Source organism: Azospirillum oryzae (genome assembly GCF_008364795.1).
GTDB lineage: Bacteria > Pseudomonadota > Alphaproteobacteria > Azospirillales > Azospirillaceae > Azospirillum > Azospirillum oryzae.
Genome location: NZ_VTTM01000002.1, coordinates 700,451 through 924,805 on the forward strand (window position 1 = coordinate 700,451; position 224,355 = coordinate 924,805).

At 66.4% G+C, this 224,355-nt stretch carries 212 protein-coding genes, 3 tRNA genes and 1 other RNA gene (2 of these 216 only partly in view); 117 read left to right on the plus strand and 99 right to left on the minus strand.

Features of this window, described 5'->3' with window-relative positions; all coding sequences use genetic code 11:
- Window positions 1–237, minus strand: partial view of an Rrf2 family transcriptional regulator gene (locus tag FZ938_RS09375; protein ID WP_085089868.1) — the beginning only. It extends 249 nt beyond the left edge of the window; the window shows 237 of its 486 coding nt (coding positions 1–237); it begins with the start codon at window positions 235–237; its stop codon lies off the left edge, out of view.
- Complete coding sequence (gene epsC, locus FZ938_RS09380) at window positions 234–1,019, minus strand: serine O-acetyltransferase EpsC (protein ID WP_149198249.1); 786 nt, start codon at window positions 1,017–1,019, stop codon at window positions 234–236. The genes FZ938_RS09375 and epsC overlap by 4 nt, the downstream gene beginning before the upstream one ends.
- Window positions 1,020–1,366: 347 nt before the next feature.
- On the opposite strand from epsC, the gene FZ938_RS09385 reads away from it, so the two are divergent.
- Window positions 1,367–2,029, plus strand: a complete 663-nt coding sequence (locus FZ938_RS09385; protein WP_109073919.1) for an alpha/beta hydrolase — start codon at window positions 1,367–1,369, stop codon at window positions 2,027–2,029.
- 69 nt (window positions 2,030–2,098) lie between these two features.
- On the opposite strand, the gene FZ938_RS09390 is transcribed toward FZ938_RS09385, so the two are convergent.
- From FZ938_RS09390 to FZ938_RS09405, 4 genes are all read right to left on the minus strand, one after another.
- A complete protein-coding gene (locus FZ938_RS09390; protein WP_149198250.1) occupies window positions 2,099–2,485 on the minus strand; it encodes a DUF2155 domain-containing protein in 387 nt (128 codons plus the stop codon).
- Between the two features lie 165 nt (window positions 2,486–2,650).
- Entirely contained in the window at window positions 2,651–2,917 is a 267-nt protein-coding gene (locus FZ938_RS09395; protein WP_246457789.1) for a hypothetical protein, read from the minus strand.
- Between the two features lie 103 nt (window positions 2,918–3,020).
- The gene (gene mlaD, locus FZ938_RS09400) at window positions 3,021–3,557 is read right to left on the minus strand and encodes an outer membrane lipid asymmetry maintenance protein MlaD (protein ID WP_149198251.1); all 537 of its coding nucleotides are present in this window, start codon (window positions 3,555–3,557) and stop codon (window positions 3,021–3,023) included.
- A gap of 91 nt (window positions 3,558–3,648) precedes the next feature.
- Window positions 3,649–4,041 carry an NADH:ubiquinone oxidoreductase subunit NDUFA12 gene (locus FZ938_RS09405; RefSeq protein WP_085089864.1) on the minus strand — a complete coding sequence of 131 codons (393 nt, stop codon included), beginning with the start codon at window positions 4,039–4,041 and terminating at the stop codon, window positions 3,649–3,651.
- A gap of 268 nt (window positions 4,042–4,309) precedes the next feature.
- On the opposite strand from FZ938_RS09405, the gene FZ938_RS09410 reads away from it, so the two are divergent.
- The 5 genes from FZ938_RS09410 to FZ938_RS09430 all read left to right on the plus strand — a co-directional run bounded on the left by FZ938_RS09410 (window position 4,310) and on the right by FZ938_RS09430 (window position 9,662).
- Complete coding sequence (locus FZ938_RS09410; RefSeq protein WP_149198252.1) at window positions 4,310–4,906, plus strand: 50S ribosomal protein L25/general stress protein Ctc; 597 nt, start codon at window positions 4,310–4,312, stop codon at window positions 4,904–4,906.
- Window positions 4,907–4,997: 91 nt separating this feature from the next.
- A complete protein-coding gene (gene pth, locus FZ938_RS09415; protein WP_149198253.1) occupies window positions 4,998–5,570 on the plus strand; it encodes an aminoacyl-tRNA hydrolase in 573 nt (190 codons plus the stop codon).
- Window positions 5,571–5,673: 103 nt separating this feature from the next.
- Window positions 5,674–6,774: a redox-regulated ATPase YchF gene (gene ychF, locus FZ938_RS09420; protein WP_149198254.1), complete on the plus strand. Its 1,101-nt coding sequence runs from the start codon at window positions 5,674–5,676 to the stop codon at window positions 6,772–6,774.
- A gap of 150 nt (window positions 6,775–6,924) precedes the next feature.
- Window positions 6,925–8,595, plus strand: a complete 1,671-nt coding sequence (locus tag FZ938_RS09425; RefSeq protein WP_149198255.1) for a Na/Pi cotransporter family protein — start codon at window positions 6,925–6,927, stop codon at window positions 8,593–8,595.
- Window positions 8,596–8,783: 188 nt separating this feature from the next.
- Window positions 8,784–9,662 carry an EAL domain-containing protein gene (locus FZ938_RS09430; RefSeq protein ID WP_149198256.1) on the plus strand — a complete coding sequence of 293 codons (879 nt, stop codon included), beginning with the start codon at window positions 8,784–8,786 and terminating at the stop codon, window positions 9,660–9,662.
- Here the strand turns inward: FZ938_RS09430 and FZ938_RS09435 are convergent.
- A complete protein-coding gene (locus FZ938_RS09435) occupies window positions 9,619–10,083 on the minus strand; it encodes an NUDIX hydrolase (protein WP_149198257.1) in 465 nt (154 codons plus the stop codon). The two genes, FZ938_RS09430 and FZ938_RS09435, sit on opposite strands and share 44 nt — an antisense overlap.
- Window positions 10,084–10,202: 119 nt before the next feature.
- Here FZ938_RS09435 and FZ938_RS09440 point away from each other — a divergent pair, with 119 nt between their 5' ends.
- The 3 genes from FZ938_RS09440 to FZ938_RS09450 all read left to right on the plus strand — a co-directional run bounded on the left by FZ938_RS09440 (window position 10,203) and on the right by FZ938_RS09450 (window position 12,919).
- The gene (locus tag FZ938_RS09440; RefSeq protein ID WP_246457792.1) at window positions 10,203–11,141 is read left to right on the plus strand and encodes a LysR family transcriptional regulator; all 939 of its coding nucleotides are present in this window, start codon (window positions 10,203–10,205) and stop codon (window positions 11,139–11,141) included.
- A gap of 108 nt (window positions 11,142–11,249) precedes the next feature.
- Entirely contained in the window at window positions 11,250–12,500 is a 1,251-nt protein-coding gene (locus FZ938_RS09445; protein ID WP_149198258.1) for an MFS transporter, read from the plus strand.
- Window positions 12,501–12,511: 11 nt separating this feature from the next.
- Window positions 12,512–12,919: a hypothetical protein gene (locus FZ938_RS09450; RefSeq protein WP_149198259.1), complete on the plus strand. Its 408-nt coding sequence runs from the start codon at window positions 12,512–12,514 to the stop codon at window positions 12,917–12,919.
- Window positions 12,920–12,949: 30 nt separating this feature from the next.
- On the opposite strand, the gene FZ938_RS09455 is transcribed toward FZ938_RS09450, so the two are convergent.
- A complete protein-coding gene (locus tag FZ938_RS09455) occupies window positions 12,950–15,979 on the minus strand; it encodes a transglycosylase domain-containing protein (protein ID WP_246457795.1) in 3,030 nt (1,009 codons plus the stop codon).
- A gap of 111 nt (window positions 15,980–16,090) precedes the next feature.
- Window positions 16,091–17,440: a histidine--tRNA ligase gene (gene hisS, locus FZ938_RS09460; protein WP_149198261.1), complete on the minus strand. Its 1,350-nt coding sequence runs from the start codon at window positions 17,438–17,440 to the stop codon at window positions 16,091–16,093.
- A 205-nt stretch (window positions 17,441–17,645) separates the two neighbouring features.
- On the opposite strand from hisS, the gene FZ938_RS09465 reads away from it, so the two are divergent.
- Complete coding sequence (locus FZ938_RS09465) at window positions 17,646–18,221, plus strand: hypothetical protein (protein ID WP_149198262.1); 576 nt, start codon at window positions 17,646–17,648, stop codon at window positions 18,219–18,221.
- Between the two features lie 180 nt (window positions 18,222–18,401).
- Window positions 18,402–19,457, plus strand: a complete 1,056-nt coding sequence (gene pyrC / locus FZ938_RS09470) for a dihydroorotase (protein ID WP_149198263.1) — start codon at window positions 18,402–18,404, stop codon at window positions 19,455–19,457.
- A gap of 46 nt (window positions 19,458–19,503) precedes the next feature.
- On the opposite strand, the gene xseA is transcribed toward pyrC, so the two are convergent.
- The gene (gene xseA / locus FZ938_RS09475) at window positions 19,504–21,123 is read right to left on the minus strand and encodes an exodeoxyribonuclease VII large subunit (protein WP_149198264.1); all 1,620 of its coding nucleotides are present in this window, start codon (window positions 21,121–21,123) and stop codon (window positions 19,504–19,506) included.
- 73 nt (window positions 21,124–21,196) lie between these two features.
- On the opposite strand from xseA, the gene purD reads away from it, so the two are divergent.
- Complete coding sequence (purD, locus tag FZ938_RS09480) at window positions 21,197–22,483, plus strand: phosphoribosylamine--glycine ligase (protein ID WP_149198265.1); 1,287 nt, start codon at window positions 21,197–21,199, stop codon at window positions 22,481–22,483.
- A gap of 24 nt (window positions 22,484–22,507) precedes the next feature.
- Here the strand turns inward: purD and FZ938_RS09485 are convergent, their stop codons facing one another.
- The 3 genes from FZ938_RS09485 to FZ938_RS09495 all read right to left on the minus strand — a co-directional run bounded on the left by FZ938_RS09485 (window position 22,508) and on the right by FZ938_RS09495 (window position 25,486).
- On the minus strand, window positions 22,508–23,119 hold the full coding sequence (locus FZ938_RS09485; protein WP_149198266.1) for a Holotricin-3 precursor: 612 nt from the start codon (window positions 23,117–23,119) through the stop codon (window positions 22,508–22,510).
- A gap of 170 nt (window positions 23,120–23,289) precedes the next feature.
- Window positions 23,290–24,795 (minus strand): methyl-accepting chemotaxis protein, encoded by a 1,506-nt coding sequence (locus FZ938_RS09490; protein WP_149198267.1) that lies wholly within the window; start codon window positions 24,793–24,795, stop codon window positions 23,290–23,292.
- Window positions 24,796–25,033: 238 nt separating this feature from the next.
- A complete protein-coding gene (locus FZ938_RS09495) occupies window positions 25,034–25,486 on the minus strand; it encodes a nucleoside deaminase (protein WP_149198268.1) in 453 nt (150 codons plus the stop codon).
- A 105-nt stretch (window positions 25,487–25,591) separates the two neighbouring features.
- Between FZ938_RS09495 and FZ938_RS31515 the strand changes: the two genes are divergently transcribed.
- The 3 genes from FZ938_RS31515 (at window position 25,592) to oxlT (ending at window position 29,551) form a co-directional block, all read left to right on the plus strand.
- A complete protein-coding gene (locus FZ938_RS31515) occupies window positions 25,592–27,004 on the plus strand; it encodes a pseudouridine synthase (RefSeq protein ID WP_149198269.1) in 1,413 nt (470 codons plus the stop codon).
- The gene (rsmD, locus tag FZ938_RS09505) at window positions 26,985–27,545 is read left to right on the plus strand and encodes a 16S rRNA (guanine(966)-N(2))-methyltransferase RsmD (RefSeq protein ID WP_149198270.1); all 561 of its coding nucleotides are present in this window, start codon (window positions 26,985–26,987) and stop codon (window positions 27,543–27,545) included. Before FZ938_RS31515 ends, rsmD begins: the two co-directional genes overlap by 20 nt.
- Before the next feature lie 662 nt (window positions 27,546–28,207).
- Window positions 28,208–29,551 carry an oxalate/formate MFS antiporter gene (gene oxlT, locus FZ938_RS09510; protein WP_149198271.1) on the plus strand — a complete coding sequence of 448 codons (1,344 nt, stop codon included), beginning with the start codon at window positions 28,208–28,210 and terminating at the stop codon, window positions 29,549–29,551.
- 82 nt (window positions 29,552–29,633) lie between these two features.
- On the opposite strand, the gene FZ938_RS09515 is transcribed toward oxlT, so the two are convergent.
- Window positions 29,634–29,855: a hypothetical protein gene (locus FZ938_RS09515; protein ID WP_149198272.1), complete on the minus strand. Its 222-nt coding sequence runs from the start codon at window positions 29,853–29,855 to the stop codon at window positions 29,634–29,636.
- Window positions 29,856–30,167: 312 nt separating this feature from the next.
- Between FZ938_RS09515 and FZ938_RS09520 the strand changes: the two genes are divergently transcribed.
- Window positions 30,168–31,853: an alpha-amylase family protein gene (locus FZ938_RS09520; protein WP_149198273.1), complete on the plus strand. Its 1,686-nt coding sequence runs from the start codon at window positions 30,168–30,170 to the stop codon at window positions 31,851–31,853.
- A gap of 28 nt (window positions 31,854–31,881) precedes the next feature.
- Here FZ938_RS09520 and FZ938_RS09525 read toward each other — a convergent pair whose 3' ends face one another.
- Window positions 31,882–32,319: a winged helix-turn-helix transcriptional regulator gene (locus FZ938_RS09525; RefSeq protein ID WP_149198274.1), complete on the minus strand. Its 438-nt coding sequence runs from the start codon at window positions 32,317–32,319 to the stop codon at window positions 31,882–31,884.
- 133 nt (window positions 32,320–32,452) lie between these two features.
- On the opposite strand from FZ938_RS09525, the gene FZ938_RS09530 reads away from it, so the two are divergent.
- Window positions 32,453–33,064, plus strand: a complete 612-nt coding sequence (locus FZ938_RS09530) for an NAD(P)-dependent oxidoreductase (RefSeq protein ID WP_149198275.1) — start codon at window positions 32,453–32,455, stop codon at window positions 33,062–33,064.
- Between the two features lie 10 nt (window positions 33,065–33,074).
- On the opposite strand, the gene FZ938_RS09535 is transcribed toward FZ938_RS09530, so the two are convergent.
- The 4 genes from FZ938_RS09535 to FZ938_RS09550 form a co-directional block, all read right to left on the minus strand.
- Complete coding sequence (locus FZ938_RS09535; protein WP_149198276.1) at window positions 33,075–33,410, minus strand: type II toxin-antitoxin system PemK/MazF family toxin; 336 nt, start codon at window positions 33,408–33,410, stop codon at window positions 33,075–33,077.
- Window positions 33,410–33,649, minus strand: coding sequence for an AbrB/MazE/SpoVT family DNA-binding domain-containing protein (locus FZ938_RS09540; RefSeq protein WP_149198277.1), 240 nt, complete (start codon window positions 33,647–33,649; stop codon window positions 33,410–33,412). The genes FZ938_RS09535 and FZ938_RS09540 overlap by 1 nt, the downstream gene beginning before the upstream one ends.
- An 87-nt stretch (window positions 33,650–33,736) precedes the next feature.
- The gene (gene mutL, locus FZ938_RS09545) at window positions 33,737–35,650 is read right to left on the minus strand and encodes a DNA mismatch repair endonuclease MutL (RefSeq protein ID WP_149198278.1); all 1,914 of its coding nucleotides are present in this window, start codon (window positions 35,648–35,650) and stop codon (window positions 33,737–33,739) included.
- Window positions 35,651–35,710: 60 nt separating this feature from the next.
- Window positions 35,711–36,076 carry a hypothetical protein gene (locus tag FZ938_RS09550; RefSeq protein WP_149198279.1) on the minus strand — a complete coding sequence of 122 codons (366 nt, stop codon included), beginning with the start codon at window positions 36,074–36,076 and terminating at the stop codon, window positions 35,711–35,713.
- A 247-nt stretch (window positions 36,077–36,323) separates the two neighbouring features.
- Between FZ938_RS09550 and FZ938_RS09555 the strand changes: the two genes are divergently transcribed.
- Window positions 36,324–37,559, plus strand: coding sequence for a DUF3095 family protein (locus FZ938_RS09555; protein WP_149198280.1), 1,236 nt, complete (start codon window positions 36,324–36,326; stop codon window positions 37,557–37,559).
- Between the two features lie 27 nt (window positions 37,560–37,586).
- Here the strand turns inward: FZ938_RS09555 and FZ938_RS30490 are convergent, their stop codons facing one another.
- Both FZ938_RS30490 and FZ938_RS09565 read right to left on the minus strand, forming a co-directional pair.
- Entirely contained in the window at window positions 37,587–38,294 is a 708-nt protein-coding gene (locus FZ938_RS30490) for a hypothetical protein (RefSeq protein ID WP_174757242.1), read from the minus strand.
- Between the two features lie 112 nt (window positions 38,295–38,406).
- The gene (locus tag FZ938_RS09565; protein WP_149198282.1) at window positions 38,407–38,844 is read right to left on the minus strand and encodes a YccF domain-containing protein; all 438 of its coding nucleotides are present in this window, start codon (window positions 38,842–38,844) and stop codon (window positions 38,407–38,409) included.
- 300 nt (window positions 38,845–39,144) lie between these two features.
- On the opposite strand from FZ938_RS09565, the gene FZ938_RS09570 reads away from it, so the two are divergent.
- Window positions 39,145–39,693, plus strand: a complete 549-nt coding sequence (locus tag FZ938_RS09570; protein ID WP_149198283.1) for a hypothetical protein — start codon at window positions 39,145–39,147, stop codon at window positions 39,691–39,693.
- 240 nt (window positions 39,694–39,933) lie between these two features.
- The gene (locus FZ938_RS09575; protein ID WP_149198284.1) at window positions 39,934–40,635 is read left to right on the plus strand and encodes an alpha/beta fold hydrolase; all 702 of its coding nucleotides are present in this window, start codon (window positions 39,934–39,936) and stop codon (window positions 40,633–40,635) included.
- 90 nt (window positions 40,636–40,725) lie between these two features.
- Here FZ938_RS09575 and FZ938_RS09580 read toward each other — a convergent pair whose 3' ends face one another.
- A complete protein-coding gene (locus FZ938_RS09580) occupies window positions 40,726–41,397 on the minus strand; it encodes a LuxR C-terminal-related transcriptional regulator (protein WP_149198615.1) in 672 nt (223 codons plus the stop codon).
- A 309-nt stretch (window positions 41,398–41,706) separates the two neighbouring features.
- Entirely contained in the window at window positions 41,707–42,387 is a 681-nt protein-coding gene (locus FZ938_RS09585; RefSeq protein ID WP_149198285.1) for a LuxR C-terminal-related transcriptional regulator, read from the minus strand.
- Window positions 42,388–42,967: 580 nt separating this feature from the next.
- Here FZ938_RS09585 and FZ938_RS09590 point away from each other — a divergent pair.
- The 10 genes from FZ938_RS09590 to recN all read left to right on the plus strand — a co-directional run bounded on the left by FZ938_RS09590 (window position 42,968) and on the right by recN (window position 55,818).
- On the plus strand, window positions 42,968–45,301 hold the full coding sequence (locus tag FZ938_RS09590; protein ID WP_149198286.1) for an ATP-dependent helicase: 2,334 nt from the start codon (window positions 42,968–42,970) through the stop codon (window positions 45,299–45,301).
- A 153-nt stretch (window positions 45,302–45,454) separates the two neighbouring features.
- Window positions 45,455–46,651, plus strand: a complete 1,197-nt coding sequence (locus FZ938_RS09595) for a hypothetical protein (protein ID WP_149198287.1) — start codon at window positions 45,455–45,457, stop codon at window positions 46,649–46,651.
- A 123-nt stretch (window positions 46,652–46,774) separates the two neighbouring features.
- Complete coding sequence (locus tag FZ938_RS09600) at window positions 46,775–47,665, plus strand: 50S ribosomal protein L11 methyltransferase (protein ID WP_149198288.1); 891 nt, start codon at window positions 46,775–46,777, stop codon at window positions 47,663–47,665.
- A gap of 65 nt (window positions 47,666–47,730) precedes the next feature.
- A complete protein-coding gene (locus FZ938_RS09605; protein WP_149198289.1) occupies window positions 47,731–48,201 on the plus strand; it encodes a tellurite resistance TerB family protein in 471 nt (156 codons plus the stop codon).
- A gap of 158 nt (window positions 48,202–48,359) precedes the next feature.
- Window positions 48,360–50,411, plus strand: a complete 2,052-nt coding sequence (locus FZ938_RS09610) for an aminopeptidase P family protein (protein ID WP_149198290.1) — start codon at window positions 48,360–48,362, stop codon at window positions 50,409–50,411.
- 245 nt (window positions 50,412–50,656) lie between these two features.
- On the plus strand, window positions 50,657–51,022 hold the full coding sequence (locus tag FZ938_RS09615; RefSeq protein WP_012974572.1) for a chemotaxis response regulator CheY: 366 nt from the start codon (window positions 50,657–50,659) through the stop codon (window positions 51,020–51,022).
- A gap of 114 nt (window positions 51,023–51,136) precedes the next feature.
- The gene (locus FZ938_RS09620) at window positions 51,137–52,252 is read left to right on the plus strand and encodes a protein phosphatase CheZ (RefSeq protein ID WP_149198291.1); all 1,116 of its coding nucleotides are present in this window, start codon (window positions 51,137–51,139) and stop codon (window positions 52,250–52,252) included.
- A gap of 196 nt (window positions 52,253–52,448) precedes the next feature.
- A complete protein-coding gene (locus tag FZ938_RS09625; RefSeq protein ID WP_246457797.1) occupies window positions 52,449–53,174 on the plus strand; it encodes a protein phosphatase CheZ in 726 nt (241 codons plus the stop codon).
- Between the two features lie 128 nt (window positions 53,175–53,302).
- On the plus strand, window positions 53,303–54,118 hold the full coding sequence (locus FZ938_RS09630) for an outer membrane protein assembly factor BamD (RefSeq protein WP_109073874.1): 816 nt from the start codon (window positions 53,303–53,305) through the stop codon (window positions 54,116–54,118).
- Between the two features lie 8 nt (window positions 54,119–54,126).
- Window positions 54,127–55,818 (plus strand): DNA repair protein RecN, encoded by a 1,692-nt coding sequence (recN, locus tag FZ938_RS09635; RefSeq protein WP_149198293.1) that lies wholly within the window; start codon window positions 54,127–54,129, stop codon window positions 55,816–55,818.
- A gap of 30 nt (window positions 55,819–55,848) precedes the next feature.
- Here recN and FZ938_RS09640 read toward each other — a convergent pair whose 3' ends face one another.
- Both FZ938_RS09640 and FZ938_RS09645 read right to left on the minus strand, forming a co-directional pair.
- A complete protein-coding gene (locus tag FZ938_RS09640; protein WP_174757244.1) occupies window positions 55,849–56,742 on the minus strand; it encodes a LysR family transcriptional regulator in 894 nt (297 codons plus the stop codon).
- Between the two features lie 61 nt (window positions 56,743–56,803).
- A complete protein-coding gene (locus tag FZ938_RS09645) occupies window positions 56,804–57,403 on the minus strand; it encodes an NUDIX domain-containing protein (RefSeq protein ID WP_149198295.1) in 600 nt (199 codons plus the stop codon).
- A 394-nt stretch (window positions 57,404–57,797) separates the two neighbouring features.
- Between FZ938_RS09645 and FZ938_RS09650 the strand changes: the two genes are divergently transcribed.
- Complete coding sequence (locus FZ938_RS09650; RefSeq protein WP_149198296.1) at window positions 57,798–60,347, plus strand: HWE histidine kinase domain-containing protein; 2,550 nt, start codon at window positions 57,798–57,800, stop codon at window positions 60,345–60,347.
- A gap of 25 nt (window positions 60,348–60,372) precedes the next feature.
- Here FZ938_RS09650 and FZ938_RS09655 read toward each other — a convergent pair whose 3' ends face one another.
- From FZ938_RS09655 to mltA, 3 genes are read right to left on the minus strand one after another with little or no spacing between them, the layout of a single operon-like run.
- Window positions 60,373–61,137, minus strand: coding sequence for a TrmH family RNA methyltransferase (locus FZ938_RS09655; protein WP_149198297.1), 765 nt, complete (start codon window positions 61,135–61,137; stop codon window positions 60,373–60,375).
- A 58-nt stretch (window positions 61,138–61,195) separates the two neighbouring features.
- On the minus strand, window positions 61,196–61,753 hold the full coding sequence (locus FZ938_RS09660; protein WP_246457799.1) for a GNAT family N-acetyltransferase: 558 nt from the start codon (window positions 61,751–61,753) through the stop codon (window positions 61,196–61,198).
- Window positions 61,753–62,898: a murein transglycosylase A gene (mltA, locus tag FZ938_RS09665; protein WP_246457801.1), complete on the minus strand. Its 1,146-nt coding sequence runs from the start codon at window positions 62,896–62,898 to the stop codon at window positions 61,753–61,755. The genes FZ938_RS09660 and mltA overlap by 1 nt, the downstream gene beginning before the upstream one ends.
- Window positions 62,899–63,322: 424 nt before the next feature.
- Here mltA and FZ938_RS09670 point away from each other — a divergent pair, with 424 nt between their 5' ends.
- The 4 genes from FZ938_RS09670 to FZ938_RS09685 all read left to right on the plus strand — a co-directional run bounded on the left by FZ938_RS09670 (window position 63,323) and on the right by FZ938_RS09685 (window position 68,173).
- Window positions 63,323–64,723 (plus strand): RsmB/NOP family class I SAM-dependent RNA methyltransferase, encoded by a 1,401-nt coding sequence (locus FZ938_RS09670; RefSeq protein ID WP_149198299.1) that lies wholly within the window; start codon window positions 63,323–63,325, stop codon window positions 64,721–64,723.
- Window positions 64,724–64,852: 129 nt separating this feature from the next.
- Entirely contained in the window at window positions 64,853–66,361 is a 1,509-nt protein-coding gene (locus FZ938_RS09675) for a leucyl aminopeptidase (RefSeq protein WP_149198300.1), read from the plus strand.
- A 24-nt stretch (window positions 66,362–66,385) separates the two neighbouring features.
- Complete coding sequence (locus FZ938_RS09680; protein ID WP_149198301.1) at window positions 66,386–66,835, plus strand: DNA polymerase III subunit chi; 450 nt, start codon at window positions 66,386–66,388, stop codon at window positions 66,833–66,835.
- 120 nt (window positions 66,836–66,955) lie between these two features.
- On the plus strand, window positions 66,956–68,173 hold the full coding sequence (locus tag FZ938_RS09685) for an ATP-binding response regulator (protein ID WP_149198302.1): 1,218 nt from the start codon (window positions 66,956–66,958) through the stop codon (window positions 68,171–68,173).
- Window positions 68,174–68,323: 150 nt separating this feature from the next.
- Here FZ938_RS09685 and FZ938_RS09690 read toward each other — a convergent pair whose 3' ends face one another.
- Both FZ938_RS09690 and FZ938_RS09695 read right to left on the minus strand, forming a co-directional pair.
- Window positions 68,324–69,091, minus strand: coding sequence for a class II glutamine amidotransferase (locus FZ938_RS09690; RefSeq protein ID WP_149198303.1), 768 nt, complete (start codon window positions 69,089–69,091; stop codon window positions 68,324–68,326).
- 149 nt (window positions 69,092–69,240) lie between these two features.
- Window positions 69,241–70,308 carry a DUF2125 domain-containing protein gene (locus FZ938_RS09695; protein ID WP_246457803.1) on the minus strand — a complete coding sequence of 356 codons (1,068 nt, stop codon included), beginning with the start codon at window positions 70,306–70,308 and terminating at the stop codon, window positions 69,241–69,243.
- Window positions 70,309–70,429: 121 nt separating this feature from the next.
- Between FZ938_RS09695 and FZ938_RS09700 the strand changes: the two genes are divergently transcribed.
- The 3 genes from FZ938_RS09700 (at window position 70,430) to FZ938_RS09710 (ending at window position 74,918) form a co-directional block, all read left to right on the plus strand.
- Entirely contained in the window at window positions 70,430–71,035 is a 606-nt protein-coding gene (locus FZ938_RS09700) for a gamma-glutamylcyclotransferase (protein WP_149198304.1), read from the plus strand.
- A gap of 230 nt (window positions 71,036–71,265) precedes the next feature.
- Window positions 71,266–72,897: a methyl-accepting chemotaxis protein gene (locus FZ938_RS09705; RefSeq protein ID WP_174757245.1), complete on the plus strand. Its 1,632-nt coding sequence runs from the start codon at window positions 71,266–71,268 to the stop codon at window positions 72,895–72,897.
- 44 nt (window positions 72,898–72,941) lie between these two features.
- Window positions 72,942–74,918 carry a M1 family metallopeptidase gene (locus tag FZ938_RS09710; RefSeq protein ID WP_149198306.1) on the plus strand — a complete coding sequence of 659 codons (1,977 nt, stop codon included), beginning with the start codon at window positions 72,942–72,944 and terminating at the stop codon, window positions 74,916–74,918.
- A 42-nt stretch (window positions 74,919–74,960) separates the two neighbouring features.
- Here FZ938_RS09710 and FZ938_RS09715 read toward each other — a convergent pair whose 3' ends face one another.
- From FZ938_RS09715 to pdeM, 4 genes are all read right to left on the minus strand, one after another.
- Window positions 74,961–76,145, minus strand: coding sequence for a CobW family GTP-binding protein (locus FZ938_RS09715; protein WP_149198307.1), 1,185 nt, complete (start codon window positions 76,143–76,145; stop codon window positions 74,961–74,963).
- Window positions 76,115–76,585: a Fur family transcriptional regulator gene (locus FZ938_RS09720; protein ID WP_085089810.1), complete on the minus strand. Its 471-nt coding sequence runs from the start codon at window positions 76,583–76,585 to the stop codon at window positions 76,115–76,117. The genes FZ938_RS09715 and FZ938_RS09720 overlap by 31 nt, the downstream gene beginning before the upstream one ends.
- A gap of 200 nt (window positions 76,586–76,785) precedes the next feature.
- Window positions 76,786–78,267 (minus strand): cryptochrome/photolyase family protein, encoded by a 1,482-nt coding sequence (locus FZ938_RS09725; RefSeq protein WP_149198308.1) that lies wholly within the window; start codon window positions 78,265–78,267, stop codon window positions 76,786–76,788.
- Window positions 78,268–78,334: 67 nt separating this feature from the next.
- Window positions 78,335–79,072, minus strand: coding sequence for a ligase-associated DNA damage response endonuclease PdeM (gene pdeM, locus FZ938_RS09730; RefSeq protein ID WP_149198309.1), 738 nt, complete (start codon window positions 79,070–79,072; stop codon window positions 78,335–78,337).
- A 124-nt stretch (window positions 79,073–79,196) separates the two neighbouring features.
- Here pdeM and FZ938_RS09735 point away from each other — a divergent pair, with 124 nt between their 5' ends.
- Window positions 79,197–79,580, plus strand: coding sequence for a 2Fe-2S iron-sulfur cluster-binding protein (locus tag FZ938_RS09735; RefSeq protein WP_085089807.1), 384 nt, complete (start codon window positions 79,197–79,199; stop codon window positions 79,578–79,580).
- A gap of 23 nt (window positions 79,581–79,603) precedes the next feature.
- Here the strand turns inward: FZ938_RS09735 and FZ938_RS09740 are convergent, their stop codons facing one another.
- From FZ938_RS09740 to rpsU, 4 genes are all read right to left on the minus strand, one after another.
- On the minus strand, window positions 79,604–82,117 hold the full coding sequence (locus FZ938_RS09740; protein ID WP_149198310.1) for a ligase-associated DNA damage response DEXH box helicase: 2,514 nt from the start codon (window positions 82,115–82,117) through the stop codon (window positions 79,604–79,606).
- Between the two features lie 106 nt (window positions 82,118–82,223).
- Window positions 82,224–82,658 carry a hypothetical protein gene (locus FZ938_RS09745; RefSeq protein ID WP_149198311.1) on the minus strand — a complete coding sequence of 145 codons (435 nt, stop codon included), beginning with the start codon at window positions 82,656–82,658 and terminating at the stop codon, window positions 82,224–82,226.
- Window positions 82,659–82,799: 141 nt separating this feature from the next.
- Entirely contained in the window at window positions 82,800–83,630 is an 831-nt protein-coding gene (gene panB, locus FZ938_RS09750) for a 3-methyl-2-oxobutanoate hydroxymethyltransferase (protein WP_149198312.1), read from the minus strand.
- Window positions 83,631–83,848: 218 nt separating this feature from the next.
- On the minus strand, window positions 83,849–84,052 hold the full coding sequence (gene rpsU / locus FZ938_RS09755) for a 30S ribosomal protein S21 (RefSeq protein WP_012974546.1): 204 nt from the start codon (window positions 84,050–84,052) through the stop codon (window positions 83,849–83,851).
- Window positions 84,053–84,269: 217 nt separating this feature from the next.
- On the opposite strand from rpsU, the gene def reads away from it, so the two are divergent.
- Window positions 84,270–84,851: a peptide deformylase gene (gene def, locus FZ938_RS09760; RefSeq protein WP_149198313.1), complete on the plus strand. Its 582-nt coding sequence runs from the start codon at window positions 84,270–84,272 to the stop codon at window positions 84,849–84,851.
- A 24-nt stretch (window positions 84,852–84,875) separates the two neighbouring features.
- Window positions 84,876–85,571 (plus strand): COQ9 family protein, encoded by a 696-nt coding sequence (locus tag FZ938_RS09765; protein WP_149198314.1) that lies wholly within the window; start codon window positions 84,876–84,878, stop codon window positions 85,569–85,571.
- A gap of 36 nt (window positions 85,572–85,607) precedes the next feature.
- On the opposite strand, the gene FZ938_RS09770 is transcribed toward FZ938_RS09765, so the two are convergent.
- The 3 genes from FZ938_RS09770 to ssrA form a co-directional block, all read right to left on the minus strand.
- The gene (locus FZ938_RS09770; RefSeq protein WP_149198315.1) at window positions 85,608–85,988 is read right to left on the minus strand and encodes a TfoX/Sxy family protein; all 381 of its coding nucleotides are present in this window, start codon (window positions 85,986–85,988) and stop codon (window positions 85,608–85,610) included.
- A gap of 13 nt (window positions 85,989–86,001) precedes the next feature.
- Complete coding sequence (locus FZ938_RS09775; RefSeq protein WP_149198316.1) at window positions 86,002–86,499, minus strand: SspB family protein; 498 nt, start codon at window positions 86,497–86,499, stop codon at window positions 86,002–86,004.
- An 81-nt stretch (window positions 86,500–86,580) separates the two neighbouring features.
- Window positions 86,581–86,941: a transfer-messenger RNA gene (gene ssrA, locus FZ938_RS09780) on the minus strand.
- Between the two features lie 114 nt (window positions 86,942–87,055).
- Here ssrA and thyX point away from each other — a divergent pair.
- Both thyX and FZ938_RS09790 read left to right on the plus strand, forming a co-directional pair.
- The gene (thyX, locus tag FZ938_RS09785; RefSeq protein ID WP_136704260.1) at window positions 87,056–87,997 is read left to right on the plus strand and encodes an FAD-dependent thymidylate synthase; all 942 of its coding nucleotides are present in this window, start codon (window positions 87,056–87,058) and stop codon (window positions 87,995–87,997) included.
- 16 nt (window positions 87,998–88,013) lie between these two features.
- Window positions 88,014–89,909 (plus strand): O-linked N-acetylglucosamine transferase, SPINDLY family protein, encoded by a 1,896-nt coding sequence (locus FZ938_RS09790; protein WP_149198317.1) that lies wholly within the window; start codon window positions 88,014–88,016, stop codon window positions 89,907–89,909.
- A 23-nt stretch (window positions 89,910–89,932) separates the two neighbouring features.
- On the opposite strand, the gene ruvX is transcribed toward FZ938_RS09790, so the two are convergent.
- Complete coding sequence (gene ruvX, locus FZ938_RS09795; protein WP_149198318.1) at window positions 89,933–90,472, minus strand: Holliday junction resolvase RuvX; 540 nt, start codon at window positions 90,470–90,472, stop codon at window positions 89,933–89,935.
- A 76-nt stretch (window positions 90,473–90,548) separates the two neighbouring features.
- On the opposite strand from ruvX, the gene FZ938_RS09800 reads away from it, so the two are divergent.
- The 3 genes from FZ938_RS09800 (at window position 90,549) to gatA (ending at window position 92,963) form a co-directional block, all read left to right on the plus strand.
- The gene (locus FZ938_RS09800) at window positions 90,549–91,091 is read left to right on the plus strand and encodes a GNAT family N-acetyltransferase (protein ID WP_149198319.1); all 543 of its coding nucleotides are present in this window, start codon (window positions 90,549–90,551) and stop codon (window positions 91,089–91,091) included.
- Window positions 91,092–91,194: 103 nt separating this feature from the next.
- The gene (gene gatC / locus FZ938_RS09805) at window positions 91,195–91,482 is read left to right on the plus strand and encodes an Asp-tRNA(Asn)/Glu-tRNA(Gln) amidotransferase subunit GatC (RefSeq protein ID WP_014248134.1); all 288 of its coding nucleotides are present in this window, start codon (window positions 91,195–91,197) and stop codon (window positions 91,480–91,482) included.
- A complete protein-coding gene (gatA, locus tag FZ938_RS09810) occupies window positions 91,482–92,963 on the plus strand; it encodes an Asp-tRNA(Asn)/Glu-tRNA(Gln) amidotransferase subunit GatA (protein WP_149198320.1) in 1,482 nt (493 codons plus the stop codon). The genes gatC and gatA overlap by 1 nt, the downstream gene beginning before the upstream one ends.
- A gap of 82 nt (window positions 92,964–93,045) precedes the next feature.
- On the opposite strand, the gene FZ938_RS09815 is transcribed toward gatA, so the two are convergent.
- Together FZ938_RS09815 and FZ938_RS09820 are read right to left on the minus strand one after the other, a co-directional pair.
- Window positions 93,046–93,261, minus strand: a complete 216-nt coding sequence (locus FZ938_RS09815; protein ID WP_149198321.1) for a hypothetical protein — start codon at window positions 93,259–93,261, stop codon at window positions 93,046–93,048.
- Between the two features lie 76 nt (window positions 93,262–93,337).
- On the minus strand, window positions 93,338–93,529 hold the full coding sequence (locus FZ938_RS09820) for a hypothetical protein (protein WP_149198322.1): 192 nt from the start codon (window positions 93,527–93,529) through the stop codon (window positions 93,338–93,340).
- 178 nt (window positions 93,530–93,707) lie between these two features.
- On the opposite strand from FZ938_RS09820, the gene FZ938_RS09825 reads away from it, so the two are divergent.
- A complete protein-coding gene (locus tag FZ938_RS09825; RefSeq protein WP_174757246.1) occupies window positions 93,708–94,001 on the plus strand; it encodes a hypothetical protein in 294 nt (97 codons plus the stop codon).
- A 198-nt stretch (window positions 94,002–94,199) separates the two neighbouring features.
- Window positions 94,200–95,807: a DUF6538 domain-containing protein gene (locus FZ938_RS09830; RefSeq protein ID WP_343075092.1), complete on the plus strand. Its 1,608-nt coding sequence runs from the start codon at window positions 94,200–94,202 to the stop codon at window positions 95,805–95,807.
- A 169-nt stretch (window positions 95,808–95,976) separates the two neighbouring features.
- Here the strand turns inward: FZ938_RS09830 and FZ938_RS09835 are convergent, their stop codons facing one another.
- The gene (locus FZ938_RS09835) at window positions 95,977–96,534 is read right to left on the minus strand and encodes a recombinase family protein (protein WP_149198324.1); all 558 of its coding nucleotides are present in this window, start codon (window positions 96,532–96,534) and stop codon (window positions 95,977–95,979) included.
- Window positions 96,535–96,754: 220 nt separating this feature from the next.
- Between FZ938_RS09835 and FZ938_RS09840 the strand changes: the two genes are divergently transcribed.
- From FZ938_RS09840 to FZ938_RS09850, 3 genes are all read left to right on the plus strand, one after another.
- Complete coding sequence (locus FZ938_RS09840) at window positions 96,755–98,365, plus strand: AAA family ATPase (protein ID WP_174757248.1); 1,611 nt, start codon at window positions 96,755–96,757, stop codon at window positions 98,363–98,365.
- Window positions 98,337–99,224, plus strand: a complete 888-nt coding sequence (locus tag FZ938_RS09845; RefSeq protein WP_149198326.1) for a hypothetical protein — start codon at window positions 98,337–98,339, stop codon at window positions 99,222–99,224. Before FZ938_RS09840 ends, FZ938_RS09845 begins: the two co-directional genes overlap by 29 nt.
- Window positions 99,225–99,634: 410 nt before the next feature.
- Window positions 99,635–100,144, plus strand: coding sequence for a hypothetical protein (locus FZ938_RS09850; RefSeq protein ID WP_149198327.1), 510 nt, complete (start codon window positions 99,635–99,637; stop codon window positions 100,142–100,144).
- A gap of 37 nt (window positions 100,145–100,181) precedes the next feature.
- Here the strand turns inward: FZ938_RS09850 and FZ938_RS09855 are convergent, their stop codons facing one another.
- From FZ938_RS09855 to FZ938_RS09870, 5 genes are all read right to left on the minus strand, one after another.
- Window positions 100,182–100,436, minus strand: coding sequence for a Rha family transcriptional regulator (locus FZ938_RS09855; protein ID WP_149198328.1), 255 nt, complete (start codon window positions 100,434–100,436; stop codon window positions 100,182–100,184).
- 655 nt (window positions 100,437–101,091) lie between these two features.
- Window positions 101,092–101,427, minus strand: a complete 336-nt coding sequence (locus tag FZ938_RS31520) for a BRO-N domain-containing protein (protein WP_425492018.1) — start codon at window positions 101,425–101,427, stop codon at window positions 101,092–101,094.
- On the minus strand, window positions 101,406–101,612 hold the full coding sequence (locus tag FZ938_RS30795) for a BRO-N domain-containing protein (RefSeq protein ID WP_211101044.1): 207 nt from the start codon (window positions 101,610–101,612) through the stop codon (window positions 101,406–101,408). The genes FZ938_RS31520 and FZ938_RS30795 overlap by 22 nt, the downstream gene beginning before the upstream one ends.
- Before the next feature lie 363 nt (window positions 101,613–101,975).
- Entirely contained in the window at window positions 101,976–103,385 is a 1,410-nt protein-coding gene (glnA, locus tag FZ938_RS09865; RefSeq protein ID WP_109086114.1) for a type I glutamate--ammonia ligase, read from the minus strand.
- 304 nt (window positions 103,386–103,689) lie between these two features.
- Window positions 103,690–104,028, minus strand: a complete 339-nt coding sequence (locus FZ938_RS09870; protein ID WP_012974531.1) for a P-II family nitrogen regulator — start codon at window positions 104,026–104,028, stop codon at window positions 103,690–103,692.
- 367 nt (window positions 104,029–104,395) lie between these two features.
- Here FZ938_RS09870 and FZ938_RS09875 point away from each other — a divergent pair.
- The 10 genes from FZ938_RS09875 (at window position 104,396) to FZ938_RS09920 (ending at window position 115,233) form a co-directional block, all read left to right on the plus strand.
- Window positions 104,396–104,471 (plus strand) — tRNA-His (locus tag FZ938_RS09875).
- A gap of 192 nt (window positions 104,472–104,663) precedes the next feature.
- Entirely contained in the window at window positions 104,664–106,127 is a 1,464-nt protein-coding gene (locus tag FZ938_RS09880; protein WP_149198330.1) for an NAD(P)H-hydrate dehydratase, read from the plus strand.
- Window positions 106,128–106,230: 103 nt separating this feature from the next.
- Entirely contained in the window at window positions 106,231–107,784 is a 1,554-nt protein-coding gene (locus tag FZ938_RS09885; protein ID WP_149198331.1) for a malonyl-CoA decarboxylase, read from the plus strand.
- Window positions 107,785–107,921: 137 nt separating this feature from the next.
- Window positions 107,922–108,006: transfer RNA gene (locus FZ938_RS09890), tRNA-Leu, on the plus strand.
- Window positions 108,007–108,097: 91 nt separating this feature from the next.
- On the plus strand, window positions 108,098–109,441 hold the full coding sequence (gene tig, locus FZ938_RS09895) for a trigger factor (RefSeq protein WP_149198332.1): 1,344 nt from the start codon (window positions 108,098–108,100) through the stop codon (window positions 109,439–109,441).
- Between the two features lie 112 nt (window positions 109,442–109,553).
- Entirely contained in the window at window positions 109,554–110,180 is a 627-nt protein-coding gene (gene clpP / locus FZ938_RS09900; RefSeq protein WP_042688570.1) for an ATP-dependent Clp endopeptidase proteolytic subunit ClpP, read from the plus strand.
- 269 nt (window positions 110,181–110,449) lie between these two features.
- On the plus strand, window positions 110,450–111,712 hold the full coding sequence (gene clpX, locus FZ938_RS09905) for an ATP-dependent Clp protease ATP-binding subunit ClpX (protein ID WP_149198333.1): 1,263 nt from the start codon (window positions 110,450–110,452) through the stop codon (window positions 111,710–111,712).
- 455 nt (window positions 111,713–112,167) lie between these two features.
- Window positions 112,168–114,579, plus strand: a complete 2,412-nt coding sequence (lon, locus tag FZ938_RS09910) for an endopeptidase La (protein ID WP_149198334.1) — start codon at window positions 112,168–112,170, stop codon at window positions 114,577–114,579.
- Between the two features lie 199 nt (window positions 114,580–114,778).
- A complete protein-coding gene (locus tag FZ938_RS09915; protein ID WP_012974523.1) occupies window positions 114,779–115,051 on the plus strand; it encodes an HU family DNA-binding protein in 273 nt (90 codons plus the stop codon).
- A 107-nt stretch (window positions 115,052–115,158) separates the two neighbouring features.
- Window positions 115,159–115,233: transfer RNA gene (locus tag FZ938_RS09920), tRNA-Val, on the plus strand.
- A gap of 101 nt (window positions 115,234–115,334) precedes the next feature.
- On the opposite strand, the gene FZ938_RS09925 is transcribed toward FZ938_RS09920, so the two are convergent.
- A complete protein-coding gene (locus tag FZ938_RS09925) occupies window positions 115,335–116,522 on the minus strand; it encodes a hypothetical protein (RefSeq protein ID WP_149198335.1) in 1,188 nt (395 codons plus the stop codon).
- A gap of 132 nt (window positions 116,523–116,654) precedes the next feature.
- Entirely contained in the window at window positions 116,655–118,931 is a 2,277-nt protein-coding gene (locus FZ938_RS09930; protein WP_149198336.1) for a DNA topoisomerase, read from the minus strand.
- Window positions 118,932–119,006: 75 nt separating this feature from the next.
- Between FZ938_RS09930 and FZ938_RS09935 the strand changes: the two genes are divergently transcribed.
- From FZ938_RS09935 to FZ938_RS09980, 10 genes are all read left to right on the plus strand, one after another.
- Window positions 119,007–119,759 (plus strand): trypsin-like serine peptidase, encoded by a 753-nt coding sequence (locus FZ938_RS09935; protein ID WP_246457805.1) that lies wholly within the window; start codon window positions 119,007–119,009, stop codon window positions 119,757–119,759.
- A 97-nt stretch (window positions 119,760–119,856) separates the two neighbouring features.
- Window positions 119,857–120,204, plus strand: coding sequence for a RidA family protein (locus FZ938_RS09940; RefSeq protein WP_014248117.1), 348 nt, complete (start codon window positions 119,857–119,859; stop codon window positions 120,202–120,204).
- Window positions 120,205–120,432: 228 nt separating this feature from the next.
- Window positions 120,433–122,574, plus strand: coding sequence for an elongation factor G (gene fusA / locus FZ938_RS09945; RefSeq protein WP_149198338.1), 2,142 nt, complete (start codon window positions 120,433–120,435; stop codon window positions 122,572–122,574).
- A gap of 302 nt (window positions 122,575–122,876) precedes the next feature.
- The gene (locus FZ938_RS09950; protein ID WP_246457807.1) at window positions 122,877–123,353 is read left to right on the plus strand and encodes a tetratricopeptide repeat protein; all 477 of its coding nucleotides are present in this window, start codon (window positions 122,877–122,879) and stop codon (window positions 123,351–123,353) included.
- A 165-nt stretch (window positions 123,354–123,518) separates the two neighbouring features.
- Window positions 123,519–124,910 carry a hypothetical protein gene (locus FZ938_RS09955; RefSeq protein WP_149198340.1) on the plus strand — a complete coding sequence of 464 codons (1,392 nt, stop codon included), beginning with the start codon at window positions 123,519–123,521 and terminating at the stop codon, window positions 124,908–124,910.
- A gap of 182 nt (window positions 124,911–125,092) precedes the next feature.
- Window positions 125,093–125,461 (plus strand): 30S ribosomal protein S13, encoded by a 369-nt coding sequence (rpsM, locus tag FZ938_RS09960; protein WP_012974491.1) that lies wholly within the window; start codon window positions 125,093–125,095, stop codon window positions 125,459–125,461.
- Between the two features lie 15 nt (window positions 125,462–125,476).
- On the plus strand, window positions 125,477–125,875 hold the full coding sequence (gene rpsK / locus FZ938_RS09965) for a 30S ribosomal protein S11 (RefSeq protein ID WP_012974490.1): 399 nt from the start codon (window positions 125,477–125,479) through the stop codon (window positions 125,873–125,875).
- Between the two features lie 135 nt (window positions 125,876–126,010).
- Window positions 126,011–127,027, plus strand: coding sequence for a DNA-directed RNA polymerase subunit alpha (locus FZ938_RS09970; RefSeq protein ID WP_085089782.1), 1,017 nt, complete (start codon window positions 126,011–126,013; stop codon window positions 127,025–127,027).
- Window positions 127,028–127,187: 160 nt separating this feature from the next.
- Entirely contained in the window at window positions 127,188–127,616 is a 429-nt protein-coding gene (gene rplQ, locus FZ938_RS09975; protein WP_109073821.1) for a 50S ribosomal protein L17, read from the plus strand.
- Between the two features lie 153 nt (window positions 127,617–127,769).
- Window positions 127,770–128,348: a YqaA family protein gene (locus FZ938_RS09980; protein ID WP_149198341.1), complete on the plus strand. Its 579-nt coding sequence runs from the start codon at window positions 127,770–127,772 to the stop codon at window positions 128,346–128,348.
- Between the two features lie 5 nt (window positions 128,349–128,353).
- Here the strand turns inward: FZ938_RS09980 and FZ938_RS09985 are convergent, their stop codons facing one another.
- Entirely contained in the window at window positions 128,354–128,614 is a 261-nt protein-coding gene (locus FZ938_RS09985; protein ID WP_149198342.1) for a hypothetical protein, read from the minus strand.
- Between the two features lie 124 nt (window positions 128,615–128,738).
- On the opposite strand from FZ938_RS09985, the gene FZ938_RS30500 reads away from it, so the two are divergent.
- Both FZ938_RS30500 and FZ938_RS09995 read left to right on the plus strand, forming a co-directional pair.
- The gene (locus FZ938_RS30500; protein WP_174757253.1) at window positions 128,739–129,110 is read left to right on the plus strand and encodes a hypothetical protein; all 372 of its coding nucleotides are present in this window, start codon (window positions 128,739–128,741) and stop codon (window positions 129,108–129,110) included.
- A gap of 10 nt (window positions 129,111–129,120) precedes the next feature.
- On the plus strand, window positions 129,121–130,440 hold the full coding sequence (locus tag FZ938_RS09995; protein WP_149198343.1) for a replication-associated recombination protein A: 1,320 nt from the start codon (window positions 129,121–129,123) through the stop codon (window positions 130,438–130,440).
- 63 nt (window positions 130,441–130,503) lie between these two features.
- Here the strand turns inward: FZ938_RS09995 and FZ938_RS10000 are convergent, their stop codons facing one another.
- Both FZ938_RS10000 and FZ938_RS10005 read right to left on the minus strand, forming a co-directional pair.
- Window positions 130,504–130,731, minus strand: a complete 228-nt coding sequence (locus tag FZ938_RS10000) for a hypothetical protein (RefSeq protein ID WP_098739542.1) — start codon at window positions 130,729–130,731, stop codon at window positions 130,504–130,506.
- 170 nt (window positions 130,732–130,901) lie between these two features.
- Complete coding sequence (locus FZ938_RS10005; protein WP_246457809.1) at window positions 130,902–131,759, minus strand: cell envelope integrity EipB family protein; 858 nt, start codon at window positions 131,757–131,759, stop codon at window positions 130,902–130,904.
- 109 nt (window positions 131,760–131,868) lie between these two features.
- Between FZ938_RS10005 and FZ938_RS10010 the strand changes: the two genes are divergently transcribed.
- The 6 genes from FZ938_RS10010 (at window position 131,869) to FZ938_RS10035 (ending at window position 140,427) form a co-directional block, all read left to right on the plus strand.
- Entirely contained in the window at window positions 131,869–132,909 is a 1,041-nt protein-coding gene (locus FZ938_RS10010; RefSeq protein WP_246457812.1) for a 2-hydroxyacid dehydrogenase, read from the plus strand.
- A 255-nt stretch (window positions 132,910–133,164) separates the two neighbouring features.
- A complete protein-coding gene (locus FZ938_RS10015; protein WP_149198345.1) occupies window positions 133,165–133,881 on the plus strand; it encodes a GGDEF domain-containing protein in 717 nt (238 codons plus the stop codon).
- Window positions 133,882–134,137: 256 nt separating this feature from the next.
- Entirely contained in the window at window positions 134,138–134,545 is a 408-nt protein-coding gene (locus FZ938_RS10020) for a response regulator (RefSeq protein ID WP_149198346.1), read from the plus strand.
- 41 nt (window positions 134,546–134,586) lie between these two features.
- Window positions 134,587–135,981, plus strand: a complete 1,395-nt coding sequence (locus FZ938_RS10025) for a PleD family two-component system response regulator (RefSeq protein ID WP_149198347.1) — start codon at window positions 134,587–134,589, stop codon at window positions 135,979–135,981.
- Window positions 135,982–136,073: 92 nt separating this feature from the next.
- The gene (locus FZ938_RS10030; protein ID WP_149198348.1) at window positions 136,074–136,739 is read left to right on the plus strand and encodes a phosphatase PAP2 family protein; all 666 of its coding nucleotides are present in this window, start codon (window positions 136,074–136,076) and stop codon (window positions 136,737–136,739) included.
- 196 nt (window positions 136,740–136,935) lie between these two features.
- Window positions 136,936–140,427: a DEAD/DEAH box helicase gene (locus tag FZ938_RS10035; protein ID WP_149198349.1), complete on the plus strand. Its 3,492-nt coding sequence runs from the start codon at window positions 136,936–136,938 to the stop codon at window positions 140,425–140,427.
- Window positions 140,428–140,436: 9 nt separating this feature from the next.
- Here FZ938_RS10035 and FZ938_RS10040 read toward each other — a convergent pair whose 3' ends face one another.
- Entirely contained in the window at window positions 140,437–140,946 is a 510-nt protein-coding gene (locus tag FZ938_RS10040; protein ID WP_149198350.1) for a DUF4405 domain-containing protein, read from the minus strand.
- Between the two features lie 169 nt (window positions 140,947–141,115).
- Between FZ938_RS10040 and FZ938_RS10045 the strand changes: the two genes are divergently transcribed.
- From FZ938_RS10045 to arfB (FZ938_RS10075), 7 genes are all read left to right on the plus strand, one after another.
- Entirely contained in the window at window positions 141,116–142,666 is a 1,551-nt protein-coding gene (locus tag FZ938_RS10045) for a tetratricopeptide repeat protein (protein ID WP_174757255.1), read from the plus strand.
- A gap of 82 nt (window positions 142,667–142,748) precedes the next feature.
- The gene (locus FZ938_RS10050) at window positions 142,749–143,633 is read left to right on the plus strand and encodes an AraC family transcriptional regulator (RefSeq protein ID WP_149198352.1); all 885 of its coding nucleotides are present in this window, start codon (window positions 142,749–142,751) and stop codon (window positions 143,631–143,633) included.
- A 10-nt stretch (window positions 143,634–143,643) separates the two neighbouring features.
- On the plus strand, window positions 143,644–144,378 hold the full coding sequence (locus FZ938_RS10055; RefSeq protein ID WP_174757257.1) for an AzlC family ABC transporter permease: 735 nt from the start codon (window positions 143,644–143,646) through the stop codon (window positions 144,376–144,378).
- Window positions 144,371–144,679: an AzlD family protein gene (locus FZ938_RS10060; RefSeq protein WP_149198353.1), complete on the plus strand. Its 309-nt coding sequence runs from the start codon at window positions 144,371–144,373 to the stop codon at window positions 144,677–144,679. The genes FZ938_RS10055 and FZ938_RS10060 overlap by 8 nt, the downstream gene beginning before the upstream one ends.
- Window positions 144,680–144,747: 68 nt before the next feature.
- Window positions 144,748–145,656, plus strand: coding sequence for a 16S rRNA (adenine(1518)-N(6)/adenine(1519)-N(6))-dimethyltransferase RsmA (gene rsmA, locus FZ938_RS10065; RefSeq protein ID WP_149198354.1), 909 nt, complete (start codon window positions 144,748–144,750; stop codon window positions 145,654–145,656).
- Window positions 145,653–145,790 (plus strand): hypothetical protein, encoded by a 138-nt coding sequence (locus FZ938_RS10070; protein WP_246457814.1) that lies wholly within the window; start codon window positions 145,653–145,655, stop codon window positions 145,788–145,790. The genes rsmA and FZ938_RS10070 overlap by 4 nt, the downstream gene beginning before the upstream one ends.
- Window positions 145,787–146,209: an alternative ribosome rescue aminoacyl-tRNA hydrolase ArfB gene (gene arfB / locus FZ938_RS10075; RefSeq protein WP_149198355.1), complete on the plus strand. Its 423-nt coding sequence runs from the start codon at window positions 145,787–145,789 to the stop codon at window positions 146,207–146,209. The genes FZ938_RS10070 and arfB (FZ938_RS10075) overlap by 4 nt, the downstream gene beginning before the upstream one ends.
- A 31-nt stretch (window positions 146,210–146,240) precedes the next feature.
- Here arfB (FZ938_RS10075) and FZ938_RS10080 read toward each other — a convergent pair whose 3' ends face one another.
- Window positions 146,241–147,353, minus strand: a complete 1,113-nt coding sequence (locus FZ938_RS10080; RefSeq protein ID WP_149198356.1) for a type I restriction endonuclease — start codon at window positions 147,351–147,353, stop codon at window positions 146,241–146,243.
- Between the two features lie 160 nt (window positions 147,354–147,513).
- On the opposite strand from FZ938_RS10080, the gene FZ938_RS30505 reads away from it, so the two are divergent.
- The 4 genes from FZ938_RS30505 to FZ938_RS10095 all read left to right on the plus strand — a co-directional run bounded on the left by FZ938_RS30505 (window position 147,514) and on the right by FZ938_RS10095 (window position 152,045).
- Complete coding sequence (locus FZ938_RS30505) at window positions 147,514–147,663, plus strand: hypothetical protein (protein WP_174757259.1); 150 nt, start codon at window positions 147,514–147,516, stop codon at window positions 147,661–147,663.
- 475 nt (window positions 147,664–148,138) lie between these two features.
- Window positions 148,139–148,792 carry a hypothetical protein gene (locus FZ938_RS10085; protein WP_149198357.1) on the plus strand — a complete coding sequence of 218 codons (654 nt, stop codon included), beginning with the start codon at window positions 148,139–148,141 and terminating at the stop codon, window positions 148,790–148,792.
- A gap of 655 nt (window positions 148,793–149,447) precedes the next feature.
- The gene (locus tag FZ938_RS10090; RefSeq protein ID WP_174757260.1) at window positions 149,448–151,070 is read left to right on the plus strand and encodes a VapE domain-containing protein; all 1,623 of its coding nucleotides are present in this window, start codon (window positions 149,448–149,450) and stop codon (window positions 151,068–151,070) included.
- Window positions 151,071–151,748: 678 nt separating this feature from the next.
- The gene (locus FZ938_RS10095) at window positions 151,749–152,045 is read left to right on the plus strand and encodes a hypothetical protein (protein ID WP_149198359.1); all 297 of its coding nucleotides are present in this window, start codon (window positions 151,749–151,751) and stop codon (window positions 152,043–152,045) included.
- A 43-nt stretch (window positions 152,046–152,088) separates the two neighbouring features.
- Here FZ938_RS10095 and FZ938_RS10100 read toward each other — a convergent pair whose 3' ends face one another.
- Window positions 152,089–152,424, minus strand: coding sequence for a hypothetical protein (locus FZ938_RS10100; RefSeq protein ID WP_149198360.1), 336 nt, complete (start codon window positions 152,422–152,424; stop codon window positions 152,089–152,091).
- 186 nt (window positions 152,425–152,610) lie between these two features.
- Between FZ938_RS10100 and FZ938_RS31355 the strand changes: the two genes are divergently transcribed.
- Window positions 152,611–152,742 carry a hypothetical protein gene (locus FZ938_RS31355; protein ID WP_281399697.1) on the plus strand — a complete coding sequence of 44 codons (132 nt, stop codon included), beginning with the start codon at window positions 152,611–152,613 and terminating at the stop codon, window positions 152,740–152,742.
- 79 nt (window positions 152,743–152,821) lie between these two features.
- Window positions 152,822–153,520 carry a helix-turn-helix domain-containing protein gene (locus FZ938_RS10105; RefSeq protein ID WP_149198361.1) on the plus strand — a complete coding sequence of 233 codons (699 nt, stop codon included), beginning with the start codon at window positions 152,822–152,824 and terminating at the stop codon, window positions 153,518–153,520.
- 84 nt (window positions 153,521–153,604) lie between these two features.
- Here the strand turns inward: FZ938_RS10105 and FZ938_RS31525 are convergent, their stop codons facing one another.
- The 4 genes from FZ938_RS31525 to FZ938_RS10125 form a co-directional block, all read right to left on the minus strand.
- Window positions 153,605–153,784, minus strand: coding sequence for a DUF1232 domain-containing protein (locus tag FZ938_RS31525; RefSeq protein WP_348520501.1), 180 nt, complete (start codon window positions 153,782–153,784; stop codon window positions 153,605–153,607).
- Window positions 153,785–153,998: 214 nt separating this feature from the next.
- Window positions 153,999–154,286: a hypothetical protein gene (locus FZ938_RS10115; RefSeq protein ID WP_149198362.1), complete on the minus strand. Its 288-nt coding sequence runs from the start codon at window positions 154,284–154,286 to the stop codon at window positions 153,999–154,001.
- Between the two features lie 24 nt (window positions 154,287–154,310).
- Window positions 154,311–154,694 (minus strand): GIY-YIG nuclease family protein, encoded by a 384-nt coding sequence (locus tag FZ938_RS10120; protein WP_149198363.1) that lies wholly within the window; start codon window positions 154,692–154,694, stop codon window positions 154,311–154,313.
- A 615-nt stretch (window positions 154,695–155,309) separates the two neighbouring features.
- Window positions 155,310–157,637: a DEAD/DEAH box helicase gene (locus tag FZ938_RS10125; RefSeq protein ID WP_149198364.1), complete on the minus strand. Its 2,328-nt coding sequence runs from the start codon at window positions 157,635–157,637 to the stop codon at window positions 155,310–155,312.
- A gap of 64 nt (window positions 157,638–157,701) precedes the next feature.
- Here FZ938_RS10125 and cas5c point away from each other — a divergent pair, with 64 nt between their 5' ends.
- Genes cas5c through FZ938_RS10140 form a run of 3 tightly spaced genes read left to right on the plus strand, consistent with a single transcriptional unit; the run spans window position 157,702 to window position 161,520 of the window.
- Entirely contained in the window at window positions 157,702–158,415 is a 714-nt protein-coding gene (gene cas5c / locus FZ938_RS10130) for a type I-C CRISPR-associated protein Cas5c (RefSeq protein ID WP_174757262.1), read from the plus strand.
- Entirely contained in the window at window positions 158,405–160,318 is a 1,914-nt protein-coding gene (locus FZ938_RS10135) for a type I-C CRISPR-associated protein Cas8c/Csd1 (RefSeq protein ID WP_149198366.1), read from the plus strand. The genes cas5c and FZ938_RS10135 overlap by 11 nt, the downstream gene beginning before the upstream one ends.
- 35 nt (window positions 160,319–160,353) lie before the next feature.
- Window positions 160,354–161,520: a type I CRISPR-associated protein Cas7 gene (locus tag FZ938_RS10140; protein ID WP_174757264.1), complete on the plus strand. Its 1,167-nt coding sequence runs from the start codon at window positions 160,354–160,356 to the stop codon at window positions 161,518–161,520.
- Between the two features lie 4,205 nt (window positions 161,521–165,725).
- Here the strand turns inward: FZ938_RS10140 and FZ938_RS10145 are convergent.
- The 5 genes from FZ938_RS10145 to FZ938_RS10165 form a co-directional block, all read right to left on the minus strand.
- Window positions 165,726–165,983 carry a hypothetical protein gene (locus tag FZ938_RS10145; protein WP_149198368.1) on the minus strand — a complete coding sequence of 86 codons (258 nt, stop codon included), beginning with the start codon at window positions 165,981–165,983 and terminating at the stop codon, window positions 165,726–165,728.
- Between the two features lie 67 nt (window positions 165,984–166,050).
- Complete coding sequence (locus FZ938_RS10150) at window positions 166,051–166,755, minus strand: recombinase family protein (RefSeq protein WP_149198369.1); 705 nt, start codon at window positions 166,753–166,755, stop codon at window positions 166,051–166,053.
- Between the two features lie 313 nt (window positions 166,756–167,068).
- A complete protein-coding gene (locus FZ938_RS10155; RefSeq protein WP_149198370.1) occupies window positions 167,069–167,257 on the minus strand; it encodes a hypothetical protein in 189 nt (62 codons plus the stop codon).
- Between the two features lie 30 nt (window positions 167,258–167,287).
- Window positions 167,288–167,683 (minus strand): hypothetical protein, encoded by a 396-nt coding sequence (locus tag FZ938_RS10160; protein WP_149198371.1) that lies wholly within the window; start codon window positions 167,681–167,683, stop codon window positions 167,288–167,290.
- Between the two features lie 47 nt (window positions 167,684–167,730).
- The gene (locus FZ938_RS10165) at window positions 167,731–168,660 is read right to left on the minus strand and encodes a hypothetical protein (RefSeq protein WP_149198372.1); all 930 of its coding nucleotides are present in this window, start codon (window positions 168,658–168,660) and stop codon (window positions 167,731–167,733) included.
- Window positions 168,661–169,382: 722 nt separating this feature from the next.
- Between FZ938_RS10165 and FZ938_RS10170 the strand changes: the two genes are divergently transcribed.
- Window positions 169,383–169,832 (plus strand): hypothetical protein, encoded by a 450-nt coding sequence (locus FZ938_RS10170; protein WP_149198373.1) that lies wholly within the window; start codon window positions 169,383–169,385, stop codon window positions 169,830–169,832.
- A gap of 177 nt (window positions 169,833–170,009) precedes the next feature.
- On the opposite strand, the gene FZ938_RS10175 is transcribed toward FZ938_RS10170, so the two are convergent.
- Both FZ938_RS10175 and FZ938_RS10180 read right to left on the minus strand, forming a co-directional pair.
- Window positions 170,010–170,432: a hypothetical protein gene (locus FZ938_RS10175; RefSeq protein ID WP_149198374.1), complete on the minus strand. Its 423-nt coding sequence runs from the start codon at window positions 170,430–170,432 to the stop codon at window positions 170,010–170,012.
- Between the two features lie 87 nt (window positions 170,433–170,519).
- Complete coding sequence (locus FZ938_RS10180) at window positions 170,520–172,358, minus strand: recombinase family protein (RefSeq protein ID WP_149198375.1); 1,839 nt, start codon at window positions 172,356–172,358, stop codon at window positions 170,520–170,522.
- Here FZ938_RS10180 and arfB (FZ938_RS10185) point away from each other — a divergent pair.
- Window positions 172,357–172,746 carry an alternative ribosome rescue aminoacyl-tRNA hydrolase ArfB gene (arfB, locus tag FZ938_RS10185; protein WP_174757266.1) on the plus strand — a complete coding sequence of 130 codons (390 nt, stop codon included), beginning with the start codon at window positions 172,357–172,359 and terminating at the stop codon, window positions 172,744–172,746. The two genes, FZ938_RS10180 and arfB (FZ938_RS10185), sit on opposite strands and share 2 nt — an antisense overlap.
- Window positions 172,747–172,879: 133 nt before the next feature.
- Window positions 172,880–174,115 (plus strand): MFS transporter, encoded by a 1,236-nt coding sequence (locus FZ938_RS10190; RefSeq protein ID WP_149198376.1) that lies wholly within the window; start codon window positions 172,880–172,882, stop codon window positions 174,113–174,115.
- 22 nt (window positions 174,116–174,137) lie between these two features.
- Here FZ938_RS10190 and FZ938_RS10195 read toward each other — a convergent pair whose 3' ends face one another.
- The 5 genes from FZ938_RS10195 to dprA all read right to left on the minus strand — a co-directional run bounded on the left by FZ938_RS10195 (window position 174,138) and on the right by dprA (window position 181,009).
- Window positions 174,138–175,433, minus strand: coding sequence for an O-acetylhomoserine aminocarboxypropyltransferase (locus tag FZ938_RS10195; RefSeq protein ID WP_149198377.1), 1,296 nt, complete (start codon window positions 175,431–175,433; stop codon window positions 174,138–174,140).
- A gap of 20 nt (window positions 175,434–175,453) precedes the next feature.
- Window positions 175,454–175,990 (minus strand): CoA-binding protein, encoded by a 537-nt coding sequence (locus FZ938_RS10200; protein ID WP_246457818.1) that lies wholly within the window; start codon window positions 175,988–175,990, stop codon window positions 175,454–175,456.
- Complete coding sequence (locus tag FZ938_RS10205; protein ID WP_149198378.1) at window positions 175,987–176,793, minus strand: enoyl-CoA hydratase; 807 nt, start codon at window positions 176,791–176,793, stop codon at window positions 175,987–175,989. Before FZ938_RS10205 ends, FZ938_RS10200 begins: the two co-directional genes overlap by 4 nt.
- Before the next feature lie 219 nt (window positions 176,794–177,012).
- Complete coding sequence (topA, locus tag FZ938_RS10210) at window positions 177,013–179,814, minus strand: type I DNA topoisomerase (protein ID WP_149198379.1); 2,802 nt, start codon at window positions 179,812–179,814, stop codon at window positions 177,013–177,015.
- A gap of 46 nt (window positions 179,815–179,860) precedes the next feature.
- Window positions 179,861–181,009: a DNA-processing protein DprA gene (gene dprA / locus FZ938_RS10215; RefSeq protein ID WP_149198380.1), complete on the minus strand. Its 1,149-nt coding sequence runs from the start codon at window positions 181,007–181,009 to the stop codon at window positions 179,861–179,863.
- 416 nt (window positions 181,010–181,425) lie between these two features.
- Between dprA and FZ938_RS10220 the strand changes: the two genes are divergently transcribed.
- Entirely contained in the window at window positions 181,426–182,904 is a 1,479-nt protein-coding gene (locus tag FZ938_RS10220; RefSeq protein ID WP_149198381.1) for a methyl-accepting chemotaxis protein, read from the plus strand.
- A 51-nt stretch (window positions 182,905–182,955) separates the two neighbouring features.
- On the opposite strand, the gene FZ938_RS10225 is transcribed toward FZ938_RS10220, so the two are convergent.
- Window positions 182,956–183,753, minus strand: coding sequence for an oxepin-CoA hydrolase, alternative type (locus FZ938_RS10225; RefSeq protein WP_149198382.1), 798 nt, complete (start codon window positions 183,751–183,753; stop codon window positions 182,956–182,958).
- A 219-nt stretch (window positions 183,754–183,972) separates the two neighbouring features.
- Between FZ938_RS10225 and FZ938_RS10230 the strand changes: the two genes are divergently transcribed.
- Together FZ938_RS10230 and FZ938_RS10235 are read left to right on the plus strand one after the other, a co-directional pair.
- Window positions 183,973–184,662: a rhomboid family intramembrane serine protease gene (locus FZ938_RS10230; RefSeq protein ID WP_149198383.1), complete on the plus strand. Its 690-nt coding sequence runs from the start codon at window positions 183,973–183,975 to the stop codon at window positions 184,660–184,662.
- Between the two features lie 780 nt (window positions 184,663–185,442).
- Window positions 185,443–186,531, plus strand: a complete 1,089-nt coding sequence (locus tag FZ938_RS10235; protein ID WP_149198384.1) for a TRAP transporter substrate-binding protein — start codon at window positions 185,443–185,445, stop codon at window positions 186,529–186,531.
- A 74-nt stretch (window positions 186,532–186,605) separates the two neighbouring features.
- Here the strand turns inward: FZ938_RS10235 and FZ938_RS10240 are convergent, their stop codons facing one another.
- Complete coding sequence (locus FZ938_RS10240; RefSeq protein ID WP_149198385.1) at window positions 186,606–187,049, minus strand: MaoC family dehydratase; 444 nt, start codon at window positions 187,047–187,049, stop codon at window positions 186,606–186,608.
- Between the two features lie 147 nt (window positions 187,050–187,196).
- Between FZ938_RS10240 and FZ938_RS10245 the strand changes: the two genes are divergently transcribed.
- A complete protein-coding gene (locus FZ938_RS10245) occupies window positions 187,197–187,790 on the plus strand; it encodes a TetR/AcrR family transcriptional regulator (protein WP_149198386.1) in 594 nt (197 codons plus the stop codon).
- A gap of 91 nt (window positions 187,791–187,881) precedes the next feature.
- On the opposite strand, the gene sciP is transcribed toward FZ938_RS10245, so the two are convergent.
- The 6 genes from sciP to FZ938_RS10275 form a co-directional block, all read right to left on the minus strand.
- Window positions 187,882–188,208, minus strand: a complete 327-nt coding sequence (gene sciP, locus FZ938_RS10250; RefSeq protein ID WP_109073795.1) for a CtrA inhibitor SciP — start codon at window positions 188,206–188,208, stop codon at window positions 187,882–187,884.
- 189 nt (window positions 188,209–188,397) lie between these two features.
- On the minus strand, window positions 188,398–189,147 hold the full coding sequence (locus FZ938_RS10255; RefSeq protein ID WP_149198387.1) for a flagellar hook assembly protein FlgD: 750 nt from the start codon (window positions 189,145–189,147) through the stop codon (window positions 188,398–188,400).
- Window positions 189,148–189,228: 81 nt separating this feature from the next.
- On the minus strand, window positions 189,229–191,088 hold the full coding sequence (locus FZ938_RS10260; protein WP_149198388.1) for a flagellar hook-length control protein FliK: 1,860 nt from the start codon (window positions 191,086–191,088) through the stop codon (window positions 189,229–189,231).
- 283 nt (window positions 191,089–191,371) lie between these two features.
- Window positions 191,372–191,881 carry a flagellar basal-body protein gene (locus tag FZ938_RS10265; protein ID WP_149198389.1) on the minus strand — a complete coding sequence of 170 codons (510 nt, stop codon included), beginning with the start codon at window positions 191,879–191,881 and terminating at the stop codon, window positions 191,372–191,374.
- Window positions 191,874–192,245 (minus strand): rod-binding protein, encoded by a 372-nt coding sequence (locus tag FZ938_RS10270; protein ID WP_246457820.1) that lies wholly within the window; start codon window positions 192,243–192,245, stop codon window positions 191,874–191,876. The genes FZ938_RS10265 and FZ938_RS10270 overlap by 8 nt, the downstream gene beginning before the upstream one ends.
- Before the next feature lie 5 nt (window positions 192,246–192,250).
- A complete protein-coding gene (locus tag FZ938_RS10275) occupies window positions 192,251–193,393 on the minus strand; it encodes a flagellar basal body P-ring protein FlgI (RefSeq protein ID WP_149198391.1) in 1,143 nt (380 codons plus the stop codon).
- Window positions 193,394–193,623: 230 nt separating this feature from the next.
- Here FZ938_RS10275 and FZ938_RS10280 point away from each other — a divergent pair, with 230 nt between their 5' ends.
- Both FZ938_RS10280 and dksA read left to right on the plus strand, forming a co-directional pair.
- Entirely contained in the window at window positions 193,624–194,049 is a 426-nt protein-coding gene (locus tag FZ938_RS10280) for a flagellar assembly protein FliX (protein WP_149198392.1), read from the plus strand.
- A gap of 256 nt (window positions 194,050–194,305) precedes the next feature.
- Window positions 194,306–194,725: an RNA polymerase-binding protein DksA gene (gene dksA, locus FZ938_RS10285; protein WP_012974451.1), complete on the plus strand. Its 420-nt coding sequence runs from the start codon at window positions 194,306–194,308 to the stop codon at window positions 194,723–194,725.
- Window positions 194,726–194,853: 128 nt separating this feature from the next.
- Here the strand turns inward: dksA and ybaL are convergent, their stop codons facing one another.
- The gene (gene ybaL / locus FZ938_RS10290) at window positions 194,854–196,551 is read right to left on the minus strand and encodes a YbaL family putative K(+) efflux transporter (RefSeq protein ID WP_149198393.1); all 1,698 of its coding nucleotides are present in this window, start codon (window positions 196,549–196,551) and stop codon (window positions 194,854–194,856) included.
- 35 nt (window positions 196,552–196,586) lie between these two features.
- Between ybaL and FZ938_RS10295 the strand changes: the two genes are divergently transcribed.
- Window positions 196,587–196,934, plus strand: a complete 348-nt coding sequence (locus tag FZ938_RS10295) for a helix-turn-helix transcriptional regulator (RefSeq protein WP_246457822.1) — start codon at window positions 196,587–196,589, stop codon at window positions 196,932–196,934.
- A gap of 100 nt (window positions 196,935–197,034) precedes the next feature.
- Window positions 197,035–197,253, plus strand: a complete 219-nt coding sequence (locus FZ938_RS10300) for a DUF6494 family protein (RefSeq protein WP_149198394.1) — start codon at window positions 197,035–197,037, stop codon at window positions 197,251–197,253.
- Window positions 197,254–197,257: 4 nt separating this feature from the next.
- Here the strand turns inward: FZ938_RS10300 and FZ938_RS10305 are convergent, their stop codons facing one another.
- Complete coding sequence (locus FZ938_RS10305) at window positions 197,258–198,223, minus strand: ATP-grasp domain-containing protein (protein ID WP_174757269.1); 966 nt, start codon at window positions 198,221–198,223, stop codon at window positions 197,258–197,260.
- Between the two features lie 324 nt (window positions 198,224–198,547).
- On the opposite strand from FZ938_RS10305, the gene FZ938_RS10310 reads away from it, so the two are divergent.
- The 4 genes from FZ938_RS10310 (at window position 198,548) to FZ938_RS10320 (ending at window position 200,778) form a co-directional block, all read left to right on the plus strand.
- Window positions 198,548–198,694 (plus strand): DUF1289 domain-containing protein, encoded by a 147-nt coding sequence (locus FZ938_RS10310; protein WP_149198396.1) that lies wholly within the window; start codon window positions 198,548–198,550, stop codon window positions 198,692–198,694.
- An 86-nt stretch (window positions 198,695–198,780) separates the two neighbouring features.
- Entirely contained in the window at window positions 198,781–198,939 is a 159-nt protein-coding gene (locus tag FZ938_RS30510) for a hypothetical protein (RefSeq protein ID WP_174757271.1), read from the plus strand.
- A 171-nt stretch (window positions 198,940–199,110) separates the two neighbouring features.
- On the plus strand, window positions 199,111–200,109 hold the full coding sequence (locus FZ938_RS10315; protein WP_149198397.1) for a linear amide C-N hydrolase: 999 nt from the start codon (window positions 199,111–199,113) through the stop codon (window positions 200,107–200,109).
- Between the two features lie 477 nt (window positions 200,110–200,586).
- The gene (locus tag FZ938_RS10320) at window positions 200,587–200,778 is read left to right on the plus strand and encodes a hypothetical protein (protein ID WP_149198398.1); all 192 of its coding nucleotides are present in this window, start codon (window positions 200,587–200,589) and stop codon (window positions 200,776–200,778) included.
- A gap of 220 nt (window positions 200,779–200,998) precedes the next feature.
- Here the strand turns inward: FZ938_RS10320 and flgH are convergent, their stop codons facing one another.
- The 4 genes from flgH to flgF are packed head-to-tail and all read right to left on the minus strand — an operon-like array spanning window position 200,999 to window position 204,167.
- Window positions 200,999–201,763, minus strand: a complete 765-nt coding sequence (gene flgH / locus FZ938_RS10325; RefSeq protein WP_149198399.1) for a flagellar basal body L-ring protein FlgH — start codon at window positions 201,761–201,763, stop codon at window positions 200,999–201,001.
- Between the two features lie 13 nt (window positions 201,764–201,776).
- Entirely contained in the window at window positions 201,777–202,568 is a 792-nt protein-coding gene (gene flgA, locus FZ938_RS10330; protein WP_149198400.1) for a flagellar basal body P-ring formation chaperone FlgA, read from the minus strand.
- Window positions 202,569–202,628: 60 nt separating this feature from the next.
- Window positions 202,629–203,414 carry a flagellar basal-body rod protein FlgG gene (flgG, locus tag FZ938_RS10335; protein ID WP_149198401.1) on the minus strand — a complete coding sequence of 262 codons (786 nt, stop codon included), beginning with the start codon at window positions 203,412–203,414 and terminating at the stop codon, window positions 202,629–202,631.
- Window positions 203,415–203,444: 30 nt separating this feature from the next.
- Window positions 203,445–204,167 (minus strand): flagellar basal-body rod protein FlgF, encoded by a 723-nt coding sequence (gene flgF, locus FZ938_RS10340; protein ID WP_149198402.1) that lies wholly within the window; start codon window positions 204,165–204,167, stop codon window positions 203,445–203,447.
- Between the two features lie 488 nt (window positions 204,168–204,655).
- On the opposite strand from flgF, the gene FZ938_RS10345 reads away from it, so the two are divergent.
- The 4 genes from FZ938_RS10345 to FZ938_RS10360 are packed head-to-tail and all read left to right on the plus strand — an operon-like array spanning window position 204,656 to window position 207,936.
- Complete coding sequence (locus FZ938_RS10345) at window positions 204,656–205,204, plus strand: flagellar basal body-associated FliL family protein (RefSeq protein WP_149198403.1); 549 nt, start codon at window positions 204,656–204,658, stop codon at window positions 205,202–205,204.
- Between the two features lie 28 nt (window positions 205,205–205,232).
- Complete coding sequence (fliM, locus tag FZ938_RS10350) at window positions 205,233–206,306, plus strand: flagellar motor switch protein FliM (protein WP_085089732.1); 1,074 nt, start codon at window positions 205,233–205,235, stop codon at window positions 206,304–206,306.
- Window positions 206,303–206,956, plus strand: a complete 654-nt coding sequence (locus FZ938_RS10355) for a DUF6468 domain-containing protein (RefSeq protein ID WP_149198404.1) — start codon at window positions 206,303–206,305, stop codon at window positions 206,954–206,956. The genes fliM and FZ938_RS10355 overlap by 4 nt, the downstream gene beginning before the upstream one ends.
- Complete coding sequence (locus FZ938_RS10360; protein ID WP_149198405.1) at window positions 206,953–207,936, plus strand: MotE family protein; 984 nt, start codon at window positions 206,953–206,955, stop codon at window positions 207,934–207,936. Before FZ938_RS10355 ends, FZ938_RS10360 begins: the two co-directional genes overlap by 4 nt.
- A gap of 153 nt (window positions 207,937–208,089) precedes the next feature.
- Here FZ938_RS10360 and parC read toward each other — a convergent pair whose 3' ends face one another.
- Both parC and recO read right to left on the minus strand, forming a co-directional pair.
- Window positions 208,090–210,315 (minus strand): DNA topoisomerase IV subunit A, encoded by a 2,226-nt coding sequence (parC, locus tag FZ938_RS10365; RefSeq protein ID WP_149198406.1) that lies wholly within the window; start codon window positions 210,313–210,315, stop codon window positions 208,090–208,092.
- A 20-nt stretch (window positions 210,316–210,335) separates the two neighbouring features.
- Window positions 210,336–211,058, minus strand: a complete 723-nt coding sequence (recO, locus tag FZ938_RS10370; protein ID WP_149198407.1) for a DNA repair protein RecO — start codon at window positions 211,056–211,058, stop codon at window positions 210,336–210,338.
- 194 nt (window positions 211,059–211,252) lie between these two features.
- Here recO and FZ938_RS10375 point away from each other — a divergent pair, with 194 nt between their 5' ends.
- A complete protein-coding gene (locus FZ938_RS10375) occupies window positions 211,253–213,781 on the plus strand; it encodes a sensor domain-containing protein (protein ID WP_149198408.1) in 2,529 nt (842 codons plus the stop codon).
- A 36-nt stretch (window positions 213,782–213,817) separates the two neighbouring features.
- Window positions 213,818–214,201, plus strand: coding sequence for a hypothetical protein (locus tag FZ938_RS10380; protein ID WP_149198409.1), 384 nt, complete (start codon window positions 213,818–213,820; stop codon window positions 214,199–214,201).
- A gap of 31 nt (window positions 214,202–214,232) precedes the next feature.
- Here the strand turns inward: FZ938_RS10380 and FZ938_RS10385 are convergent, their stop codons facing one another.
- Genes FZ938_RS10385 through FZ938_RS10395 form a run of 3 tightly spaced genes read right to left on the minus strand, consistent with a single transcriptional unit; the run spans window position 214,233 to window position 217,009 of the window.
- Window positions 214,233–215,015, minus strand: a complete 783-nt coding sequence (locus FZ938_RS10385; RefSeq protein WP_246457824.1) for an SGNH/GDSL hydrolase family protein — start codon at window positions 215,013–215,015, stop codon at window positions 214,233–214,235.
- Window positions 215,012–215,794, minus strand: coding sequence for an SGNH/GDSL hydrolase family protein (locus tag FZ938_RS10390; RefSeq protein WP_149198410.1), 783 nt, complete (start codon window positions 215,792–215,794; stop codon window positions 215,012–215,014). Before FZ938_RS10390 ends, FZ938_RS10385 begins: the two co-directional genes overlap by 4 nt.
- A gap of 42 nt (window positions 215,795–215,836) precedes the next feature.
- A complete protein-coding gene (locus FZ938_RS10395) occupies window positions 215,837–217,009 on the minus strand; it encodes an OpgC family protein (protein WP_149198411.1) in 1,173 nt (390 codons plus the stop codon).
- Between the two features lie 621 nt (window positions 217,010–217,630).
- Here FZ938_RS10395 and FZ938_RS10400 point away from each other — a divergent pair.
- Entirely contained in the window at window positions 217,631–218,728 is a 1,098-nt protein-coding gene (locus tag FZ938_RS10400) for a TRAP transporter substrate-binding protein (RefSeq protein ID WP_149198412.1), read from the plus strand.
- A 201-nt stretch (window positions 218,729–218,929) separates the two neighbouring features.
- Here the strand turns inward: FZ938_RS10400 and FZ938_RS10405 are convergent, their stop codons facing one another.
- The 6 genes in view from FZ938_RS10405 to FZ938_RS10430 are tightly spaced (at most 51 nt apart) and all read right to left on the minus strand, a layout consistent with a single transcriptional unit that may run on beyond the window.
- Window positions 218,930–219,739: an MBL fold metallo-hydrolase gene (locus FZ938_RS10405; protein ID WP_149198413.1), complete on the minus strand. Its 810-nt coding sequence runs from the start codon at window positions 219,737–219,739 to the stop codon at window positions 218,930–218,932.
- Window positions 219,736–220,530 (minus strand): TatD family hydrolase, encoded by a 795-nt coding sequence (locus FZ938_RS10410; RefSeq protein ID WP_149198414.1) that lies wholly within the window; start codon window positions 220,528–220,530, stop codon window positions 219,736–219,738. Before FZ938_RS10410 ends, FZ938_RS10405 begins: the two co-directional genes overlap by 4 nt.
- 8 nt (window positions 220,531–220,538) lie before the next feature.
- Window positions 220,539–222,089, minus strand: coding sequence for a methionine--tRNA ligase (metG, locus tag FZ938_RS10415; protein ID WP_149198415.1), 1,551 nt, complete (start codon window positions 222,087–222,089; stop codon window positions 220,539–220,541).
- A gap of 51 nt (window positions 222,090–222,140) precedes the next feature.
- Window positions 222,141–223,277, minus strand: coding sequence for a DNA polymerase III subunit delta' (locus tag FZ938_RS10420; RefSeq protein WP_149198416.1), 1,137 nt, complete (start codon window positions 223,275–223,277; stop codon window positions 222,141–222,143).
- Window positions 223,274–223,930: a dTMP kinase gene (gene tmk / locus FZ938_RS10425; protein ID WP_149198623.1), complete on the minus strand. Its 657-nt coding sequence runs from the start codon at window positions 223,928–223,930 to the stop codon at window positions 223,274–223,276. Before tmk ends, FZ938_RS10420 begins: the two co-directional genes overlap by 4 nt.
- An 11-nt stretch (window positions 223,931–223,941) precedes the next feature.
- A protein-coding gene (locus FZ938_RS10430) for a D-alanyl-D-alanine carboxypeptidase family protein (RefSeq protein ID WP_149198417.1) crosses the window boundary here: on the minus strand, window positions 223,942–224,355 show its 3' portion. The gene runs 777 nt beyond the window's last position; 414 of the gene's 1,191 nt are visible here — the last part of the coding sequence; its start codon lies off the right edge, out of view — the gene reads right to left on this strand; the stop codon is at window positions 223,942–223,944.

Below are 224,355 nucleotides of genomic sequence, written 5' to 3' on the forward strand. Positions count from 1 at the left end.
GATGTCGGACACGCGGGTGGCGTCGGCCGGATGGGCCAGCAGATAGCCGCCGCCGGGGCCGCGCACGCTCTTGACCAGCCCGCCCTTGCGCAGCTTGGCGAACAGCTGTTCCAGATAGGACAGCGAGATTTCCTGGCGCTCCGCGATGTCCGCCAGCGCGACCGGGCTGCCTTGGCTGGTGGCGGCCAGATCGACCATCGCCATCACGGCATAGCGTCCCTTGGTGCTGAGTCTCATCGCGATTCTCCTTGTGCTTCGTGCATCCCGCTATTGTGGGACGCCACCGTCTCTAGCGGTGTGGGTGTTGAACGGGGGAGGGCGGCGGACGGGCGGTCCGCTTCCAGCTCGCCGACACGGGCCTGCAGCGCCGTCACCTGATCGAGCAGGCCGGTCAGCGCGCGGGCGACCGGGTCGGGGATCTCGCCGCAGGGGGTGCCGTAGGGCATGAATTTCCCGGTTTCCGCGCGGTCGCGCGGCATGACCGGCTTGGCCGGGATGCCGACCACCGCGGTGTCGGCGGGCACGTCGGCCACCACCACCGCATTGGCGCCGATGCGCGCGCCGCGGCCGATGGTGATGGCGCCCAGGATCTTGGCGCCGGCGCCGACGATCACGCCGTCGCCCAGCGTCGGATGGCGCTTGCCGGGATTGAGGGAGGTGCCGCCCAGCGTCACCCCATGATAGAGCATGACGTCGTCGCCGATTTCCGCCGTTTCGCCGATCACCACGCCCATGCCATGGTCGATGAAGAAGCGCCGGCCGATGGTGGCGCCCGGATGGATTTCGATGCCGGTCAGGGAGCGGGCGATCTGGGAGATCAGCCGGGCGGTCGTGTGCCAGCCGGCGTCGCGGGCGCGCCGGGCGATGCGGTGGAGCACGATGGCATGCAAGCCGGGGTAGCAGAGCGCCACCTCCAGCCGGGACCGGGCGGCGGGGTCCCGCGCCATGATCCCATCGATCTCTTCGCGAAGATGCTTGAACACGCCATCACCCGCCGTGGTATAGTCCGCCGCTCTCATCGGCCGCCCGCGCCTGGCTTCGGCCTGTCGGACCCTCGCGGTTCAGGACCTTTCCGGTTCGGACCCATTCGGGTTCCGGCCGGCAGGGACCCGGACTTATCGATCGGTCCAGCAGGCGCTGGGGCCGATCGGGCGGGTCAGGCGGGTTGTCCCGGAGGACGTTACGACGCATATATGATGACCAAGCAAAACGGTCAAGAATTGTGTGCGGAAAACCCCACTCCAAGACGGGAAAATCCGTGACGGGCCCGACGGCCTGTGTGCCGGGGCGGTTTGCCGGATGAAAATCCGGTCGGTCGTCGCGGTGGTCCCAACAACCCTTTGTCCGCGTCAGGAACGTCGTTCCCATGCCTGAAGTGCTCTTCAACGGTCCCGCCGGTCGCCTGGAAGGCCGTTACACCCACGGCAAGCAGCCGAACGCCCCGGTTGCGCTGCTGTTGCACCCGCACCCGCAGCACAATGGGACGATGAACAACAAGGTGGTCTTCACCCTGTTCCAGTCCTTCACCAAGCGCGGCTATTCGGCGCTCCGCTTCAACTTCCGCGGCGTCGGGCGCAGCCAGGGCACCTACGACAAGGGGGAGGGCGAACTGGCCGACGCGGCGGCGGCGCTCGACTGGCTGCAGACCTACAACCCCAATGCGCCGCTCTGCTGGATCGGCGGCGTGTCCTTCGGCGCCTGGATCGGCATGCAGCTTCTGATGCGCCGTCCGGAGATCGACGGCTTCGTCTCGGTCTCGCCGCCGGCCAACCTGTTCGACTTCTCCTTCCTGGCGCCGTGCCCGTCCTCGGGCCTGATCATCCATGGCGACAAGGACGAGGTGGTGCCCCAGGCCGCGGTGACCAAGCTGGTGACCAAGCTGTCGCACCAGAAGGACATCCGCATCGACCACCGCGTCGTCCCCGGCGCCAGCCACTTCTTCGTCAACCGCACCGACGATCTGGCGATCCAGGTGGACGACTATCTGGACAAGGCGCTGGGCAATCCCATCGCGGCAGTGGCGGAGTAAGTAATCCCAGTCCCATCTAACCGTCCCCCCGAGAGCGTGGGCGGTTGGATGGGACTGGCGCCGTGTCTATTATTGCTCGCAGCCCAGAACCCACACGTCGTAGATCGGGTTCTCCATCGCCGACAGGGCGGGGCTGGAGGCGAACATCCAGCCGCTGAAGACCGGTTCCGCCTGCTCGCCGGGCTTGATTTCCGTCACTTCCAGGAAAGCGGCGGATTCCGGCGTTTCGATCGGCGGGTTCTCGCGGCAGGCGCGCAGCGTGATGCGCAGGCTGCTCATCGCCTTGGTCTCTCCGACCTTGATGGTGAAGGTGGAGGTGCGGGCGGTCACCTTGTCGAGCCATTGCAGTTTGGCCGCCGGCCGCTCGATCATCTGGCTCGGGACCGGTGCGGCCTGGACGGACGCGGTTGCCAGCAGGGCGGCCGCCAGCGGGAGAAGTCGAAGAAGTCTCGTCACGTCGGATCGCTTCCGTAATTGCGGACGGCATCCCACGGCAGCATCCGATCAATCAGGAGACCTCTGCCGGGGCGCTCCGCCTTCTATCCCGGAAGCGGGGTCAGCGTCCAGTGGCGGGGGGCTCTGGGGTGTGTTGTGCAGGGTATGTTGTGCGGATCGGGTGCTTCAGCGCGTGACGGTGCTGCGCGAGGCGGGGGCGCTGTAGGTGGCGCCGGACCCGCTCTGGGCCTCTTCGCGGTCTTCGATCTTCTGGGTCGCCGCACCGGCGCCAGCACCCGCGGCGGCCCCGACCACGGCACCCACCGGTCCGCCGACCACCGCGCCGGCCGCGGCGCCGCCAAGCCCGCCGGTGGCCGATTTCTCTTCCATGTCGGCGCCGCAGGCGGCGATCGCCAGGGCAAGGCCGAGCACGGCCAAATGGGACAGACGCATCGCATTTCCTCCTGCCTCGCATTCCGGGAGCATCGCCATCCGGATTGCAGGAGGAACGCTTGAGCGTGGCCGTCGGTTCCGGCCACGCCCAGGGTTCGAGTGATTACAGCTTCGGCGGCTGGGCCGGCGCCTGGCCGGGAGCCTGACCCTGCTGGCCGCCGGTGGACTGGCCGTTGGCCTGGTCACCCGACTTGCTCATGCTCTGCAGCGAGAAGATGACCTGCCCCAGCAACTGCTCCAGGCCCGGAGTGCTCTGCGTGAACTCGATCTTGCCGTTCGCCTTGATCATGTCGGGATCACCGCCGGGCTCCAGCGACAGGAACTTGCCACCCAGCAGGCTCTCCGACGCGATGACCGCCGCGGTGTCCTTGGGCAGCTTCACCGAGTTGTCGACCGACAGATGGACGACCGCCTGATAAGTGGTGGGGTCGAGCGTCAGCCCGGTGACCGTGCCGACCTTCACGCCGCTGATGCGCACGTCGGCGCCGCTCTGCAGGCCGGTGATGCTGTTGAAGTTGGCGGTGACGTCATAGCCCTGCACCTTGCGCAGGTCGGCGCTTTTGTAGGCGAAGGCAAGGAACACGGCGGCCACGGCGAGCACGACGCCGCCCAGCACGGTTTCGATCACATTCCGGCGCATAGAGCTATCCTGCTGCGAGTTCCCGAATCGAAACCCGGCCCGAAAGGGGCCGGGCATTCCGTTCCGACGTGATGGTCAGTCCCGGCAGGGATCAGCTCGGCGTCCAGGGCTCGTAATCGCCGGTGGCCGGCACGCGCTGTCCGCCAGCCAGCACATGGCCGGGCGGACGGTAGGCCTGGACCGAGCCCGACATGTTGGGCAGATGTTCCTTCTGCCACGGCTTGTGGAAGGCGCTCGACCCCTCGGGCAGCGGCTCCTTGGTGGTGTGGTGCAGCCACCCGTGCCATTCCGGCGGGATCTTGGAGGCGTCGGGCTCACCGGCATAAAGGACCCAGCGGCGCTCGCGCGTGCCGGGCTGGGTGTCCTTGGTGCGGTAATAGACGTTGCCGAAGCGGTCGCTGCCGACCTTGGCGCCCCGACGCCACGTGACGTAACGGATGTGGATGTTCGCCAGTTTGGTGAACAGGGAGATCGGCTCGCTCATCGTCGCTCACGAATTCCGGAGTCTGGCCCCGCGGACACGGGGCTGGTCGAATGCGGGCCGCACTATGACACCGCAAGTGCCGCGCGTCCACCGTTGGTGAGGCCCAATTTGCCGGCTTTCGGCTCGTTGGAGAGCGGAAGCTCCCCGGCGGCGGTCGCTCTGCGGGAACGCCCCGTTTCCCTTGACGCGCCCAGCCGATTGCCGTATGCACCCCGCGCATGCGCCGGCACCCCTGGAGGCCGGCGCCCTTTCGTTTTGGAGCATCGTCATGACCAAGATCATTCCGCTCGGCGCTGAGACGCGCGAACGGGCCGGCAAGGGGACCGCCCGCCAGACCCGCCGTGACGGCCGTATCCCGGCCGTCATCTACGGTGGTAAGCAGGCTCCTGTCACCATTTCGCTCGAGAAGTTCGAGTTCACCCGCGTCCTGCATCAGCCGGGCTTCTTCACCCACCTGTTCGACGTGACCGTCGACGGCACGGCCCATCGCGTCCTGCCGCGCGACGTGCAGTTCCACCCGGTGACCGACGTCCCGCTGCATGTCGACTTCCTGCGCGTCTCCTCCGACACCCGCATCAACGTGCAGGTTCCGGTCGAGTTCGCCGATCAGGACAAGTCGGCCGGCCTGAAGCGCGGCGGCGTCCTGAACATCGTCCGTCACGAGCTGGAGCTGAGCTGCCCGGCCGACAACATCCCCGAGCACATCACCATCTCGTGCGAAGGCTTCGATGTTGGTGACTCGATCCACATCTCCTCGGTCAAGCTGCCGGAGGGTGTTTCCTCGACGATCACCGACCGCGATTTCACCATCGCGACCATCGTTGCGCCGTCGGGCCTGAAGTCGGAAGAGGGCGCCGCTGCCTGATCGGGAGCGTTCGACCTTCGAAGATGGTTACGGTGGGGGGCTTCGGCCCCCCGCTTCGTTTGTGGAGAGTGTTTTCCAAAGGGTGAGGGACATGCTGCTTCTGGTCGGACTGGGCAACCCCGGCAACGAGTATGCCCGCAACCGCCACAACATCGGCTTCATGGCGGCGGAGACCATCGCCCGACGCCATCGCTTCACCCCGTGGAAGAAGCGTTTCCAGGGCCAGACCGCCGAGGGCACCGTTGCCGGCGACAAGGTGCTGGCGCTGGAGCCCGCCACCTTCATGAACCTGTCCGGCCAGTCGGTGGTGGCGGCCCTGCAATTCTACAAACTGAAGCCCGAGAACGTCGTCGTCATCCATGACGAGCTTGACCTGCCCCCCGGCAAGATCCGGGTGAAGAAGGGCGGCGGCCATGGCGGGCACAACGGCCTGCGCTCCATCGACGCGCATATCGGCAAGGAATACTGGCGAATCCGCCTCGGCATCGGCCATCCCGGCAACAAGGATCTGGTCAGCGGCTATGTCCTGCACGACTTCGCCAAGGCCGACCAGACCTGGATCGACCCGCTGCTGGATGCCGTTTCCGACAACCTCCCCCTGATGGTGGAAGGCCAACCGGAGATGTTTATGAACAAGGTGACGGTGGCGACGCAGGCGCGATAAGCCGCGGCCTGCCAGTTCTTCCCCCACTTCGCGTTTGCGCTTTGCCCCCCTTCGTAGGATAAAGCGCCTCAATTCCAGAATTTCCGACGGCGAGCACCCACCCATGGGCTTCAATTGCGGCATCGTCGGCCTGCCGAACGTCGGCAAGTCGACCCTTTTCAACGCGCTGACCGCCACCCAGGCGGCCGAGGCGGCGAATTTTCCCTTCTGCACCAAGGAGCCGAACGTCGGCCGCGTCAGCGTGCCCGACCCGCGGCAGGACAAGCTGGCGGAGATCGCCAAGTCGCAGAAGGTCGTCCCGACCCAGTTGGAGTTCGTGGACATCGCCGGCCTGATCCGTGGCGCGTCGAAGGGTGAAGGGCTGGGCAACCAGTTCCTCGCCAACATCCGCGAGGTGGACGCCATCGTCCATGTGCTGCGCTGCTTCGAAGACGACGACATCACCCATGTCGAGGGCAGCGTCGATCCGTTGCGCGACGCCGAGGTGGTCGAGACCGAGCTGATGCTCGCCGACATGGAAAGCCTGGAACGCCAGCTGACCAGCCTGCAGAAGAAGGCCAAGGGCGGCGACAAGGACAGCAAGATCAAGGCCGACCTGATGGAGCGCGCCCTGAAGGTGCTTCAGGACGGCAAGCCCGCCCGCGTGGTCGATGTGTCGGACGATGAGCGGCCGGTGTTCAAGCAGTTCATGCTGCTGACCGACAAGCCGGTGCTCTACGTCTGCAATGTCGAAGAGGCGTCGGCCGCCACCGGCAATGCCTTCTCCGCCAAGGTCGCCGAAAAGGCCAAGGCCGAGAATGCCGAGGTCGTCGTCATCTCCGCGGCCATCGAATCCGAGGTCGCGCAGCTCACCGACCCGGCCGAGAAGGCCGAATTCCTTGAGTCGATGGGGCTGGAGGAAACCGGCCTGAACAAGCTGATCCGCGCCGGCTTCAAGCTGCTGGACCTGATCACCTTCTTCACCGTCGGCCCGAAGGAGACGCGCGCCTGGACCGTGCGCCGCAACGCCAAGGCTCCGGAGGCCGCCGGCGTCATCCACACCGACTTCGAGCGCGGCTTCATCCGCGCCGAGACCATCGACTACAACAGCTTCGTCACGCTGGGTGGCGAGCAGGGGGCGAAGGACGCCGGCAAGATGCGCCAGGAAGGCAAGGAATACGTCGTCCAGGACGGCGACATCTTCCACTTCCGCTTCAACGTCTGAGTAAGCGGGGATTGAGGGAGCGGTGGCATCATCGCCCCCTTTCCACCTCCGCCGTCACCCAACCGTCATATTGTCGTAACAATCGGCGCGCCCCACACTTCAGTTAGGGGTGCCGCTTGATCGCATCCCCGATCTGACAGAGGGGGTGCGATGCAGGCGACGCGGGTGCTGCTGGAACTGGCCGGGAATGTCGTGCTGCTCCTGTGGGGGCTGCACATGGTGCAAAGCGGGCTGACCCGCGCGCTTGGCGGCGACCTGCGCCGCATCCTGGGGGCAGGGCTGCGCAACCGCTGGACCGCCTTCCTGTCCGGCATGGGCATCACCATGCTGCTGCAGAGCAGCACCGCCACCGGCCTGATGGCGACCGGCTTCACCGCCACCGGGCTGGTGTCGCTGATGCCGGCGCTGGCGGTGATGCTGGGGGCCAATGTCGGCTCCACCCTGATTGTCCAGATTCTCGCCTTCGATGTCGCCCATGTGGCGCCGGTCCTGCTGCTGGGTGGCTTCATCGCCTTCCGCCGCGGTGCGCGGACGCGCAGCCGCGACCTGGGCCGGGTCGCCATCGGGCTGGGCCTGATGCTGCTGTCGCTGCATCTGCTGCTGGCGACCATCGCCCCGGCCGAGAACGCACCGATGCTGCGGCGGATGCTGGCGATGCTGACCGCCGATCCGGTGGTGGCGGTAATGCTGGCGGCACTGCTGTCCTGGGCCGCCCATTCCAGTGTCGCCGCCATCCTCCTGATCGCTTCACTGGCCGGCGGCGGGGTGATCGGGCCGGAGGCCGCGGTCGCCATGGTCGCCGGCGCCAATCTTGGCAGCGCCGTCAATCCGGTGATTGAAGGGCCCGGCGGCGACGGCCGCAATCCGGCGGCAAGGCGGCTGCCGGTGGGCAATCTCATCAACCGGCTCGTCGGCTGCGTCATCGTCGTGCCGCTGCTGGGGCCGATCACCGCCGGCTTGCAGGCGGTGTCACCGGATGCCACGCGGCTGGCCGCCAATTTCCACCTCGCCTTCAATCTGGCGATGGCTGGACTGTTCATCGGGCCGCTTCCCTGGTTCGCGCGGCTGCTGACCCGGATGTTTCCGGAACGGGTTGCGGTCGCCGATCCGGCGATGCCGCTCTATCTCGACCGCAGCGCGCTCCGCGTCCCCCATCTCGCCGTCGCCAACGCGTCGCGCGAGGCGTTGCGCATGGCCGACACGGTGGACAGCATGCTGCGCGGCGCGCTGGACGTGATCCAGACCGACGACCGCAAGCGGGTGCAGGAGATCCGGCGGATGGACGACGTGCTGGACCGGCTGCACGACGCCATCAAGCGCTACCTCACCCAGATCAATGTCGAGGATCTGGACGAACGCGATGCCCGCCGGGTGTCGGATGTGCTGACCTTCACCATCAACCTGGAGCATGTCGGCGACATCGTCGACCGCAACCTGATGGAAGCGGCCTCCAAGAAAATCCGGCGCAGGCTGCGTTTCTCCACCGAGGGGGCGGCCGAGATCGCCGGCATGCTGGAACGGCTGAGCGAGACCCAGCGTCTGGCCGCCGCCGTCTTCGTGTCGGGCGACGTCCGGTCCGCCCGCGCGCTGATCCATGAAAAGGAGGTGATCCGCGATCTGGAAACCAGCGCCACCGAGGCGCATTTCGCCCGTCTGCGCGCCGGCCGCAAGGAAAGTGTCGAGACCAGCGCCCTTCATCTGGACATCCTGCGCGACCTGCGCCGGATCAATGCCCATCTGGTTGCCGCCGCCTATCCGGTGCTCGATCAATCGGGGGAGCTTCTGCCCAGCCGTCTCAAACGAGGGGCAGCACGGGCGTGACCGTCTGCTCCCGATGGGGGTATGGCGCGGCTTCCGCTTCGACCTTTTCTTGTCACCGATCCAGCAACGTTAACACTTTCGTAACCATATAAAATTCGTCAAGCTCTTTCGCGACATGGTTAACAAATCGTTCCTGTGGTTGTTATGGCAGTGAGTGCCAAGGAACGGTTGTCGAGAGGGAGCGGACGGTGGCGAACACGCACGCGACGTCGAACGGACCCAATGCACAGGGGGCATCCGGCGCGGGATTCGCCGAGCGGGTGCGCGACGCCATCGACCGGCAGGAGCTTTCCCTGGTCTTTCAGCCGCAGGCGGACGTCGTCACCAACCGCCTGACCGGCTTCGAGGCGCTGTCGCGCTGGCGCCTGTCCGACGGCACCATGCTGCCGCCCGACGTCTTCGTGCCGATGGCGGAGCAGGGGGAGGCGATCCACTTGCTGGGCGAATGGACCCTGCGGACCGCCTGCAGGGTGGCCGCCGGCTGGCTGCGTGCCGGCTATCCCGACATTCCGGTGTCGGTGAACCTGTCGGCGCGGCAGCTCGACGATCCGGGGCTGGTGCTGAAGGTGCTGGCGATCCTGGCGGAGACCGGCCTACCGGCCGCCAACCTGAAGCTGGAACTGACCGAAACCAGCATGTTCAGCCAAGGCGCGGACGCCCGCGAGGCCTTGCTGCAACTGCGCGGCGCCGGAATCCGACTGGTTCTGGACGATTTCGGCACCGGCTGGTCGTCGCTGGCCACCCTGCGCCGGGTACCGGTGGAAGCGCTGAAGATCGACAAGCAGTTCGTCCAGGCGATGGTGGAGGACCGCGATGCCGCCGCCATCGTCCAGGCTGTGGTGGCGCTGGCCCACGCGCTGGATTTGGGCGTGGTGGCGGAAGGGGTGGAAACGCCGGAACAGCGGCTCTATCTGCAGGCCTACCGCTGCGACGTTCTGCAGGGCTATTGGCTGTCGCGCCCGCTGAGCGCCGACGGGGTGAGCGAGTTCCTGGCCGAACGGAGCGTCATCGGTACCCTGCGGCCTATGGGGTCGGGTTCCGCCGCTGGGCCGCAGACATCAGGATGACCCGCCGGGTCTCGTCCCATTCCGTCAGTTCGCCCGCCTCCTCGGCGGTGGCCCAGCAGGCCTCCAGGGCATCGTCGGCGCAGAGCGGGTCGCCCTCGGCACTCTCCGCCGCCACCTCCACCAGCGTATAGTGGTAATGGACGCGCCCCTCGGCATCGGGGGTGATCGCGTCGACCACGGTGACGATCCCGGTCGGCACCACCTCCAACCCGGTCTCCTCGCGCACCTCGCGCACCGCGGTCTCGAACACTGTTTCGCCGACCGACTGCGCCCCTCCCGGCAGGCTCCACTGCCCCATCCGCGGCGCCTTGCCCCGCCGGATCAGCAGCACCTTGTCCCCGCGCCAGACGACGGCCCCGACACCGACCCAGGGGCGGTTGGGATATTCGCGGCTGGAACGGTCGGGCGGGGTGGCGGACATGAAGGGCTCCCTATCGATGGCTTGACCGGAGGGTAGCGCGGTCCGACACTGGGATGCCAGACGTGAAGACGCATCGCCGCGTCCTGTCGGCGCACCCCACCCGACCTTGTGGCTGCCCCATGAAGCTCAACGAGATCCGTACCTTCATCGCCGTGGCCGATGCGCAGTCTGTGCAGGAGGCCGGCAACCGGCTGGGGCTGACGCAGTCGGCCGTGTCGCGGCTGATCCAGCGGTTGGAGGCGGAACTGGGTGTCGTGCTGTTCGACCGGCAGACCAAGCCGCTGGCCCTGACCCGCGACGGCGAACTGGCGTTGGCCCATGCAAGGCGCATCCTGGCGGCGACCAGCGACTTCGCCGATGCGTTCGCCGGGTCGGCTGAACCGCGCGGGCTGCTGCGGCTGGGCACGGCGCATGTGCTGACCGCGCTGGCCGCCGGCCGGCCTCTGGACGAGCTGCGGGCCGGTTTCCCCGGTCTGACCCTGCGGTTGCATGCGGACTGGAGCAACCCGCTGATCGAGCAGGTCCGCGCCGGCAGCCTGGACGGCGCGCTGGTCCTGATGTGCGACGATCAGGCGCCGCCCGACGATTTGCCGGTCCGCCGGATCGGGACCGAACCGGTCAGCATCATCGCCTCTCCCGGCGACGGTTCCGCCGATCTGGCGGCCATGAACCGGCGCGGCTGGGTGTTGCAGCCGAACGGCTGCCGGTACCGCGAGGCCCTCCATCAGGCGCTTGCGCCGCTCGGCCTGCAGCCGAACGTGACGGTGGAGGCCTATGACCAGAGCCTGCTGGTGTCGCTGGTGGCGCGCGGCGTCGGTTTCGGGCTGGCGCCGATGGGGCTGATCGCGCCGATACCCGGTGCGGTCGCCGTTCGGCCGCTCGACCTGCCCGATTTCCGGATGGCGGTGACGATCTGGCTGATTCAGGCGCGGACGACCGGCCGCATCGCCCCGGTGTTCGACCGGCTGGAGCAATCGCTGCGGCATGAATTGTCGGCGTGGCATCGGCCCGACCGCCGGACCGGGCAACCTCCCATCCTGCATTCCGCCGCGGAATGACCCGGTTGCCGATTATGAATTTGCCGAACTGTTGGCACCCGCCTATCGTCGGGCCATAGCAGTTCCACAACACCGGCGCGCAATGCCGGCCCCTTCCGGGAGGACGCCTTGACCACCGCCACCCCCGCACCGGCGCCCTCCTGGAGGACGCCCGCACTCGTCGTCGTTTGCGGCTGCCTGATCTCGATGCTGGCCTTCGGACCACGGTCCAGCATGGGCCTGTTCATCGGCCCGCTTTCGGAAACCCGCGGCTGGGGCCGCGACGTCTTCGCGCTGGCAATGGCGATCCAGAACATCCTGTGGGGCGCCGGCGGCCCCTTCGCCGGGGCGCTGACCGACCGCTACGGCCCGGCCCCGGTCCTGGCCGGCGGTGGCATCCTCTATGCGGCCGGTCTGGCGCTGATGCCCTACGCCACCACCAGCGTGGAGCTGTACCTGACCGCGGGCGTGCTGATCGGGCTCGGCCTGTCCGGCGCGTCCTTCGGCATCATCATCGCCGGCTTCACCCGGCTGCTGCCGCCGGAACAGCGCAGCTGGTCGGTCGGCATCGCCACCGCGGCCGGGTCGATGGGCCAGTTCCTGTTTGCGCCGATGGGCCAGGCCTTCATCGCCGGCTTTGGCTGGCAGACCGCCCTGCTGCTGCTGGCGGCGTCGATGATCGCGGTGCCGCTGCTGGCCGGCGTCTTCCCCGGCCCGAAGGGCATGACGGCGAGCGGCGCCCCGGCGGTGACCGGCGCCAATATCGGCTATATCGCCGCCGTGCGGCAGGCGTTCCAGCACCGCAGCTATGTGCTGCTGGTCTCGGGCTTCTTCGTCTGCGGCTTTCAACTGGCTTTCATCACCACCCATCTGCCGCCTTATCTGACCGAGGCCGGCATCAGCCCGTCGCTGGCCGCCTGGGCGCTGGCGCTGATCGGCCTGTTCAACGTCATCGGTTCCTATGCCTCCGGCGTGCTGGCAGGCAAGGTCAGCAAGCGCTATCTGCTGTGCGGCAACTATTTCTCGCGCGGCATCGCCACGGCGATCTTCATCCTGCTGCCGATCTCGCCGGTCACCGTCATCGCCTATGCCGCGGTGATGGGCCTGCTGTGGCTGTCCACCGTGCCGCCGACCTCCGGACTCGTCGCGCTGATGTTCGGCACCCGCTACATGGGCACGCTCTACGGCTTCGCCTTCTTCAGCCATCAGGTCGGCGGTTTCCTGGGCGTCTGGCTCGGCGGCGTGCTGTACGAGCGCACGGGATCCTACGACGTCGTCTGGTGGCTGGGCGTGGCGCTGGCCATGTTCGCGACCATCATCCACTGGCCGATCGCCGAGAAGCCGGCCCCGTCGCTGGCGGCGGCCGAGGCGAAGGCGTAAGGTAGACCACCATGAGCGACAGCCCCGCCCAATCCTCATCCGGACTTCCCATCGGCCACGGACTTGCCGCGGCGCTGCTGGGCGGCATCCTGCTGGTCTGGGCCGGGCTGATGGGGCTGTCGCTGCAGCGCGCCGCGCTGCCGGATGCGACCGACGGCATGATGCTGGCGGTCTTCTCCCCCGGCACCAGCGATGCCGAGGCGATGACGGCGATGGTGCGGGCGGGCGGCGAACCGGTTCGGTCCACTTGGCTCGGGTTCGCCTGGGTCGCCCGCGGGGTGGAGCCCGGTTTTGTCGGCCGGCTGAAGGCGGAAGGTGCACTGGCCGCCTTCGGCGAGCTTCCGGTCGGCCCGACGCTGGGCGGCTGCACCGCCACCCCGGTCGACGCCGCCAAGATCGCCGCCACCAGGCTGCAATAGGCCCGGCTGCAATAGGCCGGTCTGTCCGCCTTACAGGCCGGTCGGCATCGCGCGCGTATCGGCGGTGCGGGTGGCGCCCTGGTCGATCAGCGGCTGCAGCGCCGGGGCGAGGCTTTTCAGAAGCTGGGCGGGCAGGGCGCTGGTGAAGCGGTAGTTGTCGGCCTCCGGCCCATGGACGAAGGCGGTCATCGTCCCGAAGAAGCGATCGCCGATGTAGAAGACGAAGGTCGCCGTGCGGTTGACCGCCTTCGATTCGATCAGCACGCCGCCCGGCCCCCAGCGGTCCAGCCGATGGTCGCCGGTGCCGGTCTTGCCACCCATCGGGATCGGCATGCCGGCCGGGTCCTTGAAGGAGCCCCAGACCCGCTTGGCGGTGCCGTTCTGCGCCACGTCCATCAGGGCGCGGCGCAGGGTGGCGCACACCTCCGGCCGCAGCACGCGCTCGCCCTTCAGCGGCCCCAGCCCCAGCTTCGCCTCGTAGGGCGTGCCGGCGGCGAAATGCAGCGAGCGGATCTTCACCGTCGGCTGGCGCACCCCGTCGTTCAGGATCAGCCCCATCAGCTCCGCCAGCGCCGCCGGGCGGTCGGCCGAGCTGCCGATGGCGGTCGCCAGCGACGGCACCAGCGTTTCGAACGGGTAGCCGACGCTGCGCCACTGGGCGGTGATGCGCTGGAACGCCTCCTCCTCCAGCCCGATGCGGATGCGGGTGTTCTGGGCGGCCATGCCCTTCTTGAACAGCCAGCGATAGCTTTCCTGGCGTTCGTCGGCGCTGGCCGCCAGCACCTCGGCCCGCGTGGCGCCGGGATGCTGCTGGAGGTAGGCGACGAGCCACAGCTCCAGCGGATGGACACGGGCGAGATAGCCGAGGTCGTTCAGCGGGAAGCGATCCGGCCCGTATTTGGTGTAGAGCGCCGAAAGCTGCCCGTCGGACAACGCCATCTTCGGCAGCCGGGCGCGCAGGAAGGCCGAGAATTCAGCCAGACCGGCCTTGGGCCTCACGCTGCGGAAGATCACCGCCAGCCGGTGCGGCACCGGGCGCGAACGGGTCGCCAGCCGGGCCAGCGCCTCGTCCGGCGTGCGCTTGCGGTAATCGTTGTAGAAACGGTTGAGGAAGTCCGATCCCTCGCGGTCGGCGAAGCGGGCAAGATAGGCCTGCCGGGCCGGGTGGTCGGGCGAGCGCAGGATGTCGGCGCCGTCGTCGGCCCCCTCGTCCATATAGAACTGGACGACGTCGCGCATCAGCCGGATGAAGGGCAGGTTGACGCTGTTCCGCAACGCCTCCTGCACGGTCAGGATGCGGCCGTTGTCGTCCTTGTTGAAGTTCACGAAGCTGTGCTGGCCGCCGCCGGTGAAGAACACCTCGCCGGGGCCGGCGGAATAGCGCCGCTCCATCGCCGCGTCCAGCATGGCCGGCAGCCGGCGGTCTGGGGCCGAGGCCAGCCAGGAGGTGGCCCAACGGGTCAGATTGTCCGACGCCTCGTCCTCGACATCCGCCAGCAGGTCCTTCGGCAGGTGGGCGTAGCGGCTGTGCAGTTCGGCGATGATCTCCAGATAGGTCGTCAGCGTGCGCAGCTTGGCGGTGGAGCCGAGATCGAGCTTCGCCCCGTCGTTGATGTCCAGCGGCTGGTCGAGGTTGTCGGCCTGGACGCGCAGGTAATTGGCCTCCGGACCCCGCTCGTACAGCGTGATCGAGTAGACCAGCTTGGACAGGTCGTTGTTGCGGGCGTCGAGCAGCCGTTCGCCGGTCAACCCAAGCGAGCGGGCAAAGTCGGGCTCGTTCAGCTTGCCCAGCACCTCCACCACGCGCGCCTGCGTCTCGGCATCCAGGGTGGATTGCGCGGTGAGGTCGAGCCGGTCGAGCGCATAGAGGTTGGAAACGCCGAGCATGCCCAGCAGCCGGGCGCGGATGGCGTTGGTCGCCTTCTGCTCGACGAAGGAGGTGGCGGGGGCGGTCGGCGCCTCCTCGCGGAAGGCCAGCGGCGTGGCGATGGCGGCGTCGCGCAACGCCGGATCGATCACCCCGGCCTGCGCCAGCGCCCGCAGATGGGCGTCGGCCAGCCGGTCGAGCGCGGCACGGTCCTGGATCAGGTAATAGGAGGGCCGCCGCTGGGCCAGCAGCAGGGCCAGCACCTGCTTGTAGGCCAGCGCCTTCAGCTTCAGGGTGCGAAGGTCCGGTGCCGGTTCGGCCAGCACGCGCTTGGCGATCGACAGGTCGGTGCCGAACCAGGCCCACAGCCCGTCGCCCAACCCGTTCACCTCGCCGAAGCCGACCCTTGCCGTCAGCGGGGTGGAGTTCAGGTAGTCGACCAGGATGCGGCGGCGGGCCAGCGTGGTGTCCTCGCCGTCGCTATAGGCGCGGACGCTGGCCGACGCCATCTGGCGCAGCTTTTCCACGCTGCCGGTGGTCTGGCCGTCGGGAGAGTGGCGGTATTTCTCGATCTGGGTGGCGAGCGTCGAGCCGCCGGGGGAACGCTGGCCCGGCCGGACCATCTGCAAGGGCAGCATCGCCACCGCGGCGCCGAAGCGGTCCCATTCCACCGCCGGATTGCGGCGCGGCTGGTCGGCGTCCAGCAGCTCGCGATTCTCGATGAACAGCAGCGTGTCGGCGACCAGCTTCGGCACATCGTCGAAGCCGTCGAACACCCGTTCGGGATAGCGCGCCGAATACATGACGGCGCCGTTGCGGTCGAGCAGGGTCAGCCCGGCCTGCGTCTTCTCGCGATAGATCGGAAAGCCGCCGCCGGCCATGAAGCGGTCGAGCGCCGGCGACAGCACCGCCTGCTGCTCGACCGCATAGACGTCATGGGTCAGCGCGTCGAGTTGGTCGGGCAGGGCGGTGTAGCCGAGCCGCTCGTTGTACGGCCCATGCTTGGGATAGCGTGCCTGCGGGTTGGGGCCTTCGCGCAAGGATACGGTCATCGACTGGGCGACGCCGGACAGCAGCCGGGCCTGGAGGCGCGAGGTCTCCATCTCCCGCCAGCCGGCATAGCCGGCGGCGGCCATGGTGGTCGCCAGCGTCACGCCGATCGCCGCCCGCCGGGCCCAACGCCCAACCTGCATCCACCCCTTGGCCATATCGGAAGCGAACCCCCTGCCGCCCGACCCACACGGTCGGTGTAGGTCGGAACGATAGGCGAATTATGGTTAACGGGGGGTTTAAGGTGGTGCCTCTCACCCCTCCAGCAGCGCCTTCGCCCGCGCCGCCAGTTCCGCCAGCGGGACCTCGACCTGCTCGCCCTTGACCAGATGCTTCAGGGTTGCGGTGCCGCGCGCCTTCTCGTCGGAGCCCATCAGCAGGACGATGGGGATGCCGGCGCGGTCGGCGTATTTCATCTGCTTGGCGATCTTGCCGCCGTCCAGCTGGATTTCCGTGTTGATGCCGGCGGCGCGCAGCTCGCTGGCCATGCGGAAATAGTCGGTTGACAGGGCGGGGTCCATCTGGGTCACCAGCACCTGGGCGGTGGGGGCGGCGTCCTTGATGAGGCCGGCTTCCATCAGCTGGTAGAACAGGCGGGTGGCGCCGATGGAGATGCCGACGCCCGGCAGTTTCGACTTGGTGTAGTGGCTGGCGAGATTCTCGTAACGCCCGCCGGAGCAGACCGAGCCGATGCCGGGATGGTCGTTCAGGAAGGTCTCGTAGACGGTGCCGGTGTAGTAATCGAGGCCCCGCGCGATGGCGAGGTTGATGCGCACCGTCCCCTCCGGCACCTGAAAGGCCTTCAGCCCCTCGATGACGGTGGTCAGCTCGCCGACGCCTTCGCGGAAGATGGCGTTCTCGATGTCCAGCGCGCCCAGCGCTGCCAGCGTCTCGGCGTTGGTGCCCTTCATGTCGATCAGCGACAGGATGGTGTCGGCGGCATGCTCGGTGACGCCCAGGCCCAGCAGGCTGTCGCGCACCTTGTCGCGGCCGATCTTGTCCAGCTTGTCGATCTCGCGCAGCACCAGCACGCGGGTGTCGGCGTCGGCGACGCCAAGGCCGTCGAGCAGGCCCAGCAGGACCTTGCGGTTGTTCACGTTGATGGTGAAGCCGCCGAAGTTCAGCTCGGTGAAGACATGGTGGATCACCGCCGGGATCTCGGCGTCGTAATGGGCGGACAGGCTGTCCTTGCCGATCACGTCGATGTCGCACTGGTAGAATTCGCGGAAGCGCCCGCGCTGCGCCCGCTCGCCGCGATAGACCCGCTGGATCTGATAGCGGCGGAAGGGGAAGGCGAGGTCGCGCTCATGCTCCGCCACATAGCGGGCGAGCGGCACGGTCAGGTCGAAGCGCAGGGCCAGCTCCGGCTTGTTGCCCTGCTGGATGGCGCCGGTCGACTGGACGAAATAGACCTGCTTCTCCGTCTCGCCGCCCGACTTGGTCAGCAGCGTGTCCACCGTCTCGAACACCGGGGTTTCGACGGGGACGAAGCCGAACCGCTCGTAACCGCGGCGGATGGTGTCCAGCATGCGCTGGAAGGCCACCTGCTGGCGCGGCAGCAGCTCCATCGTTCCGGGCGGGGTGCGGGGCGTGATCAGGCTCATCGGAGAGGGTCCGCGCTTGGATAGGAAAAGCGTGCGTTTTCTAGCCCCTTTCGCCGGTCCCGTCACCTGCGCCCAAAAAGGCCGGGATAAATTTTTCGGTCGGGGCGAAAATTTTTTGGAAGGGCGTGGAATGAATGGCAGCGGGGCGGCGTTCATCTAAGCACGATCCCGCAACGAGGATCGCTCACCGAAATGGAGAAACCAAATGTCCGGCACCGTCTTCTGGTCGCGTATCCGCTCGTCCGTTTCGACCTTTGCGTTTGCTGCCATGATGGCGGCAGCCCCCGTGCTGAGCGCGGGTGCCGCAACGGTCGTTCCGGCCACGCCGGCCGCGTCTGCCCCCGCCGCGACGACCGACTCCACTACGGCTCCGAAGGTCGAGCAGAAGACCGACCAGAAGGCCGTCACCAAGACCGAGGCCACCAAGACCGAAGCCACCAAGCACGAGGCTCCGAAGGTCGATGCCACCAAGGCCGATGCCGGCAAGACCAAGCATGAACAGGTCGCGGCCACCCCGAAGGCCGAGGTGACCAAGACCCAGGCCGATGCCGTCGCCAAGGAACTGGGCGCCAAGCCGACCGACCAGCTGACCGTCCAGCTCGGCAAGTATCACGAGCAGATGCTGGCCGCCCATGCGCTGAAGGACAGCGCTGCCCGCGACAAGGCGGTGGCTGAGGCGCGGCAGCAGCTCGCCACCATCGGCGGCAAGCCGGTGACCGCCGAGCAGGCCGCGAAGATCGACAACATCCTGGGGGTGAAGACCTCGACCACCATCCAGTAAAGTCCCGGACAGACGGCCAGCCCCCCGCCAACGCCGGCCGGCGGGGGGCTGCCGGTTTTGTCTTGTGTTTCCGGTCCATGTTTCCGGTCCGGGGCCCGCCTCTGTTGAGATGCCGCGGCGATGGCGATAGAACGTCGTCCAAGCTCACCGCCCCTCGACATCAGCGCCGGGACCCGATCCATGCCCAACGACCGCCTTGTCATCCGCCGCCCCGACGACTGGCATGTCCATCTGCGCGACGGCGCCATGCTGAAGGCGGTTCTGCCCTTCACCGCCCGCCAGTTCGGCCGCGCCATCGTCATGCCGAACCTGAAGCCGCCGGTGGCGACGGCCGCCGATGCCGTGGCCTATCGCGAGCGCATCCTGGCGGCCCTGCCGGACGGCGTGGATTTCACCCCGCTGATGACCGCCTATCTGACCGACGGCGCCGACGCCGACGATCTGGCCCAGGGCTTCAAGGACGGTGTGTTCGCCGCCGCCAAGCTCTATCCCGCCAACGCCACCACCAACAGCGCCCATGGCGTCACCGACATCGCCCGCATCGCCCCGGTGCTGGAGCGCATGGCGGAGATCGGCATGCCGCTGCTGATCCATGGCGAGGTGACCGACCAGTCCGTCGACATCTTCGACCGCGAGGCGGTGTTCATCGACACCATCCTGGCCCCGCTGATGGAGCGTCATAAGACCCTGCGCGTGGTGCTGGAGCATGTGACCACGGCCGACGCCGTGCAGTTCGTCCGCGCCCATGCCGCCAGCGGCCGGATCGGCGCCACCATCACCGCGCACCATCTGCTGATCAACCGCAGCCACATCTTCCAGGGCGGCATCCGTCCGCATCTCTACTGCCTGCCGATCGCCAAGCGCGAGACGCACCGGGTGGCGCTGGTCGAGGCGGCGATCTCCGGCGAGGGGCCTTTCTTCCTGGGCACCGACACGGCCCCGCACACGGTGACCGCCAAGGAAGCCGCCTGCGGTTGCGCCGGCTGCTTCACCGCAGCCAACGCTCTGGAACTCTATGCCGAGGCGTTCGACGAGGCCGGTGCGCTCGACAGGCTGGAGGCCTTCGCCAGCCTGAACGGCCCGCGTTTCTACAACCTGCCGGTCAGCGAGGAGCGCGTGGCGCTGGAACGCCGCCCATCGGTCGCCCCCGACCTGATCCTGGTCAGCGAGGGCGACGCCGTCCTGCCCTTCCGCAGCGGCGAAACCCTGCGCTGGAGCTACGCGGGCGCGGTGTGACCGCTTCGGAAGCCGCGCCCGTCCGACGCGGGCGCGACTTCCGACCTCAGAAAAGTGTTCCCTGCACCGGCACCACCCGCGGCTTGCGCGGTGCCGCCTTCTTCTCCGGCTTGGCCTCCGCCGGCGTCTCGGGCTTTGCCTCCGCTTTCGGGGCGCCGCCGTCGATGGTTGCTGCAACTTTGGTGTCGTCGGCGAAGACGATGTTGACGGCCAGCCCCGGCGTCGCCTGATCGGCGCGGGTCACCGGGCGGCCGTCGCGGTCTTCCACCAGGGCGAATCCGCGCGCCAGCACTCCCTTGTAGCTGTAACTTTCCAGCAGTTGGCCGAGCGACGCCAGCTTCGCCGCCTTGTCGGCGACCCCCTTGGCATAGCTGCGGTCGAGGCGCGGCGTCAGGTCGGCGATCCGGCGTTCGCCGTCCGCCAACTTCACCCGCGCCGGGGTCAGCGACAGCCGGCCGGCGATGCGGTCGAAGCGTCCGCCGGCTGTGGTCACCGCATGGCGCAGGGCCGAGTCGAGCGCGCGGCTTTCCGACGCCAATTTCTGTTCCGCCTGGGCCAGTTTCTCCCGCGGGTGGCGCAGCTTGGCCGCCAGCTCGCCGACGCGGGTGCGGCGGCGTTCCAACAGCGTCGAGGCGGCAAGGTTCAGGCGTTCCGCCCGGTCGTCCAGGCGCTGGGCATGGCCTTCCAGCAGGGCGCGGGGATCACCCAGGCCACGGGCCAGCCCCTCCACCCGGTTGCGGCGATCTTCCACCGCGCGCGAGGCGCTCGCGAGCAGGCGGCGCTCGTCGTCCAGGATCTGGGCCAGCAGTTCGCCACGCACCGGCACCGCCATCTCGGCGGCGGCGGTCGGGGTGGGCGCGCGCAGGTCGGACGCGAAGTCGATCAGCGTGGTATCGGTCTCGTGCCCGACGGCGGAGATCAGCGGGATCGCGCTGGCCGCCGCGGCGCGGACGACATTCTCCTCGTTGAAGGCCATCAGGTCTTCCAGCGAGCCGCCGCCGCGCGCCACGATGATCAGGTCCGGGCGCGGGATACGCCCCCCCGGCTGGATGCGGTTGAAGCCCTCGATGGCCGCCGTCACCTCGACCGCCGCGCGTTCGCCCTGGACGGCGACCGGCCACAGCAGGACATGGCGGGGGAAACGGTCGTTCAGCCGGTGCAGGATGTCGCGGATCACCGCGCCGGTGGGGGAGGTGATCACACCGATCACGTCCGGCAGGAAGGGGATGCGCTTCTTGCGGGCGGGGTCGAACAGCCCCTCCGCCGCAAGCCGGCGCTTGCGTTCCTCCAGCATTTTCAGAAGCGCGCCTTCGCCGGCCAGTTCCATCGACTCGACGATCAGCTGGTACTGCGAACGGCCGGGGTAGGTCGTCATCCGCCCGGTGACGATGACCTCCAGCCCTTCCTCCGGCCTGACCGCCAGCTTCGCCATGGTGCCGCGCCAGCACACCGCCTCGATCACGGCGGTGTCGTCCTTGAGGCGCATGTAGCAGTGGCCGGAGCTGTGCTTCTTCGGCTGGCTGATCTCGCCGCGGACGCGGACGAAGCCGAATTCCTCCTCGATGCTGCGCTTCAGCCGGCGGGCGAGGTCGCCGACGGTGAATTCCGGAAGGTTGGAGCCGGGGCGCGGTTCGGGGGCGATGAGGGGTGCGTTTTCGGACGTCATGGCGCTCTTGAGTTGGGGCGCCGCCATGATACAAGGCGCGCAGATCGCAACAAGGCGGAAGGAGCGCCACTCCATGAAAGTCCTCGTCGTCGGATCGGGCGGTCGTGAGCACGCGCTCTGCTGGGCCATTTCCAATTCGCCGCTGTGCGACGCGCTCTATTGCGCGCCGGGCAATGCCGGCATCGCCGATGTCGCTACGCTGGTTCCCATCGGGTCGGAGGATGTCGACGCGCTGGTGCGCTTCGTCCAGGACAACGCCATCGACTTCGTCGTCGTCGGCCCGGAAGGCCCGCTGGTGCTGGGTCTGGTCGACAGGCTGACCGCCCTGGGCGTCAAGGCCTTCGGGCCGAGCGCCGCGGCGGCGGAGCTTGAGGGTTCCAAGGGCTTCATGAAGGACATCCTGGCGAAATACGGGGTGCCCACCGCCTTCTACGAGCGCTTCAAGGACCCGGAAGCGGCCAAAGCCTATGTCCGCAAGCATGGCGCGCCCATCGTGGTGAAGGCCGACGGGCTTGCCGCCGGCAAGGGCGTCACCGTCGCCCGCACCGAGCAGGAAGCCTTCGAGGCCATCGACGACGCGCTGGTCGGCGGCCGCTTCGGCGCCGCCGGTGCCGAAGTGGTGGTGGAGGAATTCCTGGACGGCGAGGAGGTCAGCTTCTTCGCGCTGTGCGACGGCGAGAACGCGCTGCCGCTGGCCTCGGCCCAGGACCACAAGGCGGTCGGCGACGGCGACACCGGTCCCAACACCGGCGGCATGGGCGCCTATTCCCCGGCGCCGGTGCTGACCGCCGACCTGCAGGACCGCGTGATGCGCGAGATCATCCTGCCGACGGTCAAGGGCATGGCGGCGGAAGGCAAGCCCTTCAAGGGCGTGCTGTTCGCCGGCCTGATGATCATGCGGACGCCGGACGGCCCGGTGCCGAAGACGCTGGAGTTCAACGTCCGCTTCGGCGATCCGGAATGCCAGACGCTGATGATGCGGCTGAAGTCCGACGCGCTGGCGGCCTTGGTGGCGGCGGCCGACGGGGTGCTGGACAGCATCGACCTGCGCTGGCACGACCAGACCGCGCTGTGCGTGGTGATGGCGGCCAACGGCTACCCCGGCGACTATGCCAAGAACACCGAGATCCGGGGGCTGGACAAGGCCGGCGCGGTGGAGAATGTGACCGTCTTCCACGCCGGCACCAAGCGCGCCGAGGACGGCCGTGTGCTGTCGGTCGGCGGCCGGGTGCTGGGCGTGACCGCGCTGGCGCCGACGGTGGCGGAGGCGCAGGCGGCGGCCTACAAGGCGGTGGACGCGCTGGACTGGCCGGACGGCTTCTGCCGCCGCGACATCGGCTGGCGGGCGGTGGGGCGGTAACGCGCCCCGTGCCTTTCCGATTGGTTAGAACCCGCCGGTGGGCAGGCCTAGAAGGCGGTCCACCCGCGCCACCACGGATGCGGTCAGCGGCTTGTTCGCCACGGTGGCGAGATCGCCCCGGGCCGCATTGATGGTATAGGCGCGGGTGATCGGATCGCTGATCGTCAGAGCCTGCCGCATCGCAGCGTCATAGGTCGCAATCTTGCCGACCATCGATGTCGGAGCGGCATTCGCCCGTGCCGTGGCCGAGGCGTGGGCCGCATTCAAGTTGCCAAGTTCATTCGCCACGGCCTCAGCCTTTGCCGCAGAGATGTGGGACGGGTGTGCGGTGGCCGTCGCGTGGATTTCGGCGGCACGCGTCTTGGCGTCCCGGGTCGCGTCGTCGCTTCGGCTGGCTCCGATGGAACCGCCGTTTTGCGCATGGCTGGAGCTTTGCGAATGACCGGCACTATTGCCATGGCTGCCGCTGTTGCCGCCGGCGTTGCCACCTCCATGGCCTCCGCCGTTCCCACCGCCGTTCCCGCCCCCAGCGCGGGCGAAGGCAACCGACGGTTCGAACCCGCTGAGGGGATCGACGGATGCAGCGGTGAAAACAAGACCCAAGCCCAGAACCAGGAATGCGGAACGGTATTTCATGATCGGTCTCTCCTTAGCACCCGGTCTGTTACCTCTATCGATCGGGGAAACGGGCGTGGACTTGAGATAGGCCTTCCAGAACGGCTTCGGAATGATCCCGGCGGTGACAAAATGTGGGCTGACCTCACCGCAGAATTATGAAATCTGAAGCTCCGAGAAGAAGGGGCGCATCACGCCCGCAGACGCTCCGACGCGGTGGCGATATTCTGCGACACCACCTCGATGTCGCGGACCACGCGGGTGACGCTGTGGGCAATCTCCTTGGTCGCCGATTCCTGCTGCGACACGGCGGCGGCGATGGTGGTGGAGATCTGCTGGACGTCGGTGACGATGGCGCCGATCCGGCGGATGGCGTCCACCGCGTGCAGCGCCTCCTGCTGGACCGAGGCGATCTGCGCGGCGATGTCGTCCGCGGCGCTGCCGCTCTGCTGGGCCAGCGACTTCACCTCGTTCGCCACGACGGCGAAGCCGCGGCCGGCTTCTCCGGCCCGGGCCGCTTCGATGGTGGCGTTCAGGGCCAGCAGGTTGGTCTGCGAGGCGATGCTGTTGATCAGCTTGGTGATGGCGCCGATGCGCTCGGCCGAAGTGACCAGGGCTTCCACCGCGGCGTTGGTGCGCGACGCCTCCTCGGACGCCTTCAGCGAGGCGCCCGACGCCTCGTTGGCGCGGTTGCTGATGTCGGAGATGGAGGCCGACAACTCCTCCGTCGCCGCGGCGACTGTCTGGGCGTTGGCGGTGGCACGGTCCGCGGCGGTGCCGACCTCGCGGTCCAGCGATTCGGCAAGGCTGGACACGGTGCGGCGGCGCTCGCCGTCCATCTCCACCTGCCGCAGCTCGGCCAGCTTCTCCGCATCGATGTCGATCAGCGATCCGCAGGCGCGCAACGCCACGCCGTTGTTGTCGCGGGCGACGCCGCCGATGGCGCGGAACCAGCGATAGCTGCCGTCCTTCACCTTCAGCCGGTAATCGACATCGTATCCGGTGCGCCCGCTGCGGTCGTTCAGGCAGGCCATGAAGGCGTCGAAGGTCCGCTTCGCATCGTCCGGATGCAGCCGGTCAGACCAGGAATTGACGACGTTGGGGAAACCGCCCGTGTCGTCGCGGTCGAATCCGGCGAGACGGCGGAACTCCGGAGACCAGTGCCAGCGGCTCTGCGCATGCATCGGATCGCCATTGTGGAAGACCGCATCCCACAGCCCGACGCCGGCATGACGGTCGAGCAGCTTGGCCCGCTCCAGCTCATTGCGCTCGGCATCGATGTCGATCAGGGAGCCGCAGGCACGCAGGGCCAGACCGCTGCTGTCGCGGGCGACGCCGCCGATGGCGCGGAACCAGCGATAGCTGCCGTCCTTCACCTTCAGTCGGTAATTCACGTCATAGCCGGTACGGCCGCTGCGGTCGTTCAGGCAGGCCATAAAGGCGTCGAAAGTCCGCTTCGCGTCGTCCGGATGCAGCCGGTCGGCCCAGGAATTGACGACGTTGGGGAAACCGGCCGTGTCGTCGCGGTCGAATCCGACGAGGCGGCGGAACTCCGGCGACCAGTGCCAACGGCTTTGCGCATGCATCGGATCGCCATTGTGGATCACTGCGTCCCACAGCCCGACACCCGCATGGCGCCCCAGCAGAGCCAGCTCTTCGGCGGCCTGATTGTCCTGTGGCTTGCGGAACGACAACATTTGCGACTCCTGATGGCTTAAAGCGGTCAGCGCATCATCGGCATATATTCGCTGAACAAACACTTAACAGACTAATTTGTTCTTATACGTTACATTTCCGCGGTTGTTGAGGATCGTGGATTTTCATCCGTGCTCACCACGAATGAAGGCGTGCCATTTGCTGCCGCATTGAAGAAATTCTATTGCCTGACACGTGCAGTAATATTGCGCGCACGGTTCATGTTACCGGGAGGCAGGCTCACCGCCGTTCCCTGAAGAACCCCCGCAGCAGCGCGCCCGCCCGCGTCTCGCCGATGCCGCTGTAGACCTCCGGCGTGTGGTGGCAGGTCGGCTGCGTGAAGAAGCGCGGGCCGTGATCGACGGCGCCCCCCTTGGGATCATAGGCGCCGTAATAGACCCGCCGGATGCGGGCGAAGCTGATCGCCGCGGCGCACAGCGCGCAGGGTTCCAGCGTCACATAGAGGTCGCAGCCGGGCAGGCGGGGCTGGCCGCGGGCGGCGCAGGCCTCGCGGATCGCCAGCAGCTCGGCATGGGCGGAGGGGTCGCACAGCTCCTCTGTGCGGTTGCCGGCGGTGGCGAGGACGGTGCCCGTCGCGGGGTCGACGACGACGGCGCCGACCGGCACCTCGCCACGCGCGGCGGCGGCCTCGGCGGCGGCGAAGGCGAGGTCCATATAGCGGGGAGACGGCATGGCCGGTCAGGGTGCCAACCCCGCCGGGAGCGCGTCAACCGGATTCCGGTGTCCGGGCGCTGGACTCGTGTTGCGGGCGGCGCGTCCAGGCCCTATGGTCCGGCCATGGACCGCTCCGATACCGCCAAGAAATCCAAATCCGCCACCTCTGCCGCCAGCTCCGCTGCCGACGGCGGCGAACGCATCGCCAAGCGACTGGCGCGCGCCGGGCTCTGCTCGCGCCGCGACGCCGAACGCTGGATCGCCGAGGGCCGCGTCGCGGTCAACAGCCGCGTGCTCGACAGCCCCGCCTGCGTGGTCCGCTCCGGCGACATCGTGCAGGTCGACGGCAAGGTCATTCCGGAACCGGAGCCGGCCCGTCTGTGGCGCTATCACAAGCCGTCGGGGCTGGTCACCACCGCCCGCGACGAGAAGGGGCGCGAAACCGTCTTCGACCGACTGCCGCCCGAACTGCCGCGCGTGGTCTCCATCGGTCGTCTCGACCTGACGACCGAGGGGCTGCTGCTGCTGACCAACGACGGCGAGCTGGCCCGCTTCCTGGAACTGCCGGCCACCGGCTGGACCCGCCGCTACCGCGTGCGCGTCTTCGGCGAGGTGGACGAGAGGCAACTGGCGGCGCTGGAGAAGGGGCCGACCATCGAAGGCGTGAAGTACGGCCCGATCGAGGCCGCGCTTGACCGCATCCAGGGCCGCAACGCCTGGCTGACCGTCAGCCTCAAGGAAGGCAAGAACCGCGAGATCCGCAAGGTCATGGAGTCGCTGGGGCTCCAGGTGAATCGGCTGATCCGCGTCGCCTATGGTCCCTTTCAGCTCGGCAAGCTGGAGGAGGGCGCCGTCGAGGAGGTGCCGAAGCGCGTCGTCCGCGAACAGATCGCCCCCTTCTTCGGCACGCCGGAAGGGGCTGAGCCGGCAGAATCCGGGACCAAGCAGCGCGCCAAGGCGAGAGCCGATGCGGCGGTGAAGGCCGCTCCGGCGAAGGCGGCTTCCGGCGGCCGTGCGACCGGCAAGACGGACGCCAAGACGGACGCCAAGACCGCTCCGAAGCGCGCGCCGCGCTCCGCCACCAAGCGGCATGAGGCCGAAGCCGCCCGCACCGAAGAGGCCAAGCCGGCCCGGCGCGGCGCATCGACCCGCAGCACCCTGTCTCTCGGCGGTGGTGCGGCGGCCAAACCGGGCCGTCCCGGCAAGCCGGACGGCGCCCGGTCCGACGCCCGGCGGCCCGATGCTGCCCGGTCCGAGTCCCCGCGCTCCGAAGGTGCCCGTTCGCGGGATGCCAAGCCGAGGGATGCCAAGCCCAGGGACGGCAAGGCTCCGGGTTTCAAGGCGGCCGAGTCCAAGGCGGCAGGCCCCAAACCTGCCGGCCTCAAATCTGCCGGACCCAAGTCCGCCGGCCCGAAGGGAAGCGGCCCGAAGGGGGCCGGCCCGGCGCCGCGGGGCGGGCCGAAGGGCGGCGGCGACAGGTCCGGTGGCGGTGCCGGCGGACGGACGGAGCGCCCGCGTGCGGATCGTCGGCGGTAAGCACCGCGGCCGCAGTCTGGTGGCGCCGGGCGGGCGCGACACCCGTCCCACCACCGACCGCACCCGGCAAGCCATCTTCAACATCCTGGCCCATGCCGACTGGGCGCCCGAGTTCGAGGGCGTTGCGGTCGTCGACGCTTTCTGCGGCACCGGCGCGCTGGGGCTGGAAGCCCTGTCGCGCGGGGCGTCTTGGTGCGGCTTCCTCGACATGGGCCGGCCGGCGCTGGACGCCGTGCGCGCCAATGTCGAGGCGCTACGCGAAGCGGCGAACGCCCAAATCCTGCGCGCCGACGCCACCAAGCCACCCCCGGCGTCCCGTGCCTGCATGCTGGCCTTCCTCGACCCGCCCTATGGCCAGGGGCTGGCGCCGCGTGCGCTGGAGGGGTTGCTGCGCGCCGGCTGGCTGGCCGACGGCGCGCTCGCGGTGGTTGAGGTTGCCGATCGCGACCCCTTGCCTCTTCCCAATGGTTTTACGGCGGTCGATGAACGCCGCTATGGCGACACCCGCGTCGCCTTTCTGACGGTCCGCCACCCGGCCTGACCGCAGGGCCGGACGCCGCCGCCCCATCCCCGGGGTTGCCGGCCCTCCGTTACAATACCCCCGAGTTTCATTTTTTGCCGACCATGCCCATAGGCCGGTGGTGACGCATCCCTTGGGTTCCAAGGCTGCTGCCTGTGTTTTTCCATCATGCGGAAAGACGAAACGGACTGTTGAGTTCCAAAACAATCCGAGCAAAAGATCATGTGTCGCCGATGCGGTTCCTTATGGAAACGGCGGCATCTATCTATCTCCTAAGACTGCACACCCTCGTTCGAGGGGGCCGTGCAGGTACCGGCACGGCTTCTTTTTGCAGAACCTACGTCAAAGCAGGTGATCCGACACAAGAACCGGTGTGGACCGGGCATCCTGCGCGACGCGAGTTGTAGCTTTTACTTTGTCCGTATGTATGCCTACGGCGTCGATCCGTCCGTCGGTGTCTTTTTGTCCCCGGTTTTGGCATACCAGATTACATATCTGGCATTCCTAAATCGGGACAATCGAACTCCGAGCGATTGTCGGCATCCGCGCCGAGTTCCGGAAAGGAACCGTCAACAAGAGCGGTCCGTCCGGGTCATTCCGCAATCGTGATTGGCGCGCCGGTCCCCGGGAGAGGGGCCGCGCCGCCGGCTCAGGCAAGTTAATCGGGAGGCACGATGGCTCATATGAATTCACAACCGGCGGCATCGGCGCCGCCGGTGTCCGATGCGGTCCGCTGGACGCAGATCGTCGTCGGCATCGTCTGCATGGTGGCGGCCGCCAACATCCAGTACGCCTGGACGCTGTTCGTCCCGGAAATCCAGGCGACCCATGGCTGGACTCGCGCATCGATCCAGACCGCCTTCACCATCTTCGTCGTCGTGCAGACGTGGCTGACGCCGATCGAGGGTTATTTCATCGACAAATACGGCCCCCGCGTGATCGTCGCCGCCGGCGGCTTCTTCACCGGCCTGTCCTGGGTCGTCGACAGCTATGCCGGTTCGCTCGGCATGCTGTATGTCGGCTCGGCCATCGGCGGCATCGGCGTCGGTTGCGTCTACGCCACCTGCGTCAACAACGCACTGAAGTGGTTCCCGGAAAAGCGCGGTCTGGCGGTCGGCCTGACGGCAGGCGGCTATGGCGCCGGCTCGGCGCTGACCATCCTGCCGATCTCGGCGATGATCCACAGCAGCGGTTATCAGACCACCTTCTTCTGGTTCGGCCTGCTGCAGGGCGCCCTCATCATCGCCGCCTCGCTGTTCCTGCGCATGCCGCAGAAGGAGCAGGTCAAGGCCTCCACCAAGGTCGCGCAGACCCGCCGCGACTACACGCTGGGCGAGGCGATCCGCACCCCGGTGTTCTGGGTGATGTGGGCGATGTTCATCGGCACCGTCACCGGCGGCCTGATGGCGGTGGCCCAGCTGGGCGTCATCGCCCACGATCTGGGCGTGAAGGAAACCCCGGTCAGCGTCCTCGGCCTGACCATGGCCGCTCTGCCCTTCGCCCTGATGCTGGACCGCGTGATGAACGGCATCTCGCGCCCGCTGTTCGGCTTCATTTCGGATCACATCGGCCGTGAGGCGACCATGTTCGTCGCCTTCACGCTGGAAGGCGTCGGCATCATCATGCTGAGCCGCTTCGGCCACGACCCGATGATGTTCCTGATCCTCAGCGGCATGGTCTTCCTGGCCTGGGGCGAAGTGTACAGCCTGTTCAGCGCCACCTCGGCCGACACCTTCGGCACCAAGCATGCCGGCAAGATCTACGGCGTCCTGTACTGCGCCAAGGGTGTCGCGGCTCTGCTGGTGCCGATGGGCAACCTGCTGATGGAGGCCACCGGCACCTGGGCGACCGTGCTGTACGTCACCGCCACCATGGACCTGACCGCGGCGGCCTGCGCGCTGCTGGTCCTGAAGCCGATGCTGGCCCGCCACCATGCCCGCAACGCCGAACTGGCGCGTCGGGCGGAGCAGGGTGAAACCGGACATGCCGTCCCGGTCGGGGCCGCAGCCGGCACCGCCAACGGGTAAGGCGACAGCCGGGGGGCTTCGTTCAGAAGACTGACTGAGGGGTGCGGGCTGGAGATCGCAAGAGCGCTCCGGCCCGCTTCCTTCATTCGATCCAGAAGGGACGGTCCTTGGCCTTGTCGGACTTGGTCTCATTCCGGGCCGCCTGCTGGAACCGCTCGGACGAGAACAGGATGCCCGGCTCTTCCTCCGTCTCGTCCTTCTCGGGCTCGATCACGGTGAAGCCGCCGCGGCCGCTGGCCATATAGACGGCGTGGCCGATCATGCCGGTCAGCGCGAGGAACAGAAGGGCCTGGGTCTCGATCATGGCGAAAACGTCCTTATCGGGGAGGGGAGGGCGTCGACAGGAACAACAGCGCATGACCGCAAACGGCCTCCCCCGCGGACGGCGATCGCCCACGGTGACGGCCAAGTCATGCTGTGCCGCAACATAAGCAAACTGGCATGCCATCGCAAAAAGTTTTGCATGCCAGATGCCGGATGCCTGACCTGCAACTTTGCCGCAGGGGGGCTTGCCGCCACAGACCGATCCTTTCCCGCAACCAAACCGGCCCTGCCGCTGTTGCCCGCCTGTCGGCCCCGTTTCGGGCCGGGGATCGGCAAAAGGGATGGAGCGGCCATGATCCGGGACCTTTGGTACAAGAATGCGGTCATCTACAATCTGTCGCTATCGACCTTCATGGACGCCAACGCTGACGGCATCGGCGATTTCCAGGGGCTGCTGCGCCGGTTGGACTATCTGCACGGGCTGGGGGTGACCTGCCTGTGGCTGGGGCCGTTCCAGACCTCGCCGATGAAGGACGGCGGGTATGACGTCGCCGATTACTACACTGTCGATCCGCGCTACGGCACGCTGGGCGACTTCGTGGAATTCACCCACGCCTGCGAACAGCGCGGCATTCGCGTCATCATCGATCTGGTCATCAACCACACTTCCGACCAGCATCCGTGGTTTCAGCAGGCGCGCAGTGATCCCGACAGCAAATATCGCGACTGGTACGTCTGGTCGGACAAGAAGCCGGAGAATGCCGACAAGGGCATGGTCTTTCCCGGCGTGCAGAAATCGACCTGGAGCTATGACCGCGAGGCCAAGGCCTGGTATTTCCACCGCTTCTACAAATTCCAGCCCGACCTGAACACCTCGCACCCGGAGTTGCATGCCGAACTGCTGAAGATCATGGGATTCTGGATCCAGCTGGGCGTCGCAGGGTTCCGGATGGATGCCGTGCCCTTCATCATCGCGGAAAAGGGGCCGGACATCGCCAAGCCGAAGGAGCAGTTCGGCATGCTGCGCAGTTTCCGCGAATTCGTGCAGTGGCGGCGCGGCGACGCCGTGCTGCTGGCGGAGGCCAACATCCTGCCGGAAGACGACCTGGAGTATTTCGGCGAGGACGGCGACCGCTGCCACATGGTGTTCAATTTCCAGGTCAACCAGCACCTGTTCTATGCGCTGGCCACCGCCGACACCGGGCCGCTGGCCAAGGCGCTGGAAGTCACCAAGCCGCGCCCGGCCACCGCGCAATGGGGATGCTTCCTGCGCAACCACGACGAACTCGACCTCGGCCGGTTGACCGAGGAGCAGCGCCAAGCGGTGTTCGCCGCCTTCGGGCCTGAGAAATCCATGCAGCTCTATGACCGCGGCATCCGGCGGCGGCTGGCGCCGATGCTGCACGACGACCGGCGGCGGATCGAGCTGGCCTACAGCCTGATGTTCACCCTGCCGGGAACGCCGGTCATCCGCTATGGCGACGAGATCGGCATGGGCGACGACCTGTCTCTGCCCGAACGCGAGTGCGCCCGCACGCCGATGCAATGGTCTGACGAGCCGCATGGCGGATTCACCAAGTCCGACACTCCGGAAGCGCGGGCGATCAGCGGCGGCGTCTTCGGGTACGAGCGGATCAACGCCGCGATCCAGCGCCGCGATCCGGGATCGCTGCTGAACTGGACCGAGCGCATCATCCGCATGCGCAAGGAGTGCCCGGAGATCGGCTGGGGTGACTTCCGCATCCTCAAGACCGGCCGGCCGGAAGTTCTGGCGTTGCGCTATGACTGGCGCAACAACGGCATCGTCGTGGTGCACAACCTGTCGGACAAGCCCTGCGAGGTTGTCCTGGACGTGGACGGCCATGGAGAATCCTGCCGGCTGGTCAACCTGCTGTCGGAGGACCACAGCGAACCCGACGCCGAGGGCCGCCACCGTCTGGTGATGGAAGCCTATGGCTATCGCTGGTTCCGGGTCGGCGGGCTGGATTACCTGCTGCGCCGGACGGAGTCGGACAAGAAACCTGGGGAAGACGTTTAGGCGCGGGCCTGTCTAGGGGCGGTCCTGTCTAGGCGACGTCCAGCCGGGCCGGTCCATCCTCCTCGCTGCGGTCATAGGCGGCGCGGGCGTTAAGCATCTGTGCGATGTGGGTCTCGGCCCACACGCGCAGGGGCACCAGGGTTTCGGCCAGCGTCGCGCCCAGTGGTGTGATGGAATATTCGACGGTGACCGGCACGGTGGCGAAGGCCTTGCGGCTGACCAGCCCGTCGCGCTCCAGGCTTTTCAGGGTCTGCGACAGCATCTTCTGCGAGATGCCCTCGATCTCGCGGCGGAGTTGGTTGAATCGCATCGGTCCGCCTTCCAGCAGTCCCAGGATCAGCACCGTCCATTTGTCGGCGATCCGGTCCAGCGCCTGCCGCGTCGGACAGGCGGAGGCATAGGCGTCCGGCAGGTCATCCACCTCCGACGGCCGCTTGCCGCCCAGGCCCAGCAGGCTGTTGTCCATGCGCATCGACTCCCAACCAACGGCCCCGGCGGTTACGTGCGGGTGACCATGTCACGAAAAGGTGCCTTCTTTACACCAGATTTCCAAACAGCCATCAAGTCACCATTGGAAACCTAGTGAGAGGACGCCCGTCATGAACATCGCCATCATCGGCGCCGCCGGCCGCGCCGGCAGCCGCATCCAGGCCGAACTGCTGCGCCGCGGCCACAGCGTCACCGCCATCGTCCGCGACCCCGCCAAGGTCGCCGCCGCCCCTGGCCTGACCGTGAAGGCGGGCGACGCCAACGACGCCGGGACGCTCGCCCCGCTGCTGGTCGGGCATGATGCGGTGGTCAGCGCCGTGATGTTCCTGATGGGCGACGCCGACAGCCTGATCGGCGCGGTGAAGCGGTCCGGCGTGCCGCGCTATCTGGTGGTCGGCGGCGCCGGCAGTCTGGAAGTGGCGCCGGGCGTGCGGGTTCTCGACCTGCCGGAATTCCCCGAAGCCTACAAGGCCGAAGCCACCAAGGGCGCCGAATTCCTCGACCGCCTGAAGGCCGAGCCCGCGTTGAACTGGACCTTCCTGTCTCCGTCCGCCGAGTTTGTGCTGGGTGAGCGGACGGGCAAGTTCCGCCTGGGCGACGACGCGCTGCTGGCGGACGAGGCCGGCCGCAGTTGGATCAGCTACGAGGACTTTGCCGTGGCGCTGGTCGACGAAATCGAGACGCCGAAGCACGAGCGCAAGCGGTTCACGGTGGGATACTGAGGGAAAGGCGTCAGAGGCGGAGCGACAGCAGGGGCGCCAGTTTGGCGAGAACCTGCTGGAGCACCGCCTCGGGCACCGAGCCGGCCGGGTCGAGTTGGCGGACGCGGCGGTCGAGGCTCTTCACCTGATCCGCCAGCACGACACCGCCGACCGGGAGCCCCGGCGGCAGCGCGACTTCGAAGGGGTAGCCTTTCACCTTGCTGGTGATCGGGCAGACCACGACGAAGGGCGTGCGATTGTGATAAGCGCGGGGCGACAGCACCAATCCAGGGTGTCGGCCTGCTTGCTCATGCCCCGCCTGCGGCGTGAAGTCGATCCACACCAGATCGCCGCGATCCGGCAGCATTACAGCAATTCCTGCCCACGCGGCTCATCGTCGAAGGACTCGTCCGGCAGATTGTCCGCCGTGATGCCGGCGAGCAGATCGTCCAGCGCGTAGCGCGGCGTTGCGGGACGAATGACGATGCGTCCGTCCTCGACCTCGATTTCCACCGGCGTGCCTTCGGCAAAGCCGGTCTGATCGGCAATCGGTCGCGGCAGGCGAAGGGCAAGGCTGTTGCCCCAACGGGCGACTTCAGTGCGCATGGCTGGCTCCCGTCTTAGATACGGGGCCTATACAAAAAACAGGGCGGAGTTTCTAGGAAAGTAGCGTTTGAGAGACACTCGTTCAACCTACCTCCGCCCAAACAGCCTCTCAATATCCGCCAGCTTCAGCTCCACGTAAGTCGGCCGGCCGTGGTTGCATTGCCCGCTGTGCGGAGTCGCCTCCATCTGCCGCAGCAGGGCGTTCATCTCGTCGACGCTCAGCGTGCGGCCGGCGCGGACGGACCCGTGGCAGGCCATGGTCGCGCAGACCTCCTCAAGCCGCTCCTTCAGCGACAGGGCGTCGCCCAGTTCGGACAGTTCCTCGGCAAGGTCGCGGATCAGGTTCTTCACGTCGGACTGGCCGAGAAGAGCCGGGACCTCGCGGACCATGACGCAGCCGTGGCCGAAACCCTCGATCACCAGACCCAGTTCGGCCAGTTCGGCGCTGCGGGCCAGCAGGCGGTTGGCGGAGGGTTCGTCCAGCTCGATCAGTTCGGGGATCAGCAGGGCTTGGCGCTTCACGCCGCCTTCCAGCAGGGCGGTCTTCATCCGTTCATAGACCAGCCGTTCATGGGCGGCGTGCTGGTCAACGATGACGATGCCCTCGCGGGTCTGGGCCACGATGTAGGTGGTGTGGACCTGTGCCCGTGCCGCGCCCAGCGGGTGGCTGTCGAGCGGCGGCTCGGGCTTCTGCGCGGACGGGTCGGGGGTGCGGTATTCCGGAGGGCGGGCGCCGGGGGCGAAGCCGTTGCCGAAGCCGCTGAGGCGGCCCTGCAGGGGCGGCAACCCCGTTTGGGTCGGTGCCTGGAAGGCGGCGGAGCGCTCCGCCAGACCGCGCGGCACGGCGGTCGGCGTATAGGAGCCGGCCCAACTCCCACCCGACCCGCCGCCGGAACGTCCGTAGGGGAGCGGCGAGGGGGTGAAGCCGCTGTCGGTCTCGCCGGACTGCTCCGGCCGCAGGGCGCCCAGCGTGGCGAGGCCAACGGTGGTGGAAGCGCGGTGGCCGGCCTCGGCGAGCGCGTGTTTCAGCGATCCGACGATCAGGCCGCGCACCAGCCCCTGGTCGCGGAAGCGCACCTCCGCCTTGGCCGGGTGGACGTTCACGTCGACCTCCTGCGGGTCGATGTCGAGGAACAGCGCCAGCATCGGGTGGCGGTCGCGCGGCAGGAAATCGGCATAGGCGGCGCGCACGGCGCCGACCATCAGCTTGTCGCGCACCGGGCGGCCGTTGACGAACAGGTGCTGGTGCTTGGCGGTCGGGCGGTGCAGGGTGGGCAGGCCGATCCAGCCGGCCAGCGACACACCCTCGCGTTGGGCCGTCACCGGGACGGCGTTCTCCTGGAAATCGCGGCCCATCAGTGCGCCCAGCCGGGTCAGCCGGGCGTCCAGCAGGTCGCCCTGCGCCGCGCTCAGCCGCAGGCCGCCGCGCCCGCCGTCGCTGAGCGTGAAGGCGACGCCGGGATGGGCCATCGCCAGCCGTTCCAGGCAGTCGGCGATGTGGTCGTATTCGGTGCGCGACGCCTTCAGGAACTTCAGCCGGGCCGGCACGGCGGCGAACAGGTCGCGCACCTCGATCCGCGTGCCCTGGGCCAGCGCCGCCGGCTGCGGCGACCCCTTGGCGCCGGCATCCACCGTCAGGCTCCAGGCGCTGTCGGCGCCGTGGGCGCGGCTGGTGATGGTCAGGCAGCTGACGGCGCCGATGGAGGGCAGAGCCTCCCCCCGGAACCCAAGCGAGCGGATGTCGAGCAGATCGTCGCCCGGCAGCTTGGAGGTGGCATGGCGTTCGACCGCCAGGACCAGCTCGTCGGCGGTCATGCCGCAGCCGTCGTCGGTAACGGCGATCAGCGATTTGCCGCCGTCGCGCGCCACCACGTCGATGCGGGTGGCGCCGGCATCGATGGCGTTCTCCACCAGCTCCTTGACGGCGGCGGCGGGACGTTCGACCACCTCGCCGGCGGCGATGCGGTTGACCAGTGTTTCGGGGAGCAGACGGATCGGCATGCCCATAGATATAGTGGCAGCCGGCGCGCGGCACCACCATCTTCGGGCAGGTTTGCGCGCTTACAGGCCCTTCAGGGCCTTCATGTAGTCGACCAGCTTGCGTTCGTAGAAGGGCTGCGGCGACTGGTAGCGGGCGACGAGGCCGGCCTCTGCGGTCAGCTTCACCACCATTCCGATGCAGGACACGTCCACCGGATCGCCGCCGAGGTCGAACTGCAGGCGGAAGTCGAACTTCTGCTTGGCGATCAGGTCGCCGTCATAGGGACGGATGCGGAAGGAGCCGAGAACGAATTCCTCCGGCACATATTCGTGGTGGTCGATCACGATCTTGGGCAGGGTGGACGGGCGCTCTTTACGCGGTTCCGCGGCGGCTTTCGTGCCAGCCGGTTCCTTGTTGCCTCCGGAAAATCTCGACAGCCAAGACATGAAGAGCGACATCCCCTCGTTTCGAAGGCTTGAAACCGTACCGACATATTCCGACAGTTTCGGCGCCATATCCTTTAACAACGGTTAATGACGTAAGCATCGGTTACGACACGGTAATTTCCGTATTCTGGATCCGCTCCGACTTCGATGTCCTGCGGCTTTCAGGGTTCCACCACCCTGCCGCCGAGATCGCGGCCGTGCTACCGTCGATCTTCGCCTTGTCGCTGCCCCGTGGGGAGGGTCCGCCATGCCGCTGTTGCCGGTGATCCGCGATTTCGCCGCCGAGGCGTCGGACCCACGACGCTATGCGGCGCTGGACGGCGGATGGTCGCTGGCGGTCGCCGATGTCACCGGCAGTACGCAATTGGCCGGGCAAGGCCGTCACCGAGACGTGAATTTCGTCGCGGCCGGGGTGGTCGCCGTTCTGTCCGACGCGTTGCGGGTCGGGCAGGAGCCGGTGGCCTGCCAGTTCGGCGGCGACGGCGCCATCGCCGCGGTGCCGCCGGGGCGGGAGGATGCGGCGCGGGCTGCGCTCTCGGCGCTCGCCCACTGGTCGGCGGAGGTGATGGACGTGCCGCTGCGCGTCGGGCTGGTGCCGGTGCGGGCCCTGCTCGACCAGGGGCTGGAAGTGATGGCCGCCCTGCAGGATGTCGGCAACGGCAACAGCTTCGGCCTGTTCCTGGGCGCCGGGGTGGTGGCCGCCGACGCCTGGGTGAAGGAGGAGGCGCGCTGGCGCCTGCCGCAGAAGGAAGGGCCGTTGCCGGGGCTGGAGTCGGTGTCCTGCCGCTGGAACCCGGTGCCGCCGCGGCGCGGAACAGTGCTGTGCGTGATCGTCGATGCGGTCGATCCGGGCGCGGCCGGACTGCTGGAATTGGCCCGCGTCCAGCGCGCCATCGAAGCCATCGTGCCCACCGCCGGCGCAGCCCCGCTGGGAGCGGGGGAGCGGCTGGAGGCGCGCTGGCCGCCGGATTGGCGCTCCTTGCTGATGGAGGCGCGCGGCGGCCGCGACGGCGCCGGTTTGGGCACGCGCATCCGGCGGGTGGGCAAGGCTCTGGCCGGGTCGGGGCTGCTGGTCCTGCTGCTGAGGCTGGGGCTGACGCTTGGCGGCTTCGATCCGCAGCGCTACCGGCGCCACATGGCGGAGCGTACCGATTTCCGCAAATCGGCCGGCGGGCCGCGGCTGGTGCTGGACGTGACGGAGGGGGAGGCTGACGCGATCGAAAGGCTGCTGAACCAGGCGGCCCAGGCCGGCTCGATCCGCTACGGCACCGCGCGGGCCGATGCCACCACGGTCACCTGCCTGGTCGGCGACGTGACGGCCGACCGTCATGTGCATTTCGTCGATGGCGCCGGGCTGGGCTTCTGGCGCGCCTCGGTCATGCTGAAGGCGATGAAGGCGCGCGAAAAGGCCGGGCAGGAAGGCGGGGCGGCGAAGGGGATGGAAACCGCCGCCGCCTTCCTGACCGCACCGATCCCGTCATGAAGGCGGGACCCGTGCGCCCCCTGCCAGTCAGGCGGTGATGTCGACGCCCTGAGACCCGCGCGGCGTCAGGCTGGCGAACAGCGACTGCGCGCCGGAGATGTCGCCGGAGCTGAGCGAGCTGCTCAGGCTGCTGAGGTTCTTCTTCAGGGTCCCCAGGAAGTCGGTGGAGCTGCTGTCGTCCTCGCTGTCGCTGTTGCTGTCGGCGGCGTTCTTCAGCATATCGGACAGTGCCGACAACGACTCCTGCGCTCCCGACACGTCACCGGACTGCAAGGACTGGGCGAGGCTGCCGACCGTGCTGCGCAGTTCGTCCGAGCCGCCGCCCTCGCCCGGCGGAGGGCCATCCGGCGGCGGACCACCCGCTCCGCCCGGGCCACCACCGGGGCCGCCGGCACCGCCTGGACCGCCGCTGGGCGGGCCGTTCTTGGCCATCGCCTGCTGAACCTGGCTGATGTCGCCGCTTTTCAGCGCCTCTCCCACGCTGGACAGCAGCTTCGACAACGGATCCTTGCCACTGCCGGCGCTGGTGGTCGAACTGGTGGAGGTGGTGCTGCCGCCCTGCTTGTCGGACTGCAGCTTCGAAAGCGACTCGTAGGCGGACTGGACGGCGGTCATGTCGCCGGACTCCACCGCCTTCTTCAGGCTGTCGATCCCCTCCCGGATCTCCTTCCCCGGCCCTTGCGGCCGCTGATAGGTCTGGCCGACGGCCGACGAACTCACCATGGATACCGACATGGCACTCTCCAACGGATAGCCTCACAAGAGGCAGTACGCTGGAGGGGGCCGGAGTCCTGCGCGCCGTCGCGATGGTTTTCTCAATTTGTCGGAAATGCCGCGAGGGACGGGATCATAACCGTCCGGCCACCCGCCGTCCGGCATCGTCCGACGGCACGATCTCGGTTCCGATCGGCCAGAGTGCCAGCAGCGCGAGCTTCAGATGCGCCCAGGCAAAGGGCAGGCCGATGATGGTGATGGCGAGGCCGACCGCCGAGATCAGATGGCCGAGCGCCAGCCACCAGCCGGCCAGCACGAACCAGACGATATTGCCGATGAAGCCCAAGGCGCCGGTGCCCATGTCTTCGCGCCCGCGGAACTCATCACGGCGCACGGCGGTTTGCCCAAAGGGGAGCAGGGTGTAATGGGCGATGGTCAGGGCGGACCGGGCCCAGGGCAGGCCGACGATGGACAACGCCATCAGAACCGCGGCCAGCAACCAGCCCAGCGCCATCCAGATGCCGCCCGTGAACAACCACAGCACATTGAGGAGAAGACTGAGCAGAGACATGACACGAAACCCTCCCTTTCGCCGCAGATGTGGGGACGGTCGCACCGCGCGCCTAGAGGCGGGCCTTTCGGACCGTAGCCTTCTGGACCCTGTCGTTTTTGGACTTTGGCTACCCCAAAGATGGGGCACCCCGTCCGGCGGCGCGAAAGAGGGGATGGTGTATGCCATCCATGCCTTGAACCGTATCCGTTCGGTCCACAGATCCGGTACAGGCATCATGACGACGCATCCGGACGGGTCCTTCGTCGGCAGCATCGCCGGCGGGCCGCCCGTTTCCGGTTTACACGGATCGGAGGCCGCATGAACGAGGCTTTGAACACCGACTCCGGCGCCGACGCGCCGAACGTCCCGGGCGACGGCGAATCGCTCTCGCCGGTGGTCGCTGCCATCCTCGGCACCGCCGTCGCGGCGGCGGCCAAGCGCGGCGGCAACGGGGACGTGGTCCGCGGGCTGATCGCCGGTCTGCGCATCCTGCGCGCCACCGTCGAGGAGGAGGCCGGCTACACCATGGCCGCCGCGGTCGACAACGCCATCCGCACGCGCCTGCTGGCCGACAACCTGTCACGCCTGCGCGTGAGCGGGAAGAAGCCGCAGGCCATCCCTTTGCCGGACCCCGGACCGGGCGCCAGCGCCGCGGCCGCCATCTTCGAAAGCGCCGCGGAGTCCTGCCTGACCGTGAATGCCCATGCCGAGGACAACGGGCCTCTGGAACATGCGGTCTTCGCCTTCACCGCACAGTTGCTGCAACAGCTGGGTGGAGCGCCGGAATGGCGCAGCCTGGCCGGCGAGCTGCGCCGCCCGCTGGCGGTGGCACCGGACGGCGAGGGCGAGGAGGTGACCCTGCATTGACCGATTGCCTTGCCGGCCGGCGGCCTCTGGTCGGGACAAGCCGGCAAGTCTTGGAATTTGCTTTGCTTTTGTCGTGTTTCGGCGGCGGCTGAAACCTTTTGCGGGCAGGTCGGCTTTTGGGGCCGTTTTAAGGTTTCTGCCCGATTTATCGTACGGGACGACTTGGGTTCCGCTTCGTTAGGGTTGGCTTCGGCGATGGGACAGTCCCATCGCGGAACGCCAGCACCGGGGACCGCGACCGTGTTCTTTCACACCCAGCCTTCCACCGTCCGCGCCGGACGGGCAAATGCCGCCCGCTTTCCGGTGACCGGCTTGGCCGTGGACGGGGCCGTGGACGGGGTGGGCGACCGCACGGCCGACCGTGCCGGCGATCCTTCCGGACGACGGGTGATCTTCCTTCACCCCGGCAAGGGAGCGTGGTGGCGGCTGCTGGACCATGTGCCGACGGGCCAGGAATGGCTTACCGTGCCGGCGTCGGCCGGGGCGGCGATCCTCTCTCCCCTGCTGGTGGAGCGCGGCGGACGCCGGCCGGTGCTGGTGGCGGGAGCGGTAACGGCGCCGCTCGCCATCGCCGCGGCGCTCGATTACCCCGAGCGGGTCGGCGGCGTGATGATCGTCGACGATGTCGGCGCCGAATCGCCGATGCGCCGCCGTTGGAATGCGCTGGCCGCCCGTTTCGGATGGGCGCTGCCGGCGGTGCTGTCCGGCGATCTGGGAGATCTGGTTTCCGAATTGCCGGCGGTGCGGGTGCCGGTGACCCTGATGCAGGGAAGCGACCCGGCCGGCCTCTTCGCGCGGCTGGAGGACGGGCTGACCGGCTGCCGGACCCTGACGGTCGTCGCGGTGCCCGACGCCGCCGCTGTCCGCCCGCGGACCCATGCGGCTGAACTGCGCGGCGCGCTACTGGCGCTGGTCTCCGCGGTGGAGCGCGCCCAGCGGTAGGAGTGCGGCGGTAGGAGAAAAAGAGGCGGCAGCGGACCTGCGCGGTGCAGGTTCTCCCCATCACAAACTCTGGCGTCACAAACTCCGGCGTCACAAACTCTGGGCGGTGAGAGCGGCCTGGGTGCGGTTGCGGACGCCGAGATGCCGCAGGATCGCGGTGACGTGGACCTTCACCGTGCCTTCCGTCAGCCCCAGCTCATGGGCGATCTGCTTGTTGGATTTGCCGTCGCGCAGGCGGGCCAAAACGTCGCGCTGGCGTGGCGTCAGCTGGTCGCCGTTGCCGCTCCCCAGCGCCGTGGACTCGTCCATCGTGTCGCCCGAGCCGTTCCCGCCATGGCCGCCATGCATTTGATCGACACGGTCGCCGCCGCGGATCGCCTGTTCGGGAAGATAGATGCCGCCGGCAAGCACCAGCTGCAGCGCCCCCAGCAGAACCTTGGCGCTGGAGGATTTCGGGATATAGCCGGCGGCGCCGTTCTCAAGGGCCGCCAGAAGGTCGGAGCGCTTCTCCGACCCCGACACCACCACCAGAAGCGCCTTCGGCAAGCTGGCATGGATGTCGCCCAGAGCCGAGAAACCGGTCCAGCCGGGCATTCCGAGATCGAGCAGGATCAGGTCGAAGGGTCTGGTGCCATCGCACAGCGCCCGCACCTCGTCATAGGTGCTGGCTTCGAAAAAGGTCATGTCGGCGTCGAATTGCGCCAGCAGCCGGCGCAGACCGTCTCGGAACAGCAGGTGATCGTCGGCGATCAGCACGTTCATCGCGGGCATTTCCAGAAGGTTGCGGCGATCCGACACCGGGATGGCGTCATCGGCCCGGACGTTCACATAGGAACGCCTGTTCTGACGCTGTAGTTCGCTTTTGGTCTTAGACCGCTTCCTCTATGCCCGTCCCCCTTTCCTGGCCGAGGGGTAGGGTCGCACCCCAAATACAGGGTTCCAGAAACGGAAAAGCGCTGCAAAAGGCAACGCTCCGCTCCGCCGACCGCCTGCCCCGGATGGATGGGGCGGGCGGCCTGGACGGAAGGCGGGCGAGACCTTTTGGCAGAGCGGTCGGATGGATCGGAAGGATCAGACGGTGGCGGCGACGCCGGCCTCGGCAGTCTGGTCGCCGATGCCGTTGTTCAGCGCCCAGATGGCGGCCTGGGTACGGTTGGAGGCGTTGATCTTGCGCAGCAGACTCTTCAGGTGAACCTTCACGGTGGCTTCCGTGATGTTCAGGTGGTTGGCGATCATCTTGTTGCTGTTGCCGTTCAGCAGGCAGCGCAGGATCTGCACCTCGCGCTGCGACAGCCCCTTGCGGCGGGTCGGCAGCTCGGCGCCCATGTCCTCGGTGCGGCCGTTGACCAGCAGTTCGGCCAGATGGGTCGGGAACACCTTCTCGCCCATCATCACCAGCTTCAGCGACTGCATCAGCGCCTCGCAGGCGATGTCCTTCAGCAGATAGCCGCCGGCACCGGCACCCAGGGCAGCCGACAGGCGGCGGGTCTCCAGGTCGTTGGTCAGGATGACGATCCTGATCGACGGGTGATTCTCACGCAGCGTGCGCATCGCATCGACTTCCTCATCGGCGCCGCTCGGCAGGTCGATCAGGATCAGGTCCGGATTGGTGCCGGTGTTGAGCGCCGACAGGCCCTCGCGCAGGCTGCCGGCCTCGCCGACGACGTTGAAGGGCGTGCCTTCGAACAGGCGCTTCATGCCTTCACGGAAAAGCTTGTTGGCGTCGATGAGGAAAACGTTGATGGCATCCATGGTCTCAGCCCGCCTTTTGTTCCGTTCGGATCGATGTGGCGCCGATTGGCGCTTCGGAGGCATCCCCGACCTTCCGCTCCTGCGTCCGGTCCGCTCCCCCTCAGGGTTCGGGGGTGCCTCGTTGTGATCCATAGATACCCCCGATTTGCGCCGCGCAAAATTTCGCTTAGGTAAATTTCGCGTCGAGCAATGGGCATATGCCGTAAGCCTGCATAAGACAAGATGCGGACATAAATCAGCTCGCATTGGTCAGGTGGAATAACTGTCTGTGACAGAAAAGGGGAAATCGTTAACCTGATGCCTGTGACTTCGTCGGGACACTGAACTACAGCGGCGATGGACTATCCTGGCCGATAGAACCGGTGGATCAGGACTATGTCATCGCCCGTTGGTTGGAGTCCTACATCTCGATAGCTTGCCGTTCGGCATAAGCGTGGGCGCCGAGGCGCGCGGTTCCCGAAGGGGTGGGACGCCTCTCACGGGGGGTCGTGCGGGCCGGCTCTGTGCTGTATACGTTCTGACCGCAAGACAGCATTCGCATGCTTGAGCGGAAATTCGTTCATCCCCGGACCGGGACGCCATGTCAGACGCTTTTGATGATGATCCGCTGAGCCACGCCGCTCCTGCCGCAGCCGTTCCCGCTGCCGCGCAGCGCTTCGCCTATCTGGACGGGCTGAACCCGACCCAGCGGGCGGCGGTGGAGGCTCTGGACGGACCGGTCCTGGTGCTGGCCGGCGCCGGTACCGGCAAGACGCGGGTGCTGACCACCCGGCTGGCCCATCTGCTGATGACGCGCCGCGCCGCCGCCTTCCAGATCCTGGCGGTGACCTTCACCAACAAGGCCGCCCGCGAGATGCGCGAGCGTGTGGCCCATCTGGTGGGGATCGAGCCGGAGGGCTGGTGGCTCGGCACCTTCCACGCGCTGGCCGCCCGCATTCTTCGCCGTCATGCCGAACTGGTCGGGCTGAAGTCGAACTTCACCATCCTCGACACCGACGATCAGGTCCGCCTGATCAAGCAGTTGCTGGAAGCCGCGAACATCGATTCCAAGAAATGGCCTCCCCGTCAGGTGCTGGGCGCCATCGAACGCTGGAAGGACCGCGGCCTGACCCCCGACCGGCTCGGCGACGCCGACGGCGGCGAGGTGGCCGGCGGCCGGGTGGTGGCGATCTACCGCGCCTATCAGGAGCGCCTGCGCACCCTGAACGCCTGCGACTTCGGCGACCTGCTGCTGCACAACATCACGATCTTCCAGAACAATCCGGACGTGCTGGCGGAATATCACCGCAAGTTCAAATATGTTCTGGTGGACGAGTATCAGGACACCAACGTCGCGCAGTATCTGTGGCTGCGCATCCTGTCCCAGGCGCACAAGAACATCTGTTGCGTCGGTGACGAGGATCAGTCGATCTACGCCTGGCGCGGTGCCGAGATCGGCAACATCCTGCGCTTTGAGACCGACTTTCCCGGCGCCACCATCATCAAGCTGGAGCAGAACTACCGCTCCACCGGCCATATCCTGGCTGCCGCCAGCGGGCTGATCGCCAACAACCAGGGGCGGCTGGGCAAGACGCTGTGGACCGAGGCGGACGGCGGCGAGCCGGTGAAGGTCAAGGCGGTGTGGGACGGCGAGGAAGAGGCGCGCTGGGTCGGCGAGGAGATCGAGACGCTCCAGCGCAAGGGCACGCCGCTGTCGCAGATCGCCGTGCTGGTCCGCGCCGGCTTCCAGACCCGCGAGTTCGAAGAACGCTTCATCACTCTGGGCATGCCCTACAAGGTGCTGGGCGGCCCGCGCTTCTACGAGCGGCAGGAAATTCGCGACGCGCTGGCCTATTTCCGCGTGGTCAATTCCGGCGACGACGACCTGGCCTTCGAACGCATCGTCAACCTGCCCAAGCGCGGCGTCGGCCCGGCGGCGATGCAGTGCCTCTACACCGCGGCGCGGGCGCAGGGCATCCCGCTGACTGAGGCCGGCTGGGCGCTGACCGAGACGGACGAGCTGAAGCCGAAGCTGCGCGCCACCCTGCGCGGGCTGCTGCAGGACTTCTTCCGCTGGCGGACACTGATGGCCACGGTTCCGCACACCGAGCTTGCCCGAACCATCCTGGACGAATCCGGCTACACCCGCATGTGGCAGGAGGACAAGACGCCCGAGGCGCCCGGCCGGCTGGAGAACCTGAAGGAACTCATCACCGCCATGGCGGAGTTCGAGAACCTGCCGGGCTTCCTGGAGCATGTGGCGCTGGTGATGGAGAATGCCGAGGCCGCCGGGATCGAGCAGGTCACGGTGATGACCCTGCACGGCGCCAAGGGGCTGGAGTTCGACCATGTCTTCCTGCCGGGCTGGGAGGAGGGCGTGTTCCCCAACCAGCGCGCGCTGGACGAGACCGGCATCGCCGGGCTGGAGGAGGAACGGCGGTTGGCCTATGTCGGCCTGACCCGCGCCCGTCGCCGCGCCTATGTCAGCCATGCCGCCAACCGCCGGCTCTACGGCAACTGGGTCAGCGCCGTGCCGTCCCGCTTCGTCGAGGAAATCCCGCAGGACAATGTGGAGGCCGAGGCCGCCAACGGCCTGTTCGCCGGCAGCGGCGGGCGCGGCAGTTTCGGCGGCGGTTTTGGCGGCGGAGCAGGGGGGTACGGCGGAGGCGGCGGGGCCGGCGGATTCCAGTTCCGCGGCTCCACCCGGCAGGCGCCGGCGCCGAAGACGATCACGCTGGATCAGGGCGCCTACGCGGTGGCGCCGCGCGCACGGCCCGATGCGCCCTTCGCCAAGGGCGCGCGGGTCTTCCATCAGAAATTCGGCTACGGCACCGTCGTCGCCGTGTCGGAGGACAAGCTGGAGATCGACTTCGATCATTCCGGCAGCAAGAAGGTGATGGACAGCTTCGTCGTGCCCGCCGAGAAGGCGGGCTGAAAATAGGGGGGTGCCCGCCGAGAAGGCGGGCTGATCCGACGGGCGGTCCGCTCCGTACAGGACGGGTTGCCGCACTGTGACGGCCGTCACAGCCGCAGCGGTCGGTGCGGCTCAAGATTGCAGCGGTGCAACAGAAGCCGGAGGCCATCCGCCGTGTTCGGAACGGGCAGCGTCAGTTACGAGGTGCAGAGCCGCCGCGAGGGCCGCTGGCGCATCGAGGGGGCCTACACCGACCAGGAGTCGGCGCTGTCGGCCGCCCGCTCGCAGCTGGCCGCCTCCGGGGTGGAGGAGGCGAAGGTGGTGAAGTTCCGCACCGTCGCCGGCCTGTCGCTGGAAACAGTGATCCTGCACAAGACCGCCCCGCAGGCCCCGCGCAAGGGTCTGACCCTGGGCGGCACGGCGGACGGGGCGCCGCTTTGCCGGACGCCCGACGATCTGCGCGGATTCGAGAGCCGGGTGGTGATCGGCCGGCTGTTGCGCCCTTATCTGGACGCCCAGCGCATCACCCCGACCGAACTGCTGCATTCCTGGCCGCTGTTCCGCCGGCTCGAGGAGCAAGGGGCACTGCTGGGCGCCGCCATCCATGCCGTCGCCCGCCATCATGCCGATACCAACGGCGTTTCCCATGCCGCCCGCGCCCGCGAACTGCGCCAGCTGGTGGAGGCGGTCATCGGCGCCGCCCGCGACGCGCTGGCCGAACGGCGCCGGCTGCCGCGCTTTGATGCCGCCGACCTGCCCGGCACCAGCGACCGTATTGAGGAGGCGGTGGGGCCGGCCGGCCATGACGCGTTGTTCCTGATCCTGCTGTGCCAGCATCTGGAGGCCGGCGGACCGCTGGCGGGGAAGCTGGACCTGCTGCTGGCGATGATGGGCGAGGATGCCGAACCGCGCCATCTCGCCCTGCTGGATGGTGTGGTCGCCGACATCATGGGGGCCGCCGACACGGTGAAGGAGCTGCTGGGCGCGCAGCCCAGCCTGCATGCCGGGCTTTGCGTGCTGACCGACGGGCTGTTCGACCGCGAGCCCGATCCGGCGCTGGCGCCGATGGCCGGCTCGTTGCGCCGGGTCTGCCGCCTTGCCCTGCAAGGCCGCGCGCCGCAGAGCCGGACCGTCCTGCTGGAGCGCCTGCGTCAGAGCATCGCCGGCGACCAGCCGCTCGACCGTCGCGACGCCAAGGCGGACGGGATGCTGGCCCATGACCTTGCCGCCCGGTTGAAGGGGGCGGACGGCGCGCTGCTCGGCGGGGCGGCGATGGAGAAGGCGCTGGAGCGCCGATTGCTGCGCCACCGCCAGTCGGTCCTGCGTGCCCAGGGCATGCACGACATCGCCGACAGGCTGTCGGGGCGGTAGCGGGCGGAGGGATAAGGGCAGGCGAATAAGGATTCTCCCGATAACCTGAAACCTTGGTCTCTTTCCGGCTTGATGCTAAAAACGCCGCTTCTGTTCTCGCGTCGTCGTCGGAAAGCCCCTGTCATGTCGCAAACTCCGCTCTGGCGCATCGCGCTGGTCGTTCCCGAAGCCCATGCGCCCGCCTTCGCCGAGGCGGTGGGGGACCATGCCGATGCGGTGTCGACCTTCGAACTGGAGGAGGGCGGCAACTGGCTGGTGGAGGCGACCCTGTACGGCGCCCCGGACGAGGCGCGGCTACAGTCCCGCGTCGCCGTGCTGGCCAAGGCCCTGGGCATCGAGGAGCCGCGGCTGGCGATCGAGAACCTGCCGCCCATCGACTGGGTGTCGCACAGCTACCAGGGCTTTCCGCCGATTCGCGCCGGGCGCTTCTTCGTCCACGGTTCCCACCATGAGGGCATCGTGCCGGCCGGCAGCATCCCGCTGCTGGTCGATGCCGCCACCGCCTTCGGCACGGGGGAGCATGGCTCGACCAACGGCTGCCTCCAGGCGCTCGACCGGCTGTCGCGCCACCTGAAGCTGCCGCGCGGCGGCAAACGCGGTGCTCTCGACATGGGCTGCGGCTCCGGCATCCTGGCGCTGGCGGTGGCCAAGCGCTGGCGCGTGCCGGTGACCGCCGTCGACATCGACCCGGAGGCGGTGCGCGTCACCGTCATCAACGCGGCGCTGAACGGGCAGAAGCGCATGATCCGGGCCCAGGGCGGCGACGGATACCACACCCCGATCGTCGGGCGGCACAAGCCCTATACGCTGATCACCGCCAACATCCTGGCCCGCCCGCTGTCGCGCATGGCGCCGCAGCTGCGCCGCCACCTGAAGAAGGGCGGCTATGCCGTGCTGGCCGGCCTGCTGAACCGGCAGGAACGCCACGTCATCCAGGCCCACCGGAACCAGGGCCTGCGGCTGGTGGCGCGCATTCCGGTCGGGGAATGGACCACTCTTGTGGTGAAGCGTTGAAACCAAAGGGCGGCGACGCGACTTCCCCTAGGGACGATGTTCCGACACGTTTCTGGGGAGCCACCATGCTGAACCGCATCCGGTCCTTGTTCGCAGGCGACGACGGCGCCGAGCCGGGCGAGGACGCCCTGCAGGCCGCCGCCGCCGCCCTGATGGTCGAGGCCGCGCGCACCGACAACACCATCTCCGAGGCGGAGCGCGACCGCATCATGGCCGTCGCCCGCCGTCACTTCAAACTGAGCGAGGAAGAGGCGCAGGACCTGCTGTCCGCCGCCGTCTTCGACACCGAGGACGTGTCGCCCTACCATCGCTACGTCAGTGTCATCATGGACCGCTGCCCGCCCGGCCAGCGCATCTGGATCATCGAGATGCTGTGGGAGGTCGCCTACGCCGACGGCGTGCTGAACGACCTCGAATCGAGCCTGCTGCGGCGGATCGGTGGGCTGCTGCACATCTCCGACGTGGAACGCGGCGAGGCCCGCAAGCGCGTTCTGGCGCGGCTGGGGTTGCCGGACGATGCGGGGTTGCCGGCCTGAGGGGACGGGGAGCTTGCGAGGTTGGACCTCCACCCGACCTCGCACCCTGGCTCTATCCCCCACCCCAACCGGCATAGCCGCCGCCCCGCCGCTTGCGCGGCGCCTGCGGGGTGCCTAGCCTGTGGCCACAGGATTCACTCTTCCGAGGAACAGGTTCCGTGCCCAGCGCGATTCCCACCGCTGCCTATCGTGGCGACGACGCCCTTGCGACCCTGTTGATCGAGGCCGGGACCGGCCGGTCTCCCGCCGATGTGCGCGCGCTGCTCGCCGGCGTGCTGGCGGCACCGGAGGGGGAGGAGCCCGCCGCCTGGACGGTGCTGGTTGGGGAAAATCTCCCGCCGGCCCTGACCGAACAGCTCCAGGCGTTGAAAGCGCTGCTGGCCGCCGAAGCGCCAACCGCCCAGCCCGGCCCCGCCCAGCGTCTGGCCGACCTGCGCGCCGCGCTGAAGCGCCGCGACCTCGACGGCTTCATCATCCCGCGCGGTGACGAGCATCAAGGCGAATATGTGCCGCCGCGCGCGCAGCGGCTGGGCTGGCTGACCGGCTTCACCGGATCGGCTGGCAACGCGGTGGTCGCCGCCGACCGCGCGGCGATCTTCGTCGATGGCCGCTACACCCTCCAGGTCCGCAGCGAGGTGCCGGCCGACCTGTATGAGTACAAGCATCTGGTCGAAGACCCGCTGACCGACTGGATCGTCGCCGCGCTGCCGGACGGCGGACGCTTCGGCTTCGATCCCTGGCTGCACACCATCGGCTGGGTGGAAAAGACCCGCGCCGCGCTGGAACGCGCCGGCATCCTGCTGGTGGCCTGCGAGGACAACCCGCTCGATTCGGTGTGGCAGGGCCAGCCGCCGGCGCCGCTGACCCCGGTGGTTCCGCAGGACGACGCCTTCGCCGGCGAAAGCTCCGCCGACAAGCGGGCGCGGCTGGCCGACGAATTGGGGCAGAAGGGCATCGCCGCCGCCGTGCTGACCCAGCCGGACAGCATTGCGTGGTTGCTGAACATCCGCGGCGCCGACGTGCCCTGCACGCCGCTGCCGCTGTCCTTCGCCATCCTGTCCGCCGATGCGTCCGTAGAACTGTTCCTCGACCCGCGCAAGCTGGCGCCGCAAACCCGAGCCCATCTCGGCAATCAGGTGCGGGTGCGGCCGGTGGAGGAATTCGGTCCGGCGCTCGACGCCGTCGCCCGCGGCTCCGCCCGTGTGCTGGCCGACCCGTCCTGCACCTCGGCCTGGATCGTCGACCGCCTGCATCTGGCCGGTGCGAGGGTGGAGCGCGACGGCGATCCCTGCGCCCTGCCCAAGGCCTGCAAGAATGCGGCGGAACTGGCCGGCACCCGCGCCGCCCATGTCCGTGACGGCGCCGCGCTCGTCCGCTTCCTGCACTGGTTCTCCGAAGAGGCGCCGAAGGGCAATCTCACCGAGCTGGCGGTGGTGGAGCGGCTTCTGGCCTGCCGCCGGGAGAATGAGCGGTTCCGCGGCGTCAGCTTCGACACCATCGCCGGGGCCGGCCCGAACGGCGCAATCGTCCATTACCGCGTCACGCCGGAGACCGACCGGCGGCTGGAGCCGGGAAGCCTGTTCCTGCTGGACAGCGGCGCGCAATATCTGGACGGCACCACCGACGTGACCCGCACACTCGCGGTCGGCGAGTTGGACCCGGCGTTGGCGGCGGAGATGCGCGACCGTTTCACCCGCGTGCTGAAGGGGCACATCGCCCTGTCCACCGTCCGCTTCCCGCAGGGCACGACGGGCTCGCAGCTGGATGTGCTGGCGCGTCTGCCGCTGTGGCAGGCCGGGCTGGACTATGACCATGGCACCGGCCACGGCGTCGGCAGCTTCCTGTCGGTGCATGAGGGGCCGCAGCGGGTGTCGAAGGTCGGCAACACCGTGGCATTGCAGCCGGGCATGATCCTGTCCAACGAGCCCGGCTATTACAAGACCGGCGCCTATGGCATCCGCATCGAGAACCTGATCGTCGTCCGGCCGGCGGAGCCGGAAGGCGAACCGGCCGGTGCGGAACGCCCGATGTTGGAGTTCGAGCCGCTGACCCTGGTGCCGATCGACCGGTCGGCGATCGAGCGGTCGCTGCTGAGCGACGCGGAGGCCGCCTGGGTCGACGCCTATCATGCACGGGTGCGCGAGTCGCTGTCGCCGTTGCTGGACGAGGCGGCCCGCAGCTGGCTGTATGGGGCGACCGCCCCCCTGTGACGCGGGCGGACGGCTGTATCAAATCATGGCCGGGTGCTGGGGGCGCCCCTGATTCCGCAAGATGTTGCCGTCCGTGGTAACACGTTCTTTACCAGCCTGCTGCAGTGTGACCCAAGGGGATGACTTTTGGCGGCAGTTAGGGCACTACAGTCGGCATCACTTCCCGGATTACGGCGCAGCCCCCGCGCCGGGTGGGCGTAACGGCCGGTCAGATACCGGCAACGGATTATTGCGGAGACGTCTAGATGAAGATCCTCGTCGTCGATGATTACGCCACCATGCGGCGCATCGTGCGGAACCTGTTGACCCAGATCGGCTACACCGACATCGACGAGGCCGGCGACGGCGTGTCGGCGCTGGCGAAGCTGCGCGAGAGCAAGTTCGGCCTCATCATCTCCGACTGGAACATGGAGCCGATGACCGGTCTGCAGCTGCTGAAGGAAATCCGCGCGGACGCGAAGCTGGCGGCGACGCCCTTCATCATGGTCACCGCCGAGAGCAAGACCGAGAACGTGATCGCCGCCAAGCAGGCCGGCGTGAACAACTACATCGTCAAGCCCTTCAACGCCGACACGCTGAAGCAGAAGATCCAGGCCGTCATCGGCGGCTGATCCTCGGTTTTCGTGATCGCGACTGACTGTTCGGTCCGGGCGGACGGCGGCACCTGCCGTTCGGTGCCCGGTCCATAGGGCGGCTGGCGAATCCAGTTTGGGGAGTGGACCGGTTTGGAGCAGCTTCCGCAGCTGTCCGATGAGGAGTTCGAGCAGATCGAGGACGCCATCGCCCGATCGGCGAAGGGCAGGGCGTTCCTGCGGCGGCTCCACCGGCGGTCCCTCGGGGCCGCGACGGAGGAAGTGCGCGCCATGCTCCAGGAGTTCCGCGACTCCTGGAATCGCCAGAACGAAGCGGTGGAGGCCGGCAAGCATGTCGGCGTCCTGCGCCGCGAACTGATGGAAATGGCCGCCTCGATCGAGCAGGCGAGGCGGGAAGTGGCGGCGCTGCGGCCCCCCGACGGGTCGGGCGACAAGATCCTGTCCGCCACCAACGAACTGGACGCCATCGTCATCTCGACCGAGCGTGCGTCCTTCGAGATCCTGAACGCCGCGGAACGGCTGATGGATCTGTCGGGCAAGCTGCGGGCCAGCGGTGCCGATCCCGCGATGTGCGGCGAGATCGACACCCAGGTGAACGACATCTTCACCGCCTGCTCCTTCCAGGATCTGACCGGCCAGCGCACCAGCAAGGTCGTCAACGCGCTCCGCTACATCGAGCAGCGCGTCATGGCCATGATCAGCATCTGGGGCGAGGATGGGCTGGCCGGCATCATCGTCAAGGAAGAGCAGACGGACAGCCGTCCCGACGCCCATCTGCTGAACGGTCCACAGCTGGACGGCCATGGCGTCAGCCAGGCCGACGTGGACAGCATGTTCGACAGCCCGGCACCGGCGCCGGCACCGGCACCGACGCCGGTTGGGGCCCCACCGCCTCCGCCGCCCGCTCCGGTCCAGTCGAGCCAGGCCGACATCGACAGCATGTTCGACAGCCCGGCACCCGCAACTGCGCCCGCTGCGGCTCCGGTCCAGTCGAGTCAGGCGGATATCGACAGCATGTTCGATTCGCCCGCTCCCGCCGCTGCGCCGGCGGTGGCGAGCCAGTCGGACATCGACAGCATGTTCGACACGCCCGCACCCGCTCCGGCGAAGAAGCCGGTGCCGAAGCCGCCGGGTGCCGCACCGAAGGCCAAAGCCGCTCCCAAGCCCGCCGCCCCGCCTCCGCCGCCCGCTGCGGCGGAGCCGCCGGCGCCGCTGGATCAGGCGGCCATCGACGCCCTGTTCGGATAGGGGGCGGTCGGACTCCAGCACGGACATTCCGTCCCGGGTATTCAGGCTCTCTCCCGATTGACCGCCTCTGCCCGCCGATGGCCGGATGGCGTGCGGTCAGCCGATCCAACCGCAGAACCGACGCACGCGACCCGACATCCACCACACACAGGCCACTGGCGGCCGTTTCCGAGAGGCGGGACCGAGGATGAAGCAGATGACCAAGCCCTTCATGGCCGAGCTTCAGAAAGCCCGCAAATCCGGGCATCCCTTCCAGTCCCTGATCGAGGACGGCGCGGCGGCCCCGTCCCTTCCGGTCCCGGCCCAGGTCGTCCAGGCCGACAATACCGAGGTGCTGCGCGCCATCGGCGATCTGGGCGCCAAGCTGGACCGCTTCCTGACCATGGACGCGGCGCAGATCGACCAGATCCAGGTCGAGATCGCCGACATCTCCGGCAAGATCAAGGCGACCAAGGTGGAAATGGCGGCCATCCGCCACCCGCTGGCCGGCGACGACAAGTTCCAGCAGGCCAGCCAGGAACTGAGCGCCGTCGTCGCCGCGACGGAGGCCGCGACCAACACCATCATGGCCTGCGCCGAAGAGCTGGAAGAGGTGGTGTCGGAACTGAAGTCGTCCCTGCCGGAGGGCTATCACAACGACCGCGTCAACGACATGGTCGACGTCATCGTCCGCATCTACGAGGCCTGCAACTTCCAGGACCTGACCGGCCAGCGCATCACCAAGGTCGTCCGCGCCATGTCCTTCATCGAAGAGCGCGTCGACGCGATGATGGGCCTGTGGAACAAGCGCGAGTTCGAGGCAATGCCGCTGCCGCCGTCCGTCACCAAGAAGGACGAGAACCTGGATTTGCACGGCCCGGCCGAAGCCACACCCGACAGCGGCAACATCAGCCAGGCCGACATCGACGCGCTGTTCGGGTAAAACGCCTCCGCCCATCCATTTTCAGCCAGGGGCGGGAAGGGCATATCGCCCGCCCCTGCGTTACCGCTTGCGGCGCCCTCACCCCGGCGTGCTATACAGGGGCAACTTCGAAAGCGCCCAAGACGACGATGCTTCCTCGCCCGTACCGCCTGCCGCTGACGGCCATCCTCCTGTCCGCCGCCCTGTCCGCCTGCTCCTCCACCAAGGAGGACGCGTATGTCGAACGCCCGGCCGACCAGCTTCTATCGGAAGCGGACGCGGCGATGCGCGAGGACGCCTTCAAGAAGGCCGCGAAGCTCTACGACGAGGTGGAGCGCCAGCATCCCTATTCGGATTCGGCCAGCAAGGCGCAGCTTCTCGCCGCCTATGCCCACTATCAGGATCTGAAGTACGACGACGCCATCCTGGCGCTCGACCGCTTCATCCAGCTTCATCCGGGCAGCCCGGATGTCGACTACGCCTATTACATGCGGGCGCTGTGCTATTACGAGCAGATCACCGACGTGCGCCGCGATCAGAAGATGACGCGTCAGGCGCTCGACGCCCTGCAGGAAGTGGTTCGCCGCTTCCCCGAAAGCAAATACGCCCGCGACGCGAAGCTGAAGATCGATCTGACCAACGACCATCTTGCCGGCAAGGAGATGGAGGTCGGGCGCTTCTACCTGCGTCAGCATCAGTATACCGCCGCGATCAACCGGTTCCGCGCCGTCGTTGAAAATTACCAGACCACGTCCCATGTGCCTGAGGCGCTGCACCGCCTGGTGGAGTGCTATCTGGCGCTGGGCGTGACCGACGAGGCGAAGGCCGCCGCGGCCGTGCTCGGCCACAACTTCCCCGGCAGCGAATGGTACACGGACAGCTACGCACTGCTGGTGGACGCCAATCTGCGTCCCGAGCGAAACGAGAAGTCGTGGCTCAATCGAGCCTGGAACTCCCTGTTCTAGGACGCTCCATGCTCGTGTCGCTGACGATCCGGGACGTCGTCCTGATCGAGCGGCTGAGCCTGTCCTTCCGCAAGGGCCTGTGCGCCCTGACCGGCGAGACCGGCGCCGGCAAGTCCATCCTGCTCGACGCGCTGGGGCTGGCCCTTGGCGCGCGCGCGGATTCCGGTCTTGTGCGTCATGGCGCCGATCAGGCCTCCGTCACCGCGGAATTCGAGCTTTCGGGCGACCACCCGGCCTTCGACATCCTGAAGGAACAGGGGTTGGATGCCGACTCCGGCGACTCTGTCTCCGGTTATGGCACGCTGGTGATCCGCCGCACCGTCAACACCGACGGTCGCAGCCGCGCCTGGGTGAACGACCAGCCGGTCGGCGTCGGGCTGCTGAAGACGCTGGGCGCCGAACTGGTCGAGGTGCATGGGCAGTTCGACACCCACGGCCTGCTGAACCCGCAGACCCACCGCGGCGTGCTCGACGCCTATGCCGGGCTGTCGGCCCAGGCGGCGCAGGTCGCCGCGGCGCACCGTGCCTGGAGGCAGGTCGAGGATGCGCGCCATTCCGCCGCCGCCGACATCGCCCGCGCCCGCTCCGAGGAGGAATATCTCCGCCATGCCGTGGCCGAGCTGGATGCGCTCGCCCCCAAGGCCGGCGAGGAGGAGGAACTGTCGGAGACCCGCGCGGTGCTGATGCACCGGGAAAAGCTGGTCGACGGCATGAACGCCGCCTATGCCGAACTTTCAGGCGATCGTGGTGTCGAGCGCGCCCTGTCCTCCGCCATCCGCACCCTGAGCCGCATCGCCGACAAGGCCGGCGGCACGCTGGACCCGGTCATCGCCGCGCTCGACCGCGCCGCGACCGAGGCGGGGGAGGCCATCGCCGCGTTGCAGGCCGCTTCCAGCGGAGTCGACATGGACCCGCGGGCGCTGGAGAAGCTGGAGGAGCGGCTGTTCGCGCTCCGCGCCGCCGCCCGCAAGCATGGAGTCGATGTCGATGCGCTTGCGGCCCTTCGCGAGGAGATGGCCGGCCGGCTGCTGCTGATCGAGGATCAGGGCGATCTGCTGGCCAAGCTGGCGAAGGAGGCCGAACAGGCCCGGACATCCTTCCACAAGGCCGCGGATGTGCTGAGCGCCGCCCGCCGCGAGGCCGCCGGCCGACTGGATGTGGCGGTCGCCGGCGAACTGGCGCCGCTGAAGATGGAGAAGGCCAAGTTCCGCACGCTGGTCGAGCCGCTCGACGAGTCGGAATGGAACGCGTCGGGCATCGACCGCGTCGCCTTCCAGGTCGCCACCAACCCCGGCTCCCCGCCGGGTGCCTTGAACAAGATCGCGTCCGGCGGCGAGCTGGCGCGCTTCATGCTGGCGCTGAAGGTGGTGCTGGCCCAGACCTCCACCGTCGGCACGCTGGTGTTCGACGAGGTGGACACCGGCATCGGCGGCGCCGTCGCCGCGGCGGTGGGCGAGCGGCTGGAAACGCTGGGCCATGGCCTGCAGGTGCTGGTCGTCACCCACAGCCCGCAGGTCGCGGCGCGCGGCGCCGTTCACCTGAAGGTGCAGAAATCGCAGAAGGGCGAGCAGGTCACCACCGGCGTTGCCGAACTGGACGGCGACGAGCGGCGCGAGGAGATCGCCCGCATGCTGTCCGGCGCCACCGTCACGGCAGAGGCCCGCGCGGCCGCCGACAGCCTGATCGCCGGCCGCGGCTGACGCCCAGAGCGAATGCTCTGAAAAGGATTGTCACTCCCCCGCCAGCGCCTCGGCGTGGCGGCGGAACAGCTGGACCAGGGCATCGACCACCGCGGCGATGGCCGGCGCGTCGCGCCGGTCGCGGTGGACCAGCAAATGGACGTCCTCGCGCAAGGCGGACGGCGGGTCGATGACGCGGACCAGGGCTGATTCTGCATCGCCCAGCACGCAAGGCAGCAGCGTCACCCCCATCCCGCGCCGGGCGGCGTCGAGCCGCATCGGCAACTCGCTGAGCCGCGCCACGACGCGGGCGCCGCGCTCCTGAACCGTATCGTCCACCCATCCCGATTGCGACGGCCGCCGCCGGGTTTCCGGCAGCCCGACCACTGGTGCGCCGTCCCAGCGGCCGGACCAGTCGCCACGCAGGTCTTGCTTTGCATAGAGCGTGAAACCGAAGCGTCCCAGCCGGCGGGTGACCAGATCACCTTCGGCCGGCACCCGGTCCATGCGCAGCGCGATGTCGGCCTCGCGCTGGGCCAAATTCAGGGTATTGCGGGTGCTGATGATGGTCAGGTCGGCGCCGGTTTCCGCCAGCAGATCGGACAGATGCAGGGTGAGGAAGGCGGAGACGGACGTGGTCGCCGTCACCCGCACCGGCCGGGCTGTTGCGGCCAGCCGGTCGGCATTGCGGGCGAAGGCCGCGGCGGCATCGCCCATGGCCGCGGCGCTTTCCAGCACCGAGCGGCCCAGCGCCGTCAGTTCCAGCCGGTTGGGCAGCCGGTCGAACAGCGGACCGTCCAGCGCCTCCTCCAGCCGCTTCAGCCGGCGCCCCAGGGTCGGCGTGCTCAGCCGCAGCCGCTGGGCCGCGCCGGTAAGGCTGCCGCACCGTGCCGTGGCCAGGAAGGCGCGGATGTCCTCCCAATCCAGATCCGCGTCGTCGATCATCCAGTCCCCGTCCGAATCGCCCCATCCGAATTGCCTGGGCCGGCGGGGCGGGCGGAGGCCGTCACCGCGGCAGCAGGCCGTGCAGGGCGGCGTGCTGCAACAGCATGATGGTCTTGCCGTCCAGGATCGCCCCGCTGCCGACCATGGCAAGGGCATCGGCGAAGGTCAACTCGACCACCTCGATATCCTCGCCTTCCTCGGCAACCCCGCCGCCTTCACTGCGGTCGGCTGCGCGGTATTCGGCGACGAAGAAGGCCAAACGCTCCGTCACCGAACCGGGGCTCATGAAGGCATCGAACACCCGGCGCGGTGCCTGGACGGTCACGCCCAGCTCCTCCTCCGCCTCGGCCCGGATCGCCTCTTCCGGACTGCGGTCTTCGAGCAGGCCGGCGCACACCTCCAGCAGCGGTTCCGCGTGGCCGTTGACATAGGCGGGAAAGCGGAACTGCCGGGTCAGCAGGACGGTCCCACGGGTCGTATCGTACAGCAACAGGGCAGCCCCGTTGCCGCGGTCATAGGTCTCCCGGCTTAGGGTCTGCCAGTTGCCGTCACGGCGGCGATAGTCGAAAGTCGTCCTTTTCAGAACATACCAGTCGTCGGACAGCAGGGTGACGTCGCGAATACGGATGCGCTCGTCCTGATTATCGGACAGTGTCGTCATGGCGGAACCCGATGGCGGTTGGAATGGGCGGCATCCTGCGCCGCCGCCGGCTTCCGGTCAGCCCATCAGGGGTGAAAAGCCCAGCTGCGGAATTGTGGGGGTCGCGCTCTCCGGCCCTCGTTCCACATGTTTTCGATTGCAGAAAAACCGCGCTAAGTTTTGACGATCTCGCGCACTGCGCAAGCTCAATGGCTCAAATTTCGCGCAGAAAGCGGGTAATCTTATCCTATGTTAAGTTAACAAGCCTTAATTAGAACATAGGTATAGCCATTTTGGAGCGTTGCGGCATTGCATTCTCCTGCCTAAATTGTTGATGAAATCCCTTGGCAGTGCGTGACAAACGCCGCCGGTCCAGCTTCCGCTTGAGGTCGCGTTTGTCCGAAGTCTTTGTTCGATGAGCGGCCCGGTTCCTTCGGGGTCTGTAGACCTCACCGATTGTGACCGGGAGCCCATCCACCAGCTGGGTCTTATCCAGCCCACCGGATTTCTGATCGCCGTCACCGCCGATTGGATCGTCCTGCATGCATCCGCCAACATTGGACGCTGGCTGGGTGTGGAGCCCGACGACCTGCTGGGGCATCCGCTGTCCCGCGTGATCACCGGCGAGGCGCTGCACACCATCCGCGGCAGGCTGCAGGTCGCCCACATCAACGGCAGCGTCGAGCGCGCCTTCGGCGTCCATCTGTCCGACCTCGCTCCGGTCTGCGACGTGGCCGTCCACCTGTCCGGCTCCACCATCGTGATCGAGGCGGAACCGAGCGAGGGGGAGGGGCCGCAGGATTCGGGCTCCCTCCTGCGCTCGATGATCGCGCGGATCCAGAACGCCCGCGGCTTCGACGGCTTCTGCCGCGAGGCGGCGCGCCAGATGCGGGCGCTGACCGGCTTCGACCGGGTGATGGTCTACCGCTTCGGCCCCGACGGGGCGGGGGAGGTGATCGCGGAATCGGCGGTGCACGGCATCGGCAGCTTCGTCGGCCAGCGCTATCCGGCCTCCGACATCCCGCAGCAGGCCCGGCGCCTGTACGAACGCAACTGGCTGCGCTGCATCGCCGACGTGAATGCGCCGCCGGTGCCGGTGGTGCCGACGCTCGATCCCACGGGCCAGCCGCTGGACCTGTCGCTCAGCCTGCTGCGCAGCGTTTCGCTGATCCATGTCGAATATCTGCGCAACATGGGGGTCAACGCCTCGCTGTCGGTGTCGATCCTGCGGCACGGCAAGCTGTGGGGACTGTTCGCCTGCCATCACCGTCATGCCCGTTCACTCTCCTTCGAAAGGCGCACCACCGCCGAACTGTTCGGCCAGATGGTGTCGCTTCTGCTCGAGGGACGCGAGCGCGAGCAGGAAAGCCAGCAGGAGGCGCAGGCCCGCCGCGCCCATGTCCGCATCATGTCGATGCTGGCCGACAGCGCATCCCCGCTGGACAGCCTCGTCACCTTCGCGACGGAGTTGCGGACACTGATCGAATGCGACGGCTTCGCCTGCTGCATCGACGGCCAACTGCACATGGAAGGCGAAACGCCAACGCGGGAGGAGACGCAGGGCGTCATGCGCTTCCTGCACCGGACGCCGCCCAGCAAGGTCTATGTGACCGACGAGCTGGGGGCGGTGCATCCGCCGGCCCGCGACTTTACCGAACGGGCCTGCGGGCTGCTTGCGATCCCGGTGTCGCGCTTGCCGCGCGACTATCTGGTCTTCTTCCGCAAGGAGATAATCCGCACCGTCACCTGGGGCGGCGATCCGACCAAGCCGGCGCAATATGGTCCCAACGGTCCGCGTCTGACCCCGCGCAAGAGCTTCGAGGCCTGGAAGGAAACCGTGCGCGGCCGGTCCAAGCCCTGGACCGAATTGGACGAGCGCAACGCCGAATCCCTGCGGGTGACCCTGCTGGAGGTGGTGTTGCGGCTGGCCGACGTCGCCGGCCGCACCCGCAAGGAGGCGACCGAGCGGCAGGAGTTGCTGATCGCCGAACTGAACCACCGCGTCCGCAACATCCTCAGCCTCGTCCGTGCCCTGGTACGGCAGAGCGAGACCGGGGCGGAGACGGTGCAGCAGTTCGCCGCCATCGTCGCCGGCCGCATCGAGGCACTGGCCCGCGCCCATGACCAGATCACCGCCGACAATTGGGGGCCGGCATCCCTGCGTGCCCTGATCGCGGCGGAGATCGGCGCCTATCTGTCGGCCAAGAGCGAGCGGGTGCGGCTGACCGGGCCGGAGGTGCTGCTGGCGCCGCAGGCCTTCTCCGTCTTCGCGCTGGTGGTGCATGAGCTGACCACCAACTCGGCCAAATACGGCGCGCTCAGCGACAGCGGCGGCTGGGTCGAGGCCGACTGGTCGATCGACGCGGGCGGACGGCTGCAGATCGACTGGCAGGAGAATGGCGGCCCGCCGGTGCGGGCGCCGTCGCGCACCGGCTTCGGCACCACGGTGATCGAGCGCTCCGTCCCCCACGATCTGCAGGGCGAGGCCGAAGTGACCTACGCCCTGTCCGGCTTGCGGGCGCGTTTCATGATCCCGGCACAGTATGTCACCGTCGCCGCCAGCCTGCCGGGCGGCGGCCGGCGCAACCTGCCGGTGCCTGCGGCCGATTTCTCCATCGGTGGTCCGGTGCTGCTGCTGGAAGACAACATGATCATCGCCATGGCGACGGAAGACGTGCTGCTGAGCTTCAACGCCAGCCGGGTCAACACCGCCGCCGGCGTCCGCCACGCCCTTCGGCTGATCGACGAGGACCCGCCGGTGGTCGGCGTGCTGGACATCAACCTGGGCAACGAGACCTCGGTCGCGGTCGCCGAACGGCTGCGGGAGCTGGGGATCCCCTTCGTCTTCGCGACCGGCTATGGCGAGAGCGCCGCGGTGCCGGAGCGGTTCGCGGACGTGCCGGTGCTGAAGAAGCCTTACGGGTCGGATCAGGTGGTGCAGGTGCTGGCGTCGGTGATGGGGTAGGCGTTCGCCGCCTATCCCCCGTTCCTTACTCCTTGACCGCCGCATATCGCGCGAACAGGGCCACGCTGACCGCCACGGTGGCATTCAGCGACTCCACCGCGCCGGTCGTCGGCACCGACAGCCGCGTCGCCGGACAGTCGGCCGGCACGCCCTGGCCTTCCTCGCCCAGGATCAGCCGCATGTCGGCCGGCCAGTCGAAGCGGGTCAGATCCTCGCCGCCGCCGTCCAGCGCATAGAGCGGCCCGGCCGCGTCATTCACCTCTGCCCAGCGCGGCCCGCGCAGCAGGGTCAGCGCGAACTGCGCATTCGACGCCGCGCGCAGGCATTTCGGGTGGAAGGGATGCGCCGCCCCCTCCAGCAGCACGATCCGCGACACGCCGAAGGCGGCGGCGCTGCGCAGCAGGGCGCCGAGATTGCTGGGATCGCCCAGCGCACACAGCAGCTCCAATCCCTGCGGCGGCTGCGACAGGTCGATGGCCGGTATCTTCGGCACCGCGCCGACCAGCAGCGGAAAGCCGGTGCCCGACACGTCCAGTGTCCGGAACAGGGCGGGGGCCAGCTGCACCGGCTCCACCCCCGGCGGCAGGCGCCAGGCGGATATCTGGGCGGGGTCGGTGAACAGCAGGCGCTCGAACCGGTCGGGATGCTGGCGCAGCGCCTCCGGCACCGTCTTCAGGCCGGCCAGCAGGAACTTGCCGTTCTTCTTCAGCCCACGGCTTTCCAGCGCCGATTCCCATAGCTTGAACTGCGGGTTTTGCGGGCTTTCGATCAGCAGGGGCGGGCGGGTCATGGCAACTGGCTTTCCGGCAAGGGGATGCCCCCTGCCTAGCACAGCAGCGTCCCCAAAGTCAGGGGTTCAGGCGGCGGCCGAGGAACAGCAGGGGACCGCGCTGGCAGGCGTCCGTGAAGCCGGCGCGCTGGTAGAACTCGACGTTGCGGGCGAAGACGGCGGTGACCAGATGCACGCCGGACAGGCCGTCGGCCCGGCAATCCTCGGCGAAGCGGTCGACCAGCTGGCGTCCCAGCCCATGCTGCCGCCATCCCGGCCGGACATTCACATGGAAATGGGCGGGGTATGCCGCGAAATGGTCGGCGAAGACCTCGTATTTCGGAATGCGTTGGGCCAGTTCGACCGACCCGGCGCTGTCCTTGCAGCCGGTGAGATAACCCACCACCAGCCCGTCGGCCGCCACCGCCATCCAGATGTCCCGCGGCGCCTCCGCCACGAACCAGCCGGTCCAGGTGGAGAGGAATGCGGCGCGGTCGGCATCCGACGCGAACTCCGTCCGGGAGGTGGAGGCGAAGAAGATCTCCTCCAGCGCCGACAGTGCCGCCGCGCGGTCGGCCAGGGCGGTCAGGCGCTCCAGCCGGATATCCCCCCCAGCCGCCATCACGTCCGCCGTCATCACTTCCGCTGTGCGGTCTGGACCGACAGGGAGCGCGGGGCCAGCATGGTGTAATGGCCGCGCGCCTTCATCACGCCCGCACCTTCCTCCGCCTGCGGACCGTGGCCCCAGAACAGGTCGCCGCGCACCGGACCCTTGATGGCGCCGCCGGTGTCCTGCGCCACCACCAGCCGGTTGATCGCGCCGCCGGGCACCGGGGCTTCGCGCACTTCCAGCCAGAGCGGCACGCCCAGCGGGATATGCTCGACATCCACCGCGAGGCTGCGGCCGGGGGTCAGCTCCATGTTGCGGGCGCCGCGGGCGCCGACCTCGGGCTTTACCTTGAAGAAGACATAGGAGGGGTTGAGGTTCATCACCCGCTGGGCCTCGGCCGGATGGTCCTTCAGCCAGCGGCGGATCAGTTGCAGCGACATCTGTTCCGGCGTGGCCTCGCCGCGGTCGATGATATGGCGGCCGATCGGGTAATAGCTGTGACCGTTCTGGCCGGCATAGTGGATGCCGACCACCGAGCCGTCGGCCATGATCGCCCGGCCGGAGCCCTGGATTTCCAGGAAGAAGGCGTCGACCGGGTCGTCCACCCACATCAGCTCCAGCCCCTTGCCCTTCAGCGCGCCGGCTTCGATCCGGGCGCGGGTCGGCATGCCGCGCTTGCCGCGCGCCGGCATGCGGTAGAGCGGGACGTTGTAGCGTTCCGTCCGCGTCCAGCTGCCGTGCAGCTCGATCTCATAGTAACCGGTGAAAAGACCGTTCTCGCCGTTGCTGACGTCGCGCGGGGTGAAGAAGGTCTCGAAGAAGCGGCGGGCTGCCTCGCTGTCGCCGGGGGGCAGGTCGCGGGCGGCGGCGCAGATGGCGCGCCAGTCGTCGGTGGTGCCGGCGGCACGCAACTGCCCCAGCGCCTTGCCCGGCGGTTGGTTCTTCACCCAGCCGCAGGTTCGCTGCACCGCCGGGACCGCCTGGGCATGGTCGTCGTCGATCCAACCCGCGAGATGGCGGAAGTCGGGCGACACCTGATCCCAGGTCGGGCGCTGTGCCGTGCTCCGCTGCCCGTCCACCGTCTGGACGGTTCCGGCGCAGGCCGCCAGCGTCGCCAGCAGGCCACCGAGCAGGGAAAGCCGCAGGAGCTGCCGCTCTTTGGGCCGCTTCATCTCACGCGCACACGCCACCCCAGCCGCAGCCGCCATCGCGCACTCCGCCACCAGCATCAGATCTGTCCGTCGAAGACCCGGATCGTCCGGCCGCCCTGGCGGTCCGGTCACGATAAGGTCACATCACCCGAACGTTTGTGCAGGCGGATACCCCGAGTCGTCAATCCCCAACCTGCACTTTCGGATAGGTCGCGGCTGCTTGTCACGGGTGGATGCCGGGCGGGCCGTTCTGAAGGCGAGCGGAGCAGCCGCGCGGCGGCAGGGCGTGACAGAGCGCGCCAAACGCGGTATCGACAGCCCATACGTGAAGGACCGTCCGCAACGATGCATCCCGCTCCCCACCATACGCTTGGGACCAAGCGGGGGAACATGCGGGCGGCCGGTCCTGTTCGCCGCCATGAGATACCCCAAGGGACCAGACGCCATGACACCCGCCGCCCGCCTCCAGGCGGTCATCGATCTGCTGACCGAGATCGACGAGACCCCTCGCCCCGCCGACGCGGTGATGAGCGCCTATTTCCGCAATCGCCGCTACATCGGGTCGAAGGACCGCACCGCCGTCGCCCAGATGGCCTATGCGATCCTGCGCCGCCAGGCCCGCCTCGGCTGGTGGATCGAGCGCGGCGGCTACGAGCGCGCCACCCCGCGCGCCCGCGTGCTGGCCTATCTGCTGCTGGAAGAGAACCGCAACGCCGGCGTGGTGCTGGAGATGTTCAGCGGCGGCAAGTTCGCCCCCGCCCGCCTGACCGACGACGAGCTGGCGATGGTTCGTGAGCTGGAAAGCCACACGATGGACCATCCCGACATGCCGGAGACGGTGCGGGTGGAGTGTCCGGAATGGGCGGAAGGGCCGATGCGGGCCTCGCTCGGCGACCGCTTCGGGGTGGAGATGGAGAAGCTGCTGGAGGCGGCGCCGCTCGACCTGCGCATCAACCCGCTGAAGGCCAACCAGCAGAGCGCGATCAAGGCGCTGGCCAAGGCGCAGATCACGGCGGAGACAACGCGCTGGTCGCCGCTGGGCCTGCGGGTGAAAGGCCGGCCGCCCCTGGGCAGCGTCGACGCCTTCAAGGACGGTCTGGTCGAGATCCAGGACGAGGGGTCGCAGTTGGTCGCGCTGGCGGTGGCGCCGAAGCCGGGCCATCAGGTGGTCGATTTCTGCGCCGGGGCCGGCGGCAAGACGCTGGCCGTTGCCGCGCTGATGAAGAACAAGGGCCGCGTCGTCGCCTGCGACGTGCTGGACAAGCGTCTGAAGCGCGCCGCCGAGCGGTTCCGCCGCGCCGGCCTGCACAACATCGAGGCGCATCCGCTGACCAGCGAGCGCGATCCCTGGGTGAAGCGCCACAAGCGCAAGTTCGACCGTGTGCTGGTCGACGCGCCCTGTTCCGGCACCGGCACCTGGCGCCGCAACCCCGACGCCCGCTGGCGCCAGCTCGGCCCGGGGCTGGAGCAGCTGCTGCCGCTGCAGGCCAACATCCTGGACAGCGCGGCGCGTCTGGTGAAGCCGGGCGGGCGGCTGATCTATGCCACCTGCTCCATGCTGCATGACGAGAACGAGGCGCAGGTCGAGGCCTTCCTGCAGACCCACCACGACTTCATCGTGAAGCCGGTCGCCGAGGTGTGGGCGGAGGAGGAGGCCGGCACGCCGCCGCCGGTCGAAGGTCCGTACCTGCGCCTGACGCCCGCCAAGCACGACACCGACGGCTTCTTCGCCGCCGTTCTGGAACGCCGTGTGGAGGAGACGGTGTCGGAGGAAAGCGTTTCCGACGTCGGGGTGGAGCAGGGCGAGGTCGATCCTGTCGAGCTGGGCAAGGCGATCGATGCGTGAGTGAGGGGGAGGGGGCGTCTCCCCTTCCCCACCCTTGACAGCCGGGGTGGCGCGCTCCTTATCGGTGGGGTAGGCTTTCCGCCGTTGAGATCATCCGGGCGCGTTCGCCCCACCCCTCAAGAGGACCAGATGAAGTTCTCCTTCGCCAAGCCGTCCCTGCCGGCCTCCGGCGTGCTCGCCGTGACCGTCGCCGCCGACCGCAGCCTCGGCCTGATCGGGCGCGAGCTGGATCAGAAGACCGGCGGGGCGCTGGCCCGCGCCATGGCCGCCGCCCGCTTCAACGGCAAGAAGGACGAGACGCTGACGCTGCTCGCCCCCGCCGGGACCGAGCTTGACCGCATCCTGCTGGTCGGCATCGGCAAGGATGCCGACCTGACCGATCTGGTCCTCCAGGCCGCCGGCGGCGCCATCGCCGTGGCCCTGGACAAGGCCGCCGACGAGGCGGCGCTGCTGGTCGAACTGCCGGAGGAGGCCAAGCTTTCCCCGGCCGCCGCCGCGGCCGAGATCGCCTTCGGCGCGCAGCTGCGCAGCTACAAGTTCGACAAGTACCGTACGAACGACAAAAAGTCCGACAAGAAGGAGCCGAAGCCCAGCCTGCGCAAGCTGACGCTGCTGGTCGAGGACGACGGCGCCGCCAAGTCGGCCTTCAAGAAGCTGGACACGCTGGCCGACGCCATCCGCTTCACCCGCGATCTGGTGTCGGAGCCGGCGAACGTCATCTATCCGGAAAGCCTCGCCGAGAAGACGAAGGAACTGGAGCAGTTCGGCGTCGAGGTCGAGATCCTCGACCAGAAGAAGCTGCGGAAGCTCGGCATGGGCGCCCTGCTGGGCGTCGCCCAGGGCAGCGCTTGCGAGCCGCGCGTGGTCGTCATGCGCTGGAACGGCAACCCGGATGCCGACGACAAGCGTCCGGTCGCCTTCATCGGCAAGGGCGTGACCTTCGACAGCGGCGGCATCTCGATCAAGGGTGCGGCCGGCATGGAAGACATGAAGTGGGACATGGGCGGCTCCGCCACCGTGATCGGCACCATGTACGCGCTGGCCGCCCGCAAGGCGAAGGTCAACGCCGTCGGCATCGTCGGTCTGGTGGAGAACATGCCGTCCGGCACCGCGCAACGTCCGGGCGACATCGTCACCTCGGCCTCGGGCCAGACCATCGAGGTCATCAACACCGACGCCGAAGGCCGTCTGGTGCTGGCCGACTGCCTGTGGTACGCGCAGGACGTCTACAAGCCCAAGCTGATGGTCGACCTCGCCACCCTGACCGGCGCCATCATCGTGGCGCTGGGCCACGAGCATGCCGGCCTGTTCTGCAACGACGACGACCTTGCCATGAACCTGACGGCCGCCGGCCTGAAGGTGGGCCAGCCGGTGTGGCGCATGCCGATGGGCGACGCCTATGACAAGGAGATCGAATCGCCGGCCGCCGACATGAAGAACACCGGGTCGGGCGGCGGCGCCGGCAGCATCGTCGGCGCGCAATTCCTGAAGCGCTTCGTCAACGACGTGCCGTGGGCGCACATCGACATCGCCGGCGTGGCGTGGGCGAAGAAGGACGGCGCCACGGTTCCGAAGGGCGCCTCGGCCTTCGGCGTGCGCCTGCTCGACCGCTTCGTGGCCGAATACCACGAAGGCTGATGACCTGAGTTGAGTGAAGGAGCCATGACCGAAGTCCGCTTCTACCACCTGCAACGGCGCACGATGGAACAGGCGCTGCCCAAGATCCTGGAGAAGGTTCTTGAGCGGAACTGGCGTGCCGTCGTCCTGGCCGGTTCGCCGGAGCGGGTGGACATGCTGAACCAGCATCTGTGGACCTACGATCCCGGCTCCTTCCTGCCGCACGGGGCGGCGCGCGACGGTTTCGCCGACAAGCAACCGGTATGGTTGACCGACGCCGACGAGAACCCGAACGGCGCCACCGTGCTGGTCACGGTGGACGGCTGCGTCAGCGACCGGATGGACGGCTTCGAGCTTGTCTGCGACCTGTTCGACGGCAATGACGACGAGGCGGTGCTGGCCGCGCGCCAGCGCTGGAAAGCCTGCAAGGCGGCCGGCCACAGCCTGACCTACTGGCAGCAGACCGACCGCGGCGGCTGGGAAAAGCGGGCCTGAGCGGTGCCGGGCCGGGTGCCCGGCCACTCATTTCGCCGGGCTGCTCATTTCGATTGCATTCGATCCGTTCAGAGGCAAATCTAATTGCCCACGCGGACGGTTCAAAGGTGCATGCTCCCGATGAACAGGAGCCAGTTCGACCCGGCGCTCGCCCAGCAGGTCAAGGACGCGAGCATCCTGATCGTGGACGACAACCCGTCCAACGTCGACCTGTTGCGGGAAATCCTGAGCCATGACGGCTATCGCCATGTGCGCGGCGAGACCGATCCGCGCAAGGTGCCGGACCTCTGCGCCGCAGAGCCGTTCGACCTGCTGCTGATCGACATCCGCATGCCGCACATGAGCGGCTTCGACCTGATGGAGCGGCTGAAGCCGATCTTCGGCGACGATTACGTGCCGATCCTGGTGCTGACCGCCCAGACCGACCAGGAGACCCGGCGCAAGTCGCTGGAGCTGGGCGCCAACGACTTCCTGACCAAGCCCTTCATCGCCTGGGAACTGCTGCACCGCGTCCGCAACATGGTGGAGATCCGCAAGCTCTACCGCCGAGCCGCCGAACAGAACCGCGAGCTTGAACACCGGGTTTCGGAGCGCACCGCCGAGCTGTCGGACGCGCTGGAGGCGGCGCGCAAGGCCGACCGCGCCAAGCTGGACTTCCTGGCGGTGATGAGCCACGAGCTGCGTACGCCGCTGAACTCCATCATCGGCTTCGCCGACGTTCTGGCAGGGGAGGGGATGGGCAAGCTGGGCCATCCCGATTACCTGGAATATGTGAAGCTGATCGAGGAAAGCGGCCGGTCGCTGCTGACCATGGTCAACAACATCCTGGACTATACGCGCGGCTCCACCGGCTCCATCGAGATCCAGGAAAGCGACGTCAACATCCCGCAGCTGCTGACCGGCTGCGCCGACATGCTGGCGCCGAAGGCGGCGGGCAAGCGGCTGACGGTGGCCGTCCATCCCTGTCCCGCCTTCCGCATGCGCATCGACCGCCGCCGGCTGCGCGAGATGGTGCTGAACCTGCTGGACAACGCGGTCAAGTTCACGCCCACCGGCGGCCATGTCGCCGTCGCGGTGGAGGACCGCGGCAACTTCGTCGGGCTGACCGTGCGCGACGACGGGCCGGGGATTCCGGCCGAGCTGATGGGGCGCATCTTCAACCCCTTCACCCAGGCCGAACGCTCGCTGATCCGCCAGCATGAAGGGGTCGGGCTGGGGCTGCCCATCGTGCGCCGCTTCGCCGAGCTGCATGGCGGCGGCGTGGAGATCGACAGCGCACCGGGGCGGGGGACGGCGGTGACCATCCTGCTGCCGAAGGAGCGGCTGCTGGAGGGGTGAGGTGCGGGCGTCGGGCCCCCTCCCTAACCCTCCCCCGCTCACGCGGGAGAGGGGACTGCCGCCGTTCTTTGCAAGACTTCAGCAAGTGTCCTGCCCCCTCTCCCACCGAAGGTGGGGGAGGGATGGGGAGGGGGCATCCACCTTTGTCCCTCAATGAAACGTGAACATCTCCGGCGCAGCCCCGATGCGTGCCACCAGCCCGCCGTTGGGGGGAACCTGCCGCCACTGGTCGCGTTGGGCATCGACCGGCTCCGACACCACGATCAGGCCATTCTCGCCCCGGCGCCAGTACAGGCTCGGCGGCTTGTCGTCGGACGCCCAGCGCACAGCCCACATCCGTTCGCCGTCGGTCCAGGTCGCGGTGAAGCGAAGCGGCGCGGTGATGTCCAGCGCCCGCATCTCGTCGCGGATGGCGTGCAGCACGCGCTGGAAGGCACCGACCGAATCCCGCTCCAATCCCTGGCCGAGTGCGGCGAGGAAGATCGCCTCGCTGTCGGTGGTGCCGGTGCGGGTGCTGTACAGCTCGTCCGGGATCATCGCCTCGACCCGGCGGCGCAGGCGGGGCCAGTCGCCGACCTGCCCGTTGTGCATGAACAGGAAACGCCCGGCCTTGAAAGGATGGCAGTTGGCCCGGCTGACCGCGGTGCCGGTGGCCGCCCGCACATGGGCGAAGAACAGGTGGGAGCGGACATGGCTGCAGATCGACTGCAGGTTCTCGTCCGACCAGGCCGGGCGGATCTCGCAATAGCGGCCGGGCTCGGTCCGCTCGCTGTACCAGCCGACGCCGAAACCGTCACCGTTGGTTTCGGTCTTCGCCTCTGCGGCGTGCATCGACTGTTCGATCAGGGAATGGCAGGGCGTACAGACCAGCGTTTCCAGGAACACGGGTTCGCCGCAATAGGCAAGAAACCGACACATCGACCGACGCACCATGGCAGCCGCGACAGGGACTGCGTCAATTTGACCTGATGCGCCGTGTGAAACAAGGGGGCGGAGTCATGGAAGCGTCATGCCTGCCGGCACCTGTTGCATTTCCGCCGGTTATCGACGGCACCGCCCGATACTTGTCACCAGACCAGCTTGGGCAACGCTGCGACGCGCAGCGGCCCGACATACAGGGCGCGGTCCTGCACCGTCACCGGGGCGGTGACCACCGGTTCACCGTTCGGGCCGGTCGGACGCGCCAGCATGGCCAGCACGGTTTTGGCGATGGCGGCCTCGTTCGGGCGCATCATCGGCTTCACCGCGTCCAGGATGGCCGGAGCGCCGCGGATCTCGGCGGTCAGCGCCGCCTGCGGCTGCAGCTGGGCGTCCAGCGCCAGCGTGCCGGACAGCACGGCCCCCAGCGGTCCCCAATCCAGCGCCAGCCGGTCCAGTTCGACCGTGCCGCCGTCGCGGCTCCAGGCCGACAGGCTCGCCGGTTCCGGTCGTGGCGGTATGCCCATGACACGCAGGGTCAGTTCCGTCCGCTTCACCTCGCGGCCCAGCGTCGGCGGCAGCATGCCGTCGGGCAGGGTCAGCCCGTCGGCGGACAGCGTCACGGTCAGGCCGGCGGTGCCGCGTTCGGCCGGCGGCCGGTCCGGCTGGGCGGCGCTGACGTCGAGCGCGGCGACCGGCACCGGCTGTCCGGCGACCCGTGCGGTCAGGCCGGTGAAGTGCAGGGCGAGCCGCTCCAGCGTGCCCGACATCCGCATGGTCACGTCGCCGCTGCCACCCTGCGGGGCCAGGATGTCGACGGGCGGCTGACCGGGCTGGACGACGGACAGGCGCTGCTCGCCCGGAAAGGCGAGCGCGATGCGGGTCGGGTTCCAGGGGGCTGCTTCCGCCACCAGGCCCGCGCCAAGCCAGTCGGCGCCGCGGGTCGCCAGATGGAGCTTTTCAAGCTCGGCCCGCAGGGTGAAAGGGAAGCCGCCGACGGTCAGCCCGCCATGTTCGACGACCGCCCCGTTGGCGCGCTGGTCGGCGACCCAGGTCTCCAGCCCCTCCCGCACGGAACGGGCCGCCTGCCACCACCACAGCGAATAGAGAAGGGCAGGCAGCAGCAGGACCATCAGCACCAGGATGGCAGCGATCCGGCGCCCGGTCAGCAGGCGGCGCGGGGCGGAAGAGGTGGCGTTGGGTCGCATCCGTGGCATGTCCGTTCCATCTCCGTACCGTTATAGCGACCCCGGAACCCGCATGCTAGGCTCGGTGGCTGCCGATTCGGTTCCGCTGTTCCAGCGATCTCCCTCCTGCGGTTTTCCCCAACGATCTGCCATGGCTCCCGATTCACCGATTCCGACACCCGCCTGGACCGGCGACATCGCCGTCGAACCCGGCGTCGACCTGTGGGTGTTCGGCTATGGCTCGCTGATGTGGAACCCCGGCTTCATGTTCGCGGAGCGGCATGCGGCGACCCTGGCGGGATACCACCGCAGCTTCTGCGTCGCCTCCTACCGCTATCGCGGAACGCCGGATCGGCCGGGGCTGGTGCTGGGACTGGACCGCGGCGGCTCCTGCCGGGGCATCGTCTTCCGGGTGGCCGCGGCGGACGTGCCCTCCACCCTCGACTATCTGTGGGAGCGTGAGATGGACAGCCGGGTCTACCGGCCGAGACTTCTGCGCGTGCGCCTGCGCGAAGGCCGTTCGGCGGAGGGACTGGAGTCGGTCAGCGCCTGCTGTTTCGTCGTCGACCGCAACCATCCGCAATATTGCCGTGGCCTCGACGAGACTGCGGTCGTTTGTCGCATCGCGGGCTGCTGCGGCCAGCGCGGCCCCAACATCGACTATCTGGCCAACACGGTGGAGCACCTGCAGGAGCTTGGCATATGCGATCCGAGGTTGTCAAAGTTGTATGACAAAGTACGTAGACATCCGGGTTGACCCGGGCTTGCGGTCTGTTTCATGGAGTCTTTTCGCTTAAATGTGATCATTTGCGATGGTTGCATTATTGCTTTGTAATTGCCCGCTGCGCTTTTCCTCAGAATGATGTCTGAATTGTATGGTTTTGACTCCGATCAACCGGTTCCCTAGACTTTGTATTGTCTATCCGGGAGGTCGTTTGTATGCAAAACGTCAGCATAAGAAAAAAGTTTCTCACCATAGCCGCGGTCATGCTCTGTGCGATCATTGGTATCGCTGTCATCCTTCTCTCGTCCCTGCGAGAGACCCAAGAGGAAAACGGCCGGGCGAAGGTGCGATCCATTGTCGAAGTGGCGATCGGTACCATCAAAGATTTCGAGACTCGCGCGGCCAAGGGGGAAATGCCGCAGGATGCGGCGCGAACCGCGGCCAGGAATGCGGTCCGTGCGATGCGGTATGCCGGAAGCGAATATTTGTTCGTCACGGACGCGGACGGGAAAATTGAAGTCCATGGCGGGCAGCCGCAAATCGAAGGACGGAATCTCGGTGAATCCAAGGATCCGAACGGTGTTCCCTTTGCACAGCTTCTGGTGGAGGAAGCGCGCAGGGGTGGCGGTTACGTCTCCTACTCCTGGCCGAAGGTGGCAGGGGCGGAACCCAGCCCCAAGATCGCATACGCGCAGATGACGCCGGGTTGGAAGTGGGTCGTCGGCACCGGGGTCTATGTCGACGACATCGACGCCGAATTCCGCCGTCACGCGCTGCAGGCCGGGCTGCTCGGCGGCGGGCTGGGCATCGCGGCCCTGCTGCTGGCGCTGTGGATCGCCCGCTCCATCACGCAACCGCTGTCGCGGCTGACCGCGGCGATGCGGCGGCTGGCCGATGACGATCTCGATGTCGAGGTCACCGACACCGGCCGCCGGGACGAGATCGGCCTGATCGCCGCGACGGTCGGCGTGTTCAAGGAACGCGGGCTGGAAAACCGCCGGCTGCGTGCCGAGCAGGAGGAGATGCACGTCAAGGCGGAGGCCGAGCGGATGGCCCTGCTGTCCAGGCTGGCCGACGGCTTCGAACGGTCGATCGGCGAGGTGGTGCGGCAGGTGACGGCCTCGGCCGGCACCATGCGCCAGACCGCCCAGTCGCTGACCGCCAGCACCGGCACCGCGACCAGCCGCAGCAGCGCCGCCGCCCAGGCCGCGGAAGAGGCGGCGGTCAGCGTCAACACCGTCGCCGGCGCCACGGAGGAACTGTCCAGTTCCATCGGCGAGATCGGCCGGCAGGTCAGCGCTTCCAACGACGTGGCGAACCAGGCGGTGACCGAAGCGGCCAAGACGAACGAGGTGATGAATGGCCTCGTCCGCGCCGCCAACGAAGTGGGCGAGGTGGTAAGCCTCATCAACTCCATCGCCGGGCAGACCAACCTGCTGGCGCTGAATGCCACCATCGAGGCCGCGCGTGCCGGCGAGCACGGCAAGGGCTTCGCCGTCGTGGCGAGCGAGGTGAAGGGGCTGGCCAACCAGACTGCCCGTGCCACCGAGGATATCCAGAAGAAGATTGCGGAAATCCAGCAGGCGACCAACGTGGCGGTGGTGGCGATCCGCGACATCGGCCATGTCATCGGCGAGATGACCAGCATCTCCAGCGCCATCGCCGCGGCGGTGGAACAGCAGGGGGCGGCGACGCGCGACATCTCCGCCAACGTCCATCAGGCGGCCCAGGGTGCGCAGGCGGTCTCGATCAACGTCGCCGGCGCCAGCGACGCGACAACCGATGCCGGCGCCAAGGCCAACGAGATGCTGGATGAATCCGGCCGCCTGACCGGCGTCGCCGACCGGTTGCGCAGCGAGGTGGACGGCTTCCTGGAAAGCATCCGCGCGGCATGACGCCGCGCTCGCCCTTCGGCGGTCCGGCGCCCATCTTGAGGACCATGACGAAGCTGCGCATCCCGGTCCCAACCCTTGGGGTCCTGGCGGGAGCGGCGCTGACCCTGGGCGCGATTGCCCCGGCCGGTGCCGCACCGCTTCACCATGATATCGACCTGACGCTCGATCCCGGCGCCGGACGGATAGAGGCGGTGGATCGGCTGACCCTGTCGGCCGGGATTCAGTCCCTGAGGCTGGATCCGGCCCTGACGCTGGAGGAGGCGCGGGCCGGCGACAAGCCCGTAGCGGTGGACCGGCGCGGCGACCGGTTGGTGCTGACGGTGCCGGAGGGAAGCGGGCCCGTGACACTGCGCTACGGCGGCCGGTTGCCGGGCTTCACCGCCGGTACCGGCCTTGCCCTGGATGGCGAGGGCGCCTTTCTGCCTGGGCTCGGCGGCTGGCTGCCCGATCCGGCCCGGGCGTCGGAAGAACCGCCGACCTGGCGACTGTCGGTGCGGGTGCCGGCGCCCTATGTCGCGGTCGCCACCGGCCGGCTGGTGGAGGAGGGGCGCGACGCCGCCGGCTACCACGCGGTGTTCGAGGAAAGCCGCAGCGTGGAGGAGCCCTCCGTCTTCGCCGGTCCCTGGACGGTGGAGGAAAGGATGGCGGGGGACCTGCGTCTGCGGCTCTACCGCCATCCGGAGCAGACGGGGCTGGCCGACGGCTATCTCGGACTGTCGGAGCAGGCGATCGCCGCCGGGTCCGCCCGCATCGGCGCCTACCCCTTCGACGGATTCAGCATCGTATCGGTTCCGCCGCCGGTGGGGCTGGGCTTTCCCGGCCTGACCGCGATCGGCCGCGCCGTCCTGCCGCTGCCCTTCATCCGCAGCCAGTCGCTGACCCACGAGATCATGCATAACTGGTGGGGCAACGGCGTGCGGGTGGGCGAGGGCGGCAATTGGGCGGAGGGACTGACCACCTACATGGCCGATTATGCCGCCGCCCGGACCCGCGGCGCCGATGCCGCGCGGGCGATGCGGCTGGACTGGCTGCGCGACTTTGCCGCCCTGCCGGCCGAACGCGACAGACCACTGACGGCATTCCTGTCCAAGACGCACGATGCCTCGCAGATCGTCGGCTACGGCAAGGCGGCGATGCTGTTCCACATGCTGGAGGCGGAAATCGGGCATGACGCCTTCGATGCCGGCATCCGCCGGTTCTGGAGTGCACATGCCTTCCAGACGGCCGGCTGGTCCGACCTGCGCCATGCCTTCGAGACGGCATCCGGCCGTGACCTGGGCGGGATGTTCAGCCAGTGGGTGGAGCGGCGGGGCGCGCCGATGCTGACCCTGGTCGATGCCCGTGGCGATGGCGACGGTGTGCGGCTGACCTTGCGGCAGGAAGCCGATGCGCCCTATGTGCTGACCGTGCCGGTGCGGCTGGAGACGGCGGCCGGGGTGGAGGAGCATGGCGTCCAATTCGACAGCCGGCAGGCGACGCTGCGCATTCCATCGAAAGCGGAGGTTCGGGCGGTGGCGGTCGACCCCGACTTCGACCTGTTCCGCCGTCTGGCCCCGGGGGAGGCGCCGCCGATCCTGCGCGACGTGACCCTGCGCCCGGGTGCGGATCGGGTGATCGCCGCAGACGGCGAGGCGGCGGAGGCGGCAAGGATGTTGACCGGCCGGTTGATCGACGGCTCCGGTCGCGAGAGTGGCGGCCGGGAGAGTGGCGGTGGAGTGGCGCCGCTGCTGCTGGTCGGCACCGACGCGGCGGTGGCGCGGGAGCTGGAGGCGCGCGGGCTGCCTCCGGTGCCGGCGGAACTGGCCGGCCAGGGCAGCGCGCGGGTGTGGGTGTCGCGCGCGGCGGACGGGCAGACAGCACTGGTGGTGTCGGGTGCCGACGCCGAGGCGCTGCGGGCGCTCGTCCGGCCGCTGCCGCATTATGGGCGGCAGAGTTGGCTGGTCTTCGAGGGCGCGAAGGCGGTGGACCGCGGGGTGTGGGCGGTCGGCGACAGCCCGCTGCGGCGGATGGTGGGGCGGTGAGGAAGGGGACTCGGCTGACGATGCCCCCTTCCCCTGCCGATCCTATTTCCCCTCGCCCCAGACCAGCCCGTTGAACAGCGGTTCGATCACCGGCTGGCCGAGGTCGCGGGTGATGAAGACCAGCTTGGTACGATGGTCGTCGCTGGGCCACTCCTCCAGGCGGACGGGCGGGTGGAACATGTGCTGGACGCCGTGGACGACCACGGGCAGCTCGCTTTCCTGGACATTCAGCAAGCCCTTCACCCGCAGCAGATTCTCGCCGGCCTGGGCGATCAGTGCCTCCATGAAGTCGACGAAGCCGTTCCAGGGAATCGGCCGGTCGATCACCATGCAGAACGCTCGGATGTGGTCGTCATGGCGGTTGGCGTCGTGATGATGGTCATGGCCGCAGTCGGGACCGCAATGGTCGCCGTGTTCATGATCATGATCGTGGCTGTGGTCATGACCGTGATCGTGATCGTGTTCATGGTGACCATGGTCATGATGCCCGTGCGCCTTTGCCTGCTCGTCGCGATAGGCCTCCTCGCGCAGCCAGCGGGCGACGTCGGGGCTCTTGGTCTCGGGGTTGTAGAGCCCGGCGTCGAACAGCCTGTTCGGATCAACCTCGCCATGGGCGGCGGGGATGATCGGGGCGGCCGGGTTGATGGCGGCGAGCCGCTGCATCAGGGCGGCGGTCGCCGCCGGGGTGGCGACGTCGGTCTTGGTCAGGACGATGCGGTCGGCGACGGCGGCCTGCTTCACGCTTTCCGGCTGGCGGTCGAGCTGGAGCGAGCCGTGTGCCGCGTCCACCGTGGCGATGACGCCGTCCAGGCGGAAGCGCGCGGCCAGCAGCGGGTCGGACATCAGGGTGTGGATGATCGGGGCGGGGTCGGCCAGCCCGGTCGTCTCCACCACCACCCTGTCGAATTCGGGGATCTCGCCCTTCACCCGCTTCAGGAACAGGTCGCGCAGCGTATCGACCAGATCGCCGCGGATGGTGCAGCACAGGCAGCCGCTGTCCATCAGCACCATGTTCTCAGACGCCTTGGCGACCAGCAGGTGGTCGAGCCCGACCTCGCCGAACTCGTTGATGACGATGGCGGTGCGGGCCATCGCCGGGTTGCGCAGCAGCGCCTGCAGCAGCGTGGTCTTGCCGCTGCCGAGAAAGCCGGTCAGCACCGAGACGGGAAGACGGGCGGGAGGGGCGGCGGGAGCGCTCAACGGGGATTCTCCTGACAGGATTTGCACAGGCCGCGCACCTCGACGGTGGGGCGCTGGACACGGAAGCCGCGCTCGGCCGCCGCAGCGTCGATGGCGGCGCCGACGCCCGGATCGTCGATCTCGGCGGCGTCGCCGCAGGCCTCGCACACCAGAAACTGCCCGGAATGGACATCCCCCGGCGCGGCGCAGCCGACATAGGCGTTCAGCGATTCGATGCGGTGGACCAGCCCCTGTTCGACCAGGAATTCCAGCGCGCGGTAGACGGTCAGCGGCGCCGCCGCCTTGCCGTCCTGCTGGCTGAGATCCTCCAGGATCGCATAGGCGCCGCGCGGCCGGTGGCTGGACCAAACCAGCTCCAGCACGCGGCGGCGCAACGCGGTCAGCCGCGCCCCCCGTTCGGCGCACAGCGCGTCGGCACGGGTCAGGGCATCGGCGATGCAGTGGGTATGGTCGTGAAGCGCGGACATGGGTGTTACTTTATAACACTCCGCCGGCTGTTGCAACGCGCCAAGGGAAAAGGCGGCCCCGGGGGAGGGGCCGCCTTGTCAGGTGGCGGTCGTTCTTTCTTTTTGGGACGGCGCGACCGCACCGGGCCGCTGCCGGCAGAATAGCGAAGGCGCGTGACCGTTTGCGGGCGACGCCATGACTCTTCGATGAAGATCGCCGCTCAGGTCGCGGCCTCCGCCTTGCCCTTGCGCTCGTTGTAGAGGGACAGCGTGCGGTCGCGGGCGACGGCATGGTCGATGATCGGGCGTGGATAATCGTCGCCAAGCCGGACGCCGGCCTGCCGCAGCACCTCGGTCGGCGCGGCCCAGGGCTGATGGATCCAGCGCGGCGGCAGCCGGTCCAGTTCGGGGACGTACCGGCGGACGTAATCGCCCTGGGGGTCGAACTTCTCGCCCTGCAGGACGGGATTGAAGACGCGGAAGAAGGGGGCGGCATCGGCTCCGCAGCCGGCCACCCACTGCCAGTTGCCGGCATTCTGGGCCAAATCGGCATCGACCAGCGTGTCCCAGAACCAGCGCTCTCCCTCCTGCCAGGGCAGCAGCAGGTCCTTGATCAGAAAGGAGGCGACGATCATCCGCACCCGGTTGTGCATCCAGCCGGTCTCCCACAGCTGGCGCATGCCGGCATCGACGATGGGATAGCCGGTGCGCCCGCGCTGCCAAGCCTTCAGGCCGGCGGCATCCTCGCGCCACGGAAAATCGGCGAAGCGGCGGTCGAGCGGGCTGTCGGGCAACTCCGGCGCATGGTGCAGCAGGTGGTATTGGAACTCGCGCCAGCCGATCTCGCGCAGGAAGGCGTCGATGCCGGGCGCCAGTTCCGGCCGGGCCTCGGCGGCATGGCGGGCGGCATGCCAGACCTGCCGCGGCCCGATCTCCCCGAAGGCCAAATAGGGTGACAGGGCGGAGGTGCTGGCGCGGTCCGGCCGATCGCGCTCCGTCGCATAGACCCCGACCGGCCCGTCGAGGAAATCGGCGAGATGGGACAGCGCCGCGGTCTCTCCCGGCACCCAGCGCTTGCGCAGGCCCGCTGCCCAATCGGGCCTTGTCGGCAGCAGGCCCCAGCTTTCGAGCGGGTCGCTGGCCGGTGCGGTGCGCGGCGCTAAGAGATCGGACGGTACGCGGGTCGGCAGCGGCGGGTTCAGCGTGGCCGACAGATGGCGCCAGAACGGGGTGAAGACCTTGAACGGGCCGCCGCTCTTGTTGCGGACGGTCCAGGGTTCGGCCAGCAGGCCGGCGTTGAAGCTGCGCGTGTCGATGCCGCGCGCCTTCAGCCGCTCCTTGATCGCCGAATCGCGGGCGGTCTGGGCGGGGGTGTAGCGGCGGTTCCACAGCACGCACTCCGCCCCCGTCTCCGCGATCAGCGCGTCGAGCACGGCCCCCGGCTCGCCCCGGCGCAGCACCAGCGGCGAGCCGTGGCGGGCGCAACAGGTGGCGAGCCGTTCCAGACTGCCGTGCAGCCACCAGCGCTGCGCTCCGCCGAGCGTCCATGGATCCAAGGGGGGATCGCCGGTTTCCTCCTCCAGGATGTAGAGCGGGATGACCGGCGCGCTGCGTTCGGCGGAGGCCTGGGCGGCGGCGGTCAGCGCCGGATTGTCGGCAAGGCGCAGATCGTTGCGGAACCAGACGATGATGGGGGCGGGCATGCGCGGTGCTCGGTTGGTCTCATCCGGATCCAGCGATATAGGCCGCGCTCACGCTTCGGCCAGAGCATCAGCGCGCGCGGTCCGGCGACAAACGGGCGCAGGGGAAGCGATAGACCCGGTCGCGCGCCGTCATCAGCACTTCGAAGCCCGGCGCCAGCAGCCCGTCGAAGGCGGCATCCAGCACGTTCAGCCCGCCGGTGAAGCTGCCGAAGGCCGGCAGGATCAGCTTGGCGCCGTCATGGACGAAGCAGCGTTCGCGCACCCGCCGCCCGGCCAGTGCCACGGCGGCGGCCGGATGCAGGTGTCCCGACAATTCGCCCACCGCGCCCGCCTGCGCCTCGTGCCGGAAGGTCAGGGGGCCGACCGACAGTTCCGCCGCCACCCGGCCGCCGAAGCCCTGCGGCGGTTCGGGGTCGTGGTTGCCGGTGATCCACACCCAGTCGGCGACGGCGGCGGTCAGTCCGCACAGCCGCTCCACGTCGGCGGCATCCATCCGCTCCGCCGCGCGGCGGTCGTGGAAGCTGTCGCCCAGGCACAGCACGCGCGCCGGCCGGATTTGCGCGATCAACTCCGCCAGCCGGTCCAACGTCGCCCGCGTGTCGTAGGGCGGCAGCATCCGGCCGCGCGCGGCGAAGGCCGATCCCTTCTCCAGATGCAGGTCGGCGACGGCGAGGATGCCTTCCTCCGGCCAAAGCAGCGCGCCCGACGGATCGGCCAGCAGGTCGGCACCGCGGAAGGTCAGGGCGGCGCGGCTGTCGTCGCCCTGACAGGCAGAGCCGTGAGCTTGGGAGGAAGCTGACAACATTCGTTTACCGGCGATCATCGGAAATGGCCAATATCCATGAAATTTTTGTGGGCATGATGTTTGCAGCCGGACGGGCCACCGCCGTGGAGGCATGGCGGATCACAACCATACCCGGAGGATACCCATGGCCACAGTGACGTTCACCGGCCTGAACATGCCCAAGGACATGACCGTCTACGCGGTCGCCGGCGACACCGGCACTCTGCTGGCGCTGGCGAAGAAGCACGACATCCCGATTCCGTTCCAGTGCCAGGACGGCGAGTGCGGGTCCTGCCTCGTCAAGGTGACCTATCTGGACGGGAAGACTCCGATGGCGATCGACCTGACCGAAAAGGAGAAAGTTACCCTGTCCGTCAACGGCAAGCTGAACAGGGACCTGTTGGAGGCGGCCGAGAACGCCCACCGCCCGCCGCCCTACCGTCTGGCCTGCCAGTTCATCGTCCGTGACGAGACCATTCTTGTCGAGTTCAGCGGCGAGCCGGGGGTGGAGCCGGAGCTGCGCAAGTAACCTGCGGTCGGCATGGGGCGGTGTCACAACGACAACCGTCCCTGCTGCGGGCACCCCGTTTCCGATTTTCCAGCCCGTGGCGGAGCCAATTCCGGCATCGCCTCCGCCAGCAGCTCGGCCTCGGCGGCGGCGAGCAGTTCGTCGGTGGCGCTGCCGTCCACCCGCTCGCGCCCGATCTCCAGGATCACCGGCACCGCCAGCGGGGAGATGCGGTCGAGGTCCTTGTGGGTGATGCGCCCGCGCACCCGCGCCAGGAAATCGGACAGGCGGCGGATGTCGGTCAGCCCGCCCGCCGCATCGGCCCGCGTCGCCCGCAGCATCACATGGCCGGGGTCGTGCTTGCGCAGCACGTCATAGATCAGGTCGGAGGAGAAGGTGACCTGCCGCCCGGTCTTCTCCTGCCCCGGATGGCGGCGGTCGATCACCCCGGCGATCAGTGCCACATTGCGGAAGGTCCGTCGCAGCATCGACGATTCGTCCATCCAGGCTTCCAGGTCGTCGCCCAGCATGTCCTGGTCGAACAGCGCGTCCATGTCGGTGCCCATATCCTGGGGAGAGCGCAACGACCACACCGCCAGCACATAGTCGGTGGCGACGAAGCCCAGCGGTCCCAGACCGAAGCGCTCCATCCGCCGGGTCAGCAGCATGCCCAGAGTCTGGTGCGCATTCCGCCCCTCGAACGCATAGGCGACGAGGAAGCGCTTGCCGGCCTTGGGGAAGGTCTCCACCAGCAGCCCATCGCGATTCGGCAGGACCGAGCGGTAACGCTGCAGCCGCAGCCATTCCCGCACATCCTCCGGCAGCCCGTCCCACTGGCGCGGATCGGCCAGCATGGCGCGCACACGCTCGGCCAGATGGGTGGTCAGCGGCAGCCGCCCGCCGGCATAGGCGGGAACCTTCGGATCGCCGGTGCCGCCCTTGGCGACCTGCGCCTCCATCTCGCGCACGCCGAGGAACTTCAACAACTGTCCGGCGAACAGGAAGGTGTCGCCGGAGGTCAGGCCCTGGATGAAATATTCCTCCACCTCGCCCAGCACCGGACCGCGGTTCAGGCGGACGCGCAACAGCGCCTCCTGCGTGATGGTGCCGACATTCATGCGGTACTGCCGCGCCACCGCCGGGCCGGCCACCGCCATCCGTCCGTCCTCGCGCAGCTTCAGACGCTGGAACCGCTCATAGGCGCCGAGCGCGTAGCCGCCGGTGGCGACGAAATCCAGCACGTCGTCGAACTCGTCGCGGGTCATCGCGGCGTAGGGGGCGGCGGAGACCACCTCGTCATACAGCTCGTCGGCCAGGAAGGGCGCGGCGCAGGCCATGCCGAGCAGATGCTGGGCCAGCACGTCCAGCCCGCCCGGCCGCGGCGCCTCGCCATCCAGCGTGTGGTCGTGCACCGCCTCCAACGCGGCGCGGCATTCCAGCACCTCGAAGCGGTTGGCGGGGACCAGCAGGGCGCGGCTGGGCTCGTCCAGCCGGTGGTTGGCGCGCCCGATGCGCTGGACCAGCCGGCTCGACCCCTTCGGTGCGCCGATCTGCACCACGAGGTCGACCGCCGCCCAGTCGATGCCGAGATCGAGCGAGGAGGTGGCGACCACCGCCCGCAGTTCACCGCGCGCCATGGCGCCTTCGACCTTGCGGCGCTGCTCCACCGCCAGAGAGCCGTGGTGGAGCGCGATGGGAAGGTTGTCGTCGTTGACCCGCCACAGCGCCTGGAACACCAGCTCGGCCTGGGCGCGGGTGTTGACGAACAGCAGGGTGGTGCGCTGGCGGCGGATGCGCTCGTAGATCTCTTTCATGGCGTGCATCGCCATGTGGCCGGCCCAGGGCACCCGCTCCTGCGAGGTCAGGATCTCCACCTCCGCCTGGGCGCCGCTGCGACCCATCACAAGCCGAACGTCGTCGGAGTCGGTTCCGTCATGCCGGCCGCGGCGGGACAGCCAGGCCAGCAGCCGCTCCGGCTCCGCCACCGTTGCCGACAACCCGACCCGTCGGGCGGCGGGGGCGAGCCGCGACAGCCGGGCCAGACCCAGCGCCAGCAGGTCGCCGCGCTTGGTGCCGGCCAGCGCATGCAGCTCGTCGATGATGACACAGCGGAGGTTGCGGAACAGCCGGTCGGCGTCGGTGTAGGACAGCAGCAGCGCCAGGCTTTCCGGCGTCGTCATCAGCATGTGCGGCGGGTGGGTGCGCTGGCGCCTGCGCTTGGCCTCCGGAGTATCGCCGGTGCGGGTTTCCGCGCGGATCGGCAGCCGCATCTCGGCGATGGGCTGTTCGAGGTTGCGCTGGATATCGACCGCCAGAGCCTTCAGCGGCGAGATGTAGAGGGTGTGCAGCCCCTCGCGCGGCCGTTCGGCCAGCTCGATCAGCGAGGGCAGGAAGCCGGCCAGCGTCTTGCCGCCGCCGGTGGGGGCGATCAGCAGGGCGCTTTCACCCCGTTCCGCCGCCTCCACCATGGCGACCTGATGCGGGTGCGGCGCCCAGCCGCGCGACCGGAACCACGCGGCGACGTTGGGCGGGATCGGGGCAGGGGAGGGTACATCCATGGCGGTCGGACTGTAAATGATCGCCTGGAACGGAGAAAGAACGAATTGGAACTGGCAACCGGCGTGATCGTGGGAGTGTGATGGTCTCCGCCGGCAGCTTGGCTGGTCACCAGCGCTGACCTGCCGGCACCTCGATTTCCTTCAACCCCAGAGCGGCGGCCATTTCCTTCCGGGTGGCCAGCCGGATGTCCCTGACCATCAGGAAACCCCGGATCATCGCGCCGATTCCGTACGCACCGGCCTCGTTGGATTTGATGATTACCTGCGTCGGATGGCGGGTTTCGCCCTTGAAATCTTCCGATTCGAAATTGATGAAATTGTCAGGGTTGGCCACGACCGTTGTGTAATGTTCTCCGAAATCGAAAGCGAGCAAAATCCTGTCCTTCATGATCCCCTTGCCGGGGCGATAAGCGCTGTTCTTGTCAAAGACCCAGAACGCCTTATCCGATGAACGACCGCCATAAGAGTAGGTCAGCTTTTTATTTTTGTAATTCGGGATATCGGGCGAATTGGCGTCCGTCCAGCGATAGACATAGGTCATGGCATCCCCCATTGCTTAATGACGCATGCCACGATTAGGCAGGGGATAACCTTTGGTGTGCAACCGTTATGAATTGTGGCGAACCGCCTTGGTCAGCATTGAGGTTATTTCTCCGATGCGGCCCGTCTAATAAAGTGCGCGCTAATTGGTCGCCTTCTTCATTCCGAAGCAATGTTCCGGACCCGGGAAGGCGCGGCTGCGTACCTCGGCGGCATAGGTCGCGGCGGCCTCGCCGACCGCTTCGCCCAGGTTGGCGTAGCGCTTGACGAATTTCGGCTGGAAGGCGCCGAACAGGCCGAGCATGTCGTCGGTGACCAGCACCTGCCCATCGCAGGCCGGCGAGCCGCCGATGCCGATGGTGGGGATCGCCACCTCTTCGGTGATGCGGCAGGCCAGCGCCTCCATCGTGCCCTCGATCACCAGGGTGAAGGCGCCGGCCTCCGCGATGGCGCGGGCGTCGGCTGCGATCCGCTCGGCGGCCTCGGCATCGCGGCCGACCGCCTTGTAGCCGCCCAGCGTGTTGACCGATTGCGGCGTCAGCCCGACATGGCCCATCACCGGAATGCCGCGGGCGGTCAGGAAGGCAACCGTCTCCGCCATCTCCAGCCCGCCTTCCAGCTTGACCGCCTGGGCGCCGGTTTCCGCCATCACGCGGGCCGAGGCGCGGAAGGCGGCCTCCTTGCTCTCCTGATAGCTGCCGAAGGGCAGATCGACGACGACGCAGGCGCGTTCCGATGCGCGCACCACGGCAGCGCCATGGGCGATCATCATGTCCAGCGTCACCGGCAGCGTGCTGTCCAGCCCATAGACCACCATGCCCAGCGAATCGCCGACCAGCAGGATATCGACATGCGGGTCGAGCAGTCGGGCAACCGGGGCGGTGTAGGCGGTCAGGCAGACGATCGGCTCGCCCCCCTTGCGGGCGCGCAACGCCGGGACCGAGTTGCGGGCGGTGAGGTTGGAAGCGCTCATGATCTGGTCTTTCCGGGGCTGGCTGCCTGTTCGCTCGCCGATCGTTCGGTACGCTTATCCGGCAATACGCTTGACCGGCGGACAATCGGGCCGAACGAAATGGCGCAGATACACCAAAACCGCCCACGCGAGGATCGCGGGACGGTCGGGTGCAAGACACAAGGGGTCTTGGGCGCGCATCACACGCGCCCTTCGCAGTCGCTACGTGCGACCGACGATTAATAGCCCTCGCGTTCCATCCGCTTACGGAGCAGCTTGCGGGTGCGACGCACCGCTTCAGCCTTCTCACGCGCACGCTTCTCCGAGGGCTTCTCGTAGTTGCGGCGCAGCTTCATTTCACGGAAAATGCCCTCGCGCTGCATCTTCTTCTTCAGCGCGCGGAGGGCCTGATCGACGTTGTTATCTCGGACCAGAACTTGCACGTTTACCGTCACCCTTCCAAGTGAGCCGTGTTGCACCAAGGCAACAAATAGGCATGCGCGGCGGGCGCACCCCTTGTGTGGGCGCAGTGTGTAGCATGCCCCACCGTCTTTGTGAAGGGGAGTCTTCGGCCCGCAAGCATAAGCCCGGCCGGACCCTCGGGCATAGAACCGCAGGAATCGGTTGCTCCGGCCGCATCCACACTCCAGATATAGCGGCATGCCAGTGCTTCCAATCGCCCGGATGGGCAATCCCGTACTCCGCAAGATCGCGGAGCCCATCGCCGACCCGACCGATCCCGCCGTCGCCCGGCTGGCGGCCGACATGATCGCCACCATGCTCGACGCCCCTGGAGTCGGGCTGGCCGCGCCGCAGATCGCGGAGTCGCGCCGGCTCATCGTCTTCCGCGTTCCCGCCGACCGTGGCGAGGGGGAGGAGGTGGCGAACACCGTCCTGGTCAATCCGGTGATCGAGCCGCTGACCGACGACATGGTCCTGGGCTGGGAGGGGTGTCTGTCGATTCCCGGCCTGCGCGGGCTGGTGCCGCGCTATGCCCGCATCCGCTATCGTGGCTATGGGCTGGACGGCGCCCGTATCGAACGGGAGGCGTCGGGATTCCATGCCCGTGTGGTCCAGCACGAGGTCGACCACCTGGATGGCGTGCTCTATCTTGATCGCATGAACGATCTGCGGCTCCTCGTCTGCACCGAGGAGATGCATCACCTCAACGCCGCGCTTGCCGCGGCGACTCATATCACGGCCGCGCCGGGCGCGGCCACGGACGCGCCGACCCCGGCCTGAGGGCGAGCGCAGGGAGATTTGGCGATGAGCATCGACACGCTGCGCGACGAGATCCTGGTGTCCAGCCTGCCCAACGTCGTTTTCGACGGCTGGAGCCTTCAGGCACTGCGCGACGGCACCGAGATGGCAGGGCACGAGCCGTCGGCGCTGCTGCGCGCCTTCCCCGGCGGCGTCACCGACGCGGTCGAGCATTTCGCAGATTGGACCGACCGCCAGATGCTGGACCGGCTGGAAGCCCAGCCGATGGCCGAGATGAAGGTGCGCGAGCGCATCTCCCTCGCCGTCCACACCTATTTCGCGGTTCTGGAGCCCTATCGCGAAGCCAAGCGCCGGCAATTGTCCTATCTGGCGATGCCGCAGAACGTGACGCTCGGTCTGCGGCTGCTTTACCGCACCGTGGACGCCATGTGGTTCGCCGCCGGCGACACCTCCACCGACTACAACCACTACACCAAGCGGGCGCTGCTGGCGGCGGTGGTCAGTTCCTCCACCTTCTATTGGCTGGACGACAAGTCGGACGACCATGCGGAGACCCGTGCGTTCATCGACCGCCGGCTGGCCGACGTGATGGCGGTGGGCAAGGCGACCTCGTCGGTCGGCAAGCTCGGCTCGATGCTGAACTTCCTTCCCAACCCCCTGCGCTTTGCCCGACAGATGCGCCAACGCACCACCGGCGCCCAGGCGAGCAACGCGACGATCCACATGGCTGAGAATATCTGAGGGGGTAACTGTTCCTCTCCCGGCTCGGGAGAGGGACTATCCCGCCGTAACGGGCTTCTTCCGCATTGCCTTAGCCGCCTTCTTCGCGGCGGCTCGCAACGCCGCCTCGAACCCCGACCGGGCCCAGGGCAGCAGTTCGTCGCGGTCGTCCAGCGCCGAATCGGGCGGCGGGTAGTAGGACAGGGTGGTCGGCTTGTCCGGCATCGGCCGGAAGGGCTCCAGGCCCAGCTCCGCGAATGCCGCGCGGTTCACGTCATCCGCCTTGAAATACAGAATCTCGTCGGCGATCAGCGCGAAGGTCAGCCCGTCGATGGACAGGCCGTAGCCGCCGAACATGCGGCGCGCCCGCACATCACCCAACGGCGCCATCATCTCGCAGAGCGTGGCGACATATTCGCTGGGCGGTTGGGTGGGCATGTGTGGGAGACGGTTACTTCTTGCGGAAGGCGTCCAGGGCCACGACCTCGCCGCGCTTCGGCTCCTCGGCCGGGGCGCTTTCCTCCGCCTTTTCCTCGGCACGCTCGGCGGCGGCGCGGGGCGGCATGGTCGAGACCTCCGCCGATTCGGCGGCGGCCAGCGGCTGGAACTGCAGGGCGAAGTTCACCGACGGGTCGGCGAAGGTGGTGATGGCGGCGAACGGAATCACAAGCCGCTCATGCACGTTGTTGAAGCTCAGCGTGACCTCGAAATGGTCGTCCGTCACGTCCAGCCCGTAATACTGGAACTGCAGGACGATGGTCATCTCGTTCGGATACTGGGAAGCCAGATAATCCGGGATTTCGACGCCGGGGAAGCCGGTGCGGAAGGTCAGGTAGAAATGGTGATTGCCCGGCAAGCCGCGCTCGGCAACCTCCGTCAGCGCGTCGCGGACAACGCCGCGCAACGCGGTCTCGACCATACGGTCATAGCGGAGCTGCTCTTTCGGCATGCTTGGGCGGGTCCCTGATAACGCGATCGGTCTGGCGTCCCGCCTTGGCCCTATGGCCGGCACGAAACGCTGGAAAAGAGAGGTGTGGGCCTTCTGTTGCTAGGCGGCCCACGGCCCCACCCTTAGGCGCTAACCCTCGGGGATTAGGTTTAGGCTACCAGCCGCCGTTAGGCAGCGAGGCGAGCCTGAGCAACGTTGTCGTTGGCAACTATTGCAACGGCCCGATAACGGCGGAACCATGCCGAGCGAAAACCATGCCTTTACCACGCGTGTCGATCCTATTTCGCCCCCAACGACCCCGGTCAACGAGTCCGGTGTATGGTTGGTGGAGGCGCCGGGTACCGCCCCCGGGTCCACAACGCTTATTCCACAAGGCGTTTATCGCCATAGTCGGCGAACCGACGACGGGAATATAGGCACTCCGGCCCGGCAAGGGAAGGGGGTGTGTGCATGATCGCCGAATGCGCCGCGTTGACGCGGACAGGATCGTTCGTTCACCGTTCCCGACAGCCACGCGGTCTGGTAAGACAGCCGGCACCGTAACCCCGGAGTCACCATGCCGATCACGCCCGAGCAGCGCGACGAAATCGATCGCCTGCGCGCCGTCACCGCCACCACCCGCCGCGCCACCGTCCCGGCGCTGGAAGAGATCCTCTATCAGCCGCTGGAGGTTCTGGACCACGGCTTCGTCCGCGTCATCGACTATATGGGCGACGATTCGGCGGTCGTGCAGGCGGCGCGCGTGTCCTATGGCAAGGGCACCAAGAAGGTCAGCGAGGATTCCGGCCTCATCAAGTATCTGATGCGCCACCGCCACTCGACCCCGTTCGAGATGTGCGAGATCAAGTTCCATGTGAAGCTGCCGATCTTCGTCGCCCGCCAGTGGATTCGCCACCGCACCGCGAACGTGAACGAGTATTCGGCGCGCTACTCCATCCTCGACCGCGAATTCTACGTGCCGGCGCCGGAACAGCTTGGCGCCCAGGCCGTGGTGAACCGCCAGGGCCGCGGCGACGTACTGGAGGGCGAGGAGGCGGCCAACGTCATGCGGCTGCTGCGCGAGGATTCCGAACGCGCCTACAGCCACTATGAAGAGATGCTGAACCACCGTGAGGACGGCAGCGTCATCGACCCGACCCGCCAGGGTCTGGCGCGCGAACTGGCGCGGATGAACCTGTCGCTGAACTACTATACGCAGTGGTACTGGAAGGTCGATCTTCACAACCTTCTGCATTTCCTGTCGCTGCGCGCCGATGCCCACGCCCAGTACGAGATCCGCGTCTATGCCGACGCGATGCTGGACGTGGTGAAGCGCTGGGTCCCGGCGGTCTACGAGTCCTTTACCGAATACCGCATGGGCGGCGCCCACCTGTCGCGCACCGGGTTGGACGTGGTGAAGCGGCTGCTGGCGGGGGAGCCGGTGACGCAGGAGGCCAGCGGCCTGTCCAAGCGTGAATGGCGTGAGCTGATGGACCAGCTCGGCCGCACCGAAGCATAAGACGGAACAGAAGACAATGACGCCGGATCAGGCCGAAAGCATCTACCGCCAGGGCCTGATCGCCGCGCAGGCCGGCCGCTGGGCCGAGGCGCAGAACCTTCTCGCCCAGGCCATCACCGCCCGCCCCGGCGTCGCCGTCTGGTGGGCAAATTACGGGCTGGTGCTGGAAAGTCAGGGCGACGCTCTGGGGGCGGCGCAGGCCTATGCCGGGGCGCTGAACCTTGATGACGGCCTCGCCATGGCGATGGACGGCATGCTGGTGATGGCGGAGACGCTGGCCAATGCCGGGCGCGCCGATCTGGCGGAGGGTTCCTACCGCCGCGCCATCGCGCTCAGCCCCGCCACGCTGGCCGCGCTGGTGAATGCCGGCAATTTGCTGCGGGCGCAGGCCCGCAGGGCCGAGTCGACGGCGCTGCACCGGCGCGCGGCGATCCTGGAACCCGACAACTGGATCCCGCCCTACAACATCGGCAACGCACTGGCCGAGATGAACCGGCCCGGCGAGGCCGACCGCGCCTATCGCGCCGGGCTGTGCCTGGAGCCGTCGCGGGTGGAACTGTGGGCCAACCGCGCCAGCCGGTCTCTCGCACCTCAGGCCCGCATCGGCGAGGCCTTGGCCGCGCTCGACCGCGCCCTGCGGTTGGCGCCCGGCGCCGATTCGCTGCACAGCGCCCGGCTGTTCCTGATGCAGTACGACCCGGCGCGGACCATGCCGCAGATCGCGCAGGCCCATGCCGACTGGGGCGCCCGCTATCCCGACCGGCCGCCCGCGTCGGTGGCGGCTCCCTCGCCGAGGCTGCGCGTCGGTTACGTCTCCGCCGATTTCCGTAACCACCCCGTCGGCACGTTCCTGGAGCCGGTGCTGGCCGCCCATGACCGCGGCGCCGTCGAGGCGATCTGCTATTCCAACACCGCCAATCCGGACGCCGTGACGGCGCGGTTGCGCGGACTGGCGGATGGCTGGGTCGACAGCGCGGCGATGGACGATGCGGCCCTGCTGGAGCGCATCCGCGCCGACGGCATCCACATCCTGGTCGATCTGGCCGGCCACACGCTGGGCAACAGGCTGGGCGTATTCGCCCGGCGGGCGGCGCCGGTGCAGGTCACCTGGGCCGGCTATGTCGGCACCACCGGCCTGCCGGCGATGGATTACCTGATCTCCGACCCGCGGCAGAGCCCGGAGGGGGCGGACGGCTGGGCCATCGAGGGCATCGTCCGCATGCCCGACGCCTATGTCCCCTGGTCGCCGCCGGCCGCCGCGCCCGCCGTGGCGCCGTTGCCGATGATCGCGCGCGGCGCCCCGACCTTCGGCTCCCTGAATGCCCTGCCGAAGCTGAACGCGCAGGTCGCGGCCTTGTGGACCCGTCTGCTGGCGGCGGTGCCTGGATCGCGGCTGCTTCTGCGCACGCCCGGCCTGGACGACGCGGAGTTGCGGGCGCGGACGCTGGCGCTGTTCACAGCCGCCGGCGCCGACGCGGACCGCATCGATTTGCGCGGCGCGGCCCTGCATGCCGAATTCCTGGCGACCTATGGCGAGATCGACGTCGCGCTCGATCCCTTCCCCTATTCGGGCGGGCTGACGACGCTGGAGGCGCTGTGGATGGGCGTACCGGTGGTGACGCTGGGCGGCGACCGGTTCTGCGCCCGCCATACGGTGACGCACCTGACCTCCGCCGGGCTTCCGGCGCTGGCGGTCGAGGGGGCGGAGGCCTACATCGCCATGGCGGCGGCGCTGGTGTCCGATCCGGACGGGCTGGCGAGCATCCGCAGCCGCCTGCGCGACCGGCTCGCCGCCTCACCGGCGCTGGACGGCGTGCGCTTTACCCGCGCGCTGGAGGCCGCCTTCGGCGCCATGTGGCAGCGCGCCGCGGCGGGGCAGGGGCGGGCGTCCTTCGCCCTGAACTTCGACTGAGGTCAGCCCCGTCGGCGACCGCTTCAGTCGCGGTCGTAGTCGTCCCGGTCGTCGTCTTCCTCTGCCGCTTCGGCGGCGAGGCGGCGCTGGTTGGCCAGCATGTCGAGCGCGCCCTGCAGGATGTAGGCGGCGGCCATCTTGTCCACCACCTCGTCGCGGCGCTTGCGGGTCATGTCGGCCTCGCCGATCATGAAGCGCTCGACGGCCGAGGTGGACAGCCGCTCGTCCCAGAAGGCGATCTCGGCCTCCCAGCCCAGCAGGTCGGGGCGTTCCAGCAGGTTCTTGGCGAAGGCGCGCACCGACTCGGCACGCGGCCCCTCCGTCCCGTCCATGTTCAGCGGCAGCCCGACCACCAGACCGCCGATGCCGTAATCGCGGATGGTCTTGCCCAACTCGCGCGCATCCTGGGTGAACTTGGTGCGCTTCAGCGTGCCGATGGGAGATGCGACGATCAGTCCCGGATCGGCGACCGCCAGCCCGACGGTCTTGGTGCCGACGTCAAGGCCAAGCAAACGTTGGTTTTTGCCCAGCCGGGCCGCGAGTTCGGAGAGGGTATGGATCATGGTCCGACCATAAGGCCGCAGCCTTGTCACTGCAAGATCGCTTGAGTTGTTGTAAAAGATACTTATTCTTCTAAGTATGAGCAGCGCACTCTCCCTTACCGCCCTGTCGAACCGGCCGCTCGCCGACGCCGACATCCCCACCATCTGCGGGTTCCCACGCACCGCGGAGGAGCTGTATTTCTTGTTCCCGCGCGCCGTCTGGCCGCTGACTCCCGATCAGGTCCGGGCGACGCTGGGGCTTCGCCGCGATCCGACCGTGGTTACCCTGACCGAGGATGGGCGGGAGCGCGTGGTCGGCTATGCCAACTACGCCACCTTCGAGGATGGCCGCACCGCCAGCATCGGCAATGTCAGCGTCGATCCGACCCTGCGCCGCCGCGGCATCGCCGAATATCTGGTGCGGACGATGATCGACCGCGCTTTCGATCACCACCACCTGCCCGAACTGACGCTTTATTGCTTCAGCACCAACACGCCGGGCCTGCTGCTTTATGCCAAGCTCGGCATGATGCCGATCGCGCTGGAGACGCGGGTGACGCCCTGGGGCGAACCGATCGCACTGTTCAAACTGCGCATGGACCGTGCCAGCTGGCGCTCGGCCGCCCCCATCGCCGCCTGACGTGGCGCCTTCTGAGCGGTGGAGTGGCCGCAATCGTTGCGGTGCGCGTGCGCGGGTGATAGCTTCGCGGCCGATTTCCAATGTTTTGGAAGAGAGTAGAGGCATGTCGCTCGACAAGGCCACGGTGGCCAAGATCGCGCATCTGGCCCGCATCAAGGTGCCGGACGAGGAACTGGAATCCCTGGCTGGGGAACTGAGCCAGATTCTGACCTTCGTGGAACAGCTCAACGAGGTCGACACGAAGGACGTGCCGCCGATGACCAGCGTCGCCGCGCAAAAGCTGCGCCGCCGCAAGGACGAGGTCACCGACGGCGGTTACGCCGCGCAGGTCCTGTCGAACGGTCCGGAAACGGCCGAAGGCTTCTACGTCGTGCCCAAGGTGGTCGAGTGATGACGGCGCTCACGCATCTGACGATGGCGGAGGCCCTGGATGGCCTGGCCAAGAAGGAGTTCACCGCGGTCGAGCTGACCGAGGCGCATGTGCGCGCGGTCGAGGCCGTACGCCCCTTCAACATCTTCATCACCGAGACGCCGGACGCCGCCCTGTCGATGGCCAAGGCCAGCGACGAGCGCCGCGTGAAGGGCGAGGCCGGTCCGATGGACGGCCTGCCCATCGCGGTGAAGGACCTGTTCTGCACCAAAGGCGTGCCGACCACCGCCGGCAGCCATATCCTGGACGGCTTCAAGCCGGAGTATGAATCCACGGTGACCTCCCAGCTGTGGCGCGACGGCGCCGTCATGCTGGGCAAGGTGAACCTGGACGAATTCGCCATGGGCTCGGCCACCATCACCGCCCACCAGGGCGAGACGGTCAGCCCGTGGAGCCCCGGCGCGCCGGGCGCCTGGGAGAAGAAGATCGTCGCCGGCGGCTCTTCGGGCGGTTCGGCCGCGGTCATCGCCGCGCGTGCGGCGCTGGGCGCCACCGGCACCGACACCGGCGGCTCGATCCGCCAGCCGGCCGGCTACACCGGCACCGTCGGCATCAAGCCGACCTACGGCCGCTGCTCGCGCTGGGGCATCGTCGCCTACGCCTCCTCGCTGGACCAGGCCGGGCCGATGACCCGCACGGTCGAGGATGCGGCGATCATGCTGCGTTCCATGTGCGGCTTCGACCCGAAGGACTCCACCTCCGTCGACATGCCGGTGCCGGACTTCCGCGCCGCGCTGACCGGCGACATCCGCTGCCTGCGCGTCGGCATCCCGAAGGAATACCGGGTGGAGGGCCTGTCGCCGGAGATCGCCGCGCTGTGGGACCAGGGCATCGCCTGGCTGAAGGAGGCCGGCGCCGAGCCGGTCGAGGTCAGCCTGCCGCACACCAAATACGCGCTGGCCGCCTACTACATCATCGCCCCGGCCGAGGCGTCGTCCAACCTCGCGCGCTATGACGGCGTGCGCTACGGCCTGCGGGTCGAGGGCGGCAACCTCAAGGAAATGTACGAGAACACCCGCGGCGCCGGATTCGGCAAGGAAGTGCAGCGCCGTATCCTGATCGGCACATATGTGCTGTCGGCCGGCTATTACGACGCCTACTACAACAAGGCCCGTCAGGTGCGCACGCGCATCAAGTGGGACTTCGACGAGGCGTTCAAGAGCTGCGACGTCATCCTGACGCCGACCGCGCCCAGCACGCCCTTCGCCATCGGCGAGAAGATGGACGATCCGGTGCAGATGTACCTGAACGACGTCTTCACCGTTCCGATCAACCTCGCCGGCCTGCCGGCGATGTCGGTCCCGGCCGGCCTGGGCGCCGACGGCCTGCCGCTCGGCCTGCAGCTGATCGGGCGCCCCTTCGACGAGGAGACGCTGCTGCGCGTCGGCCATGTCGTCGAAAAGGCCGCCAACTTCACCGCGCTTCCGCCCTTCATGGCGTGACGCGGACGACGTGACAGCGAAAGGGCCGGCTCGCAGGAGCCGGCCCTTTTCGTTTGGAGTATCGTCAGCCGACACTTGCCCATCACGCCCCGCCGATCCCCTGCACATAGGTCTCGCCGGTCTTCGGATCGATATTCTCGCCCGTGCCCGGCGTGCCCGGCGGTGCTTCGTCCTTGTCGCTCATCGGCTCGACCGCCGGCTTCACCGGGATCGGCTTGGTCGCCGGGCGATCACTGCCGGACCGGTCGTTGCCAGACCGGTCGTTCTGCGGCAGATCGGACCTGTTGTCTTCGGCCATGGCGGCATTCTCCCTCCGTTGACTGGCTTCACCTCCACCAACAGGCCGCCCGCCGCTTCGTCACCCTGCGCCGCCACTATTCGGCGGCCTCCAGCGCCACCCGCGCCAGTTCCAGCAGCTTCCTGTCCACCTCGGCGGCGTCATAGCCGGGGCTGTCGGCCAGGGAGTCGCGCAGGCGCATGGTGATGAACTCCCCGGTGTGGTGCTTCTCGTAAAGGCGGACGTCGCCCAGCGCCTTGGCGACGCGGTGCAGCCTGTCGCGATCCATCTTGCCCTCCCGTCTTGGTCACCCATCTTGATCACTGCTGTGGCAACAGCCGGGCCGCCGTATCATTCCTGTGCGTTGAGTTCCCCTTGCGCCGTACTGCGCATGGATGCCGGAACAGAACGCGGCTCTCCGGCGTCCCTGTTCATGGCGGCAATCACTGGCGATTGGGGGCGAAGGCATGGACCCGGGACACGATCATCGGCGCGAACTGCTCACCCGCGTCCGCCATGTCGTGGAGCATTACGAGCGCCACAGCACCGCCGGCCCCGCTATCATGCGTGGCGTGCGCTACGACCTCGCGGTGCGGGCGACCGACCTGAACGGCGACGGCTGCCTGTTCCCGGCCTGCAATTGCGCAAAGGCGGATTGCGCGGAGCGGGCGGGCTGTACGCCGCCTGATGTCGGCGTTTGGATCGAACAGGCCAAAAAAGAAAACCGCCCCCGGCGCGAACCGGGAACGGCTTTCGAATGATGCAGAACCGACTGCGGCGCCCGTCGCCGGACGCCGCGAGGCAACATCAAACCGAGTAGTACATCTTGTACTCGATCGGGTGCGGCATGGTCATGAAATCATTGAGTTTTTCTCACTTCACGGCTTAAGCCGCGCCCACAGGTACACCGGGGAGGTACACCGGAACGGCCTGTCGGCGCCCGTGAGTGAGGGCATCCGGTGCTTCACGTCCAACGTCGGGGCGATGGGTTCAGGTGGCGGCGCAAGGTGCCTGAGGGCCTGCGTTCGCGGTTTGTTAAGCGGGAACTGGTGGTGTCCCTGCGGACCAAGGATCGCGCTACGGCCATCGTCAGGGGACGGAGGCTGACCGCGGTTGCCGACAGGTTGTTCGCCAGCGCCATGACCGATACCGCTCTCACCACCGACAGGATCAACGCCATTGCCCGCGATTGGCTGGCGAAGGAACTCGACGCGGCGGAACGCGATTTGGAGAAGGTCAGGGCAGGGGAAACCCTCTATGCCGCCCCCGATCCCGAGATTGAGCCGATCCAGGCCGACTTGACGCTCTTGTCCGACCTGATCGGTGACAGCCGGGAGGCGCTGGCCGTCAATGACTACAGGCAGATTGAGGTTGTGGCCGATGAACTCTTAGCCGCAGGCGGGCTGTCGGTGGATCGGGCAAGCGATGCCTATGGGCGGTTTTGCCGCACCCTCCTTCGGGCGCAGGTGGAGTTGCTGAACCAAACCAAGGCCCGGCGGGTGGGCGACTATGGACACCCCGCCCGTGATCCGCTGTTCGCCTTGCCGCCCGTAGCGACCACCCCAGCCCTACCGGTTGATCGCACACCCCAATCCATGGCACTGGCGGAGTTGGTGGAAGTCTACGCCGAAGCGAAGGTCAGGGATGGGGAATGGAAGGGCCGCACTCTTACCAACACCAAGCCGAAGCTAACCCGCTTTGCCGAAATCCTGAACAACAAGACGGTTGATGACCTCACTCGGGATGATGTCCGTGACTGGCGCGATGCGCTGGCCGATATGGAGTTGTCGAACAACACCATCATCCAGAACTTCAAGTACGTGAACGCTATGCTCAATTGGGCGAAGATCGAGGGGAAATGCACCATCGACAGCCCGTTGAAGGGACTGGCGCCCAAGGCGGATGACGCGGACCGTGACGCCTATACCCCCGCCGACCTGAAGGTGCTGTTTCACTGCCCGCTCTACACCGGCCATTGGCGGGCGGATCGGCGGGAGAGGCCCGGCGGTGTTCTGGTGAAGGATCATAAGTTCTGGCTGCCGCTGATTGCCCTTCATTCGGGCTTGCGGGCTGAAGAGGCGGCGAAGCTGAAGGTGACGGACCTGCGGCAGATCGAGGGCGTCTGGTGCTTCTCAGTGGAAGACACGAAGACCGCGGCAGGAACGCGCATCGTCCCGGTGCATCCGCGGCTGATCCGGCTCGGCCTGTTGTCCCACCACGAACAGGTGTTCAAGAAGGGCGCCGGTCCCCTGTGGCCCGAGATAAAGCCGAGTGCCGATGGGCGCTATAGCGAGAAGTTCTGTGCGTGGTGGTCGCACTTCAGGCACTTGGTCGGGCTTGGCCGCTCCGGTCTGAAGTTCCACAGCTTCCGCCACACCTTCATATCCAGTTTGCAGGTTGCCGGGGTGCCGGAAACACTCAGCGGGCAGCTTGCCGGTCATGTGGTCAACGTCGGCATCACCTACGGAGTCTATGGCGGAAAGCTACTCTCGGCACCCGAACGCTTGGCCCTGATCGAGAGGCTGGATTTCGGCGTTGACCTCTCGCATCTGGAACCCGCCGGGTGACAAGGGCAGGGAGAAATCTACAGCGGTGCTACGTGAAGGAAGGGCGGAACAACAACCGAACAACAGCACTTTAACCCCATTGTGCGAAGTGTGATTTCCTGAGGGGGCGGGGGAGGGCGAGAGTGTCTTCCGGTCCCTTGGGACTCCTAACCCCCCTGCCGTCCCTAGATCACGCATCGGCCCCAAGGATGCGGTAGACGCTGGCACGGCCGATCCCGAGTCGCTTGGCTATCTCACTGGCGCCCACGCCCTGCGTCTTCAGAGCCATTACGTCTTCGGCCTTGGCCTGTGCCGTGGGCTTGCGTCCCTTGTATTTCCCTTCCGCCTTGGCCTTGGCGATGCCCTCACGTTGACGTTCAAGCATAATGTCCCGCTCAAACTCCGCCACGCCGCTAAGGACGGTCAGCATCAGCTTGCCTGTGGGGGTGCTGGTGTCGATGCCCATGTTCAGGATGCGCAGGGATGCGCCCTTGGCCTTCAGGGCGTCGAGGATCGTCATCAGGTGGGCGACAGAGCGGGCCAAGCGGTCGAGCTTCGTCACTACCAGGGCATCCCCTTCCCGGATGAAGTCGAGGGCAATGGCAAGCTGTTCCCGGTTCGCCACGTCCACAGAGGACACCTGTTCCTGAAACAGCCTCTCGCACCCTGCGGCCTGAAGGTCGCGGACCTGTGCCTCAATGCCGGCCTTCTGGTCGAGGGTGCTGGTGCGAGCGTAGCCGATCAACATGGCCTGTTCCGTCCCAAGTGTCTCAATGAACCCTTAGATGTTATCGCCTCGCCGTCTCAAAATAGCAAGGGGGTACTTTATTGAGGCAGCTTTGGCGTGGGTGCGAGACGACTCACAGGGGCACGGTCTATTGGGACGCGTGAGGTATTTAGCCCTCAGGGCGCTTGCTGAGTGCGGTCCAAGCTTCGGGCGGTCAAATTTCTACGTAGAGGCAGATTGGATGTTCGACCGACTCGCTTTGATCAGGTCGTATACCGGCAAGCCGCAGGGTTGCATATCCCGTTACACTGCACCGCTCCAAGATCGACTATTTGTCGCTTTGATCTTGTACAACGGGAAACTCCAAAATATCATACCTTCTTCTGCATATCGAAGAGACGGCTGTGAGCGTCATCAGGTATGCTTATTCCAAAATTTCGAACTGCTCGGTGTGCAAATGAGTGTAATGGCACCTATAGGTATTCGCTCCATAGAAGCTAACAAGCTTTTTGGATATTATACGTACCAGCTTCCGGGAGAAGACGAAGATAAAGACTTATCTAACTTCTTTATACTTTATGGAGATAATGGTTCTGGCAAAACAACAATTCTCAGGTTAGTACATAATCTATTAGTTCCAGAGTCTATGCCTGGCGCTCGATCTTATATTGGACGGACGGCATTTCAGAGTATTTGTGTTAAGCTCAGCGATGGATCAAAAGTTTCAGCGATCAGGGCAGAGGGAAATATTACAGGTAATTACGATATAGTGATAGAAAGACCGGAGAGTGATTCTCGTGTTTTTCCTATGGTTTTAGATCCAAACACTCAAACAGTTACAGTTGGTGTTGAGCCAGTCATAGAGGCGCTAAAAGAGTTTAATGTCTACATGTATTTCCTTTCTGATGATAGGAGAACGGTAGATCCATATATTAAGAAAGGTGCTGATGCCAACTACATCTGGATACGCGATGAACACGGAAAGATCGTGGATCGTGTGCCGCGCCCTAACGGAGAAAGTTCGCATCATTTAGATATTGAGCCGATGCTTGCCAGAGTGTCTTCGACTGCTCGCCGGAATGCTCTAAAGGGCTCAAATCGGGGAGAGGAGGATGCTGCTACAATCTACAAGCAAGTTGTTGCTCGTATCTCTACGCCTGAGACCTACACAGATGGAGAAAAGACTGAAACTTCTCAAAAACTCATTGAAAGAATAAAAGAGATTGGAAACATAACTCAGAAGTTTGCGGAATACGGACTTACGTCCTCTTTTCCTGCCGATGATTTCCTTGAGATGATTAACAGCGCTAAGGTAAACGATAGAAACCTAATAGGTCGAATTCTTCAGCCTTATGTTGAGGGTGTTGAGGCGCGAGTTCGTGCTCTGCAATTAGTCTACGATATGATGAACAGATTTGTGTCTAATGCTAACTTCCTTCTTCATCCGAAAAAGGCAACGTTTACGCTTGCCGATGGTATCAGAATACTTGATGTAAGAGGAAAGCCGATCAAATCTAATAACCTCTCGTCGGGAGAAAAGCAGCTTCTGTTAGTATTCTGTCATTCCGTTCTAGTCAGAAAAGCTGGAAGTATCTTTATAATAGATGAGCCGGAGCTTTCTTTGAATATAAAATGGCAAAGAGAGCTATTGACGCGAATGTCTGCGGTCGCAGGAGATGCTGCGGTACAATTTGTTCTAGCGACACACTCTCTTGACGTTCTAGCACTGCATAGAAGCAGCACGGTATACCTCGAGAATTTGAACAATGAGCAAGAAGACAATGGTTTGCGAGATGAAGAGAGTGAAGACGACGGTGGAGAAGATGACGAAGAGCCGCTCCAGGCTTCCTAGCCAATACCTATTTACCGTCGAAAGGCTTGTAGCGACTTATCTCTACGAACCAAAGCTGAGGGATATATTTGTCGAGGGGGTCAGCGATGCCGCAATAATCGCCGAATATCGTTCGGCCAATTCTTTGGATAAGCTGAAGATATATAATATCAATGACGTGTATATTCCTTCTGAGCTAGTTAAATTCTCATTCGGTTCAGGAAACCGTGGGCGACTTGTCGCTCTTGCCCATGCCATTTCTGAAGAGGTTCCTGTGCCTCCCGAGAACGTGGTGTGTTTAGCTGATACTGATCTTGATGAGGAAGTGACTGAAGCACCTGCTTGTGATAGGCTCTGGTTTACAGAACATACTTGCCTTGAGGCAGGGGTGTTTTCTATGGAAACACTAAGGTGGTTATTCTCCACCTATTTTTGTAAGCCAGCCAGCACTGAATGTCTCGAGGATGTGATCTCTATCTGTTTGAGATTGTACTACATCAGATCATTCAAGCAGAGCAATTGCCGAGAAATAAAATGGATTTCTCCCGATGATAACCTTTCAATTGAAGCGGGTCGAATCAAATTCGATCAGAAAGGCTATTTGGTAAAGCTCTTGCAATATCAGGGTCAAAAGGCCCTCTTGTCATCTGCAGATGATTATATTTCTGAGAAAGTAGAAAACTTCGTCGGAGACATTAGATCTCGAATACATAAAGACGACTTTTTTGTTGTGACATGCTGGTTCGGAAAGAAATTAGGTTGCAGTCACGAACTGTGTAAAAGCGAAGTATTTAGTAGGGTTGTATTGTCTCATTTGCGACCTGATGCTATGGAGCACATATCGCATTTCCGGAAAATTCGAGAGTGGGCTTGCGGATAATATAGCATTTAGAAACAAATCACATAAAATGAAAATATATATTCGTTATCTATTGGACCGCATTGGTAATGGAGTGCGCGAAGATCCATATCGCCACTCCATTACTGCGTAAAACTACTCTTTTCTAAATAGATAATGTCGAGAATTTCAGCGAACGTTCTGTGAAGTATGGATGCTTTATTTGATAAGAACTGAATAGTAACAGCCGACACCACCTGAGGTAGCTGGAGAGTTACTTAGTTTCTCTTTACGGCTCTTGAGATCTGATTTTCGAGCTATTAATTCAACCACCCTTTGAGAACCCGCAATTCACCCACCCTTAGGAAGACGGCGTAGTGCCGCCTCCCAGGACCAGGGCATCGGAGAAACCGGTGAGCGGGCCAACCCACTCTCAAAGGACGAACAACGACATGTACATTCCGAAGATTTCCACCCTCCGCCGGGAACCCCTCTGGCGGGACAAGCAAGGCGTTACCGTGGCCGCTATGGCGGAACGCTGGCGTATAGCCGATTCCACCCTGAGGGCGCTCTTGGATCACCACGGGTTCCTAGAGACGGTGCCCTATGGCGGACAACAGCGAAGGGCACTGGTGCCGGACAATGTGTTCCATGCTGAGTACGGACATAATGTCATCCCCGGTAAGGGGTCAGGGGTATTCCAGGGGGATAAATCAACAATCATCTTCCCTGTCTTCTATGAAGAGGTGTTGGATAATATCTGGTGGTGTCTGGACTACCCAGGGATCACTGAAGCGGTTTCCAACATTGATAATAAGAAGTGGCGATTGAACTATCTCATTAGCGACCATGGATACCTACCGAATACCGAAATAGCCTTGCTGTCCGGTTATACGGTTAATGGTGTGTCCGTAGCGAGGCTTCGGAGGCAGGGGGAGCAAAGGGAGATGTTGGTAGCCTGAGGGCTATAATAACTTACGAACCAACTTTTCCCCTCAGTCACTCCAACGCCACCAAGGCCGCATTGTCCGCAGCAGGCCGCAGGGCTTCAGTGAAGGTCTGGAGCACCTGAAACGCTGTTGCAGCCGACACCAGATCACTGCGGCGATACGCAGCGAACACCTGGGCCAAGGTAGCCCGAACCTCCTTCGCCTTTTCCGTCCGGGAGAACATGGCGACCAGAAGGGTCTGTTCTTTGTTCAGGTAGAAGGCTGTTATGGGGCGGCCACCGCGAGGACCGCGGTTTGCAGTCATCGCCTGCAAACTCCCGAAACCCTCTAGCTCGGCCCGGTTCGGCCAAATCACGTCACTGCGAATGTTCGTCGGTCGGGCCATACCACGGGCTGCCGCAGGCGCTATGGGTTGCGGGGCAACTCCCCAAAACCCCGAAGCTGTCAAACTCTGATACGCTTGCTGGGGTTTATCGGCTGTGCCGAGATAATCCCAATGCCTTCAATCACTGCCGTGTTCGGTGAAACCGTGGTCGGGATACCCGCTTGCTTGGTCAGTAACACGGCTTACGGCTTGTTCAGATAGTAGGCCGTAGCCGAGCGCCCTCCTTGGGCACCGGAGGTTTGCGGCACTGTGGCGCAAACTCCAGGCTCGGCCACGCAGCCCGGATTTGTTCGTACCGTGCGAATAACCCTGAGATGGGCCAATGGGACTTCGTGCGGCTTGATAAGCTTACGAATGTCGCGGGGCCTCCGCGTACCGTGGCAGTACGCAAGGGACCGAACGCCTGCACAGCCTCTTCGTGGTTGCTGATCAGTCGCCGGATTTGGATGGACAGCATCCGAATGACAGCCAAGGTTTGCGTTCTAAGGACGCAAAATGCCAATATTGATCCGACCTGGGAGCATCGGCGCCAATCACCACCTTTTCACGGACCGCGTGAAAAACCTGAATGCCCCTACAGGATTGTTGTCGTGGTCAAGCTCTCGTCAGGAAGCCCATGGGCGAGTCGCAGAAGGCCCTTAGCGTGTGCGTGGCTACATTGGTGGCGGCGATGGTTGGGCCGCTGTAGCAAGTCCCTGAGGGCGCCTAGGAGCCTCCCCTTCACCCCCATCACATAGCCGCCCTCCTTGCGGATCGCAGGCAACACGTCCCGCGTTACCCGATCCTGAAACTTTCGGGCCTCGGGCTTGTCCGAACACATCACCATTCGGTAAAGGCCCGCCTCTGAAACCACGGTAAGCCCACGGGTCGGCCAAACATGTATCGGATCTATGTTTGACCGGGGGACCACACACTTTTCATCGGCGGAAATGCCGCGGGTGTAGGTTCCCGCGTCTGCATGAACTTCAGGCCAAGGTAATAGGCCACATCCTGCCCTACGAACCAAGGCGCCACGTCGATTTCAACGGTGCGGATGCTGATCGGGCCGGCGGAAGCTGGGAACACGAAGCTGTGAACGTTGGTCATGGTCGGCATGGGGCCAACATCAACCGCATTGACCTTTAGCCCCTACTTGCGAAGTGCCTTTTCCAAGAGGGCCAGGGGCTGTGGGTTCCATCTGGAGTCCCCAGCCTTCTCGTTGCTGATCCAGGCCCACCGGGAGCCGCAGCAACGCCCGCTGAGTCGTTCGGGCTGGTGTCGGCTGCATCGGTAGCGGTCAGGGCAACTCGCACCAGGGCGCCCATCCGAGAGGCATTCCATGGGCATGGAGAGAGGCGCCAATAGCCGCAAAGAAAAAAGGCCCCCCGGTTTCCCAGGGAGCCTCTTGACTGGGTACACCGGGCCGGTACACCCTCCGTTTCCGAAGTGATGAAAGGCCCAGCGTTTCCAACGACCAAATCAAACCGAGTAGTACATCTTGTACTCGATCGGGTGCGGCATGGTCTCGAAGGCCATCATCTCTTCCGTGCGGAGGTCGATGTAGCCGTCGATCATGTCTTGCGAGAAGACATCGCCCTTGCGCAGGAACTCGTTGTCCTCGCGCAGAGAGTTCAGGGCTTCGCGGAGCGAGCCGCAGACGGTCGGGACCTTGGCCAGCTCTTCCGGCGGCAGGTCGTACAGGTTCTTGTCCATCGCGTCGCCAGGATGGATCTTGTTCTGGATGCCGTCCAGGCCGGCCATCAGCATGGCGGCGAAGGCCAGGTACGGGTTGGCCGACGGATCCGGGAAGCGGACCTCGACGCGCTTGCCCTTCGGCGAGGCGACGTACGGGATGCGGCAGGAGGCCGAACGGTTGCGGGCCGAGTAGGCCAGCAGCACCGGAGCCTCATAGCCCGGGACCAGACGCTTGTAGCTGTTGGTCGACGGGTTGGTGAAGGCGTTCAGCGCCTTGGCGTGCTTGATGATGCCGCCGATGTAGTACAGCGCCAGCTCCGACAGGTCGGCGTACTGGTTGCCGGCGAACAGCGGCTGGCCGTCCTTCCAGATCGACTGGTGGCAGTGCATGCCCGAACCGTTGTCGCCGAAGACCGGCTTCGGCATGAAGGTCGCGGTCTTGCCGTAGGCGTGGGCGACGTTGTGCACCACGTACTTGTAGTACTGCATGTTGTCGCCGGTGCGGACCAGCGTGTCGAACTTGATGCCCAGCTCGTGCTGGGCGGCGGCCACCTCGTGGTGGTGCTTCTCGACCGGAACGCCCATCTCGGCCAGGACGCTCAGCATCTCGGCGCGCAGGTCGTTGCAGCTGTCGACCGGAGCGACCGGGAAGTAGCCGCCCTTGGTGCCCGGGCGGTGGCCCAGGTTGCCGTCCTCATAGTCCTTGCCCGACGAGTAGGAACCCTCGTCCGAAGCGAACTCGTACGACACCTTGTTCATGTCGACGGAGTACTTCACGTCGTCGAACACGAAGAACTCGGCTTCCGGACCGAAGAAGACGGTGTCGCCGATGCCGGCCGACGCCGTGTACTTCTCGGCGGCCTTGGCGATGCCGCGCGGGCAGCGGGCGTAGGCGCCGCCAGTGCCCGGATCATAGACGTCGCAGAGGATGTTCAGCGTCGGCTGGGCGGCGAACGGATCCATCACGGCCGTCGTCGGGTCCAGCTTCAGGATCATGTCCGACTCTTCGATGCCCTTCCAGCCGGCGATCGAGGAACCGTCGAACATGATGCCGTCTTCGAACACGTCTTCGTCGATGGTCGAGACGTGCTGGGCCGTGTGGTGCAGCTTGCCGCGCGGGTCGGTGAAGCGCAGGTCCACGTACTTGACGTCGTGTTCCTTGATCAGGTCGAAGACCTTGCTGATGTCGGACATGTCTCTTTTTCCACGCTTTAAGAGGGTTGGATCCCGCTGCGTCAAGCCGCTGCCCAGGCCCCTTCGGGGCCCTGGCGGCGGAGGGCGGCGCTCGCGGCGGACGTTATCTCACGCCTTTCTTCCCCGCACAACGCGCCAACCCAAAAAGTCGCACGTTCGCCATAGGCGGCCATCGGCCGTTCGGCGAGGTGTGCGGCCGGGGCCGGCATGAGGTGATGGGGAAAGCGGCGCATGTTGGCGGATTCTGGTCGGGAGGGTGCCGGTCGGAAGGAAGGAGCCGGTGGACGATGCTATCCGGGCGCGATCAAATCGCGTCGGCGCCCTTCTCCCCGGTGCGGATGCGGACCACCTCCTCCACAGGCGTGACGAAGATCTTGCCGTCGCCGATGCGGCCGGTATGGGCGGCCTGCTGGATCGCCTCGATCGCCCGCTCCACCAGGGAATCCTCCATCACCACCTCGATCTTCACCTTCGGCAGGAAGTCCACGACGTATTCCGCGCCGCGGTAAAGCTCCGTGTGGCCCTTCTGGCGGCCGAAGCCTTTGGCTTCGGTGACGGTGATCCCCTTGATCCCGACTTCGTGAAGGGCTTCCTTCACCTCGTCGAGCTTGAACGGCTTGATGATGGCTTCGATCTTCTTCATGGGTCTCTCGTGTACGAGGTGCCAACGCCGGCAGGCACCGTCCACGGCACTGCCGACAGCGACGACGATAAGCATGGAGCGTGCCACATTCGGCCGATCCGATCCGGCGGCATCGACGCTGGTCATAAGACGGTCGGGTGCCGTCCAATGGGGCAGGGTGCTGCCGAAGGATTCGGCGGAGTGAACAATATTTGTGCAATTGGCGCAAGTGCTCCGCGCTGGCGAGGCTGGATGGCGGCTCCGGACGGGCGAAAGTGGGGCCTTGCCGCCCCGAAATACGTTTTTTCATTTTTCGTGAAAAAGGTGCTTGACCGGAAAGCCGAGCTGGAGGATAACGCGGCTCCCGACGGCGGAAACGCTGACGGCGGCGGTGGTAGCTCAGTTGGTAGAGCCCTCGGTTGTGGTCCGAGTGGTCGTGGGTTCGAGTCCCATCCATCGCCCCATCTTCCCTTTTCTTTCTTCCGAAAATCCGTTCTTCTTATCGTCCGCACGGCTGATTGGCCGTTTCGCGGGCGTTCATGCTTGTCTGCATCGTGCTTTCCAGGCAAAGACGCTGCCCACGGGTAGAGTGGGGGCGCGAATGTTCGCCCTAGAGAGTTGGCCCGCAAGGGAAGGCAGCGCCGGGGGAATGGGGGATGGATGAGCTTCTGTCCGTCGCGGAGATGTATCGGGCCGACCAGATGGCCATTGCCGCCGGGGTGCCCGGCCCGGCCCTGATGGAGGCCGCCGGCGCCGCCGTGGTCCGCGCCGTGTGCGAGCGCTGGGCGCCGCACCCGACGGCCGTGCTCTGCGGTCCCGGCAACAATGGCGGCGACGGCTTCGTCATCGCCCGGCTTCTTCTGGAGGCGGGCTGGCCGGTGAGGCTGGCCCTGCTCGGCACGCGTTCGGCGCTGACCGGCGATGCGGCGGTCGCGGCGGAGCGCTGGCCTGGCCCGATCGAGGCGGCCGATCCCTACATCCTCAAGGGCAACCCCCTGGTCATCGATGCGCTGTTCGGCGCCGGCCTGTCCCGGCCGCTCGACGGCCTCGCCCGCGCGATCGTCGAGGCGATGGAAGGTCGCACCGTCGTCGCCGTCGATGTGCCGAGCGGCCTTCACGGCGACAGTGGCCGGGTGCTTGGTGCCGCTCCGCAAGCGGCGCTGACCGTCACCTTCTTCCGCCGCAAGCCCGGACATGTGCTGCTGCCCGGCCGCACGCTGTGCGGCGAAGTAGTGGTCGCCGACATCGGCATCCCGGAGCGGGTGCTGGACGGCATCGCCCCGCAGACCGCGGTGAACGAGCCCTCGCTGTGGCACCACCGCTTCCCCTGGCCTACGCTGGACGGCCACAAATATGCGCGCGGCCATGCCGTGGTGCTGGGCGGCGCGCGGATGACCGGCGCGGCACGTCTGGCCTCGGTCGCGGCATTGCGCGCCGGCGCCGGGCTGGTCACCATCGCCTGCCCGCCGGAAGCGTTCCCCATCTATGCCGCCGGATGCGCCAGCGTGATCGTCGATCCGCTGGAGGATGACGGCGCGTTCGCCCGGCTGTTGAAGGACCCGCGCAAGAACGCGGTGCTGATCGGTCCGGGGGCGGGCAGGGGGGCGCAGACCCGCGCCGCGGTGATGTCCGCGCTGGACGCGCGCCGGGCCTGCGTCCTGGATGCCGACGCGCTGACCAGCTTCGCCGAGTCGGCCGACGAGCTTCTCGACCGGCTCGACAAGCGCTGCGTCCTCACCCCGCATGAGGGGGAATTCGCCCGGCTGTTCGGCGATTCGGTCGGCATGGACGGCGACAAGCTGTCGCGGGTGCGGGCCGCCGCCGCGCGGTCTGGCGCGGTCGTCGTCCTCAAGGGAGCGGATACGGTGGTCGCCGCCCCCGATGGCCGCGCCGTGGTGAATGTCAACGCACCGCCCGATCTGGCGACCGCCGGCACCGGCGACGTGCTGGCCGGCATCGTCCTGGGCTTGCTGGCGCAGGGAATGGATGGGTTCGAAGCCGCCTGCACCGCCGTCTGGCTGCATGGGGAGGCAGCGCGTGCGCTCGGCCCCGGCCTGATCTCCGACGATCTGGCGGGGGCGCTGCCCGGCGTTCTGAAGGCGCTGAAGGCGCAGGGTTGAGGTCTGCCAAGACCGGACCATGGGTCGACGTCCGCGGTACCCCTGACGACGGCGTTCGCGCGCCCTCTTGCGGCGGCGCTCCGGTCGGGCCAGACTCCGGGGCATGAGCGACGCACCCGACACCACCACTCTGGAGCCTGTGCCGCCATCCCAGGCCGCGCAGCCCAATTTCTTCGACCGCGCGCTGGACAACCTGCGCACCCGCTGGCGCGAGATCGCGGCGTCGGCCCGCGGCGCCGTCGGCGCGCCGCCGCGCACCCATCTGCCGAAGGAAGACGCCGAGCGCCTCAAGGAGCAGATCGAGGCCTGCCTGGAATCGCGCGGCGGCGAGGTTTCGGCCCGCGCCCGCGCCGCCCAGCTCGGCCGCACCTATCTGGCGCTGGATCCCCAGGGTCGGCGCAACTTCCTAGTAATGCTCGCGCGCGACTTCGACGTCGACCGCGATGCGGTGATGGACGCCATGGCGACCTTCCAGGCCGCCGCCGACCCGGTGGCGCGCGGCCATGCCGAACGGGCGCTGCGCCGTGCGCTGGAACCGCCGCGCCTGCGGCTGCTCACCCAGTTCAACGCCCTGCCGGAAGGGGTGAAGTTCCTGGTCGACCTGCGCGCAGAACTGATGGAGATGGCGCGCGGCGAGCCGCTGCTGCAGGCGCTGGAAGACGATCTGAAGAACCTGCTGCGGGCGTGGTTCGACGTCGGTTTTCTGGAGATGCACCGCATCACCTGGGACAGTCCTGCCTCACTGCTGGAAAAGCTCATCAAATACGAGGCTGTGCACGAGATCAGCGGCTGGCAGGACCTGAAGGACCGGCTCGATTCGGACCGGCGCTGCTTCGCCTTCTTCCACCCGCGCATGCCGCACGAGCCGTTGATCTTCGTCGAGGTGGCTCTGGTCCAGGGCATGTCGGACAATGTGCAGGCTCTGCTCGACCCCACCGCGCCGGTCTGCGATCCCAAGAGCGCGGACAGCGCCATCTTCTATTCGATCTCCAACGCGCAGGTCGGGCTGGCCGGCATCAGCTTCGGCAATTTCCTGATCAAGCGGGTGGTCGACGGGCTGGCGACCGAGTTCCCCAACATCAAGTGCTACGCCACCTTGTCGCCGATCCCCGGTTTCCGTCGCTGGTTCGACCGGTCGCTGGACCGCGACGGCGACGCCCTGCTGACCAACACGGAGGCCGAGCGCATCGCCGAACGGCTGGCCGAGCTGGAACAGGCCGACGATGTTGAGGCGACCACCGAAGGCGGCGTCGGTACCGACGAATCGCCGCTGCTCGTCCGCGCTGTCTCCCGTCCCGGCTGGGCGGAGGATGAAGAGCTGCAGAAGCAGCTGCGCGGCCCGCTGATGCGGATGTGCGTCCATTACCTGACAAGTGTGCAGGAGGCGAGGGGGCATGGTCGTGCCCGCGCGCTCGACCCGGTGGCGCATTTCCACCTGACCAACGGCGCGCGGATGGAGCGGTTGAACTGGCTGGCCGACCGCTCGGCCAAGGGGCTGAAGCAGTCGCTGGGAATGATGATCAACTACCGCTACCGGCTGGGCGAGATCGACGCCAATCACGAGGCCTACACCGGCGAGGGACGCATCATCACCTCGTCCGCGGTGCGGTCCCTGGACAAGGCGGGGAGCAAGGCGGCGGGAAAGGCCGGCGGCTGACGCGAACAGAGCGGGCCTCACTCTCTTGAGTGGGGCCATTTTGCCTGTTTGCTTCCGGCGCGCTGTGCTATAGACCGGACTTCGCCGGCGGTCCGGCGGGTGTTTGCGCACCCGTCGCGGCTGCCTTTGCCATGAACGCGGGCGTGGCGGAATTGGTAGACGCGCTGGATTTAGGTTCCAGTGACTTCGGTCGTATGGGTTCAAGTCCCTTCGCCCGCACCATGGCAACACCTTGGACCGCATGGACAACACGGATTCGGGCCGCCCGGACGGGCGCCGCCGGGCCGGAACAACGAGATAGGCTTTCGTTCCGATGAACATCACCGAGACCAGCACCGACGGCCTCAAGCGCGAATTTCAGGTCGTCATTTCCGCCAAGGACATCGAAGAGAAGGTGAACGGCAAGCTGGAAGAGCTGCGCCGCACGGTCCAGCTGCCGGGCTTCCGTCCGGGCAAGGTGCCGGTCACCGTGATCAAGCAGCGCTATTTCGGCGGCGTGCTGTCCGAGGTGCTGGAGGACGCCATCTCCGACAGCTCGCGCCAGGCGCTGAGCGAGCGCGGGCTGCGCGTCGCCCTGCAGCCGAAGATCGAGGTCGAGAAGTACGAGGACGGCGGCGACCTCACCTACAAGATGGCGGTCGAGCTGCTGCCGGACGTCGAGCCGGGCGACTTCTCGGGCATCGAGCTGGAGAAGCCGGTCGCCGAGGTCACCGACGAGTCGGTGGAAGAGGCGCTGACCCGTCTGGCCTCGGCCCACTCGACCCAGGCCCCGGTCACCGAGGACCGCGCCGCCGAGACCGGCGACATCGCCGTGATCGACTTCGCGGGCAGCGTCGACGGCGAGGCCCTGCCGGGCATGGACGGCAAGGACTATCCGCTGGAGTTGGGCGCCGGCCGCTTCGTGCCGGGCTTCGAGGAGCAGCTGGTCGGCGCCAAGGTCGGCGAGCACCGCACCGTCAACGTCACCTTCCCGGAGGACTACCCGCATGAGCGCCTGAAGGGCGCCGCGACGGTCTTCGAGGTCGACGTGAAGGAGCTGCGCAAGAACGTCCCGGCCGAGGTCAATGACGAACTCGCCAAGGAGTTCGGCATGGAGAGCCTGGAGAAGATGCGCGAAGCCATCCGCGACCGCATCAAGGGCGAGTATGACGGCCTGTCGCGCCTGCGCGTGAAGCGTCAGCTGCTCGACAAGCTGGCCGAGGCCCATTCGTTCGAGGTGCCGGCCGGCATGGTCGACATCGAGTTCGAGGGCATCTGGGCCCGCCTGCAGGAAGAGCTGAAGAACGGCACCGCCGGCGAGGACGCCAACAAGTCCGAGGACGAGCTGAAGGCCGAGTACCGCTCGATCGCCGAGCGCCGCGTCCGCCTGGGCCTGCTGCTGTCGGAAGTCGGCCGCCGCAACAACATCCAGGTCACCCAGGACGAGGTGAACCGCGCCCTGATCAACGAGGCCCGCCGCTTCCCCGGTCAGGAACGTCAGGTGTTCGAGTTCTTCAAGCAGAACCAGCAGGCGCTCGAGAACCTCCGCGCCCCGATCTTCGAGGACAAGGTCGTCGACCACATCCTGGATCAGGCCAAGGTGACCGAGAAGACCGTCAGCGTCGAAGAGCTGAGCAAGGACGAGGACGAGGCGGGCAGCGAGTCTGCGGCAGCCTAACTCCCCGAAAGGAGTGGGGGCGGACTACCATCCGCCCCCAAAGGTTCCTATATGTGGTTCCGTGCCGGCAACGATCACCGGTTCAGCCAACTGCGGGGGCAGGGAAGAACACATGTACGACTTCGAGCCGAAGATGAATGCTCTGGTCCCGATGGTCATCGAACAGACCAACCGGGGCGAGCGCGCGTACGACATCTATTCGCGCCTGCTGAAGGAGCGGATCATCTTCCTGATCGGCGGAGTGAACGACGCCGTCGCCAGCCTGATCTGCTCGCAGCTGCTGTTCCTTGAGTCGGAGAACCCGAACAAGGACATCGCGCTCTACATCAATTCGCCGGGCGGCTACGTCTCGGCCGGCCTCGCCATCTACGACACCATGCAGTACATCCGTCCGCAGGTGTCGACGGTGTGCATGGGGCAGGCGGCCTCGATGGGCTCGCTGCTGCTGGCCGCCGGCGCGCCGGGCAAGCGTTTCTCGCTGCCCAACAGCCGCATCATGATCCATCAGCCGTCGGGCGGCGCCCAGGGCCAGGCCTCGGACATCGAAATCCAGGCCCAGGAAATCCTGAAGCTGCGCTCGCGCCTGAACGACATCTACGTCAAGCACACCGGGCAGGACCTCGACACCATCGAGACCGCCATGGAGCGCGACAAGTTCATGTCGCCGGAGGAGGCGAAGGCCTTCGGTCTGATCGACGAGGTGGTGGAGAAGCGCCCCGGCGTCGACCACCATTCGTAAGCCGCGGTTTCCAAGCCCTCCCAACAAAGGGTTGATCGGGTCGTGACGCTGTTGTTGAATGGCGGTGACACGATCCGGTCATAGGGGCCGGTCATAGGGGAATCCCCTTGTGGCATGTCCGGTATGCGGATTGTAATGCGTCGCTAAACCGGCGCGTGACCTTGTCGCGGGCGTCGTCCGCGATAACCTGAGTAGGACCGGCGTCGGGGGGCGCCGCGAACGGGCATGGTCCCAGGGGACCACGCCTCCCGCGAGATGACGGAGTACCGATGAGCAAGTCCAGCAGCGGCGATTCGAAGAATACGCTCTACTGCTCCTTCTGCGGCAAGAGCCAGCACGAGGTCCGCAAGCTGATTGCCGGTCCGACGGTGTTCATCTGCGATGAATGCGTCGAACTGTGCATGGACATCATTCGCGAGGAGAACAAGACGACCCTCGTGAAGTCCCGCGACGGAGTCCCGACTCCGCGCGACATTCATGCGGTGCTCGACGATTACGTCATCGGACAGTCTTACGCAAAGCGCGTGCTGTCGGTGGCGGTCCACAACCATTACAAGCGCCTCGCGCACGGGACGAAGCACAACGACGTCGAACTGGCGAAGTCGAACATCCTGCTGATCGGCCCGACCGGCTGCGGCAAAACGCTGCTGGCCCAGACGCTGGCCCGAATCATCGACGTTCCCTTCACCATGGCCGACGCCACGACGCTGACCGAAGCCGGTTATGTCGGCGAGGATGTCGAGAACATCATCCTCAAGCTGCTCCAGGCCGCCGACTACAATGTCGAGCGGGCGCAGCGCGGCATCGTCTACATCGACGAGGTCGACAAGATCAGCCGCAAGTCCGACAACCCGTCGATCACCCGCGACGTGTCGGGCGAGGGCGTGCAGCAGGCCCTGCTGAAGATCATGGAGGGCACCGTCGCCTCCGTGCCGCCGCAGGGCGGGCGCAAGCATCCGCAGCAGGAATTCCTGCAGGTCGACACCAGCAACATCCTGTTCATCTGCGGCGGTGCCTTCGCCGGCCTGGACAAGATCATCGCCCAGCGCGGCAAGGGCACCAGCATCGGCTTCGGCGCCGATGTCCGCTCCGCCGACGAGCGCGCCACCGGCGAAATCCTGCATGAGGTCGAACCCGAGGATCTGCTGAAGTTCGGCCTGATCCCCGAGTTCATCGGCCGTCTGCCGGTGCTCGCCACCCTGTCCGATCTGGACGAAGGGGCGCTGGTCGAGATCCTGAGCAAGCCGAAGAACGCCCTGGTCAAGCAGTACCAGCGTCTGTTCGAGATGGAGGACGTCCATCTGGAGTTCTCCGAGGACGCCATGCGGGCCATCGCCCACAAGGCGATCGCCCGCAAGACGGGTGCCCGCGGTCTGCGGTCGATCATGGAAGCCATCCTGCTCGACCCGATGTTCGACCTGCCGGGTCTGACCGGCATCGAGAGCATCCTGGTCAACAAGGAAGTGGTCGAAGGGCGCGCCAAGCCGCTCTACGTCCACGCCGAACGGCGTAGCGAAGCGCCGGGCGCGTGATCGGACGCAACGGGCCGTCGCAGTATTTGCGACGGGACGACGAGAGGGGCGCTTCGGCGCCCCTTTTCTTTGTGGCCCGTTTCCGATGCATCCGGCGCATGGCGCCCGGACAGTTCATTCCGAATCGTCGCCCCTGGGGGCCTGTGCGGCGGATCGTCCGCGGCTGGCAGGGTGAATGGCGCCGCAAAGCTTCCGTTTGGGTGGTCGAAGGGGCGCAAAACCGGCTCGAACCGCCTGCTAAGTCGTCCGAAAGGGGAGCAAAGGCGGTCTTGGCCGGTCAAACGGCCTTTTCACCTTGCGGAAACGGCGGGAAGACGGTCGCAGCCCCTTGAAGGGCGCATGGCCGTGTGCCACGTTAGTCCGGTGCCGTAGGCGATCCCCGCGCTCAACCCGAGGCGAGGGCCGTGTCAGGCCCATTCCGGGCTGGCGGCGATCCATTCATTGAGGCCCTGCCCATGATCGAACTCTCCCGTGGTGCCCTCTACCCGGTCCTGCCGCTGCGCGACATCGTGGTCTTCCCCCACATGATCGTGCCGCTGTTCGTCGGGCGCGAGAAGTCCGTGCGCGCGCTGGAAGACGTGATGAAGGATGACAAGCAGATCCTGCTCGTCACCCAGAAGAACGCCGCGCAGGACGATCCGACTCCGGCCGACATCTACAGCGTCGGCACCGTCGGCACCGTGTTGCAGTTGCTCAAGCTGCCGGACGGGACCGTCAAGGTGCTGGTGGAAGGTGGCCAGCGCGCCGCCATCACCAAGTTCGCCGACAATGAGGAGTTCTTCCAGGCCCAGGCCGAGCTGGTCGAGGAGAAGACCGGCGAGAACCAGGAGCTGGAGGCGCTGAGCCGCGCCGTCGTCTCCCAGTTCGAGCAGTACATCAAGCTGAACAAGAAGATCCCGCCGGAGGTGCTGGTCTCGATCAACCAGATCGAGGAAGCCGGCAAGCTGGCCGACACCGTCGCCTCGCATCTGGCGCTGAAGATTCCGGAAAAGCAGCAGCTGCTGGAATGCGCCACCGTGTCGGAGCGTCTTGAGCGGGTCTATGCCTTCATGGAAGGCGAGATCGGCGTGCTGCAGGTGGAAAAGCGCATCCGCAACCGCGTCAAGCGGCAGATGGAGAAGACCCAGCGCGAGTACTATCTGAACGAGCAGCTGAAGGCGATCCAGAAGGAACTCGGCGAGACCGAGGACGGCCGCGACGAATCGGCGGAACTGGAAGAGAAAATCAACAAGACCCGCTTCTCCAAGGAAGCCCGCGAAAAGGCTCTGGCCGAGCTGAAGAAGCTGCGGTCCATGAGCCCGATGTCCGCGGAAGCCACCGTGGTCCGCAATTACCTGGATTGGATGCTGTCCATTCCGTGGAAGAAGCGCACCAAGGTGAAGCGCGACCTGAAGCTGGCCCAGAAGGTGCTGGACGACGATCATTACGGTCTGGAGAAGGTCAAGGAGCGCATCCTCGAATACCTCGCCGTCCAGAATCGCATGAACAAGGTCAAGGGGCCGATCCTCTGCCTCGTCGGCCCGCCCGGCGTCGGCAAGACCTCGCTCGGCAAGTCGATCGGCAAGGCGACCGGCCGCAACTTCGTCCGCATGTCGCTCGGCGGCGTCCGTGACGAGGCCGAGGTGCGCGGTCACCGCCGCACCTACATCGGCTCGATGCCCGGCAAGGTCATCCAGGGCATGAAGAAGGCCAAGTCCTCCAACCCGCTCTTCCTGCTGGATGAGATCGACAAGCTCGGCGCCGACTGGCGCGGCGACCCGTCGTCCGCCCTGCTGGAGGTTCTGGATCCGGAGCAGAACGGCACCTTCAACGACCATTACCTGGAGGTCGACTACGACCTGTCCGACGTGATGTTCGTGTGCACGGCCAACACGATGCGCATGCCGCAGCCGCTGCTGGACCGTATGGAGATCATCCGCGTCGCCGGCTACACCGAGGACGAGAAGGTCGAGATCTCCAAGCGCCACCTGATCGAAAAGCAGGTGGAGGCGAACGGCCTGAAGAAGGGCGAGTTCACCATCTCCGACGATGCGTTGCGTGATTTGATTCGCTACTACACGCGGGAAGCCGGCGTCCGTTCGTTGGAGCGCGAGATCGCCAACCTCTGCCGCAAGGCGGTGAAGGAGATCCTGCTGAAGGGCGGCAACGCCAAGGTTTCGGTCACCCGCCGCAACCTCGACAAGTATGCCGGCGTCCGCCGCTTCCACTATGGCGAGGCGGAGCTGGAGGATCTGGTGGGTGTCACCACCGGTCTGGCCTGGACCGAGGTCGGCGGCGAACTGCTGTCGATCGAGGCCGTCGGCCTGCCCGGCAAGGGACGCGTCACCACCACCGGCAAGCTGGGCGATGTGATGAAGGAGTCGGTCCAGGCGGCCGAGAGCTACGTCAAGTCGCGCGCCGTCGCCTTCGGCATCAAGCCGACGCTGTTCGAGAAGAAGGACATCCACGTCCACGTTCCCGAAGGCGCCACGCCGAAGGATGGCCCGTCGGCCGGTGTCGCCATGGCCACCTCCATCGTCTCGGTGCTGACCGGCATTCCGGTCCGCAAGGACGTGGCGATGACGGGCGAGATCACGCTGCGCGGCCGGGTCCTGCCCATCGGTGGACTGAAGGAGAAGCTGCTGGCCGCTCTGCGTGGCGGGATCAAGCATGTGCTGATCCCGAAGGACAACGAGAAGGACCTGGCGGACATCCCGGACAACGTGAAGCGTGGGCTGGAGATCATGCCCGTCGGCACGGTGGACGAGGTGCTGCGCAACGCCCTGGTGCGTCCGCTGGAGCCTATCGAGTGGACCGAGCCGGAGGTTGATCCGGCCGCGGCGAAGGCCCAGGAGAAGGGTGCCGACGGCGAGGTCCTGCGTCACTGATCCGGGGCCAGAACGGCCATGATCTGATCGTAGCCGTCGCCGGACAGTCGACTTTTGGGACAAGAGGAGCTTAGCCGCCCGTCGGGAATTGACGGGCGGCAAACGCTGTGCTTATCCTTTGCTTCCAAAAAGTCGTGGACGAAAAGTCCTGGGGCGGCTTTTGTCTTTCAGTATTTGCTGAATTTCGAAGGGGGATTGCGTGAACAAGAACGATCTCGTGGCGCATGTTGCCGAAGCGTCCGGTCTGTCCAAGACCGACGCCACGAAGGCCGTCGACGCCGTGTTCGACAGCATCGCCGAATCCTTGAAGAACGGCGATGAAGTCCGTCTGGTCGGCTTCGGCACCTTCGCGGTGGCTGAGCGCCCCGCGACCGAGGGCCGCAACCCGCGCACCGGCGAGAAGATCGACATCCCGGCATCCAAGCAGCCGAAGTTCAAGGCGGGCAAGACCCTCAAGGACGCTCTGAACTGAGCGTGAGGTTTGGCAGGCTTGAAGTTTCCAGCCCACTCAGGGCATAGTGCGGCCGGCCGGGCAACCACCCGGCCGGCTTGCATTTCAGTGCATGATTTTTCAGGTTCGGGCGATTAGCTCAGCGGTAGAGCGTCTCGTTTACACCGAGAATGTCGGGGGTTCGATCCCCTCATCGCCCACCATTCCCCACCACTCCCAACGCTGTCCATGATGTCAGCCCCCTTCCGGGGCTTTTTTCACGCCCGGATAATGGGTGGGCGCCGGGTGGGCGCCCCTTATCCGCCTACTGCTCGCCGCAGGGATTCGGCTGGTCCTTCATCCCGACATAGCCTTGCTTCGCGTCGTACAGGAACTGGTACTGCCGCAGGAAATGGCGGCCGGTATTGATGAACGGCGCCTTCTTGGGAGCAGGCGGAGGCGGTTCGGTGCTGGAGGGGATCACCTGTGCCGGTTCGTTCGGTGCGCCGGCCCCGACGATGAAGGCATCGGTCGCAATCGGGTTGCCGGCATTCGGAATCTGGACGGCGACCGACGTGTTGGGCGCCAGCACCCATACCATCTTTGTCGGCTCGCTCAGATCGGCCTGCTGCACCTTGCCGAATTGGATCGAGGGCGGCAGCGTCATGTAGCTCTGCGGGATCCCGGTATCCACCAGGATGTTGGCCATCGTGCAGACAGGGCCGTCGGCATTGCGGTTCACCTCCGGATTCACCGTGATGCAGCCCTGCGGCATCATCCAGTCGCTGGGATATTGCGGGTAGGGGGCCAACTGGGCGAAGCGGAAGCCGGACGTGTTCGCAGCGGTCAGGCCGACCTGGATGCCCTGACGGCCGATGATGTAACCTTTGTTGAACGTGCCGTCGACGATGGGCTGGCCGTTCACGCTGCGCAGGTTCAGCAGGACATTCTTGTCGGGTGTGCCTTGCGGCTGGAAATCGGCCTCCTGGCCGAATCCGACCCCCATATACAGCACCGGCTTCTCGGGCGCAGGCAGATTGGAGCAAATCTGCTGGTCGCTCTGGTAGCTGTCGCAGGTACCGGACTTCTCCACGCCCAGGATCAAGACCTCGGAGGTCGCGACCGGATTGTTGGCGCGGTCATAGAGCGTGACCGTCATGGGCACCCAGGTGCCGACCCAAAGCACCTTGCTGCTCGACAGGAACTGGGTCCCCGGCTTGGCGCCCGGCGCCGACTTCAAAGTCTCGTAATTGGGGATATTCGTGGCGGACATGGCCACCCCGACGGACCCGGTGTCCATGGTCACCGTGTGGATGGTGTTGTCGCCGGCGATGCTGAAATTCAGCTTTGGCGGATCGGTGAAGGACACCGGCTGAAAATTGGCGAATGGGATGCACTGCGTCACGCTGGCGCCGGCGTAATCCGGCTGGCCCTGGGCCAGCGCAGGGGCGCTCGCAACCAGGGTCAATGCGGCGGCGGTGACGGAGCGCGAAGTCCAACCGGAGACTCTCATGGAAATGCTCAGCAATGGTTGCGATTTCCAAGAGAATTACCGGCATATTGCCCGGAGTCCAGCGATCAATATCGCCAAAATTGCGCAATTCTCCGCAATCACGCAACCCTTGGCCCGGCCGTTGGGCGGTGGTCAGCGCGCGTGCTGATCCAGAAAACTGCGGCATTGATCGAAATCGCGCAGGCACGGGTCGGGCAGGGCGATGCCCTTGCGCTCTGCCAGGCTGCGGGCGAAGGCGACCATGCGCTCCGTCGGTTCGCGACGGCGGCGCGACTCCGGAATGGGCGAAACCTCTGCCGGCCCGCTTTCAGCCACTGCGGCGGCCACTGCGGCGATTGGCGGGGAGCTGCCGGTACCCTTGGCTTTGCGGGTGCGCCGCGGCTTCGGCGCCGTCGCGTCCCCCTCGGCGGGGGCCGCTACCTTGCGGGTCCGCCGTCGCGCAGGCTTCGCCATATCGCCCGACACAGCGCCGCCGCCCCGCGTCGTCGTGCGTCGTCCAGCTGCGCCACGGCCGGCGAATCGAACCTTGGCGGCGGGCAGGCCGAGATCCAGCGTGGTACCGCGTTGCCTTACCAACGCACCGATCAGCCGTTCCGCCTCCGTCGCTATGGCGTCGATGACGCGGCGGAAATCGGCGCGGCCGGTGACGACCTCATCCAGCTTCATTTCCCACAGCGCGGTGGTCCCGGGATCCACCAGCGTCGGGGCGGCGGCGCGCAACGTCTCGAACAGGTGCAGGCCCGCCGGTGTCGGGACCAGCCACTTGCCGTCCGCCCCCAACAAATTCTGCTTGCGCAAACCCTTGATGACTTCGGCGCGGGTGGCCGGGGTGCCGATACCCTTGGCCTCCTTCAACCGGTCGCGCAGGGCCGGGTCCTCGACGAAGCGCCAGGCGTTCTGCATGGCGTCGACCAGCGTGCCTTCATTGTAGCGTGGCGGAGCCTGGGTGCGCTTGGCTTCCACCTTGGGATCGGTCAGGATCGCCGACTCGCCGTCGGTCAGCGGCGGCAGGGTCTGCTCGGCATCCTCCTCCGCCTTGCCGCCGGAGCGGTCGTCGCTCTCGGCGGACCCGAAGGCGGCCTTCCAGCCCAGCTTCAGCGGGATGCGGCCGACGGCCCGGAAGGCGACGGGCTTGCCACCCTCAGCCGATGGCACCGGAACCGGCATGGTCACGCTGGTCTGGCGATACTCGTAATCCGGCATCACCGCGGCGAGGTAGGAGCGGCAGATCAGCGCGAACAGCCGCTTCTCGTCATCGGTCAGCCGGACCAGCCGCGACTCCAGATCGTCCAGCACATTGACGTTGGGGATCACCGCATGGTGCGACACGCCTTCCAGTGCCTTGTCGCAGAAATGGCCGGACTTGCCCTTGCGGATCACCGGCCGGGCAATGTCGAGATGGGCAAAGCCGCGCAGCCGGGTCAGCGCGCCGACGATGGCCGGCGCGTCGGCGATCTGGTTCTCCGACAGGTAGCGCGCTTCGGCACGCGGATAGGTGATGAGCTTCTTGCCCTCGCCGTCATACAGTTCCTGCGCCACCGCCAGCGTGCGGTCGGCGGTCCAGCCCCAGCGCTGACCGCAGGTCTTCTGCAGCGAGGGCAGGTCATACAGCTTGGGCGGTGCCTGCCGCTTCTCCTCGACGGTGACGGTCAGCGGGCCGCGGTGGTTGTCGGCGGCGCGGGCGATGGCCTCGGCGGCGGCGCGGTCCTTGATGCGGTCCTTCGGCGCCGGGGCGTAGCGCATCTGGAAGCTGCCCTCCGCCACGGCGGCGGTCGCCACGACCTCGAAATAATCCTCCGGCTTGAAGTTGCGGATCTCAAGCTCGCGCAGGCAGACGATCGCCAGTGTCGGCGTCTTGACCCGGCCGATGCCGATGACGCCACGGGTGCCGGGGGCCAGCAGGGTCTTGGTCGCCGTACGGGTCAGCGACAGGTTGTAGATCTGGTCGGCCTGTTGACGCGCCACCGCCGCCTCGTAGAGCGGCTGCATGGAGTCGTTGGGCTTCAGCGCGGCGAAGGCGTCGCGAAGTGTCTTCGGGTCCTGGGCTGTGAAAAGCGCGCGCCGCACCTTGCCGCGATAGCCGACATGCTCCAGGATCTCCTGGCCGATCAACTGGCCCTCGCGGTCGCAGTCGGTGGCGAGGATCACCTCGTCGCAGGCGCGCAGCGCGGCGGTGATCGCCTGCAGCTTCGCCGCCTTGTTGCCGCCCTGATCGGGCCGGGTGGGAAAGAGCCCGTCCGGTTTCAGCAGCGTCGGCGACCAGCGCTTCCAGGCGGGATCGACCTCGTCCGGCTCGGCAAGCCGCAGCAAATGGCCCTCGGCCGGCAGGATGCGGCCGTAGCGGTCGCCCAGGGCCGCGCGCAGGTCCTTCGCCTGGCTGGATTTTTCGGTGATGATCAGCGTCGCCATGCGTCGGAGGATACGGGATTGAGGGAAACGGAGCAAGAACATGCGCGCGGTCGGCCGGACCTTCGCCTTGGCCCTGTGGTCGCAACCGGGCTTGCCCTCACGATCCTGGCCGGTGCGCCGGTCGTCCATGCCGAACGGCCACTGCTTCCCGGCGTCGGGCTTGGTGACCGGCGGGCGCCGGTGGATGCGACCTCGGCGCCTTGGCGCAGCATCGTCCGGGTGCAGACCAATCTGGCCGGCCGCTGCACCGGGGCGCTGGTCGGTCGGCACACGGTGGTGACCGCCGGCCATTGCCTGTTCAATCCGCGTACGCGGCGCTTCCTGCAGGCGTCCTCCCTGCATGTCCTGTTCGGCTATGACCGGGGGGAGTTCACGCGCCATGTCACGGTGGCGCGGGTGGCGACCGACCCGGCCTACGACCCCGCTTCCGCAACTCCCAAGGTCGCCGACGACTGGGCGGTGCTGACCCTTTCACAGCCCGCCCCGGAGTCGGTGCCTTCGCTGCCTCTCAGCGCCGTACAGTTGTCGCCGGGAACGCCGGTGATGCTCGGCGGCTACAGCCAGGACCGGGCGCAGATCCTGATGGCCGACCGCGACTGTCATCTTCTGGGGGAAAGCGCCGGCCTGCTGGTGCATGATTGCGACGCGACGCGCGGGACCAGCGGCGGGCCGCTGCTGGTGCGGACACCGACGGCGAATGGAGAGGGCTGGTCGGTCGCCGGAGTCGGCGTCGCCGCCGGACCCGGCCCGGCCGTGCGCAATTTTGCGGTCCCGTCCGCGCGTTTCGCCGCACTTTTGGCGAAGGATGGCGCTGCGGGTCAGCCCTGAACGCACGAAGCGCATTTTTCGCTTCGCGCGCGGCCCCGAATGGCATAGACGTACCCCCGTCTTTTTTGAGCCCCCCGGAACCCGGAGTCTTTCCGCAATGTCGATCCAGCGCTTCCACACCGGACCGCGCATGAGCCAGATGGTCGTCCACAAGGACACGGTCTATCTCGCCGGTCAGGTCGCCGACGAGCCGACGCCCGACGTCGAGCGTCAGACCGCCCAGATCCTGGCCCAGATCGACGCCTTGCTGGCGGAAGCGGGCAGCGACAAGAGCAAGCTGCTGTCGGCCACGATCTATCTGGTGGACATCGCCAGCTTCGGTGCGATGAACAAGGCGTGGGAGGCCTGGGTCGATCCGGCCAATCCGCCGGCGCGCGCCACGGTGGAAGCCAAGTTGGCCGCTCCTGAGTATCTCGTTGAAATTCAGGTCACCGCTGCTAAATAAGGCGGCGGAAACGGGGCGACCCGGCAGCCTCGGTTGGGGTGTGCCGGCGTGGCCCGAACGCTGTGAGGGCCGCGCGCTTCAATATTCCGACAAATTGCTTGTCGGTTTACGGAATGTTAATGACGCCTTAACAGATCGCCCGTAAAACCCCGACCAACCTCTGCCGCCGAAGCGGACGACCCTGACGGTCGCGCTTCGGTTGTCGCGTTACTGCAATGGAACCGCAACATGCCGCGCCAAACGCCACTGTCTGACATTCGGAACATCGGCATCATCGCCCACGTCGACGCGGGCAAGACGACGACCACCGAACGCATTCTGTACTACACCGGTCGCAAGCACACGATCATCGACGTCCACGAGACGAAGGATCTGAAGACGTCGACCACGACCGACTATATGGAGCAGGAGCAGAAGCGCGGCATCACCATTCAGTCCGCCGCGGTCTCGGCCTTCTGGCGCGACAAGAAGATCAACGTCATCGACACCCCCGGCCACGTCGACTTCACCATCGAGGTGAACCGTTCGCTGCGCGTGCTCGACGGCGCGGTCGTGGTGTTCGACGGCGTCGCCGGCGTGGAGCCGCAGTCGGAAACCAACTGGCGTCTGGCGGACAACTACAACGTTCCGCGCATCTGCTACGTCAACAAGATGGATCGCTCGGGCGCCAACTTCCAGCGCTGCGTCAGCATGATCCGTCAGCGTCTGAACGCCCGTCCGGTCTGCATCCAGGTTCCGCTCGGGTCGGAAGACAACTTCCGCGGCATGGTCGACCTCGTCGAGATGAAGGCCTATGTCTGGTTCTCGGACGACAAGGACGCCAAGTGGGAGACCTGGGAGATCACCGACGATCTCGCGGCCAAGCTCAACCTGACCGTCAAGGAAGACCTGGACAACGTCGCCAGCATTCCGGCCCTGCGCGCCGAACTCGTCGACACTGCCCTGGAGCAGGACGACGCGGCGATGGAAGCCTACCTGGACTCCGGTGAGGAGCCGTCGGCCGACGTGCTGCGCGCCTGCCTGCGCAAGGGCACCATCACCGGCGCCTTCACCCCGGTCCTGTGCGGCTCGTCCTACAAGAACAAGGGCGTCTGCCAGGTTCTGGACGCGGTCGTCGATCTGCTGCCGGCCCCGACCGACGTCGAGGCCATCAAGACGGTGGACGAGGACGGCAACGCGAACGGCGAGCGTCTCAGCTCCGACGACGCGCCCTTCTCGGCGCTGGCCTTCAAGGTGCTGAACGACACCTACGGTTCGATGACCTTCATCCGCGTCTATTCGGGCGTGCTGACGAAGGGCATGTCGATCCTGAACTCGACCCGCGGCAAGCGCGAGAAGATCGGCCGCATGGTCGAAATGTTCGCGAAGGAAGCCAACCCGATCGAGGAAGCCCGCGCCGGCGACATCATCGCGCTCGTCTCCCTGCAGGAGACCGAGACCGGTGACACGCTGTGCGACGCCGCCCACCCGGTCATCCTGGAGCGCATGCGCTTCCCCGACCCCGTCATCAGCGTCTCGGTCGAGCCGAAGACCAAGGGCGAGCAGGAGAAGTTCTCGATCGCTCTCGGCAAGATGGTCCGCGCCGATCCGTCGCTCCGCCTGGAGACCGACCGTGAAACCGGCCAGACCATCCTGCGCGGCATGGGCGAGCTGCACCTGGAAGTGACGCTGGACCGCATGCGTACGGAGTTCGGCGTGGAAGGCAACATGGGCAAGCCCCAGGTCGCCTACCGCGAGACGATCACCAAGCCGGTCGAATACACCTACACCCACAAGAAGCAGACCGGTGGTTCGGGCCAGTTCGCCGAAGTGAAGATCATCTTCGAGCCGCTGGAGCGTGGCGCCGGCTTCACCTTCAAGGACGAGACGGTCGGCGGTTCGGTTCCGCGCGAATATGTTCCGTCGGTCGGTAAGGGTCTGGAAATGCAGAAGGAAGACGGCGTCCTCGCCGGCTACCCGACTGTGGACTTCAGCGCCCGCCTGGTGGACGGCAAGTACCACGACGTCGACTCGAACGCCCTGACGTTCGAAATCGCCGCCAAGGCCTGCTTCCGCGAGGCTCTGCCGAAGGCCGGTCCGATCCTGCTCGAGCCGGTGATGAAGGTCGAGATCGTCACGCCGGAGGATTACCTGGGCGACGTCATCGGCGACGTGAACCGTCGTCGCGGCACCGTCCTGGGCCAGCTGGAGCGTGGTTCGAACATCGCCGTCGAGGCCAATGTCCCGCTGAACGAAATGTTCGGCTACATCGGCCAGCTGCGCGGCATGACCTCGGGCCGTGCGTCCTACACGATGGAGTTCAGCCACTACGAGCCGGTGCCGCGCAACGTCACCGACGAAATCGTGGCCGGCCGCAACAAGGCCGCCTGATCGCCTTTGGGACGATCTTGACACATCCGGTAAAGCAGACGGCCGGCGGAGCGATCCGCCGGCCGTTCGCCGTTTCCGACCATTTTTCGGCCTGCACCAATGGTATAGGGGCATAGGTCGGCGGCTCTAAAGCCCAAGGGCAGCGCCTCTGACCAATTCTTTAGCGTTTTGCAACCAAAAAATAGTTGGCAGCCCGTCGAATCCGTGCCCAAATTTGGAGCATGATGATTCGACGCTTCTTTTCCTTGACAGTGCTTTTGCTGCTGACCCTCGGGGTGCCGGCCGGCGCGGGGCAGGGGAACATGCGTCTCGACAGTCTTTTCCAGGCCTTGCACAGCACCGCGGACGCCGCCTATGCCGAATCGGTGGAGGAGCATATCTGGGACTTCTGGCTGGAGCATCCCGACCCGGTGATGGTGCGTGACATGCGCGCCGGGGTGCTCAGCCTGAATGGCGACGACTACGAGTCGGCGCTGCACGCCTTCGACGCGGTGGTCGCCCGCGACCCGTCCTATGCCGAAGGATGGAACAAGCGCGCCGCCGCCCATTACATGCTGGGCGACTATCGCGCCGCCATGCTGGACCTGCGCCACACCCTGTCGCTTGAGCCCCGTCATTTCGGGGCGCTGGTCGAGCTGGGCCTCGTCTATCTGGCGCTGGGCGACGAAAGGCCGGCACTGCGGGCGTTCGATGCGGCACTGAAGATCAACCCGCATCTCAACCGCGTCCGTGTCCAGGCCGAAGCGATCCGTCATCGGATTGCGGGGACCGACCTGTAGGCGGACGGGATTGCGCTGCGGATTGTCGCGCGCAAAATTGTACTACGAATCCCTCAATGAGAGTATAACCTTCGGCGGCGCGACCGCCGGGCGGTCGTGCTGTCTTGGCTGCACGTCCGGAAAGCGACGTGTCGGCACTGCGGGCTGAGGCCGGCCGGGGGCGTGATGTTCGACGAAGTGATCCATGTGGTCGGCGAGTTGCGGGTGCTGAGCGCACTCGGTCTGCTCGGTCTGTCCTTCATCCTTCCGCTGACGATCTTCATCGGCCGCAGCAACATCAAGAATGTCCGTCAGAAGATCATCGCGGACCTGGAGTCGGTCTTCCGCATCGAAGGGCAGGATCACGACCAGCTGATCCCCTCCTTCGAGTTCGCGGCCTATAAGTACCGCGCGCTGCCGCAGGGACCGGACAACACGCAGCCGTCGGAATGGCGCGCCTATTTCTTTCCGGTCCTGGTCTTCATCATGGTGTCCTTCAGCGGCTTTCTGACCTCCAGCGGCATGCTGCTGGGCAAGGACCGGCTGGATCATTTCCAACCGCTGTTCAGCGGCATGACGCTGTACGGAGTCGACGGGGTCACGCCGATGGATCTGGTGCATTACCAGCTCCAGACCGTGGCGGTGCTGTCCTTCGCCTTCTTCGGTGCCTATGTCTGGTCGATCGACTACCTGATCCGCCGCATCTCCAACTATGATCTGTCGCCGATTTCCTTCCTGCGGGTGACCGGCCACATCATCCTGGCCTGCATCACCGCGGTCACCCTGCATCACGCCTATATGGACATGGCGCGCATCGTGCCGGAGGGAGCGGTCGGTGACGGCGTGCCGGAATTGCTGGTGGCCTTCCTGACCGGATTCTTCCCCAAACTCGGCCTGCAGACGCTGCTGAGCCGGGTGCCGCAATTGCAGATCCGACGCATCGACCCGCGGGCCCAGGGCTTCATCCGCGAATATCCGATCGACATGATTCTCGGAATCGATTCGGCCATCAAGTTCCGACTTGCCGAGTTCGAAATCGAGGACGTGCAGAACCTGGCCACGGCAAACCCGATTCTGCTGTTCGTCGAAACGCCCTACGGCATCTACGAGACGATGGACTGGGTGGCGCAGGCGCAGTTGATCCTGGCGCTCGACCTCGACCAGATCGAGGCGCTGCGGGTCATCAATGTCCGCACCATCTTCGACATCGAACGCTTCATGAGCCGGCCGGAGTCGCGGCCACGGCTGATGCAGGCGCTGAATTGCCCGAAGACCGACGGCAAGGGTGCGGTGCTGCTGGCCGACCGCGGCATCACGTTGGAGAACCTCGAATCGGTGGTGCAGGCGATCGGCGAGGACCTGCATGTCCAGCGCCTGCGCCAGATCTGGCGCAACATCGAATTGAAGCTTAGCCTCGACCTGCCGCAGGTTCTCCGCGACCGTGCCCTGCTGAAGGCCGGCCGGATGCCGCTGCGGCCGGTTCCGGTCGAGGACATGCCGGACGAGAGTTCCGGATCCGGCCTCGCACAGGCCGCCACTGGCCCGGCGCCGATCCGGCAGCCGGTTCCAGCCGAATAACCGCCGGCAATTCACCTTGACAAGTTCCGCGGTTTTCCTATAGTCGCACCCTCTCGCCATCCCGCAGGGGTGGCGGGTAACATTGTGCGTTCCTGGTCCCGGCGTTGTGCCGGGCGGGATTTGCTCGGTGTGTAGGCGGCCCGACGGGCTGCCGTTGAGATATCGAGATCGAGGAGAGCAGCGTGGCGCGTATCGCTGGCGTCAACATCCCCGCGCAGAAGCGCGTGGAGATCGGGTTGACCTACATCCATGGCATCGGCCCCTTCAAGGCCAAGGAAATCTGCGCGAAGCTGGAAATCCCGGCCGAGCGTCGCGTGAACGAGCTGACGGACGACGAAGTCCTGAAGATCCGCGAGACCATCGACGCCGACTACCGCGTCGAGGGCGATCTTCGTCGTGAAGTCGCCATGAACATCAAGCGTCTGATGGACCTGGGCTGCTACCGTGGCCTGCGTCACCGCAAGGGCCTGCCGGTCCGCGGCCAGCGCACGCACACGAACGCCCGCACCCGCAAGGGTCCGGCCAAGCCGATCGCCGGCAAGAAGAAGTAAGAGGACGAACGCAAAATGGCCAAGCCCTCCGCCGCTTCTCAGCGCCTGCGTCGTCGCGAGCGCAAGAACATCACCGCCGGCGTCGCTCACGTGAACGCCTCGTTCAACAACACGATGATCACCATCACCGACGCGCAGGGCAACACCATTGCCTGGTCGTCGTCGGGCACCATGGGCTTCAAGGGTTCGCGCAAGTCGACCCCGTACGCCGCCCAGGTCGCTGCCGAGGACGCCGGCCGCAAGGCGCAGGAACACGGCATGAAGACCCTGGAAGTCGAAGTGAAGGGTCCGGGTTCGGGGCGTGAGTCCGCCCTGCGCGCCCTGCAGTCGATCGGCTTCCAGATCACGTCGATCCGCGACGTCACGCCGATCCCGCACAACGGCGTTCGCCCGCCGAAGAAGCGTCGCGTCTGATTCAGCATTGTTTCCGCACCCGCGGGGACCAGCCATTCCGGGACAGGGGGCCGCAGCCATCGCGGTCCCCTCAGCATGGGAATGGTTCGGGCCCCGCGGGTTCGTGTTCACCCGATGGCATCTTGAGGTCGATCCGTGCTTCAGAAGAACTGGCAGGAACTGATTAAGCCGAGCAAGCTGGACATCCAGCCCGGCGACGACGCCGACCGCTTCGCGACCGTGGTCGCCGAACCGCTGGAACGCGGCTTCGGTCTGACCCTGGGCAATGCCCTGCGCCGCATCCTGCTCTCCTCGCTGCAGGGCGCCGCGGTCACGTCGATCCACATCGACGGCGTGCTGCATGAGTTCTCGTCCATCCCCGGCGTCCGCGAGGACGTGACCGACATCGTCCTGAACATCAAGACGATGGGTCTGCGCATGGGCGGCGACGGCCCGAAGCGCATGCGCCTGCGCGCCGAAGGCCCGGGCGAGGTCAAGGCCGGCATGATCGAGACCGGTCCCGACATCCAGGTCATGGATCCGGAACTGGTCATCTGCACGCTGGACAACGGCGCGCGGCTGAACATGGAACTGACGGTCGAGACCGGCAAGGGCTATGTCCCGGCCAGCCAGAACCGTCCGGAAGACGCGCCCATCGGCCTGATCCCGATCGACGCCCTGTTCTCCCCGGTCCGCAAGGTGTCCTACAAGGTCGACAATGCCCGCGTCGGGCAGGTCACCGACTATGATCGCCTGTCGATGACGGTGGAGACCAACGGTTCGGTCAAGCCGGACGACGCGGTGGCTCTGGCCGCCCGCATCCTGCAGGACCAGCTGCAGCTGTTCATCAACTTCGAGGAGCCGACGCATGCCGTCTCCGAGGAGAAGCACGAGGAGGTTCCGTTCAACAAGAACCTGCTCCGCAAGGTGGACGAGTTGGAACTGTCGGTCCGTTCGGCCAACTGCCTGAAGAACGACAACATCGTCTACATCGGCGATCTGGTGCAGAAGACGGAAGCGGAAATGCTCCGCACCCCGAACTTCGGCCGCAAGTCGCTGAACGAGATCAAGGAAGTGCTGTCCCAGATGGGCCTGCACCTCGGTATGGAAATCCCGAACTGGCCGCCGGAGAACATCGAAGAGCTGGCCAAGCGTCTGGAAGAGCCGTACTAAGCATCTCGCTTGTTTCCGCGTCCTTTCCGTCCATGGGCGGGGAAGGCGCGTTTCCCAGGGCCGAAACGGCCCGACCCCACGGCCGTACCAGCGTTATGACTGGGCGGCGGGGTTCACGATCGGCTCCCCGAGGGGGGCCATGCCATGAAGGAGGACCGCCATGCGTCACGGCGTTTCGGGACGTAAGTTCAGCAAGACCAGCAGCCACCGCAAGGCCATGTTCTCGAACATGGCGAACGCGGTGATCAAGCACGAGCAGATCACCACCACCCTGCCGAAGGCGAAGGACCTGCGTCCGATCGTCGACAAGCTGATCACGCTCGGCAAGAAGGGTGGCCTGGCCAACCGTCGTCTGGCTTTCGCGCAGCTGCGCGACAACGACACGGTCACCAAGCTGTTCACGGTCCTGGCCGACCGCTACAAGGATCGCCAGGGTGGCTACAGCCGCGTCCTGAAGGCCGGCTTCCGCTACGGCGACGCCGCCGACATGGCCGTGTTCGAGCTGGTCGACCGCGACGTCTCCGCCAAGGGCCAGGATTCGGGCCCGACGCAGGATGCCGTCGAGGCCGAGGCCGAGACCGCCGAGTGATATGACCGGGGATCGCGCCGGTTATCCTGACTGTGCGGCATCGGGCCTCAGGGCCCCATGTCGTGCAGGACGGAACCGCCGATATCGGTGATATGTTAGACCCTTCCTTCGGGCACCCCCGAAGGAAGGGTTTTCTCTTATGTGGCCGGTCGAATGTTGCGTTCCCTTTACACGCGCCTCCAGCGCCTGTCCGCCCGCGACGATGCCGTCTGGTGGATGTCGGCGATCTCCTTCGCCGAAAGCTCCTTCTTCCCATTGCCGCCGGACGTGATGCTGGTGCCGATGTGCCTGGAGAAGCCGAAGCGACTCTGGTTCTACACCAACATCTGCGCCTTCGCGTCGCTACTGGGCGGCCTGCTGGGCTATGCGCTGGGCTTTTATCTGTTCGAGAGCATCGGGCGGATGATCATCGACTTCTACAATGCCCAGGAGTCGTTCCATCACTTCCAGGAGATGTTCACCGAGTTCGGTCCCTGGTTCCTGATCCTGAAGGGTGTGACGCCGATCCCCTACAAGCTGCTGACGATTACCGCCGGATTCGCCCATCTGGATCTGACGGTTTTCATCCTCTGTTCGATCGTCGCGCGCTTTTCCCGATTCTACATGATCGCCATCCTGCTGCATTTCTACGGACCGCAGGTTCAGCACATCATCGAGAAGCGGCTGATGCTGGTGGCCACCGTCCTTTTGGTCGTGGTGGTCGGCGGCCTGCTCAGCTTCAAGTTCGTCTGAACGACTCAGTCCGGCATGCCCTGGTCCTGGCGGTTGCGGCGGGATGGGGGCAGGGCGTCGCGGTCCGCACGGTCGCGGCGCACGATCAGGACGATGGCGACCGCCACGAACAGTCCGCCCAGCATCGGGATGATCATCTCGGCCATGCCGATGTTGGGCAGCGCCAGCACGCGCGAAGCCAGCATGACGAGTCCAAGGACAAGCAGCGCCAGCAGCAGTCGCAGGGACCGGTTGCGCGACGGTCTGCCGTCCGATTTCGGAGTCATTTCAGTCATTCCCTTCTTACAGCTGATATCGGCATAGTGGGGGCCGAACGGGGGATGGTCCAGAGGGGTGTGGCATTCCGTCATGCCCATGGCCGTCCTCACAACAAGAAGAATAGGAGCCGTCGTGGCTAAGTTCCGTCCGGTCCGTCTCATCGCCCCGCTCGTGGCTGTGGCCCTTCTCGGCCTGTCGGCCTGCGCCGACCATCCGGCGTCGCGCCCTGCCGCCTCCGGCCCGGCGCCCACCGTCACCGTTGTCCCCGGACCGTCCACCCCGCGCGGCGGAGCCGACGACCAGTCGCTGCGCATCGACGGCGGCACCGGCGCCGGCGCCTCCTGTCAGGCCCAATGCGAGCGCAGCCACAATGTGTGCATGGATTCGGTCGCCGCGCGCAACCAGGGCGGCATCGACCGCACCGATTCGACCCCCTTCAGCCCGACTGACAACTGCAGCTATCAGCTGAAGCAGTGCTACCAGCGCTGCGGCGCGCCGCGCTGAGGCATCCATCATGGCGAAGCGCGGCGAGTCGGGCGGGGATGCCGGGCTTTTCGAGTCGGCGGCTCCCCGCCCGCTCGCCGACCGGCTGCGTCCGCGCACGCTGGGCGAGGTGGTCGGGCAGGACCATCTGCTGAAGCCCGACGGGCCGCTGGGCCGCATGGTCGCGGCGCGGCGGCTGGCCTCCATGATCCTGTGGGGGCCGCCCGGCTGCGGCAAGACCACCATCGCTCGCCTGCTGGCCCACAGCACCGACCTGCATTTCGAACCGCTGTCGGCGGTCTTCTCCGGCGTCGCCGACCTCCGCAAGGTCTTCGACGCCGCCCGCGCCCGGCGGGTGGCGGGGCAGGGCACTCTGCTGTTCATCGACGAGATCCACCGCTTCAACCGGTCGCAGCAGGACGGCTTCCTGCCCTTCGTCGAGGACGGCACCGTCACGCTGGTGGGGGCCACCACCGAGAATCCGTCCTTCGAACTGAACGCCGCCTTGCTGTCGCGGGCTCAGGTGTTCGTGCTGAACCGCTTGGACGACGCGGCGCTGGAAAAGCTGTTGTCGCGGGCGGAGGCGGAGATGGGCCGGCCGCTGCCGCTGGACGCCGATGCGCGCGCCGCGGTGAAGGCGATGGCGGACGGCGACGGCCGCTTCTGCCTGAACCTGTGCGAGGAGCTGTTTGCGCTGCCGGGCGAGACGGTGCTGGACACCAACGCGCTCGCCGCCACCATCCAGCGCCGCGCCCCGCTCTACGACAAGGCGCAGGAGGGGCATTACAACCTCATCAGCGCCCTGCACAAGTCGCTGCGCGGGTCGGACACCGACGCGGCGCTCTACTGGTACAGCCGCATGCTGGATGGCGGGGAGGACCTGCGTTACATCGCGCGGCGCCTGACCCGCTTCGCGGTGGAGGATATCGGGCTGGCCGATCCCAATGCCCTGACCCAGGCCATCGCCGCCTGGGAAGCCTATGAGCGGCTGGGCAGCCCGGAGGGCGAACTGGCCCTGGCGCAGCTGGTGATCTATCTGGGGACGGCGCCGAAGTCGAATGCCGGCTATACGGCCTACAAATCGGCGGTGCGCGCGGCGAAGGAAACCGGTTCGCTGATGCCGCCCAAGCATATCCTGAACGCGCCGACCAAGCTGATGAAGACCATCGGCTACGGCAAGGGATACGAGTACGACCACGACACGGCGGAGGGCTTCTCCGGCCAGAATTACTTCCCCGAAGGGATGGCGCGGCGCGAGTTCTACCAGCCGGTGGAACGGGGATTCGAACGCGACCTGCGCAAGCGGCTGGACTATTGGGCGAGGCTGCGCGAGCGGCGGGGGGAAGAGTAGGCAGCGGACGTTATGCCGGTGTCGAAATGACGGCGTCCAATAACGTCCGCTGAACCGCGCCCTTTACGCCGCCATCCCATCGGCCGGTGCCGAGGCGATCAGGCGATAGTGGCTGGTGTCGGCGAGGACCGAGCAGCTCAGGGTCTTCGACACGCCCTCGTCTTCGGTGCTGACCACGCGGGCGTGCGGAATGCCCAGCAGGTTGACCGTTGCCGTCACCCGCCAACCGCGGCCGCCGGCGCTGCCGACCGGTTGGAAAACCTGCCCGATCTGGACATGCTTCTTGCTCATGACGGATAAACCCTCGGACGGCCGGTTGCCCGTGGGCTAATCCCGGCCAGTTGCGCAAAACCTCAACCCACAGTTAAGCGCAGCGGCGAGTCGCGATCAACAGGGAAACCATCGGACATCCCCAGGATCGGCAAAGCCGGTGTGAAATGTCACGGGCCGTTGCCCTGCCGTCAACATCCCGACTTCGGCAGCGCCTCGATCTTGTCCAGCACCGCGTTGACGGTGAAATCGCCATAGTCGATCTGCATGGACTCGGCGATGCCGTTTTCCAGCAGATGCAGGCTCATCTCATATTCAGGCTGGGCCGAATCGCTCTGGGTCGGGAAGAAGGCCATGCGGACCGGCCAGGCCTTGCCCACCTTCAGCAGCGGATCCTTGCCACCGTCCGTCGGCGCGCCTGGCTTGCCGACGACGGTCGACACCTCGGTCGGCCCTTCCGCGTCGGACCCGTCGAAGATGGTGCGGGCGAAGAAAGGATCCTTCCGTTCGGCATGGTCCAGGATCGCCAGCGTGTGGGCGGTCGGGAACATGGTGCCGGCCGGCAGATCCATCTCCTGCGGTTCTGGCTTGGTGAACTGGGCGGTGCCGGCGCCGTCGCGGTTCAGGTTCGCCTCGCCGCGCACCTCCTCGTCCACCTCGCCGTTGACCAGCTTGCGGACGTTGAAGCGGTAGCGCAGTCCGTCCTTCGATTCCCAGGTGGTGTAATTGGTGTTCATCGCCATGTCGTCGCCTTCGCTGTAGACGAAGCGCAGCTGGAAGCGCTGCTCCGTCGTCCAGCCGTCGCAGGCGTCGGCCCATTCGAACATCATGCGGCCGCGGACGTCGCTGACCTTCGACCCGTTGCGCGCCGAGGCGAGCGACATGGTGTAGATCGCCCGGTGCGGCTGGATCCTGGCCGCCACCGCCGCCATGGAGGTCGCGGCCGGCTGAGCCAGGACGGGGGAGGCCGCGAGGAGCGCACCGGTGGAAACGGCGGCCGCGAGGACCGCGCCGACGGTTGCCGGAAAGGCGGAAAGACGGTCGAGCAAGACGGGATCCACAGGTGATTGACGGCTCTTGGTGAAGTATGGGTGTTTTTGCCGCGGTCCGAAAGGCCCGCCACCCGAATGTCCTAATCAATGGAAGGGAACCGCCGGAATGACAAGCCCTGCCGAGTTGCCGCTTGCGGCGCAGTCGGACAGTCCCGCCTCCCGCCCCGCCTCCAGTCCCAATGCCCGTCCGGTGCTGCTGCTGACCCGCCGTCTTCCCGATGCGGTGGAGGCGAGGGCCTCGCGCGATTACCGGGCGGTGCTCAATCCGGATGACCGCGCCTTCAGCGGGACGGAGATCGCCGCCCGCGCGGCGGAGGTTGGGGCCGACGCCGTGCTCTGCTGCGCCGGCGACCGGCTGGACGCCGCCGCCATCGCGGCGCTGCCGCAGCAGGTGCGGGTGCTGGCGACCTTCTCGGTCGGCACCGACCACATCGACCTGGAGGCGGCGCGCGCCCGCGGCCTGACCGTCACCAACACGCCCGACGTGCTGACCGATGCCACCGCCGACATCGCATTGCTTCTGCTGTTGGGGGCGGCCCGCCGCGCCTCGGAGGGCGAGAGGATGATCCGCGCCAACGCCTGGACCGGCTGGACGCCGACCCAGCTGATGGGCACCCATGTCGGCGGCAAGCGGCTGGGCATAATCGGCATGGGCCGCATCGGGCAGGCGGTGGCGGCGCGCGCCCGCGCCTTCGGCATGACCATCCACTACAACAATCGCCGCCGTCTGCCGCCGGAGCTCGAACTGGGCGCCATCCATCATGCCGACCCGGAGGCGATGCTGCCGGTGTGCGATGTCCTGTCGCTTCACTTTCCCGCCACGGCGGAAACCCGACATTGGCTGAACGCCGAACGGATCGGGCGGCTGCCGCCGGGGGCCATCCTCATCAACACTGCGCGCGGCAGCGTGGTGGACGACGATGCGGTGATCGACGCGCTGAAGGCCGGGCGGTTGGCGTCCGCCGGGCTCGACGTCTTCGAGAACGAACCGAACCTGCATCCCGGCTATCGCGATTTGCCCAACGCCTTCCTGCTGCCGCATCTGGGCAGCGCCACGGTGGAAACGCGGAATGCCATGGGATTCAAGGCGCTGGACAACATCGACGCGGTGATGGCCGGCCGGCCGGCGCCGGATCGGGTGGTATGACGGGCGGGTGGAGCCTTTTGCCGGGCCGGCGTTCCGGTCGCCCCACACCGGCAGGGATTTCCTGCCCCGAACGGATGGGGTGGGCAGAAGATGCCGGTCCGGTGGGAAATAGGCTCCACCCCCTGCCGATGATCCGGCGGCGCAATCCGCCGGAAATGCATAAAATGCTTGGTATCTGCGGGGTGCGGCGGGTTGGCACAGCGGTTGCTTGGGTAGGAGCGAAGTGTTCCGACCTTCATCAGAGGAGCCGACCCCATGAACGCCATCGTCGCCGCCCTGGACCTGAAGCACCACACCTCCGACCGTTTCGACGTGCCGGCCGGATGGTCGCCGGTCGCGTTGGCTTCGCGTGTCGGGCTTCTGCGGGGGACCGAGCGCCAGACGCTGGACGAGACGATCGCACTGCTCGCCGAAGCCAAGGAGACGATCGCCGAGCTGCATGAGCGCATCGCCTACCTGGAAAGCCTGACGATGACGGACGAGCTGACCGGCCTCCTGAACCGGCGTGGCTTCTACAGCCACTTCCGGCGCGAGCTGGCATCCGCCCGCCGCAACGGGTCCGCCGGCGGGCTGCTGGTCATGATCGACCTGGACGGCTTCAAGGCCATCAACGACACCCACGGCCATGTGGCCGGCGATGCCTATCTGCGGCAGGTGGCGCGGATGATCGTCGGCAATGTCCGCCAGGAGGACGTTGTCGCCCGGCTGGGCGGTGACGAGTTCGCCGTGCTGCTGACCAACACCGACACCGCCAGCGGCCTCGCCCGCGCCCGCCAACTGGCCGCCATCGCCGACGCCACCCATGTGGAATGGGGCGGGCAGTCGCTGCCGGTCCGTTTCTCCGTCGGCACCCAGCCCTACGGCGCCGACGACAGCGAGGACGAGGTGATGCGCCGCGCCGACGCCATGATGTACGGCGCCAAGGGTGCCCGCCGCCGCGATGCCAAGCGCAGGACCAGACGGGCGGCCTGAGGCGCCGCCCGGCCCCATCCCGGTATATTGCCGTTGCCGATAACCGATCGCCGCCCGCGTCCGCCGTGGGCGGTTTTTCGTTTGAATGCAGGGCGGTCGGCGGTCATCAGGGGTGTCATTCAGCGGTCCGGTAACGACTATTTAACCGTCGCGACCTAATCAGAAAGGGGCTATACCGGAACTGCGATCCCGCAACTGTGGTACGCAATCCGGCAATGGACGGCGTGAACGCGGGGGTCACACCCAGGGAGGATGCATGTCAGCGGAGCCGTGCGGTCCATTGGCGACCGGTGGTGGGCCGACCAAGACCGTCCTCATCGTCGAGGACAACGAGCTGAACATGAAGCTCTTTCATGACCTGCTCGAAGCGCACGGCTACGGCACGCTGCAGACCCGCGAAGGCATGGAGGCGATGCGGCTGGCCCGTCAGCACCGCCCCGACCTGATCCTGATGGACATCCAGCTGCCGGAGGTTTCCGGGCTGGAGGTGACCCGCTGGATCAAGGACGATCCGGATCTGAGGAGCATTCCGGTGGTGGCCGTCACCGCATTCGCCATGAAAGGCGACGAGGAGAAAATCCGTCAGGGTGGCTGCGAGGATTATGTGGCAAAGCCCATTTCGGTTGTGAGGTTCCTCGAAACAGTCAAGAAGTTTCTCGGCTGAGTCTGTTTTCTCTGTAGCAATTCTGCAGGAATTTCCTTCCGATGTCCGCGCGTGTCCTTGTCGTTGACGATGTACTGCCGAATGTGAAGCTGCTCGCGGCAAAGCTGACGCGCGAGTACTTCAATGTTCTGACGGCCTTCAACGGACCCGACGCGCTTGAGATGGTGCGGAAGGAATCGCCGGACATCGTCCTCCTCGACGTCATGATGCCGGGCATGGACGGGTTCGAGGTTTGCGAGAAAATCCGCTCCGATCCCGCCACCATGCATATCCCCGTGGTGATGGTCACGGCGCTGTCGGACATCGCCGACCGCGTCCGCGGGCTGGAGGCCGGGGCCGACGATTTCCTGACCAAGCCGGTGAACGACATCGCGCTGTTCGCGCGTGTCCGCTCGCTGGTGCGGCTGAAGATGATGATGGACGAGTGGCGGCTGCGCGAAAGCACGTCCGGCCAGTTCGGCGTCATCGAGCGCAGCGGCACCATGCTGAGCGAATCCTTCGAGCGCGCCAACGTGCTGGTGCTGGAGGATTCCGCCCTCGACCTGGAAAAGGTGACGGAGACGCTTCAGCGCGACCACAACGTGGTGTTCTCCGCCGACACCGGCGCCAAGGCACTGGAACGCGCGCTGGGCATGCCGCTCGATCTGGTGGTGGTCAGCCTGACCCTGCTGAACGAGGACGGTCTGCGGCTCTGTTCGCAGCTTCGCTCGCACGAGCGCACGCGGCAGGTGCCAATCCTGCTGATGGTGGACGATGGCGACCTGGGGCAGGTGGCGAAGGGGCTGGAACTCGGCGCCAACGATTACGTCGTCAAGCCGGTCGACCGGAATGAACTGCTGGCCCGCGCCCGCACCCAGATCCGGCGCAAGCGCTATCAGGAACGTCTGCGCTCCAATTACGAGCAGAGCCTGTCGATGGCGCTGACCGACAGCCTGACCGGCGTCTTCAACCGCCGCTACGTCAACGCCCATCTGCCCCGGCTGCTGGAACGCGCCATCGACAGCCACAAGCCGGTGTCGGTGCTGATGTTCGACATCGACCATTTCAAGGTGGTCAACGACACCTACGGCCACGCCATCGGCGACGAGGTTCTGCGCGAGGTGTCCGCCCGCGCCAGCCGCAACCTGCGGACCTTCGACCTCGTCGCCCGTCTGGGCGGCGAGGAGTTCGTCGTCATCCTGCCGGACACCGACGGGGAAGCCGCGCTGATCGTCGCCGAGCGCCTGCGCTCGCGCATCGCCGACACCCCCTTCACCGTGTCGTCCGACCGTGGCGAGATCAACGTGACGGTGTCCATCGGCATTTCCATCGGCGGCCGGCTGGGCGACACCGCCGAAGGGCTGGTCCGCCGGGCCGACGAGGCGCTGTACGAAGCCAAGCGGTCGGGCCGCAACTGCGTCATCGCCGACGCCCGCGCCGACCAGTTGGAGGGGTAGGGGCGGGGCTTTCGACTCCTCCTCTTGCCGATCCTGCTGCGCCGCACCATCTGGCAAAGCCGTTCGTTTCCACCGGCATCCATGGGGGACCGATGCTCGCCACCGCCAGCGGCGCCATCACCCATCTGGGCAGCAGCAGCCTTCTCGTCCCGCTTTCCGCCCTCTATGCGACCGCGCTGTGGCGGCACCATTCGGCGCCGCTTGCGCTGCGCTGGCTGCTCGCCCTGTCGCTGTGCCTGGGCGCCATGGTGGTGCTGAAACTGGTGGGGCATGGCTGTGGTCTGCCCGAGTTCCCGCTGTTCCCGTCGCTGTTCGCCGGCGACCGCTTCGTCAGCCCCAGCGGTCATGCCGCCTTCTCCGCCGTCTTCTACGGGTCGGTGTCGGCGCTGGCGGCGCGCAATGCCCAATCGCGCTGGCTCCGCATCGCGCTGCCGCTGGCGGCGGTGGTGCTGGTGCTGGCCATCGGCGCCTCGCGCGTCGCCGTTTCCGCCCATTCGGGGGCGGAGGTGGTGGCCGGGCTGATGATCGGCGGGCTGTCGTCCTTGCTGTTCCTGTGGAGCAGCCGCAAGGACTCCGCACCGCGCCTGCGTCCTTCCCCCTGGCTGGCGGGGGCGATGGCGCTGGGGTTGGCCCTGCTGCTCCATGCCGGCGATCCGTCCTTCGTCGAGGGGACGATCCGCTGGGCCGCCCATCAGTTGGGCAGCGAGGGCAGCCTGTGCGAACTGGCCGGCCGGGTGTTCCCCGGCAATCGCGGGTAAATCACCAACCGGGGTGAAGCCTGTGGCGTCCTGTGCTATGACGGACGGCCGCGCCCGGTTCCGCCGACGCGGCGCCGTTCGCGTCAATGTTTGAGCCTAGGGCTTGCGCCACACCGCGCAAGATCCTATACCGACGCCCCGTTTCCGTTCCGTTCCGCCCGATTCCATCAGCTTTCTCCTGGTCACCTCGCACCGCATGTCGCTTTTCGATGCCCTGCCGCGTGGCCCTTCGTCGGGTGGCGCCGCCGTCCCCTTCGGTCAGGAGGACCTGACGCGCGTCTTCGATGCCAAGACGCTGCAGCGCGGCCGCACGCTGATGATGACCGGTGCGGTGACGCTGGGTCCTCCCGGCGGTGACCGGATCGAAGCGGAGGTCAGCGATCTCGGCCGCCGGCTGTCGGTGACGGTGACGCCGGCGCAGGGCAAGCGCAGCATCGTGCTCGACCGCAGCTGTACCTGTGGCCGCAACGCCTGCGCCCATATGGCGGCGGCGGCGATGCTGGCGCTGGAAAGCCGGCCGGAATGGCGCCGCGCCTCCCTGTTCGACGTGGCCGACGTGAAGGCGCCACTGGCCCCGCCTCCGCCCCCTGTCCCGGTGACGCCTTCGCCGGCTGCGGCGCCGGCAGCACCGCCACCTGCGCCCACAATACCCAAGCCCCCGCTGACCCTGGTCCGCCCGCCGGTCCCGCCGCCGATCCGCAGCGTGGCGCCGTCTCCTCCTCCACCTCCGGCGCCGAAGCCGGAGCCGGTGCGCAGCCTGCGCTGGACGCTGGAGCCGGGGCAGGGCGACGTCGCCTGCTACATCCTGGTGGAATTCGTGGCGGAGGGATCGGCCGACGCCAGCCCCGCCAGCCCGCGCGACGTGCTGGCCAAGGCGCCGCGCTCTGTCGACGGCGATGCCGACCGTGCCATCGCCCGGCTGCTCGGTGGCGGCGGGACGGAGCGCACCCCCGTCGCCAAGAGCCGGGGGGAGGCGGTGGACCGCCTGCTGCGCCGCCTGCTGTCCACCGGCCGCCTGCGCTGGCGCGACGGCACCCCGCTGGCCGAGGCGCCGGGCCGCACCGTCCGCGCCTTCCGCGACCCCGCCACCCGCAAGCTGCGCCCGACCGGACTGCCGGAACGCAGCGTGCTGGTGAAGGGCCAGTCCTATTGGTGCGTCGACAGCGCCTCCGGCACCGTCTTCCCGGTCGACCTCCAGGTGGTGGAGGTGCCGAAGGCCAAGCCGGTGCAGGCCGCTCCGCCACCGCCGGTACCGTCCAAATCGACCCCGTCCCGCCTGTTCGGTCCGTCGCGCAGTGGTGTGGCGTCGATGCCGCGCATCACCCCGCCGCCGCCGTCCATCTCGTCCTCCAACTTCCGCGACAACGCCATTCCCGGCGTGCGCAGCGGCGCGGCCGACGCGGCGGCCATCGTCGAACGCTCCCCCCGCATCATTGCCCGTCTCGGCCGCGTGGTGACGCCGGCCGACGGGCTGGTCGACGTGCTGCGCCTGTCCTTCGACTATGGCGAACCCGGCCGCGCGGTTGAGATCGAGCCCGACGACCAGCGCCAGTTCGCCCGATACGAGGATGACTTCGGCGACGTCACCTTCGTCCGCCGCGACAAGGCCGACGAACAGGCGGCGCTGGATCGACTGTCGGGGCTCGGCTTCGCCCAGGCGCGGATCGAGCCGCCGAAGGGTGCCTTGAACGCCCGCGGCTCGCGCGTCCACTGGCTGACCGGCCGCGACGTGGAGGAGCGCTGGCAGCATTTCCTCACCAACGAGGTCCCCGCCCTGACCAAGGCCGGCTGGGTCATGGAGGTCGGGGCGGATTTCGGCACCAAGGTGATCGAGCCGGGGGCGGAGGTCGAGGTCGCCGTCCGCGATGCCGGCGACGGCTGGTTCGATCTGGACGTCGGCGTCGAGATCGACGGCGAGCGCCAGCCGCTTCTGCCGATCCTTGCCCGGTTGGTGGAAAAGGGCGGCCTGTCGACCACCCGTGTCATCGACGGCCGGGCCCACATCGTGCTGGACGACGGCAATGTCCTGGCCCTGCCGGCCGAGCGGATCGAGCGGCTGCTGAGCGTCCTGGAAGCGATGCTGGACAGCGGGCGCAGCAGCGGCGACCGGCTGAAGGTGCCGCTGGCCGAGGCCGACTCGTTGCTGGACATCGACGACCTGATCGCCCGGCGTGGCGACGAAACGGCGCAGATCGACGGCTATCTCCAGCGCCTGCGCGCCGACGAGATGCCGGGCGACATGACGCCGCCGCCGGGCTTCAAGGGCGAACTGCGCGATTACCAGCGCGGCGGTCTCGCCTGGATGCAGAGCCTGCGCGCCAACAACGTCGCCGGCATCCTGGCCGACGACATGGGGCTGGGCAAGACCGCCCAGACGCTGGCCCACATCGCGATGGAGGAGCATGAGGGCCGGCTGACCGACCCCTGCCTCGTCGTGGTGCCGACCAGCCTCGTGCCGAACTGGGTGGCGGAGTCGGAGCGCTTCACCCCGAATCTGCGCGTCGTCGTGCTGCATGGCGTCGACCGCCACGGCAAGCTGTCGGAGATCGACCGCGCCCACATCGTCGTGACCACCTATGGCGTGGTGGCGCGCGACGTCGACCTGCTGAAGCGTCTGACTTGGCACATGATCGTGCTGGACGAGGCGCAGGCGATCAAGAACCCCGACGGCAAGGCGACCCGCGCGGTGGCGGCGCTGCCGGCGCGGCACCGGCTCTGCCTGTCCGGCACGCCGGTGGAGAACAATCTGGGCGAACTGTGGAGCCAGTTCGCCTTCCTGATGCCCGGCCTGCTGGGCGACCGCAAGGACTTCGGCAAGCGTTACCGCGTGCCGATCGAGAAGCGCGGCGACAACACCCGCGCCAACCTGCTGATGCGCCGCATCCGCCCCTTCCTGCTCCGCCGCACCAAGGAGGCGGTGGCGAAGGAACTGCCGCCGAAGACCGAGGTGGTGGTGCGCATCGACCTGGAACGCGACCAGCGCGACCTCTACGAGACCATCCGCCTGTCGGTGAACGAAACGGTGCGCGCGGCGCTGGCCGCCAGCGGCAAGGGGCTGGGCCAGAACGCCATCGCGGTGATCGACGCGCTTTTGAAGCTGCGGCAGGTCTGCTGCGACCCGCGCCTGCTGAAATCCATCGCCGCCTTGGGCGGCAAGGCGCGGCCGAGCGCCAAGCTGCACGCCCTGACCGAGATGGTGAAGGAGATGGTGCCGGAAGGCCGCCGCATCCTGATCTTCTCGCAGTTCACCACCATGCTCGACCTCATCAAGCTGGAGCTGGAGAAGGCCCACATCTCCTATGTCGAGCTGACCGGCCGCACGCTCGACCGCGCCGAGCCGGTGAACCGCTTCCAGAACCGGGAGGTTCCGGTCTTCCTCATCAGCCTGAAGGCCGGCGGCCGCGGCCTGAACCTGACCGCCGCCGACACGGTGATCCATTACGATCCCTGGTGGAACCCGGCCGCCGAGGATCAGGCGACCGACCGTGCCTATCGCATCGGCCAGGACAAGCCGGTCTTCGTCTACAAGCTGATCGCCGCCAACACGGTGGAGGAACGCATCCTCGACCTCCAGCGCCGCAAGGGAAGCCTGTCGGCCGCCACCATCGAGGGCAAGGGGCTGGTCAGCGCGCTCGACGGTGGCGACATCGACTATCTGCTCGGCGATGGAGACGGCGACGAGGACTAGGTGCCGACCTCAGTGCGCCCGTTTGCCCGCCAGCAGGCTGGCGACCGCCGCACCGTTCTTGCCGGCGCGCTCGCCGATGGCGGTCAGGGTCTCGCCCGGCGCGGCGTCGATGTTGGCGGCCTTCAGCACCTCCACCGCCTTGTCCGGGGTAAGCCCCAGCGCCGGGGCCGCCGCGTCCAGCGTCGCGCCCGACAGCGCGCCGAACACGGCTCCCGGATTGACGCTGCCGCCGCCGGTGGTGCCGGTCATGCCGGTGAAGGCCACGGATACGACAATGCTGGCGACGAAGGCGGCCTGCGCGGCGTACCGCTTCAGATAGCCGAGGAAAGCCCGCCAGTTCTTCACCAGATGCCAGAGCGCGATGGCGGAAAACGCCATGCTGAGCCATTCGTGGGAGAAGCGCACCAGCCCGGTGTTCCAGTGAAGCAGCAGCATCACGCCGGTCACCGTCGACACGACGAAGGTGACGATGGTGACGGGGGTGACCACGTCGCGGGTCATGGTTTTGGAAATGGTCATGGCAGTCGCCCTTGATCCGGTGTCGTTTCTTGTTGGCCGCCATGATCGCGCGCGACTGTAACTGGACAATATCCGGCGGGATGCTGCTGTGTAACAGTGTGTAACGCGCCGGCCGGCATGCTATCGGCCGCTTCGCCCTTCATTGTCTGCGATGTGTTTGGGGAATGTCATGGCCTCGATTCAGGAAGCCTTGCGGGTCGCCGTCGACCATCACGGGGCCGGGCGGTTGCGGGAGGCGGAGATCCTCTATGGCCGCATCCTCGGTGCCGCTCCCGGGACCCATGCCGCGTCCCATCTGCTGGGAATGCTGATGGCGCAGACCGGCCGGCTGGAGGACGCGGCGCCGCGCATCGCCGCGGCGATGCGCGCCCGACCGGACATCGCCGATTACCACCGCGACCTCGGCAAGGTCCATCAGGCGCTGGGCCACCCGGCGGAGGCCATGGCCAGCCTGCGCCGCGCCGCCGCCCTGCAGCCCGACGACGCGGCAGTCCTGGCTCTCCTTGGCGTCGCGGCGCAGATGATGTGCGACACCGACACCGCCATCGACGAGCTGCGCCGGGCGCTGGCGCTCGAACCGCGCGACGGCGAGACCCGGCAAAGGCTGGGCCTGCTGCTGGAACTGCGCGGAATCCACCACCTGGAACAGGGCCGGACAGAGGCGGCGGTCGCCGACCTGTCGCGCTTGGTTGCCGTGGAACAGCCTACGGCGGAGCGGCTGTTCCAGCTCGGCAACGCCTTCTCCCACGCCGGACGGGCGGACGATGCGCTGGCCCGCTATCGGCGGGCGCTGGCGTTACAGCCCGACCATGTCGGGGCGGTCTTCAACCTCGGCATCCTGACCCGGCAAGCGGCGGGCCTGGAACTGGCGGCGCTGGAGCAGGCGGCGACGAGCCTGGACCGGGCGGTGACGCTGGCGCCCGATTTCCTCGACGCGCGCGAGAACCTCGCCATCCTTCTGTTCCAGACCTACCGGGAAGCCGAATCGCTGACCGAGATCGACACGCTTCTGACGCAGAAGACACAACGCGCGGCGCAGGAAGGCGCGGCGCTCGCCCTGCCGCCGCTTCGCGACCGCCCGTCCGCTCCGGAGAGGCGCATTCGCGATGTCGTCGCCTTCAGCCTGTGGGGGCAGGCCGAGATCTACCAGCGCGGGGCGCTGGAGAATGCCCGGCTGGTGCGGTCGGTCTATCCCGGCTGGACCTGCCGGATTTACCACGACGACAGCGTGCCGCCGGAGATCCTGGCGGAGTTGGACGCGCTGGGCGCGGAACGGGTGGTCATGCCGCCCGGCAGCGGTCCGGTCAGCGGCCTCTACTGGCGCTTTCTCGCCTCCGACGATCCGACCGTCCGGCGCTTCGTCTGCCGTGACTGCGATTCGCGGGTCGGCCCGCGCGAGCGGGCGGCGGTGGAGGCGTGGATCGCGTCCGGCAAGCCCTTCCACGTCATGCGCGACCATCCTCTGCACAGCGAACTGATGCTGGCCGGCATGTGGGGCGGGGTCGCCGGCCTGCTGCCGCCGCTGGCGCCGCTGATCGACCGCTTCGCCGCGGTGGAAGCCGACCGCTGGCAGGACCAGCGCTTCCTCCGCTCCCACCTGTGGCCGCTGATCGCCGATGCCTGTCTGGTCCATGACAGCCACCAGCCCCGCCATGGCGTCCCGTTCCCCGCCCATTCCGGCGACCCGGCGGAGCATGCCGTCGGTCGGCGCATCGTGTGATCCGGCCCCAATCCTGTCGCCCCAATCCTGTCCCCGCAATCCTATCCAAGACGACCGTCACGCCCGCCTGTTAGACTGCGGCATGGACCAGCAATCAGCACTCACCCGAACTCCGGTCAGCGGCGGCGATTTCGCCCGGCTGTGGCGGGAAGCGCGCTTCGACGGCATGGAATGCCTAAACGCCCGCTTCCAGCGCCACAGCTATGCCCCGCACACGCACGAGACCTATGTGGTCGGAGTCATCACCGCCGGGACAGAGTTGTACCGCTGCCGCGGCACCGAGCGGATGGCGCGGGCCGGACAGGTCGTGGTTCTGGATCCGGAGGTTCTGCATGACGGCCGTCCGGCCGAGGACGGCTATGCCTACCGCATGTTCTACCCGTCGGTGGCGCTGTTCGAACAGGCGATGGCCGATGCGCTGGGCCAGCCCGTCGCCCCCCATTTCGCCGCCACCGAACTGGACGACCCGGAGTTGTTCCAGGCCCTGCGCGGCCTGCACCATGGGCTGGAGGGGCCGTACCGTGAGCCGCTGCGCACCGACACCGATGCGCTGCGCGCCTTCACCGCGCTGGCTCTGCGCCATGGCGACCTGACCGCCCGCCCGCGCGATGCCGGGCAGGAGCCGGTGGCCGTCCGCCGCGCGCGGGAGTATCTGGATGCCCACCTCGACAGCCCGGTGGAACTGGCCGATCTGGCCGAGGCGGCGGGGCTCAGCCGCTTCCACCTGCTGCGCGTCTTCCGCGCGGCGGTGGGCACCACACCGCACGGCTATTTGACCGACCGCCGCGTCGCCCAGGCCAAGCGGCTGCTTGTCGGGCCGCTTGCCTTGGCCGAAGTGGCGCTGGCCTGCGGCTTCTGCGATCAGGCGCATTTCAACCGCGTTTTCAAGGGCCGGGTCGGCGTCTCCCCCGGCCAATACCGGCGCGGCAGCAATCCCATCCAAGACGCCCCCGCCGCGGCCGCCTAGTTTCCCGCACATGAGCATGGACAGCATCACCATCCCGGCATCCCCGCGGCAGGAGTTCGCGGCGGGCGTCGTCCATTGCCTGCCCATCGTGGCGGGTGCGGTTCCCTTCGGCTTCCTGCTGGGCAGTCTCGCCGCCAAGGCCGGGCTGTCCGCGCTGGACATGGGGCTGATGAGCGCGCTGGTCTTCGCCGGCAGCTCCCAGTTCGTCGCCGTCGAGCTTCTGGACAAAAATGGGAGTGGGGGCACCGCCGGGCTGGCGGTGGTCGGCGCTATCCTGCTGGTCAACCTGCGCCACCTGCTGATGGGGGCGACGCTGGAGCCGCGCTTTCGCGGCGTTCCGCGTGGGCGGGCCGGGCTGGCGCTGTTCTTCATGACTGACGAGCAATGGGCGCTGGCCTTGCGCCGAGGCCCTGAGCTGACGCTGGCCTATTGGTACGGCGTGGCGGTGACGCTCTATCTGGCGTGGCTCACCAGCACGGTGGCCGGAACGCTGGCCGGTGCGCTGATCGCCGACCCCGCCGCCTGGGGGCTGGATTTCACCTTCATCGCCGTCTTCCTGTGCCTGCTGGCCGGGTTCTGGCGCGGAGCGGGTTCGCTGCCGCCCTGGCTGGCCAGCGCCGCCGCCGCGCTGGCCGTGCATGCGCTGTCCTCCGGAGGGACCTGGCACATTCTGGCGGGTGCGCTGGCCGGCGGAGCGGTCGCCGCAATACAGGCCAAAGGGCAGGGGAGGGCGCGCGATGCTTGAGTCGCTGCACCTGGACTGGAGCGTCTTCGCCATCGTGCTGGGCGGGGCGCTGGTCACCTGGATGACGCGGATCGGCGGGCCGTGGCTGATCGCGCGGATCCGGCCCGGCCGGGCGGCGAGCGCGGCGCTGGAGGCGACGCCGGGCGCCGTCCTGGTCGCCCTGGTGGCGCCCGCCGCCCTGTCGCGCCCGTCCGACGCGCTGGCCGCCGCCTTCGTCTGCCTGATCGCCCGGCGCGTGCCGATGGTGGTCGCGGTGGTAGCCGGCGTGGTCGCCGTCGTTCTGCTGCGCCGCCTGCTGTAGCCACAGCTGAAGTCATTGTTGCAAACTGCCGTCTGGTGAAGCGCGTGGGGGATGCCTATAAGTCGGGAATGACCGACCCGATCTCCGCCCCCTCCGCGCCCGCATCCACCCCGGCTGCATTCGACCCGCACGCCCTGCCGCCGCTGCGCGACGTGATCGCGCGCTTCGGGCTGGATGCGCGCAAGTCGCTGGGACAGAACTTCCTGCTCGACCTGAACCTGACGGGGCGGATCGCGCGCTCGGCCAACCTGCCGGCCGGCACCACCGCCATCGAGGTCGGTCCCGGCCCCGGCGGCCTGACCCGCGCGCTGCTGGCGACCAACGCGGTGAAGGTCATCGCCATCGAACGCGACCGCCGCTTCATCGAGGCGCTGCAGGACGTCATCGAGGCGTCGCAGGGCCGCCTGAGCATCGTCGAGGCCGACGCCCTGACGGTCGACCCGGAAGACCTCGCCCCCGCCCCACGCGCCATCGTTGCCAACCTGCCCTACAATGTCGCGACCCCGCTTCTGCTCGGCTGGCTGGCACGGATCGAGGCCTATGTCAGCCTGACCCTGATGTTCCAGAAGGAGGTCGCCGACCGGCTGGTGGCGAAGCCGGGCAGCAAGGCCTATGGCCGGCTGTCGGTCATCACCCAATGGCGCTCCGACGCCCGCGTGCTGTTCAACCTGCCGCCGCGCGCCTTCACCCCGCCGCCGAAGGTCGAATCGACGGTGGTCCACCTGACCCCGCGGGCCAGCCCGGAACCGGCCGACTGGCGCGCGCTGGAACAGGTCACCGCCGCCGCCTTCGGCCAGCGCCGCAAGATGCTGCGCCAGAGCCTGAAGTCGCTGGGCAACGCCGAAGCCCTGCTGGACGAGACCGGCATCGCCCCGACCGCCCGCGCGGAGGAGATCGACGTCGCCGGCTTCGCCGCACTCGCCCGTGCTTTCCGCGCCCGCACTCCGGTGGAGCCGCCTTCGGAGGGGGGCGCATGATCCGGGTCAATCCCCGCATCAGCCTGGATGAAAGCGAGTTGCAGGAGGAGTTCATCCGCGCCTCCGGCCCCGGCGGCCAGCACGTCAACATGTTCTGGCCGATATCACCCTTTCCTCGGCGGGGGCCTGCATGATCCGCGTCACCCATCGGATCTCCCTGGACGAAAGCGAACTCCAGGAGGAATTCGTCCGGGCCTCGGGTCCCGGAGGGCAGCATGTCAACAAGACAGACTCGGCTGTCCAACTCCGCTTCGACGTGGCAGCATCGCCAAACCTTCCGCCAGATGTGAAGGCCCGGTTGGCCAAACTGGCTGGTTCCCGCGTAACTCAGAACGGGGTTCTGCTCATCCAGGCCGACCGCTACCGTTCACAGCGACGGAATCGTGATGATGCTTTGGAGAGGTTGATCGACCTGATCCGCGAGGCAGCCGCTCCCCCGCCACCGCCCCGCAGACCAACCAAGCCAACCTACGGGTCGCAACAGCGGCGACTCGAAGGAAAGACAAAGCGGTCCGCGACCAAGCGGCTTCGGGGCGGGCCGGTCGAAGACTGACCCGTCCCCTCTCGTGCCCTCAAACTATAGGTCAGACCGGTGCCGCAGCCTTGGCCTTGTCGTAGGTCGCCGCGGTTACCCTGAGCCGCTCGGCATACGTGTAGATGTCGTCCAGGCTTTCGATCTTGACCTTCTCCTCCTGTTTGTCCGTGAACAGGCCGAGGTATTTGACCGACTTGCTGTTGAAATACAGGCGGACCAGTGGTTTCCGGTTGTTGTCGTCCAGCAGGATGGCACAATAGCTCTTGGTATCTCGCATGACGACCCGGTCGGCCTTCACTTCGGATCGGACGATTGCCTTCACAATGTGAAAGCCCTCGATTTCCTCCTCGGTCGTGACGATTTCTTCCTCTTGGCCGTCAACGGTCGATGGTGGGGCCGTCGGGGCGGCTGTAGGAATCGACACCGTCAGACCCGCCGCGGCACCGCTGGTGACCTCCAGGGCCGTCACCAGCCGGTCGCTGACCCGATCCCGAATCGCGTCCTTGAACGCCGTTGCCACCAGCGGGGCAAAGTCGGCCTTCACTTTCGCGGTGATGTTCCCCTCGAAGACGCGGCTGACCAGCAAGCGGATCATTTCGTCCGATGGGTTGTCGAATTCCTTCAACAATTCGGCCTTGATCGCCGAAGAGTACTTGAGATTGCTCGCGGTGGACAGGATGGCCGCAACGTCGAAAGCGTCGGACGTAAACTTCTGGAGTTCTCCCACGTCGTCGGATCGGTGGTCCAGCATGCTGAACCGGAAGAATGGCCTCTGGTCCATCTTGTTGGGCTCGTCCAGGTCGGTATAGAACCAGTACTCGATTCCGTTCGTCAGTATAGCGAAGCGAGCCTCGGTGACGTGGAAGTACCGGTACAACTGCGACATCTGGGTTTGCCCCAGATTGACGCCGCACCCCTTGCACTCGATCAGGATCGCGATCTTGTCGTTGACCTTGATAGCATAGTCAACTTTTTCCCCTTTTTTCAGACCAACATCGGCGGTGAATTCTGGAACGACCACATGCGGGTCGAATACGTCGTAGCCGAGGGATTGCAAAAAGGGCATCACGAACGCCGTCTTGGCCGCTTCCTCCGTCTGCACGGATGCCCGCTGCTTTTCAATGCGGGCGGCGAGAGCCTTGACCTTTTCGATGAGTTCCATTGCCCGATTCCATCCGGTGCGTTGTGCAACCCCTTCATGGTCTATCGGACAATGTTAACACTAGGTGAAGCCATCCTTCTAAGGTTGCATACACCAATATGCAATATCGACGGTGAGTGGTGTCGGCGGGGAAGCGGATGCAGGGGCAGCAAACGCCAGGATGTTGCTCGAAACTGAAGCGACGATGCTTGAGTTGCTGCTCGGTAGCTTCTCGTTCCGCGACGGTCCGAAGGGCCACGACGCCCTGATGGCGGCGAGCACCACAGCCGCCGAGCGGCTGAAGCAGGTCAACGCCCTGCTGCGAAAATGAAGGCGGACCAGCCATGACTTCCTTCAGAATCATCACCAGCCGGTCTAGCCGGGCCGAACTGCCCCGCTTCCGGCAAGCCCTGCTGGGTCTCGGCACTCCGCTCCTGGCCGGCGACCGAACCCCGGCGTGATCACCGGGACTATGCCGCTTGATCAAGCCCTGGTGACCGTTCTGGCGGGATTCCCCAAAAGGTCAGTCGATGAGGTCGCGGGCGGGTTGGCCGCATACCGGCGACGAGTGGTTGGCGTCGGCGAGGTCGCCGAGGCTAGCGGGCTGCTCCGTTCAGAAAAATCCATCGACGCCCAATCAGGAAATTTGACACGTGGATTTTCAATGACTTAGCGGAAACCGTAAATATTGAACGGCGATGTTGGGCTTCGGCAGGATCGGCTTCGACAAACCGAACAGGTAATCGCCCTACACATCCCGCGAGGCTGACTTCAGCCTCGCCACACCTCAAAGCCGGAGCAATGTTATGGAGAACCGACTGACCGCCGATATGCAGGTCGCCCTCGATGCCAGCACCGCCGCCCTCCTGCTGGCGGGGACCAAGCGGGCTGACCTCCGGAGCCGAGTGATCGGGCACCTCGGGCGTCAAGGAATCCTTGATCTGCTGGCTGGCGACACCCTCCAGCACGGCATTGGGGATATGTTGGTCGAGACGTTCCTCGACCGGCTGGAGGGTCCCAGCCCAGCGGCGGTGCGGGCCGCCCCGGCTGCGGTGCCGGAGGAAGCGGTAGAAGTCGAGAAAGCCCTGGAGGCCGATGAAATCGTGGAGGTCCAAGAAACCGTGGTGGCCCCGCCTGCCCCGCATACCTTCCTGACCTCGTTGGCCTCCGACGCCATTCCGGCCTACTACGATGCCATGGCTGCGGCCAATAGGATCAGGCAGTCCGTCGGTCAGCAGCCACGAGCGGCAGGAGCCCGGCGAGAGTGGTCGCGGCAGTTGGAAAAGGAGATCACCGACGAACTCCGGAAGCTCCGAGCCATGTATGGCCCCGACCCTCGCTCGACCAACACGAGGTTCAGGAATCTGTGCGATCTGATCGAAGGGAAGACGCGGGGGAAAATTGACCGAGCGGCGGTCAAGTCTATGGCTGACACCCCTCCGGTGACGGATTCTCCCTGACCGAGGCGGTGGGTGGCACCCGGACAGGTTTGGAAGCATGCCCCGGACATGGTCCCCTTCACACCGGTGTTGGCGGGCTGCCGCGGCGATGTCGCGGGAGACCTCACAGTCTCTCCATGATCGCCTGGAGCCAGCAGCAATTGTCCCGGCAGTGGGTCGGCCTGGGCGTGCAATTGGCTTCGCTGCCGCTCCGGTCGCCCACTTCACAGCCCCCGTACCCATCGCGACTGACTGGGAACGGATGAGGCTCCAGGCTGGTCTCGACGGTGCCCACCAGCAACGACATAGCGGCGATTGGTCGCCTTGGCCATCCAGGCAGCGGTGGAAGCGGTGTTGGCCCCATAATGGTGGTGTGGGCCGGCCGGCGTCCCGGCCGATGACGATTCTTCCCCACCAGAGGGAATGGAAATGTTGTCCCTAGAGCTTCCAAATCTTCCCCGGCCGTCCGGGAATTTTGACCCCGTCGTGCATGATCTCATACCCTCCTGGATAAATAAGGCTATGGGCGGGTCGCAAGCTATGCCCTGGGACGTACAGGATAGAATTCGGGCACTACAGCGGTAGTGCGACAGTTTTCCTGCGTGCGTCCCAAAACAACCGCAGCGGCCCGCCGGGATTGCGACCCCCGGCGGGTTTTCTTTTTGGGATGCATGACATGGAAGACAAAACGGAGAACAAGAACGACGTTGTCGCAGTGCTGGACGACTTCCGGGGCCGGATGACCGCGAGGGACCGCAAAGATCCCGGCATGGCCCAGGTGATCCTTGGGAGCTTCACGATGGCCCGGTTGACGACCGACGAACTGGATGCGGTCATGAAGTTCCTGGTGGACGAGTTGGGTCTGACGCGATCCGAGGTCGGGGTGAAGATCAAGCGGGCACGGGTCGTGGAGGCCCTGGGGACTTACCCCCGCGACCTGGAGGGCTACGTGGACGCCTACAGCCGCCGGCACGATGTACGGCCGACCCTGGGGAACTGGGTGCGGGTCTCCCCGCGGGCCGGGACCAAGCTGGACATGCACGGTAGCCGGTTCGACATCATGACGGCGGAGAAGCTGGCCCAGTACCCGGAGGATTCGGAGGTGCTGGCGTTCCACGCGACCCTGGCCCCGACGATCATTGACGAACGCCGACTGGTTGACCGGCTGAAAATGTTCGCGGAGGATTTCGGCCTGGGCTACAGCGAGGCCGGTATCGACCGGGCCTGGGCCGAATGGGTCGCAAACTACCGGACACAGACGCTGTACTGGCTCGGGCACAAGCTGGGGGTCGACCTGCGGGGCACCGAGGAAGAGGCCCAGATCCAATTGGAGTGGGACCGGTTCCTGGCCGCCATCTTGCCGGAACAGCCGGCGGCCATCGCCGACGGCGGGGACAACGCGGATCAGTCCCCGGAAGTGGTCCGAGCGGTGCTGGGCCATTTCATCTGGCAGGTGCGGCGGAAAGTCTGCGGGATCCCGGTGGACCACCACATGATGCCCGTGTTCATCGGCCCCCAGGGTGGGGGCAAGTCGGAGATGGTCAAGCGGTTGCTGTCGCCGCTGGCCGAGGTCCGGGCCTGGGTAGACTCGGACTTCGCCAAGCTGACCGACGACCGGAACACGGAATTGCTCGGGAACATCCCGGTCCACTTCCTGGACGAGATGTCGTACGCTTCCAAGTCCGACATTGAGGTCACGAAGCGGAAGATTTCGGCCGAGGACGTGACGTACCGCCCCCTCTATGGGAATACTCAGCGAACGATCCGGAATATTGCAACGTTCATTGGGTGCTCCAATCAGGAGTTGGGGCATTCGGTCGTGGACACCACGGGCAACCGCCGATTCTTCCCGATCCGGGTCAAGGCCCGGTTGGACTGGAACGCAGTGAATTCGGTCAACTGGCTGTTGCTGTGGTGGTCGGTCGATATCGCGGCCCAGAGCCCCATCAAGGCCGTCCTGGATCGGGTGCGGGGCGTCCAGGAAGCGAACCGGACCCGGTCCCAGGTCGAGGAATGGTTGGATGCAGAATGGGCCGACCTCATGACCACCGATCACGTCACGGCATGGACTCCGGCATCCAAGCTCTACCCGCTGTTCCGGGATTTCGCCCAAATAGCGTTCCGGAATCCCCTCGAACTCAAGGATTTCCGCAACGAGATGCGGCGGCTGGCCGGTCTCCCGAACGGCCGCGTTTATCACGCCATTTGGACCGGCGGGAATCATGTCTTCCGCTTGGGTCAAGCCGACATGGCCAGCGGCAAGCCGAAACTTGGATTGGTTCAGGGTTGCAAACCCTGAAACCCGAGTTCCGGCCCGCCGCGGGTCTGATTTTGGAGTTCCGTGGCCCCGCCGTCGGGCGGCGGCGGGAGCAGAAAGGAACGGGTGAGGCCCCGACCTGAGGCCAAACCCTGATTTGATTCAGAGTTGACGGACAGATCAGGGTTGAGTTCAGAGCGGTGAAATTCTTGCTATTCCTAGGTTTTTTTTCCTCTTTGCTCTGAAACTCTGATTTGGCCTGAAAAGTAGACGGAAAGAAAAACGGAGAGAGGTAAAAGGGGGGTTGGACCCAAGCGTCAGAGTTTCAGGATTCGACCAAGCCGGGCCTGTGCTTTCCCAGTGTTCTCCACCCTGCCGTTCTGCCATCCCGTACTGAGCCCGAGGCCAGCCTGCCCCCTGAGCCGTTCCTGGTCCCGACCTGGGCCGTACCCCCGATCCGCTCTTCCCGTCCGCCGACGGACCAAGGCCGATGGATGGAGCAGTCATAGGATGATGGCGAAGTCGCGGGACGGGGTGATTGCTCCGGTTCACCGAGATTGCTGGGGCTCACCGAGGGGGACATGACCGAACCCGCTCGCGGCTTTGGGGGTATTGATCACGCGGAGCCCCAACTGCTGTTCTGGGCCGTTTCCGGACAAGGCTCGCCCCTTGTACAACTGCCGTTATGCCGTCGCTCCCGACCGATCCCAGAGGAAGTTCATGAATACCCAGACCGCAATTGTCGTGTCGGCCGCCATCCTGGGCGGCTCCGTCCTGTATGGACTTGCCGGCCGCCCACCATCCAACGTCGGTCAGTTCCAGATGGTCAAGGCCGGGGACACATCGGTTTGGGTCTTGGATTCGGCAACCGGCTCCCTTCAGGTCTGCGGGTACTCCACCCATACCCCCACGGCGGAGAGGCCGGCCATCAAACGCTGTTTCATGGTCGAACGGGATCGGTACCTGACCGATGCGGAGGTGGGGATCACGCCGCCTGAACCGCCAAGAGGGAAATAGGGCCTGTGCTGTTCTGGATCCGTGCGGCCCAGGCCCACCATTCCTACTTGGTTTTGACGACCCGGCGGTTAACCGACCACACGCCGCCCATGCATCCCAGCTTACCCCCATCAACCACGACGGGGAGACCCGGCCGGCAGATCAGACCCGCCACATCGGCAGCGGAAAAGATTCCGAGGTTCACGGACACCCAGCTTTCCGACCCGCATTGTTCCAATGCATCGGAAAGCTTGGGCTGAAGATCCATCAAGTTGGAGGCGTCCTGAATCACCTCGCAGACGGGACGCTGAACTTTCGATTGCGGCGGTCCCAGTTGAGCCTGGGCCGGACCGGACAGCAGAGCCACCAGAGCAGCCCAGACGATTACCACGCGGTTCATGGTCAATTCCTCATCATGCCGGACTGGGCCGGCGGATCAGGTTGTATTGCACAATCGACCACCGATGCACTACAACGTCATAACGGACGCGGTCAGGATGGCCTTACAGTTGCACGGCCGAGCGTATCTTCTGGTCCTTTTCCGGGCACCCGCCGGACCTGATCCACGACCACGTGGAACCCCAGCATGGCAGCCAATCCCCTCTCGACCGCGACCCGAACTACCAAGCAGAACCTCCTGGCCGTGGCCTCGGTGGTGATCCTGGTCAAGGTGTTCGATGTCTCCGTGGAGCGATCGCCGTCGGCGGGGTGGCCCTGACGTTCGACTGGGGGCGTGATGTTCGCCCTGGGGCGGTCGGGGCTGAACGCTGTCGGCCGCAAGCTGCCGGAGGTCGCCAATGTCCGGAAAGTTGTCGTTCAGGGAGCGACCCGAACAACAGGAAAGCAGCGGGGTCAGAAGCCCAGCCCCATCCGGTTCCACCGTTCGCGTCGTCCTGCGGCTCGGCGGGGCGGTCGATCACCCCGTCACCCTGATCCAGACCTTGGCCCGCTGCGGGCTGGTGCTCCGCAAAGCCCACGGGGTCGTCACCCGGCTGGTCGCCGGGGAGAAGCTGCCTGTCCTGCTCGCGGACGCTCCGGAGCCAGCCGAGGTGATCTCCACGCTGGAGCGGCTGGGTGTCGCGGTGGGCTTCCCGCATCCGCCGGTCTCCATCGACGTGAAGGCGATCCGGGCCAAACTCGGGTTGATCCAAAGGAAGTTCGCGGCTCGGTTCCGCTTCAATGTCGATTCGGTGCAGAATTGGGAGCAGAGCCGGTATGTCCCCGATCCGCCGACTCGGATCCTCCTGAAGGTCATTGAACAGCACCCCGAGGCCGTCGAGGATGTGCTGGGGTCGAGAGTCGCCGACGATATGGTGGTGGCGGGCCGGCCTCGACTCGAGCTAGCCGCCGAGCCGATGGGCTGGTATGGCCGTCCAGGCGTCGGCGAGGATACCGGACGCTTCAATTCCGGACGAGTCCCTCGGGAGCCAGCCGCATTGCCGCAACTGCACTGGCGGCGGCGAGCCACATCAGGACGATCACAGCGGCTCCGATGACGGTCCTGGGCCTCGGGCCTGGCAGTCGGGCTTCCGCATCCTATCGCAGTTCGGTCATGACCCCCGCGAGGATCATCCGCACGGTCACCAGAATGGCGGCCGGCACGATGATGAGGTCGTCGAGGAGCCGAGCACCGGGATGAAGTCCGGGATCAGGTCGATGGGGCTGAGGGCGTAGGCGGCAGTCGCCACCGCCATGGCTGGTGTACCAGGGCATCGGCCTGAGCGACACCGGCCCCATCTCAACGTCAAACATCCCGGCATTGGTGCTGAATATCGTCAGGAGGACGCGGCGGTCCGAGGCGGTTACAGGTATCGGTTCCATGAGAGGCTGGTCTCAGGAGCAGGAAGGTTACGATGTCCAACCACGCCCTTTTGGCGATGACGCCGGCCGAGTTTCTCGCCCACGTCGGACCGCTGACAGCCGGTCCTGATGCCTTGCGGACGCGGCGTGTTCTGCGGTGAATGGCTGAAGCGGTCACCAATCGACCGTGGCAGTCTCAATACCCGAATGGGGTGGGAGTTGGCCATGGCGGATCAAGAGCTCCTTCACCAAGGCCGTGTCGGCATGCTGCCAATGGACAGCAACCCAATTGTGCAGCTTGCCGCCGATGGAGCCGATCTCCTCGTGAACGCGGACGGTCAGTACACAGCCGTCGGGAACGGGCTCCTCGTTGATCGTCCCGCCGTCGAGGCGTTCGGTGCCGTGATGCCACCCCGCTGGGGTGAGATGGTAATCGAACCACTCTTTGCTCAAAGCCACCATGACCCCCGTTTTTCCATAGGAAAATCAGCCGCCGTTGTTCCGGTTCGCGAGAGTTCCCGTTCCCTTGTCGAAGCGACCATGTTGTTTGATTAGGTCCTTCTCAAGTTTCTGCATCATCTTCTTGTTGCTGAAGCAGTCTTTGGCAAAGATACCGACCTCCATGCCGGTCGACCGGATTTCCGAGATCCACTGATTGAGTTGCCCGTTATGACTGGGAAGGAGATACTTCTCGTTTGACGCCATGTTGTAGTAGCTGCGGGCTCGTCGTCCTCGACCGCGGCCAACATAGATTGTGTCGTTGGTTCTGGGGTCCACCAGCCAATAGACGTAGAATGGTCCCGTGATGTAACTGAACGGACATTTCGGGGCGGCTGGCTTTACTCCGAGCGAGCTTTTCTTTCTGACCATCCCTCGTCCTTTTACACGATTGTCTTTTCAACATCGACCCCGCACGGCCGTGTCGCCGAAGAAAAAGGGGCGGCAACATGTTGCCGCCCCCGCCTACTACTTGAGCAATTCGATCGCCAGTTGCCCGATACCGATCAGCAGCGAGAACACGGCGATCATGCGGTCGTAGTCCATGCGGGACACCCTCTGTCGTTGCACGGAGAAGGTCCGGTGGACGTTTCGGTTGCTGCTCAAGAGGCAAGCTGATAGTAAGAAGTTTGTGTGATTTAGTCAATCCCTAATAGCGATAGATGGCTATTGATCCCTGAATTGGATAATAAGAAGCAGGGTGATCGCCAAAGCGGTGGGCGGTACATTCCTGCTTTCTAGCGGTTCCGTAGCCACATTAAGCATGTGGCATCCTGATGCAGGTGTATCCGTGGGTGCATATAATAGGGTCAAGCATATGCTCTGGCAGCCCGCCTCCAGCGACCTGACGGGGTGGCAGATAACCGCCTGATAAGGCAAGGGTCTCTGAACGGTGGCGTCACTCACTCAGGTCACGCCGCTGTTTCCGCTTCTCAGACGGCCCAGCGGACAAGGCACGAGGATGAGCGGAGTGACATAGGTCGCCGGTTACAGCAGGATGCCAAGCCGGCCGTCGTAACCTCCCGCCCATCGCATGATGCCGCAGGCCGTATCGTCGGCGAGTCCGGCGTCCAGGACATCCTGCTTCTTCGATAGCGGGATCTGGACAATGTATTGCTGGCACTGGCGGAAGGCTACCCGGCTCGACTCCTTCAGAAGCTTTGCTAGGGCAGCGTGCCCCCTCCCTTCCCAGTCGATGCACACAGCGACCTGATCGTCCGGGATCAAGCGGTACCGCTCGGCGACTTCGGAGAAGTCCAGCTTCCGCCGCAAATCCTGGATTCCGCGGGCATCGGTGCCGAATTCGATCAGTGCCCCGTAGTACCGCCGCATGAAATCGGGGTCGGACAAATCCAGCCCCATATCCTCGCCGTCCCGCCCAACCAGCCGAGGTGCATTAGGGAGGAGCCTCAGAAGAATGTTGGCGGCCTGCGTGTATTCGCCGGGAGGGAGTTTGCCGCCCTCCAGGTGGAACACTGCCAGCGTTCCGAGCACAGGATTCCCCGCCTCCTTCAGCATGCCGTTCCGGTTCACGCGGCCCGCGGTCTGGACGATGCTTCCCAGCGGCCCGAACGCCCTTGCCCCCCAGGGAAAGTCGAGATCGACACCAGCCTCAATCACCTGGGTTGAAACGAGGTGGATTGGGGCTTTTGCGTCAAGGCAGGCTGCGACCGTGGCGATCACCTGCTTGCGGTGGGCAGGGCAGAGGGAGGAGGACAGGTAGTAGAGGCTTTCCACTTTCCCCGGCTGGTCAGCCATGATGTCGAAGATCGCGGTGGCATCCCGCCGAGTGTTCGTCACGACCAGCGACTGGGGCCGCTGTAAAGTCATCCCGGCGATATCGCCGACCGTTAGCGGGACCGAAGGCGTGCCCAGCAGGTCATAACGGACCCGTCGCAACTCTTTCGTCAGGTGATGCGGCCGTTTCGTGATCTCCCGGACCGGCATGCCCCTGAGAGACGGCATCTTCGCCTCGTAGGGGGGCTGTGTTGCCGTTGAGAACAGGACGATGCAGCCGCAGTCCTCCACCAGGGAGTGAAGCACGTCCATCGTCGTGTCCAACAGTCCAACGGGCAACGCCTGAACCTCGTCCAGCACGATGACGGAACGAGCCATGTTGTGGAGCTTCCGCATGCGGCCCGGCCGGTTCGCCAAAAGGCTCTCGAACAACTGCACGAAGGTCGTGATGACCACGGGGGCGTCCCAGTTCTCCTCCGCCAGCCGGTAGGCGGTCCGTCCCTGCCACTCGTCGTCCCCCAGGTCGGCCGTGCTGTGGTGTTCCAGAACTGCCAGCGGCGAACCGCCGGCTTCCAGGATCTCCTTCAGCGTCTGGGCCGTCTGGTCGATGATCGAGGTGAACGGCAGAGCGATGATGATCCGCCGGAATCCGTGGTCGAGTACGCACTGCGACGCAAAGGCCATGTACGCCCGCGTCTTGCCGCTGCCGGTCGGAGCCTCCATCCGGTAAAGTCCGGCTTCACCCGCCGCGTCAACGGCATTCCGGTGAAGTTCCACACGGGCATCCGCTACCACCCGCGACACGCGGCCCTCCTGAACCATCGGCTCGACGCGGGCCAGAAGCTCCTGCTGATTCTGCCCGAACCGTTCCGCGACCTCGCGGATGCTCATCCAGTTCGACCGAAGCCCTTTGGCATGGGGCCTGAAGTGGTTCTCGGTGTCGAGCCGGTCGGCGTCAAACGCGGCCGACGACACCATGCGGATGAACATGTCCCTGCGGGTGCCCTCCAATGGCGGGAAGAATGGCAGCCGGGTTGGCAGCAAACCGGTGGCCTTCAGGAACCTCAAGGCCGCCACTGCTGCTTCGGCAGCTTCAGGACTCGTCCGGAGGCCTTCCAGCCTCTGAACGCAGGTCGAAGCCGCTCCGAGACCAGCGTGGTGCCCTTCCACCGGCAGCAGCACCTCATAGAGCGAAAAGGCCCTCTCCGCGTGCAGAGACGCCACCGCCTTGGATACCCCTTGGCGGGCTCCCATCATGGCAAGCAAGACCCATTCCCAGGAGGCAACTGCCGATGGTCCAGCATGGATTGTTCGGACTGGCGTCGTCCCGGCATCAATGGCAGCCAGGTACCGCTGAAAGGCTTCAGATGCCTTAGCGGCGTCGTGGAAGATGGCGATTAGCCCGGCGACCAGCGACGCGATCTCGGCCCCACGACCGTCCGACCTTCGGAAGTGAAGCCATTTCGCGAACTCAGCAGCGGTCAACTGTACGGATGAGAGGTGGTCGGCGAGATAGTGCTCGCCGCCGCGATGGTTACGACTGTGCCCGCGGGCAAGCGTGATCGGGTCATCAACCATGGACGCGGCTCTTATCGAGGTATAAATTCAGGTGAAAGTAGTAACACATTACGGGATGATCGTGATGCGTGATGATGATCGCTGGGACTTCGAGGTGCGGGTGAAGGGGCAACGGGCTTGCTTCACGATGCCGATGTTCGGAGTCGAGCGACGCACCTATCCCTTTCCGACCCCGAGTGCCATGCGGGGCCTGTTGGAGGCGGTCTTCTGGCGACCAGAGTTCCGATACGAAATCTCTCGTGTTGGCATCGTCAAGCCGGGCCAGGAGCAGGCGATCACGCGGACCGAGTTGCAGGCCCGACAATCACTCCGCAGCCTGGGTACTCCGGCGAAGCGGACCCTCCGTACCACCTCGTATCTCCTTGATGTCGAATACCTCGTGCAAGCTCGGATTCTGCTCCATCGGCATGCCGAACCGGGTAACACGCATCGGAAGTACCTGGAGCAGTTGACCCGTCGCTTGACGCGGGGGGCTCATTTCCAAACTCCCTACTTGGGCCTCCGAGAGTTCGCGGCCGAGGTGTCGTTGTCGGACGGAACCGGGGACCGGCCGAGCCGCTACCTCAACGCCGAGGTCGGCCCCGTCTTTTTCGACCAAGCCTTCATCCCAGACGGCAGCGAGATGTCGTTCAAACGGAAAGACGCTGATGGAGTCCGGGAGGTCGTAGGCCGCACCCGGCCGCTCTTCTTCGACATGCGGCTCGTCGAAGGTTGGGTCGAGGTTCCCCGCGACCTGTACGACGACATCCAGGCCTTGGAGGCCCGGCATGCTGCCTGATCTCTTGAGCATCGCGTCCTCCGGCACCGGGATATTTGCAGCCGGCCGGCCGGGTTTCTCCCTGCGGGCGGCCGATGCCCGAGTGACCGTTCGCTCGCTGGGCGGCCTGTTCATCGAACCCTGGCCCGAGATCGATGCCCGTAGGAAGGCCAGGGTCCTGGCTCCTGACCTCCGCCGCTCCGGCAAGCAGGTCGAGGGTCGCGAAGGGGCCATCCCATTTTTCGATCGGGCCGACTACACGTTCGGTCTCACCGGTGAAGACGGCCCCGTAAAGGCTGACCTTTTGCATCGCGGCTACCTGCGGGTACTTAGTGAGGCCGCCGAAGAGACCGGCAGCCAAAGGCTTCGGCAAGCCCTGGAGGCCTTGTCTGACGCAAGAGCGGTGTCGCTGGCCGTGGCAGAGGCCAAGAGCCGGTTTGACCTTGGGCAGCGGTCCGTGGTGGCCGTCTATGACGACGAGGGGCCTCTCTTCGACGACACCGATTTCACGATCTTCTGGCAGGACCGCGTCTCGCTGGAGATCGTTGACGCGAAGGCTTCCCGGCAACAGTGCTCGGTCTGCGGAACCGCTGATCAGCCGGTTGTGAGCAAATTTCCCAGCGAGGTCGTTCTGACTGGCCAGAAGTGCCAGATCACCTCGTTCAATGCGGCGTCCTTCCAGTCCTATGGCAAGGAGCAAACTCGGCAGGCGAGCATCTGCGTCCGCTGTGCCTCTGCCCTGCCGGCCGCCATGCAGGCCATGTTGCAGCCGGGTTCCGGGTATTCGCGGGTGGTCTACCGCCACACCCCGAAGAGCGGAGCGTCCGATCCCATGAAGAGCCTGACGGCGATCTTCTGGGTCGAGCCCCCGCCGGCCTCGGCGTTGGATGGCCTCGATTGGGAGGCTGCGTTCGCCGATTTTGATATGGAGGGGACATTGTCGGCGTCCATTGGCCTCGTCGAAACGCAGGATCTTCAGGAGGGCGAGCGAACTGCGACCCCAGAGCCAGAGCAGATCCTATCCCTCCTCCAAGGAATTGCGGACGGAGCGGACCCGCGGCGGGCCAAGGCGATCGACGCGGCGGCCTTCCACGTCGTCCTGCTGGCCCCGAACACGGGCCGGTTGATCGTGAGGGAACACCTTCGGCGGAACATCACCCCCATGCTCCAATCCGCCGGCCGGTTTCTGCGGGCAGCCCGCGGCTTCCGCTTCGACGAAAAGGACCGCGTCCTCGTCCGTCGGCCACTCGGAGTCGCCTCCCTCGGCCGGTTACTCCACCAGCGTGGAACCGAATCACCGACGCTCGTCCGGTCACTGCTCCGAACGGCGATGACTGAGGAGACGCCACCTGTGGCTCTGCGGCAGATCGCCGTGTCACGGCTGGTCGGAATGTTGGTCAAGGGGCAACGGGACGACGCCGTCCAGGATGCCGCGACCGCCGCCCTTCTGCTCCACCTGAGCTACACGAACTCAAGGTACCGGACCATGGCTGAGAGCAATGAGATCACCGAGGACCAAGTGGATCACATGACCAGTGCGGCGTTCCACAGCGGTCGGCTGCTGGCCGTCATGGACGCCATCCAGCGGACCACGGACCCGAAGATCCCCAAGACCTCCGCCGAGAAGATTGTCGCGACGGCCGCTGCCTTCCCCGCTAGGGCGATGGTGCCGCTCCAGAAGCGAACCATAGCGGTCTATGTCCCCAAGGTGGCGGACAAATACCCCGGCCTCGCTCGCCTCTATGGAGCCGCTCTCGACGCCACGGTCCGACGGGCTGTCGAATGCGGCGGTATTCCCGATCATCTCGACGCCTCGCAGCAGAGTGAATTCCTCGCCGGCTTCAGCCTTCAACGGGAACTGATGCGTCGCGAACAGGAGGCCCGGAGGTTACGCCGCGAGAACCCGACCAACGACGCCAAATGACCCAAGCAAACCCTCACTCTGAAGGGAGGACACCAATGACCACCGACGTTCTGACCGAGCCCGTCCGTTTGGCGGATATCGCCTATACCGAGATCCCCGAGGTCTTGCTGGACCCGGCCCGCCGGCACGACTGCCTATTCCTGTTCGATGTGGAAAATGGAAACCCGAACGGAGATCCCGACGCGGAGAACTCCCCCAGGACAGAGGGAATCCATGGCCACGGAATCGTCACCGACGGCTGCCTCAAGAGCAAACTGCGGAACCTGATCCGTGAATACGGTGGGGCGGAGACGTTCATCCAGCCGGCTATTCCTCTGAACAATCACATTCGTGACGCTGTCGTGGCGGCCGGCGGGAACCTCGCCGAGGTGACCCTCGACGAGCAGGATGGCGACCACGACGGTCTCACCGACATCCTGAACCACATCGACAGCCTGGATGACTTCGTTGTGGATGGCAACAAGGTGACCTACACCGGGGCTCAGGCGAAGAAGTCCCACATCGACAAAGCCCTGAAGGGCGAGCTACCGACCGATTCACCGATCTGGAAGGCAATCTCCTCCCAGAAGCTCGGCAGCCGGCTGGAGTCGGCACTCAAGGGCAAGAAGAGCGGAGTCACCGATGAGGTCCGGCAGGCGGCCGAAGTGGAGATGGTGCGGCGGTTCGCCGATGTTCGGTACTTCGGGGCCGTCATGTCTACGGGGTTGAACGCCGGTCAACGTCGAGGGCCGGTGCAGATCGTGCCAGCCACGTCTATCGACCCCATTTATCCGATGGAAATGGCGATCACCCGACAGGCTAAGACGACGGCCGAGCGTCTCGCCAAGTCCCGGACGGAGATCGGCCGCCGGTCGATGGTGACCTACGCTCTCTACCGTGGCCACATGTTCTACAATGCCCCCTTGGGAATCCAGAACGGCATGACGGCCGACGACATGCGGCTCCTTTGGGAGTCGATGATGAGGATGTTCACCCTGGACCACGCTGCCGGCCGGGCCATGATGCGGATGCGGGGACTTTATGTCTGGTCCCACAAGAGCCGATATGGCGACGCTCCATTCGATCGGCTCTTCGACATGGTGAAGGTCGCCAAGATCGTGAAGTCCGAGACGGAGATCCCCCGGTCGTTCGAGGACTACCAAATCAATGTTGGGGAACTCGAACCAAACGACCGTATCGTATTCACCCGGCTGATTGGTTGACGAGACGAACAGGCTGCGAACGTCCATTGGACGCAGAATCGCCAAGAGGATCGCGGATGCGATAACACATTGGGAAAATCGGGTTTTTTTAGCTTCGAGAGCCAGCCTTGCGGGCTTGGCCGCTGGTCTTCGACGGGGTTCGCGGAGCATGGGTCTTTGAACCAGTGAATACAGTGGGTTATGTCAGGGGAGATTGCCCCCACCCGGGGGCGTGGATTGAAACGTCGGGAGTGCGGCAGATGATGGTCATGGGTCAGCGATTGCCCCCACCCGGGGGCGTGGATTGAAACATCGCCGACGCAGCGTCGATGCTGCCCTAAGGCTTGTTTGCCCCCACCGGGGGCGTGGATTGAAACACGATGCTGGTCAGGTGGTACGGCGGATCGCTGGTTTGCCCCCACCCAGGGGCGTGGATTGAAACTCGGCGTTGGCGATGCGGGACTCCATCAGGTCCAGGTTTGCCCCCACCCGGGGGCGTGGATTGAAACATGTGCCGGCGGGCCGCCGTGTTGCCTTCCATCAAGTTCGCCCTCGCCCGGGGGGCGTGGATTGAAACCGGGCCATGCGGCGAGCACCCTGCGGCGAGGATGGTTTGCCCCCACACGGGGGCGTGGATTGAAACCGCCGAGCCTGGGAAATCGTTCGAGTTACCCGCCGTTCGTCCCCACACGGGGGCGTGAATTAAAACAAGCCCAACGTGTTGGTGCTTCAGGAGAAGGTCTGGTTCGCCCCCACACCTGGTCGTGGATTGAAAGCTGCGGGCTTATACCGGCTGGCGGCAGAGGGGAGCGTTCGCCTTCACGCGGAGCCGTGGATTGAAACGCCGACAAGAAGGCCCGTATGGAGACCGACGCCGGTTCGCCCCCACGTGAGGGCGTGGATTGAAACTCCTCTGGTGACATCTCGTCATCAGCCCGAATGTGTCTCGCCCCCCTTGGGGGCGTGGATTGAAAGATCTGTGCCTCAAAGACGATATTCGGGTTGTCGATGATCTCGCCCCACAGGGGTGTGGATTGAAACTCGCTGATCTGAAGAACTTGTTGCTCGATGCGGTAGTCTTGCCCCACGGGAAGCCTGGATGGAAACCGCAGCGGGATGTGCTACGGATACAAATTCTTGGGACTCGTCCCTCCACGGAGACGTGGATTTAAACGGCTTCGGCCAGACGGTAAAGGACAGATACTATATGTCTCGCTCCTTAAAGGGGTGTGGATTGAAACTACGGTGGCGACGCGTTTACCTCGGGCACCGCCAAGGTCGCCCCCACATAGGGCATGGACTGAAACCGGGACTAGACCGACCGCGGCGTAATTTGGCCGCATTCGCCCCCCACGCGGGGGGCGTGGATTGAAGCCGCCGCTGGAAGGCGGTGACGCCGTGACCGACAACGTCTTGCCCCCTACATGGGCGTGGGTTGAAACGGGACGTAGCTGATGACGATGGTCGCCTTGCCGACCGTCTCGCTCCCGTCGGGGGCGTGGATTGAAACGCCCGTGAGGCTGCCGAATAGGAGGATGCGGGCCATTTCGCCCTCCGGGAGGCGTGGGTTAAAACTACGACGGCCTCGACAGGCTCAACCAGGGCGACGGTTTCGCCCCTCATAACGGCGTGGATAGAAACACGGCAGACCTCAAGGCCCACCCCACCTATGTGGGTCGCCCCCACGCCGGGGCGTGGATTGAAACCGCCTCGACGTCGAGACCGACAGCACCATCGCCGCTCTCGCTCCCCAGGGGACGTGGATTGAAACTGCGATCTCGGAACCCCGAAGGCCGAGGGCTCCTGGTTCGCCCCAACACGGAGGCGTAGATTGAAACGCCTACGACCACTCGACCGATGCTACCTGCCTGTTGCCTTGCCTCCACGAGGCAGGTGGATTGAAACTTCGAGGGCGTGGCGGGGGTCACGGCCGACGACTGTCTTGCCCCCCACGGGGGGTGTGGGTTGAAACGCACAGGGAAGGATACCTTCCTCCCAGCCGGGAAGCCCGCCCCCCACGCAGGGGTGTGGATTGAAACCGCTATGTCCGCGACGGGGTGACCGTCTGCGAGGGTTCCCCCACAATGGGGCGTGAATTGAAACTGGCACGACGCGGTCCGCGAGGTGTGGAGCAAGGTTCGCCCCCACACAAGGGCGTGGATTGAAACACCAACTCGACCCTGCTGCGGCTCTGGAACTCCGGTTCACCCCCACACGGAGGCGTGGATTGAAACTCCGCTTCCCACGGGAAATTGGAGGCGAAAAGCTAGTCTCGCTCCCACGGAGGCGTGGATTGAACCTACAGTCGCGACGCGTTCACCTCGGGCACCGCCAAGGTCGTCCAAGCACTGGGCGTAGAATGAAGCCGGGGCTAGACCGACCGCGGCGTAGATCCGGCCGCATTCGCCCCCCACGTGGGGCGTGGATTGAAACAAGGCGGTGATTACGTCAGAATCCTTCTGGGACCGTTGGTCCTACACAGGGTCGTGGATTGAAACTGCTGCGTCGTGGCTTGCGTCTGAGCCTCGCTGGGTTCGCTCCCACGCAGAGGCGTGGATTGAAACGACCTTGAGGTCGACAACATGGACCTGCTCGAGGCGTTCGCCCCCACACGGGGGTGGATTGAAACCAACTAGGCAATTTCGACGTTTGGACGTTGGAGAAGGTCACCCCCACGCGGGGGCGTGGATTGAAACTACGACCTGAAGCACAAGGCCGACGAGACCTGGAGTTCGCCTCCACATGGAGGCGTGGATTGAAACGTTGAACGGGTCGAGAAGCTTGAAGACCTGTGCGGGTTCGCCTCCACGCGGGGGCGTGGATTGAAACGGCATCGGCCAGACCGCTGCCAAGGGCCTCTATGTGTTCGCCCCCACACGGGGGCGTGGATTGAAACCCGCTCTACCCTACGCACGCCGCGGTGATCCCGTGCTCTCGCCCCCATGGGAATGTGAATTGAAACATGGGCCAGAAGCCCATAGAGGAGCCCAGGACGGAACTCGCCCCTTACGTGGCGTGGATTGAAACAATTGAGGCGATCAGGCGTTCCGTGCCGACCCCAAGTTCGCCCCCACGCGGGGGCGTGAATTGAAACACGCTGTCCGCCACCGGTAAGAGCCTTGCCGTTGGTCTCGCCGCCATGGGGGCGTGGATTGAAACACCGAACGCGGACAGGCGGCCTCGTGATCTGGACCGTCTCGCTCCCCTCAGGGGCGTGGATCGAAACCTCGACATCGGGATCAATGGCACGGCAGAGCATGGTTTCGCCCTCCTCGGGGGCGTGGATTGAAACGGATTCGGCCAGACGGCAAAGGACGGATACTACATGGCTCGCCCCCTATAGGGGCGTTGATCGAAGCAGCGGCCGGGTCACGTTGTGGACATAGGCATCGGGTCTCGTCCTCCACGGGGTGTGGATTGAAACGACGGTGAGACGCCGACGACCCGCTCGAAGCGGGAGTCTCGTTCCATACGGCGGCGTGGATTGAAACTTCGCCACCTCGGCAAAAGCCGGGGCGGACTGCGTCTTCGCTACCACTGGGCACGGATTGAAACATGCCGGCCGACAAGATATTCGGCTATGCCGAGCGTCTTTCCTCCTTGGGGAACGCGGATTGAAACGCTGGCCTGGGCGGTGCCTGCCATGGTCTGGAAGAGACTTGCCCCCACGGGGGGCGTGGATTGAAACCTGAACACGTTCCAGTTCAACCCGATCCCGCAAGCGTTCGCCCCCACCAGGGGGTGTGGATTGAAACGACGGGTTCGCAGGGACCGGGACGACCGGCGTCGGTTCGCCCCCACGCGGGGGCATGGATTGAAACTCGTAGCGGCCCGGCTTGACCCGCCCGACCTTGCGGTTCGCCCCCACGCGGGGCGTGGATTGAAACATGCCCCGCTGGTGGGCGATGTCCGAGCGTGTGATGTTCGCCCCCACGCGAGGGCGTGGATTGAAACAAGGTCATCCTGGGCGATGACCCCGGCGGCACAGGTTCGCCCCAACGCGGGGGCGTGGATTGAAACGGCAACTGGGTCGCGGGCGACGAACGCCAGAAGGCCGTTCGCCTCCTCGCGGGGGCGTGGATTGAAATAGGTGGAAGTATGAACCCGTAGCGATTCTGCCCCTACGAGAGGTGCAAATTGCAGGTTTCCAGGAAATCGTCCAGGACGGCACTGTGGGCGAGACCTCGCCGAAGCAATCAGGTGGGCGTCTCGCCCGATGGCCGAGTTCACAGGATCACATCCCGAACCGTACTGGGATGCGACCGCCTCCTGGCGTTCAGGGCGTCGGCGAGTCCCTGGACGATGGTGACCCCCGTCCGGTCGATCTCGGCGGTGATCGGCATGACCCTGCCGGCATATTCGTCGGCTTGGGTCTGCCGACGTGAAGGAGCAGATCGGGTGACTTTGGCGAAGTATCGGCTCCCCAGCGGCTCGCTGCGATCACGTGTTACCAGCAGATCGTGACGATTCCACTCCGAGATCAACCGCTCTTCCTTATCGGCCGGGGTAGCCCAAAGGTTGCGGCTGAAAACGTTACGATCATCGTCATGGTCACGTCGCCGTCACTGCTTCTGTGGTGCTCAGCTTGGGGAAATTCTCCAAAAGGCGTGCCAGGAGGACGTGGACCTGACCGGCCGACCACTCTCTGTCGCGGGCGGTGCGGATTCCCCGCCGGTTGAGTTCGCGGGCAATTCCCCGCCGGCTCGTGACGCCGTCGGCCTGAATGGCGGCGATCACATCCTGGAGATCCGCTGCCCGCTTGGCGGCTTGGACCGCGACGGTCGCCGCTCCACGCCGCCGTCCTTCATCCTGCCCCCTCAGGTTGGCCGGGTTGCCGAGCTTGGTGCCCCTCGCTTTGGCCGCCGCCAGGGCGAGGCGGGTGCGGTCGGAGATCGCCTTGCGTTCCGCCTCCGCAACCGCCGCAAGAATATGAGCCGTCAACTCGTTGATGGCCGGATTGTCCACGCTGACGAACTGCACGCCATCCGACATCAACCGGGTGATGAAGGCGATGTTGCGGCTGAGCCGGTCGAGGCGGGCGATCAGCAGCTTTGCGTTATAGATCCGGCAGGCTCGCAACGCCTGCCCGAGGCCCTCGCGGTCGTCCCGCTTGCCGGTCTCGATGTCCTGGTACTCACCGACAACGACATCACCATCCCGGAGAAACCGCTGAACGGCGGCTCGCTGGGCGTCCAGGCCGAGACCGCTGCGACCCTGGTCCCGCGTGCTCACGCGGAAATACGCGACATACCGCATGTCACAACCCTTTGAACCGTCGTTCGCTGAAGTCGAACATCCCACGGTTCCGAGAACTGTCAACTCACGCCGGTGCGGATCGCGGGGTGACGGCGGTCGATGGCGTCGGGGCGGCAGTCGGTCAGGACCGCCTGACGGAGACGCCTGCACCGTATGGGAACCACGAATCCGTTCATTCGCCGACCGGGGAGCCGCGACAAAGCCCTGCATACACGGCGGGAACTCGCGGATCGACGGCACGTGTATCGCGGTATTCTAAGGCCAGACCGGAACATACGGTTCGCAGTTGTCTGGGCGAACGATATGGTCGTGGTCACCCGAGGTGCCGGAACGACCGGCCCCGTTCCAGTTCGGTCTCCGCGAGCGTCTTCCGCTCACCCGGCGGCTCGACCGACACCATCTGGACATGCCGCAGCCCATCGGGTGTCGTGGTCACGCCAACCACCTCCCAGACGGTCTTGCGTCCGGCATGCAGCACGAATCTCTGGCCAACCTCAACCACCGTATTTTCCCTCTGTCCAGCCGAGGTCGGTCAGTTGCCGCCGCAGCAGCACTTCTTGACCTTCTTGCCGGTGCCGAGCGGGCACGGGTCATTGCGGCCGAGCTTCGTCTTGAACAGGGCATTCAGCGGCTCCGCGTCCAGCACGGTGGCCGCCATCGAGATGGCGTTCGGGTCGTCATCGACGAACGCCGTGAAGTGCTTGGCGATCAGGCCCACGCCGGCATCGCCGCCCAGTCGGGATGCCAGACCAAAGGCCATCAGACGCTGGAAGCCTTCGAGCGTGTCGAAGCCGGCGTCTAACGCCGCGATGGCTTGGTCGCCGTAGCATTCCAGGGCGGCCTCCGCGGCCTCCTGGGCCGGCTCGAACTCACAGTCCAGACCGGCGACCAGCACCGGCAGGAACTCATCGTAGCCGAGCAGGCCCATCAGGGTAGCGGCATGGTGGCCGGCGTAGGTGTTGTCACCAGCCTGGGCTATGGCTCAGCTTCGGCCACCATGACCTCTCGGGGGACCTCCTGGAGCCGTGGCAGGGCTGCCTCCAGGCCGGGCGGCAGGTCGATGTCGGCCGTGACCACCATCCAGATCGTCTCCTGGTCGGCCGGCGACAAATCGAGTCGGGGCTGCCGTAGCGTCGTCAAAAGGCCCCCGAGGAAGACCTCCGGCCAGACCCGCTTGGCCGGGCGGCCCTCGGGGCGGGGCAGGCCGCCCTGGACCAGGGCGAGGAAATCGTCCCAGCGATCCGGGGCTTCGTCGCCCGGTGGGTGCTCCAGATGCTGCTGGAGCAGCCGCGTCGCCGATCTGGCATCGTCGAGCCGCAGCCCCCGCAGGGCGTCGTCGATCTCGACCGGTGGAATGGCCGGGCGGAAGACCGGGCTAGCCCGCGGGGCAACCGCCTGTTGGGTGTAGTCCAGGGCATAGTCGCGGACGAAGCCGACCCGGCTGGCGTCGCCGAACAGCCATTCGCCCAATCGGACCAGGGCTTCATGAAACGTCCGCTCTTCGGCGGCGGTCCGGTCGAGCCATTGGCGGACGATCTCCAGCCGGTCGGGGTGGCGGGTCGCCAGGGCGGCGTCGGCCAAAGCGGCGGTCTGCCAGTCGGCGAGCCGCTGGCTGTCCTCGACGACGCGGACGACGGCGGTCAGGACGGCGTGGGCCTGATCGCGGCCGAGGTGCCGAACGGCGTCGAGGACGCCAAGGAGTTTGTCGGCGTCGGGCTCGATGGCATCCACAAGACTGGCGGCGAAGCCCTCGAACAGGACCGCCGCGGTGTCGGGGCGGTACTGGGCGATCAGCGGGGCGGCAAACCGGGCGGGCTCGCCCGCCCAGCGGGGCCACCGCTCGGCCAGGGCATCCGCGTGGGCCGCCCACCTCTCGGCCGGCAGGTGGCGGAGCAGAGACGCCAACTCATTCTGGCCAATCCAGTCGAGGAGATCCACCAGGGCGACCGCCGGCAGGACCGTGTCGAGGATCGCCGTCCGTCACGATGGTGACACGAAGACGGTGTCGATGGCGACATCGAGAGCCCCGCGGCGGAGCAGGGGATCGTCGTGCCGCGGCATGGTGGACCTGGGCTTGAGAGGAGCCTTCGGTAACGAGGGCACGGCAGAGGTTCAACTACACCGAAGAGCGGCTTGCCCGAATGCATCCGCAAGGTTCACCGGGGCCTAACCCGCCGGCTCTATGGGTCTGGCCGTAATCGCAAAAGACCATCGCCGTCACCTTGTCGGTTCGCCCCGAGCATGATGTCCTCCGGCTGAATGAGCAAGGAAACCAGAACATGGGTCGGGAGGACATCTGGGCCGATGTTCTACCGCCCCCTTCGGCTCTACGGCGTCAGGGAGGTCGGGGCATCGGGTGGTGCTCCATCCGACGCAGGTCGTCGCCATCAACGGCCATGACCAGAACGACGTACCGGTAGCGGCCGGCACTTGCGTCCTGCGGCGGAGCTTCTCGGATATTGAGCGGGTGCCGACGGTCGGGGGACCCGATGTAGACGGCATTGTCGCGATGCGGACCGGTGAGGATTCCTCAGGTCGGCGACATCCCGGTCATTTTGGATTCGGCCGCGGGCTGACGCTGGGCGGGCGGTGACTATGTTGCGGCGGCCCGGTCCGGGGCGGCTGCCGTGATCGCCGCTGCCAAGAACATGGCCGGTCATGAGGATCAGGCTCTCAATCTCATCCGGCAGGTTCGCCCCAAAGTCTGTCTGAACCGTTTGATCGTCGGACTGGCGGACGATCCTCTTGAAGCCAGCGGGACGCTGCTCCGCGGCATGGTGGGCATGAAAATAAAGGGTGATCCGAAATCAGCGGTCGTCGGCATAGCGTTTGTTGTATTCGAATTGCAAATTCAGCGGGCCACAATGCAGTCCCCAGTCGTGCGGGTCGGCCATGCCGGCACCAACAAGCCAAGTATTCCAATCGATTGCGAGACGGATTTCGAGTTTTCCGAACACCCACCGCTGAAGAGGTACTGTCCAGTTCGGGATCTCTTCCAAGGTTACCGGCCACGGCTCGTTCCGGCTGATGGATGCGTGCAACGGGCCGGCCTCAACCCAAAAGGCTGCTGGCCGTAGGTCCCAGCAGAATCCGATAGCCCATGCCCCGAGATCGGCATCAACGGAGACGATCCAGGACCCGATGGGATACTCGAACAGACTCCACGAACGCTTCATTCCGATCCCGCCGGACCGCCCCTGTGGGGTAGAGGAACTGTTCAGGCCGGGTGCCACAGGCCCCTTTCCCGGAGGCCATCACGATTCGCTGCGGAGGCGACGAGCGAGCAAGGTAACCACCAGTTTCTCGGCGTATTCCAACTGCGAATCCAGATGGAAGCTCCGCGGACGCCCAGCAGCGGAGTCCCAGACGACTGGTTCAGGCCAGCCGCCATCCGGAATGATCAGGAAGATCAGGTACGTCAAGAATCTCTGGACCTCCAGAGAATCGGCGTGGGTGAACATCTCCCTGAAGGCCACCGCTTTGTCCGCCACGCTGGCGTCCTCGGCGAGTTCCATCATCGCCGTCAGACGGGCGATGATGCCACTGCGGTAGCGAATCTCCTGATCGGCGTTCCACCTAACGGGTTGGCGAATGGCCAAATCGATCAGTTTCCGGATCGCCGCCGGTCTCGACGCGTACCGGTCGATGAGCCAATCCAAGGGGCCGGATGAGGTCATGGTGGTTTTCTCCAACCTTCTTGCCTCTCCGGGGTACACCCGATTCGAAAGCTGTCAAGCTGGCCCCCGGAAAACGCCCCCGCAACCTTAGCCTGGAGCCTCCAACACCAGACTGGCCGATGCGGGCAACGGGTCCATGTCCCCCCACCGAGCCTTGAACCGCTCCATGCCGGTTTCTCGTTCGGCTTCAGGAATAGTCGGTTCCATCCGGGCCTTGAGGGCCGAGACGGCCTTCAGGGTCGCGTCCACGGCTCGCAACCGCTCCTGTAGTTCTTCAGGTGTGCCGGTCCCAATATCTCCGACCGGGACCGCATGCTGGTCTGTGCTGGGTCCGAATTCGAGCCCGGTGCGGATCAACAGCTTGCCGGCTTTGTTGAACATGTACAGGGCCATGAAAGGCGTTGCCATGCCGGAATTGCCGACCGCGACGGTTGCGATCCCGTTCCAAAACACGATTCCGACGGTGAATTCGCGGATCATCGCGGAAAGCTGAGCCCGGATCCTGTACAGGTCTTCGCCCGTCGCCGTCTCCATGCGGCCTCGGACCTCCAAAAGTTGGCGAATGGTATCGCTCTGGCCGGAATGGGCCAAGGTGGCCTCCTTGACCCGGAGTTTGTCCTGTTCAGCCGCATTCAGGTCCAGTGCCGTTTCGAGTTCGGCCACGCGGGTCCTGATCCTGTCGCTCAGCCCGTTCGTCTCGGCGAGTTCCAATATGGTAGCGTACCGCTTGTTCAGGTCGGTTTGCTCCAGGGCAAGTTCCGCGATTCGCTCCCGGACATGTTGGAGGTCCGAGGCAGCCGCCGCGTTGAGGCGGCTGAAGTCGAAGTGGTGGCAGTTGTCCAGGAAGGCCCGCTCGAAGTGTACGTACCTGTAGGTGACCCGCTCCTGGCACCCCGAGCCCCGCTTGACCGAGGCACACATGAAGTATCGGCCACCCTTCTCCAAGTTGTTCCCCTTGTTGAAGTACTCCATCTTGCCGCCGCAAGCTCCGCAGTAGCAGAGCCCCCGAAAGATGTTGGAGAAGGTCCAGCCGGTCCTGCCTCCGTACCCGAGCGACCGACTTTGCCTCGCGGCGTGAGCCCGGTTGTACAGGTCAACGGGGATCACGGGAGGAAAATAGCCTTCGATTATGTCTCCGACGGGCCGCCGAAGCTTCCGGCCATTCTCATAGTATGTCTCCGATGGCTGGAACCGGCCAATCACGGCCGGAGTGTCGAGGATGTGGGAGATCCCCGACTTACCCCACTCACCCCCGCCGGGGGCCGGGATGCCCCGCCCGTTCAGGAGCTTGACCAGCTTCTCCCGACCGATCCCGGCCACCGATAATTCGAAAATCTCCCTCACGACCTCGGCTCGCTCCGGGATGATTTCGAACTGGCCATCCACGATCCGGATCCACATCGGGAGACGGCGGGTCAGGGGCTTTTTGTCTTCACGGGCTTGTCGCCGCTTGTTCTCCCAGGCGGGTTTCAGGAGGTCTGATTTCCGCCGCGATTCCGCGTGTGCTCGCGACAATTCCAAGATCGACAACATAAGGTCGAATGTCACGTTGGCCGAGTCGGCCCGGAACTCCCGCGGGGGTTCGGAGTCCAGGGTGACCAGCACCAACCCCGCGTTGATGATTCCCAGGAAGGTCTGGAGGGCCACGGGCACGGTCTCGCGGGATAGCCGGTCCAGGGACTCCACGATCAGGACGGAGCCCGTTGGCACCTTGCCAGCCCGGACCCGCTCCAGGAACTCCCCAAAGGCCCCCGATTCGATGTGAGTTCCCCGGTACGCCGACTTTCCCAGGTCGCGGAAAGTCTCGTCGAGAGTCCAGCCGCGGGCCTCGGCCAGTCGGCGGGACCGCTCCAGTTGTCGCCGCAGGGAGTCGCCCTTCAATTGCTCGGGCGTGGACATCCTGATGTAGGAAAACGCAAGCGTCATGGCCGCTACCACTGTTCAGGTCACGCTTGAACAGTGGGGTGGAATAGGCCAGCACGTCAACAAGACGGAGACGGCGGTCCAACTGCGTTTCGATGTGCGCCGCTCGCCGAACCTGCCCGATCCGGTGCGTTACCGGCTGGAGCGGCTGGCAGGATCCCGCCTGACCCAGGATGGGGTTCTGATCCTGGTGGCCGACCGCTACCGCTCGCAAATGCGCAACCGCGAAGACGCTCGCGAGCGTCTGATCGACCTGATCCGCGAAGCCGCCGCCCCGCCGCCGCCGCCCCGCCGCCCAACCAAGCCGACCAAGGGCTCCAAGGAGCGGCGATTGGAGGGCAAGGCCAAGCGGTCGGAAGTGAAGAAGATGCGCGGGAACGTTCACGACTGACGCCGAGCCTTCACGGGCATGCCCGCCATGAGGCAGGCGCATTGGACGGTTCAACCAACCCGTGCCAGCCTTGCGTTTCGCTTGCCTGTGAAACATTTCCCGGTCCGGACAGGTCCGGGGTCGGAGACGTTCCATGAGCCACCCTTCCGCCGCCTTGCCGTCGCCGACCTCGGCGCGGCTGTCCGTCGGATTCGCCTGGGTCGGGCATTCGCTGATGCACATCGTGTCGGCACTGTTCCTGACCATCGTGCTGGCGCTGGAAACGGAATGGAAGCTCTCCTATGACGAGCTGATCCGGCTGTGGACGCTGGGCGCCTTCATGATCGGGCTGGGGGCGCCGCTGGCCGGATGGCTGGGCGACCGCTGGAGTTCGGCCGGCATGATCGCCGTCTTCTACCTGATGACCGGCGGCGGAGCGGTTCTGGCCGGGCTGTCGGACGGGCCGGAGATGCTGATGTGGTCGCTGGCCCTGCTGGGGCTGGGGGCGTCGATCTACCACCCGGTCGGCATGGCCTGGATGATGGCGAATGCCGAGAACCGCGGCAAGGCGATGGGCTGGCTCGGCCTGTTCGGCACCTTCGGCGTCGCCACCGCCGCGGTGGTCGCCGGCAGCCTGACGCAATGGCTGAACTGGCGCATGGCCTTCATCATCCCCGGTGCGATCTGCCTCGTGCTGGGCGTCGTTCTGGCCCTGCTGATGATGTCCGGCGTCGTTCAGGACCGCCACGCCGACGTGAAGCCGCAGCCCAAGCCGTCGCGCGGCGACGTGGTGCGCGCCTTCTTCGTGCTGTCGCTGACCATGGTCTGCGCCGGTCTGATCTTCAATGCCATGCAGGTGGTGCTGCCCAAGCTGTTCGAGGCGCGGCTGGGCGGCTGGCTCGGCACCGGCACGTTGGGCGTTGGCGGGCTGGTGACGGCGGTCTACCTGATCTCCGCCCTGCCGCAGATGGTCGGCGGCGTGCTGGCCGACCGCCATTCGCTCAAAAGGGTCTATATGCTCTGCCTGCTGGCCCAGATTCCGCTGATGGCTGCGGTCGCCGTCCTGGCCGACGTGCCGCTGGTGGCTGCCGCCGCCTTCGTGGTCATCGCTTCGCAGACGCAGATCCCGGCGGAGAACATGCTGCTGGCCCGCTACACCCCGGACAAGCACCGCGGGCTGGCCTTCGGCGCCAAATACATCCTGTCCTTCGGCGCCGGCCCGCTGGCGGTGCAGCTGGTTGCCTGGGTCTATGAGCGCACCGGTGAGTTCACCATGCTCTACCTGACCCTGTCGGCGCTGGCCGCCATCGCCTTCGCCGCTGCCCTGCTGCTGCCCGACGACCGCCGCAAGGCCGAACCGGTGGCGGAACCCCTGCCGGCGGCGGAATGACCCGCCGCCGGATTGGAGGTCCTTACGCAAGCGTTTTGTTCAGCGCCTGATCCAGGTCGGCAATGATGTCCTCCGGCGTTTCCAGCCCGATCGACAGGCGGATCACGTCGGGACCGGCGCCGGCCGAGGCCTGGGCCTCCGCCGACAGCTGGCGGTGGGTGGTCGAGGACGGATGGATGATCAGCGACCGGGCGTCGCCGATGTTGGCGAGGTGGCTGAACAGCTCCACGCTCTCCACCACCTTCACGCCGGCCTCGAAGCCGCCCTTGACGCCGAAGGTCAGCACCGCGCCGGCACCGCGCGGCAGGTACTTCTTCGCGAGATCACGGTACTTGGACGACTCCAGCCCGGCATAGCTGACCCAGCCGACCGCCGGATGGCCTTCCAGGAACTGCGCCACCTTCAGCGCGCTGTCGGCGTGGCGCTGCATGCGCAGCGGCAGGGTCTCGATGCCGTTCAGCGTCAGGAAGGCGTTCATCGGCGCCTGGCTCGGACCCAGGTCGCGCAGGCCCACGGCATGGCCGTGGATGGTGAACGCCAGATGGCCGAAGGTCTCGTGGAAGCGCAGGCCGTGATAGCCGGGGTCGGGCTCGCTCAGCGCCGGGAACTTGCCGGACTTGCTCCAGTCGAACTTGCCGCTGTCCACCACGACGCCGCCGACCGAGGTGCCGTTGCCGGACAGGAATTTGGTGGTCGAATGCACCACCAGCGTGGCGCCCCACTGGATCGGGTTGATCAGGTAGGGCGTGGCAAGCGTGTTGTCGACGATCAGCGGGATACCGGCGTCGTCGGCGATCTTGGCGATGGCCTCGATGTCCGTCACCACGCCGCCGGGGTTGGCGAGGCTTTCGACGAAGATCGCCTTGGTCTTCTCGGTCAGCGCCGCCTTGACGTTCTCGACGGTGTCGGTGTCGACGAAGCTCGGTTGCCAGCCGAAGGCGCGCGGGAAGCTGATGCCGAGCTGGTTCAGCGAGCCGCCATAGAGCTTCTTCGAGGCGACGATGTGGTCGCCGGGCGCCATCAGCGGGAACAGCGCCAGCAACTGCGCGGCATGGCCGGACGAGGTCGCGGTGGCGCCGGCGCCGCCTTCCAGATTCGCCAGACGCTCTTCCAGCACCGCCACAGTCGGGTTGGTCAGGCGGGAATAGATGAAGCCGACCTTCTGCAGGTTGAACAGAGAGGCGGCGTCGTCGACATCGTCGAAGACAAAGCTGGTGGTCTGGTAGATCGGCGTCTGCCGCGCGCCCGTCGCCGGATCGGGTGCGGCGCCGGCATGGATGGCGCGGGTCTCGAAGCCGAAGCTCTTCTGCTCAGTCATCTGCGTGTTCCCCCAGTTTATCAGATCAGCTTTTTGAATGATTTCGTCGGCGCCATGCGGCGCGTCACCAGCACATTGGAATTGACCCCGATCCGGCCGATTTCGCCGTACAGACGCTGGATTTCCATCTTCGGACAGCGGTCCATCACCACGGTCAGACCGGCAGCCTGCGCCCGCGCCGCCGCCTCGTCGTTGCGGACGCCCAACTGCATCCACACCACCTTGGCACCGGCGGCGATCGCCTCGTCCGTCACCCCGCCGGCTGCGGTGGAGTTGCGGAAGATGTCGACCATGTCCGGCGGCTCCGGCAAGTCCTTGAGGCTGGCGTAGACCGGCAGGCCGAGAATGGTCTGGCCGGCCATCTTCGGGTTGACCGGGATGACCCGATAGCCCTTGTCGCGCAGATACTTCATCACGAAGAAACTGGCCTTCACCGGGTCGGCGCTGGCCCCCACCACGGCGATGCTCTTCGCGTTCTCCAGCACGCCGCGCAGGAAGGCGTCGGTGTAGTCGGCCAGCTCGGTGATCCTGGTCTCGCTCATCTTGGGATCGGTCATCGGCCGCACCAGACCGGCGTGCGTTTGCCCAGGAAGGCGTCGATGCCCTCGGCGGCATCCTGCGCCATCATGTTCTCCGTCATCACCTTGGCGGCGTAGGCATAGGCGCCTTCCACGTCCAGATCGATCTGGCGGTAGAACGCCTCCTTGCCGGTGGCGAGCGTCAGCGGCGATTTGGACGCGATCTTGGCGGCGACGCCGTCCACGACCTCGTCCAGCTGGTCGGCCGGCACCGCGCGGTTGACGAGGCCGATGCGCTCCGCCTCCTCGGCGTCGATCAGGTCGCCCAGCAGCAGCATCTCCATGGCCGCCTTGCGCCCGACCGCACGGGTCAACGCCACCATCGGTGTCGAGCAGAACAGCCCGATGTTGACGCCCGGAGTCGCAAAGCGCGCCTCCTCCTCGCAATAGGCAAGGTCGCAGGTCGCCACCAGCTGGCAGCCGGCGGCGGTCGCCACCCCGCGCACCTTGGCGATCACCGGCTGGCGGACGCGGTTGATGGTCAGCATCAGGCGGGAGCACTGGGTGAACAGTGCCTCATACAGCTCGCGCGACGGGGCGGCGCGCATTTCCTTCAGGTCATGCCCGGCGCAGAAGGCGCCGCCGGCCCCGGCCAGCACCACGGCGCGCACGGAGCTGTCTTCGTGGATCGCATCCAGCGCATCCTGCAACGCCCCCATCAGCCCCACCGACAGGGCATTGCGCGCCTTCGGCCGGTTCAGCGTCAGCGTGGCAACCCCATCGCGATCGTCGCGCAGGATCAGCGGGGCATGGGGGTCGTGAGTGGAAACCGCGGCGCTCATGGATGTTGTCCTCCCGTATTCCTTTGGTTGCGCACCGCCGGCAGCTTAACGCGCTGCGCCTATGGGTGACACGGGGAACCTGCAGGGCAGGGACAATGAGACGACAGGCCGAGGGGGATTTCAACAGAGAAATTTGTCTAAATAGAATTAATGTCTTTTATTTTGATAGGAAAATGGCGTGCGAAAATCCCTCTCCCAGGGTGGGAGAGGGGACTTCGGTTACGATGCCTTGGCGGTCTTCTTCTTAGGCGCGGCGGCTTCCGCCGGAGCATCCTTGGCGGCCTTGGCCTTGCTCGCCTTCTTGGCAGCGGGCTTTTTCGCGGCCGTCTTTGCCGGGGCCTTCGCCTTGGCGGGCTTCTCAGCCTCCGCGCCCTCTGCCTTGGCCGGTTCGGCGTCCTTCGGAGCCTTGCCCTTCTTGGCGGCGTCCTTGGCGACCTTGGCGTCGATCAGTTCCAGCGCCTGTTCCAGCGTGACGCTGTCCGGCTCGGTTCCCTTGGGAATCGAGGCATAGACGCTGGCGTGCTTCACATAGGGACCGAAGCGGCCCGACCCCATGGTGATCGGCTTGCCGGTCTTCGGGTGGTCGCCCAGCGTCTTGGCCGGAGCCGACGCCTTCTTGGCGGCGCCGGCCAGCAGGTCGACGGCGCGGTTGATGCCGACAGTCAGCACGTCGTCATCGGGCGTCAGCGACTTGTAGACGCTGCCATGCTTCAGGTAGGGGCCGAAGCGGCCGATGCCGGCGCTGATCTCCTCGCCGGTCTCCGGGTGGTTGCCGATGACGCGGGGCAGGGCCAGCAGCTTCAGCGCGGTGTCGAGATCGACGTCCGCCGCGGCCATGCCCTTGGGCAGCGACACCCGCTTGGGCTTCGGTGCCTCGTCCTTCTTCTTTTTCTTCGCCTTCGGCTTCTTCCCGTCGGCTGCAGGCTCTTCCACCGCAGGCTCCTCCGGCGGAGCGACCGCCGCGGTGGGCGCCGGGCCCAACTGGATGTAGGCGCCGTAGGGGCCGCGGCGCACCGTCACCGGCAGGCCGGTCTCCGGATCGTTGCCCAGCTCGCGCGGGCCTTCCTGCGCCTCGCCGTTCTCGTCGTTTGCGACGGCCAGCGGCCGGGTATAGCGACATTCCGGATAGCGCGAGCAGCCGATGAAGGCGCCCATCTTGCCCAGCTTCAGCCCCAGCCGGCCCTCGCGGCAGACCGGGCAGACACGCGGGTCGTGGCCGTCCTCGGTGGCGGCGGGGAAGAAATGGGCGCCGAGTTCATTGTCGAGGGTGGTCAGCACCTGGGTGATCGTCAGATCCTTGGTGCCGTTCACCGCCACGTCGAAGGCGGTCCAGAAGTCGCGCAGGACGGTCTTCCAATCGATCTTGCCGTCGGAGATCTCGTCCAGCTGGTTCTCCAGCTCCGCCGTGAAGTTGTACTCCACATAACGGTGGAAGAAGTTCTCCAGGAAGGCGGTCACCAGTCGGCCGCGGTCTTCCGGGATGAAGCGCCGCTTGTCCAGACGCACGTAATTGCGGTCCTGCAGCACCTGCAGGATCGAGGCATAGGTGGACGGGCGGCCGATCCCCAACTCCTCCAGCTTTTTGACGAGGCTGGCTTCGGAATAGCGCGGCGGCGGCTGGGTGAAGTGCTGGTCCGGGACGATGTCGCCGCGGTTCAGAGCATCGCCCTGGTCCATGGCCGGCAGGCGGCGTTCCTGCTGGTCGTCCTCGGCCGCGTCGTCGCGATCCTCCTGATAGACCTTCAGGAAGCCGTCGAACACGACGATGGAGCCGGTGGCGCGCAGCACCACGTCCTTCGACGGGCTGGCGATGTCCACCGCCACCTGATCCAGCACGGCGCTTTCCATCTGGCTGGCCAGCGTGCGCTTCCAGATCAGTTCATAGAGCCGCAGCTCGTCGCTTTCCAGATAGCCGGACACCGATTCGGGGCGGCGGTGCAGGTCGGTCGGACGGATGGCCTCGTGGGCCTCCTGGGCGTTCTTGGCGGCGGTCTTGTAGACGCGCGGCTGGGCCGGGACGTAACGCTCGCCATAGTGCGAGCCGATCAGGCTGCGGGCGCCGTCGATGGCCTCCTGCGACAGGCTGACGCCGTCGGTTCGCATATAGGTGATGAGGCCGACCGTCTCGCCGCCGATGTCGACGCCCTCATACAGCTTCTGCGCCGTGCGCATGGTGCGGGTGGCGCCGAAGCCCAGCTTGCGCGAGGCCTCCTGCTGCAGGGTGGAGGTGGTGAAGGGCGGCGACGGGTTGCGGCGGCTCTGCTTGCGCTCGACCTGCGACACGGCGAAGGCCTGCGGGCGGATCTTCGCCAACGCGGCCTCGGCCGCCTCGCGATTGGGCAGGCCGAACTTGTCGAGCTTCCTGCCGTCCAGCTGGGTCAGCGACGCGGTGAAGGAGGCCCCCGCCGGCGTGGTGAAGCCCACCGCGATCGACCAGTATTCCTGCGGCTTGAAGACCTCGATCTCCGATTCGCGCTCGCAGATCAGGCGCAGAGCCACCGACTGCACGCGGCCGGCCGACTTGGAGCCGGGCAGCTTGCGCCACAGCACCGGCGACAGGGTGAAGCCGACCAGATAGTCCAGCGCCCGGCGCGCCAGATAGGCGTCGACCAGTTCGCGCGACACGTCGCGCGGGTTGGCGATGGCGGCCTGCACCGCGCTCTTGGTGATCTCGTTGAACGTGATGCGCTGGACGTCGCGATTGTCGGTCAGGTGCTTTTCGCGCAGCAGCTCCGACAGGTGCCAGGCGATGGCCTCTCCCTCGCGATCCGGGTCGGTTGCGAGATAGACGCGGTCGGCCGACTTCACTGCCTTGGCGATCTCGTCGATGTGACGCTTGGAGCGGTCGCCCAGTTCCCATTCCATCGCGAAGTCTTCATCCGGGCGCACCGAACCGTCCCGCGCCGGAAGGTCGCGGACATGGCCGAAGCTGGCGATGACGGTATAGTCGTCGCCCAGATACTTGTTGATGGTCTTCGCCTTGGCCGGCGATTCGACGATGACGACGTTGCTGCCCGGCAAGAAACCAGCCCTTCGCGTATGCCCACCCAAACCACGGCGATGCCGATCAGGCGAGAGAGACCTGATGACCGGGAAGACGCTGGACTCGGCCGGCAAGCTCAAGTTCCAGAACCACGGTCAGCACCACCGGAGCGGACAATTGGCACCCGCGAACGAGTTCGTCAATGGTGACGGGCGAGTGGCCCAGGTTTTCCAGCACCAGGGCGCGTGCCTTTGCAAGGTCGGATTCGTCCAAATCGGCTCGCGGTTCCGCCGCAAGGGCGTGGGTATGGATGGGGGCGCTGAACAGGTCGCGCTGCCGTTCCGCCATCGTCGGCGGCCGCAGATTTTCGATCGCGCGCAGCACGTCGTCGGCCCGTTCCACCAGCGTGGCGCCCTCGCGCAGCAGGTTGTTGGTGCCGTGGCAGCGCGGGTCGAGCGGGGAACCCGGCACCGCCATCACCTCGCGCCCCTGTTCCAGAGCCATCCGCGCGGTGATGAGGGAGCCGGAGCGCAATGCCGCCTCCACCACCAGAACGCCCAGCGACAGGCCGGAGATCAGGCGGTTGCGGCGGGGAAAGTGGCGGGCCTGCGGCTGGGTGCCGATGGGGCTTTCCGCCACCACGACGCCCTGCGCCACGATGTCGCGGTAAAGCCCTTCGTTCTCGGGCGGATAGACCACGTCGATACCGCCGGCCAGCACCGCGGCGGTGCCGCTGGCGATCGAGCCGGCATGGGCGGCGGTGTCGATGCCGCGGGCGAGGCCGGAGACGACCAGCAGCCCGGCCGTCCCGAGTTCGCGCGCCAGCGATTCGGCGAACTTCTTGCCGTTCAGCGAGGCGTTGCGCGCGCCGACGATGGCGACAGCGCGGCGCCGCAGCAGGTGGGCATGCCCGGCGACCGAAATCACCGGCGGCGCATCGTCCACCGCGGCCAGCGGCTCCGGATAATCGGGTTCGCAGGCGCAGAGCAGGCGGGCGCCGAAGCGCCGGTTGGCCTGCATCTCCCGCTCCGCCTCCGCCTTGGAGGCGACGCGCAGCGGCTTGGTCCGCCCACCGCGCCGCGCCAGTTCCGGCAGGGCGTCCAGTGCCCTTGCGGCGCTGCCGTACTGCTCCAGCAGGCGATGAAAGGTGATCGGCCCCACATTTTCCGTACGGATCAGGCGAATCCAGTCGATCCGTTCGGCGTCGGTCAAGGGATGGCGCGGTTGTGTCATGTCCCGAGTTATTACAACCATCCGATGGTGCGCACAACATGCATTCGCATGAAAGAGGGCTTCGCGCGACGTTGATGCTCCTGTCGGTGTGGGCCGATGCGTGTCCGGTGCGTCCGTCGCCCCCGTCGCCTTCGGGGATCCGTTCCGCTTGGTCTGTTCTGGTCGGTGCGGCATCGCGACATGAACAGCATGCTGCGAAGCAGCATTGTTTCCAACCCAATGCGCTCAACCAAAGATGTTGCTGTGGCTTGGTTTGTGGGACTTGTTTGGTGGGCATTTGGTTGGGTCGCGAATCAACACTTTCTGTTTCAGAAATCTAAAGAAAATGTCACAAGATGTCGGAGTTGCCCTTATGGAATTCCCTTAGATTGCCGGTATGATCCGAACCATACCAGCGTATTCACGAGGGGCGACCGATGTTCGGACGGGGGAAGATCAATCAGGCGCTCGGGCGCAAGATGGCGGCGCTCGATGGGCTGCGCGCCAGGGTGATGGTGGCGGATGAAAATCTGACCATCGTCCACGTCAATCCCGCCGTGGTGGCATTGCTGCGCGAGGCCGAGAGCGACCTGCGCAAGGATTTGCCCCGCCTGGACGTCAATCGTCTGGTCGGCAGCAACATCGACGTGTTCCACAAGAACCCGAGCCACCAACGTGGACTGCTGGCGTCGCTGAGCAAGCCGTACGGCGCCACCATCAAGGTCGGCGGACACCAGTTCGACCTGCTGGTCACGCCGTTGACCGAAGACGGCCGGCGCATCGGCTTCGTCGTCGAATGGGCCGATGCCAAGGAACGGCTGGAGAACCTCGATTACGCCGCGCAGATGGCGGCGATCAACCGGTCGCAGGCGGTGATCGAGTTCACGACCGAGGGCATCATCACCAAGGCAAACGACAATTTCCTGAACGTGATGGGCTATCGCCTGGACGAGGTCGTCGGCAAGCACCACAACATGTTCGTGGAGCAGGCCTATCGCGACAGCGCCGACTATGCCCGTTTCTGGGAAACCCTGCGGCGCGGCGAATTCCAGGCGGCGCAATACAAGCGGATCGGCAAGTCCGGCAATCCGGTTTGGATCGAAGGCGCCTACAACCCGATCCTTGATGAGAAGGGGCGGGTCGTCAAAGTGGTCAAGTTCGCGGTCGACGTGACCGCGCAGGTCTCGCTGCTGAACAACCTCAAGGTTTTGATCGACAAGAATTTCGGCGAGATCGATCAGGCGCTCCAACTGTCGATGGGGGAGGCGAATTCCGCCAACGATGCCGCCGGCTCGACCTCCGCCAGCGTCCAGGCGGTGGCGGCGAGTGCCGAGGAACTGGTCGCCTCCATCGGCGAGATTTCCCAGAGCATGACGCGCGCCCGCTCGGCGACCGACGGCGCCTTCGACCGCACCGTCGCGGTCGCGGAAAGCACCGATCGCTTGGCCGCCGCCGCCCAGGCGATGAACGGCATCGTCGGGCTGATCAACAGCATTGCCGGCCAGATCAACCTGCTTGCGCTGAACGCCACCATCGAAGCGGCCCGCGCCGGCGAGGCGGGCAAGGGCTTCGCCGTCGTCGCGTCGGAGGTGAAGAACCTGGCCAATCAGGCCGGGAAGGCGACCGAGCAGATCTCCGCCGAGATCGAAGGCATCCAGTCGACCTCGACCGAAGTCGCCAATGCGCTGAACGCCATCCGCGAAGCCGTCTCGGTGGTGCGGGAACATGTGACCGGCACGGCGTCGGCGGTGGAGGAACAGAGCGCCGTCACCCAGAACATGTCGTCCAACATGCAGAGTGCGTCCGCCGCCGTGGCGACGGTGACTTCCAACATTTCCGCCATTTCCACCGCGGTCAGTCAGGTGGCCGGAGCGGTCGGACGGACGAAGGAGGCGGCGCACGTCCTGGTGCGGTGATGCGGAGCCGGCCGGGTGCCGTGACGGACGACGCCCGGCCGGCTTTATCGCTCAGCGTTTGTGGAACACCGGACGGCGCTTCTCGAAGAAGGCGGTGATACCCTCCTTCGCCTCGCCATGGTGCAGGGCCTCCACGAACAGGTCGCTTTCACGGGCAAGTTGGGTGGCGAAGCTGCCATAAGCCAGTTCCATCAGCTTCTTCGCCCGGCCCATGGCGCCGGCCGGCCCCTCGGCGATGGTCTGCGCCCAGGCGGTCGCCTCGTCCAGCGCCCGGCCCGGCGCGGTGACGCGGTTGACGACGCCGGCGGCATGCAGGCGCGCCGCATCGACCGGGCCGCCGGTCAGCATCAGTTCGGCGTAGAGCTGCGGCGGCAGCGCGCGGGCGAGCGAGGCGGAGGCGCCGCCGTCGGCGGTCAGCCCGACCCTGACATAGGCGGTCAGGAACTGCGCATCCTCCGCCGCGACGATCAGGTCGCAGGCCAGGGCCAGCGAGAAGCCGGCACCGGCGGCCGGCCCCTCCACCGCGGCGATGATCGGCTTGGGGCATTCGCGCATGGCCCGGACCCAGCCGTGGAAGCGCTCGATCCCGTCCCGGTTCTCCGACCGCGAGCGGCTACCGTGGTGATAGAGGTTGTTCAGGTGCCCGCCGCTGCTGAAGGCGCCGTCGGCGCCGGTCAGCACGATGGCGCCGATTTCGGGGTCGTGCGTCGCCTCGTCCAGCGCGTCGCGGCCGGCCGCCATCATCTTCAAGCCCAGCGCGTTGCGGGTGCCGGCGTCGCTCATGGTCAGCACCATGACGCGCCCCTGGCGGTCCACCGTCATGCTGCCGGTATCCTGACGTTCGTTCATGGTCGTTTCTTCCCCGGTTGTCATTGTCCGGCGAAGGGACCCTCGCCGGATGGTAGAGCCACTGTGCCAGCCGGTGGCCGGCGCTCCAATCCGTACGACCGGTATAGGAAGCCACTGAGCGGCGCAGGAAACGGCTGTTTTTCGCCAATACCCCTTCTTACATTGGGGTGAGACTTATCGCCGCGCGAAGCGGCGGCACCGAACAGCGGGGGCAGGGGGATGGCGCTGGCGCTGGACCGGCAAGGCCGGAGCGGAGGAACTGGACCGGTCGCCGTTGCGCCCATCCCGCCCTATGCCAACCGCACCGTCATCCTTGTCTGCGTGCTGGCCTTCGTCCTACGGTTGCCGCCGGAGTCCTTTGCCTTCGTCCCCGCCTATTTCTTCGGAACGGTCGAGTTGGCGGGGCCGCTGCCCACCGGTGCGCTGTGGCGCGGGCTGTTCGGACATGTGCTGATCCATGGCGACCTGACGCATCTGGTCTCCAACATGGCGGTGCTGTGGCTGTTGGGTGACGTGGTGGAGCGGGAGGCCGGACATCTCCGCTATCTGTCGCTGTTCCTCGCCGGCACGGTGGCGGCGGCGTTGACGGAAGGGCTGCTCGCCGTCGACCGGATGGCGCCGCTGATTGGGGCGAGTGGGGCGATCTGCGCTCTGATGGGCGCCTTCCTGTGGATGCGGCCGCGCTTCGGATTGCTGTCGCGGCGCCTGCCCCGGCGGCTGGTACAGGGGGCGATCCTGGTTTTCGCACTGCTGAACGCGGCGATGACGCTGGTGCCGTTGAAAGGCGACTCCCCGTTTGCCGAGGTCGGCTGGGCGGCGCACGCGGGCGGGGTGGCGGCCGGGCTGCTGTTGGGCGGAGTGCTGCTGTGCCTGCGTCCCAAGCATGGCCGATTGGTCGGCGTTCCTTGAGCGGTCGTGATTCTGTTCCACCGTTGGCGATTGTGAAGCCCGTCGGGGTGACCCGTTGCCGTCGGCGGGAAAAAGCACTATTTTCGGGGTGGGTGTGCCGGGGCTCCTATCCCCGGCACACCCACCCGATCAGCGGTTCAGGTACTCAAGCACCAGCTTGACCACTTGCAACAGCAGGATCAGGAGAGTGAGGATTTTGTCCATCCTCTTGCCCTCCGTTGGTGCGGCGCGGGCGGTGGCCGTTCCACCGCTCCGACCGCGTGGCAAACATGCCAAGCATCCCATCCCGTTGGAAGCTGCAAGTTGCATGCGATGGCGTGTATTCGCCTTTGCATGCGTATGAAGCGCTTACCCGTCGCGCGGCCGACAGCATGTCTCGGAACTGCCGCGGATGAACGAAAGTAGGGGTGGGTGCCATTCCGGGCGTCGCATATATCATCGGTACACGTAACCATTCAGGCGACGGCAAGACGGGTCCGCGGTTGATCGATGAGGCTGATGGATGCTCCCCCGAGCAGACTCCAGTCTTGCTTTCTTCCCGCGATGCATTGCTTTGAAAACCCTGCAGAGGGCGACGGACTTCCGTCGCTGTTTCAGTCGCGCCTGCGCGCTGTATTTTCCACGCGATGGAATTGGGTGGGAATGGAAGCCATGCATTTTGACGAATTGCCCAACGGCCGTCGCAATTTCTAGGATTGTTCAGGCACCAAAGTGTCTTCTGTTCGGCAAATGGCGTCATCGTTCAACCGGCGCCATGGCCATAACGATGAGGAAACGTTCATGAAGCGTCGTTCCTTCCTGACCTCCGCCGGTGTCGGCGTCGCCGCCAGCACCCTGGCGGCCCCTGCCATCGCGCAGACCCAGCCGGAAATCCACTGGCGTCTGGCGTCCAGCTTCCCCAAGAGCCTGGACACCATTTACGGCGCCGCCGACACCATCGCCGCCCGCGTTGCCGCGGCCACCGACGGCAAGTTCCAGATCCGTCCCTTCGCCGCCGGTGAGATCGTCCCCGGCCTGCAGGTTCTGGACGCGGTGCAGAACGGCACGGTCGAATGCGGCCACACCGCCAGCTATTACTATGTCGGCAAGGACCCGACCTTCACCTTCGACGCGACGGTGCCCTTCGGCCTGAACGCCCGCCAGCAGAACGCCTGGATCTACAATGGCGGCGGCATGCCGCTGCTGCGCGAGTTCTTCGACGGCTACGGCGTCGTGAACTTCCCGGCCGGCAACACCGGCGTGCAGATGGGCGGCTGGTTCCGCAAGGAGATCAAGACCGTCGAGGATCTGAAGGGCCTGAAGTTCCGCATCGGCGGCTTCGCCGGTCAGGTCCTGGCCAAGCTGGGTGTCGTGCCGCAGCAGATCGCCGGCGGCGACATCTATCCGTCGCTGGAAAAGGGCACCATCGACGCGGCCGAGTGGATCGGCCCCTATGACGACGAGAAGCTCGGCTTCAACAAGGTCGCCAAGTATTATTACTATCCGGGCTGGTGGGAAGGCGGGCTGAACGTCTCGCTGCTGGTCAACAAGCAGCAGTGGGAACAGCTGCCCAAGCAGTACAAGGCCGTTCTGGAGGCCGCCTGCTTCGAAGCCAACCTGACCATGAACGCCAAGTACGACGCCGAAAATCCGGCGGCGCTGAAGCGGCTGGTCGGCGGCGGCGCCCAGCTGCGCCCCTTCCCGCGCGACGTGATGGAGGCCTGCTACAAGGCCGCCACCGAGCTGTATGACGAAACGGCGAAGAGCAACCCGAAGTTCGCCAAGATCTACGAGCAGTGGAAGAAGTTCCGCGACGACGAGTATCTGTGGTTCCGGGTGGCCGAGAACTCCTTCGACAACTTCGCCTTCACCGCCGGCCTGAAGCGCTGACGGCGGAAAGCTGCGGCTGAGAGAGCAAGAACTGCGGCCCCCGCATCCCCTCCCGGATGCGGGGGCTTTCTTTTTCAGGTGGGGCGGCCGGGTGCCAGCAGGTTGGCGATCATGGTCTGCACCACCTCGTCATTCTGGTTGAAGGTGGTGGTCTTCACCCGCAGCACGCCCTGATCGGGACGCTTGGCGGAGCGGCGGGCCTCCATCACCTCCATCTCGATGCGCAGCACGTCGCCGGGTCGGGTCGGGCGGGGCCAGCCGATGGAATCGACGCCCATGCCGATATAGCCGCCCGCCAGTTCGGCGTTGCTGCCCACGATCATCCGCATGGTCATCCCCGCGGTGTGCCAGCCGCTGGCCGCCAAGCCGCGGAACAGCGTGTTCTTTGCCGCGTCGGCGTCCAGATGGAAGGGCTGCGGGTCGAACTTCTCGGCATAGGCGACGATCTCCGCCTCTTCGACCCTCACCGGCCCTCCGGTGAAGCGGTCGCCCACCGTGACATCCTCGAAATAACGCATCCCCCGGAACTCCGTTCATTGTGGTGGTCAGGTCCGGATCGCTCGGCGATGATACAGACCTGTCTCTTCGTTGCGATGGTAGAGACAGGTCTGTATCATTGTCAATGTCGGGCTTGAACCCGGCCGTTCGGAAGGGATGGAGCGGGAATGTCGGAGGCGGCAAGCGCAAGGAAGCCGGCGCGGGAGCGGATTCTCGATACGGCGGCGGAGCTGTTCTATCGCGAGGGCATCCGCGCGGTCGGTATCGACACCATCATCGCCAAATCCGGCGTCGCGAAGATGAGCCTGTACCGCAACTTCACATCCAAGGACGATCTGGTCTGCGCCTATCTGGAGCGCAGCATCGCCCAGCATGGCGCGTGGTGGGACCGGGTGGTGGCCCGCCATCCCGGCGATCCGCGCGCCCAGATGAAGGCGCTTTTCGTGGCGCTCGCCCACTGGATCGATCATCCGAAATTCCAGGGCTGTCCCTTCACCAGCGCCGCCGCCGAACTGCGCGACCCCGACAACCCCGCCCGTGCGTTGGCTTTGGCCCACAAGCGCATGGTCCGCGACCGTCTGCACAGGTTGGCGGTCGCGGCCGGCGCCGACGATCCGGACCGGCTGTGCGCCCAATTGCAGTTGCTGATGGAAGGCGCCTATGCCGCCGGCCGCGCGCTGGACCTGGGACCGGGCAACGACGCAGTGGCAAGCGCGGCCGCGATACTGATCGACGCGGCATGTGGGCAGGCGCGGCCATAGGCGACGGATGCCCCCGGCCTCAATCGCCCCAAACGCAACGAAGCGCCGCAGGTCGGCCCCGCGGCGCTTCGTCGACGCTTAATGTGCTGTCTCAGTCCGCGCCGATGCGGTCGCGGACGGGCTGGCCGGGGCGGTAATCCTGCAGGCGGGTGGCGCGCAGGCCGCGCATACCGTGGCTGTCGATCAGCCGCTGCCAGGACAGGAATTCCTCCACCGACAAGGTGTAGCGGCGGCAGGCCTCCTCCAGGCTTATCAGGCCCGAACGGACGCCGGCGACCACTTCCGCCTTGCGGCGCATCACCCAACGCTTGGTGTCGGGCGGGGGAAGGTCGTTTTCGGTCATGGGACGCCCCTCAGGACCAATGACCGATGCACCGGCTGCAGAGTCGTCGCCGGTGTCGAGTTCGATGAGTGCCATGCGCGGACGCTCCAACCCAAACTGTGGATTCCACGATTTCGGGGTACTGTATGCGCCGGCACTTAACAAATGCCTAAACGAAAGGGTTAACTTTTTATCGGGTGGTAGTCGCCCATCCGAACGGATGGGGCGGTCGTGACGCCCCGTCCGGCAAGTGGGCCGACAATCCGTATGTGGAACGAGTCCCGATCAATAGACGGTGGTCAGCTTCGACAGCGGCACTTCGCTGGTGCCGATGTTCAGCACGGTTTCGCCGTCCTTGTTGCTGCCGATACCGGCGACGGTGCCGAAGGTATAGGTGGTGGTCTTGATGGTGTCGTTCTTGTTCTCCGCCACCGGCGCCACGTTCATGCGATAGGTGCCGGGCTGCACCGCGCGGCCGTTGTTGTCCTTGAAGTCCCAGCTGACCGCATGCTTGGTCCCGGCGGTGGTCTCGCCCGGCATCGAGCGGATGATGTTGCCGTTGGAGTCCAGGATGTCGACGCGCACCGACTTGGCCGAGGTTTCCAGTTCGTAGCCCAGCGGCGCCTGGGCCATGCCCTGGTTGTACTGGAAGCTGTCGCCCTCGAAGGCGACGGTGCGGCCGAGATAGGCGAGGTTGGTCGAGGCGGTGCCGGCCGACTGCAGCTGAACCAGCTTGTCCAGCCGGCTGTTGGTGCCGATGTTCTGCTCGACGTTGGCGAAGTCGACCAGTTGCTTGGTCATGTCGTTGGTGTCGAGCGGCTTCAGCGGGTCCTGGTTCTTCATCTGCGTGGTCAGCATGGTGAGGAACGTCTGGAAATTGTCGCCGAGGCCTTTGGTCGCCGACGCGGTCTTGTCGGCATCGGTCTGCGGGGTCTTGGCGGTTTCGGACGCCGACTTCGACCCGGTGGATTTGCCACCCGAATAGGTGCCGTACTGGTTCAGGGTCGGGCTGGTGGTGTTGGTCGTCGTGGTCATCGCGGTCGTCCTTCGTTGGCCTTGCGGCCGATATCTCTCATGTGACGGTGGGTTGCGGCGGTATGGCCGCCGGCGTGGCCGTCAGGCTCGGATGTCGACGCGCCCGTTGCCGAGCGTTGCCGTGTAGACGGTGCTGTCGGTCCCGTCATCGTCGCCACCCCCGCCGAAGCCGCGGCCGCGCCGACCAGATCCACCGTTCTTGCCGTCGCCCCGGCCGTCTCCTGCGAAGGGATTGCCTTCGCCGCGCAGGCTGAAGTTGAGGCTGTTCGAGTCCGTCTGCAGTCCTGCGTCTTGCAAGGCGCGTTCCAGGCTGCGGCTGTCACGCTGCAGAAGTTCGAGCGTCTGCGCCTTTTCCACCGCGACCATCGCGTTGACCCGGCCATCGGCGCCGATGTCCAGCTTGATGTCGATCCGGCCAAGCTCGGCCGGATGCAGGTTGATGGTGAACTGGTCGACCTCGTCGCCGACATTCTTCTTGATGTGGACGGCGATCTGGTCGTGCACGCCCATCGGCATGCCGGCGCCGCGCGACGGGCGGAGCGTCGCGGTCGCCTGTGGCTGATCGAGCCCGGGAATGCCGCCGTGAGCACCTTCCATCGCGGCCAGGGCCGGATGAGTGTGCGGGCTGGCGGTGGCGGCGCCGGACGTCCCACCGGCCGCGCCGGTGGCATCGATGCCCTCCAGCGCCGTGGCGGCCGTGCCCGTCGCAGTGGTCGTGACGGCTTCCGCCACCGGGACGGCGGGCGCCGCCGGCGGAAACGGGTGCTGCGGCATCGCCTGAGTTTGGGCCTGGGCGTCATTCCGGGCGCCGCCCTCGCCGCCGGCGTGCTTGCCATTCTGCTTGGCTTCGCCCGTCTTGGCCTTGGCCGCGGCCAGCAGGTCGGCGAAGCGGTCGGGCAGGGCGACGTCCTCGTCGTTCGGCAGGGCTTCGGCGCCGGCATCGGCCTGGGACGCGTCAGCGGTCTTCGCGGCGTCGCCATCCACGGAACCGCCCTTGCCGGTCGCCTTCGCGGCGGCATCGGCACCGGTGGCCTGTCCGCCCGCCATTGCGCCGGCAGCGGCAGCCTGCGTCTGGGCGAGCTGGGCGGCGGGACCGAGGGCGCCAGCCGTGCCGTTCCCCGCGCCACCCGCCTTCGTGGAGTCGTCGGCGCCCGCGCCCGCCTCATCGGTGGCGTCCTTCGCCGCGGCCTGTCCGGCCGGCATCAGTCCCGCGAGGATCAGATCGCTGGCCTGCGGCATCGGCTGCGGCGGAACCGGCTGAGCGGCCGGAGGCTGTCCGGTGGTGGACTGGTCGCCCGGCTGGGCCTGTTCGTCGGCCATGGCTGTCGGGTCACCGTTGCCTGCGGCATCGGCATCGGCCGACGCGGTTTCGGTCTGTCCGGCATCCTCGGCCGAAGCGGCGGCATCGTCAGTCGCAGCGGCCTCGTCGGCCGCTGCGGTGCCGGTGTCATCCGTCTTCGCCGCGGCAGCCTTGGACGAATCGGCCTTCGCCCCTTCCGCCTTCGGATCCTTCGCCGGCTTTTCGGCTTTGGCCGGCCGGCGGTCGTCCTGCCCGGCCTGAACCTTGCGGTCGTCGTCGGTCTTGGCGGTCTTCTGCTCCGGAGCGCGGGTCGTGTCGGCGGCATCGGCGGCCGAACGGGCGGCCTGAGCCGTGCGGTCGCGGGTCAGGTCCGGCTTCGGTTCGGCACGCACCGGCTGCTTGCGCTGGGCCTCCGCCCGGCGGGCGTCACCGGCCTCCTTGGCCGCCTCCTTGGCTGCGTCCTTGGCGGAGTCGCGTGCCGCCGCATCGGCCTGCTCGCGCTTGCGCGCGGCGGCATCGGTCAGCATGCGGTCCATCATCTTGGAAAACAGGTCGTTCTTCGTCCCGGTCCCTTGCGTCTGCTGGGACTGGCTGAGACCGTCGAACAAGGACGCGGCGATGTTGTTCGATTGGACTTCCATGGAACGGCCTCTCAGGGACGGCGGAACGCACCGACGGCGATGCGGAGAGACCAATGCAACAGGCGGGCCAGTTGCAACCCCAGGCCATTGGACCCTTGATGCGGTGCCGGGCGGCAGTTCCAGCCCCATGGCACGGGCCGGACCGGCAATTTCCGCCGGGTGCGGGGCCTTTCTTGCCGCAGCGGCCCGCTCCCAAGGATAAAGCCCGCAAAGAAAAAGGCCGCCCCGATGGCAGGGCGGCCGTCCGAAACGTCTCGGCAGTCACGGATGAAGGCGGTTTGGATCAAAGCCGGGTGTTCAGCGCCGCAGACGTACGCGGCCCGCTGGGCGGCGGGGAATAGCCGCGGCCCCCGCCCATGTGGGCGGCATAGGCGGTGGTCGGCGCCTTTTGCTGGCGGGTGATGACGGTGACGACGGTGTCGACCATCACCTTCTGCGCCTCGCCGCCGATGCGCAGGGCCTCTGCATTGTCGGCGGTGGCGGCATAGAGCTTGCCGGTCGCGTCCTTCAGCGCGGTCTTCATCTCCTGCGGCAAACCCATCAGCCCGTCGCGGTCGACGCGCAACATGCGGCTGATCTCTTCATAGACCAGCGTCATCGGCTGCTTGTCCTTGACGATCTGGGCCAACTCCTTGGCCGGGCGGCGGGCACGGACGGCGGCGGCCTCGCGCTCCAACAGCGCGGTCAGGCGGCCCATCAGCTCGACCAGCGCCACCGCGCGTTCCTGCGCGTTCTTCGGCAGGTTGGCGGCCGGCTTGGCAGGCTGGGGGAAACGGACGTCGACCTTATCCATGGCTGGCCTCCTGGGCGCGAAGAAGCTCTGCGTAAACCTGTTTGGCGATGCCGAAGCCGCCGCGCTGGGTGATCTGTTTGCCGAACTGCTCGACCAGCATCGGCCGGAACATTTCCTCGCCGCGCCCGCCGCCGAATGTCTCGTCGGTCTGGATCCCCTCGAACATCGGGCTCAGCATCTGCGACACGAACTGGCTCTCGAACTCGTTGGCGGACTTGCGCAGCTGGGCAAGCTTTGCCGGGTCGGTCTTGGCCTCCAGATCGGAAATCTTTGCCAGGGTCCGCACGCCGAACCCTGCGGCCTGGGCGCGCTCGACAAGCGAGGAACTGCGCGGGGTCGAAGCGGCGGAAAGGGCGGGGCTCATGGACATCAGATCACCTCGATCTCGGCTTGCAGGGCTCCCGCGGCTTTGATCGACTGGAGAATGGCGATCATGTCCCGCGGACCCACCCCAAGCGCATTCAAGGACTGTACCAACTCCTGCAACGTCACCCCGGCATTCATCACGGCGAGGCGGTTGTTGGACTGTTCGTCGACCTGGATGTCGGTGCGCGGCACCACCGCGGTCTGGCCCTGGCTGAACGGGCCGGGCTGGCTGACCTGCGGGGTTTCGGTGATGCGGATGGTCAGGTTGCCCTGGGCGATGGCGACGGTGGAGATGCGGACGTTCTCGCCCATCACGATGACGCCGGATTTCTCATCCACCACCACGCGGGCGACCTGATCGGGGGTGATGCGCAGCTGTTCGATCTCCGTCACCAGCCCCACCACGTCGCCGCGGCGCGTCTCCGGAACGTTGATGAGGACGGAGGCCGGGTCGGTCGCCTGGGCGCGGTTTCCGCGCAGCTGGATGTTGATGGCGGTCGCCACACGCTGGGCGGTGGTGAAGTCCGGATTGCGCAAGGACAGCCGCAGCACCGGCAGCTCGGCCAGCGAGAATTGGATTTCCCGCTCCACGATCGCGCCGGAGGAGATGCGGCCGGAGGTCGGCACGCCGCGGGTCACGCTGGCGCCCTGGCCCTGGGCAGTGAAGCCCGAGACCGCGATCGGCCCCTGCGCCACCGCATAGACCTCGCCGTCGGCGCCCATCATTGGGGTGACCAGCAGGGTGCCGCCCAGCAGGCTCTTGGAGTCGCCCATCGCCGACACGGTCACGTCGATGCGCGTGCCCTGCGCCGCATAGGCGCCCAGCGTCGCCGTCACCATCACCGCCGCAACGTTCTTGGTGCGCAGGTTGGTGCCGCGGGTGTTGACGCCCATCCGTTCCAGCATGCCGGTCAGGCTCTGCTCGGTGAAGGGCGAGTTGTTCAGGCTGTCGCCGGTGCCGTTCAGACCCACCACGAGGCCATAGCCGATCAGCATGTTGTCGCGCACGCCCTCGACATCCACGATGTCCTTGATACGGGCGGACGCGGCCAATGCCGGTGCGGCCGGGACACCGAACGCCAGCAGGGCGGTCAGCACGGCCAGGACGGCACGGCGGCGCAGAAGGCGAAGGGCGGTGGGAAGCATGACGCGGACACTCCTGAACTCGTGCCCATCCCTATACAAACGCCGTGCCAGACGACGGAAACGGCAGCAATCCGCGCTTGTCCTTAAAAACGTCCCGAAGATGGCGCCTTTCGGTCACAGCCGACCGGCAAATTTTGCCCGATTGCGGCAAACCTTGACCGGATGTTAAGGTTGGTCCATCTACAGTGCGCGCGTTTACGCATCCTTTACTGCAAACGGTTGCACGGATCATGAAAGTCGAAGGCACCGGAAACATACGCGGCAGCGGTTCGGTCCGCCGCACCGGCAAGGCCGAAGGCTCGTCCGGCGCCGCGTTCTCCAAGCAATTGGTGGGGGAGGCGGGCTCGGCGCACGGCGTCAGCGGCGCCGCCGCCACCGCCGGGGTTTCGGGCGTGCTGGCCTTGCAGGAGGTCGATGCGACCGACGACGCCACCGCGCGTGCGTCGCGCGGCAAGATGCGGGCGGAAGAGATGCTCGACCGGCTGGAGGAAATCCAGCACGGCCTGCTGTCGGGCACCCTGTCGATGCAGAAGCTGGTCGATCTGGCCAAGGTGGTGCAGACGCGCCGCGCCCAGGTCGACGATCCCGGTCTGGCTGAAATCCTCGACGAAATCGACCTGCGGGCGCAGGTCGAACTGGCGAAGCTCACCTCCTGAGCCTTCCCGGGCAGGTGGGCCGATCCCCCGATGCCGTTCGCCTGCAGTCAGGCGGGGCAGGGCGCGGCCCGACCCACGGTCCCATGCCCCGATGGGGTAGTGGTACGGCGCGGCCAATGTGCCACTCTGACAAATCTTTTTTATTCCAATGGCTTGTTTGGTCGTTGCGGGGGCGAACCAATGGGTTGCGGTCCCGACGTGGCGTGCCTATACTCCGCGCCGCCCGGATCACCCCTTTTTCGCTGGATGCTTTCGGATGACGTCGCCGCTTCTGCCCCAGAACTATTCCCCGTCGGAAGACGAGGAGTTCATGAACCCGATCATGCGGGAGTATTTCCGCCAGAAGCTGCTGCGCTGGCGCGCGGAGCTTCTTGCGGAATCGACCGGCACGCTGAACAGCCTCCAGGAAGGCGGTATCCAGGAACCGGATATCGCCGACCGCGCCTCGGCGGAGACCGACCGCGCGCTGGAACTGCGCACCCGTGACCGCGAACGCAAGCTGATCTCCAAGATCGACGCCGCGCTTGAGCGTCTGGTCGACGGCAGCTACGGCTACTGCGAGGAGACGGGCGACCCCATCTCCGTGCGGCGGCTGGATGCCCGCCCGATCGCGACGCTGAGCCTGGAGGCCCAGGAGCGTCACGAGCGGATGGAACGGACCCAGCGCGACGACTGACGCCGCGCCGTCTTCCGGAAGGTCGCGGCCATCCCGGCGCCGGTCGCCGGGATAGGGAGCGTGTGCTTTGCCGGAAGTTGCACCGACGGATTTGAAAGCGCCGGTCCCCGACCGGCGCTTTCGTCGTTTCAGGTCGTCGCCAGCACTCCGGCTTCATCCGCCCCGTCCCCGTCCCCGTCCCCAGCGGCGCGGCCGGCATAGTCGATCATCCGCCGGGCGATCTCGCGTTCGCCCATGAAGACGGCGTCGGCGCCGGTACGGTCGAGAAGCTCCACGGCCTCGTCGCTATGGGCGCGGGCGGCGATGGCGACCGACGGATTCACCGATCGGGCCTGCTGGACGACTCCGCCGCCCTCCAGCGCGTCGGGAACCGTGACCAGCAGCAGCGAGGCGCCCTGCACCCCGGCGCGCTCCAGGATTCCGGCGGCATTGGCATTTCCGTAGACCGCCCGCACGCCAGCCGCCTGCAGGCCTTTCACCCGTTCGCGCTGAAGGTCGATCACCACCAGCGGCCGGTCTTCCGCCTGCAGGGCCTGCGTAACGTAGCGGCCGACCCGCCCATGGCCGACGATGATGACATGGCCGCTCAAGGCCTGATAATCGCGCAGCTCCGGCGCGGTGTCGGCCGGTGGCAGCGGCTCCGCCTCGTCCGGGAACAGGCGCTGGACCGCGGCGAACAGCAGCGGGTTGGCGGTGATCGACAGCAGGGCGCCCGCCAGGATAAGCCCCTGGCCTTCTTCCGGCAGGATGCCGAGCTGCATGCCCAAAGCCACCAGGATGAAGGAGAACTCGCCGATCTGCGCCAGACTGACCGCCACCGTCACCGCCGTGCGCAGCGGATAGCGGAACAGCAGGACGAGACCGAAGGCCGCCGCCGACTTGCCCAGCAGAATGATCGCCAGCGTCGCCAGCACCGCCCAGGGCGACCGGGTCAGAACCGACGGATCGAACAGCATGCCGACCGACACGAAGAACAGCACGGCGAAGGCGTCCTGCAAGGGCAGGGTCTGTTCCGCCGCGCGGTGACTGAGATCGGATTCGTTCAGCACCATTCCGGCAAAGAAGGCGCCCAGCGCGAAGGACACGCTGAACAGGGTGGCGGAGCCATAGGCGATGCCGAGCGCCAGCGCCAGGACGCACAGGGTGAACAGCTCGCGCGAACCGGTGCGGGCGATGCGCTCCAGCACCCAGGGGACGATCCGCCGGCCGCCGACCAGCATCAGGGCGACGAAGAGCGCCACCTTCCCCAACGTCCACGCCAGCGACAACAGCACCTCGCCGTCCAGCCCGCCGCCGCTTTCCAGCATGCGGGACACCGGCGGCAGCAGCACCAGCGCCAGCACCATCGCCAGATCCTCGACGATCAGCCAGCCGATGGCGATCCGCCCGCGTTCGGTTCGGAACAGGTTCAACTGCTCCAGCGCGCGCAGCAGCACCACCGTGCTCGCCACCGACAGGGCCAGTCCGAACACCAGCCCGGCCGCCAGATTCCAGCCCAGGAAACTGGCCAATGCCCATCCCATCGCCGTCGCGATGGCGATCTGCACCACCGCTCCGGGTACCGCTATCGCCCGCACCTTCATCAGGTCGTCCAGCGAGAAATGCAGCCCCACGCCGAACATCAGCAGGATCACCCCGATCTCCGCCAACTGCGACGCCAACTGCATGTCGCCGACGAAGCCCGGCGTGAAGGGACCGATGGCGACGCCGGCAAGCAGGTATCCCACCAGCGGCGAAAGGCGCAGCCGGTGGGCCAAGGCGCCGAAGACGAAGGCCAGGACGATGGCGGCCACCATGGTGGCGATCAGGGGAACGTGATGGGGCATGCGGCGGCATCTCCGGCGGCAGGGGAAGGGCGCGGATGGAACTTGGATTCCGGGGTGGTCGCGCTCATATTGTGGTGGAAATGGTCAATTTCAACGCTTGTGGCCGAGCTTTTCCGGGGAAAAATATGCTTACGAAAGGTGTTTTGACTCCGGGGCTGTGCCGTGCGGCCCGGGGCTTCCTCGACTGGACGCAGGAGGAGCTTGCGGAGCGGGCGACGGTCTCCCGCGGGACCATCCGCGACTTCGAAAAGGGGCGCCACGCCTTGCACCGAAGCACCGAAACCCTGCTGGCCGCGGCCTTCACCACCGCCGGCCTGCTGCTGGTCGCGCGGGAGGACGGGGGGCCGGGTGTGCTCCATCCTGGCGAATTGCCGCCCGAATAAGGGCCCCGAATAAGGACAGGGACGGCCAGGGAACCAACGCCGCTCTCCAGCGGTTCGGAACGGCACGCGTGACAGCGGTTCCCAACCCGGAGGAACGGACATGGACAATGAGACCTTCAACCTCGACCTGCGCAAATTCCTCAAGCAGGTCGGCGTTACCTCCCAGCGGGAGATCGAACTAGCGGTCGGCCGCGCGCTGGCGGAAGGGCGGCTGGACGGAGTGAAGTCCCTGCCGGTCCGCATGGTGCTGACGGTCGACGGCATCGACCTGACGCACGAGGTTACCGGCGAACTCTCGCTGGACCAGCCGCCGCGATAACCGGTCAGGCGGGGTTCAACTGCGGTGTGATGTTCAGGATTGCCGCGGTCATCCGCCGTTCGGTCCAAGGCACGTCATGGTGGGCCGCGGTCAGATAGCGGCTTTTGGCATCGCGGACCCATTCCGCCGGGAACAGGGCGACCGCTTTGCCTGAGGTCCGGCCGAACGCACCTTCATAGGGCGCCCCCTTCAGCGCGCAGGCCATCGCCCGACACAGGTCGCTGCCCGCCAGACTGCCGAGATGGGTGGTCTGGGTCGGACGGGCGTTGAACTCCAGGAAAACGGGCGGGCCGCCATCCTCCGGCAGGATGGCGTCGATGCCGCCGAAGCCGGAGTAGCGCGTCAATTCCACCATTCGGCGGGCCATGTCCATCAGGTCAGGAAGGTCCGCCAGTTCAATCACCGAGGCGGGGCCGAAAGGTTCCGGCTGGTGCTGCAGGACGGTATAGGCGAAGCCCTCCAGCATCCGTCCGCCCAGCGCGCAGAAGGACACCGACGCCGCCCGCCCGCGCACGAACTCCTGCGCGACGACCCGCCGGCCGCCCGGAAAGGCGCTCATCTGCTCCAGTTCCGTCACCAGTTCGGTCGCGTGCCGGGCGTCGGACGCAAGAAAAACCCCGCGGCCGGCGGAACTGCCGTCGAATTTCAGCAGAAGCGGCGCTCCGAGGGCGGACAGGTCGTTTGGGACGATGCGCCGCGGATCGACCAAGACCTGACGTGGCGTCCGGATGCCGGCCTCCGCCATGAGTTCCACGCAGCGCGAACGCTCCTCTTCCCAGCAGACGCCGCCGTACCAGCCCTGGAGGAACCGCAGCCTGTGTGCATCGGCGCTATCCTCCGCCACCCGTTCGAGCAGCCGCCCGGCCGAGCCGAGCACCTGGACAGCGCTTTCCTCGCAACCGATGATGATGTCCGCATGCAACTGCGCCGCCGCACGCGCGGCGGTGACCGTCAGGTCGTCGACCGGCATTCCCGGGTCGAAAGTGTGCCTGCCGTCGACATGGTCGCTGAATTCAAGCAGGGAATTCCGGGGGAAGATCGCAAAGACGCGAAATCCTGCCGCTTTCAGCGCGGCGGGCATTCTTGCGGTGCCGTGACGATACATCGCGCAGGACACCAGCAATGCCGTTGGCATAAATACCCTCACAGGGTGTGGATAGAGCGAATGCTTTATACTCTGGGCATGTCGACCGCAACCCATTCCGCCTATGCCCCCGACCCCGACGCTTGAGATGGAATCTGCTTTCCGATAGGCATGGGTCCGCACCGCCAACCGTAAGGAAAGCCTGCTGCCATGAGCGACGATCCCGATTGCCTGGGCATGTGCGCCATTGACGGCGACGTCTGTACCGGCTGCGGCCGAACGCTGGACCAGATCAATGCGGCCCTGGACCGTGCCGAAGGCGAAAGCGACGGCGAGACCGCCCGTCCGCCCGCCTGAAACAGCCGGCCTTCTCCCGCGACGATCTCCGGCCACCGCTGTTTCCTCCTCATCGCCAGTCGGAAAAACGACCGAGGAGCAGCAAGATGGCCGACCAGCCCAACCAGAATCCAGCCGACGCCGACCGCAGCGAATCGCCGCAGAAGCCTGCCGACAAGGCCGGTGGCGGCAAGATCAGCCGCGTCACCGAGAAGGCCCAGGAGGAGGCGGCCAAGGAGCGCGCCCGCGAAGGTGGCTATCAGTAGGCGGACACCGGCAGTAGGCGGACACCGGCCGAAGGCAGGACGGCCCGGCTCCCGGCGAGGGAGGCCGGGCCGTTTCGTTTTGGGTGGTGTGGAGCCGCGGATTGTTTTTGAAATGGATTGTTGTATTGTTATGTTCCCGCTTGGCGATGTAATCAGGCGGGAAAAACAACCATGTGCACGGATTTTCTGATCGGGGCGGCTGATGGAACGATCGTCAACGGCCGCAGCATGGAGTTCGGCATCGACCTGAAGGGCACCCTGATCGTAAGGGCGCCGGGCAAATCGGCCGGACTGGTTGGATGGCTGGAGGACAAGCTCCATCTGGTCCCGAAATACGGCTATGTCGGCGTGACCTCATTCGGTCTGCCCATTTGCTCCGATGGCGTGAACAGCCAAGGCCTGTCCACCGGCGCGCTTTGGCTGCCCGGATCGGAGTATCAGGCGCCCGACTCCAAGGCGACGAACGTCTTCTGCGGGTTCTTCGTCGATTGGCTTCTGGGCAACTGCGCCACGGTGGCGGAGGTCCGGCAGGCGCTGGAAAGCGGCGCGGTCCGGGTCGTCGGCGACCAGTGGGTGGCGAAGGCCGGGCCGTTGCATTTCCCGGTTCACGATGCCGCCGGCAACAGCATCGTCATCGAATTCCTGGGCGGTCAGCCGGTCATCAGCGACAACCCGGTGAAGGTGCTGACCAACCTGCCGACCTTCTCCTGGCATCTGACCAATCTGCAGAACTATGTCAACCTGACCCCTTGGGATGCGGACCCGATGACCGTCGGCGATCTGACCGTCTCCCGTCCCGGCCATGGGACCGGGCTGGCCGGCCTTCCCGGCAACGCCACGCCGCCCGCCCGCTTCATCCGCACGGCTCTTCTGAAGCAACTCGCCGATCAGCCCGCGACCGCAGCCGAGGCGCAGAGCCTGGCCTTCCACCTGCTGAACGCCGTCGACATCCCCAAGGGCACGGTGCGCGCCCGCAAGTCCGACGGGGCCGTGGAATGCGACTATACCCAGTGGGTGGTGGTGAAGGACCTGACCGACCGCGTCCTCTCCATCCGCATGGCCGCCTCGCCGCTCGCCTGGAGCCTGGACCTGAAGACGGTGGATTTCGAGAGCATGAACGGCCGGCAGATCGCCATTCCGACCACGATGGCGAACCCGCTGCCGGTGTGAAGACGCCCGCGACGGCGGACTTTGCCGCACTCCAACCCGTCGGGTTCCACCGTGGCGGTTTTCTGCTCCGGAACGGCGGAGGCGGTGCATGCGGCCCGGGGGCACGCCACACTTCCCGTAACGGTCGGCGGAATCCCGCCCACCGAACCGGACCGGCGGTTTCCCGGTTGTCCGGGCCGCAAGCGCCACCAGCATACACCCGTCGGGCGGCCTCGCCCGCCACCGCCGATCCCACCGCAGATGATCCAATTCAGAATGGAAGGCTGCGTCCGCAAAGGCCTTGTCATCGCCGCCGGCATGATCGTGCTGGTTTTGTGAAGCACGCGACATCGGATGGCGGGCTTGGAGCGTAGGGTCATCCTCGACCTGCCGACCATGGGAGTGCTTACCACCGCCACCTGACGGAATGGTGGGGCGGCAAACTTCCAGGCGGGCAGAGTGGACCAATCACACCAACGCTGTTCGAGGAGACGAACGATGACGAGCGATCTCGCCCTGTCCCGGAGCATCGTCAACGCGGCTGACCTGATCGACTGCGTTGCCCAGCGCGAGGCTTACCGCCGCGCCACCGAACTTATCGGACCGTCGTTGGGGCGCATCGGCGGCAACATGGCAGTCGGAATGATGGATGGTTTCACCGCGCTGCCGCAGCCTTCGCTTGAAGGCTGAACCGGTGGCGCTGGTCGTCTTCATCGAGGAACAGCGGCCCGGCAACATCGCCCCGGCACAACCCACCGGGCGGCAGCAATTGCCGACCCGCCCGCAACGCGCGGAGCTTGCGTTATCGATGCCAATGCCGGCGACGTTCGCGACAACCCGCAAGAGAGCCGGGCCATGAGGGAATTCCTCCCCCATGGCCCAACTTCCGCAACCGTTAGGCAGGGCGTCCTCAGAACGGCATGATGATGTCGTACAGCTGCTGGCCGTAGCGCGGCTGCTGGACGTCGGTGATCTGGCCGCGGCCGCCGTAGGAGATGCGGGCCTCGGCGATCTTCTCGTAGCTGATGGTGTTCTGCGCGGTGATGTCCTCGGGGCGGATCACGCCGTGGATTTGCAGGTCGCGCAGTTCGTAATTCACGCGGACTTCCTGGTGCCCCTGGATGACCAGGTTGCCGTTGGGCAGGGTCTGGGTCACCAGCGCCGCCACCTTCAGCTCGATCTTCTCGTTGCGGTCGACCGAGCCCTTGCCGTCGTTCGAGGTGTCGCTCGACAGGTCCACCAGGCTGGCGGCCGAGGCGCCGGCCGGCAGGACGCGGCTCAGCGTGGCGCCTTCCAGGCCGAACAGGTTCGGCATGCCGGCCTTTTCGGTGTTGGCGCGCGACCGCTTGCTCTCGTTCGACAGCTTGGCCTGGTCGGCGATGGAGATGTTGATGGTCAGGATGTCGCCGACCTTGGCCGCGCGCTGGTCCTTGAAGAAGGCCTTCGCGCCGGTCCGCCACAGCGAGTTCGGATTGCGCTCCGTCGGCAGCGGGGTCGGCATCGGCAGGCTGACCGGCTGGTAGCCGGTGCGGGCCTGCGGGTCCTGGATGCTGCTCATCTCCGGAGCCTTGCCGATGTCGGCGATGCGCGAAGCGGCGCCGCAGGCGGTCAGCGAGGTGGCGGCGGCGGCGATCATCGCGAAGCGGATCAGGCGGGTGGTCTTGGTGGCGTACATTGGAGCTTTCTCCTTACTGCGCGATGATGCCGGGCTTTGCCACGGCGACGACGTTGGGGCCTGCGACCGTCGCTTCGACGATGCGGTTGGATTGGGTGTTCACGACGCGGATGACCTCGCCCTTGCCGCCGTCCTGCAGGGCCTTGCCCTGGGTGGTCAGCGTCATGGCGGGGGTGGTCAGGGTGATGGTGACCATCGAGCCCTTGTCGACCATGCGCGGCGATTGCAGGTCGCGCAGGCGGACCGGCTGGTTGGTCGACACGCCGCGCTTCGGCGTCATGCCGATCAGCTGCGCGTCGGTGGCGGCGGTGTCGCTGGTGGTCTGGTCGGCACGCACGTCCTGCCAGTCGATGTCGCCCGGGCCGATGATGTCGCCGGGGATGATCCGGCGCGACAGCACCGGGATCTGCACCACGCCGAAGGCGCGGCCCGAAACCGGCAGACGGACCTGGCTGCCGGTCACCACGATCTCCGCCGCGAAGCGGCCCTGGACCGGACTGTAATAGAGATTCTCCACCGCCAGCCCGCCGGCGCCCTGCGGCGCGCGCAGTTCCACCGCGCGGCTGTCCAGCTCCATCTGCAGCCGGCCGGCGGTGATGACCCGCGACAGCGCGTCGGACAGAACAGCCTCGACATGCGGCATGCCATAGACCACGTCGGGCGCCGGACCGGAGCCCGCTACGGTCGCCGTCGACACCGACGCCGCGGCTGCCGGCGCCATGCCGACGCCCATGACCGGAACGGTCATCAGGGCGGCGCCGAGGATCAGGGCGGGAAGGCGGCGGGTGGCGAGGTGGCGGATCATGGCGGTGGTTCCCGATGTGAAGGCTGAAGCGAAGCGCCGGCAGCGTTGCGTCACGCGGCGTTACTTCATCTGGCTGGCCTGCTGCATCATCTCGTCGGTGGTCTTGATGACCTTTGAATTCATCTCGTAGGCGCGCTGGGCGGTGATCAGGGTGGTGATCTCCTGCACGACGTTGACGTTGGAGGTCTCCAGCGCGCCCTGGGTGACGCGGCCGAAACCGGGGCCGCCGGGGTTTCCGGTCACCGCCTGGCCGGACGCGCCGGATTCCATGAACAGGTTGTCGCCGGTGGCTTCCAGGCCGGCGGCGTTGGCGAAGGTGGCGAGTTGGAGCTGGCCGACATTCTGCGTCGCCGTCTGGCCGTCCAGCTTCACCAGCACCTCGCCCGACGAGTTGATGGAGATGTCCACCGCGTTGGTCGGGATGGTGATGTTCGGTTGGACCGGATAGCCGTCGGCGGTGACGATCACGCCTTCCGGCGACAGCTTGAAGTTGCCGGCGCGGGTATAGGCGGTGTCGCCGCTGGGCAGCGTCACCTGGAAGTAGCCCGAGCCGTTGATCGCCACGTCCAGCTTGTTGTCGGTGATGTTCAGGTTGCCCTGTTCCAGCACGCGGGCCACCGCGGCGACACGCACGCCGGCACCCACCTGCACGCCGGTCGGCACCACGGTGCCGGCATCCGACGAGGTCGAGCCGATACGGCGGAAATTCTGGTACAACAGGTCCTGGAACTCGGCCCGCTGCTTCTTGTAGCCGGTGGTGGTCGAGTTGGCGATGTTGTTGGAGATCGTCTCGACGTTGAGCTGCTGGGCGATCATGCCGGTGGCGCCGATGGCGAGGCTGCGCATTGTGGTCTTCTCCTCTCGTCGTCGGTCTGGTTAGGCGCTACGGCCCAGACGCTGGATCATCGTGCGGATACGTTCGTGCTCGTTTTCGATCATCCGCTGGGCGGACATGTACTGACGCTGGATTTCGATCATCTGCGTCATCTCGACCACGGGCTTCACGTTCGAACCTTCTAGCAAACCCTGTGCCACTTTCGTCTCGGCCGGGGCCGGCTCCGGCTGCTCGTCGCTGACGTACAGGCCGTTGCCGACCTCGGTCATCAGCTGCTCGTTCTTGAAGGTGACGATGTTCAGCTTGCCGACCGGGCCCAGTTCGGTGGCGACGGTGCCGTCGCCGCTGACCTTCACGTCGCCGGTGCCGGCCGGGATGGTGATGGGCTGGCCATTGTTGGCAAGGACCGGCAGGCCGCCGGCATCCACCAGCTGGCGCTGGTCGTTCAGGCGGAAATTGCCGGCTCGGGTGTAGCGGGGGCCGCTGGCGGTATCGACGGTAAAGTAACCCTGGCCGGTCAGCGCCAGATCCAGCGGGTTGCCGGTCTGGGTCATGGCGCCGTTGGCGAGGTCGCGCACCACCGCGCGGTCCTGGACGAAGCTGACCTTCTCGTGCAGGCCGGGCTTTTCCAGGAATTCGGTGAACATCATCCGCTGGTTCTTGTAGCCGGTCGTGTTCATGTTCGCGATGTTGTTCGACGTCACGTCCAGCTGGCGTTGCAGCGCCATCTGGCGCGACAGGGCGACGTAGATCGAATTTTCCATCTTGCGGCCTCTTCACCTTGCGAACGGATCGGGCGACAGCGTCCGACCGGCGAAAAGGGTGTTGCAGGCGGCGTGCCAACTTCGGCAAGCGCTGGGAATCCGGGGAGTCCGGGCAAGGCGGGGGCATTCCCGCCGAATGGGGCAGGCGATGCCGGGCAGAATCTGCCGGGGTAGGGGCGCTCCTTGCCGGGTTGGACCGGGCAAGACTCTCCCGTTCCCGCCGCATGGTCGGTGCGGCGGGGCGATGGACCACGGCCCCGCCGGTCCCAGGGGGATCGCGGGCGGTCACGGTCGGACTCCGGACGCGGAGTGCCAAGCAGCCCCAATCAAGAACCGTGCCGAAAAGGTGACAGAGGGGGGAAACCTGCCCGTCCGGGGCGGTCCATTCCCCACTCGAAAGGAGTTATTAACTATCCCAAAAGTAGCTTTGACCGTGTCAGGCGGCGCATGCCTGAGCCGTTGCGTACCTCGAACGATCCCAGGATGTCATGGCTGCCGAAACCGACGCCGGTGAACTGACCGACGGCCTGCCCCGGAAGAAATTCAGCGGCAAGAAACTGGTCCTGTTCGTCGTTCTTCCCCTGGTCCTGCTGATCGGCGCCGGTGCCGGCGTCTATTTCTCCGGCCTGCTCGACAGCTTTCTGGGGAAGGAGAAGCCGGCGGAGGAGGGCGAACACGCCGCCGCCGAGGGTGAGCACGGGGCGGAGCCCGGCAAGGCCGATCCGCATGCGGCACCGATCTTCTATGATCTGCCGGACATGTTGGTGAACCTGAACACCGGCAACAAGCGTCCGGCCTTCCTGAAGATCAAGATCTCCATCCAGCTGTCGAAGCCGGAGGATGTCGGTGCGGTGGAGCATGTGCTGCCGCGCATCATCGACAATTTCCAGGTCTACCTGCGCGAATTGCGGCTGGAGGACCTGCGCGGGTCGGCCGGCATGTACCGGCTGCGCCAGGAACTGCTGCTGCGCATCACCGCCGCCGCTTTTCCGGTGAAGGTGAAGGACGTGCTGTTCAAGGAAATGCTGGTCCAGTGAGGGCCCGGGCAGCTGGGGATAAGGGCCGATGAGCGACACCGGTGAACTGAGCGAAGAGGAACGCCTTGCCGCCGAGTGGGCGGCATTGGCCGAGGACAGCGGCGATGTCGGCGACATGGGCGGCGGCGGTTCGACGCGCGTCCTGAACCAGGACGAGATCGACAGCCTGCTGGGCTTCGACCAGGGTGGTGCCGGCGACGGCGACAACTCCGGCATCATGGCGCTGGTCAACTCGGCGCTGGTCAACTACGAACGCCTGCCCATGCTGGAGGTGGTCTTCGACCGCCTCGTCCGCATGATGTCGACGTCTCTGCGCAACTTCACCTCCGACAACGTCGAGGTCAGCCTCGACCAGATTTCCTCGGTCCGCTTCGGCGATTACCTAAACTCCATCCCGCTGCCGGCGATGCTGTCGGTCTTCAAGGCGGAGGAGTGGGACAATTACGGCCTGATGGTCGTCGATTCCGCCCTGATCTATTCCATCGTCGACGTGCTTCTGGGCGGCCGGCGCGGCACGGCGGCGATGCGCATCGAAGGCCGTCCCTACACCACCATCGAACGCAACCTCGTGGAACGCATGGTCCATGTGGTGCTGTCCGACCTGTCCGCCGCCTTCGATCCGCTGTCGCCCGTCACCTTCCGCTTCGACCGGCTGGAGACCAACCCGCGCTTCGCCACCATCGCGCGGCCGGCCAACGCGGCGGTGCTGGTCAAGCTGCGCATCGACATGGAGGATCGCGGCGGCCGGCTGGAGCTGATGATCCCCTATGCGACGCTGGAGCCGGTGCGTGAACTGCTGCTCCAGATGTTCATGGGCGAGAAGTTCGGCCGTGACTCGATCTGGGAAACCCACCTGGCCTCGGAACTGATGGTGACGGACGTCGATCTGTCGGCCGTGCTGGACGAGGTGACGATGACCCTGCACGACGTGCTGAACTGGCGCGTCGGCACCCGCATCCTGCTGAACGCCACCCCCGACGGCGCCATCGAGCTGCGCTGCGGCGACGTGTCGATGTTCCAGGGGCGGATGGGGCGCAAGGGCGGGCACATCGCCGTCCGCCTGGAAAAGGAACTGCCCAAGCAGGAGGTCATGAGGCTATGAGTCCGCTGGTCTCCATCATCATCGACGTCGTGATGGTCGGCCTGCTGGCCGCGACCATCGCCTATGCGATCATCCTGAACCGGCAGATCATCGCGCTGCGCGAGAGCCGCGGCGAGATGGCCGAACTGATCCAGGGCCTCAACGACGCGATGGCGCGGGCGGAGACCGGTGTCCGCACGTTGAAGAAGGCGGCCAGCGACACCGGCGAGGATCTCCAGCGCACCGTCAACAAGGCGCAGACCCTGCGCGACGAGCTGGAATTCATGATCGAGGCCGCCGACGCGCTGGCCAACCGGCTGGGCAACGTCGGCGACCGCGATGGCGGGCGTGATGCCGGCCGGCGCGACAGCGGGCGTGATGGTGGCCGCTCCACCGCGGTGGCTCCGGCACTGGCGTCGCGCGCCCCTGCCAAGGCGCCGCTGGTGGCGCCGCGCCCGGCCCTGCGCAGCCTGCCGGTCGAGGACGACCATGACCATGACGACCACGCCCCGCCGCCGGCGCGGCTGGACGCGCCGCCGCGCCGCGCCGTCGCCCGCGCCGAACCGCCGGCCGAGGCGCGCGACCCCATCACCCGGGATGGCGAGAGCCTGTCCAGGGCTGAACGTGAACTGCTGCAGGCGATCGAGAATGCCGGCAAGGGACTTGGATGACCATGCGCACCAATGACGGCAAGCCCGCCCCGGCGGGCGGCGAACCCAAGGTCGTGATCCGCCCGGCCGGAGCCGCCCCGACCGGCGTCCGCACGTCGCCCACGCTCGCCGCCCAGCAGGCGCAATTGCCGGCGGTGCGTCCCGCAACCGGCAAGGTCCCGGCCAAGGCTTCGGCGAAGAAGGGCAAGGCCAAGGCGCGCAAGCCGGCGACGCCCCGCGTTCCGCTGACCGAGCGGCTGCGCGCCCGCGCGCGCAATTTCCGCTTCCGCCTGCTGCCGCTGACCATCTTCGTGGCGGTGATGATGCTGGGGGTGCGCGTCGGCGACCTGTGGCGCCTCGCCACCCACGACGCCCGCCTGCCGGACTTCCCGGTCACGCTCGCCCAGGGACCGCAAAGCTCGACTCCGGCGACGCCGCCCACTCAGATGCCACCGGGTCAGCCGCCGTCCGCCACGACGAAGCCGGCCGGCAAGGACGCGCCGCCGGCGCCCGGCGGGGCGAGCGGCCCGGCGAATGCTCCTGCCGCCAACGCGCCGCTGGCGCCGCTCGGCCCCATCGACAACCAGGAACTTCTGCAGCATTTCGCCGAGCGCCGCGCCGAGATCGAGCGCCGCACCAAGGAGATGGAACAGCGCGAAGCCCTGCTGGCCGCCGCCGAGAAGCGGATCGAGCAGAAGGTGGCGGAGATGGAGAAGACCAAGTCCGACATCCAGAAGCTGATGGCCCAGGGTGACGAGAAGCAGTCGGCCCAGTTGGAAAGCTTGGTGAAAATCTACGAGACGATGAAGCCGAAGGAAGCCGCCCGCATCTTCGAGGAACTCGACATGCCGGTGCTGCTGGGCGTCATCCAGAAGATGAAGGAACAGAAGACCGCCCCGATCCTGGCCGCCATGGATCCGGTGAAGGCCAAGGAGGTTACCTCGGCCCTGGTCGAACGCCGCGTGCCGCTGTCGGCGACGGTCACGGCGCCAGCGAAGTAATTGCCCCCGCCCTAACCCTCCCCCGCTGGGCGGGGGAGGGGATAAGTGCTTGCGTGCGAAAGTACTTTCGGGAAGAGCGGCGGCAGTCCCTCCCCCACCCAGCGGGGGAGGATAGGTGGGGGGCTAACCTACCCACCCATCAACCACTCCCCCTCACATGAACCGGTTGTTCTTCGGGAAGCCGTTCGGCGGCATCTTGCCCTGGCCGGCGCGGTCGCCCATCCAGCCGGTCAGGTCGGTGACGTTGAAGTTGCGCTCGCCGTTCCTCCAGCTCAGGCCCTCGGCCAGCACGAAGGTCTTCACGTCGGCGACGCTGGCGTCCTTGTACTTCTGAAGCTGGACGCCCTTGCCGCGGGTCATCACCGGCACCTGTTCCAGCGGGAAGACCAGCATCTTGCGGTTGTTGCCGATGATGGCGACGGTGTCGCCGGTCACCGGATGGCAGATGCGGGCGGACTTGCCGTCCTCCAGGTTCAGCACCTGCTTGCCGGCGCGGGTCTGGGCCAGCACCTCCGCCTCCTCGACGCGGAAGCCGCGGCCGTCCTCCGACACCACCAGCAGGGTGCGGCCGGGCTGGTGGCGGAACAGGTCGACGATGTCGACGTCGTTGCCGAGGTCGATCATCAGCCGCACCGGCTCGCCGAAGCCGCGCCCGCGCGGCAGCTTGTCGACGCCGATGGTGAAGAACTTGCCGTTGCTGGCGAAGACCAGAAGCTTGTCGGTCGTCTCGCAACGCTCGATGAAGCCGCGCGAATCGCCGTCCTTGTACTTCACATCCTCCGCTTCGGCGTCGGTCAGATGGCCGCGCACCGTGCGGATCCAGCCCTTGGCGGAGCAGATGACGGTCACCGGCTCGCGCTCCACCAGCGCGTCCAGCGGCACCTCGATCACGGCGGGTGCATCGGCCACGTCGGTGCGCCGCTTGCCGAGCGCGCCGGTGCCGAACTTCTTCTTGATCTCGGCAACGCCGTCGGCGATCCGCTTCCAGCGCAGGGTTTCGTCGCCCAGCAGCTCCAGCAGGCCGTTCTTCTCCTTGGTCAGGGCCTCGTGCTCGCGCCGGATCTCCATCTCCTCCAGCTTGCGCAGGTTGCGCAGCCGCATGTTGAGGATGGCGTCGGCCTGCACGTCGGTCAGGGTGAAGGCGCGGATCAGCTCCTGCTTCGGCTCGTCCTCCTCGCGGATGATGCGGATGACCTCGTCCAGGTTCAGATACGCGGCGAGATAGCCGCCGAGGACCTCCAGCCGGTGGTCGATCTGTTTCAGCCGGTGGTTGGACCGGCGGACCAGCACCTCGTGCCGGTGGTCGAGGAAGGCCTGCAGCACCTCGCGCAGGTTCATCACCCGCGGCACATGATCGGCGCCCAGCACGTTCATGTTCATCGAGAAGCGGATTTCCAGGTCGGTCGCCTGGAACAGCGAGGCCATCAGCACCTCGGGATCCACGTTCCGGCTCTTGGGCACCAGCACGAGGCGGACGTCCTCGGCCGATTCGTCGCGGACGTCCTCCAGCAGGATCAGCTTCTTGGCCAGCAGCAGCTCGGCGATCTTCTCGACCAGCCGGGCCTTCTGCACCTGATAGGGCACTTCGGTGACGACGATCTGCCAGGTGCCCTGGCCCAGCTTCTCCACCTCCCAGCGGGCGCGCAGGCGGAAGGCGCCGCGGCCGGTGCGATAGGCTTCGATGACGTTCTGCCGCGACTCGACCAGCACGCCGCCGGTCGGGAAATCGGGGCCGGGCATGAAGTTGACCAGCGTCTCGATCGAGGCGTCGCGGTGCTTGATCAGGTGGCGCAATGCGTCGCAGATCTCGCCGACATTGTGCGGCGGGATGTTGGTGGCCATGCCGACGGCGATGCCGCTCGACCCGTTGGCCAGCAGGTTGGGGAAGTTGGCGGGCAGCACCGCCGGCTCTTCGCCGTCGCCGTCATAGGTCGGGCGGAAATCGACCGCGTCCTCGTCGATGCCCTCCAGCAGGGCCTTGGCGACCTCGGTCAGGCGGGCTTCGGTGTACCGCATCGCCGCGGCGTTATCGCCGTCGATGTTGCCGAAATTGCCCTGGCCGTCGACCAGCGGGTAGCGGACGGAGAAGTCCTGCGCCAGCCGCACCAGCGCGTCGTAGACGGAGGTGTCGCCGTGCGGATGGAACTTACCGATCACGTCGCCGACGACGCGGGCCGACTTCTTGGGCGGCGTCGTCGGTTCCAGCCGGAGCTGGCTCATGGCGAACAGCAGCCGCCTGTGCACCGGCTTCAGCCCGTCGCGCACGTCGGGCAGCGAGCGGGACATGATGGTGGACAGCGCGTAGCTGAGATACCGCTCGCCGAGCGCGTCGGCCAGCGGCTTTTCCAGAATCTCGGAGGCAGGGTTTTGCGGCTTCATGATGATGGGGTCTAGCAGTTTCAGGCGGAGCGCGCTACCGCGTTCGCGTAACGTTCTCTCAAGCGCTCACGCGCGGGCGGCAGCGGCCCGTTCAGCACGTGGCGTTCCAGGAAATGCGCGGTCAGCCGCAGCCCGTCGGAGACGGCAGACGGTCCGCCGCCGCCGCGCCCGGCGAGGAAATCCGGCAGGGGAAGCAACCGGTCGCGATAGGGCTCCCCCACCGACGCGGTCACCGCGCGGCCGGTGCGCGGGCTGACATAGGCGAGATAGTCGTTGGCACCCGACACCGCGCAGCGGTCGAGGTCGAGGCCGAATCCAAGCTCCGCCAGCAACCCGATCTCCCACCGAACATAGCTCTCGGCCCAGGCCGGGTTGTCGAGCAGGTCGAACAGGGCGAGCAGCCCGTCGAACAGGGCAGGGTGAGCCTCCCGCTCCGGCAGGGCGGCCTCCACCAGCGCACAGGCGCTGATCAGCGCGGCCAGAGCCTGCGCGTCGTCGAAGAAGTTGGCGGCATAACCCTTCACCGACTCCAGCGTGAAATGGCCGAGATGCTCCGGCAGCCGTCCGCGCCAGCGGGCGTGGACCAGCGTGCCCGGTTCCAGCGTGCCGCGTTGGCGCGTCGACCGGCCGCCCATCACCATGCCGGCATGGCGGCCGTGCTCGCGCGTCAGCAGGGTCGCGACGGCGGACCCTTCCCCCTGGGGGCGGGTGGATAGAACGATTCCCTGATCGGACCAATCCATCGGTGCCGGCTTCGGATGATGTGGCGAGCTATCCTAATATAGGAAAAAATTTCGCAGAAGGAACCCTCGGCAATCGGGATAACCGACCTGCGACAAGCATTTATGGTTTCTTCACCAAAACACCCCTACAATCGGAGGCTCAACGGTGGGAGGCCCCACCAATCGCTGACCGCCGACGGGTCCGACGAGGGGTCTTGAACACCAACATCGACCGATATCTGCTGGCGGAAAAGGCCGGAACCGAAGGCGTCTGGGATTGGGACCTGCGTAGCGACACGCTGTACCTCTCCCCCCGCTTCAAGGAGTTCCTCGGGCTGCCGCCGGGCGATTCAAGCCGCGAATCCAACCGGCCGAACGACTGGCTGTCGCTGGTCCACCCGGAAGATGTCGACTGGCTGCATGCGTCCTTCGAGGCGCAGATGGTTGGTCTGTCCGTCCCCTTCCAGATCGAACACCGCGTCCGCCGTGCCGATTCCGCCGCCGCGGCGAAGCCGCACTGGCGCTGGCTGGTCTGTCGCGGCATGGCGGTGATGGACGATTCGGGGGAGCCGATCCGGCTGGTGGGATCGGTCGCCGACATCACCGACCGCAAGCATGCCGAAAAGGAACTGCGCCGCAGCGAGGAACGCTATGCGCTCGCCGCCGCGGCCAGCAACGACGGGCTCTATGACTGGGATCTGGTCACCGACCGCGTTTATTTCTCGCCGCGCTGGGCGTCGCTGCTCGGGCTGTCGCCGGCCAAACTGACCGACAATCCGCGGGAATGGCTGGGCCGCATCCTTCCGGCCGACCGGGCGATCCTGACCGACGCGATGGCCGCGCTCGGCGGGGCAGGGGCCGAACCGGAAGCGGCTTTCCAGGTCGAATACCGCATGCGCAACGCCGCCGGGGCGATCCGCTGGATGGCCTGCCGCGGCATCGCGGTGCTGGACGCCGACGGCAAGCCGACCCGGTTGGTCGGCAGCCAGGCCGACGTGACCGACCGCAAGACGGCCGAACAGCGCCTGCGCCAGAGCGAGGAGCGCTATGCCCTCGCCGCCGCCGGGGCCGCCGACGGGCTGTGGGACTGGCACATCGACAGCGGCGAGGTCTATTACTCGCCGCGCTGGAAGGCGATGCTGGGCTTCGATGACGCGGAGATCGCCGGCTCCATCGAAGAATGGTTCCAGCGGGTCACCCCCGGTGACCTGGACGGGCTGCGCACCGCGATCAACCTGCACCTGACCGGCGAGCGACCGCACCTCCAGCATGAATTCCGCATCCGCGACAAGGCCGGTCAGGAGATGTGGATGCTGGTGCGCGGGCTGGCGGTGCGCAACGATAGCGGCTGCGCCGTCCGGATGGCCGGCTCGATGACCGACATCACCGCGCGCAAGAAGGCCGAACAGCAGATCCTGTTCGACGCCGTCCACGACAGCATGACCGGCCTGCCCAACCGCACGCTTCTGCTGGACCGCATCGGGCAGGCGCTGGACCGCAACCGGCGCGCCGGAGCCCGGCCCTTCGCCACCATCATCATCGACCTGGACCGCTTCAAGGCGATCAACGACGCGCTCGGCACCAGCGCCGGCGACCGCGTGCTGCGCATCATCGCCAGACGTCTCGACGCCAGCCGCCGCGTCGGCGACACGCTGGCCCGCCTGTCGGCCGACGAGTTCGCGGTGCTGGTGGACGAACTGGACGATGCCGGCGACGCGCTGGAGGCGGCGGAGCGCATGGCCCGCTCCATTTCACGGCCGGTCACGTTGGAGGAGGGGCGCGACATCGTGTTGACCGCCTCGATCGGCGTGGCGCTGAGCCAGACCGGCTACGACCGGGCGGAGGACATGCTGCGCGACGCCAGCCTCGCCATGTACCGTGCCAAGAGCGGCGGGCGGGCGCGCATCGACGTGTTCGACGCCAACCTGCGCCGGCAGGCGATGGCCGCCATGCGGATGGAGGCCGACCTGCGTGCAGGGCTGGAGCAGGGGCAGCTCTGCCTGCATTACCAGCCCATCGTCCTGCTGGAGACTGGCGGCATCGCCGGCTTCGAGGCGCTGATGCGCTGGAACCACCCCGACCGCGGTCTGGTTTCTCCCGCCGAGTTCATTCCGCTGGCCGAGGAGACCGGCCTGATCGCGCCGATGGGCCGTTGGGCGCTGGGCGAGGCGGTGCGGCAACTGGCGGCGTGGCAGGCGCGATTCCCCCGCGCCACCCCGCTGTTCATGAGCGTCAACGTCTCCACCCGCCAGTTCCGTGACGACGACATCGTCGGCGCGGTGCGCGACCTGCTGGACGCCGTACCGATCCCGCCCTCCAGCCTGAAGCTGGAGCTGACCGAAAGCCTGCTGGTCCAGGATCCGGACGAATGCCGGATGCTGATGCAGAGCCTGCGCGACATGGACGTGCGCCTGTCGATCGACGATTTCGGCACCGGCTACTCCTCGCTCGCCTACCTGCACAAGCTGCCGGTGGACGTGCTGAAGATCGACCGCAGCTTCGTCCGTGCGGTGTCGACGGGGGAGGGCAATGCCGCCATCGTCCAGGTCATCGCCGGCCTTGCCACCATTTTGCGGCTGGACTGCGTGGCGGAAGGGGTGGAAACGGCGGACGAAGCGGTGTATCTGCGCGGTCTGTGCCAATACGCCCAAGGCTATCATTTCGCCCGTCCGGCCTTGCCGGAGGCGATCGAGCGGCTGCTGGCCGCCGAGGACGAGCACATTGCCCTGCCAGCACCGGCCTGAAGCCGCTGCGAGCCGTCGTTTTTTGGAGTTTGCCTGATGTCCGAGCGCAACTGCGGTGAATGCACCCTCTGCTGCAAGCTGATGGGCGTGCCCGAGTTGAAGAAGCCCGCCGCCAAATGGTGCGCGTCCTGCGATCAGGGCAAGGGCTGCTCGATCTACGAGGAGCGGCCGCAATCCTGCCGGAACTTCCAGTGCTTCTGGCTGATGGACGAGAATTTCCCCGACGAGTTCCGCCCCGACCGCATCCACGCGCTGGCCGCCTTCAACGACGTGAAGGACAGCTGCGTCCTGCATGTCGATCCCGCCAAGCCGCGCGCCATGGGCAGCCCGGAGGTGCAGGCGCTGACCGACGCGCTGCTGAAGGTCTATTCCAAGGTGTTCTTCCTGTGCGGCAAGGAAAGCGCGATGATGCAGCGCTGAGGGTGCGGGGCGCAGTGACGCCCCGGTTCCTTCACCGCCGAAGCCCGCTGTTGTGGATGCTCACCGCATCCTCGATGCCGACCGCCAGCATGCGGGCGACACAGTCGTAGCCGACGTCGTTCTGGTGGACGCCGTCCGGTCCGATCAGGTCGGCCATGGTCATCCCGCGGGTTTCCACCAGCGTCCGCATCACGTCGAAGCGGCGGAACAGGCCGATATGCTGGTCGGTGGCGATCCCGGCGATGCGGGATAGCATCGGGACGACCCCGGTCTTTTCCAGCATCTTCGGGGCGTATTGCAGGTCCATCAGCACCACGTCGATCCCGGCGCCGCGCAGCCGCTCCACCCCCCGGCGGACCGAACGCTCGCTCAAGGTCTGGTCGCCGTCGCGCAGGACCGTGTTGGCGCCGACCTGCCAGATCACAAGATCGGGCCTGGCGTCCAACGCGTCGGCCGCGATCCGCTTTTCGGTCTGGTCGTCGGTCTCGCCGTTGATGCCGCGGTTCAGCACCGCGATGTCGGCGCTGCGGAACCGCTCGCCCAGGTAATGGGCGAGGCGGGCCGGATAGGCCTTGTCCGGCGAACTCGCCCCCGCTCCGGCGGTGGAGGAGGAGCCGATGGCGACGATCCGGATCGGCGCGCCCGCCGCGATGCGCTGGGACAACTGAGGCAGGGGAACCGACAGTGCCGAGGCACCGCGCGGCAACTGGCAGCGTGCGGCGGCGGTGGGATCGGCGGCCAGGGCTGGGACGGAAACGGCCAGGGCGGCGATCAGCGACAGGACGCGGACGGCGGACGACAGGACAGAACTCAATTGGTCGCTCCGGTGCGCCGGGCGACCGACAGGGGGTCGATCATCGTCGCGACGCTTTGCGCCAGCAATTGTCCGATGCATTGGTGAACGAATTCATAAGCACGCCGTTTCGCCTCGTCCGATTCGTCGGCGAAATCGACCCGGCCGTCCTCCACCCAATGCCGCATGATGTCGTAGCGGGGGAAGTGGAAGACGTCCGAACTCTGTGCCAGCCAGGACATGTAGGACACGTAGGGGGCGAAGTCGATCAACTGCGCCGTGTGCATGCTGTACTGCATGTCCATGATGACGATGTCGGCGCCGCGGCGCTGGACCTCGGCGATGCCGGACTGGAGTGCTGAACCGAAACTCTCGAGATCCAGGCTGCGCATGGCGTCGACCGTGCCGGTCTGCCAGACGACCAGCGCCGGCCGCCGCTCCTCCACCGCCTGGGTCAGCGGAGCGACCATGGCTGGGGCCGCCTCGCCGGGAAGGCTCAGCACGGCGGTGCTGACCTCGCGGCCGGGCAAGCGGCGCTTCAACTCGCCTTCCAGTCGGGCGGGATAGCCGACGATGCCGGACTTGGCTGCCGATTTGGCGGAATTGACGACCAGGATCGACAGCGGATGCCCGGCGGCCAACCGCGCCGACACGCGCGGCAGCCCGCCGCCGGGGGCAAGGACGGATTCCGGCACGGCGCAAGTGGGGTCAACGGATGGAGCGGCCGCCTGGACAGCCAGGGCGCGATCCGGGGAAACAAACAGCGCGGCCGCCAGCAGGATCGCCGTGACCGTCAGCATCCGCCGTCCCTTCCTTCGCCTCGCCCTCGCGCCATGCACCCCTCATGCGCCCATCTTCGTGGTGGCCGCAACCCGGTGGCGCCGCGCCCGCTCCGCCGACTGGTACCAGTTCAGGAAGCGCGCCATCAGCACCATCGTGGCGATGCCGAGCACGGTAACAAGGAACTGGGCGGAAAGCGAGCCGCTGACATGGACAAGCACGGTCTGCCCGGCGAAGGACAGCAGCACGCCCAGGCAGAACACATGCAGCGACTGCCTCCCGCAGGCGAGCACCGGGGCGGCCAGGGACCCGCGCAGCCAGGATGCCCCCGCCGGCACCAGCCACAGCACCAGATAGGCCAGCGCGAAGAAATGCAGCAGACGCAGCGGGTCGAGATCGGTCTTGCTGATGGGATAAAGGATGTCGGTCAGCGACGCCGGGATCAGCGCGTGCAGCGGGGCGAATTTCCAGGACAGCGTCAGGAACAGGCTGGCCAGCAGGACCGTCCCAGCCGCGACCGCCACCGGCGTGCGGAAGCGGGTCAACTCGCCCCGCAACTCCGGCTGGAATTGCAGCGACGCGCCCAGCACGAACAGGAACTGCCAGGTGAAGGGGTTGAAGTACCAGACACCGCCGTCCGGATAGGTGGGCAGGTTCCACCCCCATTGCCGCGCCGCGAGATACAATGCAGCCGACCCTGCCAGCATCCCCAGCGGCCGGCGGCGCAGCACCGGCAGCAGCAGGGGAAAGGCCAGCAGAAGCACGATGTAGAGCGGCAGCACGTCCAGGTTCGCCGGCCGGAACTTCAGCACAAGCGCCTGGGTCAGGGCGGTGACGGGGTCCTGGAAATAACCGGCGATGCCCATCTCCTCCGCGAACAGCGGGCTGTCGAAGGCGCGGGCGGTGTAGGCGATCTGGGCGGTGTAGGCGAAGAACAGGATGATGTAGGTGACGTACAGCGTCCAGCAGCGGTGCAGCACCTGCGCCGCCGCCATCGGCACCCCCTGCCGGTCCAGTGTCCGGCCATAGACCAGGGCCGCGGTGTAACCGGAGATGAAGACGAAGATCTCCGTGGCGTCGCTCAGTCCGAAATTGCGCGGGGTCGCCCACGAGACTTGGTTGGCCGGGATGTGGTTCACGAAGATGAACCACAGGGCCAAGCCACGGAAGAAGTCGAGCCGCAGATCGCGCGCAGCCGCATCGTTCCTGCCGTCCGCCACAGTCACGTTTTTCATGGCCTTCCAACCCGCAAGTGCCTGCTCCGTCCTCGTCAACAGTTCAGCACGGCCGGCGGTTCGCGCCGCACCCGTGCTGGTGTCGCTTTCCTGCAGCCGGGCGCGGTCATCGCAAAAGATGGGGGGCGTCGCCGCCGGATTCGAGAAGCCTGATGGCGAAAGCGCCGCCGCAGGCTGCCGGGCTGTGGTTGAATGGAACCCGCGGCTTCGCGCCGCAGCGTTAAACCTCTGAAATACAGACTTCTATTCCGGTTCGCGCTTGATCCCGACCGTTTGCTTCCTGCATAATCCGGTCAGCAAAAGAAAGCTGGGGCGGATCGGCCGAAAGGCCGGCGGCAAGCCCGGATGGACGGGAGGAAACGCACACCAACGTCGGGATGCCATGGAACCGGGCGGATGGCGCAACGCGCCGGTGCCCACCGGTTCCATGGTTTCCCGCGGTGCGCCGTCCGGGTCGGTCGAGCGTGCATCCCACTCATTCCCGCTTTCCCCGCTCACCCGGCATCGTCCGGTCCCGTGAGGGTCCTGGCATGGGCGGGTGCGGGCAGGCATGCCTAGGCAGGGCATCCGCCGGTCCGGCGATAAGAACGCATAACAGAGAATGGACAAGGGAGCTTCTGCATGAAACGTCGTGCATTTCTGACCTCCGCCGGTGTGGGCGTCGCCGCCAGCACGCTTGCCGCCCCCGCCATCGCCCAGTCCACGCCCGAGATCAAGTGGCGCTGCGCCTCCAGCTTCCCGAAGAGCCTCGACACCATCTATGGCGGTGCGGAGTTCGTCGCGAAGCGCGTGGCCGAACTGACGGACGGCAAGTTCCAGATCCGCGTCTTCGCGGCTGGTGAGATCGTTCCGGCTCTGCAGGTTCTGGACGCGGTCAAGGACGGCACGATCGAGTGCGGCCACACCGTCTCCTACTATTATGTCGGCAAGGATCCGACCTTCGCCTTCGACGCGGCGATGCCGTTCGGCCTGAACGCCCGCCAGCAGAACGCCTGGATGACCCATGGCGGCGGCAAGGAGCTGATGGCGGAGTTCTTCGCCGGCCACAATCTGGTCGTCATCGGCGCCGGCAACACCGGCACCCAGATGGGCGGCTGGTTCCGCAAGGAAATCAAGTCGGTCGAGGACCTGAAGGGCCTGAAGTTCCGCATCGGCGGCTATGCCGGCACCATCATGGCCAAGCTGGGCGTCGTGCCGCAGCAGATCGGCGGCGGCGACATCTACCCGGCGCTGGAAAAGGGCACCATCGACGGCGCCGAGTTCGTCGGCCCCTATGACGACGAGAAGCTCGGCTTCAACAAGGTCGCCAAGTACTACTACTATCCCGGCTGGTGGGAAGGCGGTCCGCAGGTCTCCATGATGTTCGGCAAGGAGAAGTTCGAATCGCTGCCGCCGGCCTACAAGGCGGCGCTGCAGGCGGCCTGCGCCGACGCCACGCTCGACATGCTGGGCAAGTACGACGTCCAGAACATGACCGCGCTGAAGCGTCTGGTCGCCGCCGGCACCCAGCTGCGTCCCTTCCCGAACGAGGTGATGCAGGCCTGCTATCAGGCCGCCATCGAGGTGTACGAGGACGAAGCGGCGAAGAACGAGAAGTTCCGCAAGATCTACGAGGCGTGGAAGAAGTTCCGCGAGGAAGAGTATCTGTGGTTCCGCGTCGCCGAATACAGCTTCGACCGCTTCGTCTACGCGGCCCCGCCGCTTGAGAAGAAGAAGTAAGGGGAAGTATTGCCCCCACCCTAACCCTCCCCCCGCTTCGCGGGGGAGGGGGCTGCCGCCGCTCTGCGACTTACTCCCTTCCCCGCCCAACTCTCGCACAAAGCTTTGCTTTGTGCTGACGCGACAGGCGGACCAGAGGTCCGCCGAGAGCGGGGGAGGGTTGGGGTGGGGGCATCCGAAGCCACCCACCCCTCGCCACTCTCATACCTCGATCACCAGCCCGTCATAAGCTGGCTCGACCCCTTCCGGCAGGATCCGCAGCAGGCTGTCGTAGTCCATGCTGTTGTCCATGTGGGTCAGGAACGCCCGCCGCGGCTTCACCCGCTCGATCCACTCCAGCGTCAGCGCCAGGTGCGCGTGCACCGGGTGGGGCGGCTCGATCCGGCCGCAATCGACCATCCAGGTGTCCACCCCCGCCAGCGCCTCGAAGGCCCGGTCGTCCAGCCTCACCACGTCGGTGGAATAGGCGAAGCGCCCGAACCGGTAGCCCACCGTCCGCATATAGCCGTGGTCCTGCTCGAACGGCGTGACCTCCAGCCCCTTGACGCGGAACGGCCCGTCGACCCGATGCGCCTTCAGCACCGGCCGGTAGAAGGGATAGCCCTCCGGCAGCGGATCGAAGCAGTAGGGGAAGCGGACCTCGATATCCCGCAGATGCTCGTCCCAGCCATAGGCGTCGATCGGCGCATGCATGTGCCGGCAGATCTCGCGCAATTCGTCGATGCCGTGGCAATGGTCGGCATGCTGGTGGGTCCACAGCACGGCATCAAGCCGTGCACAGCCGCTGTCCAGCAGCTGCTGCCGCAGGTCGGGCGAGGTGTCGACCAGCACCGATACCTCGCCGCTCTCCACCAGCACCGACGGGCGCATGCGGCGATTCTTCGGATTGGCGGGATCGCAACGGCCCCACTGGCCGCCCGGCACACCGGCGATCACCGGAACGCCGCGCGAGCCGCCGCAGCCGAGGACGGTCACGCGCATCGCGCCGGATGACGGGCCGGCTTGGCTCATGCAGCAGCCTTGTCTTGGGCGGCCTTGTCGAACAGGCGGAAGAAATTGTCGGTGGTGACCCGCGCCAGTTCCTCCGCCGACACTCCCTTCACCTCCGCCACGCAGGCGGCGGTGTGGGCGACGTAAGCCGGCTCGTTGCGCTTGCCGCGGAAAGGGATCGGCGCGAGGTAGGGCGCGTCGGTCTCCACCAGGATGCGGTCGAGCGGCACGTCCTTCACGATGGCGCGCAGGTCTTCCGACTTCTTGAAGGTGACGATGCCCGACAGCGACAGGGTGAAGCCGTACTCCACCGCCTCCTCCGCCAGCGCCCGGCCGGAGCTGAAGCAGTGCAGCAGCCCCTTCACCGGCTGGCCGGCCGCCTCCTCCTTGACGATGCGCATGGTGTCGTCGTCGGCATCGCGGGTGTGGATGATCAGCGGCAGGCCGGTCTCCAGGCTGGCGCGGATGTGCCGGCGGAAGCACTCCTGCTGCTGGTCGCGCGGGCTCTTGTCATAGAAGTAATCGAGCCCGGTTTCGCCCAGCCCGATCACCTTGGGATGGCGCGACAGCTCCACCAGCGTTTCGGTCGTGGTGATGGCGTACTCCTCCGCCGCCTGGTGGGGATGGACCCCCACCGAGCAGAGGATGTCGTCATAGCGTTCCGCCACCGCCAGGATGCGGTCGAACCGGCTGATGTAGGTGCAGATGGTGACCATCCGCCCGATGCCGGCCTGCCGGGCGCGGTCGACGACCGCGTCCAGTTCTTCGGCGAAATCGGGAAAGTCGAGATGGCAATGGCTGTCGACGAGCATAAGGGAACTCAGGCCTTCGGTTCTTCGACGTAACGCGGGAAGACGCCCTGCGGCGTCGGCAGCGGCGTGCCGGCGGCCAGCGCCCCCGACGGACCCAACGTGCCGAAGCCGCGCGCATCCGGACCCAGCGCCAGCAGGTCGAGGATCTTGGCGGAGCTGTCCGGCATCACCGGCTGGGTCAGGATGGCGAGGTGGCGGATCGTCTCGGCCAGCACATAGAGCACGGTCGCCATGCGCGCCGGGTCGGTCTTCTTCAGCGCCCACGGGGCCTGTTCGTCGACATAGCGGTTGGCATCGCCGACCACGGCCCAGATGGCGTCCAGCGCCTTGTGGAAGGCCTGCGCCCTGATCTCCGCCCGGACGATGTCCAGCATGCCGTAGGCCGAGCCGAGCAGCGCATTGTCCGCCTCGGTAAAGGCGCCCGGAGTCGGTACGGCGGCACCGCAGTTCTTGCCGATCATCGACAGGACCCGCTGCACCAGATTGCCGTAATCGTTGGCGAGGTTGCCGTTGATCCGGTTGACCATCTGCTTGTGCGAGAAGTCGCCGTCATTGCCGAACGGCACTTCGCGCAGCAGGAAATAGCGGGTCTGGTCGAGGCCGTAGGTGTTGACCAGTGCTTCCGGCGCGATGACGTTGCCGAGAGACTTCGACATCTTCTGGCCTTCGATCGTCCACCAGCCATGGGCGAAGACCCGCTTGGGGGGCTGCAGACCGGCGGCCATCAGGAAGGCCGGCCAATAGACGGCGTGGAAGCGCAGGATGTCCTTTCCGACCATGTGCAGGTCGGCCGGCCAGTACTTGGCATACTCGCCCGTCGTGTCGGGGTAGCCGACGGCGGTGATGTAGTTCGCCAGCGCGTCCAGCCAGACATACATGATGTGGGCGTCGTCGCCCGGCACCGGGATGCCCCACTTGAAGGTGGTGCGGCTGACCGACAGGTCCTTCAGGCCCGACTTGACGAAGGACATCACCTCGTTGCGCTTGCCGGTCGGCGCGATGAAGTCCGGGTTCTGTTCATAGAACTCGATCAGCCGGTCCTGCCAGGCCGAGAGCTTGAAGAAATAGGACGGCTCCTCCACCCATTCGCACTCGGCGCCGGTGGGGGCGATCTTCTTGCCCTCGGCGTTGGTGGTCAGCTCGTCCTCGCCATAGAAGGCTTCGTCGCGGACCGAATACCAGCCGGCGTAGGACCCCAGATAGATCTCGCCGCGATCCTTCAGCACCGTCCACAGCGCCTGCACCGACTTGACGTGGCGCGGCTCGGTGGTGCGGATGAAGTCGTCGTTGGAATAGTTCATCAGCGACACGAGATCGCGGAAATTCTGCGACACCCGGTCGGTGAAGTCCTGCGGCGCGATGCCGGCCTTCTCCGCCGACTTCTCCACCTTCTGGCCATGCTCGTCGGTGCCGGTCAGGAACTTCACGTCATAGCCGTCGAGGCGCATGAACCGGGCGAGGACGTCGCAGGCAAGCGTCGTGTAGGCGTGGCCGATGTGCGGCACGTCGTTCACGTAATAGATCGGCGTCGTCAGGTAGAAGGTCTTCGGCCCGGCCATTTGCGGCACTTTCTTTCAAGTCAGGTTCAACCGGCAGGTTCTGAAATAACCCTAGGCGGCTGCCGTTTCCAGCGCCGACAGGGCGTTCAGGACCACCTGCTTGCGGTCCAGGTTTGCGGATTCCGCGCGCGCGAAAAGACGCTGAACCTTTTCCCACACCTCCACCCAACGTTCAAGACCGCGGGCGTTGGCCAGCCGGGTCATCAGGGCGGCCTCGCCCGGCACCACCTCCGCCGGCCAGGACCCGCGGGCGAGCGAACGGGCGAAGCGGGCCAGCCACCAGACCAGCAGTTCGGTCGCCGTCTCGAACATCCCGTCATCCTGCTTGCGGGTCAGCTTGTCGCCGAAGGCGTGCGCCGCGACGATGTCGATGCGCGGCAGGTCGGATAGCAGCCCGATCATCTCGCGGTAGAGCGCCAGCCCACCCGCGTCGGCAAGGTCGATGGCGCGGCCGACGCTGCCCTCCGACAGCCGGGCCAGCGCAGGGCGGTCGTCGGCCGCGATGTCCGGTCGGTGCTGTCCCAGCAGGTCGATCACCGTCTCCTCATCCAGCGGCTTCAGCGTCAGCTTGCGGCAGCGCGAGCGGATGGTCGGCAGCATGCCGCCGGGATTGTCGCTGACCAGCAGCAGCAGGGCGCCGGGCGGCGGCTCCTCCAGGATTTTCAGGATCGCGTTCAGGCCGCTCAGGTTCATGCGGTCGGCGCCGTCGATCACCGCGACGCGCCAGCCGCCTTCCGCCGAGGTGCGGCGCAGGAAGGGGCCGATCTTGCGCACGTCGTCCACCGCGATGTCGCGCTTCAGCCGGCCCTTCTTCTCGTCGCGCTGGCGCTCGATGGTCAGCAGGTCGGCATGGCCGCCCGACGCCACACGGCGGAACACCGGATGGTCGGGGCCGACGTGCAGCGAGGTGACCGGCGCGGCTCCGCCCAATAGACTATTGCCGAACAGGCTGTCCCCCGGCGGGTCCTGCGCCAGGACGAAGCGGGCGAAGCGGAAGGCCAGCGTCGCCTTGCCGATCCCCGGCGTGCCGCCGATCAGCCAGGCATGCGGCAGCCGGCCGGAATTCCAGGCATCCAGCAGCAGCCGTTCCGCGTCCTCATGCCCGACGAGGTCCGGGTTGCGCCGGGGGGCGAGCGCCTCCTCCGCGGTCGGTGCGGCGGCAGGGGCGGATGTGCGCGGCTTGCTCACGATTGCAGCCCCAGCCGGCCGGCGACGGCATCCCAGACGCGCGCCTGAACGCCGTCCAGGTCGGCGTCGGCATCCACCACCGCGCAACGCCCCGGCTCCAGTCGGGCGATGTCGAGAAAGCCGTCGCGCAGCCGCTGATGAAAGCCGATGTCCATCCGCTCATAGCGGTCCTCGCCGCCATGGCGCGAGGCGGCGCGGCGCAGACCCTGCTCGACGTCGATGTCGAGGATCAGCGTCAGGTCGGGGCGGAACTCGCCGAGCGCCGCCCGCTGCAGGGTCTCCACCAGTTCCCGCCCCAGCCCCAGCCCATAGCCCTGATAGGCCATGGTGCTGTCGAAGAAGCGGTCGCACAGCACCCACTTGCCGGCCTCCAGCGCCGGCCACACCGTCCGTTCCAGATGGTCGCGGCGGGCGGCGGTGTGCAGCAGAGCCTCCGTCACCGGGCTCCAGCGGCCGGTCTCGCCGGTCACCAGCAGGCCGCGGATTTCCTCCGCCCCCGGCGATCCGCCCGGCTCGCGTGTCGTCACCACGTCGATGCCGCGGGTGCGCAGGGACTCGGCCAAGCGGCGCAGCTGGGTCGACTTGCCGGCCCCTTCGCCGCCTTCCAGCGTGATGAAGCGGCCACGGTTGGCGGAGGCGGTGAAGGTCGGCATGGTCGTCACGATTACAGGCTGTTGCCGAAGACGAGATATTTGGCAGCGGCGAAGGCGCGACCGACGAAGCCGGCCTTCGGCATGTCCTGCGCCGCAACCACCGGCACCTCCTTGCCCGGGAAGCCGGGGGCGGAGATGACCAGCTTGCCGACAGTGTCGCCCTTCTTGATCGGGGCGGCAACCGGCGCGCTGCTGACCAGCGACACCTTCATGCCGGGCCGGTCGGCGCGGGCCATGGTGACGCTGAGGTTCTGCGGCACGGTGACGGGGACGCTGTCCTGCTCGCCCAGCCAGACCGGCACCTGCTCGATCGTCTCGCCGCCCTTGTAGAGGGTGTAGGAGGCGAATTCACGGAAACCCCATTCGATCAGCCGGGCCGATTCGTCGGCGCGCGCCTGCATGCTGGGCAGGCCGTTGACAACCAG

What these genes read in the sequence shown, in the direction of transcription:
- epsC (WP_149198249.1), bottom strand. Translation starts at nt 1,019, where the DNA reads ATGAGAGCGGCGGACTATACCACGGCGGGTGATGGCGTGTTCAAGCAT.
- FZ938_RS09385 (WP_109073919.1), top strand. Translation starts at nt 1,367, where the DNA reads ATGCCTGAAGTGCTCTTCAACGGTCCCGCCGGTCGCCTGGAAGGCCGT.
- FZ938_RS09395 (WP_246457789.1), bottom strand. Translation starts at nt 2,917, where the DNA reads ATGCGTCTGTCCCATTTGGCCGTGCTCGGCCTTGCCCTGGCGATCGCC.
- mlaD (WP_149198251.1), bottom strand. Translation starts at nt 3,557, where the DNA reads ATGCGCCGGAATGTGATCGAAACCGTGCTGGGCGGCGTCGTGCTCGCC.
- FZ938_RS09405 (WP_085089864.1), bottom strand. Translation starts at nt 4,041, where the DNA reads ATGAGCGAGCCGATCTCCCTGTTCACCAAACTGGCGAACATCCACATC.
- FZ938_RS09410 (WP_149198252.1), top strand. Translation starts at nt 4,310, where the DNA reads ATGACCAAGATCATTCCGCTCGGCGCTGAGACGCGCGAACGGGCCGGC.
- pth (WP_149198253.1), top strand. Translation starts at nt 4,998, where the DNA reads ATGCTGCTTCTGGTCGGACTGGGCAACCCCGGCAACGAGTATGCCCGC.
- ychF (WP_149198254.1), top strand. Translation starts at nt 5,674, where the DNA reads ATGGGCTTCAATTGCGGCATCGTCGGCCTGCCGAACGTCGGCAAGTCG.
- FZ938_RS09425 (WP_149198255.1), top strand. Translation starts at nt 6,925, where the DNA reads ATGCAGGCGACGCGGGTGCTGCTGGAACTGGCCGGGAATGTCGTGCTG.
- FZ938_RS09435 (WP_149198257.1), bottom strand. Translation starts at nt 10,083, where the DNA reads ATGTCCGCCACCCCGCCCGACCGTTCCAGCCGCGAATATCCCAACCGC.
- FZ938_RS09440 (WP_246457792.1), top strand. Translation starts at nt 10,203, where the DNA reads ATGAAGCTCAACGAGATCCGTACCTTCATCGCCGTGGCCGATGCGCAG.
- FZ938_RS09450 (WP_149198259.1), top strand. Translation starts at nt 12,512, where the DNA reads ATGAGCGACAGCCCCGCCCAATCCTCATCCGGACTTCCCATCGGCCAC.
- FZ938_RS09455 (WP_246457795.1), bottom strand. Translation starts at nt 15,979, where the DNA reads ATGCAGGTTGGGCGTTGGGCCCGGCGGGCGGCGATCGGCGTGACGCTG.
- hisS (WP_149198261.1), bottom strand. Translation starts at nt 17,440, where the DNA reads ATGAGCCTGATCACGCCCCGCACCCCGCCCGGAACGATGGAGCTGCTG.
- FZ938_RS09465 (WP_149198262.1), top strand. Translation starts at nt 17,646, where the DNA reads ATGTCCGGCACCGTCTTCTGGTCGCGTATCCGCTCGTCCGTTTCGACC.
- pyrC (WP_149198263.1), top strand. Translation starts at nt 18,402, where the DNA reads ATGCCCAACGACCGCCTTGTCATCCGCCGCCCCGACGACTGGCATGTC.
- xseA (WP_149198264.1), bottom strand. Translation starts at nt 21,123, where the DNA reads ATGACGTCCGAAAACGCACCCCTCATCGCCCCCGAACCGCGCCCCGGC.
- purD (WP_149198265.1), top strand. Translation starts at nt 21,197, where the DNA reads ATGAAAGTCCTCGTCGTCGGATCGGGCGGTCGTGAGCACGCGCTCTGC.
- FZ938_RS09485 (WP_149198266.1), bottom strand. Translation starts at nt 23,119, where the DNA reads ATGAAATACCGTTCCGCATTCCTGGTTCTGGGCTTGGGTCTTGTTTTC.
- FZ938_RS09490 (WP_149198267.1), bottom strand. Translation starts at nt 24,795, where the DNA reads ATGTTGTCGTTCCGCAAGCCACAGGACAATCAGGCCGCCGAAGAGCTG.
- FZ938_RS09495 (WP_149198268.1), bottom strand. Translation starts at nt 25,486, where the DNA reads ATGCCGTCTCCCCGCTATATGGACCTCGCCTTCGCCGCCGCCGAGGCC.
- FZ938_RS31515 (WP_149198269.1), top strand. Translation starts at nt 25,592, where the DNA reads ATGGACCGCTCCGATACCGCCAAGAAATCCAAATCCGCCACCTCTGCC.
- oxlT (WP_149198271.1), top strand. Translation starts at nt 28,208, where the DNA reads ATGAATTCACAACCGGCGGCATCGGCGCCGCCGGTGTCCGATGCGGTC.
- FZ938_RS09515 (WP_149198272.1), bottom strand. Translation starts at nt 29,855, where the DNA reads ATGATCGAGACCCAGGCCCTTCTGTTCCTCGCGCTGACCGGCATGATC.
- FZ938_RS09520 (WP_149198273.1), top strand. Translation starts at nt 30,168, where the DNA reads ATGATCCGGGACCTTTGGTACAAGAATGCGGTCATCTACAATCTGTCG.
- FZ938_RS09525 (WP_149198274.1), bottom strand. Translation starts at nt 32,319, where the DNA reads ATGGACAACAGCCTGCTGGGCCTGGGCGGCAAGCGGCCGTCGGAGGTG.
- FZ938_RS09530 (WP_149198275.1), top strand. Translation starts at nt 32,453, where the DNA reads ATGAACATCGCCATCATCGGCGCCGCCGGCCGCGCCGGCAGCCGCATC.
- FZ938_RS09535 (WP_149198276.1), bottom strand. Translation starts at nt 33,410, where the DNA reads ATGCTGCCGGATCGCGGCGATCTGGTGTGGATCGACTTCACGCCGCAG.
- FZ938_RS09540 (WP_149198277.1), bottom strand. Translation starts at nt 33,649, where the DNA reads ATGCGCACTGAAGTCGCCCGTTGGGGCAACAGCCTTGCCCTTCGCCTG.
- mutL (WP_149198278.1), bottom strand. Translation starts at nt 35,650, where the DNA reads ATGCCGATCCGTCTGCTCCCCGAAACACTGGTCAACCGCATCGCCGCC.
- FZ938_RS09550 (WP_149198279.1), bottom strand. Translation starts at nt 36,076, where the DNA reads ATGTCTTGGCTGTCGAGATTTTCCGGAGGCAACAAGGAACCGGCTGGC.
- FZ938_RS09555 (WP_149198280.1), top strand. Translation starts at nt 36,324, where the DNA reads ATGCCGCTGTTGCCGGTGATCCGCGATTTCGCCGCCGAGGCGTCGGAC.
- FZ938_RS30490 (WP_174757242.1), bottom strand. Translation starts at nt 38,294, where the DNA reads ATGTCGGTATCCATGGTGAGTTCGTCGGCCGTCGGCCAGACCTATCAG.
- FZ938_RS09565 (WP_149198282.1), bottom strand. Translation starts at nt 38,844, where the DNA reads ATGTCTCTGCTCAGTCTTCTCCTCAATGTGCTGTGGTTGTTCACGGGC.
- FZ938_RS09570 (WP_149198283.1), top strand. Translation starts at nt 39,145, where the DNA reads ATGAACGAGGCTTTGAACACCGACTCCGGCGCCGACGCGCCGAACGTC.
- FZ938_RS09580 (WP_149198615.1), bottom strand. Translation starts at nt 41,397, where the DNA reads ATGAACGTGCTGATCGCCGACGATCACCTGCTGTTCCGAGACGGTCTG.
- FZ938_RS09585 (WP_149198285.1), bottom strand. Translation starts at nt 42,387, where the DNA reads ATGGATGCCATCAACGTTTTCCTCATCGACGCCAACAAGCTTTTCCGT.
- FZ938_RS09590 (WP_149198286.1), top strand. Translation starts at nt 42,968, where the DNA reads ATGTCAGACGCTTTTGATGATGATCCGCTGAGCCACGCCGCTCCTGCC.
- FZ938_RS09600 (WP_149198288.1), top strand. Translation starts at nt 46,775, where the DNA reads ATGTCGCAAACTCCGCTCTGGCGCATCGCGCTGGTCGTTCCCGAAGCC.
- FZ938_RS09605 (WP_149198289.1), top strand. Translation starts at nt 47,731, where the DNA reads ATGCTGAACCGCATCCGGTCCTTGTTCGCAGGCGACGACGGCGCCGAG.
- FZ938_RS09615 (WP_012974572.1), top strand. Translation starts at nt 50,657, where the DNA reads ATGAAGATCCTCGTCGTCGATGATTACGCCACCATGCGGCGCATCGTG.
- FZ938_RS09625 (WP_246457797.1), top strand. Translation starts at nt 52,449, where the DNA reads ATGACCAAGCCCTTCATGGCCGAGCTTCAGAAAGCCCGCAAATCCGGG.
- FZ938_RS09630 (WP_109073874.1), top strand. Translation starts at nt 53,303, where the DNA reads ATGCTTCCTCGCCCGTACCGCCTGCCGCTGACGGCCATCCTCCTGTCC.
- recN (WP_149198293.1), top strand. Translation starts at nt 54,127, where the DNA reads ATGCTCGTGTCGCTGACGATCCGGGACGTCGTCCTGATCGAGCGGCTG.
- FZ938_RS09640 (WP_174757244.1), bottom strand. Translation starts at nt 56,742, where the DNA reads ATGATCGACGACGCGGATCTGGATTGGGAGGACATCCGCGCCTTCCTG.
- FZ938_RS09645 (WP_149198295.1), bottom strand. Translation starts at nt 57,403, where the DNA reads ATGACGACACTGTCCGATAATCAGGACGAGCGCATCCGTATTCGCGAC.
- FZ938_RS09650 (WP_149198296.1), top strand. Translation starts at nt 57,798, where the DNA reads ATGAGCGGCCCGGTTCCTTCGGGGTCTGTAGACCTCACCGATTGTGAC.
- FZ938_RS09655 (WP_149198297.1), bottom strand. Translation starts at nt 61,137, where the DNA reads ATGACCCGCCCGCCCCTGCTGATCGAAAGCCCGCAAAACCCGCAGTTC.
- FZ938_RS09660 (WP_246457799.1), bottom strand. Translation starts at nt 61,753, where the DNA reads ATGACGGCGGACGTGATGGCGGCTGGGGGGGATATCCGGCTGGAGCGC.
- mltA (WP_246457801.1), bottom strand. Translation starts at nt 62,898, where the DNA reads ATGAAGCGGCCCAAAGAGCGGCAGCTCCTGCGGCTTTCCCTGCTCGGT.
- FZ938_RS09670 (WP_149198299.1), top strand. Translation starts at nt 63,323, where the DNA reads ATGACACCCGCCGCCCGCCTCCAGGCGGTCATCGATCTGCTGACCGAG.
- FZ938_RS09675 (WP_149198300.1), top strand. Translation starts at nt 64,853, where the DNA reads ATGAAGTTCTCCTTCGCCAAGCCGTCCCTGCCGGCCTCCGGCGTGCTC.
- FZ938_RS09680 (WP_149198301.1), top strand. Translation starts at nt 66,386, where the DNA reads ATGACCGAAGTCCGCTTCTACCACCTGCAACGGCGCACGATGGAACAG.
- FZ938_RS09685 (WP_149198302.1), top strand. Translation starts at nt 66,956, where the DNA reads ATGAACAGGAGCCAGTTCGACCCGGCGCTCGCCCAGCAGGTCAAGGAC.
- FZ938_RS09690 (WP_149198303.1), bottom strand. Translation starts at nt 69,091, where the DNA reads ATGTGTCGGTTTCTTGCCTATTGCGGCGAACCCGTGTTCCTGGAAACG.
- FZ938_RS09695 (WP_246457803.1), bottom strand. Translation starts at nt 70,308, where the DNA reads ATGCCACGGATGCGACCCAACGCCACCTCTTCCGCCCCGCGCCGCCTG.
- FZ938_RS09700 (WP_149198304.1), top strand. Translation starts at nt 70,430, where the DNA reads ATGGCTCCCGATTCACCGATTCCGACACCCGCCTGGACCGGCGACATC.
- FZ938_RS09705 (WP_174757245.1), top strand. Translation starts at nt 71,266, where the DNA reads ATGCTCTGTGCGATCATTGGTATCGCTGTCATCCTTCTCTCGTCCCTG.
- FZ938_RS09710 (WP_149198306.1), top strand. Translation starts at nt 72,942, where the DNA reads ATGACGAAGCTGCGCATCCCGGTCCCAACCCTTGGGGTCCTGGCGGGA.
- FZ938_RS09720 (WP_085089810.1), bottom strand. Translation starts at nt 76,585, where the DNA reads ATGTCCGCGCTTCACGACCATACCCACTGCATCGCCGATGCCCTGACC.
- FZ938_RS09725 (WP_149198308.1), bottom strand. Translation starts at nt 78,267, where the DNA reads ATGCCCGCCCCCATCATCGTCTGGTTCCGCAACGATCTGCGCCTTGCC.
- pdeM (WP_149198309.1), bottom strand. Translation starts at nt 79,072, where the DNA reads ATGTTGTCAGCTTCCTCCCAAGCTCACGGCTCTGCCTGTCAGGGCGAC.
- FZ938_RS09735 (WP_085089807.1), top strand. Translation starts at nt 79,197, where the DNA reads ATGGCCACAGTGACGTTCACCGGCCTGAACATGCCCAAGGACATGACC.
- FZ938_RS09740 (WP_149198310.1), bottom strand. Translation starts at nt 82,117, where the DNA reads ATGGATGTACCCTCCCCTGCCCCGATCCCGCCCAACGTCGCCGCGTGG.
- FZ938_RS09745 (WP_149198311.1), bottom strand. Translation starts at nt 82,658, where the DNA reads ATGACCTATGTCTATCGCTGGACGGACGCCAATTCGCCCGATATCCCG.
- panB (WP_149198312.1), bottom strand. Translation starts at nt 83,630, where the DNA reads ATGAGCGCTTCCAACCTCACCGCCCGCAACTCGGTCCCGGCGTTGCGC.
- def (WP_149198313.1), top strand. Translation starts at nt 84,270, where the DNA reads ATGCCAGTGCTTCCAATCGCCCGGATGGGCAATCCCGTACTCCGCAAG.
- FZ938_RS09765 (WP_149198314.1), top strand. Translation starts at nt 84,876, where the DNA reads ATGAGCATCGACACGCTGCGCGACGAGATCCTGGTGTCCAGCCTGCCC.
- FZ938_RS09770 (WP_149198315.1), bottom strand. Translation starts at nt 85,988, where the DNA reads ATGCCCACCCAACCGCCCAGCGAATATGTCGCCACGCTCTGCGAGATG.
- FZ938_RS09775 (WP_149198316.1), bottom strand. Translation starts at nt 86,499, where the DNA reads ATGCCGAAAGAGCAGCTCCGCTATGACCGTATGGTCGAGACCGCGTTG.
- thyX (WP_136704260.1), top strand. Translation starts at nt 87,056, where the DNA reads ATGCCGATCACGCCCGAGCAGCGCGACGAAATCGATCGCCTGCGCGCC.
- FZ938_RS09790 (WP_149198317.1), top strand. Translation starts at nt 88,014, where the DNA reads ATGACGCCGGATCAGGCCGAAAGCATCTACCGCCAGGGCCTGATCGCC.
- ruvX (WP_149198318.1), bottom strand. Translation starts at nt 90,472, where the DNA reads ATGATCCATACCCTCTCCGAACTCGCGGCCCGGCTGGGCAAAAACCAA.
- FZ938_RS09800 (WP_149198319.1), top strand. Translation starts at nt 90,549, where the DNA reads ATGAGCAGCGCACTCTCCCTTACCGCCCTGTCGAACCGGCCGCTCGCC.
- gatC (WP_014248134.1), top strand. Translation starts at nt 91,195, where the DNA reads ATGTCGCTCGACAAGGCCACGGTGGCCAAGATCGCGCATCTGGCCCGC.
- gatA (WP_149198320.1), top strand. Translation starts at nt 91,482, where the DNA reads ATGACGGCGCTCACGCATCTGACGATGGCGGAGGCCCTGGATGGCCTG.
- FZ938_RS09815 (WP_149198321.1), bottom strand. Translation starts at nt 93,261, where the DNA reads ATGGCCGAAGACAACAGGTCCGATCTGCCGCAGAACGACCGGTCTGGC.
- FZ938_RS09820 (WP_149198322.1), bottom strand. Translation starts at nt 93,529, where the DNA reads ATGGATCGCGACAGGCTGCACCGCGTCGCCAAGGCGCTGGGCGACGTC.
- FZ938_RS09825 (WP_174757246.1), top strand. Translation starts at nt 93,708, where the DNA reads ATGGACCCGGGACACGATCATCGGCGCGAACTGCTCACCCGCGTCCGC.
- FZ938_RS09835 (WP_149198324.1), bottom strand. Translation starts at nt 96,534, where the DNA reads ATGTTGATCGGCTACGCTCGCACCAGCACCCTCGACCAGAAGGCCGGC.
- FZ938_RS09840 (WP_174757248.1), top strand. Translation starts at nt 96,755, where the DNA reads ATGTTCGACCGACTCGCTTTGATCAGGTCGTATACCGGCAAGCCGCAG.
- FZ938_RS09845 (WP_149198326.1), top strand. Translation starts at nt 98,337, where the DNA reads ATGACGAAGAGCCGCTCCAGGCTTCCTAGCCAATACCTATTTACCGTC.
- FZ938_RS09850 (WP_149198327.1), top strand. Translation starts at nt 99,635, where the DNA reads ATGTACATTCCGAAGATTTCCACCCTCCGCCGGGAACCCCTCTGGCGG.
- FZ938_RS09855 (WP_149198328.1), bottom strand. Translation starts at nt 100,436, where the DNA reads ATGACTGCAAACCGCGGTCCTCGCGGTGGCCGCCCCATAACAGCCTTC.
- FZ938_RS30795 (WP_211101044.1), bottom strand. Translation starts at nt 101,612, where the DNA reads ATGCCGACCATGACCAACGTTCACAGCTTCGTGTTCCCAGCTTCCGCC.
- glnA (WP_109086114.1), bottom strand. Translation starts at nt 103,385, where the DNA reads ATGTCCGACATCAGCAAGGTCTTCGACCTGATCAAGGAACACGACGTC.
- FZ938_RS09870 (WP_012974531.1), bottom strand. Translation starts at nt 104,028, where the DNA reads ATGAAGAAGATCGAAGCCATCATCAAGCCGTTCAAGCTCGACGAGGTG.
- FZ938_RS09880 (WP_149198330.1), top strand. Translation starts at nt 104,664, where the DNA reads ATGGATGAGCTTCTGTCCGTCGCGGAGATGTATCGGGCCGACCAGATG.
- FZ938_RS09885 (WP_149198331.1), top strand. Translation starts at nt 106,231, where the DNA reads ATGAGCGACGCACCCGACACCACCACTCTGGAGCCTGTGCCGCCATCC.
- tig (WP_149198332.1), top strand. Translation starts at nt 108,098, where the DNA reads ATGAACATCACCGAGACCAGCACCGACGGCCTCAAGCGCGAATTTCAG.
- clpP (WP_042688570.1), top strand. Translation starts at nt 109,554, where the DNA reads ATGTACGACTTCGAGCCGAAGATGAATGCTCTGGTCCCGATGGTCATC.
- clpX (WP_149198333.1), top strand. Translation starts at nt 110,450, where the DNA reads ATGAGCAAGTCCAGCAGCGGCGATTCGAAGAATACGCTCTACTGCTCC.
- lon (WP_149198334.1), top strand. Translation starts at nt 112,168, where the DNA reads ATGATCGAACTCTCCCGTGGTGCCCTCTACCCGGTCCTGCCGCTGCGC.
- FZ938_RS09925 (WP_149198335.1), bottom strand. Translation starts at nt 116,522, where the DNA reads ATGAGAGTCTCCGGTTGGACTTCGCGCTCCGTCACCGCCGCCGCATTG.
- FZ938_RS09930 (WP_149198336.1), bottom strand. Translation starts at nt 118,931, where the DNA reads ATGGCGACGCTGATCATCACCGAAAAATCCAGCCAGGCGAAGGACCTG.
- FZ938_RS09940 (WP_014248117.1), top strand. Translation starts at nt 119,857, where the DNA reads ATGTCGATCCAGCGCTTCCACACCGGACCGCGCATGAGCCAGATGGTC.
- fusA (WP_149198338.1), top strand. Translation starts at nt 120,433, where the DNA reads ATGCCGCGCCAAACGCCACTGTCTGACATTCGGAACATCGGCATCATC.
- FZ938_RS09950 (WP_246457807.1), top strand. Translation starts at nt 122,877, where the DNA reads ATGCGTCTCGACAGTCTTTTCCAGGCCTTGCACAGCACCGCGGACGCC.
- FZ938_RS09955 (WP_149198340.1), top strand. Translation starts at nt 123,519, where the DNA reads ATGTTCGACGAAGTGATCCATGTGGTCGGCGAGTTGCGGGTGCTGAGC.
- rpsK (WP_012974490.1), top strand. Translation starts at nt 125,477, where the DNA reads ATGGCCAAGCCCTCCGCCGCTTCTCAGCGCCTGCGTCGTCGCGAGCGC.
- rplQ (WP_109073821.1), top strand. Translation starts at nt 127,188, where the DNA reads ATGCGTCACGGCGTTTCGGGACGTAAGTTCAGCAAGACCAGCAGCCAC.
- FZ938_RS09980 (WP_149198341.1), top strand. Translation starts at nt 127,770, where the DNA reads ATGTTGCGTTCCCTTTACACGCGCCTCCAGCGCCTGTCCGCCCGCGAC.
- FZ938_RS09985 (WP_149198342.1), bottom strand. Translation starts at nt 128,614, where the DNA reads ATGACTCCGAAATCGGACGGCAGACCGTCGCGCAACCGGTCCCTGCGA.
- FZ938_RS09995 (WP_149198343.1), top strand. Translation starts at nt 129,121, where the DNA reads ATGGCGAAGCGCGGCGAGTCGGGCGGGGATGCCGGGCTTTTCGAGTCG.
- FZ938_RS10000 (WP_098739542.1), bottom strand. Translation starts at nt 130,731, where the DNA reads ATGAGCAAGAAGCATGTCCAGATCGGGCAGGTTTTCCAACCGGTCGGC.
- FZ938_RS10010 (WP_246457812.1), top strand. Translation starts at nt 131,869, where the DNA reads ATGACAAGCCCTGCCGAGTTGCCGCTTGCGGCGCAGTCGGACAGTCCC.
- FZ938_RS10015 (WP_149198345.1), top strand. Translation starts at nt 133,165, where the DNA reads ATGAACGCCATCGTCGCCGCCCTGGACCTGAAGCACCACACCTCCGAC.
- FZ938_RS10020 (WP_149198346.1), top strand. Translation starts at nt 134,138, where the DNA reads ATGTCAGCGGAGCCGTGCGGTCCATTGGCGACCGGTGGTGGGCCGACC.
- FZ938_RS10025 (WP_149198347.1), top strand. Translation starts at nt 134,587, where the DNA reads ATGTCCGCGCGTGTCCTTGTCGTTGACGATGTACTGCCGAATGTGAAG.
- FZ938_RS10030 (WP_149198348.1), top strand. Translation starts at nt 136,074, where the DNA reads ATGCTCGCCACCGCCAGCGGCGCCATCACCCATCTGGGCAGCAGCAGC.
- FZ938_RS10035 (WP_149198349.1), top strand. Translation starts at nt 136,936, where the DNA reads ATGTCGCTTTTCGATGCCCTGCCGCGTGGCCCTTCGTCGGGTGGCGCC.
- FZ938_RS10040 (WP_149198350.1), bottom strand. Translation starts at nt 140,946, where the DNA reads ATGACCATTTCCAAAACCATGACCCGCGACGTGGTCACCCCCGTCACC.
- FZ938_RS10045 (WP_174757255.1), top strand. Translation starts at nt 141,116, where the DNA reads ATGGCCTCGATTCAGGAAGCCTTGCGGGTCGCCGTCGACCATCACGGG.
- FZ938_RS10050 (WP_149198352.1), top strand. Translation starts at nt 142,749, where the DNA reads ATGGACCAGCAATCAGCACTCACCCGAACTCCGGTCAGCGGCGGCGAT.
- FZ938_RS10055 (WP_174757257.1), top strand. Translation starts at nt 143,644, where the DNA reads ATGAGCATGGACAGCATCACCATCCCGGCATCCCCGCGGCAGGAGTTC.
- FZ938_RS10060 (WP_149198353.1), top strand. Translation starts at nt 144,371, where the DNA reads ATGCTTGAGTCGCTGCACCTGGACTGGAGCGTCTTCGCCATCGTGCTG.
- rsmA (WP_149198354.1), top strand. Translation starts at nt 144,748, where the DNA reads ATGACCGACCCGATCTCCGCCCCCTCCGCGCCCGCATCCACCCCGGCT.
- FZ938_RS10070 (WP_246457814.1), top strand. Translation starts at nt 145,653, where the DNA reads ATGATCCGGGTCAATCCCCGCATCAGCCTGGATGAAAGCGAGTTGCAG.
- arfB (WP_149198355.1), top strand. Translation starts at nt 145,787, where the DNA reads ATGATCCGCGTCACCCATCGGATCTCCCTGGACGAAAGCGAACTCCAG.
- FZ938_RS10080 (WP_149198356.1), bottom strand. Translation starts at nt 147,353, where the DNA reads ATGGAACTCATCGAAAAGGTCAAGGCTCTCGCCGCCCGCATTGAAAAG.
- FZ938_RS30505 (WP_174757259.1), top strand. Translation starts at nt 147,514, where the DNA reads ATGTTGCTCGAAACTGAAGCGACGATGCTTGAGTTGCTGCTCGGTAGC.
- FZ938_RS10085 (WP_149198357.1), top strand. Translation starts at nt 148,139, where the DNA reads ATGGAGAACCGACTGACCGCCGATATGCAGGTCGCCCTCGATGCCAGC.
- FZ938_RS10090 (WP_174757260.1), top strand. Translation starts at nt 149,448, where the DNA reads ATGGAAGACAAAACGGAGAACAAGAACGACGTTGTCGCAGTGCTGGAC.
- FZ938_RS10095 (WP_149198359.1), top strand. Translation starts at nt 151,749, where the DNA reads ATGAATACCCAGACCGCAATTGTCGTGTCGGCCGCCATCCTGGGCGGC.
- FZ938_RS10100 (WP_149198360.1), bottom strand. Translation starts at nt 152,424, where the DNA reads ATGAACCGCGTGGTAATCGTCTGGGCTGCTCTGGTGGCTCTGCTGTCC.
- FZ938_RS31355 (WP_281399697.1), top strand. Translation starts at nt 152,611, where the DNA reads ATGGCAGCCAATCCCCTCTCGACCGCGACCCGAACTACCAAGCAGAAC.
- FZ938_RS10105 (WP_149198361.1), top strand. Translation starts at nt 152,822, where the DNA reads ATGTCCGGAAAGTTGTCGTTCAGGGAGCGACCCGAACAACAGGAAAGC.
- FZ938_RS31525 (WP_348520501.1), bottom strand. Translation starts at nt 153,784, where the DNA reads ATGCCGGGATGTTTGACGTTGAGATGGGGCCGGTGTCGCTCAGGCCGA.
- FZ938_RS10115 (WP_149198362.1), bottom strand. Translation starts at nt 154,286, where the DNA reads ATGGTGGCTTTGAGCAAAGAGTGGTTCGATTACCATCTCACCCCAGCG.
- FZ938_RS10120 (WP_149198363.1), bottom strand. Translation starts at nt 154,694, where the DNA reads ATGGTCAGAAAGAAAAGCTCGCTCGGAGTAAAGCCAGCCGCCCCGAAA.
- FZ938_RS10125 (WP_149198364.1), bottom strand. Translation starts at nt 157,637, where the DNA reads ATGGTTGATGACCCGATCACGCTTGCCCGCGGGCACAGTCGTAACCAT.
- cas5c (WP_174757262.1), top strand. Translation starts at nt 157,702, where the DNA reads ATGCGTGATGATGATCGCTGGGACTTCGAGGTGCGGGTGAAGGGGCAA.
- FZ938_RS10135 (WP_149198366.1), top strand. Translation starts at nt 158,405, where the DNA reads ATGCTGCCTGATCTCTTGAGCATCGCGTCCTCCGGCACCGGGATATTT.
- FZ938_RS10140 (WP_174757264.1), top strand. Translation starts at nt 160,354, where the DNA reads ATGACCACCGACGTTCTGACCGAGCCCGTCCGTTTGGCGGATATCGCC.
- FZ938_RS10150 (WP_149198369.1), bottom strand. Translation starts at nt 166,755, where the DNA reads ATGCGGTATGTCGCGTATTTCCGCGTGAGCACGCGGGACCAGGGTCGC.
- FZ938_RS10160 (WP_149198371.1), bottom strand. Translation starts at nt 167,683, where the DNA reads ATGGGCCTGCTCGGCTACGATGAGTTCCTGCCGGTGCTGGTCGCCGGT.
- FZ938_RS10175 (WP_149198374.1), bottom strand. Translation starts at nt 170,432, where the DNA reads ATGACCTCATCCGGCCCCTTGGATTGGCTCATCGACCGGTACGCGTCG.
- arfB (WP_174757266.1), top strand. Translation starts at nt 172,357, where the DNA reads ATGGCCGCTACCACTGTTCAGGTCACGCTTGAACAGTGGGGTGGAATA.
- FZ938_RS10180 (WP_149198375.1), bottom strand. Translation starts at nt 172,358, where the DNA reads ATGACGCTTGCGTTTTCCTACATCAGGATGTCCACGCCCGAGCAATTG.
- FZ938_RS10190 (WP_149198376.1), top strand. Translation starts at nt 172,880, where the DNA reads ATGAGCCACCCTTCCGCCGCCTTGCCGTCGCCGACCTCGGCGCGGCTG.
- FZ938_RS10195 (WP_149198377.1), bottom strand. Translation starts at nt 175,433, where the DNA reads ATGACTGAGCAGAAGAGCTTCGGCTTCGAGACCCGCGCCATCCATGCC.
- FZ938_RS10200 (WP_246457818.1), bottom strand. Translation starts at nt 175,990, where the DNA reads ATGACCGATCCCAAGATGAGCGAGACCAGGATCACCGAGCTGGCCGAC.
- FZ938_RS10205 (WP_149198378.1), bottom strand. Translation starts at nt 176,793, where the DNA reads ATGAGCGCCGCGGTTTCCACTCACGACCCCCATGCCCCGCTGATCCTG.
- dprA (WP_149198380.1), bottom strand. Translation starts at nt 181,009, where the DNA reads ATGACACAACCGCGCCATCCCTTGACCGACGCCGAACGGATCGACTGG.
- FZ938_RS10220 (WP_149198381.1), top strand. Translation starts at nt 181,426, where the DNA reads ATGTTCGGACGGGGGAAGATCAATCAGGCGCTCGGGCGCAAGATGGCG.
- FZ938_RS10225 (WP_149198382.1), bottom strand. Translation starts at nt 183,753, where the DNA reads ATGAACGAACGTCAGGATACCGGCAGCATGACGGTGGACCGCCAGGGG.
- FZ938_RS10230 (WP_149198383.1), top strand. Translation starts at nt 183,973, where the DNA reads ATGGCGCTGGCGCTGGACCGGCAAGGCCGGAGCGGAGGAACTGGACCG.
- FZ938_RS10235 (WP_149198384.1), top strand. Translation starts at nt 185,443, where the DNA reads ATGAAGCGTCGTTCCTTCCTGACCTCCGCCGGTGTCGGCGTCGCCGCC.
- FZ938_RS10240 (WP_149198385.1), bottom strand. Translation starts at nt 187,049, where the DNA reads ATGCGTTATTTCGAGGATGTCACGGTGGGCGACCGCTTCACCGGAGGG.
- FZ938_RS10245 (WP_149198386.1), top strand. Translation starts at nt 187,197, where the DNA reads ATGTCGGAGGCGGCAAGCGCAAGGAAGCCGGCGCGGGAGCGGATTCTC.
- sciP (WP_109073795.1), bottom strand. Translation starts at nt 188,208, where the DNA reads ATGGCACTCATCGAACTCGACACCGGCGACGACTCTGCAGCCGGTGCA.
- FZ938_RS10255 (WP_149198387.1), bottom strand. Translation starts at nt 189,147, where the DNA reads ATGACCACGACGACCAACACCACCAGCCCGACCCTGAACCAGTACGGC.
- FZ938_RS10260 (WP_149198388.1), bottom strand. Translation starts at nt 191,088, where the DNA reads ATGGAAGTCCAATCGAACAACATCGCCGCGTCCTTGTTCGACGGTCTC.
- FZ938_RS10265 (WP_149198389.1), bottom strand. Translation starts at nt 191,881, where the DNA reads ATGGATAAGGTCGACGTCCGTTTCCCCCAGCCTGCCAAGCCGGCCGCC.
- FZ938_RS10270 (WP_246457820.1), bottom strand. Translation starts at nt 192,245, where the DNA reads ATGAGCCCCGCCCTTTCCGCCGCTTCGACCCCGCGCAGTTCCTCGCTT.
- FZ938_RS10275 (WP_149198391.1), bottom strand. Translation starts at nt 193,393, where the DNA reads ATGCTTCCCACCGCCCTTCGCCTTCTGCGCCGCCGTGCCGTCCTGGCC.
- FZ938_RS10280 (WP_149198392.1), top strand. Translation starts at nt 193,624, where the DNA reads ATGAAAGTCGAAGGCACCGGAAACATACGCGGCAGCGGTTCGGTCCGC.
- dksA (WP_012974451.1), top strand. Translation starts at nt 194,306, where the DNA reads ATGACGTCGCCGCTTCTGCCCCAGAACTATTCCCCGTCGGAAGACGAG.
- ybaL (WP_149198393.1), bottom strand. Translation starts at nt 196,551, where the DNA reads ATGCCCCATCACGTTCCCCTGATCGCCACCATGGTGGCCGCCATCGTC.
- FZ938_RS10295 (WP_246457822.1), top strand. Translation starts at nt 196,587, where the DNA reads ATGGAACTTGGATTCCGGGGTGGTCGCGCTCATATTGTGGTGGAAATG.
- FZ938_RS10300 (WP_149198394.1), top strand. Translation starts at nt 197,035, where the DNA reads ATGGACAATGAGACCTTCAACCTCGACCTGCGCAAATTCCTCAAGCAG.
- FZ938_RS10305 (WP_174757269.1), bottom strand. Translation starts at nt 198,223, where the DNA reads ATGCCGGTCGACGACCTGACGGTCACCGCCGCGCGTGCGGCGGCGCAG.
- FZ938_RS10310 (WP_149198396.1), top strand. Translation starts at nt 198,548, where the DNA reads ATGAGCGACGATCCCGATTGCCTGGGCATGTGCGCCATTGACGGCGAC.
- FZ938_RS30510 (WP_174757271.1), top strand. Translation starts at nt 198,781, where the DNA reads ATGGCCGACCAGCCCAACCAGAATCCAGCCGACGCCGACCGCAGCGAA.
- FZ938_RS10315 (WP_149198397.1), top strand. Translation starts at nt 199,111, where the DNA reads ATGTGCACGGATTTTCTGATCGGGGCGGCTGATGGAACGATCGTCAAC.
- FZ938_RS10320 (WP_149198398.1), top strand. Translation starts at nt 200,587, where the DNA reads ATGACGAGCGATCTCGCCCTGTCCCGGAGCATCGTCAACGCGGCTGAC.
- flgH (WP_149198399.1), bottom strand. Translation starts at nt 201,763, where the DNA reads ATGTACGCCACCAAGACCACCCGCCTGATCCGCTTCGCGATGATCGCC.
- flgA (WP_149198400.1), bottom strand. Translation starts at nt 202,568, where the DNA reads ATGATCCGCCACCTCGCCACCCGCCGCCTTCCCGCCCTGATCCTCGGC.
- flgG (WP_149198401.1), bottom strand. Translation starts at nt 203,414, where the DNA reads ATGCGCAGCCTCGCCATCGGCGCCACCGGCATGATCGCCCAGCAGCTC.
- flgF (WP_149198402.1), bottom strand. Translation starts at nt 204,167, where the DNA reads ATGGAAAATTCGATCTACGTCGCCCTGTCGCGCCAGATGGCGCTGCAA.
- FZ938_RS10345 (WP_149198403.1), top strand. Translation starts at nt 204,656, where the DNA reads ATGGCTGCCGAAACCGACGCCGGTGAACTGACCGACGGCCTGCCCCGG.
- fliM (WP_085089732.1), top strand. Translation starts at nt 205,233, where the DNA reads ATGAGCGACACCGGTGAACTGAGCGAAGAGGAACGCCTTGCCGCCGAG.
- FZ938_RS10355 (WP_149198404.1), top strand. Translation starts at nt 206,303, where the DNA reads ATGAGTCCGCTGGTCTCCATCATCATCGACGTCGTGATGGTCGGCCTG.
- FZ938_RS10360 (WP_149198405.1), top strand. Translation starts at nt 206,953, where the DNA reads ATGACCATGCGCACCAATGACGGCAAGCCCGCCCCGGCGGGCGGCGAA.
- parC (WP_149198406.1), bottom strand. Translation starts at nt 210,315, where the DNA reads ATGAAGCCGCAAAACCCTGCCTCCGAGATTCTGGAAAAGCCGCTGGCC.
- recO (WP_149198407.1), bottom strand. Translation starts at nt 211,058, where the DNA reads ATGGATTGGTCCGATCAGGGAATCGTTCTATCCACCCGCCCCCAGGGG.
- FZ938_RS10380 (WP_149198409.1), top strand. Translation starts at nt 213,818, where the DNA reads ATGTCCGAGCGCAACTGCGGTGAATGCACCCTCTGCTGCAAGCTGATG.
- FZ938_RS10390 (WP_149198410.1), bottom strand. Translation starts at nt 215,794, where the DNA reads ATGCTGACGGTCACGGCGATCCTGCTGGCGGCCGCGCTGTTTGTTTCC.
- FZ938_RS10395 (WP_149198411.1), bottom strand. Translation starts at nt 217,009, where the DNA reads ATGAAAAACGTGACTGTGGCGGACGGCAGGAACGATGCGGCTGCGCGC.
- FZ938_RS10400 (WP_149198412.1), top strand. Translation starts at nt 217,631, where the DNA reads ATGAAACGTCGTGCATTTCTGACCTCCGCCGGTGTGGGCGTCGCCGCC.
- FZ938_RS10405 (WP_149198413.1), bottom strand. Translation starts at nt 219,739, where the DNA reads ATGAGCCAAGCCGGCCCGTCATCCGGCGCGATGCGCGTGACCGTCCTC.
- FZ938_RS10410 (WP_149198414.1), bottom strand. Translation starts at nt 220,530, where the DNA reads ATGCTCGTCGACAGCCATTGCCATCTCGACTTTCCCGATTTCGCCGAA.
- metG (WP_149198415.1), bottom strand. Translation starts at nt 222,089, where the DNA reads ATGGCCGGGCCGAAGACCTTCTACCTGACGACGCCGATCTATTACGTG.
- tmk (WP_149198623.1), bottom strand. Translation starts at nt 223,930, where the DNA reads ATGCCGACCTTCACCGCCTCCGCCAACCGTGGCCGCTTCATCACGCTG.